This is a genomic window from Kitasatospora sp. NPDC051170, assembly GCF_044455705.1.
Lineage (GTDB): Bacteria > Actinomycetota > Actinomycetes > Streptomycetales > Streptomycetaceae > Kitasatospora.
On record NZ_JBITFA010000007.1, the window covers coordinates 15,065 to 240,810 of the forward strand.

At 73.1% G+C, this 225,746-nt stretch carries 199 protein-coding genes and 1 pseudogene (1 of these 200 cut by a window edge); 97 read left to right on the plus strand and 103 right to left on the minus strand.

What is annotated here, in order from left to right:
* Positions 1-154: 154 nt before the first annotated feature.
* The 4 genes from ACIBCA_RS16700 to ACIBCA_RS16715 form a co-directional block, all read right to left on the minus strand.
* On the minus strand, positions 155-1,936 hold the full coding sequence (locus ACIBCA_RS16700) for a CocE/NonD family hydrolase (protein WP_396283612.1): 1,782 nt from the start codon (positions 1,934-1,936) through the stop codon (positions 155-157).
* Between the two features lie 405 nt (positions 1,937-2,341).
* Entirely contained in the window at positions 2,342-3,148 is an 807-nt protein-coding gene (locus ACIBCA_RS16705) for a hypothetical protein (RefSeq protein ID WP_396283613.1), read from the minus strand.
* A gap of 178 nt (positions 3,149-3,326) precedes the next feature.
* On the minus strand, positions 3,327-6,362 hold the full coding sequence (locus ACIBCA_RS16710; RefSeq protein ID WP_396283614.1) for a hypothetical protein: 3,036 nt from the start codon (positions 6,360-6,362) through the stop codon (positions 3,327-3,329).
* Positions 6,363-6,611: 249 nt separating this feature from the next.
* Positions 6,612-7,025: a cold-shock protein gene (locus tag ACIBCA_RS16715; protein ID WP_396283615.1), complete on the minus strand. Its 414-nt coding sequence runs from the start codon at positions 7,023-7,025 to the stop codon at positions 6,612-6,614.
* Between the two features lie 183 nt (positions 7,026-7,208).
* On the opposite strand from ACIBCA_RS16715, the gene ACIBCA_RS16720 reads away from it, so the two are divergent.
* The 4 genes from ACIBCA_RS16720 to ACIBCA_RS16735 all read left to right on the plus strand — a co-directional run bounded on the left by ACIBCA_RS16720 (position 7,209) and on the right by ACIBCA_RS16735 (position 10,999).
* Complete coding sequence (locus tag ACIBCA_RS16720; protein ID WP_396283616.1) at positions 7,209-8,384, plus strand: alpha/beta hydrolase family protein; 1,176 nt, start codon at positions 7,209-7,211, stop codon at positions 8,382-8,384.
* 60 nt (positions 8,385-8,444) lie between these two features.
* Complete coding sequence (locus ACIBCA_RS16725; protein WP_396283617.1) at positions 8,445-8,987, plus strand: MOSC domain-containing protein; 543 nt, start codon at positions 8,445-8,447, stop codon at positions 8,985-8,987.
* Positions 8,988-9,281: 294 nt separating this feature from the next.
* Positions 9,282-10,106: an aldolase gene (locus tag ACIBCA_RS16730; RefSeq protein ID WP_396283618.1), complete on the plus strand. Its 825-nt coding sequence runs from the start codon at positions 9,282-9,284 to the stop codon at positions 10,104-10,106.
* Between the two features lie 2 nt (positions 10,107-10,108).
* On the plus strand, positions 10,109-10,999 hold the full coding sequence (locus tag ACIBCA_RS16735; RefSeq protein ID WP_396283619.1) for a dihydrodipicolinate synthase family protein: 891 nt from the start codon (positions 10,109-10,111) through the stop codon (positions 10,997-10,999).
* A gap of 14 nt (positions 11,000-11,013) precedes the next feature.
* On the opposite strand, the gene ACIBCA_RS16740 is transcribed toward ACIBCA_RS16735, so the two are convergent.
* Entirely contained in the window at positions 11,014-11,589 is a 576-nt protein-coding gene (locus ACIBCA_RS16740) for a helix-turn-helix domain-containing protein (protein ID WP_396283620.1), read from the minus strand.
* Positions 11,590-11,819: 230 nt separating this feature from the next.
* Between ACIBCA_RS16740 and ACIBCA_RS16745 the strand changes: the two genes are divergently transcribed.
* Entirely contained in the window at positions 11,820-12,524 is a 705-nt protein-coding gene (locus tag ACIBCA_RS16745) for a DUF4937 domain-containing protein (protein WP_396283621.1), read from the plus strand.
* 31 nt (positions 12,525-12,555) lie between these two features.
* Here ACIBCA_RS16745 and ACIBCA_RS16750 read toward each other — a convergent pair whose 3' ends face one another.
* Positions 12,556-12,690, minus strand: coding sequence for a hypothetical protein (locus tag ACIBCA_RS16750; RefSeq protein WP_396283622.1), 135 nt, complete (start codon positions 12,688-12,690; stop codon positions 12,556-12,558).
* Positions 12,660-13,247, minus strand: coding sequence for a TetR/AcrR family transcriptional regulator (locus ACIBCA_RS16755; RefSeq protein ID WP_396283623.1), 588 nt, complete (start codon positions 13,245-13,247; stop codon positions 12,660-12,662). The genes ACIBCA_RS16750 and ACIBCA_RS16755 overlap by 31 nt, the downstream gene beginning before the upstream one ends.
* A 58-nt stretch (positions 13,248-13,305) precedes the next feature.
* Here ACIBCA_RS16755 and ACIBCA_RS16760 point away from each other — a divergent pair, with 58 nt between their 5' ends.
* The 4 genes and pseudogenes from ACIBCA_RS16760 (at position 13,306) to ACIBCA_RS16775 (ending at position 15,702) form a co-directional block, all read left to right on the plus strand.
* Positions 13,306-13,923 carry an SRPBCC family protein gene (locus ACIBCA_RS16760; protein ID WP_396283624.1) on the plus strand — a complete coding sequence of 206 codons (618 nt, stop codon included), beginning with the start codon at positions 13,306-13,308 and terminating at the stop codon, positions 13,921-13,923.
* A gap of 228 nt (positions 13,924-14,151) precedes the next feature.
* Positions 14,152-14,526, plus strand: a complete 375-nt coding sequence (locus ACIBCA_RS16765; protein ID WP_396283625.1) for a YrhB domain-containing protein — start codon at positions 14,152-14,154, stop codon at positions 14,524-14,526.
* Positions 14,490-14,666 (plus strand): annotated as a pseudogene (locus ACIBCA_RS16770) (DUF664 domain-containing protein); the annotation flags it as partial. The gene ACIBCA_RS16765 and the pseudogene ACIBCA_RS16770, both read left to right, overlap by 37 nt.
* A gap of 112 nt (positions 14,667-14,778) precedes the next feature.
* Complete coding sequence (locus ACIBCA_RS16775; RefSeq protein ID WP_396283626.1) at positions 14,779-15,702, plus strand: CPBP family intramembrane glutamic endopeptidase; 924 nt, start codon at positions 14,779-14,781, stop codon at positions 15,700-15,702.
* Between the two features lie 7 nt (positions 15,703-15,709).
* Here ACIBCA_RS16775 and ACIBCA_RS16780 read toward each other — a convergent pair whose 3' ends face one another.
* Entirely contained in the window at positions 15,710-16,216 is a 507-nt protein-coding gene (locus ACIBCA_RS16780; protein WP_396283627.1) for a DUF6624 domain-containing protein, read from the minus strand.
* A gap of 183 nt (positions 16,217-16,399) precedes the next feature.
* Between ACIBCA_RS16780 and ACIBCA_RS16785 the strand changes: the two genes are divergently transcribed.
* A complete protein-coding gene (locus tag ACIBCA_RS16785; RefSeq protein ID WP_396283628.1) occupies positions 16,400-17,749 on the plus strand; it encodes an MFS transporter in 1,350 nt (449 codons plus the stop codon).
* A 9-nt stretch (positions 17,750-17,758) separates the two neighbouring features.
* Here ACIBCA_RS16785 and ACIBCA_RS16790 read toward each other — a convergent pair whose 3' ends face one another.
* Complete coding sequence (locus ACIBCA_RS16790) at positions 17,759-18,616, minus strand: aminoglycoside phosphotransferase family protein (protein WP_396283629.1); 858 nt, start codon at positions 18,614-18,616, stop codon at positions 17,759-17,761.
* Between the two features lie 334 nt (positions 18,617-18,950).
* Here ACIBCA_RS16790 and ACIBCA_RS16795 point away from each other — a divergent pair, with 334 nt between their 5' ends.
* Positions 18,951-19,292 carry a hypothetical protein gene (locus tag ACIBCA_RS16795; protein WP_396283630.1) on the plus strand — a complete coding sequence of 114 codons (342 nt, stop codon included), beginning with the start codon at positions 18,951-18,953 and terminating at the stop codon, positions 19,290-19,292.
* A 10-nt stretch (positions 19,293-19,302) separates the two neighbouring features.
* Here ACIBCA_RS16795 and ACIBCA_RS16800 read toward each other — a convergent pair whose 3' ends face one another.
* A complete protein-coding gene (locus ACIBCA_RS16800) occupies positions 19,303-20,409 on the minus strand; it encodes an FAD-dependent oxidoreductase (protein WP_396283631.1) in 1,107 nt (368 codons plus the stop codon).
* A 74-nt stretch (positions 20,410-20,483) separates the two neighbouring features.
* On the opposite strand from ACIBCA_RS16800, the gene ACIBCA_RS16805 reads away from it, so the two are divergent.
* A complete protein-coding gene (locus ACIBCA_RS16805; RefSeq protein WP_396283632.1) occupies positions 20,484-21,083 on the plus strand; it encodes a TetR/AcrR family transcriptional regulator in 600 nt (199 codons plus the stop codon).
* A gap of 56 nt (positions 21,084-21,139) precedes the next feature.
* On the opposite strand, the gene ACIBCA_RS16810 is transcribed toward ACIBCA_RS16805, so the two are convergent.
* Entirely contained in the window at positions 21,140-21,640 is a 501-nt protein-coding gene (locus ACIBCA_RS16810) for a hypothetical protein (RefSeq protein WP_396283633.1), read from the minus strand.
* 220 nt (positions 21,641-21,860) lie between these two features.
* Between ACIBCA_RS16810 and ACIBCA_RS16815 the strand changes: the two genes are divergently transcribed.
* The 5 genes from ACIBCA_RS16815 to ACIBCA_RS16835 all read left to right on the plus strand — a co-directional run bounded on the left by ACIBCA_RS16815 (position 21,861) and on the right by ACIBCA_RS16835 (position 26,334).
* The gene (locus tag ACIBCA_RS16815; protein WP_396283634.1) at positions 21,861-22,430 is read left to right on the plus strand and encodes a DUF3995 domain-containing protein; all 570 of its coding nucleotides are present in this window, start codon (positions 21,861-21,863) and stop codon (positions 22,428-22,430) included.
* Between the two features lie 116 nt (positions 22,431-22,546).
* Complete coding sequence (locus ACIBCA_RS16820) at positions 22,547-23,677, plus strand: hypothetical protein (protein WP_396283635.1); 1,131 nt, start codon at positions 22,547-22,549, stop codon at positions 23,675-23,677.
* Between the two features lie 123 nt (positions 23,678-23,800).
* Positions 23,801-25,072, plus strand: a complete 1,272-nt coding sequence (locus ACIBCA_RS16825) for a cytochrome P450 (RefSeq protein WP_396283636.1) — start codon at positions 23,801-23,803, stop codon at positions 25,070-25,072.
* An 11-nt stretch (positions 25,073-25,083) separates the two neighbouring features.
* A complete protein-coding gene (locus ACIBCA_RS16830) occupies positions 25,084-25,275 on the plus strand; it encodes a ferredoxin (protein ID WP_396283637.1) in 192 nt (63 codons plus the stop codon).
* A gap of 211 nt (positions 25,276-25,486) precedes the next feature.
* Positions 25,487-26,334, plus strand: a protein-coding gene (locus tag ACIBCA_RS16835) for an IS5 family transposase (RefSeq protein ID WP_396283857.1) whose coding sequence is annotated in 2 segments (ribosomal slippage) — positions 25,487-25,850 and positions 25,850-26,334 — 849 coding nt in all. Because the reading frame shifts where the segments join, the coding sequence is not laid out codon by codon here.
* 16 nt (positions 26,335-26,350) lie between these two features.
* On the opposite strand, the gene ACIBCA_RS16840 is transcribed toward ACIBCA_RS16835, so the two are convergent.
* The 5 genes from ACIBCA_RS16840 to ACIBCA_RS16860 all read right to left on the minus strand — a co-directional run bounded on the left by ACIBCA_RS16840 (position 26,351) and on the right by ACIBCA_RS16860 (position 30,239).
* Positions 26,351-26,698 (minus strand): hypothetical protein, encoded by a 348-nt coding sequence (locus tag ACIBCA_RS16840; protein ID WP_396283638.1) that lies wholly within the window; start codon positions 26,696-26,698, stop codon positions 26,351-26,353.
* Between the two features lie 149 nt (positions 26,699-26,847).
* Positions 26,848-27,747: a Gfo/Idh/MocA family protein gene (locus ACIBCA_RS16845; protein ID WP_396283639.1), complete on the minus strand. Its 900-nt coding sequence runs from the start codon at positions 27,745-27,747 to the stop codon at positions 26,848-26,850.
* A gap of 38 nt (positions 27,748-27,785) precedes the next feature.
* A complete protein-coding gene (locus ACIBCA_RS16850; RefSeq protein WP_396283640.1) occupies positions 27,786-28,475 on the minus strand; it encodes an O-methyltransferase in 690 nt (229 codons plus the stop codon).
* Between the two features lie 85 nt (positions 28,476-28,560).
* Positions 28,561-29,223: a DedA family protein gene (locus ACIBCA_RS16855; protein WP_396283641.1), complete on the minus strand. Its 663-nt coding sequence runs from the start codon at positions 29,221-29,223 to the stop codon at positions 28,561-28,563.
* A 206-nt stretch (positions 29,224-29,429) separates the two neighbouring features.
* Entirely contained in the window at positions 29,430-30,239 is an 810-nt protein-coding gene (locus tag ACIBCA_RS16860; RefSeq protein WP_396283858.1) for a class I SAM-dependent methyltransferase, read from the minus strand.
* A gap of 197 nt (positions 30,240-30,436) precedes the next feature.
* Here ACIBCA_RS16860 and ACIBCA_RS16865 point away from each other — a divergent pair, with 197 nt between their 5' ends.
* Positions 30,437-31,279 carry an alpha/beta fold hydrolase gene (locus ACIBCA_RS16865; protein ID WP_396283642.1) on the plus strand — a complete coding sequence of 281 codons (843 nt, stop codon included), beginning with the start codon at positions 30,437-30,439 and terminating at the stop codon, positions 31,277-31,279.
* Positions 31,280-31,452: 173 nt separating this feature from the next.
* On the opposite strand, the gene ACIBCA_RS16870 is transcribed toward ACIBCA_RS16865, so the two are convergent.
* The gene (locus ACIBCA_RS16870; protein ID WP_396283859.1) at positions 31,453-32,250 is read right to left on the minus strand and encodes a spermidine synthase; all 798 of its coding nucleotides are present in this window, start codon (positions 32,248-32,250) and stop codon (positions 31,453-31,455) included.
* Between the two features lie 56 nt (positions 32,251-32,306).
* The gene (locus ACIBCA_RS16875) at positions 32,307-33,290 is read right to left on the minus strand and encodes an alpha/beta hydrolase (RefSeq protein WP_396283643.1); all 984 of its coding nucleotides are present in this window, start codon (positions 33,288-33,290) and stop codon (positions 32,307-32,309) included.
* Between the two features lie 243 nt (positions 33,291-33,533).
* Between ACIBCA_RS16875 and ACIBCA_RS16880 the strand changes: the two genes are divergently transcribed.
* A complete protein-coding gene (locus ACIBCA_RS16880; RefSeq protein ID WP_396283644.1) occupies positions 33,534-34,940 on the plus strand; it encodes a selenium-binding protein SBP56-related protein in 1,407 nt (468 codons plus the stop codon).
* Between the two features lie 31 nt (positions 34,941-34,971).
* On the opposite strand, the gene ACIBCA_RS16885 is transcribed toward ACIBCA_RS16880, so the two are convergent.
* Positions 34,972-35,850: a helix-turn-helix domain-containing protein gene (locus ACIBCA_RS16885; protein WP_396283645.1), complete on the minus strand. Its 879-nt coding sequence runs from the start codon at positions 35,848-35,850 to the stop codon at positions 34,972-34,974.
* A 127-nt stretch (positions 35,851-35,977) separates the two neighbouring features.
* Between ACIBCA_RS16885 and ACIBCA_RS16890 the strand changes: the two genes are divergently transcribed.
* Positions 35,978-37,051 (plus strand): NAD(P)-dependent alcohol dehydrogenase, encoded by a 1,074-nt coding sequence (locus ACIBCA_RS16890; protein ID WP_396283646.1) that lies wholly within the window; start codon positions 35,978-35,980, stop codon positions 37,049-37,051.
* Between the two features lie 79 nt (positions 37,052-37,130).
* Here ACIBCA_RS16890 and ACIBCA_RS16895 read toward each other — a convergent pair whose 3' ends face one another.
* From ACIBCA_RS16895 to ACIBCA_RS16905, 3 genes are all read right to left on the minus strand, one after another.
* Positions 37,131-37,613 (minus strand): DUF6114 domain-containing protein, encoded by a 483-nt coding sequence (locus ACIBCA_RS16895; RefSeq protein WP_396283647.1) that lies wholly within the window; start codon positions 37,611-37,613, stop codon positions 37,131-37,133.
* Positions 37,614-37,615: 2 nt separating this feature from the next.
* Positions 37,616-38,278, minus strand: a complete 663-nt coding sequence (locus ACIBCA_RS16900) for a DUF6230 family protein (protein WP_396283648.1) — start codon at positions 38,276-38,278, stop codon at positions 37,616-37,618.
* Between the two features lie 85 nt (positions 38,279-38,363).
* The gene (locus tag ACIBCA_RS16905) at positions 38,364-39,125 is read right to left on the minus strand and encodes a TetR/AcrR family transcriptional regulator (RefSeq protein ID WP_396283649.1); all 762 of its coding nucleotides are present in this window, start codon (positions 39,123-39,125) and stop codon (positions 38,364-38,366) included.
* Between the two features lie 291 nt (positions 39,126-39,416).
* On the opposite strand from ACIBCA_RS16905, the gene ACIBCA_RS16910 reads away from it, so the two are divergent.
* The 4 genes from ACIBCA_RS16910 (at position 39,417) to ACIBCA_RS16925 (ending at position 43,586) form a co-directional block, all read left to right on the plus strand.
* Positions 39,417-40,088 carry a Tat pathway signal sequence domain protein gene (locus tag ACIBCA_RS16910; RefSeq protein ID WP_396283650.1) on the plus strand — a complete coding sequence of 224 codons (672 nt, stop codon included), beginning with the start codon at positions 39,417-39,419 and terminating at the stop codon, positions 40,086-40,088.
* Between the two features lie 153 nt (positions 40,089-40,241).
* Positions 40,242-41,120, plus strand: coding sequence for an AAA family ATPase (locus tag ACIBCA_RS16915; protein WP_396283651.1), 879 nt, complete (start codon positions 40,242-40,244; stop codon positions 41,118-41,120).
* Positions 41,117-42,556, plus strand: a complete 1,440-nt coding sequence (locus ACIBCA_RS16920) for a VWA domain-containing protein (RefSeq protein WP_396283652.1) — start codon at positions 41,117-41,119, stop codon at positions 42,554-42,556. The genes ACIBCA_RS16915 and ACIBCA_RS16920 overlap by 4 nt, the downstream gene beginning before the upstream one ends.
* A 127-nt stretch (positions 42,557-42,683) precedes the next feature.
* A complete protein-coding gene (locus ACIBCA_RS16925) occupies positions 42,684-43,586 on the plus strand; it encodes a hypothetical protein (RefSeq protein WP_396283653.1) in 903 nt (300 codons plus the stop codon).
* A gap of 12 nt (positions 43,587-43,598) precedes the next feature.
* Here the strand turns inward: ACIBCA_RS16925 and ACIBCA_RS16930 are convergent, their stop codons facing one another.
* The 4 genes from ACIBCA_RS16930 to ACIBCA_RS16945 all read right to left on the minus strand — a co-directional run bounded on the left by ACIBCA_RS16930 (position 43,599) and on the right by ACIBCA_RS16945 (position 50,092).
* A complete protein-coding gene (locus ACIBCA_RS16930; RefSeq protein WP_396283654.1) occupies positions 43,599-44,177 on the minus strand; it encodes a TetR/AcrR family transcriptional regulator in 579 nt (192 codons plus the stop codon).
* Positions 44,178-44,263: 86 nt separating this feature from the next.
* Positions 44,264-45,232, minus strand: coding sequence for an alpha/beta fold hydrolase (locus ACIBCA_RS16935; RefSeq protein ID WP_396283655.1), 969 nt, complete (start codon positions 45,230-45,232; stop codon positions 44,264-44,266).
* A 130-nt stretch (positions 45,233-45,362) separates the two neighbouring features.
* Positions 45,363-48,842: a S8 family serine peptidase gene (locus ACIBCA_RS16940; protein WP_396283656.1), complete on the minus strand. Its 3,480-nt coding sequence runs from the start codon at positions 48,840-48,842 to the stop codon at positions 45,363-45,365.
* Between the two features lie 377 nt (positions 48,843-49,219).
* Positions 49,220-50,092, minus strand: a complete 873-nt coding sequence (locus tag ACIBCA_RS16945) for a siderophore-interacting protein (protein WP_396283658.1) — start codon at positions 50,090-50,092, stop codon at positions 49,220-49,222.
* A gap of 83 nt (positions 50,093-50,175) precedes the next feature.
* Here ACIBCA_RS16945 and ACIBCA_RS16950 point away from each other — a divergent pair, with 83 nt between their 5' ends.
* Positions 50,176-50,919, plus strand: a complete 744-nt coding sequence (locus ACIBCA_RS16950) for a TetR/AcrR family transcriptional regulator (protein ID WP_396283659.1) — start codon at positions 50,176-50,178, stop codon at positions 50,917-50,919.
* A 66-nt stretch (positions 50,920-50,985) separates the two neighbouring features.
* On the plus strand, positions 50,986-51,552 hold the full coding sequence (locus ACIBCA_RS16955) for a Uma2 family endonuclease (protein ID WP_396283660.1): 567 nt from the start codon (positions 50,986-50,988) through the stop codon (positions 51,550-51,552).
* Between the two features lie 51 nt (positions 51,553-51,603).
* On the opposite strand, the gene ACIBCA_RS16960 is transcribed toward ACIBCA_RS16955, so the two are convergent.
* On the minus strand, positions 51,604-52,290 hold the full coding sequence (locus tag ACIBCA_RS16960) for an alpha/beta hydrolase (protein WP_396283661.1): 687 nt from the start codon (positions 52,288-52,290) through the stop codon (positions 51,604-51,606).
* A gap of 140 nt (positions 52,291-52,430) precedes the next feature.
* Here ACIBCA_RS16960 and ACIBCA_RS16965 point away from each other — a divergent pair, with 140 nt between their 5' ends.
* Positions 52,431-54,230 (plus strand): beta-galactosidase family protein, encoded by a 1,800-nt coding sequence (locus tag ACIBCA_RS16965; RefSeq protein ID WP_396283662.1) that lies wholly within the window; start codon positions 52,431-52,433, stop codon positions 54,228-54,230.
* Positions 54,231-54,240: 10 nt separating this feature from the next.
* Here the strand turns inward: ACIBCA_RS16965 and ACIBCA_RS16970 are convergent, their stop codons facing one another.
* Complete coding sequence (locus tag ACIBCA_RS16970; protein WP_051838564.1) at positions 54,241-54,438, minus strand: hypothetical protein; 198 nt, start codon at positions 54,436-54,438, stop codon at positions 54,241-54,243.
* A gap of 141 nt (positions 54,439-54,579) precedes the next feature.
* Between ACIBCA_RS16970 and ACIBCA_RS16975 the strand changes: the two genes are divergently transcribed.
* The 5 genes from ACIBCA_RS16975 (at position 54,580) to ACIBCA_RS16995 (ending at position 58,860) form a co-directional block, all read left to right on the plus strand.
* On the plus strand, positions 54,580-55,860 hold the full coding sequence (locus ACIBCA_RS16975; RefSeq protein WP_396283663.1) for a D-alanyl-D-alanine carboxypeptidase family protein: 1,281 nt from the start codon (positions 54,580-54,582) through the stop codon (positions 55,858-55,860).
* A 22-nt stretch (positions 55,861-55,882) separates the two neighbouring features.
* The gene (locus ACIBCA_RS16980) at positions 55,883-56,296 is read left to right on the plus strand and encodes a PPOX class F420-dependent oxidoreductase (protein ID WP_396283664.1); all 414 of its coding nucleotides are present in this window, start codon (positions 55,883-55,885) and stop codon (positions 56,294-56,296) included.
* 58 nt (positions 56,297-56,354) lie between these two features.
* On the plus strand, positions 56,355-57,293 hold the full coding sequence (locus tag ACIBCA_RS16985; RefSeq protein WP_396283665.1) for a hypothetical protein: 939 nt from the start codon (positions 56,355-56,357) through the stop codon (positions 57,291-57,293).
* Positions 57,290-58,192 carry a YncE family protein gene (locus ACIBCA_RS16990; protein ID WP_396283666.1) on the plus strand — a complete coding sequence of 301 codons (903 nt, stop codon included), beginning with the start codon at positions 57,290-57,292 and terminating at the stop codon, positions 58,190-58,192. The genes ACIBCA_RS16985 and ACIBCA_RS16990 overlap by 4 nt, the downstream gene beginning before the upstream one ends.
* Positions 58,193-58,452: 260 nt before the next feature.
* Entirely contained in the window at positions 58,453-58,860 is a 408-nt protein-coding gene (locus tag ACIBCA_RS16995; RefSeq protein WP_396283667.1) for an NTP pyrophosphohydrolase, read from the plus strand.
* 26 nt (positions 58,861-58,886) lie between these two features.
* Here ACIBCA_RS16995 and ACIBCA_RS17000 read toward each other — a convergent pair whose 3' ends face one another.
* Entirely contained in the window at positions 58,887-60,098 is a 1,212-nt protein-coding gene (locus tag ACIBCA_RS17000) for a beta-ketoacyl-[acyl-carrier-protein] synthase family protein (protein WP_396283668.1), read from the minus strand.
* A gap of 215 nt (positions 60,099-60,313) precedes the next feature.
* Here ACIBCA_RS17000 and ACIBCA_RS17005 point away from each other — a divergent pair, with 215 nt between their 5' ends.
* The 3 genes from ACIBCA_RS17005 to ACIBCA_RS17015 are packed head-to-tail and all read left to right on the plus strand — an operon-like array spanning position 60,314 to position 63,308.
* On the plus strand, positions 60,314-60,496 hold the full coding sequence (locus ACIBCA_RS17005) for a hypothetical protein (protein ID WP_396283867.1): 183 nt from the start codon (positions 60,314-60,316) through the stop codon (positions 60,494-60,496).
* On the plus strand, positions 60,493-62,823 hold the full coding sequence (locus ACIBCA_RS17010; RefSeq protein ID WP_396283669.1) for a heavy metal translocating P-type ATPase: 2,331 nt from the start codon (positions 60,493-60,495) through the stop codon (positions 62,821-62,823). The genes ACIBCA_RS17005 and ACIBCA_RS17010 overlap by 4 nt, the downstream gene beginning before the upstream one ends.
* Positions 62,820-63,308 (plus strand): copper chaperone PCu(A)C, encoded by a 489-nt coding sequence (locus ACIBCA_RS17015; RefSeq protein ID WP_396283670.1) that lies wholly within the window; start codon positions 62,820-62,822, stop codon positions 63,306-63,308. The genes ACIBCA_RS17010 and ACIBCA_RS17015 overlap by 4 nt, the downstream gene beginning before the upstream one ends.
* A gap of 62 nt (positions 63,309-63,370) precedes the next feature.
* On the opposite strand, the gene ACIBCA_RS17020 is transcribed toward ACIBCA_RS17015, so the two are convergent.
* Positions 63,371-64,153 carry an NAD(P)-dependent oxidoreductase gene (locus ACIBCA_RS17020; protein ID WP_396283671.1) on the minus strand — a complete coding sequence of 261 codons (783 nt, stop codon included), beginning with the start codon at positions 64,151-64,153 and terminating at the stop codon, positions 63,371-63,373.
* Positions 64,154-64,218: 65 nt separating this feature from the next.
* On the opposite strand from ACIBCA_RS17020, the gene ACIBCA_RS17025 reads away from it, so the two are divergent.
* Positions 64,219-65,139: a LysR family transcriptional regulator gene (locus ACIBCA_RS17025; protein WP_396283672.1), complete on the plus strand. Its 921-nt coding sequence runs from the start codon at positions 64,219-64,221 to the stop codon at positions 65,137-65,139.
* Positions 65,140-65,268: 129 nt separating this feature from the next.
* Here the strand turns inward: ACIBCA_RS17025 and ACIBCA_RS17030 are convergent, their stop codons facing one another.
* Complete coding sequence (locus ACIBCA_RS17030) at positions 65,269-66,129, minus strand: universal stress protein (protein ID WP_396283673.1); 861 nt, start codon at positions 66,127-66,129, stop codon at positions 65,269-65,271.
* A 239-nt stretch (positions 66,130-66,368) separates the two neighbouring features.
* On the minus strand, positions 66,369-67,334 hold the full coding sequence (locus ACIBCA_RS17035) for an ankyrin repeat domain-containing protein (protein ID WP_396283674.1): 966 nt from the start codon (positions 67,332-67,334) through the stop codon (positions 66,369-66,371).
* A 57-nt stretch (positions 67,335-67,391) separates the two neighbouring features.
* Between ACIBCA_RS17035 and ACIBCA_RS17040 the strand changes: the two genes are divergently transcribed.
* From ACIBCA_RS17040 to ACIBCA_RS17050, 3 genes are all read left to right on the plus strand, one after another.
* On the plus strand, positions 67,392-67,784 hold the full coding sequence (locus ACIBCA_RS17040) for a hypothetical protein (RefSeq protein ID WP_396283675.1): 393 nt from the start codon (positions 67,392-67,394) through the stop codon (positions 67,782-67,784).
* Between the two features lie 69 nt (positions 67,785-67,853).
* Complete coding sequence (locus ACIBCA_RS17045; RefSeq protein ID WP_396283676.1) at positions 67,854-68,489, plus strand: hypothetical protein; 636 nt, start codon at positions 67,854-67,856, stop codon at positions 68,487-68,489.
* A 505-nt stretch (positions 68,490-68,994) separates the two neighbouring features.
* A complete protein-coding gene (locus tag ACIBCA_RS17050) occupies positions 68,995-70,671 on the plus strand; it encodes a phytoene desaturase family protein (protein WP_396283677.1) in 1,677 nt (558 codons plus the stop codon).
* Between the two features lie 352 nt (positions 70,672-71,023).
* On the opposite strand, the gene ACIBCA_RS17055 is transcribed toward ACIBCA_RS17050, so the two are convergent.
* The 7 genes from ACIBCA_RS17055 to ACIBCA_RS17085 all read right to left on the minus strand — a co-directional run bounded on the left by ACIBCA_RS17055 (position 71,024) and on the right by ACIBCA_RS17085 (position 77,280).
* The gene (locus tag ACIBCA_RS17055) at positions 71,024-71,911 is read right to left on the minus strand and encodes a virginiamycin B lyase (RefSeq protein ID WP_396283678.1); all 888 of its coding nucleotides are present in this window, start codon (positions 71,909-71,911) and stop codon (positions 71,024-71,026) included.
* Between the two features lie 63 nt (positions 71,912-71,974).
* Positions 71,975-73,120, minus strand: coding sequence for an AI-2E family transporter (locus ACIBCA_RS17060; protein WP_396283679.1), 1,146 nt, complete (start codon positions 73,118-73,120; stop codon positions 71,975-71,977).
* A gap of 135 nt (positions 73,121-73,255) precedes the next feature.
* Positions 73,256-74,362, minus strand: a complete 1,107-nt coding sequence (locus ACIBCA_RS17065) for a winged helix DNA-binding domain-containing protein (RefSeq protein WP_396283680.1) — start codon at positions 74,360-74,362, stop codon at positions 73,256-73,258.
* The gene (locus ACIBCA_RS17070; protein WP_396283681.1) at positions 74,359-75,057 is read right to left on the minus strand and encodes a glycerophosphodiester phosphodiesterase; all 699 of its coding nucleotides are present in this window, start codon (positions 75,055-75,057) and stop codon (positions 74,359-74,361) included. Before ACIBCA_RS17070 ends, ACIBCA_RS17065 begins: the two co-directional genes overlap by 4 nt.
* The gene (locus tag ACIBCA_RS17075) at positions 75,054-75,494 is read right to left on the minus strand and encodes a hypothetical protein (protein WP_396283682.1); all 441 of its coding nucleotides are present in this window, start codon (positions 75,492-75,494) and stop codon (positions 75,054-75,056) included. The genes ACIBCA_RS17070 and ACIBCA_RS17075 overlap by 4 nt, the downstream gene beginning before the upstream one ends.
* Positions 75,495-75,527: 33 nt before the next feature.
* Positions 75,528-75,935: a molybdopterin-binding protein gene (locus tag ACIBCA_RS17080; RefSeq protein WP_396283683.1), complete on the minus strand. Its 408-nt coding sequence runs from the start codon at positions 75,933-75,935 to the stop codon at positions 75,528-75,530.
* A 157-nt stretch (positions 75,936-76,092) separates the two neighbouring features.
* The gene (locus tag ACIBCA_RS17085; protein WP_396283684.1) at positions 76,093-77,280 is read right to left on the minus strand and encodes an ROK family transcriptional regulator; all 1,188 of its coding nucleotides are present in this window, start codon (positions 77,278-77,280) and stop codon (positions 76,093-76,095) included.
* A gap of 85 nt (positions 77,281-77,365) precedes the next feature.
* Between ACIBCA_RS17085 and ACIBCA_RS17090 the strand changes: the two genes are divergently transcribed.
* The gene (locus tag ACIBCA_RS17090; protein WP_396283685.1) at positions 77,366-78,625 is read left to right on the plus strand and encodes an MFS transporter; all 1,260 of its coding nucleotides are present in this window, start codon (positions 77,366-77,368) and stop codon (positions 78,623-78,625) included.
* Between the two features lie 20 nt (positions 78,626-78,645).
* Here the strand turns inward: ACIBCA_RS17090 and ACIBCA_RS17095 are convergent, their stop codons facing one another.
* The 3 genes from ACIBCA_RS17095 to ACIBCA_RS17105 form a co-directional block, all read right to left on the minus strand.
* Entirely contained in the window at positions 78,646-79,362 is a 717-nt protein-coding gene (locus tag ACIBCA_RS17095; protein WP_396283686.1) for a hypothetical protein, read from the minus strand.
* A gap of 23 nt (positions 79,363-79,385) precedes the next feature.
* Positions 79,386-79,859 (minus strand): DUF3592 domain-containing protein, encoded by a 474-nt coding sequence (locus ACIBCA_RS17100; RefSeq protein WP_396283687.1) that lies wholly within the window; start codon positions 79,857-79,859, stop codon positions 79,386-79,388.
* 174 nt (positions 79,860-80,033) lie between these two features.
* The gene (locus tag ACIBCA_RS17105; RefSeq protein ID WP_396283688.1) at positions 80,034-81,086 is read right to left on the minus strand and encodes a YncE family protein; all 1,053 of its coding nucleotides are present in this window, start codon (positions 81,084-81,086) and stop codon (positions 80,034-80,036) included.
* A gap of 366 nt (positions 81,087-81,452) precedes the next feature.
* Between ACIBCA_RS17105 and ACIBCA_RS17110 the strand changes: the two genes are divergently transcribed.
* The 5 genes from ACIBCA_RS17110 (at position 81,453) to ACIBCA_RS17130 (ending at position 85,908) form a co-directional block, all read left to right on the plus strand.
* The gene (locus ACIBCA_RS17110; protein ID WP_396283689.1) at positions 81,453-82,202 is read left to right on the plus strand and encodes a TVP38/TMEM64 family protein; all 750 of its coding nucleotides are present in this window, start codon (positions 81,453-81,455) and stop codon (positions 82,200-82,202) included.
* Positions 82,203-82,250: 48 nt separating this feature from the next.
* Complete coding sequence (locus ACIBCA_RS17115) at positions 82,251-82,766, plus strand: DinB family protein (protein WP_396283690.1); 516 nt, start codon at positions 82,251-82,253, stop codon at positions 82,764-82,766.
* Positions 82,767-83,059: 293 nt separating this feature from the next.
* Positions 83,060-83,452 carry a cell division protein SepF gene (locus ACIBCA_RS17120; protein WP_396283691.1) on the plus strand — a complete coding sequence of 131 codons (393 nt, stop codon included), beginning with the start codon at positions 83,060-83,062 and terminating at the stop codon, positions 83,450-83,452.
* Positions 83,453-83,680: 228 nt separating this feature from the next.
* On the plus strand, positions 83,681-84,301 hold the full coding sequence (locus tag ACIBCA_RS17125) for a TetR/AcrR family transcriptional regulator (protein WP_396283692.1): 621 nt from the start codon (positions 83,681-83,683) through the stop codon (positions 84,299-84,301).
* The gene (locus ACIBCA_RS17130; RefSeq protein WP_396283693.1) at positions 84,298-85,908 is read left to right on the plus strand and encodes an MFS transporter; all 1,611 of its coding nucleotides are present in this window, start codon (positions 84,298-84,300) and stop codon (positions 85,906-85,908) included. The genes ACIBCA_RS17125 and ACIBCA_RS17130 overlap by 4 nt, the downstream gene beginning before the upstream one ends.
* Positions 85,909-86,032: 124 nt before the next feature.
* On the opposite strand, the gene ACIBCA_RS17135 is transcribed toward ACIBCA_RS17130, so the two are convergent.
* The 3 genes from ACIBCA_RS17135 to ACIBCA_RS17145 all read right to left on the minus strand — a co-directional run bounded on the left by ACIBCA_RS17135 (position 86,033) and on the right by ACIBCA_RS17145 (position 90,985).
* Entirely contained in the window at positions 86,033-88,498 is a 2,466-nt protein-coding gene (locus ACIBCA_RS17135; RefSeq protein WP_396283694.1) for a SpoIIE family protein phosphatase, read from the minus strand.
* 148 nt (positions 88,499-88,646) lie between these two features.
* Positions 88,647-89,267, minus strand: a complete 621-nt coding sequence (locus ACIBCA_RS17140) for a TetR/AcrR family transcriptional regulator (RefSeq protein WP_396283695.1) — start codon at positions 89,265-89,267, stop codon at positions 88,647-88,649.
* A gap of 80 nt (positions 89,268-89,347) precedes the next feature.
* Positions 89,348-90,985 (minus strand): 4-coumarate--CoA ligase family protein, encoded by a 1,638-nt coding sequence (locus ACIBCA_RS17145; protein WP_396283696.1) that lies wholly within the window; start codon positions 90,983-90,985, stop codon positions 89,348-89,350.
* 235 nt (positions 90,986-91,220) lie between these two features.
* Between ACIBCA_RS17145 and ACIBCA_RS17150 the strand changes: the two genes are divergently transcribed.
* Both ACIBCA_RS17150 and ACIBCA_RS17155 read left to right on the plus strand, forming a co-directional pair.
* Positions 91,221-91,913: a hypothetical protein gene (locus ACIBCA_RS17150; RefSeq protein WP_396283697.1), complete on the plus strand. Its 693-nt coding sequence runs from the start codon at positions 91,221-91,223 to the stop codon at positions 91,911-91,913.
* Positions 91,900-92,625, plus strand: a complete 726-nt coding sequence (locus ACIBCA_RS17155) for a class F sortase (protein WP_396283698.1) — start codon at positions 91,900-91,902, stop codon at positions 92,623-92,625. Before ACIBCA_RS17150 ends, ACIBCA_RS17155 begins: the two co-directional genes overlap by 14 nt.
* Before the next feature lie 47 nt (positions 92,626-92,672).
* Here the strand turns inward: ACIBCA_RS17155 and ACIBCA_RS17160 are convergent, their stop codons facing one another.
* Genes ACIBCA_RS17160 through ACIBCA_RS17175 form a run of 4 tightly spaced genes read right to left on the minus strand, consistent with a single transcriptional unit; the run spans position 92,673 to position 99,143 of the window.
* The gene (locus ACIBCA_RS17160) at positions 92,673-93,836 is read right to left on the minus strand and encodes an acyl-CoA dehydrogenase family protein (protein WP_396283860.1); all 1,164 of its coding nucleotides are present in this window, start codon (positions 93,834-93,836) and stop codon (positions 92,673-92,675) included.
* 8 nt (positions 93,837-93,844) lie between these two features.
* Positions 93,845-95,830 (minus strand): acetyl/propionyl/methylcrotonyl-CoA carboxylase subunit alpha, encoded by a 1,986-nt coding sequence (locus ACIBCA_RS17165; protein ID WP_396283699.1) that lies wholly within the window; start codon positions 95,828-95,830, stop codon positions 93,845-93,847.
* An 11-nt stretch (positions 95,831-95,841) separates the two neighbouring features.
* Complete coding sequence (locus ACIBCA_RS17170; RefSeq protein WP_396283700.1) at positions 95,842-97,440, minus strand: acyl-CoA carboxylase subunit beta; 1,599 nt, start codon at positions 97,438-97,440, stop codon at positions 95,842-95,844.
* A complete protein-coding gene (locus ACIBCA_RS17175) occupies positions 97,437-99,143 on the minus strand; it encodes an acyclic terpene utilization AtuA family protein (protein WP_396283701.1) in 1,707 nt (568 codons plus the stop codon). Before ACIBCA_RS17175 ends, ACIBCA_RS17170 begins: the two co-directional genes overlap by 4 nt.
* A 286-nt stretch (positions 99,144-99,429) precedes the next feature.
* On the opposite strand from ACIBCA_RS17175, the gene ACIBCA_RS17180 reads away from it, so the two are divergent.
* From ACIBCA_RS17180 to ACIBCA_RS17195, 4 genes are all read left to right on the plus strand, one after another.
* Entirely contained in the window at positions 99,430-101,058 is a 1,629-nt protein-coding gene (locus ACIBCA_RS17180; RefSeq protein ID WP_396283702.1) for a PQQ-binding-like beta-propeller repeat protein, read from the plus strand.
* Between the two features lie 146 nt (positions 101,059-101,204).
* On the plus strand, positions 101,205-101,699 hold the full coding sequence (locus ACIBCA_RS17185; protein ID WP_396283703.1) for an N-acetyltransferase: 495 nt from the start codon (positions 101,205-101,207) through the stop codon (positions 101,697-101,699).
* A 103-nt stretch (positions 101,700-101,802) separates the two neighbouring features.
* Positions 101,803-102,216 carry a VOC family protein gene (locus tag ACIBCA_RS17190; RefSeq protein ID WP_396283704.1) on the plus strand — a complete coding sequence of 138 codons (414 nt, stop codon included), beginning with the start codon at positions 101,803-101,805 and terminating at the stop codon, positions 102,214-102,216.
* 103 nt (positions 102,217-102,319) lie between these two features.
* On the plus strand, positions 102,320-104,716 hold the full coding sequence (locus ACIBCA_RS17195) for an ATP-binding cassette domain-containing protein (protein WP_396283705.1): 2,397 nt from the start codon (positions 102,320-102,322) through the stop codon (positions 104,714-104,716).
* A gap of 14 nt (positions 104,717-104,730) precedes the next feature.
* Here ACIBCA_RS17195 and ACIBCA_RS17200 read toward each other — a convergent pair whose 3' ends face one another.
* The 8 genes from ACIBCA_RS17200 to ACIBCA_RS17235 all read right to left on the minus strand — a co-directional run bounded on the left by ACIBCA_RS17200 (position 104,731) and on the right by ACIBCA_RS17235 (position 123,039).
* Entirely contained in the window at positions 104,731-105,243 is a 513-nt protein-coding gene (locus ACIBCA_RS17200) for a GNAT family N-acetyltransferase (protein WP_396283706.1), read from the minus strand.
* A gap of 76 nt (positions 105,244-105,319) precedes the next feature.
* On the minus strand, positions 105,320-107,200 hold the full coding sequence (locus ACIBCA_RS17205; RefSeq protein WP_396283707.1) for an endonuclease/exonuclease/phosphatase family protein: 1,881 nt from the start codon (positions 107,198-107,200) through the stop codon (positions 105,320-105,322).
* A 485-nt stretch (positions 107,201-107,685) separates the two neighbouring features.
* Entirely contained in the window at positions 107,686-108,237 is a 552-nt protein-coding gene (locus ACIBCA_RS17210; RefSeq protein ID WP_396283708.1) for an SMI1/KNR4 family protein, read from the minus strand.
* A gap of 14 nt (positions 108,238-108,251) precedes the next feature.
* Positions 108,252-118,892, minus strand: coding sequence for a LamG-like jellyroll fold domain-containing protein (locus ACIBCA_RS17215; RefSeq protein WP_396283709.1), 10,641 nt, complete (start codon positions 118,890-118,892; stop codon positions 108,252-108,254).
* A gap of 147 nt (positions 118,893-119,039) precedes the next feature.
* Positions 119,040-119,864, minus strand: coding sequence for a helix-turn-helix transcriptional regulator (locus tag ACIBCA_RS17220; RefSeq protein ID WP_396283710.1), 825 nt, complete (start codon positions 119,862-119,864; stop codon positions 119,040-119,042).
* A 505-nt stretch (positions 119,865-120,369) separates the two neighbouring features.
* Positions 120,370-121,302, minus strand: a complete 933-nt coding sequence (locus ACIBCA_RS17225; RefSeq protein WP_396283711.1) for a Gfo/Idh/MocA family protein — start codon at positions 121,300-121,302, stop codon at positions 120,370-120,372.
* A gap of 53 nt (positions 121,303-121,355) precedes the next feature.
* Positions 121,356-121,898, minus strand: a complete 543-nt coding sequence (locus ACIBCA_RS17230) for a TetR/AcrR family transcriptional regulator (protein WP_396283712.1) — start codon at positions 121,896-121,898, stop codon at positions 121,356-121,358.
* A gap of 229 nt (positions 121,899-122,127) precedes the next feature.
* The gene (locus ACIBCA_RS17235) at positions 122,128-123,039 is read right to left on the minus strand and encodes a LysR family transcriptional regulator (protein ID WP_396283713.1); all 912 of its coding nucleotides are present in this window, start codon (positions 123,037-123,039) and stop codon (positions 122,128-122,130) included.
* Positions 123,040-123,125: 86 nt separating this feature from the next.
* Here ACIBCA_RS17235 and ACIBCA_RS17240 point away from each other — a divergent pair, with 86 nt between their 5' ends.
* Positions 123,126-123,431 carry a zinc ribbon domain-containing protein gene (locus ACIBCA_RS17240; RefSeq protein WP_396283714.1) on the plus strand — a complete coding sequence of 102 codons (306 nt, stop codon included), beginning with the start codon at positions 123,126-123,128 and terminating at the stop codon, positions 123,429-123,431.
* A 354-nt stretch (positions 123,432-123,785) separates the two neighbouring features.
* On the opposite strand, the gene ACIBCA_RS17245 is transcribed toward ACIBCA_RS17240, so the two are convergent.
* Together ACIBCA_RS17245 and tdh are read right to left on the minus strand one after the other, a co-directional pair.
* Positions 123,786-124,997, minus strand: a complete 1,212-nt coding sequence (locus ACIBCA_RS17245) for a glycine C-acetyltransferase (RefSeq protein WP_396283715.1) — start codon at positions 124,995-124,997, stop codon at positions 123,786-123,788.
* Between the two features lie 30 nt (positions 124,998-125,027).
* Complete coding sequence (gene tdh, locus ACIBCA_RS17250) at positions 125,028-126,056, minus strand: L-threonine 3-dehydrogenase (protein ID WP_396283716.1); 1,029 nt, start codon at positions 126,054-126,056, stop codon at positions 125,028-125,030.
* Positions 126,057-126,474: 418 nt separating this feature from the next.
* Between tdh and ACIBCA_RS17255 the strand changes: the two genes are divergently transcribed.
* A complete protein-coding gene (locus ACIBCA_RS17255; protein WP_396283717.1) occupies positions 126,475-127,890 on the plus strand; it encodes a serine hydrolase domain-containing protein in 1,416 nt (471 codons plus the stop codon).
* A 55-nt stretch (positions 127,891-127,945) separates the two neighbouring features.
* On the opposite strand, the gene ACIBCA_RS17260 is transcribed toward ACIBCA_RS17255, so the two are convergent.
* Entirely contained in the window at positions 127,946-129,007 is a 1,062-nt protein-coding gene (locus ACIBCA_RS17260) for an ATP-dependent DNA ligase (protein WP_396283718.1), read from the minus strand.
* A gap of 66 nt (positions 129,008-129,073) precedes the next feature.
* Between ACIBCA_RS17260 and ligD the strand changes: the two genes are divergently transcribed.
* On the plus strand, positions 129,074-130,087 hold the full coding sequence (gene ligD / locus ACIBCA_RS17265; protein ID WP_396283719.1) for a non-homologous end-joining DNA ligase: 1,014 nt from the start codon (positions 129,074-129,076) through the stop codon (positions 130,085-130,087).
* A gap of 62 nt (positions 130,088-130,149) precedes the next feature.
* Complete coding sequence (locus tag ACIBCA_RS17270) at positions 130,150-130,800, plus strand: GNAT family N-acetyltransferase (RefSeq protein ID WP_396283720.1); 651 nt, start codon at positions 130,150-130,152, stop codon at positions 130,798-130,800.
* 73 nt (positions 130,801-130,873) lie between these two features.
* Here ACIBCA_RS17270 and ACIBCA_RS17275 read toward each other — a convergent pair whose 3' ends face one another.
* From ACIBCA_RS17275 to ACIBCA_RS17285, 3 genes are all read right to left on the minus strand, one after another.
* Positions 130,874-131,965 (minus strand): YncE family protein, encoded by a 1,092-nt coding sequence (locus tag ACIBCA_RS17275; RefSeq protein ID WP_396283721.1) that lies wholly within the window; start codon positions 131,963-131,965, stop codon positions 130,874-130,876.
* A gap of 195 nt (positions 131,966-132,160) precedes the next feature.
* On the minus strand, positions 132,161-132,751 hold the full coding sequence (gene thpR / locus ACIBCA_RS17280; RefSeq protein ID WP_396283861.1) for an RNA 2',3'-cyclic phosphodiesterase: 591 nt from the start codon (positions 132,749-132,751) through the stop codon (positions 132,161-132,163).
* Between the two features lie 69 nt (positions 132,752-132,820).
* Positions 132,821-134,014, minus strand: coding sequence for an 8-amino-7-oxononanoate synthase (locus tag ACIBCA_RS17285; RefSeq protein ID WP_396283722.1), 1,194 nt, complete (start codon positions 134,012-134,014; stop codon positions 132,821-132,823).
* A gap of 134 nt (positions 134,015-134,148) precedes the next feature.
* On the opposite strand from ACIBCA_RS17285, the gene ACIBCA_RS17290 reads away from it, so the two are divergent.
* The 3 genes from ACIBCA_RS17290 to ACIBCA_RS17300 all read left to right on the plus strand — a co-directional run bounded on the left by ACIBCA_RS17290 (position 134,149) and on the right by ACIBCA_RS17300 (position 138,124).
* On the plus strand, positions 134,149-134,877 hold the full coding sequence (locus tag ACIBCA_RS17290) for a hypothetical protein (RefSeq protein ID WP_396283723.1): 729 nt from the start codon (positions 134,149-134,151) through the stop codon (positions 134,875-134,877).
* On the plus strand, positions 134,870-135,544 hold the full coding sequence (locus ACIBCA_RS17295) for a hypothetical protein (RefSeq protein ID WP_396283724.1): 675 nt from the start codon (positions 134,870-134,872) through the stop codon (positions 135,542-135,544). The genes ACIBCA_RS17290 and ACIBCA_RS17295 overlap by 8 nt, the downstream gene beginning before the upstream one ends.
* An 87-nt stretch (positions 135,545-135,631) precedes the next feature.
* Positions 135,632-138,124: a DEAD/DEAH box helicase gene (locus ACIBCA_RS17300; RefSeq protein ID WP_396283862.1), complete on the plus strand. Its 2,493-nt coding sequence runs from the start codon at positions 135,632-135,634 to the stop codon at positions 138,122-138,124.
* A 90-nt stretch (positions 138,125-138,214) separates the two neighbouring features.
* Here the strand turns inward: ACIBCA_RS17300 and ACIBCA_RS17305 are convergent, their stop codons facing one another.
* The gene (locus ACIBCA_RS17305; RefSeq protein WP_396283725.1) at positions 138,215-139,048 is read right to left on the minus strand and encodes a hypothetical protein; all 834 of its coding nucleotides are present in this window, start codon (positions 139,046-139,048) and stop codon (positions 138,215-138,217) included.
* A gap of 236 nt (positions 139,049-139,284) precedes the next feature.
* Here ACIBCA_RS17305 and bioB point away from each other — a divergent pair, with 236 nt between their 5' ends.
* From bioB to ACIBCA_RS17325, 4 genes are read left to right on the plus strand one after another with little or no spacing between them, the layout of a single operon-like run.
* Complete coding sequence (gene bioB, locus ACIBCA_RS17310; RefSeq protein ID WP_396283726.1) at positions 139,285-140,469, plus strand: biotin synthase BioB; 1,185 nt, start codon at positions 139,285-139,287, stop codon at positions 140,467-140,469.
* Positions 140,470-140,500: 31 nt separating this feature from the next.
* Complete coding sequence (locus ACIBCA_RS17315) at positions 140,501-141,787, plus strand: adenosylmethionine--8-amino-7-oxononanoate transaminase (protein ID WP_396283727.1); 1,287 nt, start codon at positions 140,501-140,503, stop codon at positions 141,785-141,787.
* A complete protein-coding gene (gene bioD / locus ACIBCA_RS17320) occupies positions 141,784-142,518 on the plus strand; it encodes a dethiobiotin synthase (protein ID WP_396283728.1) in 735 nt (244 codons plus the stop codon). Before ACIBCA_RS17315 ends, bioD begins: the two co-directional genes overlap by 4 nt.
* A gap of 53 nt (positions 142,519-142,571) precedes the next feature.
* The gene (locus ACIBCA_RS17325) at positions 142,572-143,018 is read left to right on the plus strand and encodes a hypothetical protein (RefSeq protein ID WP_396283729.1); all 447 of its coding nucleotides are present in this window, start codon (positions 142,572-142,574) and stop codon (positions 143,016-143,018) included.
* Between the two features lie 62 nt (positions 143,019-143,080).
* Here the strand turns inward: ACIBCA_RS17325 and ACIBCA_RS17330 are convergent, their stop codons facing one another.
* The 3 genes from ACIBCA_RS17330 to ACIBCA_RS17340 form a co-directional block, all read right to left on the minus strand.
* Positions 143,081-143,380, minus strand: a complete 300-nt coding sequence (locus ACIBCA_RS17330) for a hypothetical protein (RefSeq protein WP_396283863.1) — start codon at positions 143,378-143,380, stop codon at positions 143,081-143,083.
* A gap of 400 nt (positions 143,381-143,780) precedes the next feature.
* On the minus strand, positions 143,781-144,071 hold the full coding sequence (locus tag ACIBCA_RS17335; protein WP_396283730.1) for a hypothetical protein: 291 nt from the start codon (positions 144,069-144,071) through the stop codon (positions 143,781-143,783).
* A gap of 70 nt (positions 144,072-144,141) precedes the next feature.
* Positions 144,142-145,434, minus strand: coding sequence for an MFS transporter (locus tag ACIBCA_RS17340; protein ID WP_396283731.1), 1,293 nt, complete (start codon positions 145,432-145,434; stop codon positions 144,142-144,144).
* 59 nt (positions 145,435-145,493) lie between these two features.
* Between ACIBCA_RS17340 and ACIBCA_RS17345 the strand changes: the two genes are divergently transcribed.
* The 3 genes from ACIBCA_RS17345 (at position 145,494) to ACIBCA_RS17355 (ending at position 147,694) form a co-directional block, all read left to right on the plus strand.
* Complete coding sequence (locus ACIBCA_RS17345; RefSeq protein ID WP_396283732.1) at positions 145,494-145,886, plus strand: MerR family DNA-binding protein; 393 nt, start codon at positions 145,494-145,496, stop codon at positions 145,884-145,886.
* Between the two features lie 80 nt (positions 145,887-145,966).
* On the plus strand, positions 145,967-146,932 hold the full coding sequence (locus tag ACIBCA_RS17350) for a GlxA family transcriptional regulator (protein WP_396283733.1): 966 nt from the start codon (positions 145,967-145,969) through the stop codon (positions 146,930-146,932).
* Positions 146,933-146,959: 27 nt separating this feature from the next.
* Positions 146,960-147,694 carry an SDR family NAD(P)-dependent oxidoreductase gene (locus ACIBCA_RS17355; RefSeq protein ID WP_396283734.1) on the plus strand — a complete coding sequence of 245 codons (735 nt, stop codon included), beginning with the start codon at positions 146,960-146,962 and terminating at the stop codon, positions 147,692-147,694.
* 212 nt (positions 147,695-147,906) lie between these two features.
* Here ACIBCA_RS17355 and ACIBCA_RS17360 read toward each other — a convergent pair whose 3' ends face one another.
* Together ACIBCA_RS17360 and ACIBCA_RS17365 are read right to left on the minus strand one after the other, a co-directional pair.
* Complete coding sequence (locus tag ACIBCA_RS17360; protein WP_396283735.1) at positions 147,907-148,134, minus strand: hypothetical protein; 228 nt, start codon at positions 148,132-148,134, stop codon at positions 147,907-147,909.
* Positions 148,135-148,142: 8 nt separating this feature from the next.
* Entirely contained in the window at positions 148,143-148,430 is a 288-nt protein-coding gene (locus ACIBCA_RS17365) for a hypothetical protein (protein WP_396283736.1), read from the minus strand.
* 155 nt (positions 148,431-148,585) lie between these two features.
* Here ACIBCA_RS17365 and ACIBCA_RS17370 point away from each other — a divergent pair, with 155 nt between their 5' ends.
* Positions 148,586-149,635 carry a Scr1 family TA system antitoxin-like transcriptional regulator gene (locus tag ACIBCA_RS17370; protein ID WP_396283737.1) on the plus strand — a complete coding sequence of 350 codons (1,050 nt, stop codon included), beginning with the start codon at positions 148,586-148,588 and terminating at the stop codon, positions 149,633-149,635.
* Positions 149,636-149,767: 132 nt separating this feature from the next.
* Here the strand turns inward: ACIBCA_RS17370 and ACIBCA_RS17375 are convergent, their stop codons facing one another.
* Both ACIBCA_RS17375 and ACIBCA_RS17380 read right to left on the minus strand, forming a co-directional pair.
* Positions 149,768-150,946, minus strand: coding sequence for an alpha/beta hydrolase family protein (locus ACIBCA_RS17375; RefSeq protein ID WP_396283738.1), 1,179 nt, complete (start codon positions 150,944-150,946; stop codon positions 149,768-149,770).
* Between the two features lie 196 nt (positions 150,947-151,142).
* On the minus strand, positions 151,143-151,676 hold the full coding sequence (locus tag ACIBCA_RS17380; protein WP_396283739.1) for a winged helix-turn-helix transcriptional regulator: 534 nt from the start codon (positions 151,674-151,676) through the stop codon (positions 151,143-151,145).
* 119 nt (positions 151,677-151,795) lie between these two features.
* Between ACIBCA_RS17380 and ACIBCA_RS17385 the strand changes: the two genes are divergently transcribed.
* Positions 151,796-152,155, plus strand: coding sequence for a nuclear transport factor 2 family protein (locus ACIBCA_RS17385; protein ID WP_396283740.1), 360 nt, complete (start codon positions 151,796-151,798; stop codon positions 152,153-152,155).
* 387 nt (positions 152,156-152,542) lie between these two features.
* Here the strand turns inward: ACIBCA_RS17385 and ACIBCA_RS17390 are convergent, their stop codons facing one another.
* The 3 genes from ACIBCA_RS17390 to ACIBCA_RS17400 form a co-directional block, all read right to left on the minus strand.
* The gene (locus ACIBCA_RS17390) at positions 152,543-153,931 is read right to left on the minus strand and encodes a serine/threonine-protein kinase (protein ID WP_396283741.1); all 1,389 of its coding nucleotides are present in this window, start codon (positions 153,929-153,931) and stop codon (positions 152,543-152,545) included.
* Between the two features lie 104 nt (positions 153,932-154,035).
* Positions 154,036-154,704, minus strand: coding sequence for a response regulator (locus tag ACIBCA_RS17395; RefSeq protein ID WP_396283742.1), 669 nt, complete (start codon positions 154,702-154,704; stop codon positions 154,036-154,038).
* Positions 154,701-155,924: a sensor histidine kinase gene (locus ACIBCA_RS17400; protein ID WP_396283743.1), complete on the minus strand. Its 1,224-nt coding sequence runs from the start codon at positions 155,922-155,924 to the stop codon at positions 154,701-154,703. The genes ACIBCA_RS17395 and ACIBCA_RS17400 overlap by 4 nt, the downstream gene beginning before the upstream one ends.
* A gap of 144 nt (positions 155,925-156,068) precedes the next feature.
* On the opposite strand from ACIBCA_RS17400, the gene ACIBCA_RS17405 reads away from it, so the two are divergent.
* Positions 156,069-156,794, plus strand: coding sequence for an ABC transporter ATP-binding protein (locus tag ACIBCA_RS17405; RefSeq protein ID WP_396283744.1), 726 nt, complete (start codon positions 156,069-156,071; stop codon positions 156,792-156,794).
* Positions 156,791-159,193, plus strand: coding sequence for an ABC transporter permease (locus ACIBCA_RS17410; protein ID WP_396283745.1), 2,403 nt, complete (start codon positions 156,791-156,793; stop codon positions 159,191-159,193). Before ACIBCA_RS17405 ends, ACIBCA_RS17410 begins: the two co-directional genes overlap by 4 nt.
* A 67-nt stretch (positions 159,194-159,260) precedes the next feature.
* Here ACIBCA_RS17410 and dmpI read toward each other — a convergent pair whose 3' ends face one another.
* On the minus strand, positions 159,261-159,443 hold the full coding sequence (gene dmpI, locus ACIBCA_RS17415) for a 4-oxalocrotonate tautomerase DmpI (RefSeq protein WP_031075768.1): 183 nt from the start codon (positions 159,441-159,443) through the stop codon (positions 159,261-159,263).
* Positions 159,444-159,543: 100 nt separating this feature from the next.
* A complete protein-coding gene (locus ACIBCA_RS17420) occupies positions 159,544-160,443 on the minus strand; it encodes a LysR substrate-binding domain-containing protein (protein ID WP_396283746.1) in 900 nt (299 codons plus the stop codon).
* 139 nt (positions 160,444-160,582) lie between these two features.
* Here ACIBCA_RS17420 and ACIBCA_RS17425 point away from each other — a divergent pair, with 139 nt between their 5' ends.
* A complete protein-coding gene (locus tag ACIBCA_RS17425) occupies positions 160,583-160,960 on the plus strand; it encodes a nuclear transport factor 2 family protein (RefSeq protein WP_396283747.1) in 378 nt (125 codons plus the stop codon).
* A 27-nt stretch (positions 160,961-160,987) separates the two neighbouring features.
* On the opposite strand, the gene ACIBCA_RS17430 is transcribed toward ACIBCA_RS17425, so the two are convergent.
* The 3 genes from ACIBCA_RS17430 to ACIBCA_RS17440 form a co-directional block, all read right to left on the minus strand.
* A complete protein-coding gene (locus tag ACIBCA_RS17430; protein ID WP_396283748.1) occupies positions 160,988-161,764 on the minus strand; it encodes a MerR family transcriptional regulator in 777 nt (258 codons plus the stop codon).
* A 28-nt stretch (positions 161,765-161,792) separates the two neighbouring features.
* Positions 161,793-162,905 carry a serine hydrolase domain-containing protein gene (locus ACIBCA_RS17435; RefSeq protein ID WP_396283749.1) on the minus strand — a complete coding sequence of 371 codons (1,113 nt, stop codon included), beginning with the start codon at positions 162,903-162,905 and terminating at the stop codon, positions 161,793-161,795.
* A gap of 162 nt (positions 162,906-163,067) precedes the next feature.
* Entirely contained in the window at positions 163,068-163,706 is a 639-nt protein-coding gene (locus tag ACIBCA_RS17440) for a dihydrofolate reductase family protein (protein WP_396283750.1), read from the minus strand.
* Between the two features lie 457 nt (positions 163,707-164,163).
* Here ACIBCA_RS17440 and ACIBCA_RS17445 point away from each other — a divergent pair, with 457 nt between their 5' ends.
* Positions 164,164-165,174 carry a helix-turn-helix domain-containing protein gene (locus ACIBCA_RS17445; protein WP_396283751.1) on the plus strand — a complete coding sequence of 337 codons (1,011 nt, stop codon included), beginning with the start codon at positions 164,164-164,166 and terminating at the stop codon, positions 165,172-165,174.
* Between the two features lie 72 nt (positions 165,175-165,246).
* On the plus strand, positions 165,247-165,696 hold the full coding sequence (locus ACIBCA_RS17450) for a nitroreductase family deazaflavin-dependent oxidoreductase (RefSeq protein WP_396283864.1): 450 nt from the start codon (positions 165,247-165,249) through the stop codon (positions 165,694-165,696).
* A gap of 97 nt (positions 165,697-165,793) precedes the next feature.
* On the opposite strand, the gene ACIBCA_RS17455 is transcribed toward ACIBCA_RS17450, so the two are convergent.
* Positions 165,794-166,117 (minus strand): transcriptional regulator, encoded by a 324-nt coding sequence (locus ACIBCA_RS17455; protein WP_396283752.1) that lies wholly within the window; start codon positions 166,115-166,117, stop codon positions 165,794-165,796.
* The gene (locus ACIBCA_RS17460; RefSeq protein WP_396283753.1) at positions 166,114-166,800 is read right to left on the minus strand and encodes a hypothetical protein; all 687 of its coding nucleotides are present in this window, start codon (positions 166,798-166,800) and stop codon (positions 166,114-166,116) included. Before ACIBCA_RS17460 ends, ACIBCA_RS17455 begins: the two co-directional genes overlap by 4 nt.
* Positions 166,801-167,119: 319 nt before the next feature.
* Between ACIBCA_RS17460 and ACIBCA_RS17465 the strand changes: the two genes are divergently transcribed.
* Complete coding sequence (locus ACIBCA_RS17465; RefSeq protein WP_396283754.1) at positions 167,120-167,728, plus strand: hypothetical protein; 609 nt, start codon at positions 167,120-167,122, stop codon at positions 167,726-167,728.
* 8 nt (positions 167,729-167,736) lie between these two features.
* Here ACIBCA_RS17465 and ACIBCA_RS17470 read toward each other — a convergent pair whose 3' ends face one another.
* The 3 genes from ACIBCA_RS17470 to ACIBCA_RS17480 form a co-directional block, all read right to left on the minus strand.
* A complete protein-coding gene (locus ACIBCA_RS17470) occupies positions 167,737-168,978 on the minus strand; it encodes an epoxide hydrolase family protein (protein WP_396283755.1) in 1,242 nt (413 codons plus the stop codon).
* Positions 168,979-169,080: 102 nt separating this feature from the next.
* Positions 169,081-169,998, minus strand: coding sequence for a ketopantoate reductase family protein (locus ACIBCA_RS17475; RefSeq protein WP_396283756.1), 918 nt, complete (start codon positions 169,996-169,998; stop codon positions 169,081-169,083).
* Between the two features lie 186 nt (positions 169,999-170,184).
* A complete protein-coding gene (locus ACIBCA_RS17480) occupies positions 170,185-172,044 on the minus strand; it encodes a hypothetical protein (RefSeq protein ID WP_396283757.1) in 1,860 nt (619 codons plus the stop codon).
* Between the two features lie 303 nt (positions 172,045-172,347).
* Here ACIBCA_RS17480 and ACIBCA_RS17485 point away from each other — a divergent pair, with 303 nt between their 5' ends.
* The 6 genes from ACIBCA_RS17485 to ACIBCA_RS17510 all read left to right on the plus strand — a co-directional run bounded on the left by ACIBCA_RS17485 (position 172,348) and on the right by ACIBCA_RS17510 (position 177,117).
* Positions 172,348-173,316: an AraC family transcriptional regulator gene (locus ACIBCA_RS17485; RefSeq protein WP_396283758.1), complete on the plus strand. Its 969-nt coding sequence runs from the start codon at positions 172,348-172,350 to the stop codon at positions 173,314-173,316.
* 82 nt (positions 173,317-173,398) lie between these two features.
* Positions 173,399-174,040, plus strand: a complete 642-nt coding sequence (locus ACIBCA_RS17490) for a DUF4328 domain-containing protein (RefSeq protein ID WP_396283759.1) — start codon at positions 173,399-173,401, stop codon at positions 174,038-174,040.
* A 356-nt stretch (positions 174,041-174,396) separates the two neighbouring features.
* Positions 174,397-175,071: a DUF1062 domain-containing protein gene (locus ACIBCA_RS17495; protein ID WP_396283760.1), complete on the plus strand. Its 675-nt coding sequence runs from the start codon at positions 174,397-174,399 to the stop codon at positions 175,069-175,071.
* A gap of 286 nt (positions 175,072-175,357) precedes the next feature.
* Positions 175,358-175,873 (plus strand): RICIN domain-containing protein, encoded by a 516-nt coding sequence (locus ACIBCA_RS17500; protein WP_396283761.1) that lies wholly within the window; start codon positions 175,358-175,360, stop codon positions 175,871-175,873.
* Complete coding sequence (locus ACIBCA_RS17505; protein ID WP_396283762.1) at positions 175,834-176,418, plus strand: GNAT family N-acetyltransferase; 585 nt, start codon at positions 175,834-175,836, stop codon at positions 176,416-176,418. The genes ACIBCA_RS17500 and ACIBCA_RS17505 overlap by 40 nt, the downstream gene beginning before the upstream one ends.
* Before the next feature lie 123 nt (positions 176,419-176,541).
* Positions 176,542-177,117 (plus strand): hypothetical protein, encoded by a 576-nt coding sequence (locus ACIBCA_RS17510; RefSeq protein ID WP_396283763.1) that lies wholly within the window; start codon positions 176,542-176,544, stop codon positions 177,115-177,117.
* Positions 177,118-177,134: 17 nt separating this feature from the next.
* Here ACIBCA_RS17510 and ACIBCA_RS17515 read toward each other — a convergent pair whose 3' ends face one another.
* Positions 177,135-177,767 (minus strand): helix-turn-helix domain-containing protein, encoded by a 633-nt coding sequence (locus ACIBCA_RS17515; protein WP_396283764.1) that lies wholly within the window; start codon positions 177,765-177,767, stop codon positions 177,135-177,137.
* A 124-nt stretch (positions 177,768-177,891) separates the two neighbouring features.
* Between ACIBCA_RS17515 and ACIBCA_RS17520 the strand changes: the two genes are divergently transcribed.
* Positions 177,892-179,334 (plus strand): aminopeptidase P family protein, encoded by a 1,443-nt coding sequence (locus tag ACIBCA_RS17520; protein WP_396283765.1) that lies wholly within the window; start codon positions 177,892-177,894, stop codon positions 179,332-179,334.
* Here ACIBCA_RS17520 and ACIBCA_RS17525 read toward each other — a convergent pair.
* The 3 genes from ACIBCA_RS17525 to paaK all read right to left on the minus strand — a co-directional run bounded on the left by ACIBCA_RS17525 (position 179,331) and on the right by paaK (position 182,035).
* Positions 179,331-179,768 (minus strand): GNAT family N-acetyltransferase, encoded by a 438-nt coding sequence (locus tag ACIBCA_RS17525; protein ID WP_396283766.1) that lies wholly within the window; start codon positions 179,766-179,768, stop codon positions 179,331-179,333. The two genes, ACIBCA_RS17520 and ACIBCA_RS17525, sit on opposite strands and share 4 nt — an antisense overlap.
* A 121-nt stretch (positions 179,769-179,889) precedes the next feature.
* A complete protein-coding gene (locus ACIBCA_RS17530; protein WP_396283767.1) occupies positions 179,890-180,552 on the minus strand; it encodes a class I SAM-dependent methyltransferase in 663 nt (220 codons plus the stop codon).
* Between the two features lie 172 nt (positions 180,553-180,724).
* A complete protein-coding gene (paaK, locus tag ACIBCA_RS17535; RefSeq protein ID WP_396283768.1) occupies positions 180,725-182,035 on the minus strand; it encodes a phenylacetate--CoA ligase PaaK in 1,311 nt (436 codons plus the stop codon).
* A 276-nt stretch (positions 182,036-182,311) separates the two neighbouring features.
* On the opposite strand from paaK, the gene ACIBCA_RS17540 reads away from it, so the two are divergent.
* Complete coding sequence (locus ACIBCA_RS17540) at positions 182,312-183,913, plus strand: hypothetical protein (protein WP_396283769.1); 1,602 nt, start codon at positions 182,312-182,314, stop codon at positions 183,911-183,913.
* A gap of 347 nt (positions 183,914-184,260) precedes the next feature.
* Positions 184,261-185,427 carry an ROK family protein gene (locus ACIBCA_RS17545; protein WP_396283770.1) on the plus strand — a complete coding sequence of 389 codons (1,167 nt, stop codon included), beginning with the start codon at positions 184,261-184,263 and terminating at the stop codon, positions 185,425-185,427.
* A 115-nt stretch (positions 185,428-185,542) separates the two neighbouring features.
* Here ACIBCA_RS17545 and ACIBCA_RS17550 read toward each other — a convergent pair whose 3' ends face one another.
* Positions 185,543-186,316, minus strand: a complete 774-nt coding sequence (locus tag ACIBCA_RS17550; RefSeq protein ID WP_396283771.1) for a GntR family transcriptional regulator — start codon at positions 186,314-186,316, stop codon at positions 185,543-185,545.
* Between the two features lie 297 nt (positions 186,317-186,613).
* On the opposite strand from ACIBCA_RS17550, the gene ACIBCA_RS17555 reads away from it, so the two are divergent.
* Positions 186,614-187,414, plus strand: a complete 801-nt coding sequence (locus ACIBCA_RS17555; RefSeq protein ID WP_396283772.1) for an exodeoxyribonuclease III — start codon at positions 186,614-186,616, stop codon at positions 187,412-187,414.
* 63 nt (positions 187,415-187,477) lie between these two features.
* Here ACIBCA_RS17555 and ACIBCA_RS17560 read toward each other — a convergent pair whose 3' ends face one another.
* The 7 genes from ACIBCA_RS17560 to ACIBCA_RS17590 form a co-directional block, all read right to left on the minus strand.
* Positions 187,478-189,796 carry an arylsulfatase gene (locus ACIBCA_RS17560; RefSeq protein WP_396283773.1) on the minus strand — a complete coding sequence of 773 codons (2,319 nt, stop codon included), beginning with the start codon at positions 189,794-189,796 and terminating at the stop codon, positions 187,478-187,480.
* A complete protein-coding gene (locus ACIBCA_RS17565; protein ID WP_396283774.1) occupies positions 189,793-191,370 on the minus strand; it encodes an ABC transporter ATP-binding protein in 1,578 nt (525 codons plus the stop codon). The genes ACIBCA_RS17560 and ACIBCA_RS17565 overlap by 4 nt, the downstream gene beginning before the upstream one ends.
* Positions 191,367-192,194 carry an ABC transporter permease gene (locus tag ACIBCA_RS17570; protein ID WP_396283775.1) on the minus strand — a complete coding sequence of 276 codons (828 nt, stop codon included), beginning with the start codon at positions 192,192-192,194 and terminating at the stop codon, positions 191,367-191,369. Before ACIBCA_RS17570 ends, ACIBCA_RS17565 begins: the two co-directional genes overlap by 4 nt.
* A gap of 4 nt (positions 192,195-192,198) precedes the next feature.
* Positions 192,199-193,143: an ABC transporter permease gene (locus ACIBCA_RS17575; protein WP_396283776.1), complete on the minus strand. Its 945-nt coding sequence runs from the start codon at positions 193,141-193,143 to the stop codon at positions 192,199-192,201.
* 4 nt (positions 193,144-193,147) lie between these two features.
* Entirely contained in the window at positions 193,148-194,704 is a 1,557-nt protein-coding gene (locus ACIBCA_RS17580) for an ABC transporter substrate-binding protein (RefSeq protein ID WP_396283777.1), read from the minus strand.
* Positions 194,705-194,840: 136 nt separating this feature from the next.
* Complete coding sequence (locus ACIBCA_RS17585; RefSeq protein WP_396283778.1) at positions 194,841-196,067, minus strand: ROK family protein; 1,227 nt, start codon at positions 196,065-196,067, stop codon at positions 194,841-194,843.
* 13 nt (positions 196,068-196,080) lie between these two features.
* Positions 196,081-197,040 carry a TauD/TfdA dioxygenase family protein gene (locus ACIBCA_RS17590; protein WP_396283779.1) on the minus strand — a complete coding sequence of 320 codons (960 nt, stop codon included), beginning with the start codon at positions 197,038-197,040 and terminating at the stop codon, positions 196,081-196,083.
* A 780-nt stretch (positions 197,041-197,820) separates the two neighbouring features.
* On the opposite strand from ACIBCA_RS17590, the gene ACIBCA_RS17595 reads away from it, so the two are divergent.
* Positions 197,821-199,839, plus strand: a complete 2,019-nt coding sequence (locus ACIBCA_RS17595) for an alpha-galactosidase (RefSeq protein ID WP_396283780.1) — start codon at positions 197,821-197,823, stop codon at positions 199,837-199,839.
* Between the two features lie 62 nt (positions 199,840-199,901).
* On the opposite strand, the gene ACIBCA_RS17600 is transcribed toward ACIBCA_RS17595, so the two are convergent.
* A complete protein-coding gene (locus ACIBCA_RS17600; RefSeq protein WP_396283781.1) occupies positions 199,902-202,004 on the minus strand; it encodes an NEW3 domain-containing protein in 2,103 nt (700 codons plus the stop codon).
* Between the two features lie 246 nt (positions 202,005-202,250).
* Between ACIBCA_RS17600 and ACIBCA_RS17605 the strand changes: the two genes are divergently transcribed.
* The 4 genes from ACIBCA_RS17605 (at position 202,251) to ACIBCA_RS17620 (ending at position 207,126) form a co-directional block, all read left to right on the plus strand.
* On the plus strand, positions 202,251-203,057 hold the full coding sequence (locus tag ACIBCA_RS17605; RefSeq protein WP_396283782.1) for a DeoR/GlpR family DNA-binding transcription regulator: 807 nt from the start codon (positions 202,251-202,253) through the stop codon (positions 203,055-203,057).
* Between the two features lie 285 nt (positions 203,058-203,342).
* A complete protein-coding gene (locus ACIBCA_RS17610; RefSeq protein ID WP_396283783.1) occupies positions 203,343-204,368 on the plus strand; it encodes a substrate-binding domain-containing protein in 1,026 nt (341 codons plus the stop codon).
* Positions 204,369-204,415: 47 nt separating this feature from the next.
* Positions 204,416-206,095, plus strand: a complete 1,680-nt coding sequence (locus tag ACIBCA_RS17615; protein WP_396283784.1) for a sugar ABC transporter ATP-binding protein — start codon at positions 204,416-204,418, stop codon at positions 206,093-206,095.
* Entirely contained in the window at positions 206,092-207,126 is a 1,035-nt protein-coding gene (locus ACIBCA_RS17620) for an ABC transporter permease (RefSeq protein ID WP_396283785.1), read from the plus strand. Before ACIBCA_RS17615 ends, ACIBCA_RS17620 begins: the two co-directional genes overlap by 4 nt.
* A 157-nt stretch (positions 207,127-207,283) precedes the next feature.
* Here the strand turns inward: ACIBCA_RS17620 and ACIBCA_RS17625 are convergent, their stop codons facing one another.
* Together ACIBCA_RS17625 and ACIBCA_RS17630 are read right to left on the minus strand one after the other, a co-directional pair.
* Positions 207,284-208,198 (minus strand): hypothetical protein, encoded by a 915-nt coding sequence (locus ACIBCA_RS17625; RefSeq protein WP_396283786.1) that lies wholly within the window; start codon positions 208,196-208,198, stop codon positions 207,284-207,286.
* Positions 208,199-208,387: 189 nt separating this feature from the next.
* Positions 208,388-208,906: a GNAT family N-acetyltransferase gene (locus ACIBCA_RS17630; RefSeq protein WP_396283787.1), complete on the minus strand. Its 519-nt coding sequence runs from the start codon at positions 208,904-208,906 to the stop codon at positions 208,388-208,390.
* A gap of 55 nt (positions 208,907-208,961) precedes the next feature.
* On the opposite strand from ACIBCA_RS17630, the gene ACIBCA_RS17635 reads away from it, so the two are divergent.
* Together ACIBCA_RS17635 and ACIBCA_RS17640 are read left to right on the plus strand one after the other, a co-directional pair.
* Positions 208,962-209,546 carry a TetR/AcrR family transcriptional regulator gene (locus tag ACIBCA_RS17635; RefSeq protein ID WP_396283788.1) on the plus strand — a complete coding sequence of 195 codons (585 nt, stop codon included), beginning with the start codon at positions 208,962-208,964 and terminating at the stop codon, positions 209,544-209,546.
* A complete protein-coding gene (locus ACIBCA_RS17640; protein ID WP_396283865.1) occupies positions 209,546-210,280 on the plus strand; it encodes a carbon-nitrogen hydrolase family protein in 735 nt (244 codons plus the stop codon). Before ACIBCA_RS17635 ends, ACIBCA_RS17640 begins: the two co-directional genes overlap by 1 nt.
* An 86-nt stretch (positions 210,281-210,366) precedes the next feature.
* On the opposite strand, the gene ACIBCA_RS17645 is transcribed toward ACIBCA_RS17640, so the two are convergent.
* The gene (locus ACIBCA_RS17645; protein ID WP_396283789.1) at positions 210,367-211,026 is read right to left on the minus strand and encodes a TetR/AcrR family transcriptional regulator; all 660 of its coding nucleotides are present in this window, start codon (positions 211,024-211,026) and stop codon (positions 210,367-210,369) included.
* A gap of 76 nt (positions 211,027-211,102) precedes the next feature.
* Here ACIBCA_RS17645 and ACIBCA_RS17650 point away from each other — a divergent pair, with 76 nt between their 5' ends.
* The 7 genes from ACIBCA_RS17650 (at position 211,103) to ACIBCA_RS17680 (ending at position 219,870) form a co-directional block, all read left to right on the plus strand.
* Positions 211,103-212,065, plus strand: a complete 963-nt coding sequence (locus ACIBCA_RS17650) for an alpha/beta hydrolase (protein ID WP_396283790.1) — start codon at positions 211,103-211,105, stop codon at positions 212,063-212,065.
* Positions 212,066-212,398: 333 nt separating this feature from the next.
* Positions 212,399-214,105 (plus strand): ABC transporter substrate-binding protein, encoded by a 1,707-nt coding sequence (locus ACIBCA_RS17655; protein WP_396283791.1) that lies wholly within the window; start codon positions 212,399-212,401, stop codon positions 214,103-214,105.
* On the plus strand, positions 214,102-215,076 hold the full coding sequence (locus ACIBCA_RS17660) for an ABC transporter permease (RefSeq protein WP_396283792.1): 975 nt from the start codon (positions 214,102-214,104) through the stop codon (positions 215,074-215,076). The genes ACIBCA_RS17655 and ACIBCA_RS17660 overlap by 4 nt, the downstream gene beginning before the upstream one ends.
* A gap of 10 nt (positions 215,077-215,086) precedes the next feature.
* A complete protein-coding gene (locus tag ACIBCA_RS17665) occupies positions 215,087-215,902 on the plus strand; it encodes an ABC transporter permease (protein ID WP_396283793.1) in 816 nt (271 codons plus the stop codon).
* The gene (locus ACIBCA_RS17670) at positions 215,902-217,587 is read left to right on the plus strand and encodes a dipeptide ABC transporter ATP-binding protein (protein WP_396283794.1); all 1,686 of its coding nucleotides are present in this window, start codon (positions 215,902-215,904) and stop codon (positions 217,585-217,587) included. The genes ACIBCA_RS17665 and ACIBCA_RS17670 overlap by 1 nt, the downstream gene beginning before the upstream one ends.
* Entirely contained in the window at positions 217,584-218,780 is a 1,197-nt protein-coding gene (locus ACIBCA_RS17675) for an NtaA/DmoA family FMN-dependent monooxygenase (protein ID WP_396283795.1), read from the plus strand. Before ACIBCA_RS17670 ends, ACIBCA_RS17675 begins: the two co-directional genes overlap by 4 nt.
* Before the next feature lie 67 nt (positions 218,781-218,847).
* Positions 218,848-219,870, plus strand: a complete 1,023-nt coding sequence (locus tag ACIBCA_RS17680; protein ID WP_396283796.1) for an LLM class flavin-dependent oxidoreductase — start codon at positions 218,848-218,850, stop codon at positions 219,868-219,870.
* 74 nt (positions 219,871-219,944) lie between these two features.
* On the opposite strand, the gene ACIBCA_RS17685 is transcribed toward ACIBCA_RS17680, so the two are convergent.
* From ACIBCA_RS17685 to ACIBCA_RS17695, 3 genes are all read right to left on the minus strand, one after another.
* A complete protein-coding gene (locus tag ACIBCA_RS17685; protein WP_396283797.1) occupies positions 219,945-220,988 on the minus strand; it encodes an LLM class flavin-dependent oxidoreductase in 1,044 nt (347 codons plus the stop codon).
* 81 nt (positions 220,989-221,069) lie between these two features.
* Positions 221,070-224,291, minus strand: coding sequence for a type I polyketide synthase (locus tag ACIBCA_RS17690; protein WP_396283798.1), 3,222 nt, complete (start codon positions 224,289-224,291; stop codon positions 221,070-221,072).
* Between the two features lies 1 nt (position 224,292).
* A protein-coding gene (locus tag ACIBCA_RS17695) for an SDR family NAD(P)-dependent oxidoreductase (RefSeq protein WP_396283799.1) crosses the window boundary here: on the minus strand, positions 224,293-225,746 show its final stretch. Its footprint extends 9,169 nt past the window's final position; only the last 1,454 of its 10,623 coding nucleotides appear in the window; its start codon lies beyond the right edge, outside the window; the stop codon is at positions 224,293-224,295.

A 225,746-nucleotide genomic window follows, 5' to 3' on the forward strand; every position in this document is an offset into this window, starting at 1 on the left:
GGGGGGGGGGGGGGGTGGGGGGGGGGGTTTTGACACCGGTCGTTATTTAAAACCCCCCCCGGCCCCCCCCTTAAAAACCCCCCGCCCCCCCCCGGGGGGGGGCCCCCCCGGGGGGGGGGGGGGGGCGCCCCCACGGCGCCGGCCGTGCCTTCACTCAGCCCAGCGGCAGCTCCAGGACGGACTCCTGCCCGATCGGGGAGGTGATGGTGGTGGTGCCGTCCACCGTGCCGGTGAAGGCGTAGAGCTGGTCGCAGCCGTTCACGGCCAGGGCGAGGCGGTGGCCGTCGGCCAGGTCGTAGGCGGCGGGCTGCAGCGTCCAGCCGACCGTCCGGACCTCACCGGCACCCAGACCGGTGACGGTCAGCGGCTCATGGGTGATGATCCGCGCCGAGCCGTCCGGGGCGACGTCGAAGAGGTAGGCGACGAGCGTGGCGGCGTCGCCCGCGCCGACGCCGACGGAGAGCCGGAGCCGAGCGGCGCCCCGGATGCGGCGCCCGCCCGACAGCGCCTCGGTGGACCAGACCAGCACCCTGTCGGACTCGAAGCCCTCCGGCTCGTAGCCCTTGGGGCTGCCGAACCACTCCTGCTGCCCGGTCGTCATGATCGCGTCCATCGCCGTGGCCCCGGTCGTCCGCCCGGCGAGGAACTCGCGGCTCCAGCCCGAGGACGGCTTGTCGGACAGGGCGCCGCTCCCGTCCGCGCCGTTCAGGTACCACGTCTCGGTGCCGGTGGTGGCCTCGGCCCAGGATCCGAGCGGTTCGCGCCGCGCCGGGACGGTGATCTGCCGGCCGCCGCCGAGGGCCGGGACGGTCTTGTAGGTGAACATCACCTGGCTGTTCACCACCGGCCACTCCGGCACCCCGTTGGGCTTGCCGAACAGGTGGTGGTCGAGCCAGGCGTACGCCTCCAGCATCGGCGTCAGCGCGCCGATGAAGGGCGCGCCGCTCGGGTACCCGGTGATGCCGAGGCCCTCCGGGGCGCCGTGGTCGCCGATCCACAGGTTCAGGTGCTTGGGCACGGTGAGCTTCTCGAAGGTGGCGATCGCCTCGCCGGGCGGGAAGAGGCTCTCGTGCCAGGTGCTGGCGTAGAAGGTGGGAATGCCACGGGAGTTGGTGACGTCGACGTAGGTCTCCGGGGAGCGCTCCTCACCCCAGTCCACCACCTTCTGCATCTCCTGCCCCTTCAGGAAGTTCTGGAGGATCTCCCAGGTGTCCTCGTCGAACCTCTCCTCCTCCTTGCCCACCTCGGCCCCGGTGAAGGCGATCAGCAGCTCCACGGCCTTCACGTGCCGGGTGTCGTTGTCGTAGAGGCTGGTGGCCAGGTTGCCCCAGGTGGCCAGGGCGGCGACGGCGGCGACCCGGTCCTGCGGGTCGTTCGCGGCGACCAGCTGGCTGATCCCCGAGCCGTAGGACAGACCCATCAGCCCGACCTTGCTCGGCGCGAACAGCCCCTCGGCGTGGTCGATCACGGCCGACCCGTCCCGCTGGTCCGTCTCCCCCGCGACGTCGATCAACCCGTTGGAGGAGTAGATCTCACCCACCGCGCCGAACCCGCGCGGGGTGTACGCCAGCACGTGGTAGCCGCGCGCCGCCAGCGTGAGGTACCCGACCATGAACGGCAGCCAGCCGTACGGGTTCCAGCCCGCGGGCACGATCACCACCGGGCGCGGCTCCGAGGTCTGCTGCCTGATCGCGAACCCGGAGAGAGCGACCCCCTCCGCCACGGGGATGCGTGGGAAGGTGACCCCGGCCTGCGCGAGCACCCGGGCCACCAACTCCCGCAGCTCGTCGGGGAGTCCGGCCGCCGGCGCCGCTCCGCCCTGGACGGCCGCGAGCAGCGCCCGGGCGACGGCGAGCACCGACGGGTTGACGTCGAGGGTGCCGTCGCGCCAGATGCCGTGCGCGGCGATGTCGGCGAGCGTCGCCTCGGTGATCACGGGGGTCGGATCTCCGCCTTGCATTGTCATACGAACTGCCCTTTCCTGGAACGCCCGAGCACCCCGAGGGGCGCCGTACGGGCGGATCATGGTCCCGGGCAGGGGAGTTGAAACGAAACACCGGCCGATCACACTCGAATGAGTGGTAAGCGAACGTTTCCGGCAGGTGACCACGGTTCAGCTGCTCTTCACCCCGGCCATGACACCTCGCCGACCGTTCGCCCTCCCACCGTGCCACCTTGCGCCAAGCGCGACTACCAGCCGGTAGCCCCACCCGACCCGAAGGACCGCCGTGAAGCGAACCGCCCCCCTGTCCGCCGCCATGGCCGTCGCCCTCGCCGCAGGCGTGGGGTTCACCGCCGGCACCGCCTCCCCGCCCTGAGAGGCGGGGAGCCGGTCCGGTCGTCAGACGGGGACGTTCTTCATCACGGCGGCGGTCAACGCCGTGAGCTTGCCCTGCAGTTTGTCGAAGTCCGTGCCCCGCCCGTCCGACCACTGGCCCTTGCCGAGCAGCATGCCGTGCCCGAGGGAGGAGAAGCCCTCGACGAACGGGCTCTTCTCGGGCAGCACTCGGAGGCCCGAGTCCTTGGCCGGCACCTGGACACCGGCCTGGTAGGACTCGGGGTGCACGGCCAGCACGTTGATGATGTGGATGCTGTCCATCTGGTCCTTCATGGTGAACAGCGCCAGGTTGTACTGGTTGCCCTCGGCGTCCCGGTACAGCGCGAAGTCGACGCCCACGCAGCCCTGCCCCTGCGTGATCAGCCCGGCCAGGGACGGCCCCACGCTCTCCGCGCTCGTACAGCTCGGCTGCGTCACCCCGGAGAGCAGCGTGTAGCCCTCCACCTGCGCCGGGAAGACGGACATCGGGATCGCGGAGTCCGGAACGCCCGAAAGGGCCTTCTCGGACGGCGAGTTGCTCGCCGCCGGTGCCGCCGCCGCAGGCTGCGCCGAGACGGACGGCGCGGGTGCGGGCGCGGCCGCCGGCGCCGGATCCGGGTCCGCCTTCGTCAGCGTGTACGCCGACACCCCCGCGACGACCAGCAGTGCGGCGGCCAGCGGCAGCACTATGTGACGCCGCGAACGCCGCTGCTCCGGCTGTTCCGTCTGCCCCGGCCGATCGGCCGAACTCGGCTTCGCCGCCCCGTTTTCCTTCTCGAACTCCCGGACGAAGTCGTCCCACGTTCCGCCATCGGATTCACCCTTGGTCACGGGCTCAGAACCTTAGCGGCCGCCTCCGACACCCTGGGAACCGGGGTCCGTTCGGAGCCGCACTTCCTGACTCCCGTACTGATGTGACCTCCTGACGACCCGTGACGCCGTGCGTGCGGGCGACGGCCTGCACGGCATGGTGCAGGCCGTCGCCCTTCTGTCGGCCCAGGTGTTCCGTTTACAGGCGGAACGGATTGCCGCCCTGGCCGGCGAGCAGGTACCAGGCCGTGGCGCCGGTGTGCAGGGAGGCGTAGTAGATGTCGCCCTCGCCGGTGGCGAGGCCGTCGCTGGAGGCGGCCACGATGCCCTGGCCGTCTCCGGTGGGTGCCCCGGCCTGGATCTTGGCGAGGGTGTCCTGGAGGACGGCGGCCTTCTGCGGGTCTCCTTCCGCGCCGCGGGCGTGGTAGGCGGCCAGGAGGTGGGCGGTGCCCTCCAGCCAGACCTTGGAGGTGTCCGCCTTGGCGAAGCTCACCCCGCGGTACGGGCCGTCGGAGGCGGCGAGGTTGGCTTCCGCCCAGTCCACCGAGCGGGAGAAGACCGGGTCCAGGGTGGCCAGGTAGCTCCAGGTCTGGACGTCCTCGGGGACGCTGTCCCGGTTCTGGGTGACACCGTCGGTCCCGGTCCCGGTCCACAGCCGCCCGTCGTCGGCCTGCATCCCCCGGACGAACGCGAACGCGTTGTCCGAGCGGGCCTTCCAGGTCGGGTCGCCGGTGATCTGCGCGAGCATCGCGAAGAACGCGCCCACGTCGATGTTGTGCTCGGTCGCCTTCCACTCCCGACGCACCATGGCGTCCCCGGTGCCGCCGGTGTCGACCCAGCCGCCGGTGTACCCGCCGAGGCCCCGGGTGTCGGCGGCGTTGGTCTGGATCCACTCGGCGACCTTCAGCGCGCCGTCACGGAAGCGCTGCTCGCCGGTCTGCTGGTAGAGGCGGGAGAACGCCATGCCGGCCCAGGCCATGTTGCCGGTGTAGACGGAGAACCCGCCGACGTACGGGGAGCCGTTCGCGGTGACGAAGGGGTTGGGCAGGTAGGACGCGCGAATGCGGCCGTCGGGCACCTTGTCGTGCGCCTGGGCGTAGAGCAGGCTGTCGCCGAGCCGGGTCGCCCTGGCGACGTCGCGGTTCTTGCCCTGGAGCAGCGCGGCGATCATGACGGAGTTGTCGTAGGTGAAGGACGACTGGTAGCCGTCGGGCCCGAACTCCGTGCCGGGGGCGAAGTGCCCGCCGGTGTAGCTCTGCGGCACGCCGAGCCCCGAGGGCGCGTACCGGTCGTGGGTCTTGGCGAGGAAGGACGCCGCCGCCGACATCGAGGCGTCCGGGGCGCCGGCCACCTCGTACGGAACCGTCAGGGTGCCGTCGGTGGGGGACGGGTCGCTGGCGCCCACGCCGTCGCCGCCGCTGACGGGAACGATCGAGAACCGCTGGCTGCGGTCCCCGTCCCTGCACGGCGAGATCGTGGCCACCCCGCTGACCAGCATCTTGTGCGGGGGGAACATCCAGCGGAAGCCCTCCGTCACCTGGAGGCAGTTCTGGCCCAGGTGGATCACGTAGAGGTTCAGGCTCGGATCGTACGCCGCGACGGGGGTGAAGGAGATCGGGTCCCTGATCGTCCCGTGGAGACTGTAGTACGTGTCCTTGTTGCGCAGGACGTATCCGCCCATGACATCCGGGAGTATCTGCCAAGCGGCGCCCGGGCGGTCGGTATCCGTTCCGATGAGTCTGTGGTCGGCCGGGTTCACGGCGACGGCGGCGCCGTTCTCGGCCACGATGGCGACGCGGTCGTAGTCCTCGGGATACACGGGCTGCGCGGCGTTGGTGTAGAGGTCGCCGGGCTTCACGTCGGTCTGCAGGTCGGGGAAGTAGGGACTGGCGACGGTGATCGTCGCCCCCATCGCCTCCAGCACCTGCCGCATGGGGACGAAGTAGATGGTCGTGAAACAGAAGGAGGACCCCACACAGTCCTTCGTGCTCGCCTCGTTCGCCGGGCCCGCCGAGACGATGCCCGCGGCGGTGACCGTGCTGTCGATGGTCCCGTGGTCCGCGCTCAGGCGGGCGCTGTTGGAGGCCATGACGATCGGTCCGCCACTGTCACCGCGCCGGCCCGCGTACGGGTTCAGGTCGGGGGTGGCGGAGTTCTGTGCGACCCTCGGGTCGTTGCTGGTCTTCTTCCTCCCGCCGAAAGCACCGCCGTAGCGCAGTTCCACCTCCTGGCCGTTGCCGTCGAGGGTCTTCGCCTTGTAGTCGAGCTTGTAGTCGACGATCTTGATGTTGCAGGTCGTGCCGGACTTGGCGGCGGTGTTGCAGACCCAGTTGCCGAGCTGGGGCTGTGCGGCGGCGTTGACCCAGACCTTCTGCTGGCCCGGCCCGCCCGGATAGACCGCAGGACCGGTCCACACCTTCGGCTCGAACACGGTCCCCGACATCGGGCTCAAGGCATTGACGTCGTAGGGAAGCCCGTTGGGGCTGGGGATCGGCCTTCCGACGCGCTTCCCGAAGGGGGTGCCGTCGGCTCCCTGCTCGGTCGACTTCCGCTCGTCGATGATGCCCGGAGGGAAGCAGTGGTCGGCGGTCAGCATCACGGGCTGGTTCTGGATCTTGCCCGCGAAACCCGTGGTGCACACGGCGTTCGGGGCCACCATCTGCGCGCCGCCCGCACTGGGGTCGGATCCGCGTGACGGTTCGGACAGCGCCAGCGCCGCCTTTCCGCCCGGGGTCACCGAGACCGGCACGCCCAGGGGCTCGGTCAGCTGCCGGAGCCGCTGGGCGTCCGCCTCCGTGCCGCTGACCGAGATCGCCAGGCCGCCGGTGCCCTGGTCGAGGGAGATGTCGGTGTACGGGATGCCGGCGGACTCGGCGATGGGCCGCACCCGCGCGGACGCCTCGTTCAGCTCCTGCTCGGTGTGACCGGCCGGCTCGACCTTCACCGCGACCGGACTCCTGGCGATGATCGTCCTGGCGGCGGGTGTCAGCGCTCCGCGCCAGTGCACCGTCAGGTGCTTGTCCTCGGGAGAGGCGACCACACTCGCGATGCCCCGGTCCCGGGTCTGGCCCGGAGACTTCTGAAGGGCGTAGGCGGTCTCGTTCATCCGGTCCTGGAGGTTCATCAGCTGGTCCCAGGACGTCGCCGACGCGAGGAGCGCCCGCTCGTGCGCGAGCGGCGCCACACCGGGCCCCGCCGCCACCACCGCCAGAGCCGCGACGGCCAGCAGCGGCACCAGGGGCCGCCGCCGACCTCGCCGGCTCCGCGGCAGGGCAAGACTGTGCAATCGCAAGATTCTCCTCCTGGGTCAGGACATCCTCGACCGCCCGGAGACGGGGACGTCCCGCCGGGGCGCGGCCGGACAGGCCGCCGGAGAACCGCAGGTGACGAACGACTTCAGCCACCGCGGTCGTTCGACGGGCCGTCCCAGATGAGAGAACGATGAGAAGACGATCCGGGGTTCACCAGGACAGGAGAGCCCCCGTCAGCCCTCGACCCAGCCGTTCCGCTTGCCGAACAGGAGGAACTGAGCACGCACGGCGAGGATCTGCTGCCCCGTCAGCTCCGGGACGGTGGTCAGCAGGAGCTCGGTCACCTCCCGGGTGTACTCGGCCGAGCTGAGCACGTCGCACATCGGCTCCGGCCCGTCCCCGACGGACGGGATGACGGCTGCGGGCTGGGCCGACCGGGCCTGCTGCTCCGTGAGCCGGACCCGGGACGCCTTCAGCCCGCGGTCGCCGTCCTCGATCTCGAACTCGACCATGAGTCCGGACTGGATGGACGCCTCGGGAATGAGCAGATCATTCACGTGCAGGAAGACGTCCTCCCCGCCGTGCTCCGGCGCGATGAACCCGTAACCGCGCATACCGTCGAACCGGACCACCCGACCAACAGCCATCCCCACCAACCCCCACACCCTCGCAGCGACGAACACCGCGCCCGTCGACCTGCGGAGGATCGTAACAACCCCGGCCGCACGACGTAGTCCCGGCGTATGACTCCGGTACCTCTCGGGGGCTACCGACGACACCGGACCGTGGGGTGATTCGACGCGAGAGCCGCGGAACCTACCGTCCACCCCATGAAACGCAACCGCCGCATCAGCGCTGTCGCAGCCCTCGCCCTCGCCGCCGTCGTCGCCGGAACCGGCACCGGGTTCGCCGCCACGACCACGCCGGTGACCGCACCGGCAGCGGCCACCGCGCCCACGCGGACCTTCCAGGGCGTGCTCCCCGCGCCGACCGGGCCGTACGCCGCAGGTGAGGAGATCATCCACCTCACCGACACGAACCGGATCGACCCGTGGGTGCCGTCGTCCGGTCCCCGCCAGCTGGCCGTCACGATGATCTACCCGGCCGTCGCCGGGACCGGGACTCCGGCCCCCTACATGACCCTCGCCGAGGCAGCCGGACACATCCAGAAGGCGAAGATACCGGCGAGTTCCGGCATCACCCCGCAGACCCTTGCCGGCATCACCACCCAAGCCTTCGACGGCGCGCGGCCGCAGAGGGGCAAGTATCCGCTGGTCGTCCTCTCACCCGGGTTCGGGGACCCGCGCATGGTGCTCACCTCGCTCGCGACCGAGCTGGCCAGTCACGGCTACGTCGTCGCCGTCGTCGGGCCCACCCACGAGGACGGCGGCGAGACACTGGCGGACGGCCGGACGCCGCCGTGCGCGATCTGCGATCACCCGGAAACGCTCGACTTCAACTCCGTCACCGCCAGCCGCGCGCTGGACATGTCCTTCGTGATCGACCGGTTGACGCACGGCAACACCGCGTGGCGCCTGGCACACCTCATCGACAAGCACGAGATCGGCATGGCCGGACACTCCATCGGCGGATCGGCGGCCGCCACCACGATGATCGCCGACCCGCGCGTACAGGCCGGAGTGAACCTGGACGGCACCTTCCACCCGGCCCCGCTGCCCGGCCAGATCGACCGGCCGTTCCTCATGATGGACGGGGCCGAAAACCTCCCGGCCGACAGTGCCGGCGACTGGGGGAAGGCATGGGACGCCCTCGGCGGCTACAAGAAGTGGATGGCGGTCACCGGCGCCAACCACGCCAGCTTCACCGACGTGGACCTGCTCGAGCAGCAGGCCGGCTTCCCGGTGCCACCCCTCTCCCCGGCGCGCGGAGTGGAGATCACCCGCGAGTACGTGACGGCGTTCTTCGACCGGACGCTGAAGGGGATCTGTAGCCCGCTCCTGGACGGCCCCACGCCGGACAACCCGGAGGTCCTCCTCCAGAACTAGTGCGGCACTGAACTAGGCTCGCCAAAGGTTCATCGCGGTCGAAAGAGGAGGGTCTGCGACATGAGCGGGACGGTCACGGCGGTCAGCAGCAATGGCGAGTACTCGTTCACCAAGCCCAACCGGGACAGCATCGTGCTGCTCGCGGGGCTCGGGGTGGAGGGGGACGTGCACGCCGGGGTGACGGTCAAGCACCGCTCGCGGGTCAAGAGGGACCCGACCGTGCTGAACCTGCGGCAGGTGCACCTGATCCATGAGGAGCTCCTCGCCGAGGTCGGCGGGGCGGGGTTCAAGGTGGCGCCGGGAGACCTCGGCGAGAACATCACCACGAGCGGCGTGGATCTGTTGGGACTGCCCGTCGGGACGCTGCTGCGGATAGGTGACGAGGCGGTGGTGGAGGTCACGGGCCTGCGCAATCCGTGTGCGCAGATCGACAACTTCCAGGACGGGCTGTTGAAGAAGCTCGTCTTCCGCGACGAGGAGGGGAAGATCGTCCGGAAGGCCGGAATCATGAGTGTCGTGCAGGTGGGTGGCGAGGTACGGCCCGGCGACACGATCACGGTGGAACTGCCGGCCGAGCCGCACCGGCCCCTGGACATGGTTTAGAGGAGGTCGGACTGCTGGGGCATCTGGGACCGCGCCCGCCACGACCACCTCCGCGCCCCCGCCTCCCCCGACCGCATCCGCCGCTTCGACACCCGCTCCGCCGCCGAGTCCCACCTCCGCACCCTCTCCTGACCCCACACCCGTGCCGCCCCGGGGTGGGCCCGGGGCGGCGCAGGCGCTCACCATCTCGACGCAGGACACGTCGTGTCCTAAAGTGAACGGCGTGTCATTGCGGCGGACCGGTCCGCCGCGCCGGCGCCCGTCACCACCGAAGAGTGAAGGAGACGCACAGCCATGACCGGCACGTTCGAAGCGGGCAAGTCCGAGCTGGTGGATCTCGCCCACCGTCGGATGCAGACCGCGATCCCCGACAGTGGCTGGACGGTGCGGCAGAAACTCGCCCTGACCTGCCGCATCCTGTTCGACGCCGGGCACGACTCCGGCCTGGCCGGGCAGATCACCGCCCGGGCCGAGCGCCCGGGGACGTACTACACGCAACAACTGGGCCTCGGATTCGACGAGATCACCGAATCCAACCTGCTCCTGGTGGACGAGGACCTCAACGTCCTGGAAGGCGACGGGATGGCCAACCCGGCCAACCGGTTCCACAGTTGGGTCTACCGCGCCCGCCCGGACGTCACCTGCATCATCCACACCCACCCGCTGCACATCTCCGCGCTGTCGATGCTGGAGACCCCGCTGATCGTCTCCCACATGGACATCTGCCCGCTGTACGACGACTGCGCGTTCCTGGAGAAGTGGCCCGGAATCCCCGTCGGCAACGAGGAGGGCGAGATCATCACGGCCGCGCTCGGCGACAAGCGGGCCCTGCTCCTGGCCCACCACGGCCAGTTGGTCGCCACCGGCACCATCGAGGAGGCGTGCACCCTCGCCCTCCTCTTCGAGCGCGCCGCCAAGCTCCAACTCCTCGCGAGCGCCGCCGGAAAGATCCAGGAGATCCCCCGACTGCTGGCCGCCGAGGCCCACGACTGGATCTCCACACCCAAGCGCGGCCAGGCGAACTTCGCCTACTACGCCCGCCGCGCCCTCCGGGCCGGCCACGGCGACGCCCTGAGCACCGCCACCGCCGCCACCACCCCCTCACAGAACGGGTCCTGACCATGGCCGCCACCGTCCTCGAGGGGATCATCGCCTACCCGGTGACCCCGTTCTCCCGCACCGACGGCAATCCCGACCTCGCCCAACTCGCTGCCCTCATCGACCGGTTGGTCACCTCCGGCTGCCACGCCATCGCCCCGCTCGGCTCCACCGGCGAGAGCGCCTACCTGGACGACCAGGAGTGGTACGACATCGCCGAGGCCTCCGTCTCCGCCGTGGCGGGCCGGGTGCCGACCGTCGTCGGCATCGCCGACCTCACCACCCGCAGCGCCGTGCGCCGCGCCCGGTTCGCCGAACGGGCCGGTGCCGACGTGGTGATGGTCCTGCCGCTGTCGTACTGGAAGCTCGACGAACGCGAGATCACCCGGCACTACACCGAGATCGCCGACGCGATCGGCATCCCGCTGATGATCTACAACAACCCGGGCACCGCCGGGGTCGACCTCACGCCCGAACTCATGCACCGGCTGGTCGACCAGGTCGAGAACATCACCATGGTCAAGGAGAGCAGCGGCGACATCCAGCGCATGCACCGCCTCGCCCAACTCTCCGACGGCGCACTGCCGTTCTACAACGGCTCCAACCCCCTGGCCCTGGAGGCGTTCGCGGCGGGCGCGGCCGGCTGGTGCACGGCGGCGCCCTGCGTCATCCCGGACCTCGCCCTGGAGCTGTACCGGGCCGTACGCGCCGGGGAGCTGGAGACGGCCCGCCGGGTCTTCTACCGGCAGCTGCCCGTCCTGCAGTTCCTGCTCGGCGGCGGCCTGCCGACCACCGTCAAGGCGGGCCTGGCACTCCAGGGCCTGGACGTCGGCGAGCCCCGACACCCGCTGCTGCCCCTGGACGTGGCGCGGACGGAACGGCTGGCCGCCCTGCTGGCCGAGGCGGCTCGGTAGACCCGTCTGCCCGGTCAGGGCAGCTCGGGAACCCGCTCCGAGGGGCCGGCCGGGTCGTCGTGGATCACCACGAGGATCTCGGCCGGCTCCACCCCGGTGCTCCGACACCGGTGCGGCAGCGCCGAGTTGAAGTAGACGCTGTCCCCCGGGCGCAGCTCGACCGTCCGCTCGGGGAACTCCAGCTCCGCCGTACCCGCGTGGACGAACAGGAACTCCTCGCCCGCATGGGACTTGAACACGGACCCCGTCGCATCGATCGGCGGGTACATCACGAACGGCACCATCTGCTTCCCGCTGAGGCCCGTCGCGATGCCCTCGTAGCGCGGGGCACCGGGGCCACCGCCCTCGGCGATCGGAGTGCGCTCACCCGCGCGGACGACGGTGACCAGCTCGGGCTCCACCTCGTCCGAGAACAGCCGACCGACGTCAACTTTGAGTGCGTGCGCCAACTTGAGCGCCGTCGAGATCGACGGCTCGCTGATCCCACGCTCCACCTTCGACAGATAGCTCTTGGTCACACCGACCTGCTCCGCGAGCGCCTCCAGGCTGAGCCGGTTCTGCTTCCGCAGCACCCTCAGTCTGCTGCTCATGCGCCACCCCTCACCTGCGGAACCGTCCGATCCATTATCCACCCGGCCCGTGATCGAGATCCTCGGGAACACGGGCCTGCTCACCCAGCCGCTCCTCGACCTCGACACCATCGAGGCCCGGGCTACGACCCAAGCCGTAGGCCCATGGTCTCGATCTCCCCCGCCCGAAGGCCGATTGCGGCTCGTCCGGACCCTCCGTCGATCATGGGATCCGTCGGGACTCGGTACGGATGGAAGGCAGGCGGCACATGTGGGGCAAGTGGATCGGCTGCAGCGTACCCACGGAGTCGCGGGAGCGGTTCTCCGCCGCCCAGCGCGCCTGGTCCTCGATCAGCGACCAGCCGGGCCTGATCGGACAGGTCGGCGGCTGGGACCCGGCCACCGGCCGTGCACAGCTGCTGGCCCTCTGGACCGACGAGGACGCCTACCGCCGCTTCATGCGCGAGGGGCACGACGCCGTCACCGCCGCCAACCGACAGAGCACCAGCTACACCGCGATCGACGTCGCCACCGGCGAGGTCGTCCTCGACATGCCCGGCGATGCCGGAACCGCCCTCCCCCTCGCCCTCGAGCGCGCCACCCTCCTCCGCGTCGCCGACTGCCGCCTCCTCCCCGGCCGCGACGACCACTTCCTCCACATCCAACGCCACCTGTGGGCACCCGGCATGGCCGCCGCCGGAGGCATGCTCACCGGCGTCGTCACCCGCCTCGAACCCCACCGCTACCTCGTCACCACCCTCTGGTCCACCCCCGCCGCCCACCAGCACTACACCACCCACCACCTCCCGACCCTCCTCTCCCGGGCCACCCTCCAGCAGGACGTCGACTCCATGACCGGCCACACACTCCCCCTCGAACCGACCTGGCGCGTCAACTCCGCACAGGATCGGCACGGCTCTGACCTGGCCCGACAGGGCTCGGACGGTCCTTCGTAGGCCACCCGCCTCCTCTCGAGAGGACGAAGCGTCAGTACAGCGGCTCGGCGAACCAGGGGTAGTCGTCGGGGTTGCGCATCTGCGTGAGGAGGACGGCAGGTTCGTCGGTGACCTCGGTGTCGAGGAAGGCGTCGTTCAGTGCCGGCCGAGGAGGGTGACCGCGCACTGCTCCGCGAGCTCCTCCGCGTGGGCCGGAAGTGGTGTTCCGCCCCGTAGGTGACGTCGCACCACAGCGAGCGGTAGATCGATGACGGCCAGGGCGACCCGGTCGATGTCGGCGGCCGTGGTGGCGCCGAGGCGGTCCGCGAGCGCCGCCACCGCTCTGCGTGCCCGCTGATTGCCACGCTGTGCGCGACGAACGTGATCCTCGGGCCACTCGGCCTTGCCGAAGGCATCGGCTCCGTGCAGGAGGACGGTGGCCTGCTCGGGAAAGGCGCGGCTCCACGAGACCACGTGCCGGGCCGCCGCCCCGCCCGCCAGGTGCGGCTCCGGACGGGAGTCGAGGGCCGCGAGGCAGCCCTCCTGGAACGTTTCCACGGTGCGCAGCCACAGCTCCGCCAGCAGGACCGTGCGTTGGGGGAAGCGGTGGTAGACCGAGCCGTTGGGTGCGCCGCTCTCCCTGGCGACCGCCGACATCGTCACCGCAGCCGGCCCGGCGGCGGCCGCCAGCCGCACGGCGGTGTCGAGCAGCAGGGATTCGTCGTATCTGGATGGTCTGGCCATGTAATGGAGAGTACTCTCCACTTCAATTGGAGAAGGCCATCCAAAACCAGGAGGACGCATGGCCGTGCTGAACATCCACGAGCGCAGGATCCCCGGGCCGCCGGACCAGGTCGGCGCCCTCATCGACGGCCTCTCCGGCGAGGACGACCAACTGTGGCCGGGGCGAGACTGGCCGAGGCTGCGACTGGACGCCGGACTCGCGGTCGGCTCCTCCGGCGGGCACGGCCCCATCGGCTACACGGTGAGCGGCTACGCGCCGGGCAACTGGATTCGGTTCGAGTTCACCGCTCCCAGAGGCTTCAACGGCTTCCACGAGTTCTCCGTCCACCCCGCGGACGACGGCGGCGCGGTACTGCGGCACACCCTCGCGATGACCACGCGCGGAGCCGCCAGGCTCACCTGGCCGCTCGCCTTCCGCCGGCTGCACGACGCGCTGCTCGAGGACAGCCTCGATCGCGCGGAGCGAGTCTGCGGCAGCGAGCCTCGAACACCCGCAAACTGGAGCCGGTACGTCAGGCTGCTGCGGCTCCTGCGCCGCACCTACCCCGACACCACGAGCTCGATCCAAGCGGCGCGCTGCTCCTCAAATCCTTCACCTGTTCCATCCTCAGGTCCGCGGGCAGCCGAAGCCTCGCCGCTGAACGCCAGGGAGGTCAGTCGCCCGCGAGCCAGGTGAATCGGTCGGAGGAGGGTCTGGGCCGCAGCCCAGGAAGCCACCAGTCACTACCGGGCCTTGGCCGCGGCAACCCGACACGCTTCGAGTCCCGTCTCCAGGTGTCATTGGACAAGGTGGCACGGCTCAAGAGCCGCACACCGATGTCGGCCGGCTCCCCGGCCGGGCACGCCGACGAACGGCCCCGGCCCGCCCGGAAGCCGGGTTGACCAGTGGTGAACGATGGGCAGCATGATCTCCAGAGAACGTGCCGTCGAGCTCGTCGAGAGCCTGCTCGCCAGGAAGCCGCCCACCGGGGCCGAGGGCCGCGAGTTGGCCGTGGTGTCCGTGAAGAAGCACGAGTTCGGCTGGGCCGTCTTCTGGAACTCGGCGGAGTTCGCGCGGACCCGCGACCGCCACCGCATGCTGGTCGGCAGCGGCCCGTACCTGGTGGACGGGCTGGACGGGAGCATCCACCACATTCCCACCACCACGTGGATGGGCGGGGGTTGGGAGGAGCTCTACCTCCGGCAGGTCCGGGGGGACGGGTCGCCGGGCCCGGTCGCCGCTGACGAGGGCCGGCCCCGGCGGCTCCCCGTCGAGACGCTGGCCGGGCCGGTCCGGTAGGAGCGCGAAAACGGATCCGGTGGCGGGAGGAGCCGTACTCGCTCCGCTACATCCTCACGCACATGATCGAGGAGTACGCGCGGCACAACGGGCACGCGGACCTGCTGCGCGAGCTCGTCGACGGAAGCACCGGCGAGTAGCGGCCGCCCGCTTAGCACCTCCGGTGGGCCGCCGGACACCTGGAAAACTGCACCTTTCCACCGGCAGTGCACGTGATTCCGGGGCGTCCTTCGCGTCCGTAGCGTCATCGGCATGATGACGACGACGACGACTCGAACACCGCCACCTCGTACGGCCCGCCGGCGCGGCCTGCCGCTCTTCCTGCTCCTCGCCTACGCCGGGATGTGGGCGGCCATGGCGCCGCTGCTCGCCGACGGCTACCGGCGGGCCGACGCCCGGGAGGAGGTCGGCGGCCTGGAGCAGGCGTGCATCGGCGCCGCGATGCTCACTCCGGCGCTGGCGGCGCTGTTCGTGGTCCGCTTCCTCGAGCGCCGACGCGGAGGGGTGCGGGACGCCCTCGCGTTGCGGTGGCCCCGGCCCTGGGGCCGGGCGCTGCGGGACTGTCTGCTGCCGGTCGGGGTGCTCGGCGGGCTGACGGCCGCGGTGTTGGCGCTCGGTGCGCTGGCGGGGAGTTATCCGTTCGCCGGGTTCGGGGCGCTGGACGCGGGGGCGGTCGGATCCTGGGCTGTGCAGGGTGTGGTCGGGATGGTGGTGTCGCTGCCGCTGTTCTTCGGGGAGGAACTCGGTTGGCAGGGCTTCCTGTTCCCCCGGCTGGTGGACCGAAAGAACACCTCCGCGCCGCTGGTCAGGGCGTACCTGCTCACCGGTACGGCCTTCGCGCTCTGGCACCTGCCGCCGCTGCTGATGGGCGGGCAGTATCCGGGGCGGCCCTGGTACGTGGCGGTGCCCGCGTTCGTGGTGAGCTGTGCGCTGGTCCTGCCGGTCTTCACGTGGCTGCGGCTGCGGTCGGGGTCGGTGGTCCCGGCGGTGCTGGCGCACACGTTCGCGAGCAGCATGAGCGTGTCGATGGTCAGGGAATTCGCGGCCCCCGAGGCCGAGTTGGATCCGCTCACCATGAGTCTCGCCGGCTGGCCGGGGTGGATCGTCCTCGGCGCGTTCGTGGCCTTCCTGGCGCGCACCGGCCGGCTGCGGCCGTCCCGGTACGACCGGGGGTAGCGGGCCCTCAGGGGGCGGCGAACCGGGCCACGTACTCGTCGAACGGCGGGATGCCGACCTCCGCCCGGCGCTCGTCCATCCGCTCGGGCTCCTCGCAGGGCCACGGGACGGGCGCGCCCTCGCGCACCCCGGCGATCTGCGTGCCGTAGATCTGCGGGCGGCCTTCGTTGACGAGCGTACGGTCGCGCAGGAAGGCGACGTCGCGCGGGCTGACGTGACCCCCGGCGGCCTCCTCCTCCATCAGCCTCAACGCCCGCCGCTGGATGTCGAGTTGGCGGTCCGCGTGCTGCGCGATCAGCCACGCGGCCCGGGCCGCCTCCTCGCCGACCAGGTCGGCGGTGGGCCAACCGCAGGCGTCCATCAGCTCGTTGAGCCGGTCCGCGTGGCGCGCCGTGAGCCGCCGCCACTCCAGTTGCTCCGCCGGGTCCTCGCTGTTCGCCAGCGGGGCCCCTCGGTGGTCGGCCTCGGCCATGCCGGTCAACTCCATTGCCAGCGCCGCGATCTCCGATGCCATCCCCTGCTCCGTTCCCCTCGGCTCATGCCGGTCCACAGGAAACCCTAGGTGTGCCGAGCACCACGGAATCTCCTGCTCAAGGACGGTGACAGGCCCATCCGGAGGCTGGGATACTGAAGCTGGCCCGAAGAGCGAAGGACCGGACGGACAACCGGTCGTAGGCGTCCTGTTAACCTGCTCGACATGATCAAGTGGGGGTCGGGGAAACGGGATTCGGGCAGGACGACGACGGACGGCCACCAGCGTGCGCTGATCGCGGCCATCTTCGTCAACCGGGTGGGCAACGGGCTCTTCAACACCGCCTCCATCCTCTACTTCACCCTCGTCGTGCACCTCCCCGCCGCCCAGGTCGGGGCCGGGCTGACGATCGCCGGACTCTGCGGGCTGGCGGCCGGGCTGCCGGCGGGGAACCTCGCGGACCGGTTCGGGGCGCGGCCGGTGTGGATGATCGGCCTCTGCGTCCAGGCCGTCACCATGGCGGCCTTCGTGACCATCGACAGCTGGCTCGCGTTCACCGTCGTCGCCACCCTGGACCGGCTGGCCGCCACGGCGAGCAACGCCGCGGGCGGGGCGCTGGTCGCCCGGGCCGCCGGGGACCGGCCGGCGGCGTTCCGGGCCAGGCTGCGGACGTTCGGCAACCTCGGCGTGGTCATGGGCACGCTGGGCGCGGCCTTCGCGGTGCAGATCAACACCCGGCCCGCGTACACCGTACTGATCCTCGCCAACGCCGCGAGCTTCGCCGTCGCCGCACTGATCACCCTCGCCGCCGTCCCGAACCACGCGCCGCTGCCCCGGCCCGAGGGGCACCGGCAGTGGACGGTGCTGGCGGACCGGCCGTACGTGTCCTTCGTGGCGCTCTACAGCGTGATGGGCTTGCACTACCAGAGCGTCTCCCTGCTCCTGCCGTTCTGGCTCACCTCCCACACCGACGCGCCGCGTTGGACGGTTGCGGCGGTCTACGCGGTCAACAGCGGGGTGTGCGTGCTGCTCCAGAGCCGGATCGGCTCGACGGTGGAGTCGCCCCGGCAGGGCGGGCGGGCGCTGCGGATCGCGGGGCTGCTGTTCCTGGTCAGCTGCCCGCTGATGGCGCTGACGGCCGACGTCCCCGTCTGGGTGGCGCCGGTGCTCGCCGTCCTCGCGGTGTGCGTGCACAGCGTCGGGGAGGTGTGGGAGTCCTCCGGCGGCTACGCGCTGGCGTACGGGCTGGCGCCCGACCACGCGCAGGGGCAGTACCAGGGCCTCCTCGGCATCGGCTTCGACGCGGGCCAGGCGCTGGCGCCGCTCGTCCTGACCGGGGGCGTCCTGGCGCTCGGGCACTCGGGGTGGCTGCTGCTCGGCCTGTTCTTCGCGGGCCTGGGCGTGGCGGGGCCGCCGGTCGCGGCCTGGGGCGAGCGCGTCCGCGCGGCGGAGCGGCCCCGGGAGGACCGGCCTCGGGAGGACCGGCCTCGGGAGGACCGGCCCCGGGCGGAGCGGCCCCGGGCGGAGCGGCCCCGGGAGGAGCGGCAGGCCGGGGCCGAGGACGCCGCGCGCTGATCGGCGGCCTCAGCCGGCGAGCGCCGAGGTGATCTGCCGGGTGGTCTGCGCGGCGACCCGGGGGTTCACGGCGGCGTGGTGGAGGTAGGCGTTCAGTCCGGTGGCCAGGGCCCAGCCGCGGCCCCGCGCCCAGGTGGCGTCGTCGACGCCCAGGGCCGTACGGAAGAGCGCCCGGGTGCGGTCGGACAGCAGGGTGAAGGCGACGGTGAGGTCGCAGGCCGGGTCGCCGACGCCGAGCTCGCCGAAGTCGATGACGGCGCTGAGGCGCCCGTCGACGGTCAGCAGGTTGCCGGTGTGGAGGTCGCCGTGGAACCAGACGGGCGGGCGCGACCATCCGGGGGCGGCCAGCGCCGCGTCCCACACCTCGGTCATGGCGGCCGCGTCGAAGGTACCGCCGAGCCGCGCGATGGCGGCCCGGGTCGCGGCGTCCCGTTCGATCAAGGACGCACCGGACAGCTCGGCGGAGAGCTCGGCGTCCCCGGCCGCGCCCCCTTGCAGCGCCGTCAGGAACTGCGCCAGCTGCCCGCCCACCACGGACGAATCGGCCAGGCCCTCGACCGTCGCCACCTCCCCACCGAGCCACCGCGAGACGGCCCACGGCCACGGGTACCCGAAGCCCGGCTCCCCCGCCCCCACCGGGACGGGCACGGCCAGCGGCAGCCGCGGCGCCAGCCGGGGAAGCCACAGCGCCTCCTTCCGCGCCTGCCCGACGGCGTCCCCGTGCCGGGGCAGCCGGACGGACAGGCCGTCGCCCAGCCGGTGGATCACGTGGTCCGACCCGGCCGGGTCGACGAGCGCGAGCGGCAGCCCCGCCCACTGCGGGAACTGCGCGTCGACCAGGCGCCGCACCAGCGCGGTGTCGATCACGGGCCGAAGATCCTCGGCGTTCCCACCTGTCACGGACGACCCCCGGCCGACTGGGCCCACCCCGTCCGGCAGGCGATCCCCGCCATCACAGCCCCTCGCACTCCCGGGTGTCGAGCGATTTCCCGGCCGCTCGCCCCGGCGACTCCCGCCGACCGGCAGGCCCCATGCCCCGGGTGTACGTTCGAGGTAACCACCCTTCAGCACGCCCGGCGACGCGTGCCGGGCATTCCCTGGGAGGTCTGCTGTGGCGGACACACTTCCCAATCCGGCCAGCGACGATACGACCCGGTTCGAAGCCGCGCCCGATCCCGACGGCACCCTGATCCCGATACCCGTGGAAGCACCACAGGGGAAGCCGATCCGGGACGATGCCCAGGTCACCGTCGGTGCACGCCGGGACAGCGGCTACTACGTGACCATCTACAACGGCCCGCCGGACAAGCCGAGTGGGGTCGACGACGCGCTCAACGACCTCTCCTCCGAAGCGATCATGAAGGAGATCGAAAAGGCCGTCGAGTTCGAGGCGGCACCCGCCGCCCTGCGCTTCGCCAGTTCCGTCGCCGGCGTGCTGGCCTCGGTGTTGACCACCTCGCCCCTGCTCAACGAGCAGGCGTTCAGGGGCACCATGGACGACGGCACCTCGGTGACGTACATGGTCCTCACCCCCAAGACCTAGGGCGTTCCCCTCAACTCCCGGACGGGAGAAGGCGGGCGGCCAGGTTACGGGTGGCGAGGCCCAGCCGGGTGGAGGGGACGAGGAGGGCGGCGGAGCGGCGGAACGCCCGCTGCTTGGGGGTGACGCGGGCCCGGTGGGCCTCCTCGTAGCGCGCCAAGGCCGCTGTGGGGTTGGCGAGTTGGTCGGCCAGCGCCTCGGCGAGGGTGTGCGCTCCGGTGATGGCGAGGCTGGAGCCTTCGCCGAGGAGGGAGAGGCAGGAGGCGGCGTCGCCGAGGAGGGTGATGCGGCCCCGCGTCCAGGTGGGGAGGTCCACGCGGCTGACGCTGTCGAAGTAGAGGTCGTCATCCGCCGACTCCCGTACGCGGTCGAGCAGTTCGGGGACGCGCCAGCCCAGGCCCCGGTGGGACTCGATGACGGCCCGGCGCTGGGCGACGACGTCCCGGTGGTCGAGCGCCCCCGGCCGGCGGAAGATGAACGCGGCCATCGCGTCCCCTCGGGCCGGGTGGACGGAGACCAGCCGCCCGGGCACGTTGTGGAGCTGCACCTCCTCCGTATTCTCGGCCGGTGCTCCGAGCGGAAGGGTGGCGACCACCAGGCCCGTCGGCCGGACGAACTCCCGCTCGGGGCCGAAGGCGAGGCGGCGTACCGTCGAGTGGAGCCCGTCCGCGCCGACGACCAGGTCGAAGCGGCGCGGTGCGGACCGCTCGAAGGTGGCGTCCACGCCCCCACCGTCGTCGTGCAGTGCGGTCACGGTGTCGTCGTGGACGAACTCGGTGTCGTGCCGGGCCAGTTCGTACAGCGCGGCGGCCAGGTCGGCGCGCGGGAGTTCCACCGAGCCGGGTTCGGTGGAGAGCGGCAGCCGTGCGACCTCCCGTCCGGACGGGCCGATCAGGCTCATCGTCCGTACGCCCGTGGCGAGTTCGCGCAGTCGGGGCAGGACACCCATCGCCTCCGCCACGGGGAGGGCCGGGCCACGGACGTCCACGGGGTTGCCGCTGGAGCGCGGCCCCCGGGACCGTTCGACCACGGTGACCCGGACGCCTCGCCGGGCCAGCCAGTACGCGAGCGTCGGACCGGCGACACCGGCTCCGACCACCAGAACGCTTCGTGAGGTCATACCCGGACAGTAAATGCACTCAGTGCAGTTTTGCAATGAGTGCGGATATGCAGGCAGTGCGGTAGGCTCCCGGCATGTCCCTCCGCGACCGCAAGCGGGCCCGCACCCGCCAGGCCCTGATCGACGCCGCCACCGACCTGTTCGGGCGGCAGGGCTACGACGCCACCACGGTCGCCGACATCGCCGCGGCGGCCGAGATCGGCACCCGCACCTTCTTCGGCTACTTCGCCACCAAGGAGGACCTGCTCTTCCCGGACGCCGACGCCCGCGTCCAGGCGGTGGCCGAGGCCATCGCCTCCCGCACACCCGAGGACGGCCCCACCGACGTCCTGCTGCGCGCGCTCGTCGCGGCCGCCGAGGGCACCGACCTGCTCAGCCCGCTCGCCGCACTCCGGCTCGAACTGGTCCGCACCGTCCCCGCCGTACGGGGGCGCGGGCTCCAACTCCAGCTGGAGGCCCAGCAGACGATCGCCGGGCAGCTCGCCGAAGCCTTCCCCGAGCAGCTCGACGCGCTCACCGCCGCGGCCCTCACCGGCGCCTTCGTCGGCGCGATCACCGGCGCGCTGCAGGTGCTGCTCGCGGAGCCCGCCAGGGACCCGGAGGCCCTGCGCGCCGCACTGCGCACCGCCACCGACGTCGCCCTCACCCCGTGGCGGCGAAACCCGGCCGCCTGATCACGGCGCCTGCATCACGGCATCTGCGTCACGACACCTGCATCACGACATCTACGTCACGGCACCTGCGTCATGATCCAGTCCGCCGAGGCGCCGTCACCACCCGGCCGGGCCGCGACGTGCCCGGACTGGGCCTCCGTCAGGTACAGGTCGTTGCCGTTGAGCCCGGACTCGGACCTGATCCGGGCGTGACTCCCGGGCGCGGCACCGAACGCCCACGCCGCCTCGCTGGTGCGGCACGGGCCGAAGCGGGCGTTCCAGAAGTCGCCGACGGTCACGCACCCCCGGAACGCCTCGTCCGGGTCGTACGCGGCGACGTTGGTGGCCGTGCCCTCCGCCCGCAGCTCCCACCGCTGCCCGGCGACCGGCCCGCACTCCTCCAGGCTCACCTGGCTGGTGCCGACGGCATGGTGCAGGCACGTCCCGGTGTGGACGTTGCGCAGGGTGTACGCCGCCTCGGACACCCCCGAGGCGTGAGCGGGGGCGACGAGCGCGAGGAGCAGGGCGGCGGCGAGGGGGAGGGCGGTCGCCGCCCCTCCGCGAGGACGAACGGGCATACAGCGGCTTCCGGTTGCGTGCAGGAGTGGAGCTCGTGCCAGGAGAACGCCGGACCCCCGCAGTAGTGGACGGTTCAACGGATCGGTTCGCCCGAAAGTGTTCGTACCCGCCCTGACTCCGCAGGCCACGCAGCCGGCGCCCGCCGCTCCCCCGCCCGGGGGAGCCGGTCCGCCGCCCGGAGGATTCCCGCCGCCGAGCCCCACGCGCATGCTGGTGGACGTGACGACGGCAGCACGGTGGACGAGCAGGTGGCCCGGGTACGCGGCGGCGGCGTGGGGGGTGCTGTTCGCGGTGCCGAGCTTCTACTGGGCGCTGGGCGGCACGGGCGGCGCCTCGACCACGGTCTCGCCCGCGCTGGTGAAGCTGGCGGAGGACGGGGTGACCTGGTTCCTGGTGGTGCTGTGGGTGACGGGCGTGCTCAAACTCGTGGGCACGGCGCTGGGGATCGCCCTGCTGGGCAGCCGGGGCCGGCGACCGGACCAACTGCTCCAACTGGCGGGCTGGGGCGCGGGGGTGCTGCTCGTCTGGCACGGCGGGCTGTTCGCGGTGGAGGGGCTGCTCGTGCAGACCGGAGTGCTGCACATCGCGCCGGAGCTGGTGCCGGTGAGCCGCTGGTACACCTTCCTGTGGGGGCCGTGGTTCGTGCTGGGCGGGGTCTGCTTCGGCCTGGCCGCGCGACGGCACCTGCGCCTGGTGGCGCAGCGGCGCGCCTGTGCGATCGCGGGGGCCGTGGGCGGGTTCGGGGCGCTGGGGCTGTCGGTGGCGATGCTGCTGGGGGGCATCGGCTGACGCACCCGCAGGTACGGTCCAGTCGGGTGTGATCGTGGTCATACCGGCCTCCGACGACCCGCCCCCGGACCGTGCCCCGCGCCGCACCACCCGTCCCCGACCGCCACAATGACCCCATGAGGATGATCCACACCCTGCTCGGCGTGCTGCTGCTCCTGCTGGTCGTCGGCAGCATCCTGCGCACCCTGGTCGTCCCGCGCGGGCTCTACTCGGCACTGGTCAACCGGCTCTGGCGGACGGTGCGCACGCTGCTGCGCCTCTCGGCCGCGCCCTTCGGCACCTACCGGGCACAGGACCGCGCGCTGACCTGGCTGGCCCCGATCGTCCTGGTCGGCATGCTCGGGGTGTGGCTCAGCGGGATGCTCGTCGCCTACACGCTGCTGCTGCACGGCACCTCGGACCTGCCCTGGAAGGTGGCCATACGGGAGGCCGGCTCCAGCCTCTTCACCCTCGGCTACGCCAGCGGCGAGCGGCTGCAGCTGTCCGCGATCGACTTCCTGGCCGCCGCCAGCGGACCGCTGGTGATCGCCCTGCAGATCTCCTACCTGCCGACCCTCTACGCCGCCTACCAGCGCCGCGAGACCGAGGTGACGCTGCTGCAGTCCCGGGCCGGCGAGCCCGCCTGGGGGCCCGAACTGCTCGCCCGCCAGTCCCTCGTCGACACCGAGACCGCCCTGCCCCAGCTCTACCGCGACTGGGAGCGCCTGGCCGCCGACATCGGCGAGAGCCACTCCAACTACCCCGTCCTGCTCTCGTTCCGCTCCCCGCAGCCCAACCGCAGCTGGGTGGTCGGCCTGATCGCCGTCATGGACGCCGCCGCCCTCCACCTCGCCCTGTGCCCGCGCTCGGCCCCGCCCGAGGCCCGGCTGGTCATCCGCGCGGGCTTCACCGCGATGCGCGACATCGCCCGCTCGCTGCGCATCGACTTCGACCCCGACCCGGACCCGGCCGCCCCGATCCGCCTCACCTACGCCGAGTACCTGGGCGCCGTCGCCATGGTCACCGCCGCCGGCTTCCCCCGGGAGCGGCCGGTCGAGGACGGCTGGCGGCACTTCAACGGCTGGCGCGTCAACTACGAGTCCGTGGCGTACGAGCTGGCGCGCCGCAGCGACGCCGTCCCCGCGCTGTGGACCGGCCCGCGCGACTTCCACGCCCCGGTCATCCCGCCGGCCCGGCCCACCGACCGACGCCCGAGCGTGGACGGCGGCGGGAGCGACCCGGGAAGTGCCGCCTCTCTCGCACGATGAGCTGACGGTACGTCAATCATGCTTCTCCAACGGTCGATCGCCTTGTATCCATCCGGCCGTTCCCTCACGAAGAATCTGCCATCATGGACCGACCGCCCCGTCCGGCGGAAGGTGAGGACCTTCGTGACAGCCTTCGTGACACCCTCCGGCACCCGTACCGTCCCGCCCGGCGCCCCCGCCTTCCCGATCGCCCGCGGCTGCCCGTACCGGATGCCCGAGGGCTACGAACTCCTGCGCGCCGCAGGCCCGTTGTCCCGCGTCACCCTGCACGACGGCAGCACCGCCTGGCTCGTCTCCGGCAGCGAGGAGGGCCGGGCGCTGCTGCTCGACGCCCGCCTGTCCGTCGACGTCCGCCGACCCGGCTTCCCCACCCTCTCCCCGCAGCTCGCCACCCAGTCCGAGAACGGCTTCACCCCGCCGCTCAGCGGCGTGGACGACCCCGAACACGCCCACCAGCGGCGGCTGGTGATCCCCGGCTACGGCATCCGCCGCATCGCCGCCATGCGCCCGGAGATCGAGCGCACCGCCGAACAGCTCCTCGACGCCATGCTCACCGCCCACGACCGGCGCGCCGACCTCGTCGCCGCCTACACCCTCCCCCTCGCCTGCGCCGCCGGCTTCGCCCTCCTCGGCGTCCCCCCGGAGGACGGCCGCCACATCGCCGAACGCACCCGCCGGGTGCTCTGCCCGGCCGACGAAGCCGAATCCGCCGACGCGCCGCAGAACTTCACCGAAGTCCTGGAGCGGCTGCGCCAGGTGCTCGACCGCGCCGACGACCCGAGCGACGACCCGAGCGAGGAGCAGGGCGAGGACCACCGGCCCGGACTGATCGCCGAACTCCTCACCGCGCAAACCGAGATGGACCGCGACCAGCTCACCCTGCTCTGCGCCATCCTGCTCACCGGCGGCGACGACACCACCTCCAGCACCGTCGCCGCCGCCGTCCTCGCGCTCCTCCAACACCCCGACCAACTCAACCTCCTGCGCGAGGACCCGGCCCTCCTCCCCGGCGCCGTCGACGAGTTGACGCGCTACACCTCCGTCGCCGACGTCCTCCCCCGGATCGCCGTCGCGGACCTCGAGATCGCCGGACACACCGTCCGCGCGGGCGAGGGCGTCCTGATCTCCACCATGCTGATGAACCGCGACCCGGCCGCCTGGCCCGAGCCGGACACCCTCGACCTCACCCGCCGCGCCGGGCGCCACGTCGCCTTCGGCTACGGCATCCACCAGTGCGTGGGCCAGAACCTCGCCCGCGCCGTCATCGAGACCGCCCTCGCCGCCCTCCTGCGCCGCGCCCCCGGCCTGCGCCTGGCCGTCCCCGCCGACCAGATCCGCGCCAACCCCCCGTACGTCCTCCAGGGCAGCGTCTCCACCCTGCCCGTCACCTGGTAGGGGCCACCCGCATGCCCGTCCACCTCTCCCCCGGCCTCTGCATCGGCGCGGCCCAGTGCACCCGCAACGCCCCCGAGGTCTTCACCCAGGACGAGGAAGGCCTCGTCCGCCTCCTCCCGGGCGCGGCCCCCGACCCCCACGACCCGGCGGTCCGGGAGGCGGCCCTGGCCTGCCCGGTGCAGGCGATCAGACTGCCGGGCTAGGGCGTGTCTGACAATTGGCGTCGGGTGAGCGGGCGTCGTTGGGGTGCGTGCATCGGCGGTGCCGAGGAGGGAGCCACTGCGGAGCATTGGCGACTGACGAGAAGCCGTCGAGGTGCCTGCCCCAACGACGCCCGCCCGGCGGGAATTGTCAGACACGCCCTAGGGACCGTCTTCAAAGCCGATCAGGTGATGGTGGATCATGTCGGTCATGGTGCGTCGTCATGAGTTGTCGGATGCCGAGTGGGCGGTGTTGTCGCGGTTCCTGCCGGCTTCGGGGGTGGCCGGTCGTCCGCGTTCGGACGACCGGCTGGTGCTGAACGGGATCGTGTGGAAGCTGCGGACCGGCACGTCCTGGCGGGACGTGCCGGAGCGCTATGGCTCCTGGCAGACCCTCTACACGCGTTTCCGCCGGTGGGCGCTGGACGGCACGTTCTCCCGGATGCTGCGCGCGATCCAGGCGGAGAAGGACGCGGCCGGGGACATCGACTGGCTGGTGTCGGTCGATTCCACCGTCGTGCGGGCCCACCAGCACGCCACCAGGGGCAAAAAGGGGCTCTCGACCGGGACGAAGCGGGTGATCACGCCCTTGGCCGATCCCGCGGTGGACTGAGCACCAAGCTCCACCTGGCCTGCGACGGGCGAGGCCGCCCGCTCGGCTTCGTCCTGACGGGCGGCAACGCCAACGACTGCACCCGCCTCGAGCACGTGCTGGAGGCGATCCGGGTTCCCAGGGTCGGGCCGGGGCGAGCGCGCACCCGGCCCGACCACGTCATCGCCGACAAGGGCTACAGCTCCCGCAAGATCCGCGCCTACCTGCGCCGACGCGGTATCCCACACACCATCCCCGAACGCGTCGACCAGGCCAACGGCCGACTCAGCCGGGGCTCGCGCGGCGGCCGGCCACCCGGCTTCGACCGCCGGATCTACCGCCTGCGCAACGTCGTCGAACGCTGCTTCGGCCGGCTCAAGCAATGGCGCGGCCTGGCTACCCGCTACGACAAGACCCGCGAGTCCTACCAGGCCGCCATCACCATCGCTTCAATCCTGCTCTGGATCTGACCTTTGAAGACGATCTCTAGGGCGACGGAGGCACCCGCGGGTCGAACAGTGCACCACCGCCCCTCGGGGCCTCCGGCGGGCCCGAGGGGCGGCTCGGCTTCGCCGGCTGCTCGTCGCGGCGCCGTCGGTACGGTGCCGCGACCCGCTCGGCCACGCCGGCGCTCGCGACCGCCGCGCCCACGATCATCACCAGAACCACCGGCACCTCGCGCTCCCCGCGTGCGACGGGGCACCCCGCAGGCTCGTAGGTGTAGGTGAAGGTCTGACCGTTGTCCGACTCCGCCGTGTGCTTCTCCTCGTAGAAGAACACCGACCCGCAGGCCCCGTCCTTCCCCTCGACCGTCGAGAGGCATCCCCAGAGCAAGCCCCCCAGGAAGAGGACCGCCCCCGCGGCCGTCAACCGCACCGAACCCACCATCGTTTCCCCCCGTACGTCCGAAGCACCCCCGTGCACCTCCTACGGGGATACCCCTGCGAGGGGCTGTGTCACCGCCTCCGGCGAGAATCGACGGCTCAGACGTCGACGGCCGCCCCCGCCGTGAGCGACTCCTCGGCGCCGGCCAGGATCTCGACCACCCGCAGCCCGAACTCCGCGTCGCAGGCGTGCGGTCGCCCGCTCGCCGCCGAGGAGGTGAGCGCGTCCAGGGCTCGGTGCAGGGCCGCGACGGGGCCCTCGCCGCGCTCCGGCAGGTGCGCCACACCGTGCTCGCCGCGGACCTCCATGCCGGTGCCGCCGCCCGCCACCGGCGCCGTCAGGCTCAGCGCCAGCATGCTGGAGGCGCCGCTCGCGTGACGCAGCACCAGGTGGACGGTGTCCAGCGGCCCGGCCACCGCCGTCACCCGCGTCGCGTCGCCGAGCACCGGCAGCAGCACGGACAGCGCGTGCGGGCCCACGTCCCACAGCGCGCCCTTCTCCCGCCGCCACGGCGAGTCCGCGTACGGGCTGGCGCTGCCGGGCGCGAACACCGAGCCGAGCCAGTCCGAGCGCCCGGTGAACCAGCCGCCCAGCGCCGCCTGCCGCTCGATCCAGGGGATCTGGTCGCCGCCGAAACGGACGGTGAAGAACACCACCGAGGCGACGCCGCCGCGCCTGACGGCCTCCGCGACGGCCCGGGCGTCCGGCACCGTCAGCGCCACCGGCTTGTCGAGCAGCAGGTGGCAGCCGGCCTCGGCGGCCCTCACGGCGAGGCCGGGCTGCACGGACGGCGGCAGGGCGATGGAGACGGCGTCCACCGCGGCGAGCAGCTCGTCGAGGTCCGCGTACGCGGGGACGCCGTGCGCCGCGCCCAGGGCCTCGGCGGCCTCCGGGCGGCGGCCCCAGACGCCGGCGAACTCCAGCCCCTCGTGCTCGGCCAGGACGGGCGCGTGCACCCGCTCCGCCCAGGGGCCGGTTCCCAGCAGTCCGATGCGCACGGCGTCTCCTTCTTCCCGATCCTTCGATCCTTCGATGTTCAGCCCTGGACGCGGGCCAGCGTGAACCCGTCGTAACCCTTGCTGCCGACCGTCTGCACCGAGGTCGCGCTGACCCGCGGCTCCGCCGCCAGCAGCGCGTGCAGCGCGCGGGTGCCGACCACCGAGGGGTCGGTGGAGTCGGCCTCGGCGACCCGGCCGCCGCGCACCACGTTGTCGACGATGATCAGCGAGCCCGGCCGGGTCAGCTCCAGCGCCCGGCGGAAGTACTCGGGGTTGCTCGGCTTGTCCGCGTCGATGAACACCAGGTCGAAGGGCTCCACGGCGTCCTCGACCAGCGCGGCCAGCGAGTCCGCGGCGGGCCCGACCCGCACCTCCGCCACTTTCCCCAGGCCGGCGCGCGCCAGGTTCCCGCGCGCCACCTCGGCGTGCTTCGGGTCCAGCTCCAGGGTGATCAGCGTGCCGTCCTCGGGCAGCGCCCGGCCCAGCCAGATCGCGCTGTACCCGCCGAGCGTGCCGACCTCCAGGATGCGGCGCGCGCCCTGCGTCAGCGCCAGCAGGTGCAGCAGCTTCCCCTGGTTCGGGGCCACCGCGATCCCGGGCAGTCCGGCCGCGTCGGCATCGGCGGTGGCCGCCTCCAACACGGGGTCGTGCCCGACGAGTTGCTCGGAGAAGTAGTCGTCCACCGCGTTCCAGACGTCCTGCGGCGACCGCTCGTTCGGGTGCGTCATCGGGCCCTCCAGCTGGGCAGGATCGGGGAGCTTACCCGCCGATGCTACCGGGGCCCGACGACCACTCTCCGTCACGAACCGAAGCTCACTCCGCCACGCCGGCCTTGGCGGCAGCGGCGGCGGCCGCCTCCTCCGCCTCGATCCTGGCGTGGGTCTTCGCGGCCCGGCGCTTCATGATCCACGCCGAGGTGATGCCGATGACGACCGCCGCCGCGAGCCCCGCCCAGGAGAAGCGCGCCAGCCACGGCTCGATGCTCTTGCCGACCTTGTAGACGAGCAGCGTCGTACCGCCGGCCCAGATCACGCCGCCCAGCACGTTGGCGATCAGGAACTTCCAGTACGGCATCTTCAGCGCGCCGGCCAGCGGACCGGCGAAGATGCGCAGCAGGGCGATGAACCGGCCGAAGAAGACCGCCCACATGCCCCACTTCTGGAACGAGCGCTCGGCCGTGGCCAGGTGCGACGGCCCGAAGTGCTTGGGGAACCGCCTGCCCAGCTTCTCGAACAGCGGCTTCCCGCCCTTGCGCCCGATCGAGTAGCCGATCGAGTCGCCGATGATCGCGCCCGCGATCGCGACGCCCGCGACGCCCCACGGGCTCACCACGCCCTTGACCGCCATCAGCGACGCCGTGACCAGCGCGATCTCGCCGGGCAGCGGGATGCCCAGCGACTCGATCAGGATGATCAGCCCGACCAGGGCGTACACCGCAGTCGGTGGAACGCTCTCGATCCAGGTGTCGATGTGCAAGGCCAGGTCCCTCCGTGGCAGGACGGGACCGTCGAGCGGCGCGCGGCGGCGCCGCCGCGGTCCCGACGGTTCTCTCCGATGACGGCACCCAGGCCGCCTCCCCCGATGGGCAGCCTAACGCGCCGGGCAGGCCCGTCCCCCTGGCCGATCACCCGTGGTTACGACGTGCGGTGCGTGGCCATGGTTCCAGGTCGGGCGGGCTTTCTTCAAGATTCGGCAAAACGCAGTGCGACCACGGACGGCCTCTGGTGGACCCTGCGCGCCAGCGGCAGCAGGGCGCGCACCGGCCAGCGCCCGCCCTCCGGGTACACCTCGCGCACCCCGGTCACCCCCGGGTGGGCGGTGGCGAGCTTGCCGGCCTCGTCCGCGTCCATGCCGAAGGGCATCGGCGGCGCCTCGTAGTACCTGTCCTTCAGCTTCCCCGCCGTCGCCCGCGCGCTGAACCAGCGCGGCACGGCGTCCAGCACCATCGCCCCGCCCGGGAACCGCTCCGCGCAGGCGGCGATCAGCTCCCGTACCTCGGCCGGCCTCAGGTACATCAGCAGCCCCTGCGCGCTGATCATCACACCGTTACGGGCGTCCACCTCGTCCATCCACCGAGGATCCGTCGCCGAACACGCGAACACCCGCCGCCGCTCGTCCGCCGGCAACAACCGCTCCCGCAACCGGGCCGCCTCCGGCAGATCCACCGACAACCAGCGCGCCCGCCCGTTGTCCACCCGCCACGCCTGCGTCTCCAGCCCGTCCCCGAGCCCCACCACCGTCCCCCGCGGGCACCGCCGCAGGAAGTCCGCCACCTCCCGGTCGAAACACCCCGCCCGCAGCCCCTGCAACTGGCTCACCCACCCGGAGCTCCCGAACCGCTCCTCGAACGGGAAGTCGATCCGCCCCGCCAACTCCACCGCCACCGGATCCCGCAGCACCCCGTCCCCCCGCCGCGCCTCCACCACCCGATGCCACAGCGTCCACAACGCCGTCTCCTCCACCCGCCCCAGCCCCTCGCCGCCGCCACCCATCACCCTCGCTCCTCCCACGCCACCACCCCGGACCCGCCGATTCTCACACCCGCACCGGACGTCGGGCGGGCCGACTTTCCGTGCGGGCGATGAGTTCCGGGAGCGGCGGGAGTCTGCACCGGTATGAGACGAGCTCCTGCCTTCCTCGCGAGGTCCCCCGGTGGCGCCCCGGTCCACGACGAAACTCAGGTGATCCGATGAGCACGATCAACGTCAACGGCGTCGCCCTGGGCGTCGAGGCGTTCGGCGAGAGCGACGCGCCGCTGGTTCTGCTGGTGGGCGGGGTAACGATGCTGTCCTGGCCCGACGCGCTGTGCGAGCACCTCGCCGGCGGCGGGCGGCGGGTGGTGCGGTACGACCTGCGGGACAGCGGGGAGTCGACGGCAGGGGATCCGGAGGCGCCCGGCTACACCCTGCGCGACCTCGCCGCCGACGCGGCGGCGCTCGTCGAGGCGCTCGGCGGCGGGCCCGCGCACCTGGCGGGGGTCGGTGTGGGCGGGATGGTCGCCCAGGTGGCCGCGCTCGACCGTCCGGACGCGTTCTCCGCCCTCACGCTGGTCGGCACCCGTCCGGTCGCCCCCGGCCCGCCGGACGACGACCTGCCCGGGCACGACCGGGCGACGATGGGCCGGGTGTTCGCCCGCCCGCTGCCCGACTGGGCGGACCGCGAGGCGGTGGCGGACTTCGCCGCCGAGGGCGCGGACATCCTCGGCGACGACCCCGTCACCGCCCGCGCCGTCGCCGCCCGCATCTGGGACCGCACGCCAAGCACCGCACCGGCCGTCCAGCTTGCCAACCAGCTGCGCATGGTGTTCTCCCGGCTCGACTGCACCCCCCGCTGGCGCGAGCGGCTCCCGGAGATCGAGCTCCCCACGCTCGTCGTCCACGGCCGCCACGACCGCTTCTTCCCGCTCGGCAACGGCGAGGCCCTCGCCCGCGAGATCCCCGCAGCCCGGCTGCTGGTCCTCGACGGGGCCGCCACCGCGATCCCGGAGGCGGCGGCCGGCGAGGTCGCCGAGGCGATGCTCGCCCTCGGGTAGCGGACTTCTCCCGGGCGGACACCGGGGCGCCGGGTACTACGCACGTAGTGGCACTACGTACGTAGTACCACTACGTGCGTAGTACCCGGGCGGGCGGGTCGGAACAGTCGGAACAGCACGGCCGGGGATGTCCAATCCCTCGGTGTCGAATCCCACCGGTATGACGACACGGCTCAGCCGACGGAGAAGGCGCCGTCGGGCGGGGGCGGGGAGGGGGTGGCGGTGGTGTCGGTGGTGGGTGGGGTGGGGCCGATGAGGGTGGTGAGGGCGGGGGGTTCGGTGAGGCGGGCGGGGAAGACGTCGGCGGCGAGGAGGCGGGCGAGGGGGGCGGTGAGGAGGGGGGCTGTGGAGCCGGCGAGGAGGATGTTGCCGTAGCGGCGACCGCGGAGGACGGGCGCCTCGGTGGCGAGGAAGACGTACGGGAAGACGGCCGCGAGGGTGGCGGCCTGGGCCTTGGCGAAGGCGAGGGGCGGGCCGTCGGCGAGGTTGGCGGCGTAGCAGCCGCCTTCGCGCAGGGCGGCGGCGGCCAGCCGCAGGAACTCGACCGAGGTGAGGTGGGCGGGGGTGCGGGAGCCGTGGAAGACGTCCGCGACGATCAGGTCCTGTGAGCGGGCCGGAACGGCGGCGAGGCAGGCCCGGGCGTCGCCGACGACGGCGGTGATGTCGGCGCCGGGCTGGTCCCGCCAGGGCAGGTGTTCGGCGACGAGGTCGAGCAGCGGCCCGTCGACCTCGACGACGCGCTGGCGCGAGCCGGGCCGGGTGGCGGCGAGGTAGCGGGGCAGGGTGAGGGCCCCGCCGCCGAGGTGGAGGACGTCCAGGGGGCGGCCGGCGGGGGCGAGGACGTCGGCGAGGTGGCCGAGGCGCCGGGTGTACTCGAACTCGAGGTGGGTCGGCTCGGCGAGGTCCACGTAGGACTGGGGTGTGCCGTCGAGGGTGAGCAGCCAGGCCTCCTCGCGGTCGACGTCGGGCATGAGCTTGGCGTACCCGAGGTCGGTCCGCCGTCCGACCGGGAGCGGTTCGACAGGGGTCACGCCTCCACCGGCCGAGCGGCGCCGGCCACGTCCACGTCCAGGTACGCCTCGAGCCACGTGTCGAGCTCGGCGAACACCGCGCTCCGGGCCGCCTCCCCGGAGAGCACCAGGTCGTGCATGCCGCCCTCGATGCGGACGATGGTGACGTGCCGCCCCAGCCGCGGCCCCTCGGCCGCGATGTCGTCGGCGCGCAGGACGGCGTCGGCGTGGTGCAGGGCGCTGGTCCACTTGGTGGTGGAGATGGAGCGGGTGGAGGCCATGAGCAGCACGGGCACGTCGATGCCGAGGCCGCGCTTCAGGCGCCGCTGGCCCTGGTGGATGGCGGAGAGCCAGCCCGCGTAGAGGGGGAAGCTCTCGGGGCGCTTGAGGGTGAGGTCGAACTCCCACTCGCCCTGGTGGTCCTTGTGGAGGCTGTGGGTGTAGAGCGGGTTGAGCGCGGAGGGCAGCACGCGCGTGGGGGCGAGACGGCCGAGGGCGGTGACGACGGGGCCTCCGGCCGTACGGACGGCGGCGCCGGCGGGCATGGACAGGAAGGGGCTGTTGAGGAACAGCCCGTCGACGAGCCCGCGCCCGGCGCGGCGGCCGGCCCACAGGGAGCCGATGAGGCCGCCGGTGGAGTGGCCGTTGAGGAGGAGCCAGTCGTGCCCGTCCTCCTCGCGGATGATGCGGACGGCCTCGTCGATCTCCTCGTCGTACTCGGCGAGGTCGCGCACGAAGTTGGGCGACTGGTGCGGGCGCATCGAGCGGCCGTACTTGCGCAGGTCGAGGGCGTAGAAGGAGAAGCCCAGCGCGGTGTAGTGGTCGGCCAGGTGGGTCTGGAAGAAGTAGTCGTTGTAGCCGTGGACGTACAGCACGGCCCGCTCGGCGCCGGGCACGAGCCGGCGGACGAGGGTGGCGCAGACCGGGCCCTCGTCGTCGGGGCGCAGGGTCAGTTCGGCCGCCTCGTAGGGGGCACCGAGGATGTCTTCCCGAAACTCCATCGTCTCCGCCGTACCCGTTCTTCTCTCGCGCCGCCCCGGAGCCTCCGGGGCAGGCCACCGCCCGTTCCGCCCCCGACCATACCGGCCGGTAGGGGGCGTCCGCTCAACGGCTCGTCCCGCCCGCGCGGCGCACCGGCTGCGCCGCCCTCACCCCCCGTGCGCCTGCTGTGCGCCGCCGGTGGTGTGGAACGCTGCCGGGAAGGTCCAACTTCGTTGATCTTCCTGGAGAGTTGAGGAGAGCCCATGCCCGAGGCCGGTCACACCGATCCGTCGCTCTACCGTTCGGCCGCGGAGGCGATCGCCGCGCCGCCGGAGAAGCTGGCGTACGTCGCCGGGTTCGACCGGACGGCCGAGCGGCCGGACGCGCTGCTGACGGTGGACACCGATCCGGCCTCGCCGACCTACGGGACGGTCCTGAACTTCGCCGAACTGCCGACCCTCGGCGACGAGTTGCACCACTTCGGCTGGAACGCCTGCTCCAGCGCGCTGGCCCACGCCTGCCACGAGAACCCGGAGCGCCGCTACCTGCTCCTGCCGGGGCTGCGCTCCTCCCGGCTGCACGTGATGGACACCCGGCCGGACCCGGTGCGCCCGCGCCTGGTGAAGACCGTGGAGCCGGAGGAGCTGGCCGCGAAGGCGGGCTACTCCCGGCCGCACACCCTGCACTGCGGCCCGGACGGGGTGTTCCTGTCCTGCCTGGGCGGGGCGCGCGGCGAGGACGGCCCCGGCGGGGTGGCGCTGCTGGACCACACCACCTTCGACGTGCTGCGCCCGTGGGAGACGGAGCGCGGCCCGCAGCACTTCGCGTACGACGTGTGGTGGCACCTGGGCACGGGCGTGGGCGTCACCAGCGAGTGGGGCACCCCGGGCATGGTCGAGAACGGGGTGGTGCCGGAGCTGCTGCTGGGCCGCAAGTACGGGCACGCCCTGCACTTCTGGGAGCTGGAGTCGGGCCGCCACCTCCAGCGGGTGGACCTCGGCGACCAGTACCAGATGGTGCTGGAGCTGCGCCCCTCGCACGACCCTCACGCGGAGTGGGGCTTCGTCGGGGTGGTCACCAACGTGGAGGACCTCTCGGCCTCGGTGTGGCTCTGGTACCGCGACGGCGAGGCGTTCACGGCCCGCAAGGTGATCGAGATCCCGGCCGAGCCGGCGAAGGCGGAGGACCTGCCGCCCGCGCTGCAGCCCTTCGGCGCGGTGCCGCCGCTGATCACGGACATCAACCTGTCGGTGGACGACCGCTGGCTGTACGTGTCGGCCTGGGGCACCGGCGAACTGCTCCAGTTCGACGTGTCGGACCCGTTCCACCCCCGCAGGACGGCCTCCGTACGCCTGGGCGGGATCGTCGACCGCACCCCGCACCCGGCCGAGCCGGACCGGCCGCTGAGCGGGGCGCCGCAGATGGTCGAGATCAGCCGGGACGGCCGCCGGCTCTACCTGACCAACTCCCTCTACGGCGCCTGGGACGACCAGTTCTACCCGGCGGGCATCGACCCGTGGCTGGTCAAGCTGGACGCGGACCCGGAGGCCGGCGGCCTGACCGTCGACGAGCGCTTCTTCCCGCACGGCGCGGACTTCCGGGGCCTGCGGGTGCACCAGACGCACCTGGCGGGCGGCGACGCCTCCTCGGACTCGTACTGCTACCGCTGATCGGGCTGCCGCTGATCGGGCCGCGGCGCCGCTACCGCTCCGCCGGTGTCGGGGAGTCCGGACAAACGGACTCGCTCGCCGCCCAACTGGCCAGCAGGCGCAGGGATTCGGCGGAGGTGCTGCCCGGCTCGGCGTGGTAGGAGACGAACTCCTGCTCGGCGTCGGCCGGCCGCATCGTCTCGTACCGCAGGCTCAGCGGGCCGACGACGGGGTGGTGCAGTTCCTTGGCGCCGTAGCCCTTGTCCTGGATGCCGTGGGCGGCCCACAGCCGGCGGAAGTCGGCGCTCTTCAGGGAGAGTTCACCGATCAAGGAGGCCAGCCGGGGGTCGTCCGGGTCCCGGCCCGCGTCCAGGCGCAGGCTGCCGACGACGTCGGTGGCCTTGCCCTCCCAGTCGCTGTACAGGCCCTGGGTGGCGGGGTCGAGGAAGACCAGCCAGGCCATGTTGCGCCGCTCGGGCGCCATCGCGGCGAAGTCGCCGAGCAGGGCGGCGGCGAGCCGGTTCCAGGCGATGACGTCCAGCCGCCGCCCGAGCACGTACGCGGGCACGCCGTCCATCGCGTCCAGCAGTTGCTGGAACGCCGGGCGCACCCGCTGCGGGCGGCCGGCGGCGCCGCGCGCCGGGCCGCGCTTCGCGGGCCGGGTGAGCCGCAGCAGGTGCGAGCGCTCGGCGGGGCTGAGCCGCAGCACCCGGGCGATGGCCTCCAGCACGGAGGCGGAGACGTTCTCCCCGTGGCCCTGTTCGAGCCGGGTGTAGTAGGCGGTGCTGACGCCCGCGAGCTGGGCCAGTTCCTCGCGGCGCAGGCCGGGCACCCGGCGCCGGGTGGTGGTGCCGGGCAGTCCCACGTCCTCCGGGCGCAGCCGGGCGCGTCGGGATCGGAGGAACTCGCTGAGTTCGGTGCGCTGGTCCATCCCAGAAGTATGCGCACGTCACGGCGCGGTGAGGACGGTGAGGGTACTACTGCCAGACGTAGGTTGGGTGGTCGTACGACGGCCTCGGGTCTGGCTGGGCGCGCGGCCCGGGCGCAGGCTGGCTGCCATGACGAACGAGATGAACGAGACGAACCTTCGCACCGTCGCCGCCTACGCCGCCGAGCGGCCGAACGCCCCGCTGGCGAAGACCACCGTCCGCCGCCGGGCCGTGGGTGAGCACGACATCGTGATCGACGTCCGCTTCACGGGCATCTGCCACACCGACCTGCACCAGGTCGCCGAGGACTGGGGCGCGGGGACGTTCCCGATGGTCCCGGGCCACGAGATCGCGGGCGTGGTCAGCGAGGTCGGCCCGGGCGTGACGCGCTGGAAGGTCGGCGACCGGGTCGGCGTGGGCTGCTTCGTCGACTCCTGCCGCACCTGCGACAACTGCCGTGCGGGCCTTGAGCAGTACTGCACCGGCGAGGGCGGCACCGTCTGGACGTACAACGGCACCGGCCGCGACGGCCTGACCACGTACGGCGGGTACTCCACCGAGCTGGTGGTGGACGAGGCGTACGCGCTGCGCATCCCCGACGCCCTGCCGCTGGACGCCGCCGCGCCGCTGCTGTGCGCCGGCGTCACCGTCTACTCGCCGCTGGCCCACTGGGGCGCTGGCCCGGGCCGCAAGGTCGCGGTGATCGGCCTGGGCGGCCTCGGCCACCTCGCCGTGAAGCTGGCGCACGCGCTGGGCGCGGAGGTCACCGTCCTCAGCCAGTCGCTGCGCAAGCGCGAGGACGGGCTGCGCCTGGGCGCCGACGACTACCGGGCCACCTCCGACCCGGCGACCTTCACCGAGCTGGCGGGCGGCTTCGACCTGATCCTCAACACCGTCTCCGCCGACCTCGACCTGACGGCCTACCTGGGCCTGCTGCGCGTGGACGGCACCCTGGTGCAGCTCGGCGCGCCGGAGAAGCCGGTGCGGGTGAACGCCGGGGCGCTGCTGTCGGGGCGCCGGTCGCTGTCCGGTTCGCAGATCGGCGGGCTGCCGCAGACGCAGGAGATGCTGGACTTCTGCGGCGAGCACGGCATCACGGCGGAGATCGAGCTGATCGGCGCCGAGGGGATCAACGCGGCGTTCCGGCGCCTGGCGGAGGGCGACGTGCGGTTCCGGTTCGTGATCGACGCCTCCACGATCTGAGGCCCCGTCCGACGAACCCTCCACGACCGTGCCCCGCGCCCCGGTGCTCTCCCACCACCGGGACGCGGGGCCCGGCCGCTCACACCCCGGCGGCCGCCTTCGCCTCCCGGCGCCGCGCCCGCCGGTCCTCGCGCCGCCGCCTCCCACGTCGCAGCGGCTGGTCCGGCACCCATCCGAAGGTCAGGCAGGCGCCGACCACCCCGAGTAGCATCCCGAGCAGGAAGCCGCCGAAGTTGGAGGTCACCCAGGTGCCCAGCGAGGCGAGCACGCCGATGACGGAGTAGAACAGCCGCTGGGCCGGGTTGAAGAGGATCAGCAGCCCGCACACCAGCATCAGGGCGGGCACCAGCAGCCCGGCGAGCCCCTCCATGCCGATGTGCAGCACGAGGGGCAGCGGCATCTTCATCACGAAGAGCACCTCGCCGCCGCCGATCGTCAGCAGCAGCCCGCCCCAGAACGGCCGCCGGCCCCGCCAGTCGCCCTTCCTCGCATGCGGGGCGACAGCCGGTGCGACGGGCTCAGGCGCGACGGGCGCGGCCGGCTCCGGCACGGACTCCGCCATGCTCAGCAGCCCTTGGAGTCGAAGCTCAGCCGCAGGTTGGGCAGCTTGAACTTGAGCGCCGTGCTGGCGTAGTTGTGCTGGCTGACGTGCGTCATGTCGACGTGGTCGGCCTGCTGCCCGAAGACGCCGGGGTTGCCCTTGCCGTACCGTCCGGCGTTCTTGTACGTGCTGGCGTCGCCGCCGATCTCGATGTTGTCGAAGACCGCGTCGCCGGAGAGCAGGTCGGAGTCGGTGGTGAGGTCGGTGGCGGTGACCGGATCCTTGCCGTCGCCGGCGTGGATGACCAGGTTGACGCCGCCGAGGTCGACGCTCTGGCACAGGTTGGTGATCTTGGCGGTCTTGATCGCGGAGACGGCGACCAGCACCTGACCGCCGGTGTTCCCCTGGTTGGGGCTGTCCGGGATCATCTCGTCCAGGCTGCCGTACTGTGCGAAGCCGTCGCCCTCGAGGCGGTCGGCGGTGATCGTGAACGGCATGCCGGAGATGGAGAACTGGTTAGCGAGCACGCCCTGGGCGGTGAGCGTCATCAGCAGTCCGCCGAGGGCGACGGCCGGGACGGCCATCAGGGCGGTGCGCCTGAACCGTACCCGGCCTCTTGTGGCGGCGGGTGTCGGCGGTGCCTCGGCCGCTTCGGCGGCGCCGGCGGCTTCCTCGGACATGGCCATGTGTGCTCCCTGAAGGGTGGATTCGGGATTGTGCAGGCACTGGCACGTTGTCCTGGCGCGGACAGCGTTCGGAGTAACCGGAAAGCTACTGCCGGGTATCGGCCGGGTCAATACGGGTGCACGAAGGATCTTCACCGGTCGTCGACCGGACCGGCCCGAGCCGAACGGCCGCCTGCTCCGGGCCGAGGAAGGGCGCCAGGCAGAACAGGCTCAACACCGGTAGCAGGTCGGGGAGTTGATCAGTACGCCCGGAGGAGATCCACCGGTACAGCGCGCTGTAGACGCCGCCCACCACGGCGTCCACCAGCTCCAGCACCGCTACTCCGCCCGGCGGTTGGGGCACCTCGGCGAAGAACGCCCGGAACCGGCTGAGGAGTTGCTCCCGCTCCTGGCGACCGGCCGGGCCGACGGCCTCGATCTCGATCACCGCCATCGCGGCGAACGCGGGCGTTCCCGCGAGGAGTTGGAGCATCGCCCCGAGCGCCTCCCGGATCCCGGCGCACCAGTCGGATTCGGCCGCGAAGGCCGCCGCCATCCGGCGGATCACCACGCCCGTGCCGAAGCGGTGCGCGGCGAGGAAGGCGTCCTCCTTGCCGCTGAACTGCTCGTAGAAGACGGGCCTGGTCACACCCGCCGCGCGGCAGATGTCGCTCACCGTCGCGTGCTGGTAGCCGCGGTCCGCGACGGTGCGCACCAGACCGTCCAGCAGCCGTTCGCGCTGGGTGGCGGCGACGACGCCGGCGGGCTGGCGGCGGGGGCCGGGCTTGATCGAACGGGCCGGATCGCGGCCGGTCCTGGCGCCCGGGAGCAGGATCACGTCGGCTCTGCGGAGGGATTCGTCGTCCATCACCAACTCCTGTGTCCTGTCTTGACTTTGACGTAACGCCGGGTTTACAACACTGGCAGGTTTCCAACCCGGCGGGCGAGCAGCCCGGCCGGAGGACCTCAGGGGTGCAGCACGTTCGGGCCCGTGGCGCCGGGCCCGCCGTGCCCGGCGTGCCCTCGGCTCGTGCCCGCACACGCCACCCCGTGCAGTTCCCGGTGTGCCATGCCACCGCACCTCCCCCGTCGCGCGCACCACCACACCCGCCGACGGGGATTCCCCCACCCGTCCCCCGGGACGGAGAGAGGCACCCTCATGCGCATCCGCCGCACTCTCGCCACCGCCACCCTCGCCGCCATCGCCCTCACCGGCGCGGCCGTCGCCCCCGCCCAGGCCGACGCCACCGCCGTCCTCACCACGGGCAGCCTCGGCGGCCCGAACGTCTCCGTCGGGGACGTCCTGACCGCCAACCTCGTCTCCGGCACCTACGCGACCTTCTACAGCAGCAGCACCGGGACCAGCGGCATCAAGTGCGCCGCCTCCTCCTTCTCCGCCACGGTGACGGCCAACCCGGCCGCCCCGGGCTCGGCCGTCGAGCAGCTCAACACCCAGACCTTCGGCTCCTGCACCTCCAACGTCTTCGGCGTCACGAGCGTGCGCAGCGTCACCGTCACCAACCTGCCCTTCACCAACACCGTCAGCGACGACCCGGGCTATCCGGTCGCGCTCACCCCCGGCGCGGCGGGCTCCATGGGCACCACCGTCGTCCTCGGCACCATCCTGGGCAGCGTCACCTGCAAGTACTCCAACACCACCGGCATCGCGGGCACCACCGACAACGGCGCCAACTCCATCGGCTTCTCGGCCCAGCCGTTCGCCCTGGTCTCCGGCCCGGGCCTGTGCTTCTCCACCGGCTACTTCAGCGCCACCTACGGCCCGGTCTCCGACAGCTCGGTCGCCGGAAGCCCGCTCCTGTACGTCAACTGACCCTCCCGGCACCGCCGGTAGAGCACCGAAGGCGTACGGCGGCCCCACGGTCGCCGTACGCCGCTCTGCTCCCACGGACCCCCACGACAGGAATGTGACCGGCCGGTAGGGTGGCGCCCCGACGGACACATCCCAGCGGAGCGGGGCACCACCATGAGCGACACCGGCGAGGGCACGGGCTTCTTCACCTCGGTGACGGACACCGCCGAACGGCTGGCCGCCACCGGGTACCTGGCCTCCACCGCCGTGGCCACCACGGTCTACCTCGCCGACCGCCTCGGCAAGCCCCTGCTCGTCGAGGGCCCCGCCGGCGTCGGCAAGACCGAACTCGCCAAGGCCCTCGCCGCGATCGGCCGCGCCCGGCTCGTCCGCCTCCAGTGCTACGAGGGCATCGACGAGGCCCGCGCCCTCTACGAGTGGAACCACGCCAAGCAGTTGCTGCGCATCACCGCCGGCCGCGACGAGGGCTGGGACGCCGCCCGCACCGACATCTTCGGCGAGGAGTTCCTCCTCCCCCGCCCGCTGCTCACCGCGATCCGCGGCCAGGAGCCCACCGTCCTGCTCATCGACGAGATGGACAAGGCCGACGTCGAGGTCGAGGCCCTGCTCCTGGAGGTCCTCAGCGACTTCCAGGTCACCGTGCCCGAGCTGGGCACCATCACCGCGACCCGGCGCCCCTTCGTCCTGCTCACCTCCAACGCCACCCGGGAGCTCTCCGAGGCGCTTCGCCGCCGCTGCCTCTTCCTCCACCTCGACTACCCGGACGCCGAGTTGGAGCGCCGTATCGTCCGCCTCAAGGTGCCCGGACTGGACGAGGCCCTCGCCGACTCCCTGGTACGGATCGTCGGCGCCCTGCGGGCGATGGAGCTGCGCAAGGCCCCGTCCGTCGCCGAGACCATCGACTGGGCCCGCACCCTGCTCGCCCTCGGCGCCGACACGCTGGACGACGCGGTGGTGCGCGACACCCTCGGCGTGATCCTCAAGCACCAGGAGGACGTGCGCAAGGCGTCCCAGAAGCTCACCCTCGCATGACGACGCCCGACACCCCCGGCCCCGCCGACCCGGCCGCCCGCCTGACCGGCCTCGTCCGGGCGCTGCGCGGCCACGGCCTGCGGATCGGCCCCTCCGAGACCGTGGACGCCGCCGCCGTCCTCGCCGTCCTCGGCCTCGACGACCGCGAGCGGGTACGCGCCGGGCTGGCCGCCGCGGTACTGCGCTCCGAGGGCCAGCGGGCCGTCTTCGACGCCACCTTCGACCTCTTCTTCCCCCTCGGCGTCGGCACCCCCGAGGCCGTGCGCGCCGACCCTCCGCCGCTGCCCGACGACCCGGAACCGCCCCGCTTCGGCCGCCCCGACCCGCTGCGCGACGACCTGCGCGAGCGCCTCGCCGCCGCCCTCGCCGCCGACGACCGCGCCGCCCAGGGCCGCCTCGCCGGGGAGGTGATCGAGGCCCTCGGCCGCTACGGCGACGGCTCCAGCCCCGGCACGGACGGCTGGTCCGCCCACCAGGCACTCGGCCGGCTCGCCCCCGAGACCCTGCTCGCCCGCGTCCTCGCCGCCCTGCGCCCGGGCGGCGCCGACCCCGCCGACCCGGCCGACCGGGTGCTCGCCGACGAGATCCGCCGCCGCATCCAGGGCTTCCGCGGTCTCGTGGCCGGGGAGGCCCGCCGCCGCGTCGCCGAACTGCGCGGCACCGAGCGGATCGCCGAACGGGCCGTCGCGCCCACCGTCGACCGCATCGACTTCCTCGCCGCCGGCCGCGACCAGCTCGCCGAACTGCGGCGCACCGTGCACCCGTTGGCCCGCAGGCTCGCCACCCGCCTGGCCGCCCGGCGCCGCCGCGCCGCCCGCGGGCGGATCGACCTGCGCCGCACCCTGCGCCGCTCGCTCACCACCGGCGGGGTGCCGCTGCGCCCGGCCTACCGGCTGCGCCGCCCGGCCCGGCCCGAACTGGTGCTGCTGTGCGACGTCTCCGGCTCGGTGGCCGGGTTCGCCGACTTCACCATGCTGCTGGTGCACGCGATGAGCGAACAGTTCAGCAGGGTCCGGGTGTTCGCCTTCGTCAACCGCACCGCCGAGGTCACCGACCTGCTGCGCGGCACCGGCGGGGACCCGGCCCGCCTGACCGCCCGCATCCTCACCGGCGCCGAGGTCATGGGCCACCACGGCAACAGCGACTACGGCTCCGCCCTCGGCGACTTCGCCGACCGCCACCTGGACGCCGTCGGCCCGCGCACCACCGTCCTGCTGCTCGGCGACGCCCGCAACAACCACCGCGACCCCAACCTGGCGGCCCTGCGGCTGATCGACGCCCGCGCCCGCCGCGTCCTGTGGCTCAACCCCGAGCAGCCCGCGCTGTGGCCCACCGGCGACTCGGCGGCGCTCGCCTACGCGGAGGTCGTCGAGATGCACTCCTGCCGCAACGCCCGCCGCCTCGCCGACCTGATCAGCCGCCTCCTCCCGGTGTGACACCCGATCCGCCGCTGCCCGTTCGGGCCGGGTTTCCTGCCCCTCCCCTGTCCCTCCGGACCTGGGCCGGGGTGCGGGCCGTGCGCGAGACTCCGTGCCATCCGTGTCGTACCACCGAAGGACGCGCATGCACGCCCAGGAGCCGGCCCGACAGAGCGACCACGAGACGCGCCGCTCCCCCCGCACGAGGGCGGCGGCCCTGCCCCCCGGGCTGGCCCTGCAACGGACGGTGGGCAACACCGCCGCCGTCGAGATGCTGGAGCGCGAGCGCCGCCGCCCGGCAGCCGGGGCGGGCCTCGCCGTGCAGCGCGTGATCGACCCGGCGGTGATCCAGGGCGAGCAGGAGGCCCAGGGCATCGCCGGCCCGGTGAAGATCGTCGAGGTGCCGGACGGCGTCACGGCCGGGACCCCGTTCCGCGCGTATCCGGCCGGGCACTGCCTCAACCTGACCGACGCGGACCTGAACCTGAGCGTCCAGGCCCTCAACGGCGGTCAGGCGGACGAGATGGCGGCCGACGCCGTGGCGCTGGCGGGTGGCGGCGGCTACCTGTCGGAGCACCGGATCATCCTGGTCAACAGCAGGCCCGAGGGCGGGTTCACCGCCCTGCAGACCATCCAGCACGAGATGGGCCATCTGCTCCAGCACGAACAGGGGTTCAGTGTGGACATGTCCGGCGGCCGCCGGGCCCTGGTCGAGTACCACAACATGCTCGTGAACGAGAACCCCCGGACCGGGGGCATGCGCACCGAGTACACCAGCGCCGACAACTCGATCGTCAGCGCGGTCAGGGACCGGGCCACGGCGGCCGGGGTCACCGGGCTGAACCAGCCCTGGAAGGCCCTGGTCGCGTACCTCGAAACCAACGACCAGGACGGCTCGCAGCGGCGCCTGCTCGAAGCGATCGAGCAGGAACTGGCCAAGGACGACTACAGCGAGATCGAGGGCAGGGGGCTCAACAAGGCCCAGCGGCGCACGAAGATCCGGGACCGCATAGGCCGGATGTACTTCAACAACCTCTTCCCCCAGTAAGGGCTTTCCGGCTCAAGCCCGCAGCCCGTCGCACAGCACCCGCACCAGCCGGCCGTCCCGCGTGTCCGCCGGGCGGCGGCGCTCGGCGGCGACCGCCCCGGCGATCAGCGCGTACAGGTCGGCGCCGTCCACGTCGGTGCGGACCGCTCCGGAAGCCTGCGCCCGGGTGAGCAACTCGACGAGCACCTCCCGCAGTCGGGCCGCCACGGCCGAGGTGCCGGGCTGCAGCGGGACGCCCGCGCCGATCAGTGCGTCGGCGAGGTCCATCTTGACCATCGCCCCGGCGACCAGTTCCTCCAGGAAGGTGAACAGCGCCGCGCCCGGGTCGTCCTCGGCCAGCGCGGCCCGGCCGCGCGCCGTCTGGCTCTCCAGGGTGTCCGAGACGACGGCCTCGAACAGCGCCTCCTTGGTGGGGAAGTGCCGGTAGACCGTGCCCGCGCCGACGCCGGCCCGGCGGGCGATCTCGTCCAGCGGCACGGCCAGCCCCTCGGCGGTGAACGCCTCGCGGGCGGCCGCCAGCACCTTGGCCCGGTTGCGGCGGGCATCGGCCCTCAGCGGGCGGGCGTCCTCGGAGGTCGGGGTCGCAGGCATGGCTCTCCTCGCAGGCGAACTGACGGATCGACAAGCGGGGCGCCCGTTCCGTACAGTCGAAACGGGGCCGCCGCACGTCGACCCGCCTACCCGTCCAGGTGCTTGAGGAAGCCGAGCAGCTCCGCCGTCACCTCGGCCGGGCGCTCCTGCTGCGTCCAGTGCCCGGTGTCCGGCAGCCGGACGTGCCGGTACAGGTTCGGCGTCATCTCGTGCAGCAGGTAGGCCAGCACCGGCGCCGGGACCATCGCGTTGACCAGGTCCTGCTCGCCCACCACGTACAGGGACGGCACCTCGATCCGCACGCCCTTGAACGCCTGCATCAGTTCGTTGTTGAGGTCGATGTTGCGGTACCAGTTGAGCCCGCCGGTGAACGCCCGCTCGCCGTGCAGGGCGTAGTCGGCGGCCATCGCGTCGAGGTCGGCCTCGGTGAGCCAGTCGGGCAGCCGCTCCGGCTCGGGGACGGTGTCCAGCAGCGCCTTCCCCTCGGGCACCACCCACGGCCGGGGCTTCCCGTCCGGCCGGGTGCCGCACAGGACGCGCCGCAGGCTGGACCGGACGTCGGCGGCGAGTTCGGCGTCGGCCTTGCCGGGCTCCTGGAAGTAGATCTGGTAGAAGCCCTCGCCGAAGTTCTCCCGCGCCGAGGCCAGCGGGGACGGCCCGGCGGGCAGCGGCGGCACGCTCAGGCCCACGACGCCGCGCACCAGGTCGGGCCGCAGCGCGGCGGCGGACCAGGCGACGGGCGCGCCCCAGTCGTGGCCGACGACCACGGCCTGCTCGGCGCCGAGCGCCTTGATCAGCCCGGCCACGTCGCCCAGCAGGTGCAGCACGGTGTAGGCGTCGATGCGCTCGGGCTGCTCGCTGCGGGCGTATCCGCGCTGGTCGGGCGCGACCACCCGGTAGCCGGCCTCGGCGAGCGGCGCGAACTGGTGACGCCAGGAGTACCAGCTCTCGGGGAAGCCGTGCAGCAGCAGGACCAGCGGCCCCTCGCCCTGCTCCGCGATGTGCAGCCGCACGCCGTTGACCTCGACCTCGCTGTGCTTGATCTCCTCGTACACAACCGCTCCCCGTTTGGGCCGACATGTCCTACATCCCGGTCCCTGCCCACCTTTCCCCGTACCAAACGCGGCCGAGGCCGCCCCGGAACTCCGGGACGGCCTCGGCCGGTTGAGCACTACTGACAACCCGTCAGCTCACGGTGTAGCTGTACGGGATCGCCGCGAGCACCGCACCCGTGGTGCTGAGGGAGTTGTTGGCGGTCGCGACCGAGCTCGGGCCGGACACCAGGTACAGCACACCCTTGACCGTGCTGCCCTTCGGGCCGGTCGGGGTCACGGTCACCTGGAGCGAGCCGCTGGCGCCCGGCTGGACGACCACCGGGGTGGCGGCCGGGGCCGAGGCGTTCACCGCGGCGGCGAACGGGTCACCGGTGCTGGAGGTCAGCGCCGGGTCGAACGCCAGGGTGTGCGCGGTGGCCGTGATGGTGGCCGAACCCGCCGGGGCGGGGCCGGCGAACGGGCCGATCTGCTGCACGAAGGTGCCCCAGTTGCCGGGGACGACCTGCTGCGCGGCGCTGCCCTTCGAGGTCACCACCGAGATGGTGGAGCCGTTCTGGGCCTTCTTGAGGTCACCGAACAGGTCCGGCGAGCCGGTGGTGGCGCTCAGCTCCAGCTGGGCCGGGGTCGTGGAGGCCGCGACGCCCTTGAGCTGGTCGGTGCCCGGGGGCACCAGGAAGGACGGCACCGAGGAGGTGAGGCTCAGCGGCAGGGCGACGGTCGCGGAGGCGCCCTGCGGCACCAGCGGCACGTCCACCCGGCTGTCGAGACGGCCCTCGGCCGCGATCCGCTGCGGGGCCACGGTGTTGTTGGTGTAGTTGACCGTCACGTTGACCGGCTTGCCGGCCTCCAGCTTGGTCTTGCCGTCGGTCGGCAGGCCGGGCGCGGTGGCCTGGTCGCGGTTGAGCGCGACCGTGCCGGTGAAGTCCTGCGCGAGCTCCTGGCCGCTGACCGGGCCGAGCACGTTCAGGACGAAGCGCCAGTGGCCCTCGGCCGGGTTGACCGTGGTGGCCGAGACACCGGCCGCGCTGCCCGTCAGGTTGCCCTGGGCGTCGAGGACGGCGTTGCCCTCGATGTCGACCGGGGTGCCGTTGGGGCTGATCAGCGCGCCCTGCATGAGCAGCTTCGGGTCCTTGACCGTCACACCGACCCGCAGGTCCTTCTGGCCCTTCGGGACGTCGAAGCCGTACGCGAAGGACTGCGTCGGGGAGGCGCTGCGGGCGTTGCCACCGGTGATGGAGCCGGTGAAGGTGCCCTGGCCGTCCTTGAGCGGGACGAGGCTGCGCAGCACGACCGGCACGCTGGTGGTGTTGCCGTTCGAGCTGGAGACCACGATGGCCTCGCTGGAGTCGCCGCTGGTCACCGGGGTGGTGAGCTGCACCTTGAGGTGCTTGGTCTCACCGGGCTGCAGCTGGGCGGTGGTCGGGCTCACGCCGCCGGCCGGGACGGCCCGCTGGGTGGCGGTGCCGAACTGGACCGGGCCGTTGTAGCCCTTCGCGCCGGCCGGGGTGTAGAAGACGGCGGTCCACTCGCCGGCGACCGGGCGCGGGACGTCCACCAGGCCGAAGTTGGCCGGGGTGGCGCCGCCCTGCGGGCGGGTGTTCGTCTCGAAGCGGCCGGACGGGTCGAGCAGCGTCAGGCGCACGACCGGGCCGTTGGTGACCGGGTTCGGGGCGCCCTGCCAGGCGATGGAGGCCGCGAGGCGGTCGGCGCCCGCCGGGACGGTGAACTTGACCTGCTTCTGGACCCAGTCCGCGCCGTTGGTCGCGTACTTGAAGGTGTCCTTGGAGGAGGTGTCCAGCGTCACGGTCTGCGTGTTGTTCGACTGCGGCGCGAAGGCACGGGTCGAGGCGCTGACGGTCTGCGGGGTGTCGCTGGTGTTGCTGACGGCCACGTCGGCGGTGTGGGTCGAGCCCGGGGTGCCGGCGATGTCCTGCTGGCCGGTGTTGACGACCACGGTGTTGGCGCCCTCGGTGCCGTCACCGTCGTCGTAGCCGCGGGCGGCCTCGACGGCGGCGCGGACGTTCAGCAGACCGGCGCCCTGCTCCTCCGCCGGGATGCCGAGGTCCTGCGCGGTGCCGGTGAGCAGGCGCTTGACCAGGGCCGGGGTCGGGGAGTCGCCGCCGTGGGTGTCGCGGTACGCCTGGATGACCAGGGCCGCGGCGCCGGTGACGAACGGGGCCGACTGGCTGGTGCCGCCGAAGGACTGGATCGGCGAACCCTTGCCGCTGAACCCGGTGCAGTCCGTGTACTTGGTGGTGTCGGGCGAGCACAGGGCCCAGTCCGACTCGCCCGGGGCGACCAGGTCGACGGTGCGGCCGGCCTGGGTGAAGCCGCCGGAGGACAGCGCGGAGATGCGGTTGTTGCTCCAGGTCTTGTTGGAGAACTGGGAGGCCGCGTAACCGGTCTGCTGGTAGTTCTGGTTGTCGGTGGAGGCACCGACCGCGATGACGAACGGGTCCGTGGCCGGGGTCCCGATCGTGCCGCTGATGCCGGCGTCGCCCGTGGAGACGGCGACGGTGACACCGGCCTTGACGGCCTGCTCGTTGAAGAGCGCGATGGTGTCGTGCGCGCCGCTGTCCGGGGTGACGTTGCCGCCGAAGGACTCGTTGAGCACGTCGACGTGCGAGACCCGCACCGCGTAGTCGATGGCCTGCAGGATCGACGAGTTGGACATCATCTCGCCGCCGGCCTTCAGCGCGACCAGGTCGGCGTCGGGCGCCAGGCCGCGGATGCGGATGGTGCAGCCGGCCTTCAGCGCGTGCGAGGGGTTGACGAAGTCCGCGACGTCGTAGACCTGGCGGCCCTGGGCGATGACCGCCGAGGCGTCGCCGAAGGCCTCCGCGCCACCGGTGGGCGTGTTGACGCCCTCGCCCGCGAAGTCCTGGTAGTCGACGACGGCGTGCGAGCCGTCGGCCCGGATGAAGTCCGGGTTGTTCGGGTCGAGGCCGTCCGCGATGTAGGCGACCTTGACGCCCTTGCCCGTGGCCAGGTTCTCCACGCCGGGCTTGCCGTTGCCGGTGTAGGCGTGGGTGGAGTAGAGGCCCTCGGGCTCCAGCAGCGGCTTGGACGGGTCGGAGGGGCAGACCGTGTTGGTCGGGTTCTCCTCCGAGGTCTGGCCGTTACTGCCCGAAACGGCCTCGGACTTCCCGCCGGCCTTGTCGGCCTTGGTGGCGTCCTTGTCCTTCTTCGCCGCACCCGCGGCCGCCGGGGCGACCTGCACCTGGGCGTCCGTCACCACGGAGGCGACGGAGGGATCGGCCTGGAGCGAGGCGCGCAGCGCCGGGCTCACGGTGGCCGAGAAGGCGTTGCCGACCACGAAGCTCTTGACGTTCGTGCCGCCGCCGGCCTTGACCTTGTCCAGCAGCGGGGCCTGCGCGTGCGCGGTCTTCTGCTGGCGGGCGCCGACATGGCCGGAGTCGGCCGGGGCGTCCGCTATCTGGTCCTTCAGGATCACGATCACCGGAGCCGCCGGCCCGTCCGCGGACGCCGCCGGGGCGTCCTGCGGGGCGGGGACGGGGGCCGCGTTCGCACTGGTCCCGAAGGTGAGGACCATGGACGCGGTGGTGACCGAGACGGCAGCTGCGAGCTGGGCTTTCCGCCAGCCGATCAATGGACATCCTTTCGTCTGATGAGACGTCAGGTCAGCACGGCCCACCGTACGCGAGTCCAGGTCGGCCGCGTGGTTGGTCCGGACCGCGCGTCCCGACAGCGGTCGAATTCCAGCGCATGCGGCACGACCACGACAAGGGGGGAAATCCCCATCAGAAAGTAAAAATGACCATCAGGAAGTAAAATTCATGGGAGAAATCGGGCCAGGTCCGCGCTTGTTTCCCTGACCACACCTGGTCACACGCCCGGTCACAAGCGATCGAAGAAGTACGGGAAGAGTCGGTGGCGAACTCTGGACACTGGCGAACCATCGCCACCTTCGAAGGGCGCCGGACGGCCGCTCGGCACTCTTCCCGTTCCGCACCGCGCGAAAACACCTCAGCGCCCGGCGAGCCTCTCCTGAAGCTCCCGCGCGTCCGCCAGGTCCTCCGCGGTCGGCGCGTCGTCCTGGGTCAGCCGGTGGCGCCAGTACCCGGTGAAGTCGACCGCCGCCTTCGGCACCCCGCGCTCCGCCACCAGGTACCGCCGCAACGCCCGCACGGCGCCCGCCTCCCCCGCCAGCCAGGCGTACGGCGTGCCCGGCGGCAGCTCGGCGGCGGCCACCGCGGCCGCCAGGACCGAGCCCTCCGGCGCACCGTCGCGGTACAGCCAGCGCACGTCCAACCCGGCGGGCCCGTCCAGCGGCTGCCGCTCCCGCACGTCCGCGACCTCGACGAAGGCCAGCGCCCGCACTCCCTCGGGCAGCGCCCCGACCAGCGTCGCGATCGCGGGCAGCGCGCTCTCGTCCCCGGCGAGCAGCACCCAGTCCGCCGCGGCGGCGCGCTCGGCGAAGGGCACGGGCGGGGCGTACAGCGCGGAGGGGCCGACCATCCCGAGCCGGTCCCCCGGCACGGCGCGCAGCGCCCAGGCGGCGGCCGTCCCGGTGTCGCCGTGGAGCACGAAGTCGACCTCGACCAGCCGGGTGCCCGGGCGGCGCCGGCGCAGGGTGAAGCTGCGCATCAGCGGGCGGCGGGGCTCGGGGATCGCCAGGTACGCCTGGTACCAGCCCATCGGATCCCCGGTGGGCGCGGGCAGTTCGGGCACGCTCTGGCCGGGGCGCGGGAAGCAGAGCTTGAGCTGCTGGTCGGGCCGAGTGCCCACGGAGTCCGCCAGCGCCTCGGCCTCGAAGGTGATCCGGGCCGTGCGCGGGGTGATCCGCCGGATCTCGACGACCTCGACGAAGGTGACCGGGAGCGTGGTGGGCGGTGTCATCGCGAAACCCCTTCGGTTGGTAACCTTACGGCATAAAGAGTTGCCGTCGAGGACGATACTTTACGCCATAAGGAGATGCCGGGATGACCGTCTACGCCGGGCAGGGCGACGCCCGCCGCTCACTCGCCCTCCTCTGGGGCGCCGCACCGCCGGCCACCCCGCGCACCGGCCCCCGACCGGCGCTGAGCGTGGACGCCATCGTCAGCGCCGCCATCGAGGTCGCCGACGCCAAAGGCATGGCCGCCCTCTCCATGCGCGCCGTCGGCGAACGCCTCGGGCGCACCGCCATGGCGCTCTACACGTACGTCCCCGGCAAGGACGAACTCCTCGACCTGATGCACGACCGCGCGCTCGCCGAACTCCCCACCCGTGAAGGCGAGTCGGACGACTGGTGCCAAGCCGTCACCACCTGGGCCGAGGACCTCCACGACTGCTACCTGCGCCACCCCTGGATGCTCCAGGTCTCCCAGGCCCGCCCCGTCCTCGGCCCCGCCGAACTCGCCGCCATGGAAACCCTCCTGCGCGCCCTCGCCCCCGCCGCCCTGCCACCCACCCGCCTGCGCGGAGCCGTCGCCGCCCTCTGGCAGTTCGTCCGCGGCCTCGCCGCCGTCACCGCCGACGCCCGCGGCGCCGCCGAAGCCACCGGCATCTCCGACGAAGCCTGGTGGACCACCCGCTCCACCGGCCTCGCCGACCTCGCCCCCGACCTCCCGCGGCGCTACCCCCTCTTCACCGCGATGCAGTCCGCCCCCACCCCGCCCCGACCCCTCCAGGAGGGCCTCGCCGTCCTCCTCGACGGCATCGCCGCCTCGGCTGCCTCCACCTAGTAACGTCAGTGGGGCCACACCATCCGTGAACGTTCGAGGACTGGGTTCCGAACAGGAGAACAGCACGTGAGTACGGCGCACGCGAGCCCGGGCGACTACAGCCAGGTGCCGAACCCGGAGCAAGCCCTGAAGTATGCGATTCGGCATATCGCGGGTGATCGTGTCGAGATCGTCGAGGGAGTCATCACCCCCGTGTCACCGTCCTGGGCCCACGAGACAGCCGTCGACCTGATCCGCGAGCAGATCGGCCCCCGCATGCGCGAACTCGGTCTCCGTGCCGGGTCCGGGAACCTCGACCTGCCCGGAACGGAGAACTACTACGTGCCGGATCTCGCCGTCGTGCCCGCCGAACTGGCGAAGGCCGAAGGAGCGCTCCTGCCCGACCAGACCGTGCTCGTCGTCGAGGTCACGTCGCCGTCGAACGGCGACACCGACCGGACCACCAAACGGCGCCGCTACTCCCAGTTCGGCGCCCCCGTCTACCTCCTGGTCGACCGGCAGGAACGCACCTGCACCCTGTTCTCCCAGCCCGGGCAGCTCGGCTACACGCTGGTCGAGGGCCCCCACCCTTTCGGAACCCCTGTGCGCCTGCCCGCGCCGCTCGATCTCGAACTCGAAACAGCCGATTTCTGACGTCGGAATGGGTCAAGGCGGCGGGTCGGCCACCGTCGGCATCACAGCGCCCTACCCGCGAGCGGGCAGCGGGGTGTGGAGCTGGCCCGTGGCGAGGCCTGCGGGCTCGTCGGCGAGAGTGGAGAGCACGAAGGCGGTGGTGAGGGCGCGGATGTCGTCGGCGCGCCGGGTGAGGAAGTGGCCGCCGTTCGGGACCTCGTAGCGGGCGAGGCCGGGGACGAACTCCGCGGCGCGCCGGGCGTAGGCGAGGGAGTCGGCGGCGCTGGCCGTGGAGTGGTCCCGGTCGCCGTGGATGATGAGGACGCGGCGGCCGGCGAGGTGGTCCACGGGGTCGCCGTCCGGCAGCCAGGGGGCGATGCCGACCACTCCGGTCACGACGGGATCGCCGGCGCTCCGGAACGCGGCCCGGCCGCCGAGCGAGTTGCCGACGAGCACGACGGGGACGTCACCGTAGCGGCGGGCGAGCTCGGCCAGGGCCCAGCGGGTGTCCACGGCGGTGTCGGCGGCCTCGCCGTTCCAGCCGCGGTAGCGGTAGTGCAGCAGGTGCACGGCGATGCCGTGGGCACGGCCGCGCTCGGTCAGTTCGGTCACCAGGTCGCGCAGGCCCAGCCGGGCGAGCTTCGACGGGCCTCGCCGGCTGCGCACCGAGCCCCCGGGCAGCAGCAGCGCCACACCTCTGACCTCGTCACCGCCCTGCCAGGCCGTCAACTCCGCCACACGCTCGCGTGATCCGAACATCTCGCCCTCCCCCGTTGAGTCCGCGCCGATCTTACAATCGGCGCAACCGCTCCCCGCGGTGTGGGAGCCCGCCGACCCGGCGCCCCCGCCCGTACGCTGTCGACCTCGCCGCCCTCCCGCGAAGACAGGTGACGCCTCCCGTGACCCGACTCGACCTCGACGCCGACGGCTTCCTGCGCGACGGCGAGCCGCACCGCATCGTCTCCGGCGCGATCCACTACTTCCGCGTCCACCCCGACCAGTGGGAGGACCGGCTGCGCCGCGTCCGCGCCCTCGGGGTCAACACCGTCGACACCTACGTCCCCTGGAACTTCCACGAACTCCCGGGCGGCGAGGTCGACTTCACCGGCTGGCGGGACCTCCCCCGGTTCCTGCGCCTGGCCGGAGACCTCGGCCTGGACGTGATCCTGCGCCCCGGCCCGTACATCTGCGCCGAGTGGGAGTTCGGGGGCCTGCCCGCCCGGCTGCTCGCCGTGGACGGCCTGCGGCTGCGCTGCGCCGACCCGGCCTACCTCGCCGAGGTGGACGCCTGGTTCGACGCCCTGATCCCCGAGGTGCTGCCCCTGCTCGGAAGCCGGGGCGGGCCGGTCCTCGCCGTCCAGGTCGAGAACGAGTACGGCAGCTACGGCGACGACGCCGCCTACCTGCGCCACCTGCGCGACGGCCTGGTCTCCCGCGGCGTCGACTGCCTGCTGTTCACCACCGACGGCGCCCAGGACACCATGCAGCAGGGCGGCTCACTGCCCGGCCACCTCGCCACCGCGACGTTCGGCTCCCGCGCCCCCGAACGCCTCGCCGTCCTGCGCCGGCACCGGCCCCAAGGGCCGCTCGCCGTCATGGAGTTCTGGATCGGCTGGTTCGACCGATGGGGCAGTCCCCACCACGTCCGCGACGCGAAGGAGTCCGCCGCCTCCCTCGACGAACTGCTCGCCACCGGCGCCTCCGTCAACCTCTACATGGCGCACGGCGGCACCAGCTTCGGCCTCTGGGCGGGCGCCAACCACTTCGGCACCCACCCGTACGACGCCGGGTACGAGCCGACCGTCACCAGCTACGACTACGACGCCCCGATCGGCGAGGCCGGCGAGCTGACCGAGAAGTTCCACGCCTTCCGGGAGGTCATCGGCCGCTACCTCCCGCTGCCGGAGGACGAACTCCCGTCTCCGGCACCGCGTTTGGCCCCGCACCGGATCGTCTCGTCCGGCAGCGCCCCGCTGCTCGGCCCCGCCTCCCTGGACGTGCTCTCCACCCCCGTCCACCGCCCCTGCCCCGAGCCGATGGAACGCCTCGGCCAGGACCGCGGGTTCATCCACTACCGCACCCACGTACCCGGCCCGCGCGAGGAACTCCCGCTGCGCATCGACGGGTTGGCCGACCGCGCGTACGTCTTCGCCGACGGGCGCCCGCTCGGCACGCTCGACCGCAACTCCCCCGGCGAGACCCTGCCCCTGGCCACCGGCGACGGCGGGGTGGTGCTGGACATCCTGGTCGAGGCGCTCGGCCGGGTGAACTACGGCCCCCAGACGGACGATCGCAAGGGCATCACCCGCGGCGTCTCCCACGGCCACCAGCGGCTCTTCGACTGGCGGATCCGCCCACTGCCGCTGACGGACCTGTCCGCGCTGCGGTACTCACCGAAGGCCGAACTCCGCGACGGCGAACCGGCGTTCCACCGCTTCACCACCGAACTCCCCTCCCCCGCCGACGGTTTCGTCGCCCTCCCCGGCTGGGGCCGCGGCCTCCTCTGGCTCAACGGCTTCCTCCTCGGCCGCTACAGCGCCGAGGGCCCCCAGCGCACCCTCTACGCCCCCGCCCCGCTCTGGCGCGAGGGCCCCAACGAACTCCTCGTCCTCGAACTCCGGCAGCACGGCGAAGCCCTCGACCTGCGCGACCGGCCCGACCTCGGCCCCACCACCCAGGCCCCGAGCAGCGAGTACTAACGCCACTCGTTCAGCCGCGCTTCGCCGCCGGGATCGCCAGCAGCACCCCGAGGACCAGCAGCGTCGCGTACCCGACCGTCTCGTGCCCGTCCGGCACCAGGTGGCGGACGAAGCCGAACAGCCGGAAGCCGCCGAGCCGGTCGGCCAGCAGTCCGGTGCCGCCGCCGAGGATCAGTACGAGGCCGAGGTATCCGAGCAGGTCCTTCATATCCGTGAGCCTAGAAGGACCCTCCGCCCAGGTAATCCGACTTTCGGTGCGGCCCGGGATCACCAAAGTCGCGCCCCGCGCCGAGGTCCGGACGGAGCAGCAGGTACGGCGGCCCGGGGGCGGCGCGGTTACGTTCGCCGTGTGCCCAAACACGCGAATCGCTCGAAGTGCGCACACGGACGGCAGTCCGTCACCCGGGTGGCGGGCGCCACCGCCGCCCTGGCGCTCGCCGCCGCGGGCTCCGCGCCGGCCCTCGCCCAGGACGCGGCCTCCGCCGTCGGCGGCGAGCGCCTGGGCCGCCAGGCCGTCCAGGTCGCGCCGCTGGCCGGGGCGCCCGCCCTGCCCGCCGGTCTGACCGGCCGCTCCTGGCTGATCGCCGACGCCGGCACCGGCGAGGTGCTGGCCGCCCGGGACGCCCACCTGCCGCTGCCGCCGGCCAGCACGCTCAAGATGCTCTTCGCCGACACCGTCATGCCCAAGTTCGACCGCGCCTCGGAGCACAAGGTCGCCCCCGCCGAGCTGGCGAACCTGGGGGCCGGGAGCAGCCTGGTCGGCGTCAAGGAGAACCTGCCCTACCGCGTCGAGGACCTCTGGCGGGGCGTCTTCCTCAGCTCCGGGAACGACGCCGTGCACGTCCTGGCGCACATGAACGGGGGCCTCCAGCGCACCGTCGCCGAGATGCAGGCCCGCGCCCAGGCCCTGCACGCCACCGACACCAAGGTGATCTCCCCCGACGGCTACGACATGGACGGCCAGGTCTCCTCCGCCTACGACCTCACCCTCTTCGCCCGCGCGGGCCTGCGCAACGCCGACTTCCGCTCGTACTGCTCCACCCGCACCGCCCGCTTCCCCGGGGGCCTCGACAAGCTGACCGGCCAGCGCACCAGCTTCGACATCGCCAACACCGACCGCCTGCTCGGCAAGTACCCGGGCCTGATCGGCGTCAAGAACGGCTACACCACCAACGCGGGCGCCACCTTCACCGGCGCCGCCGAACGCGGCGGGCGCACCCTGCTGGTCACCGTCATGCACCCGGAGGCGCAGGGCAAGGTCTACGACGAGGCCGCCAGCCTGCTGGACTGGGGCTTCGCCGCCGCCGGGAAGGTCCAGCCGGTGGGCCGCCTGGTCGAGGAGGACGCGCCGCCGTCCGCCGAGCCCGCGGCCACCGACCCCGTCCGCTGGGCGCAGGCCCCCTTCACCCACTCCACCGACGACCCCGGCCTCGCCCCCGCCGCCTGGACGGCCGCCCTCCTCGGCACCGCCCTCGCCCTGTGGGCCGCCCGCACCCTCGCCCGCCGCCGCACCGCCACCGCGCCGGCCTCCCCCACCGGCGGCTCCACCGCCGTCGGCGGCCGCACCCACCGCCGCCTCTCCCGCCGCGCCCGCGCCCTGCTCCACGCCCCGCGCTCCCGGCGGCTCTAGAGCACGCCCTAGACTTCCCGTCATGACCACGCCCGACCCCGCCCACGCCGACCGGCTCGCCCGGATCGTCCGCCTCTCCTCCGGCAGTTACCTGCTCGTCACCACGTACAAGAAGGACGGCACCGCGGTGCCGACCCCCGTGTGGGTGGTCCGCGACGGCGAGGCGCTGGGCATCTGGACCGTCGCCGACTCCTGGAAGGTCAAGCGCATCCGCAACCGCGCGGACGTGCTGGTCGGGCCCTGCGACGTCAAGGGCCGGCCCACCGGCGAGCAGTACCCCGGCACCGCCGAGATCCTCGCCCCCGAACGCGCCGGCGCCTACCGCACCCTGCTGCGCCAGAAGTACGGCCTGGTCGGCGTCCTGACGCTCCTCGGCAGCCGGCTGCGCCGCGGCGAGCGCGGCACGGTCGGCATCCGGATCACCCTCGCCGACTGAAGCCGCCCGGACGGGCCCGGCGGACGGATTGTCAGTGGCTCCCGGTAGCCTCCGCCCCATGCCTGCCTTCACCCGCCTGGTCGACGGTCTCGTCTGCGCCTACCGCCCCGCCGCCGGGGCGGCGGGCGTGCTGGCGCCCGCCGCCGTGTTCCGTCCCGTCGGCCGGGACGAGGTCTCCGGCCACACCGTCGCGGCCGACCTGCGGCACGCCTGGTACACGACGCTCGACGCCCTGGTCTGCGTGACGGCGGAGGGCGCTCAGCTGTGGCGCGCGCCCTTCGAGCCCGCGTCCAGCAAGACGCACGGCCACCACCCCGGCTGCGAGGTGTCGGCGGACGGCCGGGTGGTGTGGGTCTACCGGCCCGACGCCATGGCCGGGCGCGGCATCGACGACCGGTGCGTGGCCTTCGACGCCGCGACCGGCGAGAGCCTCGGGGAGGAGGAGCTGGAGACGGTCGGGCACGGCGCGGTCCAGCTGGCCCATCCGGCCGGCGGCGAGGTGCTCGTCGACGTGGGCGAGGGCCAGGACGGCACGGTCGTCTACCGCGCCTCGCTGGCCGAGGGCCGTCCCGTCCTGGCCCGCTACCCCTGGGACGACCGCTGCCTGATCGGCCTGTCACCGGACGGCCGCCACTTCCTGACGATCGACCACGCGCAGTGCGACCTCACCGTCCACGCCTACCCCGGCGGCGAGGAGGTCTTCACCCTCACCGTCGACGCCTTCGGGCACGACCCGGAGACGATCTTCGTCGAGTGGGCCGGCGGGTACCTGGACCAGGACACCCTGCTGATCAACCTCGTCGGCGAGCCCGGGGACGAGCCGGTGGAGGAGGACGAGGAGTGGTTCCGCACCTATCGGGTCGACGCCCGCACCGGGCAGGTCCACGGTGAGATCACCTCGCACGGCGAAGGCTCGTACGACCTGTACCCCCTCGGTGACGGCTCCTGGCTCACCGCCTCCGACTCCGGCCACCCGACCCGCCACCTGGCGCCGTGAAAGCCTTCACCTGGAACAGCGGCGGCCTCATCCGCGCCTACCGCCCCGCCGACGACGAGTTCGGCGAGCTGACGCCCGCCGCCGTGTTCCGTCCCGCCCCCGGGGACAAGGTCTTCCAGCACGCCGTCGCCCCCGACCTGGCCCGCGCCTACTACACGACGATGAACGCGCTCGTCGCCGTGGCCGAGGACGGCACCCAGGTGTGGCGCTCGGCGTTCGATCCGGAGTCGGCGTGCGTTCACAGCCCCACGCCCGGCTGCGCGCTCTCGCCGGACGGCCGGGTGCTGTGGCTCTACCGGCCCGACGCCAGGGCGGGGCGCGGCACGGGCGACCGGTATCTCGCCGTCGACGCGGCGACCGGCGCGACCCTCGGGGAGGCGGAGCTGGGGACGGCCGGCCACGGCGCGCTGCAGCTGGCGCACCCGACGAGCGGCGAGGTGCTCTTCGACGTCGGCCAGGGCGAGAGGGGAACCGTCCTCTTCCGCGCCTCGCTGGCCGAGGGCCGCCTCGACCTCGCCCGCTACCCCTGGTCCGACCGCGGGCTCCTCGCCATGTCACCCGACGGCCGCCGCTTCGTGACGCTCGCCCAGGACCGGACGGTCCTCACCGTCCACGCCTACCCCGGCGGCGAGGAGGTCTTCACCCTCACCGTCGAGGCGTTCGGACACGACCCCCGCGCGATCTTCTTCGACTGGCACGGCGCCCGCTACCTGGACCAGGACCACCTCCTGGTCGACCTCGAGGGCGACGACGACGGATGGGAGTGGTCCGACTCCTACCGCATCGACGCCCGCACCGGCCACATCCACGGCGAGTACCCCTGCGTGAGCCCCCTCGGCGACGGCACCGCGATCAAGGGCTCCCGCTCCGGCAACCCGATCCGCGTCACCCTGCCCTGAACAGCATCTCCAGCGCCGCCCCGGCGACGGCCGTCAGCTCCTCCCGGGAGCGCCCGGCCGCCGCCTGGACGGCGATGCCGTCGGAGAGGGTGTGGACGAGACACCTCCGGCTTCCCCGACTTCCGCGCCGCGCCGCGCAACCACCGCCTCCTCGCCACCATCGAGCGCTCCGCTGCCGGCGGGGGTCTTCCGCAACCGGTGACACAGGACGTGGACGCCCACCCCCTCTTCTGACCTGGCCACGTGGCAGGCTGGCCCCCATGGAACGCGAGGAGACCGGTGCCGCCGAGCGGCCGCTGCTGGTGGTGGACGGGGCGAACGTCGTCGGGTCCGTGCCCGACGGATGGTGGCGCGACCGGCGCGGCGCGGCCGAGCGGCTGCGCGACGCCCTGGTCGCCGTCGCCGAACACGGCCTCCCGGAACTGCCGGGCCCCCTCGACGTCCTGCTGGTGGTGGAGGGCGCGGCCCGGGGCGTCGCCGCCCTGCCGGCGGTCCAGGTCGCCGAGGCCGCCGGCAGCGGCGACGACCGCATCGTCGAGGCCGTCCGCGACGCCCTCGCCGAACTCCCCCACCGCACCTGCCTGGTGGCCACCGCCGACCGCGAACTCCGGGCCCGCGTCACCGCCCTGGGCGCCACCGTCACCGGCCCCCGCAGCGTCCGCCCGTAGCGCCGCGGGGGCCGTCCGGTCCGGCGCTACGCCTCGGTGAAGACCAGGGAGGCGTTGTGGCCGCCGAAGCCGAAGGAGTTGGTGAGGGCGGCGGGGAACAGCCCCTTCCTGGGCTCGCCGGCGGCGACGTCGAGGGGGATCTCGGGGTCGAGGCGGTCGAGGTTGGCGGTCGGGGGGACGATGCCGTCGCGGATGGCGAGGATGGTGGCGAGGGCGCCCATCGCGCCGGCGGCGCCGAAGAGGTGGCCGGTCATGGACTTGGTGGCGGTGACGACCGGGTGGAGGCCCACGGCCGCGGCGATGGATTCGGCTTCGGTCAGGTCGCCGGAGGGGGTGGAGGTGGCGTGGGCGTGGACGTGGTGGATGTCCTGCGGGGTGAGGCCCGCGGCGGACAGGGCCAGGCGGATCGCGCGGGTCTGGCCGTCGGGGTGGGCGGCGGTGATGTGGTGGGCGTCGGAGGTGATGCCCGCGCCGGCGAGGACGGCGTGGGCGCGGGCTCCGCGGGCGGCGGCGAAGTCGGCGCGTTCGAGGACGACGAGGACGCAGCCCTCGCCGATGACGAAGCCGTCCCGGTCGACGTCGAAGGGCCGGGAGGCACGCTCGGGTTCGTCGTTGCGGGTGGAGTGGGCCTTGGCCTGGGCGAATCCGGCGAGCGGCAACGGGTGGACGCAGGCTTCGGCGCCGCCCGCGACGACCACGTCGGCGCGGCCGAGGCGGATCAGGTCGAGGCCCATGGCGATGGCCTCCGCGCCGGAGGCGCAGGCGCTGACGGGGGTGTGGGCGCCGCCGCGCGCGCCGAGTTCGATGCTGACCCAGGCCGCCGGGCCGTTGGCCATCATCATGGGGACGGTGCGCGGGGAGACCTTGCGCACGCCGGAGGTCCGCAGCACGTCGTGCTGCCCGAGGATGGTGAGCGCCCCGCCCGTGCCCGTGCCGACGACGACGGCGAGCCGCTCGGGCTCGACCTCGGGCCGCCCGGCGTGGGCCCACGCCTCCCGGGCGGCGACGATCGCGACCTGTTCGCAGCGGTCCAGGCGGCGGGCCTGGACGCGGTCGAGCACCTCGCCGGGTTCGACGTGCAGGCGCCCGGCGATCCGGACGGGCAGGTCGGCCGCCCACTCCTCCTCGATCGCGCGGATGCCGGAGCGGCCCGCCAGCAGAGCCTCCCAGGTGGTCGGCACGTCGCCGCCGAGCGGCGTCGTGGCGCCCAGTCCGGTCACCACCACGTTCGTCGTCATCACACATCCCCTTTGTGGAGGAGTCACACCCCCCACCGCGAGCGGCGAGGGGGAGCTCGGTATACGAGCCACACTGTCAGGGGAGTTACGGTCGATCAGGTGCCCTCTTCGATGGATCTGCTCCCGAGGTTTTGTCACTTTCCCACATGCCTCCGAGGAACTTCCGGCCGTACGGGAACCACCGGGCATCCCCGTCCGACTGCTGGAACGTGAACGTGAAGTCGATGAGTGTGCTGGTGGGGTTCGCCCTGCTCCTGGTGGCGGTGTTCGGCGTCTCCTACGCCGTGGGACGGCAGGCGGGGCCGGTGGCCCCGGGCCTGCGCCCGGCCGGGGGTGGTGGCAGCGGCGGCGGGGCGTCGCCGGGCATGGGCGGGCACGGCATGGGCGGGATGCGATGACCCCCGCAGCCCCCAGCCCCAGCCCCACTCCCAGCTCCACTCCCAACCCCACCCCCAGCGCCACCCCCGGCCCAGCCCTGGTGAGCACCGACCTGACCGTCCGCGGGATGACCTGCGCCGCCTGCGTGGGCCGGGTGGAGAAGCGCCTGGCGCGGATCGAGGGCGTGAGCGCCGGGGTGAACCTGGCGACGGGCCGGGCCCGGGTGCTGCACCCGGCCGGAGTCCAGGTCGCCGATCTGGTCGCCGCCGTGGAACGCGCGGGCTACACCGCCGAGTTGGCCGCCCCCGGCGCCCCGCCGGCGCCTCGGGAGGAGGAGCCGGACGAGAGCCGTCTGCCGCTCACCACCCTCCTCGCCCTCCCCGTCCTCGCCCTGTCGATGGTCCCCGCCCTGCAGTTCCCCGCCTGGCAGTGGGTGTGCTTCGCCCTGGCCGTCCCGGTGGTCACCTGGGGCTCGGCGGGCTTCCACCGCCGGGCGCTCCGTGGGCTGCGGCACGCCACCGCGACGATGGACACCCTGGTCAGCCTCGGCGTCCTCGCCTCCTTCGGCTGGTCCGCGTACGCGCTGTTCCTCGGCGGCGCCGGGGCCGTGGGCATGCGGATGCCGTTCTCCCTGACGGCCACCGGCGGCGCCGCCCACGTCTACCTGGAGGCGGCGGTCGGCGTCCCCCTGTTCGTGCTGGCCGGGCGCCGCCTGGAGGCCCGGGTGCGGCGCAGCGGCGGGTCCGCCCTGCGGGCGCTGGCGGAGCTGGGCGCCAAGGAGGTCTGCCTGCGCGGGGAGGACGGCGCCGAGCGGCTGGTGCCGGTCGAACTCCTGCTGCCGGGGCAGGAGTTCGTGGTGCGCCCGGGTGAGCGGGTGGCCACCGACGGGGTCGTGGTCGAGGGCGGTTCGGCGCTGGACCTGAGCCTGCTGACGGGCGAGAGCGTCCCGGTGGAGGTCGGCCCGGGGGACACGGTGGCGGGGGCGACGGTGAACGTCGGCGGCGCGCTGGTGGTGCGGGCGACGGCGGTCGGCGCGGACACCCAACTGGCCCGGATCACCGCCCTGGTGGCCGAGGCGCAGGCCGGGAAGGCCAAGGCGCAGCGCCTGGCGGACGCCGTGGCCGGGGTGTTCGTGCCCTGCGTGCTGACGGTCGCGGCCTGTGTGCTGGGCTTCTGGCTGGGGGCGGGCGCGGCCCCGCAGACGGCGGTGACGGCGGCGGTGGCGGTGCTGGTGGTGGCCTGCCCGTGCGCGCTGGGCCTGGCCACGCCGACGGCCCTGCTGGCGGCGACGGGGCGGGGCGCGGAACTGGGGGTGCTGGTGCGCGGCCCGGAGGTGCTGGAGAGCCTGCGCCGGGTGGACACGGTCGTGCTGGACAAGACCGGCACCCTGACCACGGGCCGGATGGCCCTCACCGAGGTCACCACGGCCCACGACGCCGCCGCCGAGGAGGTGCTGCGGCTGGCGGGCGCGGTCGAGCACCGTTCCGAGCACCCGATCGGACGGGCCGTCGCGGCGGCGGCCCTCGAACGCTGCGGCGCCCTGCCGCCCGTGGTGGGCTTCGCGGCCACCGCCGGACTGGGCGTGAGCGGCACGGTCGAGGGCCGCACCGTCCGCCTGGTCCGCCCGGACGCGGCCACCGCCGCTCTCCCGCCCGAGCTGGAGCGGGCCGTGGCGGCGGCCGGGGAGGCGGGCCGCACGGCCGTCCTGGTGGAGGTGGACGGGCGCGCCGAGGCAGTCCTGGCCGTCGGCGACACCGTACGGGCGGGCAGTTGGCGGGCGCTGCACCGGCTGCGCGGGCTCGGCCTGGAGCCGGTGCTGGCGACGGGGGACGGCCCGGGGGCGGCGCGGGCGGTGGCCCGGGAGCTGGGCATCGAGGTGGTGCACGCGGCCGCCTCGCCGAAGCGCAAGGCGCAGCTGGTGGCCGAACTGCGGGCCGCGGGGCGGCGGGTGGCCGTGGTCGGCGACGGCGTCAACGACGCGATCGCGCTGGCCTCGGCCGACCTCGGGGTGGCACTGGCCTCGGGCAGCGACGCGGCGATCGGCGCGGCGGGGCTGACGCTGGTGCCGCGTCAGGCGACCTTCGACCCGTCGCGGCCCCCGGCACGCGGCGACATCGAGACGGTGGTGGACGCGGTGCTCCTGGCCCGGCGCACCCTGGCGACGATCCGGGCGAACCTGCTGTGGGCGTTCGGCTACAACCTGGTGCTGATCCCGCTCGCGGCGGTCGGGCTGCTGAACCCGATGCTGGCGGCGGTGGCGATGTCGCTGAGTTCGCTGCTGGTGGTGGGCAACAGCCTGCGCCTGCGCACCTGGCAGCCCGGTCGCGGACGGGGGCCGAGGCGATGAGGATCCCCGACCGCGTCAGCGCGATGGCCCCACCCCTCGGGGCCGCCGCGCTCGCCCTCGCCCTGCTGACCGGCTGGACGGCCGTCGGCGGCGCGGGCCGCGCCCGTCCGGTGGAGGCCACCGGCCCCGGCTGGGTGCTGCTGCCCACCGCCGGCGCGGCCCCCGCCACGGCGGCCTTCTTCACGCTCCGTAACCCGGGGGACATACCCGACGAACTCACCTCCGTAGGCTGGCAGTTCGGCGGGCGCCTCACCCTCAAGCGCCATCTGCACCAGGGTGCGGCCGGCCGCTGGGAGCCGGTGCCCGACCTGCCGGTGCCGCCCGGCGGGGAGCTGGCACTCACCCCGGAGGACGCGGACGTGCTGATCGCCGACCCGCCGCCGCTGACGGCGGGCCAGTGGGTGGAGTTCACCCTCCACTTCCGCCGCAGCCCCTCCCTGCGGGTCTCCGCCCAGGTCCTGCCGCCCGGTTCACGCCCACGGTGACGCACCGGGGCCCGGCGTCCACTCCCCTGTGGTGGACGCCGGGCCCCTGCTCAACCCCCGTGCTACCGCAGCCCCGTCACCACGGACGCCAGGTCCAGGTCCGCGATCGCCGGGTCCGCGAGCAGGACCTGGCGCGCGGCCCTCAGCACCGGACCACCGCCCGCCAGGCCGAGGTCCTTGGCGGCCAGCCGCACCGGGAAGTCCGACTCCTTGTTGCGCGCCCGGGCGACCGGCCCGGCGAGCGGGCCGTTCCCGAGCACCTCCAGGGCCAGCTCCTGCGGGACTCCCAACTCCTGCGCCACATCCAGCACTTCGGCGACCACCGTGACCGAGGCCACGATCCCGCTGATCACCACCACCTTCAGCGCCGCCCCCGCGCCCGGGCCGCCGCAGCGCCGCACCGTGCCGAGGTGTTCCAGCACGGGCTGCGCCCGCTCCAGGTCGGCGTCCTCGCCACCGACGCAGATGGTCAGCTCCCCGCGCGCCGCCAGGCCGACGCTGCCGAGCACCGGTGCGTCCACCATGCCGACGCCGTAAGGCAGTTGGGCGCGCAGCTCGGCCGCCGCCTCCGGGCCGATGGAGGACATGTCCACCCACAGCACGCCCGGCGCCAGGGCGGGGACGAACGCCCCGGCGACCTCGGCCACGGCGGCCGGGTCGGAGAGCATCGTGACCACGAGGTCGGCGCCCTCCACGGCCTCGGCCGGGGTTCCCGCCTCGACGAGGCCCTCCCCCTTGCCCGCGGAGCGGTTCCAGACGGTCAGTTCGTACCCGGCGGCGGCGAGGCGGCGGGCCATCGGCAGGCCCATGCGGCCCAGCCCCAGAAACGCGATCTTCATTCCCATGACCACCACGCTAGGCAGGGCCGAGCCAGGCGACAAGCGAATGTCCGGCATGGTAACCATGCGGGATGGACATGGCTTGGCTGGACGTCTTCCGCACCGTCGCCCACACGGGCTCCTTCACCGCCGCCGGGGAACGGCTGGGGTACACCCAGTCCGCGATCTCCCGCCAGATCGCCACCCTGGAAGCCGAGTTGGGAACCCCGCTCTTCGACCGGCTGGCCCGCGGAGTGCGGCTGACCGACCACGGACGCACCCTCCTCCCCCACGCCGAGGCCATGCTGGAACGCCTGAACACCACCCGGCGCGACCTCGCCGCCCTCACCGACCTCAGCGCCGGACGCCTACGGGTGGGCGCCTTCGACAGCGCCAACGTGGCCCTCGTCCCCAGCGCCCTCGCAGCCTTCCGCTCCGCCCACCCGCAGGTGGCGATCAGCCTCACCGAGGGGCTCTCCACACCCCTGCTGGAACTCCTCGGCGAGGGCGCCATCGACCTCGCACTGCTCGCCACCTTCCCCGACGCCACCGAAGAGCCCTACGACAACGGGCAGTTCGACCTCCGACTGCTCACCGAGGACCCGGTGATGGTCGCCCTGCCGCGCGGGCACCGCCTGGCGAGGCGGCGGCGCCTGAGGCTGGCCGAACTCGCCGACGAGTCCTGGATCGCGGCCCGCCGCGACCCCGGGACCACCCTCCTCGCGGCCTGCATGCGCGCCGGGTTCCAGCCGAGGATCGAGTACGCCGTCGCCAACTGGACCGCCAAACTCGGCCTGGTCGCCGCCGGTCTGGGCCCCACCCTGATCCCCTCCCTGGCCGTCCCCGCCGCCCGCCCGGACATCGTCCTCCTCCCCCTGCACCCGGACGACACCCCGGTGCGGCACGTGTTCACGGCGGTGCGGCGCGGGCAGCGGATGCCCCCGGCGGTAGCGGCGTTCACGCAGTTCCTGCGCGCCGGGGTGGCCCCCCACCCTCAGGCCCCGTCCGCCTAGGCACTCACCGGCTCCAGCCGCAGCCGCCGGACCCGGCCCGGCGGCGGCTCCTGCGTCGGGCCGAACCAGACCCGCACGTAGGGCGGCGGCGGAGCCCCCACGACCCCGCCGCCGAACCCCGACTCCGGGTCACCCCTGCGGCACGACCGCCACCGGAGCCTGCGCGTGGTGCAGCGCCGCGTGCGCGACCCGTCCCAGCCGCGGCCCGAACTCGACCGGGCGCCGCCGCCGGCCGACGACCACCAGCGCCGCACCCGCCGACGCCTCCACCAGCCCCCGCGCCGCGCCGAGCCGCACGTCCTCCACCACCTCCACCTCGGGGTGCTCCTCCCGCTGCGCCGCCACGGCGAGCGACAGCAGCTTCGCCTCCAGCGCCTCCAGCTGCGCGACCTCCGCGGCCGGCACCGCGCCGCCCGCGTAGCCGAACACCGGCGGCAGGTCCCAGCCGTGCACGGCCCGCAGCCGGGCCCCGCGCAGCGCCGCCTCCCGGAAGGCGAAGGCGAGCACCTCCTCCTCCGGGCTGTGCGCGTCCACCCCGACGACGACCTCGCCGCCCGTGCCACCCCCGCTCGCCTCCCGCACCACGACCACCGGCACGGCGCTGCGCCCGGCCACCGCCATGCTCACCGAGCCCAGCAGCAGCCCGCTGAACCCGCCCAGCCCGCGCGAGCCGAGCACCAGCAGCTCAGCCTCGCCCGCCGGCACGGCCGCGACCAGCCCGTCCACCGGGGAGTCCAGGACGGCGTCGGTGCGCACCTCCAGCCCGGAGTGCCGCTCGCGGACCTCCGCCGCGGCCGCCTCCAGCGTCTGCAACGCGGCCGCCGGCAGGTCGTCCGGCTCGGCGAAGGAGGACACACCGTCCGTCAGCCACGGCCAGGCGTACAGCAGCCGCAGCACGGCCCCGCGCCGCAGCGCCTCCTCGGCCGCCCAGTGCGCGGCCGCGGCGCTCTCCGGCGATCCGTCCACTCCGGCCGCAACGATGCGCGTCATGACTTCCTCCACTGTCTCGGTCACCGACCCGGGCTCCCCGGCGGCCGTACGGCCTGACGGCCCGTCCACTCGTCCGCCCCCACCCTCGCGCCCACGCGCGGCCGGGCACCAGTGCCGCAGGGCCCGGGAAGGACGGGACGAAAGACCCGCCGCCACCGCCTACGCCCGCCGTGCAAGCAGGCCGTGTACGCCCGCACCGTACGCCCCGCCCCGCCCTACCGGCCCGCGACACCCGGGCACTACCGGGAACCCGTCGATCCCGCCTCCGGCAGGCGAACCCAGACGTCGGCGGGCCCGGTGACGGCCCGGGCGTCCTCGGGCTCCAGGCCCGCGAAGGCGCAGGCGTAGGCGACGGCGTCCCGGCGGTAGAGGTAGGCGGCGAGCACCTCCTCGGGCCCGTCGCCGGGCCGCGGGCCCCCACCGGGGTGGAGGTCCCAGCCCTCAACCTCGCCGTCGCGCTGGATCATGCCCTGGTTGCCGCTCTTGGGGTTGGCGAAGAGGGCGTAGCCGAAGGTCCCTACAGTGAGGGCGGCCATGGCCTCGGTGGTGTACGGCGCGTAGCCCCAGGGCTGGGTGACCACGCACCCGCCCGGCACGGTCGTGACCCCGGCGAGGCGCAGCCCCTCACTCATCGGGTACGCCCACGGCTGCTCCACGAACGCGTCCATGAACTCCTCGTCCTCGACCGGCGCCGCCCCCAGGCGCCGGATCGCCTCGGCCGCGTCGATGCCCGCGACGCAGGCCAGGCCCGTTCCGTCCACGGAGGGCTTCCCGAGCGCGGCGGTGAGCCGCCGGGCCCGCTCGACGGCCGCCCGTTCGGCCCCCGACAGACCGGGTTCCCCCTCGGGCAGCGGGAACAGGTCCGGGACGGGCCCGGCGAGGGCGAGCCGCCCCGGGGACCACCCCGCGAGCTCCGCCTTCCAGGGATCGGCACCGGCCGCCACCAGGGCCCGGGCGTTGTCGGGCCGGTCCGCCTCCACCGCCTCCCAGAGCGCCGTCGTCCCGCGCCAGCCGGTCGCCGCCACGTCCGAGACATGGCGGGCCAGTTCCGCCACGCCTTCCGGAGAGCCGTACACGGCCGCTTCTCGCAGGGGATGTCCGTGCCCGCCCATCGAGTCCGGATCGGCGCCCGCCGCCAGCCGCGCCCGGATCTCGCCCGCGTCCTGCCAGCCGTCCCAGTGCAGCCCGTCCCAGTTCGCTGTCATGTCCGGACGGTGCCACAAGGCTCTGACAACCGCCCCCACCCGAAGTACCGTGGCCGGGTGGACGAGTTGGAGCTCCCGGCCGAGGGCATGACGATCAGCGTCTGGCACCGGCAGGACGTGGTGGTCGTCGATCCCGAGCGCTTCATGGCAGCGGCCCGGGCGGCCTTCCGGCAGCTCCACCCCGACGTCCCCGAGCAGGCGGTGGCCGAGCACGTCGCCGACGTCCACGACGCCGCGTTCGCCCTGCTGGACCTGCACGGGCGCCTCACCCCCGACCCGCCCGGCACCACCGCGGGCCTGCCCGGGCGGCGGTTCGCGGACCGGCCGGACGGACTCTCCCCGGCGGGCGACCACGTCGAGATCGTGCTCGACGTGCCCCGGCCGCTCCAGGACTACGGCTGCTTCGGCCCCGAGAACGCCTTCGCCCGGCCGGCCGACTCCCCCTCCTGAGCCCCCTGCTGAGCCACCTCCTAAGCCCCCTGCTGAGTCACTGGCCCCTGGACACGACAGAATCGGGCCATGGGAACGGATGTTCACGGATTCGTGGAGTGCCACACCTGGGGCCCCGGCCTCGGCATCGGGGAGACCGCCTGGCAGGCGGCCGTCGACCTGGCACTGCTCGGCGTGGGCCGGGACTACCCGGGCTTCGCCTGCCTCTTCGGTGTCGGGGACATCGGCGACCACTGGCATCCGATCGCCGCCGACCGGGGCCTGCCCGCCGACGCCTCGGCGGGCGCCCGGGCCGGGTACGCGGCCTGGGACGGGTCGGCGTTCGGCGCCAGCTGGCTGGGCTGGCAGGAGGTCCTCGCCGTCGACTGGGACGAGCCGGCGATCCCCCGGGCGACCCACATCGCCCGGTACCGCCGGCAGCCGGACGGCACGCTGACGCTCGCCCACCGCGGGGACTGGAGCCGGGGTTTCGCCAGGGCCAGCGGCATCGACACCCGCACCGTCGACCCCGGCGCCGTCGGCGAGCTGTGGGCCGAGGGCACCGAATGGGACGCCGGCACCACCCTCTTCCGCGCCGAACGCGCCCGGCGGCGCGAAGCCGTCCCCGCCGACGGCCCCTGGCAGCCGGTGTGGGAGGTCATGCGCACCCTCGCGGGGGTGCACGGGGAGCGGAACGTCCGGCTGGTCGTCTGGTTCGACGAGTAGCCCGCCCGCCATCACCGCGTCCAGCAGCGCCTGCCCGGCGGTCGCGGCCTCGCCGACGACCGTCAGGTCCGGTTCGCCGTCCAACAGATCGTGCACCCTGCGGCGCACCACCTCGTGGTCGTCCCGCGATCCGGTGGTTCCCACCCGAACCCCCTCCTCCGGATCGACCGGAAGTCGCCGGGGCCGGGGGCGGTGCGTATCGGGTCAACTGCCTGGCCCTGCACAGGTGCTGACGGACGATCGCGACCGCTACTAAATCCGGCCAACGTGGTTACGCCGAGTTTCCCTCACCACCGACATAACCGCACGCCTGTCCTATAAGGTGCCGCGAGGAGATGCCGGACCGGACGGCTCCGTGCCACTTCGGGCGGCTGCCCGACGTCGCCGACCCCGTCGGCTTCCTGCGTCTCCGAGCACGCCTCGTACAACACTGGCCAGGTCTTCCAGGTCGACGGGAGGTCTGGCCCTGTAACCGGGTCGACAGTGCGAAGGGGGAACGGCCGCAATGACGGACCAGGACGACTGGGACGCGGTGGTCATCGGATCGGGGATCGGCGGGCTGGTGTGTGCCGGCTACCTCGCGGCCGCGGGCCGCCGGGTGCTGGTGGTCGAGCAGCACGACGTGGCCGGCGGAAACACGCACGTCTTCCGGCGGCGCCGGTCCTACGAGTTCGACGTCGGCGTCCACTACCTCGGCGACTGCGGGTCCGACGGCATGCTGCCGGCGATCCTCGGCGGCCTCGGGCTCGGCGACCGGATCCGGTTCCGGGAGATGGACCAGGACGGCTTCGACCGGATCTCGGTGCCAGGCCTCACCCTGGACGTGCCGGCGGGCTGGGACCCGTACCGCCGCAGGCTCACCGACGCGCTGCCCCAGGACGCCGCGGGCATCGAGGAGTTCACCGGAATCTGCCAGGCACTGGCCGCGGAGTTACGCGCCGCCCAGCTGTCGACCGAGGACCTGACCCCGGCCCAGCTGGCCCGCCGAACGCCCGTCACCGTCCGCTGGGGCCGGCGCACGCTCGAGCGGCTCTTCGAGCACTGCGGCCTGAGCACCCGGGCCCGCACGGTGCTCGCCGCCCAGTCGCCCAACTACGGGCTCGCGCCGGACGTCTCCACCGTCGCCATCCACGCCGCCGTGATGGACCACTACCTGCGCGGCGCCTACTACCCGGTGGGCGGCGGACAGCAGTTGGCCGCCGGCCTGGTCGAGGTGCTGGAGGCGCACGGTGGTGAACTGCGCACCCGCTGCGCAGCCCAGCGGGTCCTGGTCGAGGACGGCAGGGTGACCGGAGTCCTGCTGGCCGACGGGCAGCAGGTGCGCGCCCCGCTGGTGGTCTCCAACGCCGACTACCGGCGCACCGTGCTGGAGCTCGTCGGCGCCGAGCACTTCCCCCAGCGGATCGCGGACAGGACCCGTGAGGCGACCATGGCCCACCCGTTCGCCATCCTCTACCTGGCGCTCGACCGCCCGCTGCACGACCGGCCCAACGCCAACCTCTGGTGGTACCGCGACGCCGACATCGAGAGCTGGTACCAGCGCCTGAGACGCGGCGAACTCGACACCGTGGACGCGATGTTCGTCTCCTTCGCCTCCCTGAAGGAACCCGAGTCCGGCGCCGTGTGCCCGCCCGGGCACAGCAACTTCCAGGTGATGACCCTCTGCCCGGCCGACCTCGAATGGTGGGGTGTGGAACAGGGCCCCGCCGACGGCGGCCGGTACCGGCGCGGCAACGCCTACCTGGCCCGCAAGCAGCAGCTCACCGAGGCCATGCTGCAGGCCGCCGAGGAGGCGCTCGGACCGTTCCGCAGGAACCTGACGCACGTGGAGCTGGCCACGCCCCTCAGTCAGGAACGCTACACCCGCTCCAGCGGCGGAACGCCCTACGGGCTGGCCGGATGGGGCAAAGCCGGCCACCGGCCGGACACCCGCACCACCATCGAGGGCCTGCACGTCGTCGGAGCCAGCACCCGCCACGGCAGCGGCATCGGCGGGGTCGCCGTCGGCGGCATCAGCTGCGCCGCCGAGATCCTGGAACAGCCGCTGCTCCCGCTGGTACACGCGGGGAAGGTCCAGATCGACCCGGCCCGGCTGCCCGAGCGCCCCGACGGCTGGGACGCGCTGGCCGTCTCCCGCGGCGCCGCCCGCCGCACCGCCCGGGGCCTCGCCAAGCTCCGCTGACACCCCTCCGGATCCGCCCCGACGTCCCCGCGCACCTCACCCGTCGCACGCGAACCTCCCACAGGTGGCCGGATCCCGCCGTACCCGCACCACTCGACGCCGCCCCAGCGCGAGAACCCCCGTCCCCACCTCCGGCTGAGCACCACCCGCAGCCCCCGTCCGGCCATGCCGCCGGACGGGGGCGCTCCCCCACACCGACCCGACGGCCCGAGGGGCTCAGTGCCGGGTGGTGGAGGTCGAAGGCCGGCCATTCGGAGCGGATCCTCGGCAGCTCGGGGGCCACACCCCCGGGGCCCCTCGGCCCGAGTCCGCCCTCCCCACCCGGGCCTTCCCGCCCGGGTCCTGACGGGCGCTAGACCAAGCCGAGCTTCAGGATCTGCCCGCGTTCCAGCGCCGCGTACACCGTGCCGTCCGGCCCGACGGCGATGCCGTGCGGCTCGGCGCCCTCGCCCGGGACCGGGTACCCGTCCAGGCGCCCGTCGGCGTCCAGCACCCCGATCCGGCCGGCGCCCCACTCGGTGAACCAGAGCCGCCCGTGCGCGTCGGCGGCGATCGCGTGCGGCCTGGCCGTACGGTCGGCCAGCGGGTGCTCGCTCACCTTCCCGTCGACGGTGATCCGCCCGACCAGCCCGCCGCCGATGCCGACGTACCAGAGCGCGCCGTCCGCCCCGGCGGTGATGCCGACGGGCGCGGTGCCGCCGGTGGGCAGCCGGTGGAGGGCCACCTCGCCGTCGGTGCCGATGCGCGCCACCGCGTCGGCCTGGTTGAGGGTGCACCACAGCGCGCCGTCGGGACCGGCCGTGATCATCGACGGGAAGGCTCCGTCCAGCGGCAGCGCGTACTCCGTGACCTCGCCCCGCACGGTGATGCGCCCGATCCGGCCCGCGTTCAGCTCGGTGAACCAGAGCGCGCCGTCGGGCCCGGCGGCGATCCCGTACGGCCCCGCGCCCTCGGTGGGGAGCTCGAAGGCGCTCGCCTCGCCGTCGACGGTGATCCGCCCGATCCGGTGGTCGCGCATCCGGCTGAACCAGAGCGCGCCGTCCGGGCCGGCCGTGATCACCGCCGGGCCGCACCCGGGCGCGCCGAGCGCGTGGCGCGTCACCGTGCCGTCCGCCGACAGCCGCCCGATCTCCCCGCCGTGCACCAGGGTGAACCAGACGCCGCCGTCCGGCCCGGCGGTGATCCCGTACGGCCCCGCGCCCTGCGGCGCGGCGTCGATCAGTTCCAGCACCCGTCGCATCCCAGCCCCTCTCGCCGATCCCGTCCCGCGACCCTCACACGAGGGCCCGGCCCCCGCAACGACTTAACGCTCCGTACGTCCCGTACGTCCCGCGCTCTCCGTACGCTCCGTACGCTCCGTACGCTCCGTACGTCCCGCGCGCCCCGGTTCGCCGCGCAGCACGGAGATCACCCCGACCGCCGCCGCGCAGACCGGCACGGCCAGCAGCGCCCCGATGATCCCGGCGATGCCCGAGCCCGCGACGACCGCGACCATGATGGTCGCCGGGTGCAGTTCCACCGTCCGGCTCTGGATCACCGGCTGGAGGATGTTCCCCTCGATCATCTGCACCGCGAGCACCACCCCCAGCGCCCACAGCGCCGTCCCGAGGCCCCCGTCCGCGAGCGCGACCAGCACGGCGACGGTGCCGGACAGGAACGCCCCGACGAAGGGGATGTACGCGCCGATGAACACCAGGGCGCCCAGGCCCGGCGCCCCGGGCACGCCGAGGGCGACCAGACCGACGGTGATGAAGCCCGCGTCGATCAGGGCGATCAGCGTGGTGCCGCGCATGAAGCCGGCCATCGCCTCGAAGGCCCGCTCGGCGCAGGCCGTCACGGTGGCGGCGGCGCGCTCGGGCAGGTAGGAGCGGATCGCCTCGGGGGTGCGGTGGCCGTCGCGCAGGAAGAAGAACACCAGGGCGAGCGCCAGCACCCCGCCGGTGACCAGCTGGGTGAGCAGCCCGAGCCCGGAGAGCACGCCGCTGGTGAGGGTGGAGAGCAGGGAGTTGGTCTCGCCCTTGGCGTTGCCCAGCGCGTGCTGGATCTTGGCGCCGGCGGGCCCGAGCCAGTCCGCGAGCCTGTGCCCGGCCTCCTGGAGCGACTCGGCGATCTGCGGGGCGCTGTGCACCAGGGAGTTGACGAGCAGGGCGATCACCCCGCCGACGGCCACCACCAGGACGGCGCAGGTCAGCCCGGCGGCCAGGCCCCGCCCGACGCCCCGGCCCACCAGCCAGGGCACCACCGGGTACAGCAGCGAGGCGCCGAGCAGGGCCAGGACGAACGGCACGGTGGCCGCCCGCAGTTCGACGAGCGCGAACACCGCCAGCGAGGCGACGGCGATCAGCAGCACCACCGCCGCCGACCAGGCCGCCGCCTGCCGCAGCGGGGCCGGCAGCATCAGGTACGGGCGGCGGCGGTCCTCCGGGGGCCTGCCGGGCTCCACGGTCACGGGCCACCTCCGCCGGGGGCGTCGTCGCGTCGGTCCGAACCGACCCAGCTCAGCAGACCAGGCCGTGCGTCGCCCGCCGAAACCCCCCGAACGGGTGTCAGGAACCGTCAGGGGCCTTCCCTCAGCGGCCTTCCGTCACGGGCCCTCGAACCGCACCGATCCGCCCCCGCCCGCGCCCCCGTCCCCGCCCGCGAAGGCCAGCACCCGCTGCGCCTCCGCCTCGGCGGCGTCCCGGTCGGCGGCCCGCAACCGGACGAAGGGCTCGACCACGACCTCCTGCTCCCCCGTCAGCCGCCAGGTCCCGGCGACCGACCCGTCCACCAACAGGGTGCCGGAGACGAGCCCGTTGACGCTCATCACCCGCGTCCGGTACTCCTCGGGCAGCACCCGGCTGCGGTCGGCGTGCGAGAGCACCAGGTTGTCGAAGGGCGCGACCAGCCGTACGGGCGCCGGCGCGTCCTCCCCCGGACGGGGAGCGTCCGGCAGGTCGTACAGCAGCCGGCCCTGCTCGTCCCGGAAGGTCAGCAGCCCGGGGGCCAGCCGGGTGAGGACGGCGCCGAGGCCCGTGAGGCCGCACCACTTCTGGACGTCCTTGGCGGTGGCCGGGCCGAAGGCGGCCAGGTAGCGCAGGACCATCGCGTCCAGCGAGGGCTCCGGGTCGAGCGGGCGGCCCAGCCAGGCTTCGGCGGTGGTGTGCGCGGCCGCGCCGCCGCGCCCCCAGACGCCGCGCGGCGGCACCTGGACGAGCGCCAGCCGGCAGCGGGCGGCCTGGGCGAGCGCCGCCGGGTCCCGGTCGGGGCGGGTGGCGGCGAGCAGGGCGCCGAGGTCCTTGAAGGTGCGCGGCCGCTCCTCGACCAGGGCCCGGGCCTCGGCCGTGACCTCGTCGAGGTCGACGCCGACCAGCCGTTTGCCGTGGTTGCCGGCGAACCCCTGGTCCAGGACGGGCTGGAGCAGCGGGCGCAGGCTCAGGCAGTCCTCGGCGGTGACGAGGTGGATGGTGGCGCGCTGGAGGGCGATCCGCACCACCTCCCGCCGCTCGATCAGCTCGCTCAGCCGCTCGGCCCGGAAACCCTCGATGCGGGAGAGCAGCCCGAGGTAGGGCGGCTGGGGCGCGGCCTGGGCCTGGAGTCCGCCGAGGTGGTGGATCATCGCGGCGGGCGGCAGGTCGCTGCGCTCCAGCAGGTGCTGACGGGCCAGCAGGGCGCGGCCGAGCGCCCGGGTGGAGAGCGTGGGTTCGCTCACCGGCGGCCGTCCAGGACGGAGCGCAGCACGGAGATCCGGTTGCTGGTGATGGAGGCGGCCCCGGTCTCGCGCAGCCGGCGCATGGTGCGGCGCAGGTCGGCCGTCCAGGTGGAGACGGCGAGGCCCAGGTCGGCGGCCTCCCCGACCAGGCGCGGGGTGACCAGCCCGAAGGGCGGGTTGAGGAAGCGCGGGCGTAGGTCGTCGAGCAGGGGGCGCCCGGGCAGCCGGGGCTGCTTCCAGGTGAGCGCGATCTCGGCCTCGGGGCTGAGCGCGCGCACGGCGAGCATGGCGGTGGCGGGGCCGCAGAAGGCGACGTGCCGCTCGGCGCCGAGGTCGGTGACGGCGGACCAGGTGGCGGCGGCCGGACCTGGCTCGTCCAGGTCGATGAGGAGCCTGGGGCCGTCGGCGGCGGTGATGGTCTTGAGGGCCTCGGCGAGGGTGGGGACTGCGAGTTCGCCCCGGCTCAGGTCCTCGAGCTGCTCGGTGGTGACGCGCCCGATGTCCCGGGGGTCGCCCCAGAGCCGTTCGAGGGTGCGGTCGTGCAGCAGCACGGGCACCTTGTCGCGGGTGAGCTGGACGTCGATCTCGACGGCGTCGGCGCCCGCGGCGATCGCGGAGGCGATCGAGGGCAGGGTGTTCTCGCGGTACCGGTACGGGTCGCCCCGGTGGGCGACCGCCAGGGGCTTGGGGTTCATCGGATCCTCCCGGCCAGCCAGGGGGTGAGGTCGTGGGCGCCGATGCCCTCGCGGTAGCTGTCCTCGCCGGGGACGGTGACGACCAGCGTGGTGGAGGGCGGGAACGTCCGGGACTTGACGTGCACGAGGTCCTTCCAGACGGCGTCGACGAAGGCGGGCACCTTGTCGCGGTCGACGTCGAAGGCGATGCCCTCGACGGTCACGACGGCCTCGTCGTGGGTGAACAGCCGCACGCTCAGCGCGGGCCGGCCGCCGAACTCCAGCAGGGCCTCGTGCGGGATCGCGTCGAGCCCGTCGCCCGCCGCGTCGGTGCCGACCAGTCCGGCGAAGGTCCGGTCGCGGCCGATGTCGTGCTGGGCGCGGACCTCGCGGCCGTGGCGGGCGGCGAGCTCCTCCAGCGCGAGCACGGCGCTCTGGGTGGTGGGCAGGTGCGGCATCCGGGCCTCTCGTTCGAAGGTGTTGCGCGACCGCTAGCGCGGTTCGACCATCACATTGGTGGACTTGATGACGGCCGTGGCGGGCGCGCCGGGCACCAGGTTCAGCTCCTCGGCCGACTCCCGGCTGATCAGGGAGACCACCCGGAACGGCCCGGCCTGGATCTCCACCTGGGCGGCCACGTCGCCGAGCTTCACCTCGGTGACGATGCCGGGGAAGCGGTTGCGGGCGGAGGAGGGGCGGCCCTCGGCGCTCTCCTGGCGGGACAACTCCCGGGCGAAGGCGGCGAGTTCGGCCCCGGGGATGATCCGGTGGCCGTGCTCGTCGCGCTCGGCGGCGAGCCGTCCGGCGTCCACCCAGCGGCGCATGGTGTCGGCGCTGACGCCGAGCAGCGCGGCGGCCTCGCCGATCCGGTAGGGGTTGACCGCGCCGGCCTGGCCCATGTGCGACTCCTGACGGTGGTTCTCGGGAGGGTGGTTCTCGGGACGGTGGTCCTCGGGACGGTGGTCCTCGGGAGAGTGGTCCTCGGGATGGCAGTTCTCGGGATGGAGGTGCGCGCCCCCGCCGCCATCCTGCCGTAAGCGGATGACGGTCAGCGGATCAGGGTTCGCCGAAGAGGTCCCGCCGTACGGCGTCCCCGGCGGTGAGCACGGCCCCGGCGAGGACGGCGCCGCCGCCGGCCGTCCCGGCGCGGACCTCGGTGCGCAGCGGGGAGAGCCCGGCCAGGCGCGCCTCGACGCGTCCGGCGAGTTCGGGGCCGCCGGCGCGGCCGATCTCGCCGCCGAGCACCACGCAGCCGGGGTCCAGGACCACGCACACGGAGGCGGCGCCGATGGCGATCCGCCCGGCCAGCTCGTCGAGGAAGGCCCCGCCGGGCCCGTCGAGGCTCGCCAGTGCGGCCCGGACGGCGCCTTCGGCGGCGGGCGCGTCGTCGGCGGGGTCGGCGGGCAGGCCGTGGACGCGGGCGAGGGCGCAGAGGGCGGCGCTGCCGACGAGGCCGTGGAAGCCGCCTTCGCAGCTGTCGGCGCTGGGCAGGGCGGTGGTGCCGGGGACGGGCAGGAAGCAGATCTCGCCGGTGCCGCCGGAGAAGCCCCGGCGCAGCCGCCCGTCGATGACGACGGCGGCGCCGACGCTGTGGCCGAGCCACATCAGGACGAAGGTGTCGCGGTCGCGGGCGGCGCCGAGGCGGTACTCGGCGCGTCCGGCGAGGTTGACCTCGTTCTCCAGGATGACCTCGGTGTGGGGCAGTTCCCGCAGGGCGGCGAAGAGTTCGCCGTGCCAGGCGGGCAGGTCGCCGGTGCTGACCAGCCGCCCGGTGGCCGGGTCGACGAGCCCGGGGGCGCCGACGGCGACGGTGTGCAGCCGCTCGACCCCGGCGCCGCGCGCCGCCTCCCACAGGGCCTCGACGATCCGCGCGGCGGTGTCGGGTTCGCCGCCGCCGTCCACGGGCACCTCGGCGGTGGCGAGGGCCCGCCCGGCGAGGTCGGCGACGACGAGGCTGACGCCGCCGGAGCGGACGTCGAAGGCGGCGATGTGGGCGCGGGAGGCGACGAGGGCGTACACCCGGGCGTTGGGACCGCGCCGCCGTTCGCCGCGTTCGCCGGCGAGGGCGACCAGGCCCGTGCGCTGGAGGCGGTCGAGCAGGTCGGCGACGGTGGGCCGGGACAGGCCGGTGAGGTCGCGCAGCTCGGTGGCGGTGAGGGGGCCCTGTTCGAGCAGGAGGTTGAGGGCCAGCCGGTCGTTGATCGCCCGGGCGGTGCTCGGCGTGGCCGTGCGCGCGGTGGTCATGGCCGTTCATCCTTCCAGAGGGTTTCTATCAGGGTTCCTTCCTGATAATTTATCGAACCGTCGCCCGAACGGGAGGGAACGCCGGATGACACACCCCACCGCCCCCGCGCCTCAACCACGCGAACCACTCGCACCGCTCGACGCCCCGCGCCGCGCCCGCACGAGCATCGCGCTCGTCTTCGCCGTGCACGGCGCCGTCGGCGGCACCTTCGTCACCCGCATCCCCTGGCTCCAGCACCGCCTGGACCTCTCCCCCGGCCAGCTCGGCCTGGCCCTGGTGATGCCCGCCATCGGCTCCTCCCTCGCGATGCCGCTCGCCGGCCGCATCGCGCACCGCCACGGCGGCCGGGCGGCGGTGCGGGGCCTGCTCGCCCTGTGCTGCCTGACCCTCGTCCTGCCCGCCCTCGCCCCCTCGCTGCCGGCGCTGTGCGCCGTCCTGCTGGTGTACGGCGCCACGGCGGGCATGGCCGACGTCGCGATGAACGCCCAGGGCGTGGAGATCGAGGAGCGCCTCGGCCGCTCGATCATGTCCGGGCTGCACGGCATGTGGAGCGCGGGCGGGCTGGTCGCCTCCGGCTTCGGCATCCTCGCCGCCCACCTCGACCTGGACGCGCGGATCCAGTTGCCCGTGACGGCACTGGCGCTGCTGCTCCTCGCCCAGCCCGTCTGCGCGGGCCTGCCCGACATCCGCGCCGGGGAGGAGGCCGAGGCGCCGCCGCGCTTCGCCCTGCCGCCGCGCAGCTCGCTGATCATCGGCCTGATCGGCTTCTGCGCGGTGTTCGCCGAGGGCGCCTCGATGGACTGGAGCGGCGTCTACCTGCGCGACGTCACCGGCTCCTCCGCCACCGTCGCCGCCGCCTCGTACACGGCCTTCGCCCTCACCATGGCCGCCGCCCGCCTCGCCGGGGACGCGGCCATCCGCCGCCTCGGCGCCGTCCGTTCCACCCGCCTCGGCGGCGCCGTGGCCACCGCCGGGGGCCTGCTGGTCGTCGCCGCCGACCGGCCCGCCCTGGCGATCCCCGGTTTCGCGCTGATCGGCGTCGGCGTCGCGGTGATCGTCCCGCTGGCCTTCGCGGCGGCCGGGCGGATCGGCACCAACGCCAGCCAGGCCATCGCGGGCGTCGCCACCGTCACCTACACCTCCGGCCTGATCGCCCCCGCCGTCATCGGCGCCCTCGCCCAGGCCACCTCGCTGACCGTCTCCTTCGGGCTGGTCACCCTCCTGGTCCTCGCCATGGCCGTGGGCGCCGGCGCGCTGCGGGTGGCGGAAAGGAATTCCGCCCCGGGCCCCGTGGCCACGGCGTCACCGGACAGGCGTTCCAGAAGAGACGTCGACGCGCTGTGACGCGCCGGTGCGGGGCGCGGTCAGCTCCAGTCGAAGGTCAGAAGGGCCAGTCGTTCGACGGGCTCGAAGAAGAGCAGAATCCAGTCGGCGCCCGTGCGGCGGTAGTGGTAGCCGGGCACGGCCGCCACGAAGCGGAACTCGTGCCCGGCCGGGCTGACCGGCCGGGCCTCGCCCCCGGCGTACTCCAGCGGGAAGAACCCGGTCTCGGACCAGTTGCCGCCCTCGTCGGCGCCGCCGAGCTGTTCGAGCAGGGCCACCGCCTCGTCGGACCCGTGGAGCGGCGCACCATCGGCGTCGAGCATGAGCAGCCTGCCCTCGCGGCGGAACGAGTCCCGGTGCAGGCGATAGCTGTGCTCCTCCCCGCGGCAGTGCTCCTCCAGCTGGGCACGGAAGCCCTCGCGCGGGTCGGGCAGTTCGTCGGGAGTGGTCGCCCGGGCGAAGTAGCGGACGTCGCCGAGCAGCCGGTAGCGGTCGCCTTCCAGCGCGAACCCGATCCAGTTGGTGGTCTGCAACGGCGAGTGGAAGGCCCCGGTGTGGTCGCCGAGGTAGCCCTCCGCCGGCTCCAGCGGGCTGAGCAGGTGGATCCACCCGTGCCAGGCCGGGTCGACCCGGGCGAGCTCGATCGAGATCAACGGGTGCAGGTGCTCGGCCAGTTCGACCTGGTCGGCGACGAACACGTCCGAGGGCTCGGGGTAGACCCGCAGGCCCGGCCCGGCTGTCATCACATCTTCCAGCATCCCCGGATCCTTCCACGGCCGGGTCACGCTCCCGCCCGCCTCAGCTGAGCGCGTACCCGCAGGTACCAGACGAGAGTCGCCGTCCCGACGAGCAGCATGACCACCGAGGCCACCAGGGCGAACCAGTCCACCGCGTTCCGGCCGAGGGTGTTCCAGAAGCCGATGCTCGACGGCAGGGCGACGAGCCCGGTGTCCTGCGGGTCGTACACGACGGTGACGGACTGGCCGTTCCTGACGTCGCTCGTCACATAGGCCAGTTCCGCTTCGACGGACCGCCCGTCGGACGCCGCGAAGCGCACCCGGCAACGGGAGTTGGCGGAGGGGGAACCGTCGTCGTCGCTGCCCACCGACACGCACTCCGTGACGGCTCCCCGCACCTGCACACCGCGACCGTTGAGGACCGAGGCGACATGGCTGTCGTGCGGTATGAGGTAGGCCACCGCCAGGACGAACAGCAGCAGCCCGCACCCGAGCATGGCCATGGACGCGCGTCCCAAGCCTCGGTGGTAGCTGCGCACGAATGCCGGTACCGCGTCCATGCCTCTACACGCCCCCTCTGAGCTGTCGTTCCGGCTCGCTGCCGGCGCCGGGGATCGGCTCGGTGAGGGCGCACCCTCCCCGGTGATCGTCTCAGACGTCACCGAGCGGGCCTCGGGGTCCGGCCCGGCCGGTCAGAACCCGATGATCCGCAGGGTGGCGCCCGCGGTGACGTAGAAGGTGCGGCCGTCCGGGCCGACCGCCAGCTCGCTCGCACCGCTCAGCCCCGCGACGCCCTCGCCGGGGACGGCGGTGTTCGTGTCGGCGTCGATCGAGAGGACCTTGGAGCCCTGAGCGACCGTGTAGAGCCGGGAGCCGTCGTCGCTCGGCAGCAGGGACCAGAGCGAGCGGCCCGGCTCGACGGTGAAGGTCGAGTCGACGGTGGACGTGGCGAGGTCGACGACCGCTCCCGCGCCCGCGGAGTCCACCTGGTAGAGCCGCGAACCGTCCGGGGACGCGGCCAGGGCGGCCTGCCAGCCGCCCGCACCGGCGAGGGTCTTCTCCAGGAGTGGGGTGTCCGTGCTCGTGTCCAGGAGCGACAGCCCCTCGTCGGTGGCGATGTACGCGTCGCGACCGCCCGGCCGTACGGCGACGCCCCCCGCGTACTTGCCCGGCACCGTCACGGCGGCGGTGTACGCCAGGTCGTCCGCGGAGAACTGCAGGATGCGGGCGCCCTCCAGGATCGGGCGGTTGGGCGGCTTGGGGCCCGCCTGGGCGACGAAGACCCGCGACCCGTCGTCGCTGACGGCCAGCGCGCTCAGGCGCCCGGTGGTCGTCCGTTCCGGGTTGGGCCGGGGCTGGTCGGGGGCCTCCACCTTGGCGATCACGGTGTCGGTGGCCGTGTCGACGACGGCCAGCATGGACAGTTGCAGGTGCCGGCCGAGCCCGTAGAGCACGTAGACCCGCGAGCCGTCCGGGCTGACGGCCACCTGCCCGACCTGGACCTCGAACCCGGAGTTCAGCACCACCTCCGCGGTGACGGCTCCGCTCTGCGTGTCGACCACGTCCAGCCGGGCACCGCCCGTCTGGCTGCCGACCGAGACGTACGCCTTGCGCCCGTCCGGGCCGACCGCCACCGAGCGCGCCCCCAGCTTCAGCTGGACGGTCTGCGGGACGCCCCGCACCGGCCCTTCGTCCCCGTCCGTCGTCCGCGCACCGGCCGTACCCGCACCGGTCAGCAGCAGCACCCCCGCCGTGACCAGCGCACCTAACCAACGAGCCTTTGCAGCAAGCGAGTTCACGCGTTCCCTCCCCTTGGACCACCACGCTGCCCGCGGTGGAGGGCACACCCTACGGGCCGGGTCCGACCCCGCCAAGGCCCGCTCCCCACACGGCCTCCGCGCCCCGGCCATCGGACGGGCACAGGAGGCGGGTCAGGGCGTGTCGTTCGGCTCACGTCGGGTGAGCGGGCGGCGTTGGGGTGCGTGCATCGGCGGTGCCGAGGAGGGAGCCACTGCGGAGCATTGGTGACTGACGAGAAGCCGGCGAGGTGCGTGCCCCAACGCCGCCCGCTCACCCGACGTGAGCCGAACGACACGCCCTAAGCTCGACGGATGCCCGTGACCGAAGCCCCTCTCACCGCCGACGACACCGCGCCCGCCGCAGTCACCGCGCCCGCCGCCGAGGCGCCGCGGAGCCGCGCGGCCGCGTGGTGGCGGCTCGGGGTGCTGGTGGTGCTGCTGGGCGCCGCCGCCGGGTCGCTGCTGCTCTGGAGCCCGGCCGAGGTGCTCGACGGCGGGCTGGCCGACCGGCTCCCCGTCTACTGGTTCGCGCCGCTGTTCGCCCTCGTCTACGCCGTCGGCACCCTCGCCTTCGTGCCCCGGCCCGCGCTGAACGCCGCCGCCGGACTGCTGCTGGGCATCCAGGAGGGCGTGGCCCTGGCCGTCGCCGGGACGACGGTCGGCGCGGCGATGGCCTTCGGCCTGGGCCGCTGGCTGGGGCGGGAGGCGCTGCGCCCGTACCTGCGGGGCAAGGTGCTCGGGGCGCTCGACCGGCGCTTCACCGAGCAGGGGTTCCGCAGCGTGCTGGTGCTGCGGCTGCTGCCGGGCATGCCCTTCCAGGCGGGCAACTACGGCGCCGCCTTCTCCGGGGTGCGCTTCCTCCCGTTCGTCCTCGCGACCCTGATCGGCGTGGTGCCGACCACCGCCGTGTACGTGGCGGCGGCGGCCAGCGCGAACCGCCCGGGCTCGACGGCGTTCCTGGTCTCGGCCGGCGGCGTGGCCGTGCTGGCGCTGGGCACCCTGGTGGGGCTGTGGCGCGCGGCCGTGGCCCGCCGCCGGAGCCGGCGCGCCGCCGCGGTCTGACCGAAAACCGCTCGCCGGGCGGGGCCGCACCCGCCAGGATTGCCAACCATGACCGAACTCGAGAAGCGGATCGATCCGCCGATGGCGGCCGACGAGGCCGACACGCTCTACGCCTGGCTCGACTACCACCGCGCCACGCTCGCCCTCAAGTGCGAGGGCCTCACCGACGACCAGCTGCGGCTGCGCTCCGTCCCGCCGTCCAACCTGTCGCTGCTGGGCCTGGTGCGGCACATGGCCGAGGTGGAGCGGTACTGGTTCCAGGAGATCCTCCTGGGTGAGGAGTTCGCCTCGGGTCACTTCTGGACCGCGGAGAACGAGGACGGCGACTTCGACGACGTCGCCACCGCGGACGTGGCCGCCGACTTCGCCGTCTGGCGCGCCGAGGTCGAGGCGTCCCGCCGCGCGGCGGCCGCGCTGTCGCTGGACACCATCGGCATGCGGCCGCGCCGGGGCGAGGAGGTGACGCTCCGCTGGATCGTGGTCCACATGATCGAGGAGTACGCCCGGCACAACGGACACGCGGATCTTCTGCGGGAACTCGTGGACGGCTCGACCGGCGAGTGAGCCCGTGATCCAACGTGGGTGAAATCGTTTCCGCATTGTTGACAGAAGGTCAATTAGACGGTGACCGTGACCGATATGGTCTACGCGCGCAACCGTACGGTGCACCTGCGCGTCGCTGATGGTGCCCGGGCCCGCCCGGGAATCCGGCACGGCGCGACTCGTACGGAGGCCGCGAGCGGGCACAGGACCGGTGAACAGTGCGATACTCGGACAGTTCCGACGAGTGGATGACGTGTCAAAAAGGACACGCAACCCCGGGGGACCAGGACGGGACGAGACAGGGAGGCCGCGGCATGGGAGCACTTCGCGACGAGCACCACAACGGGTGGCTGATGCCCTCGGGGAACTACCCGGCCGCGGTGTACGAGGACGAGTGGGACGATCAGGACACGATCCCGGCGGTGCCGGCGCCCGCGAAGATCGTCTCCCTCCGGCCGACCGGCTTCGAGGCCGCGCGGACGGTGGGCGAGCACATCCGGGCGAGCATCCCGGTGGTCATGGACCTCACCGAGATGAACGAGGCCGAGGCCAAGCGCATGGTCGACTTCGCGTCCGGGCTGATCTTCGGCACCCGCGGCGGCATCGAGCGGATCGCCCGCCGGGTGTTCCTGCTCACCCCGGCAGACGTCGAGGTCACGGTGATCGACCGGCCGCTGGACGACACGGGCTTCTACAACCAGAGCTGAGCGCGGCCGCGACAGCGAGCCGCGACCGAGCGGCGCCCCACCGGGGACGGCACACCCGCCGTCCCCGGTTTTTGCTGCCTCCCTTCTCCCTCCGGGGCCGCCGGGACTACGCCAGTAGTGGCACTACTTCCGTAGTGCCACTACTGGCGTAGTGCACGTTCGGGGGCCAACTGAGATCCACGGGGTAATTTTGAGACATCCATGTCTCATCTGCTCTACACTCGACCCATGGCCACCGACCGCGACACCGTCCTCGAAGCCGCCGTCGGCGTCCTCTCCCGCCGCCCGGGCGCCCACCTCGACGAGATCGCCCGCGCCGCCGGCATCAGCCGTGCCACCCTGCACCGGCTCTTCCCGGGCCGCGAGGCGCTGATCCGCGAGGTCGGCCTGCTCGGGCTGCACCGCTTCGCCGCCGCCCTGGACGCCGCCGCCGTCGACGACGGCGACGCCGAGGCCGCCCTGCGCCGCCTCGTCGACGCCTCCGTGCCCGACGCCGCGCTCTGCGCCTTCCTCGCGGGCGAGAATCAGCTCTACGAGAACGACGACATCAACGAGCTCTGGGAAGTCCAGATCGCCCGGCTGCACGCGCTCTTCCTGCGCGGCCAGCAGCAGGGCGTCTTCCGGATCGAGCTCAGCGCCGCCTGGCTGAGCGAGGCGTTCTTCGACCTCGTCGCCGGCATCGGCTGGGCCATCCAGGACGGACGCCTCGCCCCCCGCGACGCCGCGTTCTCCCTGGCCGAACTCTTCCTCGGCGGCGCCCTGCGCCACCCCGGGGCCCCGAGAGCCGACAGAGCCACCGACCCCACCCCCAGCACACCGGACCGGAAACCGGAAACCGATACCCCATGAGCAGCACCGCCCCTGCCCGCACCAGCACCAGCGACCACAACACCCGCGACCTCCACGGCACCCGCTGGACGGGCCTCGCCGTCCTCGTCCTGGCCGTCACCGTGGTGGCCCTGGACGCGACCGTCCTCTCCCTCGCCATCCCGTCCATCAGCGAGACGCTGCGCCCCAGCGGCACCCAGCTGCTCTGGATCGGCGACTCCTACTCCTTCGTCCTGGCGGGCCTGCTGGTCAGCATGGGCGCGCTCAGCGACCGGATCGGCCGCAAGAAGCTGCTGCTGATCGGCTCCGCCGCCTTCGGCGCCGCCTCGCTGCTGGCCGCCTACGCGCCCGGCGCCGGCTGGCTGATCCTGGCCCGCGCGCTGCTCGGCGTGGCCGGGGCGACGATCATGCCCTCCACCCTCTCGCTGATCCGCGCCCTGTTCCCGGACGACCGCGAGCGGGCCACCGCGATCGGCATCTGGGGCGCGGCGGCCACGGCCGGCGCAGCCCTCGGGCCGGTGGTCGGCGGGGTGCTGCTGGAGCACTTCTGGTGGGGCTCGGTGTTCCTGATGAACATCCCGGTGCTGCTCCTGCTGCTCGTCCTCGGCGCCCGGCTGCTGCCGGAGTCGAAGGACCCGAAGCCGGGCCGCTGGGACGTGCTGAGCGTGGCGCTGTCCATGGCCGGGGTGATCGGCGTGGTGTACGCGATCAAGGAGGCCGCCGCCCACGGCGTGGCCCGCTGGGATGTGCCCGTCACCTTCCTGCTCGGCGCCGCCGCGCTGACGGTCTTCGTCCGCCGCCAGCTGCGGCTGGAGAGCCCGCTGCTGGATGTGCGGCTCTTCGCGAACCGGCGCTTCACCGCGGCGGTCACGGCCTCGCTGATCTCGCTGGTCGGGGTCTCGGGCGTGATCTTCGTCAGCTCCCAGTACCTCCAGCTGGTGCGCGGCTACGGCCCGCTCCAGGCGGGTCTGGCCGAGCTGCCCGCCTTCGCCGGCTCGGTGGCCGGCGGTCTGCTGACGGCCCGGCTGGCCCGCCGCTTCGGCGCCCGGGTGCTGCTGACGACCTGTCTGCTGGCCATGGGCCTCGGCATGGGCGTGCTGGGCTTACTCCAGCAGGACACCACCTACCTGGCGCTGGCCGCCTCGTTCCTGGTGGTCGGCACGGCCGAGGGCGTGGCCTACACCCTCAGCGCAGACCTGGTGCTCACCGCCGCGCCCGCCGACAAGGCGGGGGCCGCCTCGGCGGTCTCGGAGACGGCGTACGAGCTGGGCACGGCGCTCGGCATCGCGCTGGTCGGCTCGGTGGTCGGCTCGATCTACGTGAACGGCCTGACCGTCCCCGCCACCGCGGGCCCGGAGGCCACCGCCCGTGCGGGCGAGTCCCTGGGCGCGGCCGTGGAGACGGCCGGCACCCTGCCGGTGGACGTCGCCGCCCCGCTGCTGGCCAGCGCCAAGGACGCGTTCGTCCAGGGCATGAACTCCGCCGGCCTGCTGGCCGCCCTGCTGCTGGCGGCCGCGTCGCTGATGGCCTGGCGCCTGCTGCGCGGGCTCCCCGGCGAGGAGGCCCCCGCGCAGGAGGGCCCCGTCGAGGTGGACCCGCAGCAGCAGCCGAGGACGGTGGGCGCGTAGCAGCGACAGAGGTCCCCGTACGCCCAGGCGTACGGGGACCTTTCCGTTCGCCCCGTCAGTTCGCCCCGGTCAGCTCACCCCGTCAGCTCGCCCCCGTCAGCTCACCCCCGTCAGCTCACCCCGGTCAGCTCACCCCGAACGGCAGTTCCAGCTCCGCCCAGACCACCTTGCCGTCCCGCGTCAGCCGGCTCCCCCACCGGTGCGCCAGCTCGCTGACCAGGAACATCCCCCGCCCGCCCTCGTCCTGCTCCGCGAAGGGCCGCAGCTGCGGCGTCTGCCCGCCCGCGTCGGAGACCTCGAGGGTGAGCACCCGGTCGCGGAAGAGCCGCAGCCGCCGCGGGGCGTCGGCGTGCAGCAGCGCGTTGGTGACGAGTTCGCTGACGAGCAGTTCGGCGTAGTCGGAGAGCGCGCTCAGGCCCCAGTTCTCCAGGGTGGCGCGGGTGAAGCGCCGGGCCTGCCCGGGCACCCGGCCGCCGCCGGTGAGGGGGAGGGTGGCGATGCGGTCGGCGGGCAGCGGGAGCACCCGGGCCATGATCATCGCGATGTCGTCCTCGGTGCCGTCGGTGACGAGCGCGGAGACGACGGCGTCGCAGTTCTCCTCCAGGGTGCGGCCGGGCCCGGCGAGGGTGCGGGCCAGCTGGTCGATCCCGTCGTCGAGGTCCTGGCCGCGCCGCTCGACCAGGCCGTCGGTGTAGAGGGTGACGAGCCCGCCCTCGGGGAGGGTGAACTCGATGGACTCGAAGGCGACCCCGCCGACGCCCAGCGGCACCCCGGGCGGCACCTCGACCCGGCGGGGGATGCCGTCGGGGCCGACCCACACGGGCGGCAGGTGGCCGGCGGAGGCGACCTGGACGGTGCGCTCCAGCGGGTCGTAGACGGCGCAGATGCAGGTGGCGAACTGGCCCTCGCCGATGCCGGAGGCCGTTTCGTCCAGTCGGGTGAGGACCTGCTCGGGCGGCATGTCGAGGGTGGCGAGGGTGCGGGCGACGGTGCGCAGCTGGCCCATGGTGGCGGCGGCGCGGATGCCGTGGCCCATGACGTCGCCGACGACGAGGGCGACGCGCCCGCAGGACAGCGGCACCACGTCGAACCAGTCGCCGCCGACCTCGCTGACCACGCTGCTGGGCAGGTAGCGGTAGGCGATCTCCAGGCCGAGGGTGCGGTTGATCTCCTGGGGCAGGAGGCTGCGCTGGAGGGTGAGCGCCGTCTCGCGCTCGCGCCGGTAGAGGCGGGCGTTGTCGAGGGCGAGCGCGGTGCGGGCGACGAGTTCCTCGGCGAGGGCGACGTCGGCGTCGGTGAACGGCTCGGGGTTGCGCATGCGGATGAACTCGGAGCCGCCGAGGACCATGCCGCGGGCGGTGATCGGCACCATCATGTACGAGTGGATGCCGGCCGCGATCCCGGGGGCGACGCGGTCCTCGCTGGAGACCAGTCCGCGGAGCACCTCCTCGTCCACGTGGGCGCGCAGCAGCGGCTTCCCGCTGCGCAGGCACTGGGTGTAGCTGCGGTCGGGGGCGTACTCGCTGGTCTCGCCGACGACGTCGACGGCGTGGGCGAGCCCGGACTCGTAGGACTCGCCGACGGCGACGGCCCGCAGGGTGATGGTGCGGTCGGTGGGGATGGCGCTGGGTTCGGAGCCGCGCAGCACGGGTTCGAGGAGGTCGACGGTGGCGAAGTCGGCGAAGCGGGGCACGACGGCCTCGATGAGCTCCTCGGCGGTGCGCTGGAGGTCGAGGGTGGTGCCGATGCGGGCGGTGGCCTCGGCGATGGTGGCGAGGCGTTCCTGCGCGCGGGCGGCGCGGGCCTCGGCCTGGAAGCGTTCGGTGACGTCGATGATCGAGGAGCAGACGCCGAAGACCCGGCCGGTGGAATCCTCGAGCCGGAAGTAGGAGGCGGACCAGGCGCGGTCGCGGCGGGGGTCCCCGGGGACGCGGCCGTGGGAGCGGGCGTCGACCACGGGTTTGCCGGTCTTGAGGACCTGTCTCATGGTCTGTTCGATCTCGGCGGTGTTGATGCCGGGCAGGACGGCGGATATCCGGCGGCCGAGGTGGGCGGCGACGGGCACGCCGTTCATCCGGGCGAGGGACTCGTTGATCCGGACGAAGCGCAGGTCGGTGTCGTAGACGGCCATGCCGATGGGCGAGCGGGCGAAGACGCCGTCGAGGACGGCGAGGTCGGCCTCGACGGCGTGCAGGGCGCGGGTGTCGGAGGCGGTGGCGAGCAGCAGCAGGGTGCCGGCGGGGCCGGCGATGCGGTGGGTGCGGAACTCCAGGTCGACCTTGTGGCCGTCGCGGTGGCGTACGGGGAAGACGCCGGACCAGCCGGTGCCGGTCATGATCCGGGCGAAGAGGGCGAGCACGGCGGGCCGGTCGGTGCCGTCGGTGAGCAGCTGGGCGGCGTAGGTGCCGACGGCCTCGTCGGCGGTGTAGCCGAGCAGGGCCTCGGCGTCCTCGCTCCAGTGCAGGATCAGTCCGTCGCCCTGGAGCAGGACCGTCGCGAAGGGGACGAGCCGGTGGCCCTCGGGGCGTGCGAAGGTGCCGCCGGGTGCGGGGCCGGCGGCGTCGGTGGCGTCCCAGTCGTGTCCGTGCATGATCAGGCAGCACCCCGGTTCGGCTCGTGCCCGGCCGGGTGGGCCTCGCGGTCCGTGCCGGCCGGGGTTCTTCTCCAGACTGCACGGACATCGGCCGCCCGGCGACCCCTTGGTCTGGGGGCGTCCGGCCGCTCGGGATGTACGGGCGTCATGGGCGTACCGGGCGCAGCGTACTCTCCAGAACGCCCGCCCACTGCCGGATCACCCCGGAACGCCGATGGCTGTCGTCGGTGAGCAGATTGGCGAGGCCGAGTCCGCGGGCGAGGTCGAGGGTGGCCTGGACGGATTCGCGCACGCCGGGGCGGGTCTCGTCGGCGTCGAGGAACTCGACGGCGGCGCGGTGGGCCTCGCGTCCGACGCGGCCTTCGAGGGAGACGATGCGCTCGCGCAGGGCCTCCTCGGTGGCGGCGGCGGTCCACAGGTGGAGGGCGGCGCGGAAGGCGGGGCCGGTGTAGAGGCGCACGATCATGTCGACGACGGCGCGGGTGCGGTCGGGGCCGGCGGCCGGCAGTTCGTCCGCGTGGGCGCGGACGGCTGCCAGCCGCTCGGCGGTGACGTGTTCGACGGCCGCGGTGAAGAGGTCCTCGCGGGTCGGGAAGTGGTGCTGGGCGGCGCCCCGGGAGACGCCGGCCCGTTCGGCGACGACGGTGACGGTGGAGCCCTGCCAGCCGAGTTCGGCCAGGCACTCGACGGCCGCCGCGAGCAGCCGGGCGCGGGTGGCGCGGCTGCGGTCCTGCTGGGGTGTGCGGGCGGGGTGCTGGCTGGTCATGGCGGGCGGTGGTTCCTGTCCGGACGGTGGCGCGGTCGGTCGATCCTCACAGACGGGCCGCGGTCTTCGCCCGCCGGGGGTCAGAGGGCCGCTCCCGCTGCCGCCCCCGTTGCGGCTCCCGCCGCCGCTCCCGCGCGTTCGGCCTCGCGGGCGCGCAGTTCGCGGCGCAGGATCTTGCCGGCCGCGGACTTGGGGACGGCGTCGACGAACTCCACGGCGCGGACCTTCTTGTACGGGGCGACGTGTCCGGCGACGTAGCCAGTGACCTCCTCGGCGGTGAGCGCGCTGCCGGGGGCGCGGACGACGAACGCCTTGGGGCTCTCGCCGCCGTCGGCGTCGGTGACGCCGATGACGGCGGCGTCGGCGATCTGCGGGTGGCCGAGGAGGACGGCCTCGAGTTCGGCGGGGGCGACCTGGTAGCCCTTGTACTTGATGAGCTCCTTGACCCGGTCGACGATGTGCAGGTACCCGCGGCCGTCGACGAAGCCGATGTCGCCGGTGTGGAGCCAGCCCTCGGCGTCGACCATCGCGGCGGTGTCGGAGGGGCGGCCGAAGTAGCCCTTCATCACCTGGGGGCCGCGGATGAGCAGCTCGCCGGGCAGGCCGGGGCCGAGGTCGTCGTCGGTGCCGTCGAGGGCGGCGACGCGCAGTTCGGTGGAGGGGACCATCCGGCCGACGGAGCCGGGCGAGGGGTCGCTCTCCTGGGGGGAGACGACGTGGGTGACCGGGGACAGCTCGGTCATGCCGTAGCCCTGGAGCAGGTGCGGCAGGCCCAGGCGGCCGGCGCAGGCTGCGGCGAGTTCCGGGTCGAGGGGGGCGGCGGCGCAGAGCAGGTACTCGACGGAGGAGAGGTCGTAGCGGTCGACGATCGGGTGCTTGGCGAGGGCGAGGGCGATGGGCGGCGCCACGAAGAGGGCCTGGACGCGTTGTTCCTCGATGGTGCGGCAGAACTGTTCGAGGTCGAAGCGGGGCAGCACGACGACGGTGGCGCCGCAGCGCAGCGGCTGGTTGAGCAGCGCGGTCAGCCCGTAGATGTGGAAGAAGGGCAGGACGGCGAGGATGCGCTCGCCCTCGGCGGGGCGGTAGAGGGCGTCGCACTGGGCGAGGTTGGTGGCGATGGAGCGGTGGGTGAGCATGACGCCCTTGGGCAGCCCGGTGGTGCCGCTGGAGTACGGGAGCACGGCGACGTCCCGGGCGGGGTCGACGGCGAGCTCGGGGGCGGGGCCGGGGGCGGCGAGCAGGTCGGCGAGGGAGAGGTGGCCCTCGGCGCCGTCGAGGACGATCGTGCCGGCGAGCGGGCGGCCCCGCTCGGCGAGCAGCTCGGCGGCGCGGGCGGCGGTGGGCAGCAGGGGGGTGACGGTGACCAGCCAGCGGGCGCCGGCGTCGCCGAGCTGGCCGGCCAGCTCGGCGGGGGTGGCCAGGGAGGGCACGGGCGTGACGGTGGCTCCGGCGCGGGTGGCGCCGTAGAAGGCCATCGGGTAGGCGGTGCTGTTGGGGCTGAACAGAGCCAGGACGTCCCCCTGGCGCACCCCGGCGGCGGCCAGCCCGACGGCGACGCGTTCGACGGCCTCGACGAGCCGTGCGTAGCCGACGCCCTCCCCGGTGACGCCGTCGACCAGGGCCGGACGGTCGCCGTGGCGGGCCGCGTCGCGCAGGACCGCGTCATGGATCGGCAGGTCGATCGGCGGGACGTCCGGGAACTCGCTGCGGAACACCAAGGTAAGCCTCCAGGAAGGAAGTTGACGCATCAACGACGGCCGGCGAAGGGTGGTTCGCGGCGCCGGCCCGGGCGCGCTCTGGAGCATACGGACCGTCAGGCCCCCGCTGGGCCATTGTGGGGAACCGGGGAGGGCGCGCGCGTGGCACAGTTGCCCCGGGGGGCGCCCGCGCCGACGGTGGTGCACCACGGCCGCCCGCCCCCGGGAGCGGTCCCGAAGCTTGGAGCCAACCCCCGTGAGAGCCCTCCTCCCCGCCCGTTTCCTCACCGCCGCCGCCGTCGCGGCCGCCCTGACCCTCGGCGCCGCGCCGACCGCGTTCGCCGCGCCCGGCGACAACGGCGACGTCAAGGTTCACGACAGCAGCACGCCCGTCTCCAGCCAGAACGACGACCCCAAGGTCTGCAAGTTCTACCTGGACGCCTTCAACTTCGACACCGTCCAGCTGGTCAACTGGACGATCGAGCAGCAGCCGCCGACCGGTACGGCCCAGGTGCTCGCCGGGAGCATCGTCCTCACCAACGGCACCGGGTCGACGCAGACGTACAGCCTGCCGGACGGGCACTACAAGCTCGAATGGACGTTCGTCGGTGAGACCGGCACGGCGAAGCAGAAGGTCTTCGAGGTCTCCTGCGCCACCTCCTCGCCCTCCCCGTCCCCGTCGTCGTCCCCCTCCAGCTCGCCCTCCTCCTCGCCCAGCGGATCCCCGAGCGCATCCCCCAGCACCTCGCCCAAGCCGTCCACCTCCCCCGGGGCCTCGCCGAGCGCCTCCCCGAGCGCCGGGCCGCACGGCCCCGTCGGCACCGGCGGCGGCGGCACCTCCGGGCCCGACGCGGCCGAGGTGCTCGGCGGTGCCGTGCTGCTCGCCGGCTCCGGCGTGCTCACCGCCCGGGTGATCCGCCGCCGCAACGGGCGCAATGCCGAGTCCTGACCGACCCGCGCGCGCACCGCGCACCGGCCCCGGCCGCCCCCCGTGGGCGGCCGGGGCCCTCGCGCTGGTGCTCGCGGCGGGCGGCGGCTGGCTCGTCCTGCACGGCTCCGCCGACCGCGCCGGGCCGCCGCTTCCCCCGCCCGCGCCGCCGTCCGCCACGCCCTCGCCCGTACGGACCACCACCGCCTCCACCTCCCCTGCGCCCTCACCCTCGCCCACTCCCGTGCTCCCGCCCGCCTTCCCGCCCCTGGGAGCCTCGGCCCCGACCCGCATCCGCATCCCGGCGATCAAGGTCGACGCCCCGGTCACCGGCCTCGGGCTCACCGCCGCCCACCAGGTGGCCACCCCGCCCATGGACCAGCGCAACCTCACCGGCTGGTACCGGGACGGCGCCTCACCCGGCGCCGCGGGCACCGCGATCGTCGTCGGCCACGCGGACAACCGCAGCGGCCCGGCGGTGTTCTACCGGCTCGGGCTGCTGCGCCCCGGCGACACCGTCGAGGTGACGCGCAAGGACAAGCGGACGGCGGTGTTCACCATCGACTCCGTCAAGGTCTTCCCGAAGAAGGACTTCCCGGACGCGCTGGTCTACGGCGCCACCGCCGACCGCGCCGAACTGCGAATGATCACCTGCGGCGGCCGCTTCGACCGGGGCACCGGGTACGAGGCCAACACGGTGGTCTTCGCCCATCTGAGCTCCGTGCGCGGGTAGTTGGACCCCCTCCCCGCCTGCTTCGGGCGGGGAGGGGAGGGGTCAGTCTAGTAAGACTTGGGCAGGCCCAGGGTGTGCTGGGCCACGTAGTTGAGGATCATCTCCCGGCTGACCGGCGCCACCCGACCCACCCGGGTGGCGGCGAGCAGGGCCCCCAGGCCGTACTCCTGGGTGAGGCCGTTGCCGCCGAGGGTCTGGACGGCCTGGTCGACGGTACGGGCGGCGGCCTCCCCGGCCGCGTACTTGGCCATGTTGGCGGCCTCCCCGGCGGCGACGTCCTCGCCCGCGTCGTACAGCAGCCCGGCCTTCTGGGTCATCAGGCGCGCGAGCTCGATCTCCACCGCGCACTGGGCGAGCGGGTGCGCCAGGCCCTGGTGGGCGCCGATGGGCGTGGACCAGACCGTGCGGGTCTTCGCGTACTCCACGGCCTTGCCGAGGGCCTGGCGGGCGAGCCCCAGGGAGAACGCGGCGGTGAGGATGCGCTCGGGGTTGAGGCCCGCGAAGAGCTGGAGCAGACCCGCGTTCTCGTCGCCGACCAGGGCGTCGGCGGGCAGCCGCACCTCGTCCAGGAAGACCTGGAACTGCTTCTCGGGGGCGATGAGTTCCATCGGTATCGCCCGGTACTCGAAGCCGGGCGTGTCGCGCGGGACGACGAACAGGCAGGGCTTGAGCTTGCCGGTGCGCTCGTCCTCAGTGCGGGCGACGAACAGGACGGCGTCGCAGTGGTCGATGCCGGAGACGAACACCTTGCGCCCGGTCAGCAGCCAGTCCTCGCCGTCGCGGCGGGCGACGGTGGAGATGCGGTGGGAGTTGGAGCCGGCGTCCGGTTCGGTGATGCCGAAGGCCATCCTGCGGGTGCCGTCGCCGAGCCCGGGCAGCCAGCGCCGCTTCTGCTCCTCGGTGCCGTAGCGGGCGATGACCGTGCCGCAGATCGCCGGGGAGACGATCAGCAGCAGCAACGGGCAGCCGGCGGTGCCGAGTTCCTCCAGGACGATGGCCAGGTCGGTGATGCCGCCGCCCCCGCCGCCGTACTCGGCGGGCAGGTTGACGCCCAGGTAGCCGGCCTTGCCGGCCTCGGCCCACAGCTCCTCGGCTGGCTCGCCCGCGCGGGCCTTGGCGAGGTAGTAGGCGGAGCCGTAGCGGCGGCCCAGGTCGCCGACGGCCTGGCGCAGGGCGCGGCGTTCGGGGGTCTCGAGGAGCTGGCTGCCGATGGTGGTGGTCACGCGGGTCCATCCTCAGTCTCGGAGTCGGTCGTGGGATCGGTCGTGGGATCGGTCGTGGAGTCGGTCTCGGTCTTGACGACGGCGAGCAGGGCGCCGACCTCGACCTGGCGGCCCGGCTCGGCGCGCAGTTCGACCAGGACGCCGTCCGCGGGGGCGGTGATGCGGTGCTCCATCTTCATCGCCTCCAGGACGAGCAGGGGCTGCCCGGCGGTGACGCGCTCCCCCACGGCGGCCGTGGTGCGCACGACGGTGCCGGGCATGGGGGCGAGCAGGGCGCCGGGGTCGGTGCGCACGGTCGGTTCCGGGAAGCGGGGAAGGGCGGTGAGGGTGACGGCGCCGGTGGCGGTGTCGACGTACACCTGGTCGCCGTGGCGGGCGAGGTGGTAGCCGCGGCGCAGTCCGTTCTCGGCGAGGACGACGAACTCGGGGGTGGCGCTGACGAGTTCGACGCCCGGGTGGCTCTCGGCGTGCAGTCCGTCGCGGGTGTGGCGGTAGCGCACCTCCAACTCGGCGCCGTCCACCGTACGGTAGCGCCTGAGCTGGGGCTGGGAGGGCAGGTTGCGCCAGCCCGAGGGGAGCGGGGTGCGCCGGGCGGCGGCGGCCGCCAACGCGGCGGCCAGGGCGGCGCGTTCGGTGCCCGCCGCGCCTCGGGCCGCGAGGTCCTCGGCGTGTTCGGCGAGGAAGCCGGTGTGCAACCGCCCGTCCAGGAAGGCCGGGTGGCGCAGGGCGCGCACCAGCGTCTCCCGGTTGGTGGCGGGTCCGTGGACGCGGGCGCGGGCGAGGGCGAGGGCGAGACGGCGGGCGGCGGCGGCTCGGGTGGGGGCCCAGGCGATGACCTTGGCGAGCATCGGGTCGTAGTGGGCGGTGATCTCGTCGCCGGCCCCGATGCCGGAGTCCAGCCTCAGCTCCCCCGGCGCGAACTCCTCGTACGAGCGGTCGAGTTCGAGGCGGTGCAGGGTGCCGGTGGCGGGCCGCCAGCCGTGGGCCGGGTCCTCGGCGTAGAGGCGGGCCTCGATCGCGTGGCCGGTGGTCGGCGGCGCGGCGGGCCCGGGCAGCGGTTCGCCTTCGGCGACGGCGAGTTGGAGGGCGACGAGGTCGAGTCCGGTGACGGCCTCGGTGACGGGGTGCTCGACCTGGAGGCGGGTGTTCATCTCCAGGAACCAGAACCGGCCGTCCTCGGTGAGGAGGAACTCGGCGGTGCCGGCGCCCCGGTAGCCGATGGCCCTGGCCGCGTCGACGGCCGCCGCGTGGAGGGCGGCGCGGACCTCGGGCGCGAGGCCGGGCGCGGGGGCCTCCTCGACGACCTTCTGGTGGCGGCGTTGCAGCGAGCAGTCGCGGTCGCCGACGGCCCAGACCGTGCCGTGGGAGTCCGCCATCAGCTGCACCTCGACGTGCCGCCCGGCGGGCAGGTAGCGCTCGACGAACACCTCGGCGTCGCCGAAGGCGCTCAGGGCCTCGGCCCGGGCGGCCTCCAACTCCGCCTCCAGGTCGGCGAGTCGGCGCACCACCCGCATGCCCCGGCCGCCGCCGCCCGCCGCGGCCTTGACCAGCAGCGGCAGGTCGGCCTCGGTGGGTTCGGTGAGGGCGGCGAGGACGGGCACGTCGGCCTCGGCCATCAGCCGTTTCGCCGCGGTCTTGGAGCCCATGGCGGCGATGGCGGCGGGCGGCGGGCCGACCCAGGTGAGACCCGCGTCGAGGACGGCCTGCGCGAACTCCGCGTTCTCGGAGAGGAATCCGTAGCCGGGGTGCACGGCGTCGGCCCCGGCGGCGAGGGCTGCGGCCACGATCAGGTCGCCGCGCAGGTAGGTGTCGGCGGGCGCGGCACCGGGCAGCCGGACGGCCGCGTCGGCCTCGCGCACGTGCGGGGCGTCGGCGTCCGGGTCGGAGTGGACGGCGGTGGTGGCGATGCCCAGGCGCCGGCAGGTGCGGAAGACGCGCCGGGCGATCTCGCCCCGGTTGGCGACCAGCAGATTGGTGATCATGTGGGGTTCCCTCACATCCGGAAGACGCCGTAGCCGCGCGCGCCCTCGACCGGCGCGTTGTGGATCGCGGACAGGCACAGGCCCAGTACCGTCCGGGTGTCGCGCGGGTCGATCACGCCGTCGTCGTAGAGCCGCCCGGACAGGAAGACCGGCAGCGACTCGGCCTCGATCTGCTGCTCGACCATCGCCCGGATCGCGGCGTCCGCCTCCTCGTCGTACGGGCGGCCCTTCGCCGCGGCCGACTGGCGGGCGACGATCGACAGCACCCCGGCGAGCTGCTGGGCGCCCATCACCGCGGACTTGGCGCTCGGCCAGGCGAACAGGAACCGCGGCTCGTACGCCCGGCCGCACATGCCGTAGTGCCCGGCGCCGTAGGAGGCGCCCATGAGCACGGACAGGTGCGGGACGGTGGAATTGGAGACGGCGTTGATCATCATCGCGCCGTGCTTGATGATGCCGCCCTGCTCGTAGTCCCTGCCGACCATGTAGCCGGTGGTGTTGTGCAGGAACAGCAGCGGGGTGTTGCGCTGGTTCGCCAACTGGATGAACTGGGCGGCCTTCTGGGACTCCTGGCTGAACAGCACGCCCTGCGCGTTGGCGAGGACGCCAACCGGGTACCCGTGCAGCCGGGCCCAGCCGGTGGCCAGGCTGGTGCCGTACAGCGGCTTGAACTCGTCGAAGTCCGAGCCGTCGACGATCCGGGCGATCACCTCGCGCGGGTCGAAGGGCACCTTCAGGTCGCCCGGGACGACGCCGAGCAGCTCCTCCTCGGCGTACTTGGGCGGCTCCGCCAGCGGGTCGGGGCCCGGGCCGGGCTTGCGGTGGTCCAGGCGGGCGACGATCCGGCGGGCCAGGCGCAGCGCGTCCGCCTCGTCCACGGCGAAGTGGTCGGCCAGTCCGGAGGTGCGGGCGTGCATCTCCGCGCCGCCGAGGGACTCGTCGTCGGCCTCCTCCCCGGTGGCCATCTTGACCAGCGGCGGGCCGCCGAGGAACACCTTGGCCCGCTCCTTGACCAGGACGGTGTGGTCGGACATGCCGGGCACGTACGCGCCGCCGGCGGTGGAGTTGCCGAACACCACGGCCACGGTGGGGATTCCGGCGGCGGAGAGCCGGGTGAGGTCCCGGAAGAGGGCGCCCCCGGGGATGAAGATCTCCTTCTGGCTGGGCAGGTCGGCGCCGCCGGACTCGACCAGGTTGACCAGCGGGAGCCGGTTGGCGAGCGCGATCTCGTGGGCGCGCAGGGCCTTGCGCAGCGTCCACGGGTTGCTGGCGCCGCCGCGCACCGTCGGGTCGTTGGCGGTGATGACGCACTCCACGCCCTCGATCACGCCGATCCCCGTGACCAGCGCCGCCCCCACGGGGTGGTCGCTGCCCCAGGCGGCCAGCGGGGACAGCTCCAGGAACGGCGAGTCCTCGTCGACGAGCAGCTCGATCCGCTCGCGCGCCAGCAGCTTCCCGCGCCCCCGGTGCCGCTCCACATAGCTCGGCCCGCCCCCGGCCAGGGCTTTGGCGTGCTCGGCGTCCAGCTCGGCCAGCTTGGCGAGCATCGCCGCGCGGTGCTCCGCGTACTCGGGCCCCGCCGGATCGAGGCGGGTGGGCAGGACGGTCACAGCAGGACCTCCGGGATGTCGAGGTGGCGGGCGCGCAGCCACTCGCCGAGCGCCTTGGCCTGCGGGTCGAAGCGGTGCTGGGCGGCGACGCCCTCGCCGAGCAGGCCCGTGATGACGAAGTTGACGGCCCTCAGGTTCGGCAGCAGGTGGCGGGTGACGGGCAACCGGGCCGCCTCGGGGAGGAGTTCGCGCAGGCGGTCGGTGGTGAGGGTGTGGGCGAGCCAGCGGTAGGCGTCCTCGCTGCGGGCCCAGAGGCCGAGGTTGGCGTCGCCGCCCTTGTCGCCGCTGCGGGCGCCGGCGACCAGGCCGAGGGGGGCGCGGCGGGTGGGGCCTTCGGGGAGCTTCTCGGGCAACTCCCCCTCGATGTCGGCCGGTTGGCCGGTGACCGGCGCCGGCGGGACGGCCAGGCGGCGCCCGTCCGGGAGGACGGCGGTGTGCTCGACGAGCTTCGCGTCGACGTACGCGGCGGTGAACACCCCGTACGGGGCGCCCGGTCCCGGCGGGGCGGTGAGGTGGAAGCCGGGGTAACCGGCGAGGGCCGACTCGACGGCCGCCTTGCCGAGTTCGCGCCCGACCTTGGCCGGGTCGCGGTCGCGGGCGGTGAGCCTGAGGTACGCCGAGGCTGCTTCCTCGGTGTCGGCGTCGGGACGGTCGGTGCGGGCGAGGGTCCAGCGCAGTTCGGCGGGGCGGGCCTCGGGGGGCAGGGCTTCGGTGAACTGCCGCTGGACGAGGGCGGCTTTGGCCTCGATGTCGAGGCCCGTGAGGACGAACGCCACCTCGTTGCGGTGGCCGCCGAGGCGGTTGAGGCCGACCTTGAGGGTGGCCGGCGGGGCCTCGCCGCGTACGCCGTCGATGCGGACCCGATCGGGGCCCTCCTCGGTGAGGCGGACGGTGTCCAAGCGGGCCGTGACGTCGGGGCCGAGGTAGTGCGCTCCGCCGGTCTCGTACAGGAGTTGGGCGGTGACGGTACCGGTGGTGACGGCGCCGCCGGTGCCCGGGTGCTTGGTGATGACGCTGGAGCCGTCGGCGTGGAGTTCGGCGATCGGGAAGCCGGGGTGCGTCACCTCGTGCTCGCGGAAGAAGGCGTAGTTGCCGCCGGTGGCCTGGGCGCCGCACTCCAGGACGTGTCCGGCGACCACGGCCCCGGCGAGGGCGTCGAGGTCGGCGGGCGTCCACCCGAAGTGGGCGATCCCCGGGCCGACGACCAGCGCGGCGTCGGTGACCCGCCCGGTGACGACCACCTCCGCCCCCTCGGCGAGGCAGGCCGCGATCCCGAAGGCCCCCAGGTAGGCGTTGGCCGCCAACAGCCCTTCGGGCAGCCCGAGTTCGGCCCGCCGTGCGAGCAGGTCGTCGCCCTCGACATGGGCGACCGCCGCCTCGACGCCCAGCCGCCCGGCCAACTGCCGCAGCTCATCGGCGAGTCGGGCCGGGTTCAGGCCGCCCGCGTTGACCACGATCCGCACGCCCCGCTCCGCCGCCAGGCCCAGGCACTCCTCCATCTGCCGCAGGAACGTCCGCGCGTACCCGAGCGAGGGGTCCTTCAGCCGGTCGCGCGCCAGGATCAGCATGGTCAGCTCGGCCAGGTAGTCCCCGGTGAGCACGTCCAGCGGCCCGCCCGTGAGCATCTCCCGCACCGCCGCGAACCGGTCCCCGTAGAACCCCGACGCGTTGCCGATCCGCAGAACCGCCCGCTCGCGCGCCAATGCGCCTCCCCTGCCGGTGGGTTGGCGGCGCCCCCTACGAGCGCCGCCGCGCAGCAGCGTGGCACCGACCGCAGAAAAAAGCAATCATGCCTGCTTGTTTCCGGCCTCCCCCTGCGCGCTTCCTCTGCGCGCATCTTCCGCGCCCCTTGGTCTCCTCGGGTGGCGTCGGCGACGCCGTCGGCCAGATGGCCCTCGCCGCATCGTCACCGTACGAACAGGCGGTCACACAATGGCGTCACGACGCCGGGCGCCCCCGGTACTCCCCCGACAACCGAAGGCCGATCGCATGAGCAGACCTCCCCGTTCACTCCTGTGCCGCGCACCGCACCCGTCACGGGCGGCCGGCGGCGGGCGCCGCCGACCGGCGGCCCTGCTGGCGGGCCTGGCGCTGCTGACCCCGAGCGCCGCGGCCTCGCTGCTCGCCCCGGTGCCGGCGCGGGCCGACAACCCGACCGTCTCGGTGAACAACCTGCGGACCGGCTGGGACGCGGCCGAGCCGAACCTCGGGCCCGCCCAGGTCTCGGGCGCGGACTTCGGCCGGCTCTGGTCCACCGCCATCGACGGCGCGGTGCACGCCCAGCCGCTGGTCGCCGGATCGACCGTGGTCGTCGCCACCGAGACCAACCACGTGTACGGCGTCAACGCCGCCGACGGCCGCATCCTCTGGCAGCGCGCCCTCGGCGCCCCCGTGCCCTCCTCCACCGACTGCCTCTCCCCCGGCACCGGCATCACCTCGACGCCGGTGCTCGACGCGGCGAGCGGCACCGTCTACCTGGTGTCCAGGTCCAACGAGGGCGGCGCCCACTTCTCCGCGCACGCCCTCGACCTCACCACGGGCGCCGAACGCTCCGGCTGGCCCGTCGCCGTCCAGGGCGCACCGGTGAACAGCCCCGGCGTCCCGCTCAACCCGAACACCTCCGTCCAGCGCGCCGGACTGCTGCTCCTCGGCGGCGCCGTGTACTTCGGCTTCGCCTCGGACTGCGGCAAGAACCCGTACGTCGGCCACGTCGGCGGCGTCGACACCGGCACGCGCAAGGTCACCCTCTGGTCCACCGAGGCCGGCTCCGACTCGCAGAACGGCGGCGTCTGGATGAGCGGCGGCGGGCTGATGTCCGACGGTGCCGGCCGGATCTTCATCGCCACCGGCAACGGCGCCAACGCCGGCTCACCGCCCGCCGGCCCCGGCAACCAGCCGCCCGGCCACCTCGCCGACTCGGTCGTACGCCTCGGCGTCAACGCCGACGGCAGCCTCGCCCCGAAGGACTTCTTCAGCCCCACCAACAACCGGGACCTCGACCACAACGACCTCGACCTCGGCTCCGGAGGCCCCGCCGCGCTCCCCGACGGCTTCGGCACCTCCGCCCACCCGCACCTGCTCGTCCAGGTCGGCAAGGACGGCCGCATCTTCCTCCTCGACCGCGACAACCTCGGCGGCACCGGGCAGGGCCCGGGCGGGACGGACGCCGTGGTCGGCACGACCGGCCCCTACAAGGGCATCTGGGGACACCCGGGCGTCTGGGGCGGGGACGGCGGCTACGTCTACCTGGTCGAGAACAACGGCTCCCTGCGCGCCCTCAAGTACTCCGTCGACGGCTCCGGCACCCCGAAGCTGACCAGCGCCGGCACCAGCCCCGAGGGCTTCGGCTACGCCTCCGGCTCCCCCGTCGTCACCTCCAACGGCACGGCCTCCGGCTCGGCGCTCGTCTGGACCGTCTACTCCGGCACCGGACCGGGCGGCCAGAACGGCGAACTGCGCGTCTACGACCCGCTGCCGGTCAACGGGGCGCTCAAGCTGCGCCGCAGCTTCGCCCTCGGCACGGTGAGCCGGTTCTCGGTGCCCGCGACGGACAGCGGACGGGTCTTCGTCGGCACCAAGGACGGCCACCTCGTCGCCATCGGCCGCACCGGCACCTGAGGCCGGGACGCCCGGTCATCGGCGGCCCGGTGGCCGTGCCCCGTCCCCCACCGCCGGGGGCCTCGACCGGTCCTGAGCCCCCTCGCAACGAATCGGCCGGAAGAAACCGGTACGCCCACGGCCCGTCCTTGGCTAGCCTCGGCGCCATGACCTGGCTTCCCGCTGACTTCGTCCACCCCCTCCACGTCCCGCTGCCCGACGGCGCCCACCACCTGCGGCCCATCCGCGAGGCCGACGCCCCGCTCGACTACCCCACCGTGATGGGCTCGCGCGAGCACCTGTGGAGCATCTTCGGCCCGGCCTGGGGCTGGCCCGCGGAGACGATCACGTACGAGGCGAACCGGATCGACCTGGCGCGGCACGAGAAGGAGATCGCCGCCCACGAGTCCTTCAACTACGTGATGCTCGACAGCGCCGAGACGGCGATCCGCGGCTGCGTGTACATCGACCCGCCGGAGCGCGTCGGCGCGGACGCCGAGATCTCCTGGTGGGTCGTCGCCGACCGCGTCGGCAGCGAACTGGAGCAGGCGCTGGACACCCTCGTCCCCGAGTGGATCGCCGCGGACTGGCCGTTCCGGCAGCCGCGCTACCTGGGCCGCGACATCAGCTGGCAGGACTGGCAGGCCCTGCCCGCCGTCTGACCCGGCCCACGCCGGTCCACGGCCGAGTCCTTGCCACCCACCACCCCCAAGCAGTCAGTTTTCGAGAAGCGCGACGGGCGGGTGCGCGCCTAGCGTGGCAGTCATGAACGAGATCACCATTCACTGGACCTTCCTCCCCCACACCGACCCCGAGGCCTCCCTCGGCTTCTACCGCGACCTGCTCGGCTTCGAGGTGCGCCAGGACGTCGGCGGCGGCCCGATGCGCTGGATCACCGTCGGCCCGGCCGGGCAGCCGGACGTGTCGGTGGTGCTGGAGCCCCCGGCGGCCGACCCGGGCGTCACGGAGGACGAGAAGAAGCTGATCGCCGACATGATGGCCAAGGGCACGTACGCCCGGCTCGTGCTCGCCACCCCCGACCTGGACGGCGTCTTCGACCGGCTCAAGACCGGCGGCGCCGAGATCGTCCAGGAGCCCACCCAGCAGCCGTACGGTGTGCGAGACTGCGCTTTCCGTGACCCGGCGGGGAACATGATCCGCTTCAACGAGGTCCGCTGAGCGCACCCCCTGCCGGATGTCCCGGGCCCGCCCCTCCTCGCGCACCGGCCGAGGAGCGGCGGGCCCCCGCCCGTAGAGAACGAGACGGAGAGAGAGCGCCGCCATGGCCCGGAAGACGGACGCGCCGCACACCGCCGACAGCCACGACCTCATCAGGGTGCACGGCGCCCGCGAGAACAACCTCAAGGACGTCGACGTCGACATCCCCAAGCGCCGCCTGACGGTCTTCACCGGCGTGTCCGGCTCCGGAAAGAGCTCACTGGTCTTCGACACCATCGCCGCCGAGTCCCAGCGGCTCATCAACGAGACCTACAGCGCCTTCGTCCAGGGCTTCATGCCCACCCTCGCCCGTCCCGAGGTGGACGTGCTGGAGGGCCTGACCACCGCGATCATCGTCGACCAGCAGCGGATGGGCGCCGACCCGCGCTCCACCGTCGGCACCGCCACCGACGCCAACGCGATGCTGCGCATCCTGTTCAGCCGCCTGGGCACCCCGCACATCGGCTCCCCCAAGGCCTTCTCCTTCAACGTGCCCTCGATCAGCGGCGCCGGCGCCGTCACCGTCGAGCGCGCCGGCAAGACCGTCAAGGAGCGCCGCAGCTTCAGCATCACCGGCGGCATGTGCCCACGCTGCGAGGGCCGCGGCAGCGTCTCCGACATCGACCTCACCCAGTTGTACGACGACACCAAGTCGATCTCCGAGGGCGCGTTCACCATCCCCGGCTGGAAGACCGACAGCTGGTGGACGGTCGGCGTCTACGCCAACTCCGGCTTCCTGGACCCGGACAAGCCGATTCGCAAGTTCACCAAGAAGGAGATGCAGGACTTCCTGTACCGGGAGCCGACCAAGGTCAAGGTCAACGGCGTCAACCTCACCTACGAGGGCCTGATCCCCAAGCTCCAGAAGTCCATGCTCTCCAAGGACAAGGACGCCCTCCAGCCGCACATCCGCGCCTTCGTCGAGCGCGCCGTCACCTTCTCCGCCTGCCCCGACTGCGGCGGCACCCGGCTCAGCGAGGGGGCCCGCTCCTCCAAGATCGCCGGCCTCAACATCGCCGACGCCTGCGCGATGCAGATCAGCGATCTCGCCGGCTGGGTCCGGGAGTTGGACGAACCGTCGGTCGCGCCGCTGCTCGCCGGCCTGCGCCACACCCTGGACTCCTTCGTCGAGATCGGCCTCGGCTACCTCTCCCTCGACCGCCCCTCCGGCACCCTCTCCGGCGGCGAGGCCCAGCGCGTCAAGATGATCCGCCACCTCGGCTCGGCGCTCACCGACACCACGTACGTCTTCGACGAGCCGACCACCGGCCTGCACCCGCACGACATCAGCCGGATGAACGACCTGCTGCTGCGCCTGCGCGACAAGGGCAACACCGTGCTGGTCGTGGAGCACAAGCCGCAGACCATCGCGATCGCCGACCACGTCGTCGACCTCGGCCCGGGCGCGGGCACGGCGGGCGGGGCCGTCTGCTTCGAGGGCAGCGTGGACGGGCTGCGCACCAGCGGCACCGTCACCGGGCGGCACCTCGCGGACCGGACGGCGCTGCGCGCGAGCGTGCGCAAGCCGACCGGGAAGCTGGAGATCCGCGGCGCAAACTCCCACAACCTGCGGGACGTGGACGTGGACGTGCCGCTGGGCGTGCTGACGGTGGTCACCGGGGTGGCGGGCTCGGGCAAGAGCTCGCTGATCCACGGCTCGATCCCTGCTTCGGAGGGCGTGGTCTCCGTCGACCAGGGCGCGATCAAGGGCTCCCGGCGCAGCAACCCCGCCACGTACACGGGCCTGCTGGAGCCCATCCGCAAGGCCTTCGCCAAGGCCAACGGCGTCAAGCCCGCCCTGTTCAGTGCCAACTCCGAGGGCGCCTGCCCGACCTGCAACGGCGCGGGCGTGGTCTACACGGACCTGGCGATGATGGCCGGGGTCGCGACCACCTGCGAGGATTGCGAGGGGCGCCGCTACCAGGCGTCGGTGCTGGAGTACCACCTCGGCGGGCGGGACATCAGCGAGGTGCTGGCCATGCCGGTCGCGGAGGCGGAAGCCTTCTTCGGCCCCGGCTCCGGCTCCGGCTCCGGCTCCGGGGAAGCCCAACTCCCGGCCGCACACCGCATCCTGGAGCGCCTGGCGGACGTCGGCCTCGGCTACCTCACCCTCGGGCAGCCGCTCACCACCCTCTCCGGCGGCGAGCGCCAGCGGCTCAAGCTGGCCACGCACATGGCGGACAAGGGCGGGGTGTACGTCCTGGACGAGCCGACCACCGGTCTGCACCTGGCCGACGTGGAGCAACTCCTGGGCCTGCTCGACCGGTTGGTCGACTCGGGCAAGTCGGTGATCGTGGTCGAGCACCACCTGGCGGTGATGGCGCACGCCGACTGGATCATCGACCTGGGCCCGGGCGCGGGCCACGACGGCGGCCGGATCGTCTTCGAGGGCACCCCGGCCGAACTGGTCGCCGCCCGCTCGACGTTGACCGGGGAGCACCTGGCCGACTACGTGGGCTGACCGCGCCCAGCGTTTCAGCCCAGCTCGAGGATCATCCGCAGCGTGTTCGTGGCCGGGTCCAGCACGAACGGCTGTGCGTCGCCGGTGAATTCGAAGCCGCGCCGCCGGTAGAAGGCGGCGGCGCGGTCGTTGGCCTCGTGCACCCGCAGCACCACGCGGTCCTTGCCCTCGGCGCGCGCCCAGTCCAGGACGGCGTCGAGCAGGGCGTCCGTCGCGCCGCGCTCACGGCCCCGGTGCCCGGGCGCCGTCCAGACGCCGATCAGCACGGCGGTCGCGGGCTCCTCGGGGTGCGGCAGGGTCAGCATCGTCCCGACCCACTCACCACTGTCACCGTCCGCCACCACCAGGCCGACCCGGCCGGGCCCGTTCACGGCGGCGGCGCGGTCACGCCACTCGCTCTCGGGGTGGCCGAGCGCCGTCTCGTGGGTCTCGACGAAGGCCATCGGCGTGTCGAGGAGCTGGGCCAGCCGTACGGCCTTGAGCCGCTCCCAGTCCCCCGCGCCGATCTTCTCGATCCTGTACCCCATGTGCTGCGCCCCCGAAAAAACCTGCCCGGACCGCCGGTGGTCACCGGCGGTCCGGGCAGCATAGCCGCAGCTCAGGTCACGGCTTGAGGCGGACCACCTGCGGGTCGTGGTCACTCGCCTGCTGGGCGAACTCGGCGTTGATGTGCACCACGTCGTACTTGGCGTAGCCCAGCTCGGGGCTGACCAGGATGTGGTCGAGCACCTGCGAGTTGCCCTGGTAGACGTACGAGTACTGCTCGGTCTCGGGCAGCTCGTTCACCAGGTCGCGCAGCACGCCGTCCTTGGTGAGGGCGGACAGGGCGGGCGAGAACTGGTAGTCGTTGTAGTCACCGACGGCGACGACCTTCGCCTCCTTGTCGGCGGCCAGCAGCTTGGCGACGAACGCCTGCTCCACCGTGGCCTGCTTGATCCGCTGCACCTCGGAGCTGCGGACCGGGGCCTGGAAGCGGCTGTCGATGCCCTGGTCGCCGCCCTTGCTGTTGAAGTGGTTGGCGATCACGAAGAGCTTCTTGCCGCGGAAGGAGAACTGCCCGACCAGCGGCTTGCGGCTGTTGGTCCACGCCTCGTCGGCCGGCTCGATCCGGCCGGGCGAGGCGGTGAGCGCGGCGGAGGCGCCCGTGCCGGTGACGCCCACGGCGGTGGTGGCGGTGCCGCCGGGGATGTCGGTGAAGGAGACGCGCTGGGGGTTGAACAGGAACACCTGGCGGATGTTGCCGCCGGGCTCGCCGCCGTCCTTGCCGTCCTGCGGGTCGACGGAGCGCCAGTCGTACGCCGGGCCGCCCGCGGCCTTGACGGCCTCGACGAACTTCGCGACCGTCCTGCTCGCGCCGACCGTGCCGTCGTTCTTGCTGCCGTTGTCGTCCTGGATCTCCTCCAGGGCGACGATGTCGGGCGAGCGCAGGTTGGTGACCACACCCTGGGCGAGCTCGGCGAACTTGGCGTCCGGGTTGGTGGCGGCCAGGTTCTGCACGTTGTACGTGGCGACGGTGAGCTCGCGCTCGCCGGCCTGGGCGGTGACCTCGCGCTGCAGGTGGTTGTCCTGCAGGGCGCCGACCGTGCCGGCGACGAGGGTGTAGCCGCCGAAGTTGTTGTAGTCCAGCGGGCCGGTGGTGGTGCCGGTCAGCACGTCGCCGACGTTGGCCACGGGGAAGGGCTGCTGGGAGACGGGCGCCTGCTGCTGCACCATCAGACGGCCGACGTTGGGCTCACGGTAGGACTCGTACAGCACGCCGCCGCGCTTGCTGCGCTGGTCCTGGCGGTCGGCGGCGACCCACAGCTCGTTGTACTTGTCGGTCGCCTGTATGACCCGGGCGTCCTTGACCTGGACGAGCATGCCCTCCAGGGACTCGTAGAAGTCCAGGGCGTACTTCTCCGGGTTCAGCGCCACGGAGTCGATGCTGCCGTCCGCGGCGGCGGCCGGGGTGTAGGTGCCCGGGATGTTGCGGGTGTCCACGACGACCGGGGCGGGCAGCGCGTTGCCGCCCGACAGCACGGTGACGGCCGGGCCGGTGATCTCGGTGATCGACTGCGAGCCGCCCGAGAAGCTCGGGTAGTACTCCGTCACCTTGCCGCTCACCAGCACCGAGTCACCCACCTTCACGGTCGGGGCGGCGCCGGTGAAGACGAACACGCCCTCACTGGTCGCCGGGTCCGCGTCCGGGTTCGGGTCCTGCAACCAGAACCCCTTCGAACTCCCGTACGCCCGAACCCCGGTGACGATCCCGGGCACCCCCACCACGGCCTTCCCCGCCTGCGGCGAGACCCTCGTGGTGCCCTGAACGTCATGAATCCGCAGCGGCCCGGCCTCGGTCGGCGCGGGCGTCGCGGCACCGGCCGCATTGGCCGTACCGGCCGCCGACAGCGGCACGAGCACCAGCGAGGCGGCCAGCGTGGCCGGAAGGACGGCGGCGCGCAGCAGCGCGGCTCTGCCGGAACGGGAAACGGGAGCGTTGGTCACCGGCGCAGGTCTCCTGGTCGTCGACGGGCCGCACACCACCCCAGAAGTGCGCGCTACCCGCGTAGAAAGCGACGGAAGACACCCACCCTCCCCCGCCGACCCCACAACTTACGCGCGTAGAAATCCCCCCGACAAGACCCCGTCGATGAACTCCCACCTCCCACCCCACACCCTCCCGTTCGCCCAACTCCCAGCATTCCCCCAGGATTTCCCACCCCTCCCAGCCCCCTCCCAGAATTCCCCCGACCCCGCCTCCAGCCCTTGGGCGGCAACCACTAGCACTTGGTCCGCACCCTCGGGGCACCTCCAAGGCCGAGGCCCTGATGGCGACATCCTCGACCTGGGCCTTGGCCTTCTACCTGGCCGCCACTCGACCCAGGCAAGCTGGATCTTGGATGTCAGGCGCCCGGGAGCGTCCGAGTCCTTCGTCAGGGTGCGGTGCCGCCGACTCGGCCACAGCCCAGTCACCGAACCGGGCCGGCTACCTACAGGGACCGCCACGTTGGAGAGCCCGTAGACCGATCGAAAAATTCATCGGCATCGGGAAATTCGCCCGTGAGGACAGCCGCAAGGAATTCCGTCATTCCGCCATCAAAGCGAATCATCTCGCTAATATCAAAGCGCCACACCACGACCGTCCAGAGATCGGGGTCGCCGGCGGAAGTATCCCAGCAGAAGTAATCAGAGATCGTATTGTTCCCCCACCCCAGAAGACACCCCCGCGCAGGGAAAGTCTCATATGGGCGACCAATTTCGGGACTCCATTCATACCACCCCTCAAGCATCTCTCCAAGATCCTTGTTGAAGTAGTAAATACCATCAAAGCAATTTCCACCCGGGACCACCGGAACGAGCACCGGCGCCGCCACGACAAGGTCGTCGCCAAATTGGACGTGACCATATCGCTCCACGAATTCACGATAGTCCGACGGCATCCGGACGCCAAGCCTCTCAACAGAGTCGCCCCAGCAGACCTCGACACGCTCGCGGCCCGCATCACCCATGATCCCCGCGAGTCGGGCATTAATTCCTACCATTTCCCCTCCTCTTCCTAACGGCCAAGTGGAACCATCGGCCCATTATTGGGGCCCTGCTTCTCATTATTCACGGTCTTCACCCTCAGCGGTATCAATGTGCCATCAGGAGCCTCTCCGACGGCGACCATGAAGAATCCCATCGGAATCGTGCTTGACTTACTTTCGTAAATCGGATCCACCAGGTAGTTGACGACCATATTTTGTCGCAGCGCCGCCCCCACGACGTTCACTTCGAAGTCTCGCATACCATAGCGGGTGGTATTGACTCCGACCTGGAAACATGGGGCTAGGTTCTCTGGATCTCCCCGACCGCCGAACTCTCGTGCGATGAAGTGGCAACGTGCCAGGAGGTTCACATCCGGCTGACCGGCATCGACCCGCCAGCCGGCATTACGTGCGATCTGCTTGGCTTCCAGCCATCCAGTGATGTCAGCCCTCGTCGCTTCCGTGCCGCGATCCTTGTCCGGCAATCCGACCAGGCATGCGACGGCGAGAGTAGGCCGCTTCACACCAGGACTTCCTACTACATCCTCCATGTCCCCATACTTGATCCACCCGCGTGCATTCTTGTCCCTTTGGTCGTCGCTGTCAGCCCCGACTGGCTTGCGATTCAGACAACTGTTCGACCTGTTCTTGTCATCTGACGAACTGCCTGTACCAGCCCCTGGCGCGGAGTGGGTGTCCGGTTCCTGGGACGGGGCGGCGTTCTGGTTGGTGGCCAGCTGCTTCTGGAGCTCGGCGGCGCCATAGGCGGCGGCGACGAGCCTGAGCATGTCACCGAGGGTTGGTGCTGCCCAGTCGAGCCGGGGGACGGGGCGTTCCACTGCGGCCTTGGAGGGGTCCCAGAGCTTCTCGTTGGGCTTCTGGCCGTTCTCCTCTTCCTTCTTCTTCTGGGGCTCGGGCAAGCGCGGCGGGCGTGGGGTCTTGCACCGGGGGCCCTGGCACTTGGGAGGGGTGGGGTCCTCCCTGCCCGGGTCGGTGTCGGGGCGGGCGCCGATGCGGGCGCGGAGGTCCAGCTTGTCCAGTTCGAGGTCGTGGATGCTGGGGACCGTCGCGTAGTGGGCGGTCGTCGCCGCTGCCGAGCTGCTCTGGGCCGCGCTGTGCTGCTTGAGCAGTTCCTGGCCGATACCCGCTACGGCGAGTCCGAAGACGACCTTTCCGAAGGCTGATGCGGCGCTGCCGGTGCTCGGCAGTCCGGGGCGCACTGCGACTCCACCGCCGCCGGCACCGCCGCCACCGGCCCCGTCCTTCGTCGACATGTGCCCCGTGGGGTCGGTGCCGTTGAGGGGGTCGCCGTTGGCGTAGGTGTAGCGGTTGGTCTGGGCGGAGGAGGAGGGGTTGAGGAGGGAGGAGTCGCGGCTGGTGAAGCCGCCGGTGCCGGGGCGGTACCAGCGGGCGGCCATGTTGACGTCGCCGGTGGTGGGGTCGGTCCAGCCGCTCTGGTAGCCGAGGGTGGTGGCGGTGCCGGTGGTGGCGGTGGGCTTGCCGAAGGGGTCGTAGGTAGTGGTGCCGGTGACGGTGGCGCCGGTGTTGTCGAGGGTGGTGGTGACGTCGGTGTGCTGGTCGGTGCGCAGGCGCAGGCTGGTGGTGGAGTTGGCGGCGCCGAGGAGGTTGCCGGCGGTGTCGCGGGCGTAGGTCCAGGTGCCGTCGCTGGTCAGGTTGTTGGAACCGCCGTCGTAGGTGAAGTGGGCTGCGTTGCGGGTGGTGACGCGGTCGAGGGCGTCGTAGGTGTAGTTCGTGGTGCCTTCGGTGATCAGGCGGCCGAAGGCGTCGTAGCCGAGAGTGTCGTCCGTGGTTCCGGTGGTGACGCCGGCCAGGGTGCCGCGCGCGGTGTAGCGGTAGGTGCTGGTGCCGTCGGAGAGCAGCCGGTTGCGTTCGTCGTACGTGGCGGTGGCGGTGCCGTTTCCGGTGCGATTGCCGGCGGCGTCCCAGGTGTAGGCGGTGGTGGTGCCGTCGCCGTTCCAGGAGGTGAGGCGGCCGGCCTGGTCGTAGCCGTAGCGGTTGTCCTTGACCGGGTCGGCGGCCCCGCCGCTGACGGTCTTGCGGGTCAGGCGGTTGTCGAGGTCGTATTCGTACGCGGTGCCCGCGAGTGGGGTTCCGGCGCCGCCGACGGTCAGGAGCTGGTCGCCGGCCAGGCGGCCGAGGGGGTCGTAGCTGAGGCGTCGTTCGGAGACGGCCTTGTCCTTGCTGGTGTCCGTCGGGTCGGCCTGGATGTACCACTGCTTGTTCACGCGGCCGTCGCCGTCGTAGCCGTACCAGTTCTTGGTCTTCAGCTTGGGGTTGTCGGCCCAGTCGAGCTGGCCGTCCGGCTTGTAGCCGAAGACGGTCAGGTCGGTGTCCATGTCCCAGCGCTTGGCGACGCGCCCGTCGGCGTCGTAGTCCCAGGTCTGGCTGGCCGGCGCCTGCGAGGTGCCCGTCCTGATGGGCAGGCCGCGGTCGTTGTACACGTAGTTCTGGGCGTTCGGGGCGGCGCCGGTCTGGGTGAGGTGGCCGGCCTTGTCGTAGGCGAGCACTCGGACTGCGGTCGCCTTCTCGGCCCCGCTTCCGGTCTCGCGCACCAGGCGTCCGGCCGGGTCGAAGGAACGGGTCCGGGTGACGCCGCCCGGCTCGGTGACGGCGTCCGCCTGGCCGCCCGAGTCGTAGCCGGTGGTCCAGGTGCGGTCGACGGCGTTGGGATGGGCCGTGGTGGCGGGTTCGATCGTGGACTCGGGCAGGCCCCAGGTGTTGAAGGTGTAGACGGTGACGTTGCCCTTGCCGTCGGTCAGGCGGGTGCGGTGGCCGACGGCGTCGTAACCGAAGGTGGTGGTGATCGCCTGGCCCGCGGCCACCGGTTCGGTGAGCTTGACCGGGCGGCCGAGGACGTCGTAGGCGGTGCTGGTGACGGCGCCGGTGGCCGGGCTGGTGCTGGTGAGGGGCCTGCCCTCCAGGTCGTACGTGGCGGTGGTGGTGCGCAGGACGGCGCCGGCCGGGTCGAGGTCGTCCGTGGCGACGGGATTGCCCAGGGCGTCGTAGCGGGTGCGCACGGATTCGCCGAGGGGGGCGACGGCGCGCACGGCGCGGCCGGCGCCGTCGTACTCGGCCTTGCTGACGCGGCCGACGGGGTCGGTGCTGGTCACGATCTGGCCGGCGGGATTGTAGGTGGCGCTGCTGGTGCTGCCGGCCGGGGTGGTGAGGGCGGTGCGGTTGCCGGCGTCGTCCCAGGCGAACTTGGTGGTCAGGTTCTGGAGCGTGGGCTGGCGTTCGACGACGGTCGCGGTCAGGGTGCGGCCGAGCTGGTCGTAGGTGGCCTCGCTGCGGGCGCCGAGCGGGTCGGTGTCGGACAGTTGGAGGCCGGTGGGGGTGAAGGTCGCGGACCAGGTGGGCGCGGTGTCCCACACCGGGCTCTGGAGGCCGGGGCCGCCGGTGGTGTTGGGGTCGACGCGCTGGACCTGGTGGCCGAGGCGGTCGTAGCCGAAGGTGGTCCTGCGGTCGAGGCCGTCGGTCGTGGCGGTGACCCGCGAGAGCTTGTCGTACTCCACCTTGGTGGTCGAGGCGGTCGCGACGGTGGAGCCGGGACGGTAGTAGGTGGGCGAGTTGACCTGGGTGACCCGGCCGAGCGGGTCGACCGAGCTCGTGACCTGGTTGCCCAGCGGGTCCTTCCCCCGGACGGCCTCCCCGAAGGCGTTGTAGCCGGTGACGGAAGTCGGGCGGGTGGTGGTCGCCGCCGCTCCTGCGCTCTCGGTGGAGACCGGTGGTGCCACGGTGCCGGTCCGGCGCCCGAGCGTGTCGTACAGGTAGTTGGTGGTGTACGCCGCCGGGTCGGCGCCGGGGGCGTTGCCGTTCGGCGGGGTGGTACCGGTGACGAGGCCGCGCTGGTCGTAGCTGAAGGTGCTGACGGCGGTGGCACCGCCGGCGCTGGAGGCCAGCTGGCTGCGGGTCAGGCGCCCCGCGGTGTCGTACGTGTTGGTCTGGACGCTGTTCTCGGTGTCGCTGATCTTGAGGGTGCTGGTGGTGACGCGGTCGTCGGCGTCGTAGGCGAGGGTGGTGGTGCGCGCGAGGCCGCCCGGGTCGAGGACGGTCTGGGTGATGCGCCCGGACGGGTCGATCGTGCGCACGGCGGTGGTGCGGCCGCCGCCGGTGGTCTGCTTGACCAGGTGGCCGGCGCCGTCGTACTCGTCGGCTTCCAGGACGATCGAACGGCTGCTGCCGTCGGCCTGGGTGACGTCCTGGGCGGTGACGGTGGCGGGCAGGCCGTCGTCGAAGTAGGTGTAGCCGAGGACGGCGCCCATGGCGTCGGTGCGGGAGGCCAGCCGGCCCGCCGGGTCGTAGGCGCGCGACTCGACGGTCAGGTTGCGCACGCCCTTGTCGTCGCCGTTCCAGCCTTCGACGACGGTGGTCGCGGGCTGGCTGCGCGGGGTGTACGTGTAGCGGGTGACCTGGCCGAGCGGGTCGGTGACGGAGGTGCGGCGGCTGAGGGCGTCGTAGCCGTACCGGGTGACGCCGCCCATCGCGTCGGTGTCGCTGTCCAGCCGGCCGGCGCCGTCGTAGCTGCTGCTGACGGTACGGGTGCCGTCGGCGCCGGCGATGTCCGAGGTCGTGCTGCCCGTCGCGCGGCCGTCGGCGTCGAAGGTGACGGTGGCCTTGGTCTGGTGGGTGTCGCCGCTGACGGCGTCGGTGACCTTGGGCCCGGTCTGCGCGGTCTGGCGGCCGAGGTCGTCGTACTCGTACGTGGTGGTGACGCCGGCGGGCTGGGCGTCGGAGGTCTCGGTGGTCGAGGTCCTGCGGCCCGCGGCGTTGTAGGTGTGGGTGAGGGTGAGCCCGCTGGGCAGGGTGGTGCGGGCCAGGTCTCCGGTGGCGTAGTAGGTGTAGCCGGTGACGGCGCCGGCGGCGGTGGTCTCGCCGGCGAGCAGGCCGGCGGGGGTGGTGCCGCCGCCGTAGGCGGGTTCGGTGCCGGCGGTGTAGGCGGCGTGGGTGGTGCGGCCGTCGGGGCGGGTGGTGGATTCGGGCAGGCCGAGGGTGTTGTAGCCGACGGTGGTGCGGTAGGTGGTGTCCCCGGGTCCGGTGGAGCGCGCGTCGCGGGTCTCGGTGGGTTTGTCGTTGCGCGGGTCGCGCGGGTTGTCCTTGTTGAGGAAGTAGCCGGTGTAGGAGGTCCAGCAGGAGTTGACGTCGCGGCAGGTCGTCAGCGAGACGGTGTTGCCGCGGGCGTCCTGGCCGCTGACGGTGGAGTGGCCGTTGGGGTCGGTGACGGTGTGGACGAATCCGCCCGTGTCGTAGGTGTAGTTGGTGGTGTTGCCGCCCTCGTCGGTGCGGGAGATGAGGCGGTTGCCGCGGGTCGCGTCGAGGATGTCGGTGGAGGTGTTGCCCACCGGGTCGGTCAGGGTGACACGGGAGGCGAGCTCAGTGGCCGAGGAGGCCGAGCGGGCCTGGTAGTGGGCTCCGACGCGGTCGGCGCTCAACGGGTGCTGGTAGAAGGCGACTTCGTCGATCTGGCCGGTCAGCCACGACCACCCGCCGTTGCCGCCGGGCAGGGTGCCGGTCCAGCCGCCGCCGAGGTAGGTGCGGTTCATGGTGAGATGGCTGGGGGCGCCGGCGGCGCTGCCGGCCAGGGCGCCGTCGAGGTACAGCGACTGGGTGCCCTTCTCCGCGCTGATCACGGCGTGGTGCCAGGAGCCGTCGGTGACGGAGCCGGCGGAGGCGATCGGGGCGCCGTTGATCCCGAAGAACATGCCGCGCAGCTTGCCGTCGGCGCCGACGTACAGCACCGGGACGGTGGTGTACGGGGCGGTGCCCATGGGCTGGCTCTGGATGTTGAGCAGGACACCGGGGGCGCCGGTGCGGAACCACAGTTCGGCCGCGAGTTCGGTGGTGGTCTGAAGGATCGGGGTGGGCAACTCGACGTAGGAGGTGTCGGTGCCGTTGAACTCGGCGGCGTGGCCGTCGCCGGGGCCGAACACGCCGGTGGTGCCCGGCTTGACGGCGCCCGCGTAGATGCCGTTGCCCTTGATCGCGGCGACCTCGCTGGCGGCGGTGGTGCCACCGGTCTCGTCCAGGCGCCAGAAGCCGCCGGGCGAGTCGGCGACCACGGAGCCGCGGTAGCCGACCCCCTGGCCACCGACCTGGGCGCTGCGGGCACGGTAGTGGGCGACGACGTCGCCGTCGGTCAGCGGGTGCTGATAGACGGTGACTTCGTCGATGCTGCCGCTGAAGTGGCTGATGTCGCCGGGGGCGGCGGGCCAGAAGCGGGCGAAGCCGGCGCCGATGTAGGTGTGGGTGTTCTGCTGGTGGTCGACGGCTCCGTTCTGGACGCCGACGATCTGGCCGTCCAGGTAGAGGGTCTGGGCCGTGCCCTTGGCGGAGACCACGGCGTGGTGCCAGGCTCCGTCGTTGACGGGCTTCGCCGAGGCGGCGTTGTCCATCGGGCTGCTGAAGAAGCGGCCGCGCAGCTTGCCGTCGGCGCCGACGTACAGCACCGGGGTCCAGCTGCCTCCGACGCCACCCTGGTCGTCGATCGCGCGGCTCTGGTCGCCGATCAGCACGCCCGGAGTGGTGGTGTTGAACCAGAGTTCGACGGCGAGGTCGGTCTTGGCGTGCAGGACGTCCTGCGGGATCTCGATCTGGGCCTTGGCGGAGCCGTCGAAGCGGGCGGCGGTGTCGTCGGTGGGGGCGAAGACGCCCGGGGCCTTCTTGGTGACACCGTCGCCGTAGGTGCCGGTCAGGCCGTTGCCGGTCTCGCTGGCGGCGGTGGCGCCGTCGCGCTCGCCCAGGCGCCAGTATCCGGCCGGGTCGGACGCCTTGACCGCGTTGCTGTAGAGGAACGAGCCCCCGCTGTAGGCGGGGTCGGAGATCTTCCAGTCTCCGCCGGCGGCGTCCGTCACCTTGGTCACGCGCTCGGTGGTGGCGTCGTAGGTGACCTGGGCGCTGGTGCGGCCCGACGGGAGGGTGGTCCTGGTGAGCTGGGTGCTGCCGGTGCGCAGGGCGTAGTGCTCGGCGACCGTCTGCTCGGTGAGCGGGTAGTCGTAGATCGCCGCCTCGTCGATCTGGCCCTTGAACCAGGACCAGTCGCCGTTGCCGCCCGGCAGGGTGCCGGTCCAGCCACCGCCGAGGTAGGTGCGGTCCATGTTGAGGTGGTTGATCTCTCCGGCGGCGGTGCCGACCAGCGCGCCGTCGAGGAACATCGCGGTGTTGTCGCGGGCGCCGGCGAGCACGACATGGTGCCAGGCGTTGTCGGTGACGGTCCCCGGGGTGGTGATCGGGCCACCGGTCACACCGAAGTAGAGACCACGCAGCTTGCCGTCCGAGCCCACGTACAGGGCGGGGACGACGCTGTAAGGGGCTTCGCCCATGGCGCGGTTCTGGTAGGTGAGGATGACGCCGGGCGCGGTGGTGCGGAACCACAGTTCGACGCTGCGGTTGGTGGAGGAGCTGATGGCGCGGTTGGGCAGCTCGACGTACGACGTGGAGCGGCCGTTGAAGGTGACGGCCTGGTCGGCGCTCCCGGTGAGCGCCCCGTCGGCGCCGAAGGTGACGTCCTTGGCGGAGGCCGGCGAGCGGTCGCTGACCTGGGCGTCGTTGGTGAGGGTACTGCCGTCGGCCTGGCCCAGGCGCCAGTAGCCGGAGGGACCGGCGTCGCGTACGGCGGTGCGGTAGCGCGAACCGGAGCCGTAGTCGTAGACGGTGCAGCCGGTGGCGGCGGCCGGGTCGGCGCCGGGCGGGCAGACCTTGGCGAGCCGGTCGCCGCTGTACTGGTAGGTCCAGGTGGTTCCGGCGGCGGTCACCGAGGTGACGTGGGCACCGGTCCAGGTGAGGGCCAGGGCGCGGCCGGAGACGGCGTCCTTGACCTGGGTGAGGCGGCCGCCGGCGTAGACGAGGTCCTGGTTGTGGCCGGCGATGTCGGTGATGCGGGTGAGGCGGCCGTCGGCCCCGAAGGTGTGGACCTTGCCCGCGCGGTCGGTGAGCGTCCAGCCGCCGCCGTCCACCTTGCGCAGGTCGGCGGCCATGCCGCCGCCGGGCACGTAGACGTTCTTGTTGGGGTCCCAGCCGAAGCGGGCGCGCGTGCCGTTGGAGGCGGTGAGCAGCACGTTGCCCGGCAGGGTGAGCCAGCTGCTGGACTCGACCTGGACACGCATGTCGAACGGGGTGGACCAGCCGGCGCCGAAGGCGCCGTCGGTGCGCGGGTCGAGGGAGTTGTAGCTGCGGGTGACGGCGAGTTCGGGTCCGACGACGGGCAGGGCGGCGTCGGTGGCGGCGGTGGTGTAGTTGCCGGCGGCGGTGTTGACGCTGCGTCCGGCGTCGGCGGCGGTGCTGTACTGGCTGGGCTGCGGCACGACGGTGCGGATGTACGACGGCGCGGTCCACGGGCTTTCACCGGCTCCGTCACCGGCCTTGGCGTACCAGGCGTACTGCTCGTTCCAGGTCAGCCAGCCGGCCGGGACGACGAAGCGGCCCTGGCGCTTGAGGTACTCGGTCTCCTTGCAGTCCACCTGGGCGTCGCCGCCGACGACCCGGCAGACCTTGAACTTGTAGTCCAGTTCCGGGTACGGCGCCCGGTCGGGGTCGACGCCTTCGGCGGTGAGGGTGGGCTGGAGCTGGTAGACGACCGCGCCCGAGGGCGGGGCGAGGCGGGTGAGGTACGGGGGGACGTTGACGGAGGAGATCCGGATGTTGACGGTCGGCACCCCGGCGTCGGCCCAGAAGTTGCTGACCATGAACTGGTCCATGGTGAACGCGACGGTGTAGTCGGCCTGCGGAAGGGTGCGGATGTGCGCGTCGACCACGGCGCTGCCGCCCGGCGGGACGTCGTTGGGCATGGCCGTCCAGGCGATGTTGCTGCCGTAATCGGTGATGTTGTTGCCCGACCCGTCGAACAGCAGGTACGACATCTTGTAGTTGTTGGTGGGGGTCCAGGTGTCCATGCCGCGGTTCCACACCCGCAGGCGGACGATGCCCTCCTGGGTGGCGGTCACCGGCTGCTGCAGGCCCAGCAGTTCGTAGTCGGCGCCGTAGCGCGACCAGGTGACGTCCAGCGCGGGCTGGCCGCCGTTGTTGTTGACGCTGCCGAACTGCTTCCAGGAATAGTTGTCCCCGGTGTCGGCCTTGATGGCCAGGCCGTAGTTCGGGGTCCAGTGGTGGGTCCAGGAGTTGACCAGGTTGCGGCCGTCGGCGCCGAGGTCGATCGACTCCCATGCCTCCGGGCAGGCCCAGGCGCTGGTGGAGGAGGGCCGCCAGCCGTGGGCGAAGGACGGTGCGGCCAGGGGCGGGCCGGTGGAGGGGCCGGGCAGGCTGCGCGTGGAGCTCGCCGCCCAGTCGGAGGTGATCTGGTGGATGGTCACGGTGCGCGGGGTGCAGCTGTAGGACCATCCGTTGTACAGGGCCAGCCGGGCGCCGAGGATGTTGGCGTTGCTGAGGGAGTCCTCGATGCCGCGGAAGCGGATGAACGAGGCGGCCTGGTGCCGTCCGCCGTCGTTGGTGCCGACCTTGAGGACGGTGTCGCCGGAGAAGTCCTGGTTGTACGGGGAGTAGGCGTAGGTGCTCTCGTTGGCCAGGACGCGGGAGACCGTCGGGTCGACCTTGACCGGGTAGACGCGCTCGGAGGCGTGCAGCCACGCCTCGTCGAGCTTGACCTTGAGGGCCTGGCCGCCGCCCGGCAGCTGGACGAGTTCGTAGGCGACGCCGCCGGAGATCACGCCTTCCTCGGTGTTGGGCGCGAAGTTGGAGTCCTGCATCCAGCCGGCGGGCATGCGGCCGAGCAGGGTTCCGGCGGGGTTGGTGAAGTGGACCGAGCCGTCGGCGTCGAGGGAGGCGCTCGCGCCCTGCAGGCGCAGCGGGAAGACCCACTCGGTGGGCGCGGTGGCGTCCTTGAGGACCAGGGTCTCCTTGAAGGAGGAACCTCCGGCGAGGATCGTCAGGTCGGCGCGCGGGCGGGCGTCAGGGTAGGTGATGGCACTGCCCTGCGCGGCACCCTGGGCGGCGGTTGCGCCCTGGAGGCTGTAGCCGATGGAGACGCCGTCGGCGAGCTGGAGCTGGACCAGGGGGTCCGCGTCGGCGGTGAGGCCGAGCTTGAGCTGCTGCTCGGTGGACGTCGTGGTCCAGGAGTTCTGGACGGGCGCGGCACGGCCCCCGCTGGCGGTGCCGCCGGGTATCAAAGTCGTGTCGATCGCGGACCAGGAGCCGTCGGAGCGGCGGAAGTTGACCGGCTCCGGGTAGCTGCGAGTGGTGAAGGTCCCGTCGGTGTTCTGGTACGTGCGCTGCTGCGCGGCGCGCTTCTCCGGAAGTTCCTTGCTGGTGACCGGGTCGAAGCTCTTCGCCGGGTCCACCTTGCTGACGGGCAGCGCGGCGGGCTTGCCCGCGGGCTTGGCCTCGGTGGCGGGCAGTTGCACGGGCTGGGGCTTGAGGTCCTGGGCCGGAACCGTGGTGCCGGTCCTGTCCTCGGGGAGTTCGCCGGGGGCGGGCGCCGCGCCCTGGCGCCCGGAGCCGTCCTTCGCCTTGGTGGCGCCGGCGGGCGCGTCGTGGCCGCGCCCCTCGGCGCTGCCCTGGTGCTGCTTCGGGCGCGGTCCGGGGTCGGCGGGTGCGCCGTCGGCGGTGCGTCGCACCACGGATTCGGCGAAGGCCGACCCTTCGACCGTTCCGAGGGCGACCAGGGTCATGGCCAGCAGGGCCGCCAGGGGACGACGTAGCACTTCGGGAACCTCACAGATCGGTCAAGGCGCGGCAAACCACGGGAAGTTCGGATGCCACGTGCAGGAACGACCGTAGGGCGAGAGTTCCCCTATCGATATTCTTTTCGAGAAGAGGAGACGCGTTCAGGAAGTCAGGAGACGCCGTGCCTATTCGGCCGTGACCCGCACCGCCTCCTCCCCGAGCCCGAGTTGCGCCCGACGACGGTGTTCGCGCGGCGTGAGGCCGTACGCCGCCCTGAAGACACGTCCGAACTCGGAGGCACTGGGCATGCCGCAGCGGGCGCCGATGGCACGGATCGGCAGGGCGATCAGGGCCGGGTCGGCGAGTTCGCGCTCGGCCCTCACCAGCCGCTGACGGCGGATGAAGGCGGCCACGGTCTCCCCCTCGAAGTGCCGGGCGAAGAGGCGGTGCAGGTGGCTGACGGAGATGTGATGGGCGGCTGCGACCACGGACGGGGACAGCCCGGGATCGTGAAGAGCGCCCCGGATGAACGCCCTGATGCTCTCCGTCCGCACGCTCGGCCGGTGCTCCTGCTGCAGCTCGCCCTCGGCATCGAGCTCGCCGGAGATCCAGACGGACACCAGCTCGACCACGACCGCGCCGAGACGGGATGCCTCTCCGCGCTGCAGGACGGCAGCCTGACGGTCCAGGTTGATGACGAACTCCGCCAGCAGCGCCCCCGCCCCTTCCCGACCGGGCAACCGTCGGCCCAGCAGGCCGCGCAGCCCATGCGGGGGCACCGACAGCAGAGACGCGGGGAGGTCGATGCCCACGCCGCCTCCCGGAGGAGAGCCCACGCCCGAGGTCGGACGGCCGGACGTCCCCTCCTCGTACGGGTGCTGGCTCTCGATGAGGCAGAGGTCCCAAGCGTCGAACGTCTCGACGTGACCACGGGCGTTCCTGAGCACCTGTCCTCCGGAGGAGGGCAGCAGGGTCAGGCGGTACCACCCCTCGTCCGCCCTCCGGATCATCCCCTCGGTCCGTCCGTGCCGCACCGACGGAAACGATGTTCTCAGCAGGACCACCGGCCCCAGCCCGAGGCGCTGCACCTGCGCCCCGGCCTCGTCCGCATGCACATTCGTCAGATCGCGGCCCCGGGTCCACGCGACCGCCTCGCGCCGCCGCTGGACACGGTCGTCCGCAGACGATCCGCCACTGTGAACCGCAGTCTTCACGTCCGCGAACATCCCCGCCCTCGACATATTTCATCCACCGGCTCGACACAGTCTTCTCGCCGACATCATCGGGGACTCCCGCGCCACAGCCAAGTGGCTTCGGGAGGACGTCGAGGGCGTCGAGGATCTTTCTCGGAGCGAGTCGGGCCTGGTCAGGCGGCGAGGCAGACCGTTGCAGCGGCGAGGGCGGCGCCGACCGCGAAGCCGGTGGCGAGGAACCGTCGAGGGAGGAACGTCAAGGTTCAGGCGTGCCGGCGGAGCCGCGTGCGTACCGGTTGAAGTCGAAGTGGCGCACTGTTGGTCAGAGTGCCTCGAGGCGGTGGACGATCTCTTCGCAGAGTTCGTGGGTGCGCAGGGCGTCGTGGGCGTCGAGGGTCTTGCCGGTGCGGGCGGCGTCGAGGAAGGAGTGGACGCACTGTTCGATGCCGCGCTGGCGGGCGACGGGGACCCAGTCGCCGCGGCGGCGGACGGTGGGCTGGCCGCGGTGGTCGATGACCTCGGCGAGGTTGTGGACCTCGCGCTTGGAGTCGGCGCCGGAGACCTGGAGGACCTCCTCGGTGGAGCCGGAGAGGCGGTTCATGATGCCGAGGGCGGTGAAGCCGTCGCCGCCGAGGGTGAGGACCAGGTGTTCCACGAGGCCCTCGCGGACCCGGGCGCGGACGTCGATGTGGTCGATCTCGCCGGGGGCGAGGAAGCGGAGGGTGTCGACGACGTGGATGAAGTCGTCGAAGACGAGGGTGCGGGCGGCCTCGGGGAGGCCTTCGCGGTTCTTCTGCAGGACGATCAGGTCGCGCGGGCGCTCCAGGGCCTGGGCGTAGCCGGGGGCGTGGCGGCGGTTGAAGCCGACCATGAGGGAGCGGCCGGTGCGGTCGGCGAGGTCGACCAGTTTCCGGGAGCCCTCGAGGGTGTAGGCGAGGGGCTTGTCGACGTACACGTCGACGCCGGCGCCGAGGAGTTGCTCGACGATCGGGACGTGCTGGTCGGTGGAGGCGTGGACGAAGGCGGCGCGGATGCCGCCGTCGATCAGCTCGGCCAGGTCGGTGAACCGCCGCTCGGGGCCGACGCGGTGGGTGTCCGCGATGCGGGCGAGCTTGGCCGCGTCGCGGGTCATCAGGTGCAGGTCGATGCCCGGCACGGCGCCGAGGACGGGCAGGTACGCCTTCTGCGCGATGTCCCCGAGGCCGATGACGCCGATCGGGAGCGGGGCGTCGTGGGCGGTGGCGGTGGGGCGCATGAGGTCTCCGTACGTCGCGCGGGCCGGGCCCCGCCCACCCTATGCGGAATGACTCAGGCTGCCAGGAGGGACTCCGCGATGCTGCGGGCGCGCCAGGCGGCCTCGGGGGTGCCCTCGCGCAGGGCGGTGACGATGGCGCCGTCCATGAGGAGCGCGAACTGCCGTGCCCTGACGTCGGGTTCGGGGACCTCGGCGTCGCGCATGAGCTGTTCGACGAGGTCGACGACGCGGACCTTGTGCAGGGCGGCCATCTGGCGGGCCGGGCTGGCGCGGTCGGCGATCTCGGTCATGGTGGTGATGGCGACGCAGCCGCGGTAGTCGGGGGCGGCGAAGCGTTCGGCGAGGGCGTCGAAGACGTTGAGCGGGTGGCCGCCGTGCGCGGCGACGCGTTCGGTGAGCCAGGCCCGCCAGCGGGCGTCGCGGGCTTCGAGGACGGCCGTGACCAGGGCCTCCTTGGAGGCGAAGTGCCGGTAGAAGGAGGCCCGGCCCACCCCGGACTCGGAGAGGATGCGCTCGACGCCCACCGCGTGAATCCCGTAGGCGTAGAAGAGGGATTCGGCCGTGGCCAGCAGGCGCGCCCGTGCGTTGACTGCCATGGGGACGATCCTATCCGCCCTTGACGCCAAACGGCACCGATCGGTACCGTCCTCTCAGTCGGAACCGATCGGTACCGTTTCGCGAAGACAGGAACGCCGAGACGGACGATCACCCCATGATCCAGCGGCTGCACGGCCGCCCTTGTCGGGACGCCCCGCCGAGCACCACGGCGGCGCCGCCCGGTTCGGGACGCCGAGCAGCCGCAGGCTTTTCTAGACCCCGGCTTTTCTAGACCCCGGCCGCCGCCGCGTCCGCGAGGGCGTCGAGCACCGGCCGGATCAGCGGGTGCCCGTCGGCCCCCGCCCGGACGGCGGCGAAGACGCGCCGGGTGGCAAGGTCGCTGTCCAGCGGGCGCACGGCCACCCGGGCGAGGTCGACGCCGCGCAGCGCCGAGCCCGGGACGAGCGCCACGCCCGCGCCCGCCGAGGCGAGGGCGACGACGGCGCGGAAGTCGTCGGAGGAGTGCAGCAGTCGGGGCTGGAACCCGGCGTGCTCGCAGGCGAGCAGGACCACGTCGTGGCAGGGGTTGCCGGGGTAGGGGCCGATCCAGGGCTCGTCCGCGAGGGCGGCGACGGCCAGCGGGCCGGTCTCGGCGGCGAGGCGGTGGTCCAGCGGCAGGACGGCCTCGAAGGGCTCGGCGTACAGCGGCACCCTGGTGAGCCGGGAGTCGTCGGCGCGCGGCGCGCCCCGGTACTCGACGGCCACCGCGAGGTCGGCGCGCCCGTCCAGGACCATCGGCAGGCTGGCGTCCCCCTCGGCGTCCTGCACCTTGAGCCGCACCCCCGGCGCCCGCTCGGCGAGCAGGCCGATGGCGGGGGCGAGGACGTGCGAGATGCCGGTGGCGAAGGAGGCGACGGTGACCTCCCCCGCCGCTCCCCCGCTGTACGCGGCGAGGTCGGCCTCGGCGCGCTCCAGCTGGGCGAGCACCGCGTCGGCGTGGCCGAGCAGGATCTCGCCGGCGGCGGTCAGCCGCACGCCGCGGCCCTCGCGGGCAAGCAGGTGGTGCCCGGTCTCCTGTTCGAGGGCGGCCAGCTGCTGGGAGACGGCGGAGGGGGTCAGGTAGAGCGCGGCCGCCGCGGCGGTCACCGTGCGGTGGTCCGCCACGGCCCGCAGGGTCCGCAGCCGTCGTGCGTCGATCACCTTTGATCTCCCGGGGTGCCCAGGCATTCGCGGCGGAGTGGGCTTCGGAGGTCTGGGCAGGGGCCGTTGTCAGTGGCTCCCGTTAGGTGCACCGCGCGTTCCCGTCCTCCCAGCTCTGCTCGCAGTGCGGGCACCGCGACGGCCCCAAGCCCCTCACGGTCCGCGCGTGGGCCTGCGGGGCGTGCGGTGTGCTCCATGACCGTGACCTCAACGCTGCTCGCACCATCCTGGCCGCCGGGCAGGCGGACAGGCTAAACGCCCCCGGAGGGCCGGTCAGACCCGGCGTGGCAATCCCACGCCGGGCACGGCCCGATGAACGGGGAACCCACCTCGGCGACCTGCGATCCACGGGAGTCCGTGCCGCAGGCGCGGGAGGAATCCCCATCCCTTAGGACGGGGAGGATGTCAAAGGTCAATTCTGCCAGCACGGCACGGGCGGCGGAGCTCTCCCGGCACAGCGCCCGGGTTCATCCACGCCGGTGACGTATGTCCGGACTGGATCCTTCGACTCCGTCGCCGCCGACGACCTCGTCGACGTGTTCGCCGAGCGTCCGACCCGCCGGAAACCGCGAACGGGGGTGGGACGACGGGCGGGCCGTCGTCCCACCCCCGAAGCGGGAGGGTGGGGCAGTTGGTCTTGGGGGGCCGTGCGGCGCGGGTATCGATGCGCCGCGCCGCACGGCGGTCATGAGCCCGTGGGAGCGGTCCGGTTCCGAGCGGACCGCGCCCACGGGCGGCTCAGGGGGTTACGCCTCGACGGCGTCGAGAGCGTCGCGGGCGTCGCGGGCGTCGATGAAGGCCGCGACGGCGCGCTCGACGTCCTCGGTGGAGTGGGCCGCCGACAGCTGAACCCGGATGCGGGCCTGGCCGTGCGGCACCACCGGGTAGGAGAACCCGATCACGTACACGCCGCGCTCCAGCAGCAGCTCGGCGAGCTTCCCGGCCTTGGCCGCGTCGCCGATCATCACCGGGGCGATCGGGTGGTCGCCGGGCAGGATCTCGAACCCGGCCTCGGTCATCTTCGTGCGGAACAGCGCCGTGTTGGCCGCCAGCTTCTCGCGCAGCTCGTTGGAGTTCTCGACCAGGTCGAGCACCTTGAGCGAGGCCGCCGCGATGACCGGGGCGAGGGAGTTGGAGAACAGGTACGGGCGGGAGCGCTGGCGCAGCAGGGCGACGATCTCGCGGCGGGCCGCGACGTAGCCGCCGGAGGCGCCGCCGAGCGCCTTGCCGAGGGTGCCGGTGATGATGTCGACCCGGTCCATGACGCCGTGCAGCTCGGGGGTGCCCCGGCCGCCCGCGCCGACGAAGCCGACGGCGTGGGAGTCGTCGACCATGACCATCGCGTCGTAGCGGTCGGCGAGGTCGCAGATCTCGCGCAGCGGGGCGACGTAGCCGTCCATGGAGAACACGCCGTCGGTGACGATCAGGCGGCGGCGGGCGTCCTGGGTGTCCTGGAGCTGCTTCTCCAGGTCGGCCATGTCGCGGTTGGCGTAGCGGTGGCGGCGGGCCTTGCTGAGGCGGATGCCGTCGATGATGCTCGCGTGGTTGAGGGCGTCGGAGATGACGGCGTCCTCGGCGCCGAGCAGGGTCTCGAAGACGCCGCCGTTGGCGTCGAAGCACGAGGAGTAGAGGATGGTGTCCTCCTGGCCGAGGAAGGCCGAGAGGCGCTCCTCCAGCTCCTTGTGCACGTCCTGGGTGCCGCAGATGAAGCGGACGGAGGCCATGCCGTAGCCCCAGCGGTCGAGGGCGTCCTTGGCGGCGTCCAGCACCTCCTGGTTGTCGGCGAGGCCCAGGTAGTTGTTGGCGCAGAAGTTGAGCACCTCGCCGGGCTTCCCGCCGCCGGTGACGGTGACGGCGGCGCTCTGCGGGCTGCCGATCACCCGCTCGGGCTTGAACAGGCCGGCCTCGCGGATCTCGTCGAGGGTGGCGGCGACGTCGGCGCGGACGTTGTCGAACACGGATGACTCCTAGGTGATCGGCGGGGTGGCTCAGGCGGTCCAGTCGAGGATGATCTTGCCGCAGTTACCGCCGGCGGCGTCGGCGAAGGCGTCCTCGAAGTCGTCCGCGGCGTAGCGGCCGGTGATCACCGGGCTGAGGTCCAGGCCGCCCTCCAGGAGGACGGACATCGCGTACCAGGTCTCGAACATCTCGCGGCCGTAGATGCCCTTGATGGTGATCATCGAGGTGACGATGCGCGCCCAGTCGACCGGGAAGTCGTCGGCGGGCAGGCCCAGCATGGCGATCTTCCCGCCGTGGGTCATGTTGGCGATCATCGACTGCATCGCCTCGGGGCGGCCGGACATCTCCAGGCCGACGTCGAAGCCCTCGCGCAGGCCCAGCTTCTGCTGGCCCTCCTCGATGGTGTGCTCGGAGACGTCCAGCGCCAGCGTGACGCCGACCCGGCGGGCCAGGTCGAGGCGGTACGGGGAGACGTCGGTGATCATCACGTTGCGGGCGCCGGCGTGCTTGGCGACGGCGGCGGCCATGATGCCGATCGGGCCGGCACCGGTGACCAGCACATCCTCGCCGACCAGCGGGAAGGACAGCGCGGTGTGCACGGCGTTGCCGAAGGGGTCGAAGATCGCGGCCACGTCCAGGTCGACGGGCACCCGGTGGACCCAGACGTTGGAGGCGGGCAGGGCCACGTACTCGGCGAAGGCGCCGTCGCGGTTGACGCCCAGGCCGATGGTGTTGCGGCACAGGTGGCGGCGGCCGGCCAGGCAGTTGCGGCACTTGCCGCAGACCAGGTGGCCCTCGCCGGAGACCAGGTCGCCCACCGCGACGTCCGCCACGGCGGCGCCGATCTCGGCGACCTCGCCGACGAACTCGTGGCCGATGGTCATCGGCGTCCTGATCGTCTGCTGCGCCCAGCCGTCCCACTTGCGGATGTGCAGGTCGGTGCCGCAGATGCCCGTCCGCAGCACCTTGATCAGCACCTCGTTGGGGCCGATCTCGGGCTTGGGGACGTCGATCATCCAGAGACCGGGCTCGGCCTTCTGCTTGACGAGTGCCTTCACGGGCCACGGCTCCTGACGTGCGGATCTGGTACGGCTTCGGGAGGAAATCTGCCTGGTGGGAGGGGGTGCGGTCCATCGAGGAATTCTTAAGGACGGTCACAGCAGAGCTGAACGATCGTGCCCGAGCCCGCCCAGAAGGCGTCCGCGGCGTGCCGGTGCTCACCCGTCCGGCGGAGCGCGCCGGTTCCGTTGCGACACCAACCACCGGCCACTCGCCGATACTTGACACGGGCTCTTCCCCCGGCCGCCACCCGGATCGGGCCGGTCGGCTGACGGCCGCCCCGTTCGGATCATCCGACGGTCGACCCGCGCGCGGCCGGGCGGAGGCGGTGCTTACGGTGGCGACGCTCCCCCGAGGCCCCGTGGAGCCGTCCTTCGCGCTCCGGGGCCCTGAGCCGCAGAGAGGCGCTCCCCACCCATGACCACCCAGACCCGCCGGCCCCACCCGGCCGTCCACCGCTCCGTACGCGCGGCCTCCGCGGCCCTCGCGCTGACGGGCCTGCTCGCCACCGCGGCCTGCTCCGGCTCGTCCAAGCCCACCGAACCCGCCGCGGGCGCCGTCGTCACCGCCGCGCCGGCCGCGCTCAGCCCGTCCGCCCCGGCCCCCTCCGCCTCGGCCCCCTCCTCCGGGGCCGTCATGCCGTTCACGCCCGACGTGACGGCCAGGCTGGACACCGCGATCAAACAGACGATGAGCCAGGTCGGCGTCCCCGGCGTGATCGTCGGCCTCACCACGCCGGACGGCAGCTACCAGCGCTCCTTCGGCGTGGCCGACAAGACCTCGGGCACACCCATGTCGCCCGACCTGTACATGCGCATCGGCAGCGTCACCAAGACCATGACGGCCACCGCCGTCCTGCAACTGGTCGACCAGGGCAAGGTGGGCCTGGACGACCCGATCTCCAAGTACGTCCAGGGCGTGCCCGGCGGCGACAAGATCAGCGTCCGCGACCTCGGCGACATGCGCAGCGGCCTGTACAGCTACACCTTCGACACGGACTTCCAGAAGGCGTTCTTCAGCGACCCCAGCCGGCCCTTCACCCCGGACCAGCTGCTCGCCTACGCGTTCAAGCACCCGGCGAACTTCCCGCCCGGCACCCAGTACGAGTACTCCAACACCAACTTCGTCCTGCTGGGCGTGCTCGTCGAGAAGCTCACCGGCAAGACGCTCAGCGACGTCCTCGGGCAGCAGGTCTTCGCGCCCGCCGGGATGGCCAAGACCAGCCTGCCCGCCGACGCGGCCTTCCCGACCCCGCACGCCCACGGCTACACCAACCAGACGCTCAACGGAGACGTCCAGGACTCGACCGACTGGAACCCCTCCTGGGGCTGGGCGGCCGGCGCGGCCATCTCCACCCTCTCCGACCTGCACACCTGGGCGAAGGTGCTGGCCACCGGGGACCCGCTGATCAAGCCCGCCACCCAGGCGGAGCGGCTGAAGTACCGGGGCGTCGGCACGCCGGACCTCGGCTACGGCTTCGGGATCTTCACCACGCACGGCTGGGTCGGCCACAACGGCTCGCTGCCCGGGTACCAGAGCGTGGTGATGTACCTGCCGGAGGCGAAGGCCAGCATGGTCGTGATGCTCAACACCGACATCTCGCACGAGGGTTCGGAGCCGTCGACGTTCCTGGCGCGGGCGATCACGCAGGTCTTCTCGCCGAACAACGTCTACACGCTGCCCACCCCGCCCTCGGGGGCCGCCTCGCCGTCGGCCTCTTCCTCGGCTTCGGCCTCCGCGGCCTCACCGTCGGCCTCTCCGTCGCTGGGCACGCTGACGCCCGCGCCGTCGGGTTCGGCCAAGCTCTCCGACGAGGAGGAGTCCGACTCCTGAGAAGGTGACGACAGGAGCCCGGACCGGCGTACCGGTTCGGGCTCCTGTCGTCACCTCAGATACCGAGCACCCGCCGCAGGTCGTAGGAGACCGGCTCCTCCAGCTGCGCGTAGGTGCAGCTCTCGGGCGTGCGGTCCGGCCGCCAGCGACGGAACTGCGCGGTGTGCCGGAACCGGGTGCCCTCCATGTGGTCGTACGCGACCTCGACCACCCGCTCCGGGCGCAGCGCGATCCAGGAGAGGTCCTTGCCGCCCGTCCAGCGGCTGACGGCGCCGGGCAGCCGGCCCTCGGCGTGCGCGGACTCCTCCGCCCAGGCGCCCCAGGGGTGCGCCGCGAGGTCGTCCATCCTCAACGGGGCCAGTTCCTCGGCGAGTTCGGCGCGGCGGGCCATGGAGAAGGCGGCGCAGACGCCGACGTGCTGGAGCCGCTGCTCCTCGTCGAAGATGCCCAGCAGCAGGGAGCCGACCACCGGGCCGCTCTTGTGCTCGCGGTAACCGGCGACCACGCAGTCGGCGGTGCGCTCGTGCTTGATCTTGTACATGGTCCGCTCGCCCGGCCGGTACGGCTGGTCCAGCGGCTTGGCGACGATGCCGTCCAGCCCGGCGCCCTCGTACTCGGCGAACCAGGTCTGGGCGACGTCCCGGTCGGTGGAGGCGGGGGCGGTGAACACCGGGTCGCGGGCGTCGCCCAGCGCCTCCTCCAGGGCGGTCCGGCGCAGGGACAGCGGCTCGTCCAGGCAGGACGCGTCGCCGAGGGCCAGCAGGTCGAAGGCGACGAAGGAGGCGGGGGTCTGCTCGGCGAGCAGCCTCACCCGGCTGGCGGCCGGGTGGATGCGCTCCAGCAGTTCCTCGAAGCGCAGCCGCCCGTCCCGGGCGATCACCACCTCGCCGTCCAGCACGCAGCGTTCGGGCAGCTCGCGACGCAGCGCCTCGACCAGTTCGGGGAAGTACCTGGTCAGGGGCTTGCCGGTGCGGCTGCCGAGCTCGATCTCGTCGCCGTCGCGGAAGACGATGGTGCGGAAGCCGTCCCACTTGGCCTCGTACTGCATCCCCGGCGGGATCTTGGCCACCGACTTGGCGAGCATCGGCGCCACCGGTGGCATCACGGGCAGGTCCATGCCCCCGATCCTCGCCCGCATCGCCCCGGGGCGCGCGGTGGGCGCGGCGCGCTTAGCGTGAGACGCATGGGCGCTGCCGTGGAACTGGAAGTCGCCGGGCGGAGCGTCCGGCTGTCGAACCCGGACAAGGTGTACTACCCCGAGCGCGGCTTCACCAAGATGGACGTCGCCCAGTACTACCTGGCGGTCGCGGACGGCGTGCTGCGCGGGCTGCGGGAGCGGCCCACCACGCTGCAGCGCTTCCCGGACGGGGTCGAGGGCGAGTTCTTCTACCAGAAGCGCGCCCCCAAGGGCCTGCCGGAATGGCTGCCCACCGCCCGTATCGCCTTCCCCAGCGGGCGCTTCGCCGACGAGATCTGCCCCACCGAACCGGCCGCCGTCCTGTGGGCCGCCAACCTGGGCTGCCTCACCTTCCACCCCTGGCCGGTGCGCCGCGCCGACACCGACCACGTGGACGAGCTGCGCATCGACCTCGACCCGCAGCCCGGTACGGACTTCCACGACGCGGCCCGCGTGGCCCACGAACTACGGGCGCTGCTCGGCGAGTTCGGGCTTCGCGGCTGGCCGAAGTCCTCCGGCGGGCGGGGCGTGCACGTGTACGTGCCGCTGGTGCCCGAGTGGACGTTCATCGACGGGCGGCACGCGGTGATCGCCCTCGGGCGGGCGCTGGAGCAGCGGATGCCGGGCGCGGTCACCACCGCGTGGTGGAAGGAGGAGCGCGGGGAGCGGATCTTCGTCGACTACAACCAGATGGCCCGCGACCGCACCATCGCCTCCGCCTACTCCCTGCGCGCCCGCCCCCGCGCCACCGCCTCCACCCCGCTGCGCTGGGAGGAGCTGGACGACGCCTCGCCCGAGGACTTCGACCTGCGGACGGTGCCGGCGCGGTTCGCCGAACTCGGCGACCTCAACGCGGAGATGGACGACCACGCCTTCCGGCTGGAGGGGCTGCTGGAGCTGTACGAGAAGCAGGTCCGCGACGAGGGCTTCGGCGAACTCCCGTACCCGCCCGACCACCCCAAGGCGGCGGGCGAGCCCACCCGGGTCCAGCCGAGCCGGGCGCGGCGTTCGACCGATTAGGCTGCGTTCGTCATCGATCGACCTCGATCGATTCTTTCGAGAACATCAAGGGGCGGGCAGAGATGGGCATACGGGGGCTGGCGGAGATCCTGGCGGACGCGGCGGGCGGGGTCTTCCCGCCGCCGGACGGGTCGGTGACGGTGGTGGCGCAGCCCTCGCCGCGTGACGTCGGGGTGCTGGCGTTCGCGGCGCACGCGGTGGTGTTCCTCGACGAGGACCCGGCCTGGGTGGAGGAGACGCTGGCCGCCGTCCCCGGCGACGCGCTGGCCGCGCCGCTGTGTCCGCCGTTCCTGACCGCGCTGGCCGAGCGCACGGGCCTCGTCGTCGGCGCCGTCGACCTGCTCACCTGCGCCGAGCGGCTGCCGGGCGAGCCGGCGCTGCCGCTCACCGAGGTCCTCGACCGGGAGCACCCCCGGGTGCTGCGGGCCCTCGCCTACCGCGAGGACGTACGGGTGTTCACGGCGGACGGCGGCCTCGTCGTCCTCGGCCGGGGTCTCGCCGGCCGCTGGGAGGCCGCCATCGAGGTCGACCCCTACACCCGCGGCCGGGGCCTCGGCCGCGCGCTGGCCACCGCCGCCCGGCACCTGGTGCCGGAGGGCGCCGTCGTGTGGGCGCAGCAGGCCCCGGGCAACGCGCCCAGCGTCCGTGCCTTCCAGGCGGCGGGCTACCGGCCGGTGGGGGCTGAGGTGCTCCTCTCTTCCGAGGGCGCCTGAGCCCGCCGACCGGACGACTACATCCGTAGTGGCACTACTGCAGTAGTGCCACTACGGATGTAGTTCCGCTCCGTCAGTGAGCGACGATCTGCAGGTTGGCGGTCGTGCCGACCGTGCCACCCACGTAGAAGGTGTTGCCGTCGGGGCCCAGGGCCAGGCCCGTCAGGCTCTCCTCGTCCAGGTCACGGGCGCCGTCGGCCGCCACCTGCGCGCCGGTGGCGGTGTCCAGGGCGAGCACCGAGGTGCTGCTCGTGCCGTAGTTGGTGTCGGCGACGTAGAGCCGGGTGCCGTCGGCGCTGACCTGCGGGTTCGCCAGCGAGTCGCCGCTGCCGGCGGCGTGGAAGGTGCGGGTCACGGTGTCGGTGGCCGGGTCGATGACGGTGCTGTTGCCGCTGCCGAGGTCGGCGAGGCCGAACAGGCGCTTGCCGTCCGGGGTGAACGCCAGGCTGTAGTCCAGGTTCGAGGCGGAGCCCTGGACGGTGCCGGCAACGACGGGCGCGGTGGCCGCCTGGGCCACGTGGACCACGCCCTGGCTGCTGCCCACGTACACGTCGCCGGTGCCCGGCCGTGCCGCCGGGGCGCCCACGTAGGGGGCCGGGATCTGCACGGAGGTGGTGAACGCCTGCTGCGCGGTGGCGAAGGCGACGATCCGGCTCTGCCCGTTCTGCCGGTAGGCCGTCGGGCCGCTCTGCGACACGTACAGGGTGGCCCCGTCCGGGCTGAACGCCAGACCGGAGGTCGAGCCCGCGGCCCAGCCCGCCGGACGCGGCTGGTCGGGCAGGGTGAGGGTGGCGCGCAGGGTCAGGGTGGCGGTGTCCACCACGCTGAGCCGCTGCCCGTCCAGGACGTACAGCCGCGAGCCGTCGGCGCTGAGCGCCGGGTGGGTGCCCCACTGCAGGGTGCCCAGCACCAGGCGGCCGGTGACGGCACCGGTCTGGGTGTCCACCGCCTTCACGGTGGAGATGTTGCCGGCCTCGGTCACCGCGACGTACGCCTTGGCGCCGTCGGGGCTGACCACCGGAGCCGCGTTGCGCGCCCCGACGGCGATCGTCGCCTCGGCGCCGGACAGCGGCGCGCCGGCCGAGGCGGTGCCGGTGAAGGCGAGCAGCGCCGCAGCGGCCGCGGCGACCACGGCGGCGGTACGGCGGTGGGTCGTACGGGACATCGGTTTCCCCCTCATCGAGCGCGCGGCGGCGCGGCGCGTCGTCCCCGAACGACAAATCGGGAATCAACTCCCCCACGCGCACCACGCGTTACAGTGCCGGGGGCAGGCTAGCCGATGCAGGCGAAAAACTGATCAACATAAGAGCGATCAATCGGTGACCACCGCCCGACACCCCACCCCCATCCCTCGGGGGCGTTACGACCCTTCGGGTGGGCCCAGGGGCCAGGAGTCGAGGTCGCGGTAGTGGATCGGGCCCGGGCCTCGGCCGGTGTTGCTGCCGCAGAGGTGGAGGCGTTCGGCGCGCCAGGGGCGGCCGTGGAAGCCGTCGAGGGCGGCGGCGGCCTCGGGGACGCTGGCGGGGTCGTCGCGGCGGGCGCGGGCCAGGGTGAGGTGGGGGCGCAGCGGGCGGGTGAGGAAGTCGACGCCGCAGGAGCGGACCAGGGCGCGGACCTCGGTGGCGAGGCGGTGGAGTCCTTCGAGGTCGCCGTCGATGTCCGCCCACAGGAGCCGGTCGTCGAAGTGGCCGCCGCCGCGCAGGCCCAGGTGCAGGGCGGGCTGCTCGGGGGCGAACGCCGCCAGGGCCGTACGGAGTGCCGGTACGGCGGTGGTGGGGAGCTCGCCGAGGAAGGCGAGGGTGATGTGCCAATCCTCGATGCGGTTCCAGCGCAGCCTCGGGTAGCCGTCGTAGGCCGGCTGGAGGGCCCGGGCCAGCTCGTCCTTGGCCTCGTCGGGCGGGGCCAGGGCCACGAAGATCCGACGGGTCGAGGGTTCGGGCTGCTCGTTCACCCGGTCGTCCACCAAGTCGTTCACCAGGCCGTTCGCCGGATCGTTCACCAGGTCGTTCACCAGGGATTTCTAGCACCCGCTCCGGGCGCCCTCCGGCGCGAGCTCGGCGATGGTGCGGACGGCGTCGGCGATCTGGGTGTCCGTGAGGTCCCCCCGGGCGGTCAGGCGCAGGCGGGAGATGCCGTCCGGGACGGACGGGGGGCGGAAGCAGCCGACGGCCAGGCCCGCGCGGCGGCAGTCGGCGGCCCAGGTGACGGCGGCCTCGGGGCCGGGGGCGCGGACGGAGACCACGGCCGCGTCCGGCTCGCAGGCGTGCAGGCCCGCGGCGGTGAGGCGGGCGGCGAGGGTACGGGCGACCTCGCGGGTGCGGTCGGCGCGGTGGGGCTCGGCGCGCAGCAGGCGCAGGGCGGCGAGGGCGGCGCCGGCGGCGGCGGGGGCGAGCCCGGTGTCGAAGATGAAGGTGCGCGCGGTCTCGGTGAGGTGGCGGATCACCCGGCGCGGGCCGAGGACGGCCCCGCCCTGGGAGCCGAGCGACTTGGAGAGGGTGACGGTGGCGACGGTGTCCGGCTCCCCGGCCAGCCCGGCCGCCGCGAGGGCGCCGGTGCCGCCGGGGCCGAGGACGCCCAGCCCGTGGGCGTCGTCGACGAGCAGCGCGGCGCCGTGCGCGCGGGCGGCGGCGGAGAGGGCGCGCAGCGGGGCCGCGTCGCCGTCCACGGAGAAGACGGAGTCGCTGACGACCAGGGCCCGCCGCTGCGCCCGTCCGGCGAGGACCTCGCGGACGGCGTCCGGGGCGCTGTGCGGGGCGCGGTGGACGTCGGCGCGGGAGAGGCGGCAGCCGTCGATGAGGGAGGCGTGGTTGTAGGCGTCGGAGACGATCAGCGTGTCCGGGTCGGTGAGCGCGGTCAGCGCCGCCAGGTTGGCGGTGTACCCGGAGGAGAAGACGAGCGCGGCCTCCACCCCGCAGAACCCGGCGAGTTCCTCCTCGAGTTCGGTGTGCAGCGCCGTCGTCCCGGTGACCAGCCGCGAGCCGGTCGAGCCGCCGCCCCACCGCAGCGCGGCCTCGGCGGCGGCCTGGGTGACGGCCGGGTGCCTGGTCAGCCCCAGGTAGTCGTTCCCGGCGAGGTCGAGCAGCCCGTCCTCGGCCTCGCGGCTGCGCAGGGTGCGGGTCAGCCCGGCCTCGGCCCGCAGTTCGGCGGTCTCGTCGAGCCAGTCGAAGACCTGGGCGGGGGCGGTGGGGGTCTCGTACGCCAGGGGGTGCACCATGTCCGGCACTCTGGCACGGGCCGCGAGAGCGGGGCAATGTGCGGCTCCGCACAACCGGGCGGGCCCTTCCTGTCACCGGGCCGCAGCGCTTTCGCTAGGGTGCATGCGGACGATCATCGGGGGGACGGGTACACATGACGGAACGTACGACGGACAAGGCGGAGCCGATCCCGAGGCTGCCCTCGTGGTGGCGGCGGCCGCGGGCCTGGGTGTCGGCCGGCCTCGCGCTGGCCCTGGCCGGGGGTTTCGCGCTCTGGTCCTGGGCGCCCTGGCGCACGCTGGAGCTCCCGCAGAGCGCCTGCTGGTCCGCCCTGTCCCAGGAGGACCTGAAGCCGCTCGCCGCGAAGCACGGCAAGGCGACGGCGGTCGGGGCGCCCCGCATCCAGACGCCGACCACGCCGACGGAGGCGTCGGTCCGCGACACCCTCTGCGTCGTGCAGTGGGAGCCGGCCGGGGGCGGCGATCGCCGCGACCTCCTCTCGGTGGAGGTCGCTCCCGCCTGGAACGGCGTCCCGAAGAGCAGCTTCAGCGATCCCCTCGTCCCGCTGGACTTCGGCCCCGGGGCGGAGGGCCTGCTGTCGGAGAGGGTCGGCCGCGCGATCGAGCTGTACATCCGCTGCGACTTCGCCGTCCCGCCCACTCCTCGCCCCGCCCCCGACCCCAAACCCGCGCTCTACGTCGAGGTCAGCGTCCACGGCGACACGATCGAGGGCGCCTCCAGGGCCCGGGCGCGCCAGGCGTACGCCGACGTCGCCCTGAAGGTCGGCCGGGTCGCCGCCGCCGAGTACGAGTGCACCAACCAGGTGCAGCTGCCCGCGGCCGCCCCCACCGTCCCGCCCGCGAAGGAGACGGCGAATGGCTGAGCGCCCGCGCCGCCGCCGCGCCCTGGCGATCGCCCTCGGTGCGGCCGTACTCGCCGGTGCCGGCGGCGGCCTCTGGTACTGGAACCTGCCGCCCACCGGCATCGAGACGCCGCAGAGCGCCTGTTGGGGCGTCCTGACGCAGGAGGACCTCAGGGCCGTGACCGACGAGGGCTACCGCTCGACCGGGTCACAGAACGGTTCGCCGACCGACCGGGCGAACACGGGGGCCTTCTGCAACGTGTCCGAGCAGGACCTGGACGGCGACACCAGGGGCCGGGCGCGCGGACTGCTCGGCATCAACGCGCTGCGGGAGGACGAGTACGGCCAGAAGATGAAGACCGAGGCGGAGTCCGGCGGCTGGGCCCCGATCCGCCCGGTCTCCCTGGACTTCGGCCCGGCCGCCCAGGGCTGGTACTTCACCAACGGCACGGTGCAGCTGATGCTGCGCTGCGACGAGCCTCCGCCCGCCGTCGCCTCCTCGCTCCCGCCCCGGCCGTACATCAAGATCACGGTCTACGGCAGCCAGTGGACCGACCGCACCCCGCTCACCCGCCTGCACCAGATCCGCGCCGACGCCGCCTTCCGCGTCGCCCAGGTGCTGGTGCGCGACCAGGGGTGCACCAACGACCCCCAGCTCGCGGCACGGGCCCCCGCCGTCCCCTCCTGACCCGCCCGCGCCGCCCCGGCACAGCCCCGGGCTTTGCCGGGGGCGGCGGCGAGCAGGCAAGATAGCCCGGTGACCCTCCTTGACCTGATGCCGAAGCCCGCCACGCCCGACGCGCTGTACGAGACGTTCGCCGCCTGGGTGGAGGAGCGGGGGATCTCGCTGTACCCGGCGCAGGAGGAGGCGCTGATCGAGCTGGTGTCCGGGAACAACGTGATCCTGGCGACGCCGACCGGCTCGGGCAAGTCCCTGGTGGCGGCGGGCGCGCACTTCGCGGCGCTCGCGGAGGGGCAGCGCACGTTCTACACGGCGCCGATCAAGGCCCTGGTCTCGGAGAAGTTCTTCGACCTGGTGAAGATGTTCGGCACCGAGCAGGTCGGCATGATGACGGGCGACGCCAGCGTCAACCCGACCGCGCCGATCATCTGCTGCACGGCCGAGGTGCTCGCCCAGATCGCGCTGCGCGACGGCGCCCGGGCGGACATCGGCCAGGTCGTCATGGACGAGTTCCACTTCTACGCGGAGCCGGACCGCGGCTGGGCCTGGCAGATCCCGCTGCTGGAGCTGCCGCAGGCGCAGTTCCTGCTGATGTCGGCCACGCTGGGCGACGTCCGCCGCTTCGAGGAGGACCTGACCCGCCGTACGGGCCGTCCGACCACGGTGGTGCGCAACGCGACCCGCCCGGTGCCGCTGTTCTACGAGTACCGCCGCACCCCCATGCACGACACGCTGGAGGAGCTGCTGCAGTCCGGCCAGGCGCCGGTCTACGTCGTGCACTTCACGCAGAAGGAGGCGGTGGAGCGCGCCCAGTCGCTGATGAGCATCAACATGTGCTCGAAGGCGGAGAAGGACGCGATCGCCGCCCTGATCGGCGGCTTCCGCTTCACCACCAAGTTCGGTCGCAACCTGTCGCGTTTCGTGCGCCACGGCATCGGCGTGCACCACGCGGGCATGCTGCCCAAGTACCGCCGCCTCGTCGAACGCCTCGCCCAGGCGGGCCTGTTGAAGGTGATCTGCGGGACGGACACCCTCGGCGTGGGCGTCAACGTGCCGATCCGCACGGTGCTGTTCACCGCCCTGTCCAAGTACGACGGGCAGCGCGTGCGCATCCTGCGCGCCCGCGAGTTCCACCAGATCGCCGGACGCGCCGGCCGGGCCGGCTTCGACACCGTCGGCCAGGTCGTCGCGCAGGCGCCGGAGCACGTGATCGAGAACGACAAGGCGATCGCCAAGGCCGGGGACGACCCGAAGAAGAAGCGCAAGGTGGTGCGCAAGAAGGCCCCGGAGGGCTTCGTCGGCTGGACGGAGGAGACCTTCGACAAGCTGATCGGCGCCGACCCGGAGCCGCTGGTCTCCCGCTTCAAGGTCAGCCACGCGATGCTGCTGTCGGTGATCGGCCGCCCGGGCAACGCCTTCGAGGCGATGCGCAAGCTGCTGACCGACAACCACGAGGACAGGGCCGCCCAACGCCGCCACATCCGCACCGCGATCGCCATCTACCGCTCCCTGCTGGAGGGCGGCGTCGTCGAGCGCCTGCCCGAGCCGGACTCCGAGGGCCGCATCGTGCGCCTGACCCTCGACCTCCAGGAGAACTTCGCGCTCAACCAGCCGCTGTCCACCTTCGCGCTGGCCTCCTTCGAACTGCTCGACCCGACCTCCCCCACGTACGCGCTGGACGTCATCTCCGTCGTCGAGGCGACCCTGGACGACCCGCGCCAGATCCTCGCCGCCCAGCAGAACAAGGCGCGCGGCGAGGCCGTCGCCGAGATGAAGCGCGACGGCATCGAGTACGAGGAGCGCATGGAGCGCCTCCAGGACGTCACGTACGACAAGCCGCTGGAGGAGCTGCTCACCCACGCGTACGAGGTGTACCGCCGGGCGCACCCGTGGATCGGCGACCACGAGCTCCGCCCGAAGTCCGTCGTGCGGGACCTGTACGAGCGGGCGATGACCTTCTCGGACTACGTCGGCTTCTACGAGCTGGCGCGCACCGAGGGCATCGTCCTGCGCTACCTGGCGGGCGCGTTCAAGGCGCTGGAGCAGACCGTCCCCGAGGACGTGAAGACCGACGAGCTCAAGGACGTCATCGCCTGGCTCGGCGAGCTGGTGCGCCAGGTCGACTCCAGCCTGCTGGACGAGTGGGAGCAGCTGGCCAACCCGACCGAGGCCGCCACGGCCGAGGTCACCCTGGAGGACAAGGCGGCGCCGGTCACGGCGAACGCGCGGGCCTTCCGGGTGCTGGTGCGCAACGAGATGTTCCGCCGCGTGGAGCTGTGCGCGCTGGAGCACTGGGACGAACTCGGCACGCTGGACGGCGAGTACGGCTGGGACGCGGACCGCTGGGCGGACGCGATGGACGGCTACTGGGACGAGTACGACGACCTGGGCACCGGCCCGAACGCGCGCGGCCCGAAGATGCTGATCATCGAGGAGGAGGACTCCGCCTGGAAGGTCCGCCAGATCTTCGACGACCCGGAGGGCGACCACGACTGGGGCATCAGCGCCGAGGTCGACCTGTACGGCTCGGACGAGGAGGGCCGGGCCGTGGTGCGGGTCACGGCGGTGGACCGGCTCGGGGGCTGACACCGACCGGCGAGGGGGACGACCCCGACCGCTGCGGGGGCCGACCCCAACGACTGAGGGGCCCAACGGTGTTGGGCCCCTTCGCCGTTGCTACATCCAGACGAACTGCGCCCCGGCCGCGTAGGACAGCGCCCGGTTCGCCTCCTCCAGGGACTGCTCCGCGCTCGGCCCGGAGGCGGCCGGCGTCGGCGCGCCGGAGACGCCCGGCGTGGGCATGGCGAGGGCACCGCCGAGGCGCGAGCTGGTGACCGTCACGTAGTGGCCGACCGCCTCCACCCGCGAAGCCTCGCTGCCGCCGCCCTTCGCGGCGGACCCGCTCGGCGCCGGTGCGGGCAGGGCGTCCTGGAGGATGAAGGTCAGCGCGCCGGGCTTGCCGCGCAGCGTCTCGGCGGCCTTGGCGGCCGCGCCCTGGTCGCCGAAGCGCAGCAGGGTGACGGTGCTCAGCACCGGCCGGTCCTGCCCGCTGAAGCTGACGCTCAGGTACGCCTGGCAGCCGCTGTCCTTGAACAGCTCCTGCGTACGGTCCTGGAGCGCCTCGGCGCAGTTCTCGCCCTGCCGGGCGCCGCCGCGCTTGGCCTTGTAGCCGGCCACCTCGACGATCCGCTGGGCGGGGAAGAAGTTGTCGACGTTCAGGCCCTCGGGGTCGGTGCTGGGCGGCGCCGCGCCGACGACGGGCGGCGTCTTGGTCGCGTCCTTCTGGGACGGCCCCAGGCCGGGTATGTAGTCACCGGGCATCGGGCGGGTGATGATCCAGCCGCCGGCGGCGACCACGCCGAGCACCACGACCCAGCCGAGGGCCTTGCGAGGCGTCAGCCGCCCGCCGATCCCGGCCAGCCCCGCGAGTCCGGCCCCCCGGCCGGTCCGCCGCTCAACCGTTTCTCCGCCGTCTCCCTGAGTCGGGGTGCGCTCCCCCTGCGTGGTCATGGCGCAGATTCTAAGCAACGGCCGTGTGGCGAGGACCACGGGGTCGGTCGTTGTGGATCACCTGCGGGAGCGCTAACGTCCCCCCTCGGCTAAGCCGGGTGTCCGTCCCCCGTCAAGCCCGTGACCAGCGACGACGCCGTGAGGTTCGACACTGTGGCAAGTGGCACATCCTTCCACGGATCTTCTGGCGGGTTTCCTCTGGCGAAGCTCGATCGCCACGGGGCAGGATCAGGCGCATGGATCTGCTCTCTACCCTCACCGACAAGGGCCTGCGCGGCGAAGTCCCGACCCGCGAGGAGGCGCTGGCCGTCCTCGCCACCACGGACGACGAACTGCTGGACGTCGTCGCCGCGGCGGGCAAGGTCCGCCGCCGCTGGTTCGGCCGCCGGGTGAAGCTCAACTACCTGGTGAACCTCAAGAGCGGGCTCTGTCCCGAGGACTGCTCGTACTGCTCGCAGCGGCTGGGCTCGAAGGCCGAGATCCTCAAGTACACCTGGCTCAAGCCCGACCAGGCCGCCGAGGCGGCGAAGGCCGGAGTCGCGGGCGGCGCCAAGCGCGTCTGCCTGGTCGCCAGCGGGCGCGGCCCGACGGACCGCGACATCGACCGCGTCACCGACACCATGGCCGCCATCCGCGAGGCCGACCCCGCGGTCGAGCTGTGCGTCTGCCTGGGCCTGCTCTCCGACAACCAGGCCGAGCGCCTGAAGGCGGCCGGCGCCGACGCGTACAACCACAACCTCAACACCTCCGAAGCCACCTACGGCGACATCACCACCACCCACACCTACGCGGACCGGGTGGACACCGTGCAGAAGGCCCACGGCGCGGGCCTGTCCGCCTGCTCCGGCCTCATCGCCGGCATGGGCGAGAGCGACGAGGACCTCGTCGACGTGGTCTTCGCCCTGCGCGAGCTCGGCTCGGACTCCGTCCCCGTCAACTTCCTCATCCCCTTCGAGGGCACGCCCCTCGCCCAGGAGTGGCACCTCAGCCCGCAGCGCTGCCTGCGCATCCTGGCGATGGTCCGCTTCGTCAACCCGGACACCGAGGTGCGCATCGCGGGCGGCCGTGAGCTGCACCTGCGTACGATGCAGCCGCTCGGGCTGCACATCGCCAACTCGATCTTCCTGGGCGACTACCTGACCAGCGAGGGCCAGGCCGGGCACGCGGACCTGGACATGATCCGCGACGCCGGGTTCGAGGTCGAGGGCGCGGGCGAGGCCACCCTGCCGCGCCACCGCTCGGACGTGGCCGCCGCCTCCACCTCCGGGTGCGGCAGCGCGGCCTCCGCCTGTGGCAGCGGCGGCGGGTGCGGTCCCTGCGGCGGGCACGCGTCCCCGGACGACGCCTCCTCCGAGTCCCACAGCGACCAGGTGAAGGTCCGCCGCCGCGGCGCCGGCACCGAACTCGCGCCCAACGCCTGACCCCTTCGCCCCTTCGGAGAACCGCCCCCTCATGCTTGCCCCCGACGCCCTCCTCGCCCTCGACCGCGCCCACGTCTGGCACCCGTACGGGCCGATGCCCGGCACCGTCACGCCGTACGTGGTCGAGTCCGCCTCGGGCGTCCGGCTGCGCCTGGCCGAGCCCGTCGCGGGCGGGCGGCGTGAGCTCGTCGACGGCATGTCCTCCTGGTGGGCGGCCATCCACGGCTACCGGCACCCGGTGCTGGACGAGGCCGTGCGCGAGCAGCTGGGCCGGATGAGCCACGTCATGTTCGGCGGGCTCACCCACGAGCCCGCCGTCCGGCTGGCGGCGCGGCTCGTGGAGATCACGCCCGAACCGCTGCGGCACGTCTTCCTCGCCGACTCGGGGTCGGTGGCCGTCGAGGTGGCGATGAAGATGGCCCTGCAGTACTGGCAGTCGGTCGGTCGGCCCGGAAAGCAGCGGCTGCTCACCTGGCGCGGCGGGTACCACGGGGACACCTTCCACCCCATGTCGGTGTGCGACCCGGAGGGCGGGATGCACCACCTGTGGGGCGGGGTGCTGCCCGGGCAGCTGTTCGCGCCGGAGCCCCCGGTGACCTTCGATGCCGAATACGCCTCGCAGTTCGAGGAGTTGATGGCCCGTCACGCGGACGAGCTGGCCGCCGTCATCGTCGAGCCGGTGGTGCAGGGCGCGGGCGGGATGCGCTTCCACTCGCCCGAGTACCTGCGGATGCTGCGCGAACTCTGCGACCGCTACGGGGTGTTGCTGATCTTCGACGAGATCGCCACCGGCTTCGGCCGCAGCGGCGCCCTCTTCGCCGCCGACCACGCGGGCGTCTCGCCGGACGTGATGTGCCTGGGCAAGGCGCTCACCGGCGGGTACCTGACCCTGGCCGCCACGCTGTGCACGGCGGAGGTCGCGGACGGGATCAGCCGGGGCGAGGTTCCGGTGCTCGCCCACGGGCCGACGTTCATGGGCAACCCGCTGGCCTGCGCGGTGGCGCTGGCCTCCGTGGACCTGCTGCTCGGGCAGGACTGGGCGGTCGAGGTCAAGCGCATCGAGGCGGGGCTCGCGGCCGGCCTGGCCGGGGCCGTCGAGGTGCCGGGCGTGCGGGACGTACGGACCCAAGGGGCCATCGGCGTCGTGCAGTTGGACCATCCGGTGAACGTCGCGGCCGCGACGGAGGCGGCCGCGCGGGAGGGCGTGTGGCTGCGGCCCTTCCGGGACCTGATCTACACGATGCCGCCGTACGTGTGCGAGGACGAGGACGTGGCGCGCATCGCCGCCGCCGTGACCGCTGCGGCGGTGGCGGGATGAGCGCGCGCATCCTCTTCGTGACGGGCACCAACACGGACGTCGGCAAGACCGTCGCCACCGCCGCCGTCGCCTCGGCGGCACTGGGGGCCGGGCAGCGGGTCGCCGTCCTCAAGCCCGGCCAGACGGGCGTCGCACCCGGCGAGCCCGGCGACGCGGCGGAGGTGCGGCGGCTCGCGGGCGACGTCACCTTCCTCGAACTCGCCCGCTACCCCGAGCCGTTGGCGCCCGACACGGCTGCTCGGCGCTCCGGGCTGCCGTTCCTCTCCCCCGCCTCCGTCGCCTCCGCCGTGGCCGACCTCTCCGACACCCACGACCTCGTCCTGGTCGAGGGCGCGGGCGGCCTGCTCGTCCGCTACGACGACGAGGGCCGGACCCTGGCCGACCACGCCCGGGCCACCGCCTCGCTGGGCCTGCCCGTCGAGATCCTCCTCGTGGCCTCGGCAGGGCTCGGCACGCTCAACATCGTCTCCCTCACGGCCGAGGCCCTCGCCGCCCGGGGGCTCCCGCTCACCGGTGTCCTGGTCGGCTCCTGGCCCGCCGAACCGGGGCTCGCCGAGTGCTGCAACCTCGCCGACCTGCCCCGCTCCGCCGGGGCGCCGCTGCTGGGGGCGCTGCCCGAACGGGCCGGTCTCGCTTCGGACTTTGCTTCTCTCGCGGTGTCCTCCCTCGCCCCTGAGCTGGGCGGACACTGGAACGCCGAGCAGTTTGCGAAGCTCCACTCGAAGGTGTGAAGCCCGTCCGGAACCGGCCTCATGCGGATGCCGCGCTGCGTACGGTTCCTCGCATGACAGACGGGCTGACCGTGGACGAGTCCCTACGGGCCTTGGCCGCCCTCGAGGCGGCGTGGAAGAACGACGACGAGGCGCTCACCGCGCTCGCCCTGGGCGGAGCCGACGAGCGCCAACTCCCGGCGCTGGTCGCCGCCTACGGCGAACACGCGATGGACACGCTGATGGCACTCGCCTTCGGCCTGCGGGCGACGATGAGCGAACAGGAGATGGTGGACCTCTCCGACGCCGTCAGCTCCAACATCGGCGCCCGCATGAGCGCCCTGCTCACCCGGAGCCTCAAGGCGTGGGGCGAGGCGACGGCGGCCGACGACCTGCCGGCGACGAAGGCCATCGCCCACGCCGTCATCGACGCGATGCGAGCCGTCACGGAGGACCCGGCCAAGACCGAAGTCCTGCCCCTGCTGGCCACGTTCCGCACGTACGCCCTCAACGGCGCCTGAGGCGCCCCCGGTTCCGCGCGGGCTTCGCCCGTCCTCGAAGCCCGCGCACTCATGCGGCCATGTCAGTCGAGGATCGGGCCGGCTGCCGACCAGCGCTGGCCTCGGGGCCTCTGGTAGCCCGACTCCAGTCGCGTGCCGTCCTTGTCGACGACCACGTAGTCGGTGAGGACCTTGTACGGGTCGCCGTTCTCGTAGAGCCACACGCTGATGCAGCCGTCCTTGACGTAGGTCTCGAACCAGACGTCGGCGTCCTTCGCCTCGGAGCGGAGGACGAGGGTCTCGTCCGGCTTCAGCCAGTAGTCCTCGCAGATCGGTTCGATGAAGAGGCAGAGGTCCCTGGTGCCGTGATTCGTCACCGGCATGGTGCTGCGGCCCACTGATTCTCCAAAGACTCGACGCCCCGACACCCTCAGCCTAACCGCGCACCGAACACCCGTGCGGTTCACTGACCGCTTCACCGACGAGCCGTCCATGCGCAGGAAGTCGGCCCGTCCGACTTCCTGCGCGGGCTTGCGCGCTCAGGGACAGGGGATAGGACACCAGCACCCTGGAGAACACATCCGACGTCGAGGCCCGCGAGCGCCGAGGCCGCTTGTGGGTCGACGCCTCTTCCGCGCCGCGCTATTCGGAGGGCCTGTGGTTCTTTGCGGCAGCGGATTTGCGGTCACCTTCGCATTCTGACGAGGTACTCGAGGCATGCGCCACTGGATTGCCGAGCCCGCCCCGGGCCGGTTCCGGACGGCCCGGGGCGTCGACGAACCGTCAGGGCACGGAGACGCTGGCCCCGAAGTCGAAGGAGCCCATCTCGCCCGGCCCGACCGTGCCGTTGACCGGGCCGGTGCAGTCGTCGTTGCCGAAGACCGTGACGGTCTGGTCGGTCTGGTTGTCGACGACCGTCGGCCATCCCGGGGAGTTGTAGCAGCCGGACGGGTCCTGGATGGCCTGGCCGTTGAGGATGATCGCGCCGGCGGCCGCGCCGGCGCTGGTGGCGGTGGCCAGGCAGAGGGCGGCGGCGGTCAGGGCGATGCCGGCGGCGCGGAGGACTCGCTTCAAGGGGTTCTCCCGGTGCTGGAGGGGTGGGTGGCGAGGTCGCCGCGTCAGTGCTTCCCTGCCCGCCGACCGGCTATCCCTTCCGCAGGCGAACCACTACCACGCGCCCCGACCCCCCGGAGTGGGAAGTCGGCCCGGCCGACTTCCCACGCATGGCGAGGAAGGCGGCGGCCAGGACCGCCGTGAGGATCATGGCGAGGCCGCAGCCACTCAGCAGCGCCGGCGCGTCCACCCGGTGCAGGAGCAGCCCGCCGAGCACGGCGCCCAGGGGCGAGGCCGTGACGAGCACCGCGCTGCGGAGGGCGAGCACCTCGGTGAGCGAGCCGCTCGGCGCCCTCTTCTGCAGCAGCGCGAGGGACAGCGCGGAGTACGGCCCGTAGATAAGCCCCGCCGCCGCGAAGCCGATCAGGGACGGTACGGCGGTGTCGGAGAGTGCGAAGGGCAGCAGGCTGACGCCGTGGCCCGCGACGATGGCGATCATGGTCGGCCACAGCGGCAACCGCCCGGCCGCTCCGGCGCCGAGAGCCCCGACGACGCTTCCCACGCCGAACGCGACCCAGTACGCGCCGAGCAGCCCGGCGCCGTCGTTCAGGGAGTGCACGACGAACAGCGGCAGCGCGACCTCGACCGGACCGTAGGCCAGGTTGAACAGCCAGGTCAGCACCAGCAGTCCGAGCAGCTCCGGGTGGCGCCGCAGCACCCCCAGGCCCTGTCGCGCGCCGGTCGAGCCGGTCGGCCCGGTCTCCGCTACCGGCACCGCGACCCGGCTCGCCTGCACCGCCAGCACCGCGAAGGTGACCGCGTCCAGGCCGATGATCCACGCGGGCGGCACCGCGCCCGCCAGCAGGCCCGCCAACGCGGGCCCGAGCACGATCGCACTCGACAGGCTGGTGCTCAGCGCGCTGTTCGCGGCCAGCCGCAGCCCGTCGTCCAGCAGCGGCGCGAACAGGGCGTACTTGCCGGCCTTGCCCCAGGCGTGAAGCAGCGAGGAGGCGCCCAGCAGCACCACGTAGCCGGTCGGGCCGAGCACGCCGGCCACGTCCGCGACCGGGATCGCCCCCAGTAGCAGCGCCCGCAGGGCGGCGTCCGCGACCAGCAGCCGTCGCGCCGGCAGCCGCCTCAGCCAGCGGCCCAGCAGCAGCGCGCCGAGCACCCCCGGCAGCGCGTACGCGGCGACGCTGATCCCGACCAACGCGCCCTGTCCGCCGGGCGGGGCCAGCGAGAGCGCCAGCCAGGCGACGGCGACGGTGCTCATGCCGTCCCCCAGGTCCGACAGGGCGAAGACGGGCATCAGTCGGCGGAACGGGCGGACGGCGAACAGCGGGCGGTAGGCGGCGGGCAGCAGGCGCCCCGGAGATGAGATCATGCAGGTCACACTCGTGCTTCAAGCTCGCATGAAGTCAACCCAGCCAGGGGGGCGTTGGCGTGCGGTATCTGGGGATCGGCGAACTGGCCCGAAGGGTGCAGGTGCAGGCCTCCGCGCTGCGCTACTGGGAGGAGCGCGGGCTGCTGCCGGGCTCCCATCGCGAGGCGGGCCGACGGGTCTGGCCCGTCACCGCCGTCCGGCGGGTCGCGCTGATCCGGATGGCGCAGCGGGCCGGCTTCACCCTCGCCGAGATCGCGGGCCTGCTGAACGGCGACACCTCCCCCGGAGCCACCCGCCAGTGGCGCGAACTCGCCGCCCGCAAACTCCCCGAGCTCGACGAGCACATCACCCGGACGCAGGCGCTGCGCCGGGCGGTCGCGGACTGCATGGAGTGCGCCTGCATGAACTTCGACCGATGCGTGCTCCTGGCGGCGTCCGAGGACGCGCCCTGACCGAAGGACCTTCGGGTGTGGCGCGATGTGTGGGGTGCCCGTCGTTGACGCCATCCGCGCAGGTCAGGCAGCCTGCTGGCATGCGTCGGGTGGTGTTCGTGGTGTTCGAGGGGTTCCAGGCGGTCGACCTGGTGGGCCCGCATGCGGTGTTCCACTACGCCCAGGAGGCGGTCGGCGGGTACGACTGCCGGGTGGTGGCGCCCCGGGCGGGGCTGGTCCGGTCGTCCAGCGGGCTGCCGATGGCCGCCGAGTACGGGATCGACGGGATCGACGGCCTCGAACCTGAGGGCGTGGACACCCTCGTCGTGATCGGTGGCCCGGGGGTCGTCGAGGCGCGGGGGGACGGGGAGTTGGTCGCGTGGATCGGTGCCGCTGCGGCCGGGGCACGGCGGGTCGCGTCGGTGTGCAGCGGGGCGCTGCTGCTGGCCGCGACCGGGGTCCTCGCCGGGCGGCGGGTCACGACACACTGGAGGAAGGAGCGGCAACTCGCCGCTGATCACCCGGAGTTGACCGTCGACTGCGACCCGATCTTCATCCGGGACGGCCATGTGTGGACCTCGGCCGGGGTCAGCGCCGGGATGGACCTCGCCCTCGCCCTGGTCGAGGACGACCACGGCCCCGAACTCGCCCTCGCCGCCGCCCGCGAGATGGTGCTGTACCTGCGACGGCCGGGCAACCAGTCGCAGTTCAGCGTCCCGCTGTGGTCGGCGCAGCCGAGCAGCGACCCGATCCGCAGGGCCGTCCGCGCCATCCAGGACGATCCGGGGGCCCGGCACACCGTCACCGCCCTCGCGGCCTGCGCCGGGCTCAGCCCGCGCCACCTGCAACGCCGGTTCACGGCGGAGATCGGAAGCGGGCCGGCGGCGTACGTGGAGCGCGTACGGGTCGAGGCGGCCCGGCGGGCCCTCACCGAGGGCGACGAGCCGGTGGCGGCGCTCGCCCGGCGCCTCGGCTTCGGGACGGCGGAGACGCTGCGGCGCACGTTCCACCGCCGGATCGGGATCGCGCCGACCGAGTACCGCGAGCGCTTTGGCTCTGTTCGCTGAATCCGTACGAACTTGGGAGAGCATCACATGGAAGAACGCTTCGTCACGGTCGTCACCGGCGGAAGCCGAGGCATCGGCGCGGCCATCTGCGCCCGCCTCGCGAAGGAGGGGCATGACGTCGCTATCGGCTACCGGTCGGACAGTTCGGCGGCGGAGACGGTCGCCGAGGTGGTGCGGGGCGCTGGTCGCCGGTGCATCGTCGTGCGCGCCGACACGGCGGACGAGGCGGACGTCGACCACCTCTTCGACCGTGCTGCCGCCGAACTCGGGCCCGTCACGGCGCTGGTGAACAACGCCGGCACCGGCGGCCCGGTCGGGCCGCTCGCCGACGCGGACCCGGAGGGGCTGCGGCGGGCGCTGGAGGTCAACGTCCTGGGGTACCTGCTCTGCGCGCGGCGCGCCATCCTGGACATGTCGGGGACGGGCGGGGGCGCGATCGTCAACATCTCGTCGGCTGCGGCGACGCTTGGGAGCCCGGGGCAGTACGTTCACTACGCTGCGGCGAAGGCTGCTGTCGACGCGATGACGGTGGGGCTGTCGAAGGAGGTCGCCGGGCAGGGCATTCGGGTCAACTGCGTGGCGCCCGGCACGATTTGGACGGAGTTCCACCAGGATCCGGAGCGCCCCCGCAAGGTGGCGTCGGCGATTCCGATGGGTCGCGCCGGGCAGCCGGAGGAGATTGCTGCGGCGGTCTCTTGGCTGCTTTCGGGCGACGCGTCATATGCGACTGGGGCGGTGCTGCGGGTTTCCGGGGGGCTGTAGTTCGGCGCGGGCTTCGAGGTTCCTCGAAGCCCGCGCGGCTTACGGGTGCGTCCTCATCCAGCAGGCGGCGAGCGCGAATCCGCCCGTTGAGGAGCCGAGGAAGATGAGGACGAACACCAACGCGCTTGCCGAGGTTGAGACGTTCTCGGGTAATGCGAGGAAGACGACGCTTGCGAGAACGAAGCTGCCGACGGTGATGACGCCGGCGGCGACTACGGTCGCATACCTCGCCGGAGGACGACGACCAGCCGTTCGATGACGTCCGGCCGGGCGGCTCCGAGGTCGATCAGGATGACTCCGGTGGCTTTGGCCGACCGCCAGTCGATGCCGAGCGAGGGGAGTTTCACTTGAGCGGCGTGCAGGACGGCCTGGAGGTCGTCGAGGATGTCGGCGGCGGCCCGACGGTCGTCGGTTGTGGTCTTGTCGATCATGCTGTTCATGGGGCATCTCACTGTTCGGTGGTGGAGATCCAGCGCGGTTCGGTGTCCCACTCGACACCGCCGGTGAGGGGGCGGAGGAAGATGTGCCCCTGCTGCCACCCCATGAAGGCGCCCCACTGTCCGGAGCGGACGTCGAAGACCCGCTCGCCGATGATGAACGGCCGGTAGGGGTCGGACGGCGGCGCCACCCGCCTCGCGGGCGGCGCCGCCGGGGCGATGGCGTCCGCGCACAGGCGCGATTCCGGGATGGAGTCGCCGCACTGCGCGCAGCGGCACGGCGGGAAATTCCGCCGCAAAATCAAACTCTCAGTAGATTGACCGTTTGTCATATCTACACCTCCGAGATTCTGGTCACCGAGCAGCTCCCTTTTCGCTAACTCCTCACTAAGGGTGGCCAATCGTGACTAGCATCGGAAGGGCTTCACTTTGACATCCGGTCTTGTGGAATGACGTGATCACCGTGCCGCAGCAGGAGATTGACCTCGCCTCATCACCCCACGCCGCCATCGGCGCCCAACTCCGCCGATTCCGCAAGGCCAAGGGCTACACGCAGATCCAGCTCGGCGAGTTGATCCACTACAGCGACTCGCTGATCTCCCTGATCGAGAACGGCCAACGCCCCGCCCCGCTGACTCTCCTCCGCCGTGCCGACAAGGTGCTCGACACCTGCGGAGCGCTTGAACTCCTGTACTGGAGCACGAAGGGCAGCACCCTCATCGGCGGATTCCTCGCCTATATCGAGCACGAGACCAAGGCCACCGCCCTCAAGATCTTCGAGCTGAACGTCATCCCTGGACTTCTCCAGACCCGGGCCTACGCTTCCGCCCTCATCACCGCCGCAGCCCGCCGAGGAGAGATCCCCGAGGACAAGATCGACGAACGCCTTAATGTCCGCATGGCACGTCAGGCGATGCTGTTTCGAGAGCCCGCTCCATCTGTCCACATCATCATGGAGGAGAGCTGCCTGCGCCCCATCGGAGGCCCCTTCGTCATGGCCGAACAGCTCAGGTGGCTCGAGAGCATGGCCACCCTTCCGCACGTCACACTTCAGATCGCACCGGCCAGCCTCGGCGAAGACCTCCCTGCGACTTGGCCGTTCACGCTCCTGACCACCCCGAACGAGACGTGGATGGCCTACCTCGAAACCATCCAGCGTGGCTACGTTGAGCGCGATGATCAGAACGAAGTCCGCTCCCTCGCAAGGCGTTACGATTGGCTCCAGGTCCAAGCCCTCTCGTGCGCGGACTCTCTGGCATTCATCCGCGCCCGGCTGAAGGAGTTCTGCGCCATGTTCCCCATCGAGGCGATCAAGCCCAACTCCTGGATGAAGTCGTCCTACAGCAACGGCGGCGGCCAGTGCATCGAGGTCGCCCCCGGCCTCCCGGGCATCCTCCCGGTCCGCGACAGCAAGGACCCCGACGGCCCCCAACTCGCCTTCGGCGAAGCCGCCTGGAAGTCCTTCATCGCCAGTGTGAAGTCCGGTGACTTCGGCGCCGTCTAGCCACCTGACCTACAACGGCAGGTACTCCGCGACAGCCGGCAAAGAGGCGACGGCCTGCACCACGCGGTGCAGGCCGTCGCCCACATGCACAATCCGAACCAGCAGATCAGGCCATACGCCGACCTGCCGACATCAGTTCTGGAAGACGACTTCAGGGTTGTCCGCCGTGGGGCCGTCCAGCAGCGGGCTACAGATCCCCTTCAGCGTCTGGTCGAAGAACGCCGTCACGTACTCACGTGTGATCTCCATCCCGCGTTCCGGGGAGAGGGCCGGCTGCGCCGGGAAGCCGGCCTGCTTCTCGAGTACCTCCAGGTCGGCGAAGCTGAAGTGGTCGGCGCCGGTGACCGTCAGCCACTTCTTGTAGCCGCCGAGGGCGGCCCAGCTCTGCTCCCACGTGGTGTCGTGGCCGCCGGGCGTGTGGTCGCCTCGGCCCAGCATGAGGAACGGCCGGTCGATCTGACCGGGCGTCGGGACCGGGTGGAAGGCGCCGTCCATATCCACCCCGGCCCGTACGCGCGGGTCGGCGACCATCGTGGCGGCGGCCGCCCCTCCGCCGAGGGAGTGTCCGGCCATGCCGATCTCGTGCTTGTCGATGAGGTGTCCCAGGCGCCACGCGGTGTTGCCGTGCGTCAACTGGTCGATCACGAAGGACACGTCCTGCGCACGGCTGGCGGTCTCGAAGTTGAAGTCGATCTGCTCCGGGTGATCGCAGATCGCGCACGGCGGCGTCCGGCCGTCCGCCAGCGTCTCGCCGGTGTCCTCGTAGGTGTGGCCGACGAGCGCGACGACGTAGCCATGGCTGGCCAGCTCGGTCGCGAGCGAGGTGAGCGTCATGCGCGGGTTCTCGGCCGCGGCCGAGAGGACCACCAGCGGGTACTTGCCGTGCTGCGGCCGCGCACCGTCGAAGGCTTGGGTGGTGACGCCGGACAGGGTCTGCGGGGTGATGCCGGAGCTCGCCGGTATCTTCGCGTGATCGAGGACTCCGGCTGCCTCGGCGAGGGTCATGTAGGGGGCGGGCGTTCCGGTCCCGGCGACGGCCGGGTAGATCATCGTGACGGCCAGCTGGCGCGGGCCGGACGACGGCACCCACGGGTCGATCCGGTTCGTGTCGGTGAGGTGGATGATCTCCTCACCTGCGGCGTACGGCCCGGTCGGCGCCGGAAGCACGCCCTGGAAGGACCGCGCGGGCGCGGTGGCCGCTGCCGGCGCGGCCACCGGCGTGGTCGTGGCGGCGAACCCGGTGCCGGTTCCGGCGATGACGGCGGCGAGCGCCAGGGCTGCGACGGCGCTGATTCGGCGGTTGCGATTCATGAGGGTGACGCTAGGTTCTGCGACCCCTGCATCGAATCACCCCACGGTCCGGTGTCGCTCGTAGCCCCCGCGAGCTACCGGAGTCATACGCCGGGACTACGTCGTGCGGCTCCCTCTGCCGCCAGCGACAACGGCCGCCCGCCGTAGGCACCCTGACGAACCGCCCGCCCCGACGGGTCCGGGGCGGGCGGAGCGCTTACGGAGCACCCGCCCCAGGGTCGGCGCTTCGCGATCGCCGCTGCCGATCGAGTTCGGCATAGCGCTCGCGCATCGCCGCGCTGGCCGCCGGGCCGGCGCTGAACACGTACGCGTCGTGGTCGTCGAGGCGCTTCCCGGTGCGGGCGTCGACCACGACCGGTTCCGCTTCCTGGCCGGTCTCGGCGTCGACGAGGATCATGGACCGGTCCTGCGGGGCCAGGTGCCGGTTTCCCCAGGCGGCCAGGGCGACGATCACGGGCCGCAGGGAGTGCCCGCGCTCGGTGAGGACGTACTCGTGGCGAACCGGGTTCGTCCGGTAGGGCCGCCGCTCCAGCAGGCCGTCGGCGACCAGGGTCTTCAACCGTGCCGTGAGCATGCTGGTGGAGATGCCCAGGCTCTGCTGGAACTGGTCGAAGCGCGTGTAGCCGTCGAAGGCGTCGTGGAGGATCAGCAGCGTCCACCACTCGCCGACGTGCTGGACCGTGGTCGACAGTGGGCACTCGCGATCCTCCAGCCGGATCCGGCTCGGCATGGCACCCTCCCTGGTTACTGCTAAAGTGAAAGTTACTGGCTTCTATTTTAGCAGTTTCCAGGGGCGTGCCCTCCCTGCGGCCCGGCCCCGCCGGCATCCATCGCATCTGTGAGGCACCCATGACCGAACGCACCGACCCCGTCGAGGTCGCCGACCTGCCGGAGGTCGTCACCCGCTACCTACGGGCCCACGACGCGAAGGACGTCGCCACCGCCGTGGCGACGTTCGCGCCCGAGGCCACCGTCACCGACGACGGCCGTACCTACCACGGCGCGGCCGCCATCCGCGGCTGGCTGGAGCAGAGCAGCACCCAGTTCACCTACACCGCCACGCTCATCGGAGCCGAGCGCCACGGTCCCGACCGGTACACCGCAGTCCAGCACCTCGAAGGCGACTTCCCCGGCGGGCAGGTCGACCTGCGCTACCGCTTCGTCCTCGACGAGCAGAGCCGGATCAGCGAGCTCGTCATCGCCCCCTGACGACCCCGGCCCGCCACGGAGTCCGTCGGGCCGCCACCCGAGGATCGCGAGGAAGAATGAAGACCTGGTTCATCACCGGCGGCACTCCGGCGCGAAGTCCCCGTCCGGGACCGAGTGGTCCAGGCGCCGCGTCAGGTTGCCGACCAGAATGTCGTTGAGCATGGGATGGTCCTTCCTCTCGCGCAAAGCCGGTCGCCACACCGCTGCGGCGGCGCCGGGAATCCGCTGCCAGGGGAGCCTGGTGCTCCACGGCCCTGGCGGCGTCAACGACGGTACGGAGTAGTGAATCGGCTACTCAACGTGCTTGCGGCTTCTTGCGGAAGCTCATCCCAGGGCGTCGAGCGCAGTGGTGATCAGCTGCCGGGCCGCCGGCACCTCCCGCTACGGCTACGGCGAGGGCTGCGGACCCGCCGCCGGCCGGACGTCCGTCGTCAGGTCGGCGTCGTCGCGGGGGTGGACGGTGCAGTAGGCGAAGTGGCCGGCGCCCGAGAGCCAGTCGGTCTTGGTCGGGCCGAGGACGGCGCGGGAGAGGCTCAGCGAGGGGTGGGCGGAGGTGACGGCCGTGACGGCGGTGAAGCAGTCGCTGCTCAGGAGGTTCAGGGCGGTGGGCCACTTCGCGGCGAAGGCCGGGTCGGTGAGGGTGAGCACCTTGACGACCTGGCCCTGGTGGGGGCGCGTGCAGTCGAGCCGCGTCCAGCCGAGGCCGGCGTCCACGTTGGTGTCCAGGTACGCGTCCGGGGCGCCGGTCGGCCTGGTGTAGGTGAGGCAGTCGCCGGGCTGGAGCTGGGCCGGGAGTGCAGTGGCGGTCGGGTGGTTGGGCTCCCAGCCGGGGGTCACGGAGCTGTCGGAGGTGGCGTAGGGCAGGTCGATGACCTTCACGGCGGCCAGGGCGAAGGCCAGGGAGGCCACGCCGCCGATGACGCCCCGGCGCGCCAGCTGCTTCCGGTCCTGGGCCTTCCTCGGATCGCGGGCCACGGGGATCTGCCGCACCGTCTTCGGGGCCCTGCGGCCGCCGTGGCGCTCGGCCAGGTGTCGTAGCCGCTCCGCCACGGGCCCGGCGGCGGCCGGGCGCTGCGCCGGGTCGGGCCGGAGCAGCTCGGTGATCAGCTGCGCCAGGTCCTTGGGGACGTCGGGGCGGAGCTCCCGCAGGGGCGGGCCTTCGGTGGTCGGCGGCAGCCGGGTCAGCAGGGCGTGCAGGGTGCCGCCCAGCGCGTACAGGTCGGCCCGGGCGTCGACGCTGCGGCCCGTGTACTGCTCCGGCGCCATGTAGGCGCGGGTGCCGACGGCCGTGGTGCGGTCGGTGGGCCCGGAGTCGTCGACGGCCTGCGGGCGTTCGTGGACGAGGCCGAAGTCCAGCAGCTTGACCGCGCCGTCCTCGGTCAGGAAGAGGTTGCTCGGCTTGACGTCCCGGTGCACCAGCCCGGCGGCGTGGGCCACGGCCAGAGCCTGCGCCACCTGCGCGCCGACCTCGGCGGCCCAGCCCACGGCGACGGGGCCGTCGTCCCGGCGGGCCTCCAGCGAACGTCCGGCCAGCAACTCCATGACCAGGTACGGCATGTCGTCGACCTCGCCGAAGTCGTGCACCACGACGATCCCCGGGTGCTGGAGCCCGGCGACGGCCCGCGCCTCGCGCAGGAAGCGCTCCCGGGACTCGGCGTCGGTCTCGTGCAGCAGCTTCACCGCCACGCGTCGGCCGAGCAGCCGGTCCTCGGCGGCCCAGACCTCGCCCATCCCGCCGGCACCCATCGGACGGTCCATCACGTACCGCTCTGCCACGACCGTGCCGCTCCGCACCGGGTCCGCCTTCCGCTCTTGTGATCATCCCTTGTGATCATCGGAGAGCCGCCCAGCATAGAGCCCCGGCGCCGACGGCCGTCGCCTTACGGCCGTCTGCGCGGCACGAGTCCGGCCTCGGAGGCGGTGATCGCCAGGTGGACGCGGTCCCGGGCCTCGAGTTTGGCGAACAGGCGTGCCACGTGCGTCTTCGCCGTCGAGGCGCTGATCACCAACCGTTCGGCGATCTCGGCGTTCGACAAGCCCTGTCCGACCAGGGCCAGCACCTCGCGCTCCCGGTCGGTGATCCCCGCGAGGAGACTCGGGTCCGGTTCGGGGGCCGCCGGGGCGGACGTTCCGGCGAAGTCGGCGATCAGCCGGCGGGTCACGCTCGGTGCGAGCAGCGCGTCGCCGGCCGCCACCACGCGGATGGCGTCCAGGATCGCGTCCAGGGCCATGCTCTTGAGCAGGAATCCGCTGGCTCCGGCGCGCAGGGCTCCGTAGACGTACTCGTCGTCGTCGAAGGTCGTCAGCACCAGCACCTTGGGCGGGTCGGGCTCGGCGCTCGTCTGCCGGGCGGCCTCGATGCCGTCCATGCCGGGCATGCGGATGTCCATCACCACGACGTCCGGCCGCAGTTCACGCACCAGGCGCACCGCCTCGACGCCGTCGCCGGCCTGGCCGACCACCTCCAGGTCGTCGGTGTCGCCGATCAGGATGGCGAGCCCGACCAGCATCAGCGGCTGGTCGTCGACCAGCAGGACCCGCACGCTCATACCGGGAGCCTCGCCGCCACCCGGAAGCCGCCCTCCGGACGCCGGCCGGCGCTGAACCGGCCGGACAGCAGCGTGACCCGCTCGCGCATGCCGAGCAGGCCGAAGCCGCTCCCGCCGGCCCCGGCCGCCGCCGAGGGCCTCGGACGGCCGGGCCCGCCGGGCCCTTCGTCCCCGTCGTCCACCACCTCGATCGTCACCCCCGTCGGCTCGTAACCGACCGCGACCCGGCACGTCCGCGCACCGGAATGCCGCACCACGTTCGTCACCGACTCCTGGACGATCCGGAACGCCGAGAGCTCGATCTCCGGTGGCAGCGGACGCCGCTCGCCCCGCCAGGTCACCTGGACCCGCACCCCGGCGTCGGCCGTGCGTTCGACGAGCCGCGGGACGTCCGCCAGGCTGCCGGCCGGCGCCAGCGGGGCGGCCCCCGGCATGGCGTCGTCGGGCTCGGCGCGGCGCAGCGCCCCCAGCATGCGCTGCAGCCCGAGCAGCGTCTCCCGGCTGGTGGACTCGATGCCGGTCAGCGCCTGCCGCGTCTGCTCGGGTCTGGTCTCCACGACCCGCGCCGCCGCTCCCGAGAGCACCGTGATGATCCCGATGCTGTGCGCGACGCTGTCGTGCAGTTCGCGGGCGATCCTCAGCCGCTCGGCCATGACGGCGCGGGCGGCGGTCTGCTCGTCCAGGGCTTCGAGGTACTCGCGGCGCTTGCGGTACACCCCGCCGAAGAGCCATGCGACCGCGAACACGAACGCGAGCTGCCCGGACCACCGGGCCGCTTCGCCGACGGGTTCCCCGTGGGGGACGAGGGTGCGCTCGGCGAACCCGGTCGCCACGGCCGCGACGGAGCCGACGGCGGCAGCCGTCGGCCGCCGGGCAGCGAGGTACCCGGCCAGGACCAGGAGCAGGAGGGTCACGATCCAGGGCCGCGCACCGAAGAGGTTGCCGAGGGCTACGTCTTCGCCCAGGACCGCCGCGAAGACCGTCGCGGGCAGACGGCGCACCAGAAGGATCGGAAGTGCGAGCACGACGCAGAGAACGATCACCTGGTCGGGCCCGACCTCGTGGAGCCCCAACGGGCCCTTGTAGCGCTGAATCTGACTGGGCGGCATCGCCAGAAGGAGCATCAGCGCGTAGAAGCAGGCGGCGGCCAGCACCACGGCCTGTGCCGTCAGCCAGGCCACGGGTGCCGAGGTCGAAAAACGCCGGAGCAGCTCTTCCATGCGGAGATCTTAGGGATCGGCGTCGGCGCTGCGCGTCGGCCCGGGGATGTACGCGGGGTACGCCACCGGGCCGACGGCCTGGGAGAGAGGTGACATCCGCCGGCCGACGCGACGGACCACGGTCCGTTCCTAGGTTGATGGCCCATGACGAACGAACCGATGATCGATCTCCAGGACGCGACGAAGAAATACGACGACGGCCCGCCCGCGCTGGCCGGGGTGAGCCTGTCCGTGGCGGCCGGTGAGTGCGTGGCGATCCTCGGCCACTCCGGCAGTGGCAAGTCGACGCTGCTGAACCTGGTCGCGGGGCTGGACAAGCCCTCCAGCGGCACCGTGACCGTCAACGGGACCCGGGTCGACCAGCTCGGCGAGGCCGGTTCGGCGAAGTACCGGCGGGCTTCCGTCGGCATGGTCTTCCAGTTCTTCAACCTGCTCGACGACCTGACGGTGCTGGACAACGTGATGGTTCCGGCGCAGTTGGCCGGGATGGGCAGGATCGAGGTGAAGCGGCGGGCCGCCGAGCTGCTCACCTCGCTGGGCATCGACCGGCACGCCAAGGCGTACCCGCAGCGGCTGTCCGGCGGCCAGCGGCAGCGGGTGGCGGTGGCCAGGGCCCTGATGAACCGGCCGGCGCTGCTGCTGGCCGACGAGCCCACCGGCGCGCTGGACTCGCGCTCGGCCGAGGACGTGCGCCGGCTGCTGCTGGACCTGAACGCCGACGGCCAGACCATCCTGCTGGTGACCCACGACACCCACCTGGCCGCGACCACCGCGCGACGCACGATCGAGCTGGTGGACGGTGCCGTGGCCCGGGACGTGCTCAACCCGGTCGGCGTCGGCTCCGACAGCTCGGCGGGAGCGGTCCGATGAGCGCCCTGGGCAAGGTCGTACGATCCGGCGTCGGGCGGCGTCGTGTGCAGTCCCTCGTGATGGCCCTGACGACCTTCGCGGCCGTCACCTCCTCGGTGCTCTCGCTCGGTCTGCTGACCGCTGTGCAGGCCCCGTTCGACCACGCCTTCAAGGCCCGCAAGGGCGCGCACCTGTCGGTCCAGTTCGACGGCTCGAAGGCCACTGCCGCGCAGGCCGCCGCCACCGCGCACACCGCCGGCGTCACCGAGGCGTCCGGGCCGTACCCGGTCACCACCGCCCTGAACACGAGCTTCGGCGCGGACTGTACCTGGGAGATCACCCCGGGCATGCCGCTGGCCGGTCGCACCGACCAGCCGGTCGTCGCCGCCACCCGGCCCGACCTGGCCGGCGCCTCCGGCCTGGACCATCTGGCCCTGGTCGACGGCAGGTGGCCGACCACCGCGAACGAGATCGTCCTGGCCTCATGGGACCACCACTGCGCGGACGGTTCCGTGGTGTTCGACTCGCTGCCGGGCAAGCCCTCGTTCAAGGTCGTCGGCCTGGCGAACTCGCTGACGAACACCGCGACCGGCTTCCTCACCGGCGACGGCTTCGCGCGTCTGACCGCCGCCGGCGCGAGGACCGACCAGCAGATGCTCTACCGGTTCGCCGCATCCGGGGCCGAGGCCGACCTCGCCACGGACAAGCAGGCGGTCGCGGCCGCCGCACCGGCCGGTTCGGTCGAGGGCGGACAGTCCTACCTGGCCGTGGAGAAGCAGATCACCGGCACCACGAAGTCCTACGTGCCGTTCCTGGTCGTCTTCGGCATCCTCGGCCTGTTCCTGTCGGTGCTGATCATCGCGATCGTGGTCAGCGGCGCGGTGGTCTCGGGAATCCGGCGCATCGGGATCCTGAAGTCGCTCGGCTTCACCCCCTGGCAGGTGGCCCGCGCCTACGCCGCTCAGGCCCTGATCCCGGCGACGATCGGCGTGGTGGGCGGCACGCTGGCCGGCAACCTGCTGGCCGTCCCGGTCCTGGGCAGGGCCGGCAAGGAACTCGGGGCCGCCGACACCGGCCTGCCGGTGTGGGTCAGCCTCGTCGTGCCGCTCGGCACCCTGGTCATCGTCGGTGTCGCCGCGCTCATCCCGGCGCTTCGGGCCGGCCGGATGCCGGCGGTGCAGACCCTGGTCGTCGGCCGCGCCCCCAAGGCCGAGCGCGGCCGGGCCGCGCAGCGCCTGGCGAGCAGGCTGCCGCTGCCCCGGCCGATGTCGTTCGGACTGGCCCAACCGTTCGCCAAACCGGCCCGGGCCGCGCTGGTCGGCGCCGCGGTGCTGTTCGGCACGGTCAGCGTCACGTTCGCCATCGGGCTGGAGAGCGGGTTCAGCAAGTACCAGGACGTGGGTAGCTCCGGTTTCAAGGCCGCGTCGATGCTCGTGGTGCCCGCCGGCACGCCCACCGGCTACCACGAACCCGGTGGCGGCCCTGGTGTCCCCCACCTGGACTCCACCGGGGTGGCCGCCGCGCTCGCCTCGGTCCCGGGCACGAAGGCCGCGTTCGGCTGGGGCAACAGCGGCGCGACCGTGATCGGCGCACCGACGGGCGACCACACGACGGTGGACACCACCACCGGCGACCTGTCCTGGACCAACCTGGCGCTGCTCGAAGGACGCTGGTACCGGAGCCCCGGCGAAGCCGTGATCAACGACCACCTGTCCTCGGCGCTCGGGATGCACGTCGGCGACACCGTCACCGTGACGCAGAACGACAAGCGACTGCCGCTGCGGATCGTCGGCATCGACTTCGACGGCGGCAGCGAGGGGTTCGTGATGACCGACAACGCCACGTTCACCGCCGCCGGGATGACGCCGTACATCACCCAGTTCAACGTCGAGCTGGCCGACGACGTCAGCGGCTCGGACTGGTCCGCCTCGGCCGCCCCCGTGCTGGCCCCGCTGCACGCCGAAGCCACCCCGAACATCACGTTCGCGAGCCTCACGGTGCTCACCATGGCCGCCCTAGTGGCCACCCTCACCCTGATGATGATCGCGGTCGCCGCGCTCGGCGTGCTGAACACCGTGGTGCAGGACACCCGGGAACGGATCCACGACCTGGGGATCTTCAAGGCCCTCGGGATGACGCCCCGGCAGACCGTCGCGATGGTGCTGACCTCGGTGAGCCTCACCGGCCTGGTCGCCGGGCTGATCGGGGTCCCGATCGGGATAGCGGTGGAGAAGGCGACGCTGACCCGGATGGCGAGCGCGATCGGCAGGAACCTGCCGCCGAGCGTGACCCACGTCTACACCCCCTGGGTGGTGCTCCCGCTGCTCGCCGGCGGGATCGCGATCGCCCTGCTCGGGGCACTGCTGCCGGCCGGCTGGGCGGCGCGCTCCCGGACCGCCACCGCGCTGCGGACCGAGTAGCACCGGCGGCTCGCATACCCCGGGGTGGGAAGTCGGCCGGGCCGACTTCCCGCTCCGGGGTTCGGGGCTACTTGTCGGCGGTGAGGGTGCCGGCCGCGCCCCAGTTCTCGGGCTGGTGCTCCTGGACGAAGACGATCACGCTCTCGGCGGGGACCTCCAAGGCCTCCACGAACGCGTCGGTGACCTTCTTGACCAGCTCGCGCTTCTGCTCGACCGTGCGCGGGCCCTGCTGGATGGTGACGACGGGCATCTTCGGCTCCTCACCGGGTAGTTGAGCCGGTTCCTCCGGCTGGAACCAGTTCACCCCGTGGAGGGGTCCCGCACCCAGACCCGAATCTCTCTGGCAGCGATCACGAATCCTGATCGTCGCAGGTCGGAGCCTCGCCTCGGCGGCAGGCGTCCAGGAGGAGGCGAGGGAGGGGCGCGGAGCGGCGCACGGCGAGGGAGGTCGGCAGGGACAGCGGGGTGCGGCAGGGCCGGAACGCGATCCGGGTGGTGCTGGTCATCCGGGCGGTGGCGGCGTACAGCACCGTCCAGGTCGGGGTGCCGGTGCCGATCGCGGCCAGGGTGTCCTGGAGGCTGCCCTGAAGGGGGCACCGCGTCGGCTCGAAACCGGCCCGCGCGCAGGCGTCCAGGACCAGGTCCACCAGGGCGGGGTGGTTCTGGCGCTCGGTCATCCGCAGCGGCAGTCCGGCGAGGTCCGCGAGGTCGATCTCGGGCCGGTCGGCGAGCGGGTGCCGGGAGGGCAGGGCCACCACCAACTCGTCCTGCCAGACGGGCAGGAAGCGCAGCTCGGGGCTCTGCTCGGCGACGGCGCTGCGGACGAAGGCGGCGTCGAGCCGTCCGTCCGCCAGCCGGGCGAGCCGCTCCCGGACGGGGGCGGACTGCATCTCGACCCGGACCTCCGGGGCCCCGCGCTGGTAGGCGTCCAGGATCGCGTCGAGCCGCTCACCGAGCCCGGTGATGGTGCCGAGCCGCAGAACGGCGGGGGCGGCCAGATCCGCGGCGAGCGCGCGGGCGGTGGCCTCGGCGGCCAGGACGTCCAGGGCGGCGGGCAGGAAGCGCTCCCCGGCCGGGGTCAGCCGGACGTGGCGGGGCGAGCGGTCGAACAGCTCGACCTTCAACTGCCGCTCCAACGACCGGACCTGCTGGCTCACGGCCGGCTGCCCCAGCATCAGCCGCTCGGCGGCCCGCCCGAAGTGCAGCTCCTCCGCGACGGCGACGAAGCAGCGCAACTGCCGCAGCTCCATGGACCCGTACCCCCGTTCCTGGTCAACCGCGCCGTGCCTCGCCGCGTCTCGTCTGGTCTCGTCTGGTCTGGTCTGGTCTGGTCTCGTCTGGTCTCGTGGCAATCCTAGGGAGCATGGCCGTTGCTGGTATGACTGAGGGATGCAGGAAGAGACCGCACGCTCCGCGATCGACACGTTCATTGCCGCGTTCAACGCCTCGGACGACGAGTACGTGACCGCGCTGCTCTCCCGGGCCCTGACCTCGGACGTGGTCTTCTGGGGGCCGCTGGGCCGCAGCGAGGGAATCGAGGCGGTCGAGCGGTTCGTCCTGGACATCCGGCGCCACCCGGCGGGGACGGGCACGATGGTGCGCTGCTCGGCGGTGGACATGCCCGGCGAATGGGCCCGGTACCAGTGGGTGTTCACCACGCCCGACGGAGGCCCCCGCCTGGCGGGAACGGACGTCGTCCACCTGCGGCGCAGCCTCATCGACCAGATCATCGTCTTCGCGGGCGAGATCGAGCCGGTCGTCTCCTGAGCCGTCCTTGCACCAGCTGCCACCCTGTCAGTGGCGGGGGATGGGGACGCCGGCGGCGCGGAGTCCGGCTTCGGTGAGGGCGGTCAGGCGGGCCGCGACGGGGGCCTGGTCGCCGCGGTGGGTGTTGATGAGGCGGTACTGGGCGGAGGCCCTGGCCCAGGCCCGCTGGCTGGCGGGGGTGCCGAGGAGGGCGGGGTTGGCCAGGTAGTGGTCGGCCATGGCGGTGGCGAGTTCTTCGATCCGGGGGTCGTCCGGGGCCCAGGTCTCGGCTTCCTGGCCGCGTTTGGCGAGGTCGACGAACCCTGGGTCCTCCAGGCGGTGTTCGAGCTGGGCGAGGAAGCCGTCGAAGCCCTCCGGGACGAGGACGCGGGCGAGGACCAGGGCTTCGCGCTGGGCGGCGACGTAGTCCGGGGTGAAGCCGAGGGCGGGCATGCGGTCGAGGAGGGCGCAGGCGCGGTCGGGGAGGAGGGCGCGGTCGCCTTCGGCGAGGCGGTGGAGCTGGTCGAGGCGGGCGGTCAGGTCGGCGATCCGGTCGGTGAGCTGCCGGGCGACGTCGGCGAGGGTGTCGGTGAAGCGCTCGGTGTCGGCGTCGAGCAGGGGCCCGGTCTCGGCGAGCGGGACCCCGGCGGCGGCGAGGGTGCGGACCTGGACGATCCGCAGCAACTCCCGTGAGCCGTACCGGCGGTAGCCGGAGCCGTCGCGCCGGGGCTCGTCGACCAGCCCGAGGCGGTGGTAGTGCCGCACCGTCTTGACGGTGACGCCGGCGAAGGCCGCCGCCTGCCCGATCGTGACCCCGTTCGTCATGACCGACAGCGTAAGGGTCCGGGACCGTTCAGCCGGTCGGCTGCCGTCCGGCGCCGAACACCTCGCCGACGAGGCGCTGTTGGGCGGCCTGGAAGGCCGGTGCCAGCGACATGTCGGCGTCGTCCACGTACGTCAGCCCGGCGGTCATGGTCGTACGGCCGTCGGGCGTGCCGTACATCAGCGCCGCCGAGCCGATGGTGGCGCCGTTGTGGTGATGGACGGTGCCGCCCTCCGGGCCGAGGTCCTGGGTGAACAGGCCGAGGCCGTAGCCGATCGTGGCCTCCGGGGCGCGCATCTCGGCGAGCAGGTCGGCGGGCAGGAGCCTGCCGCCCATGAGTGCGGAGAAGTAGGTGTGCAGGTCCGCGGTGGTGGAGATCATGTCGCCACCGGCGGCGACCCAGGAGGGGTTGTGGCGGGTGACGTCGACCGTCTGCTCCCGCCCGGCGTCCTCGTAGCGGTAGTAGCCGTGGTTGTGGGGCGCGGGGACCTCCGGCGAGGCACCCGGCGCCACGGTGCCGGTCATCCCCAGCGGCGCCAGGACCAGCCGCTGGAGTTCCTCGGCGAACGGCCGGCCGGTGACGCTCTCGATCACCAGCCGGGCCAGCACGTAGTTGGTGTTGGAGTAGCTCCAGCCCTCCCCGGGCGCGAACCGCGCGGGCTTGGACAGCGACAGCCGCACCAGCTCCTCGGGCGAGTAGGTGTGGAAGCGCTTCTCCACCCACTCCTTGCCGCGCCAGGGGATGCCGGGCACGATCGTCCCGTCCTCGTACAGCTCGCCGGTGTGGCTGAAGATCCCGCTGGTGTGCTGCAGCAGCATCCGCACGGTGATCCGCCGGTCGAGGCCGAACCCGGGCAGGTGGTCGTCGGCCGGGGCGTCCAGGCCGATCCGGCCCTCGGCCGCCAGCGCGAGCACCGTGGTCGCGACGAAGCTCTTGGTGCTGCTGCCGATCCGGAAGTGCCCGTCGGTCAACGCCTCGCCGCTGCCGCCGAGTTCGCGCACCCCGGCGCCACCGACCCACTCGCCCTGCGGGTCGTTCACCCGCAGCTGCACCGCGAGGACGCCGGACTCGACGATCTCCTCGATCGCCTGCCGCAGCTGCGGGCGGTCCTGCTGCTGCCGGGCGGGAAGGGTGACGGACATGGTTGCTCCCTCGGAGGCGCCGGGCCCGCGTCGGTGTCGGGCCGTTGCGACGAGCCTCCACCCTGACCCAGGGTCAACCTCAAGAGTGATCCGGCTCACATGCGCAGCCGTGGTGCCCCCGCCCGGAGACGGGGGCACCACGAGCGCATCACCGGCGGCGGATCACTGCTCCGGCCCGCCGTTGCGCAGCAGCTCGTCCATGTCGCCGGTGCCGGGCGTGCCCTCCGTCAGCCCGTACCGGAGGTGGACGGTGCCCTTCGGAGTGGCGGCGGGCGCATCGAGGAGGGCGAGGTTGGTGGGCACGGCGCCGCCGTCGGCGAAGACCTTCTTGCCGGTGCCGAGGAGGATCGGGTGGACCCAGAGGTCCAGCTGGTCGAAGAGCTTCTCCCGCAGGAGGGTCTGGAACAGGTCGAGGCTGCCGACGACCTTCACGTGCTCGTGCCGGTCGCGGATCGCCCGCACCGCGGCGGGCAGGTCCGGGCCCAGGTGCACGGAGCCCTCCCAGGTCAGGTCGGGCTCGCTGCGGGAGGCCACGTACTTCGGGATGCCGTTGAAGAGCGCGGCGAAGGGGCTGTGCTCGGCCTTCGGCCAGTAACCGGCGAAGATCTCGTACGTCCGCCGGCCGAGCAGCAGCGCGTCGACGCCCTGGTAGGCGGCGTCGACCTGCGCCCCGGCGGTCTCGTCCAGCAGCGGGACCTGCCAGCCGCCGAAGGGGAAGCCCTCCGGGTCCTCGTCGGGGCCGCCGGGGGCCTGCGCGACGAAGTCGAGGGTGGTGAACAGGGCGACGTGGATGCGGCCCATGGTGTGCTCCCGAGGAGAGTCGGTGTGTGGCCTGTCGGGAAGGTGGACCGGCCGGGAGCGCCGAACTCATCGCTGCGCCGCGACCCGATTTCCCGCCTCGATGATCCCCCGCCGGCCGCCGGGGAGCGGCTCGAAGCGCCGCGTGCCCGGCGCGGAAGGCCGCACCGGGCACGCGGGGGGACGGCGGTGGGGCGCCGATGACGGGCGGGGCCCGGTTGGTGCTTCTCCGGCGCGAGCGGCGTGACCGGGCCCCGTCAGTGGTTCACGCTAGGCTCCGGGGGCGGGCGGGGGATCAGCGGGGAGTCTCGTGTTCTGCGCACTCCGTCTCCTGTCCCGTGGGCGCGGAGTGCGGTGCGCGGCTCGCCTCGGGTCCTGACAGGTCCCGGCCAATGGCAGACATGGGAATGCAGGCGCGTTTCGGCCGGTCCGGCGGGGTCGGCGGGAGGAGGGGGCGGAGATGTCCGTGGGGACGGAGGAGATCGCGCGGGTCGGCGGTACGGCGGCGCGGGACCGGTTCGAGCACTGGCGGGAAGTGGTGAGGCTGGGCTGGGACAGCGAGGTGACCAGTGCCCACGCCGAGGACTTCACAGCGGAGGTCCGGAGGTCCGAACTGGGGCTGGCGACCGTCCTGGGGACGTCGTTCCCGTCGGCGCGGTTCCGGCGCACCGAGCGCATGATCCGGTGCTCGGACAACGAGCAGTACCACCTGGGGCTGCTCACCCGCGGCAGCCAGGCGATCGCACACGGGCGGGACCGGACGGAGACCTGCGGGCCGGGCGACCTCATCCTGCTGGACACCCGGCTGCCCTTCGACGACCGGTACTTCGGCGCCCCCGGCCCGGACGGGAAGGGGACGGCCGTCACCGGCGTCTGCATCGACGTACCCGTATCACTGCTCGCGGTTCCGCCGCGCCACCTGCGCCACCTGCTCGGCCGCAGGCTGTCCGGGAGTGAGGGGACGGGCGCACTGCTGGCCGAGTTCATCCTCGGACTGGACCGCCAGGCCCCCGCGCTGCTGCCCGCCGCGGCGGCCAGGCTCGGCGAGGTCGCGGTCGACCTGGTGTCGGCCTGGCTCGCGAGCGAGCTCGACGCCGAGCACACCGTGTCGCCCGACGCCCGGGCCCGTGCCACGGTCGAGACCGTCAGATCGTTCATCCGGCGCAACCTCCACGACCCCGAACTGACGCCCTCGACGATCGCCGCCGCCCACCACATCTCCGTCAGCCACCTGCACCGCCTGTTCGCCGAGCACCTCCCCGGCCGGACCGTTGCCGCCCTGATCCGCAGTCAGCGGTTGGCCAAGGCCCACCGCGAGCTCGCCGACCCGGCGCTGCGCACACTGCCCGTCCACGCCATCGCCACCCGCTGCGGCATGCCGCGCGCCTCCGACTTCGGCCGCGCCTTCAAGGCCGCGTACGGGCTCACCCCGCGCGAACACCGCCACCGAGCGCTGGGCGAGTCGCGGTGATGCTCGCCCCGGGCGCGGGGCTCGTGCTGAACTGTCCCGACACGACGCGTACACGGAAGCAGGGTGAACACGATGCCGCTTGAGGGCGAGTACCAGCCGAGTCCGGCGCAGTGGGTGCGCGAGCAGGTCGAGTTGTACGAGAGCTCGGGCGGCACGAAGGGCACCACGCTGAGGGACACCGGGCTGCCGGTCGTGATCGTCACGATGCGCGGCGCGAAGAGCGGGAAGATCCACAAGGCGCCGGTGATGCGCGTGGAGCACGACGGCCGTTACGCGGCGGTGGCCTCCAAGGGCGGCCACCCGCAGCACCCGGTCTGGTACTTCAACCTCAAGGCCGACCCGCGGGTGGACCTCCAGGACGGGCCCGAGCTCCGGAGCATGGTGGCCCGTGAGATCAGCGGGGACGAGCGGGCGCGGTGGTGGGAGCGGGCGGTCGCCGCGTACCCGCCGTACGCGGAGTACCAGGAGAAGACGGACCGGCTGATCCCGGTGTTCGTGCTCGAACCCGCGGACCTGGGCTGAACGGGTGCCGCAGGACCGTCGTTTGACGGTCCTGCGGCACTCCCTACTGCTGTGGGCCGCCCTTCTCGGGCTGCCCGGCCTGCTAGGTCTGCCCGGGCTACCCGGTCTGCTCGATCTGCTCGATGAGCCGCTTGAGCTGGGTGACCTCGTCGCGCAGGGCGCGGTCCCCGGCGGGGGTGAGGGAGAGCCAGGTGCGGGCGCGCCTGCCCTCGTAGCCCTTCTCGACGGCGACCAGCCCGGCCTTCTCCAGGACGGTCAGGTGCTGGCTGAGGTTGCCGGCGGTGAGGCCGAGGGCGGTGCGCAGGAAGCCGAACTCGACGCGGCGTGCCTGGTGGGCGACGGTGAGGATGCCGAGGCGGACGCGCTGGTGGACGACGTCGTCGAGGCTGTTGACGGGGTGCTGATCGGGCTCGGTGCTCATCGGGCGTCGCGCCGCCGGTGGGGCCGCTCGACGAGGGCGAAGCCGAGGGCGCCGAGCAGGAGCAGCAGGCCGGGCACGGCCAGGTCGGGCAGGGCCGACCAGGGCGAGGTGACGGACATCCCCGCCCAGCCGGTGCCGAACGGCACCAGCACCACGGTCAGGTACGTCACCGCGAGGAGCAGCAGGCCCCGGCTGCGTTCCACCCGGGCCAGCACCAGCAGCGGCACCCCGACGGAGGTGGCGCTGCCGGAGAGGCGCTGGAGGAACCGCGTCGTCCCGGAGGCGGGGTCGAGGTGCAGGCCCCAGAAGTCCAGCGAGGCCCCGGGGCCGGGCATCCCGTCGCGCAGGCTCCACATCGCGGTGGCGGTGCCCAGGCCGACCAGGACGATCCCGGTGAGGACGTACGGCCGCACGGGCGTCCCGACCCCGCGGCTGCGGGCGCGGCGGCTGTAGAAGAGCGCCGTCGCGACGTAGGCGAGCGCCAGCCCGAGGGGCCAGTAGAGCGGCGCCCCCTGCCTGACCAGGCTGCAGTCGGCGGTCACCCCGGGCGGGGCCCCGTGGCAGGGGACGGTCTGGATCTCGAAGGTGAGCCGGCCGACCAGGATGCCGCCCAGCGTGAGCACGCCCAGCAGCAGGAGGGGGAACCAGGCACCGCGCTGTGCGGCGCGCACGCGACGGGTCAAGTCGTCGAGTCCGGCGAGGAGTTCGTGAGGGGTGCCCGGCGTTGGCACCGACGCATCTGTCATGCCATCAGCTTTGCATTACAAACCAGTTGTGGCAAGAGACCTCCTGAGGTCGAAAATGCGCGCACGGCTCCCGGGTGCCGCGTGATGAGCCGCCTTGGCCCGAACCCCCTCCCCCAACCCGCGAGTCCGGGAAGGACCACGGGCAGGGCGACGGGCAGGGCGACACGCCGGTGGTGCTCCAGCTCAGCGCCGGTCACGGCCCGAGGCCACAATGCCCCTTGATCCCGGGGCGGTTGGGTGTGGGAAAGTCGTGGGCATGCCCATCATCTCCCCCGGCCGCGCCCGCCACCGCACGCTGGTGGCCGTCGCCCTGCTCGCCGCCGCGACGGCGCTCACCGCCTGCGGTGAGCGCCGCACCGACACGACCGCCAACGCCGCCAGGCCCCCCGTCGCCCCCGCCGATACCGCCGGCCCCGCCGAGACCACCCCGTACGTCGACCCCGGCATCGCGGACGGCGCCCCGCACAACCGCGACAACCTCGCCTACCGCCGCGCCCGCGAGATCTCCCCGGCCTCCACGGCGGACGCCAAGCGCGAGGCGGACCGGATCGAGCCCGTGCTCAAGCGGCTCTGGGAGCAGGGCTCCTGGACGCCCGAGGCCGTACGGGCGGCGATGCTCGGCCTCGGCTACCAGCTGGAGCAGACCGGTCCGACCGGCGAGATCCTCGGCGGCACCCTCGACGTCCGCCCCATGGACTCCCGCTTCGAGACCGACCACTACGTCACCCCGCCCGGCGCCCGGATCGGCCTGCGGGTGCACCCCGACACCTGCGTGTCGGCGTCCGTCGAGCCCGCCAGCTACTCGGTCTCGGTCAACGGCACCTATCCGGAGACCGGCTGCTTCCAGCCCCCGTACGGTCACTGAGAGGCTGGCTACCGCCGTCCCCGGAACGTGCGCCGCAGATCGTCCACCCAGGCGCCGGGGTTCTCCCAGGGGATGAAGTGGCCGCCCTTCTCATGGGCGTTGACGTTGACGTGGTTGAACCAGGCCGCCTGCGGGCCGGCCTTGAACGCCTCGACGCGCTCGGCGGCGCTGTGGACGCCGGGCGGGTTCTCGTAGGTGACCAGGGTGACGCCCACCGGGGCCTCCACGGCCGGGGTGCGGTCGTGGGAGCGGGTCCAGGGGTGGCGGTTGGCGTTGGCGTAGTAACGCATCGACGTGCCGATGGAGTTGTTCACCCAGTAGATCGTGGCGTGGGTGAGCAGATCATCCTTGCCGAACACGGACTCGACGTCTCCCCCGTCGTCGCTCCACGCACTCCAGCGCTCCAGCATCCAGGCGAGCAGCCCGGCGGGCGAGTCGCTGAGCCCGTGGGCCAGGGTCGCGCCGTCGAGCATGTGGACGGCGAGGTGCGCGGCGAAGGAGCGGTCCAACTCCTGGACGCGCTCCCGCACTTCGGCGGGCTGGTCGTCGGTGAGGGGCCGGTTGCGGGCGAAGTCCCAGGCGCGGGGGCCGTTGAAGAAGTCGAGCGGCAGGCCGGAGCCGATGTGGATGCCGTACAGCCGGTCGGCGTACTTGTGGCCGAGCTGGCTGGTGATCAGCCCGCCGATGTCACAGCCGCCGGCGGCGTACTTCTCGTAGCCCAGGGTCTCGGTCATCAGGGTGTGCCAGAGTTCCGACACCTTCCAGAAGTTGACGTCCGGGAAGCCGCTCAGCGGCCCGGGGAAGCCGAAGCCGGGCAGCGAGGGCACGATGACGTCGAACGCGTCGGCCGGGTCGCCCCCGAAGGCCGCCGGGTCGGCGAGCGGGTCGACGACCTTCGACCAGTGCCAGAACGTCCACGGCCAGCCGTGGGAGAGGATCAGCGGAATCGGACGCGGCCCGCGCCCCGCCCGGCGCATGAAGTGCACGGGCACGCCGGAGACGCCGACCCGGTAGTGCTCGTAGGCGTTGATCGCGGCCTCGGCCCTGCGCCAGTCGAAGCCGTCCCGCCAGTACGCGACCAACTCCCCCACGTAGCCCGCCGGAACCCCGTACGACCAGTCCTCGTTCCCCTCCTCCACCGGCGCCCGCGTCCGCCCGAGCCGCTCCCGCAGATCCCCGAGCACCTCCTCCGGCACGTGGATGGGGCTCGGCTCCAGGGGGAACAGGGGGAAGGCGTGCGGGGCGGCCATGGCGTGACTTCCTTCCGGCGAACGGTCGGTGCGGATCACCTCCACCCTGCCATGCGCGCCACCGGGCAGCCGCGGGCGGCTCCCGGGCCGGGGGCCGCCCGCTCAGCTCCGGGCGTTGTGAACCCGCACCCGGACGGCCACCGCGCGCAGGAGCGGCACCGGTACGTTCAGTGCCTCGGCGCGTGCCACCAGGTCGCCGAAGATCTGTTCCGCCTCGACGGGGAGGCCCGCGCTCAGGTCCCGGAACAGCGAGGAGGTGTCGTCGGAGCCCTTCTCGGTGACCATCGCGCGCGTCCGTGCCAGGTCCGCCTCGGGGACGGGGTACCCGGCGGCGGCCGCGACCGAGGCGGCCTCCGCGATCACGGCCTCGGCGAGTTCCGTGCCGCCCGGCGCGGCCGCGACCTCGCCGACGGTGCCGCCGCCCAGCACGTTGACGGCGCCGAGGCTGGTGATGAAGGCCCACTTCGACCACATCGCCGCGTCGATCGACCCGGCGAGCGCCGTCGTGAACCCGGCGCCGGACAGCGCCTCGTGGACCTCCGCGACCCGCGCGTCCGTACGGCCGCCGCGCACGCCGTAGACGAGGCTGCCCATGTCCGCGAGCATCGCGACGTCGCCCTGCTCGTCGAGCTTGGCCATCACCAGCGCGACCCCGCCGAGCACCGCCTCCTCGCCGAACCGCCCGACCAGGACGTCGATCTGCCGCAGCCCGTTGAGCACGGGCACGATCCGCGTCCCCGGCCCGACCGCCGGCGCGATGTCCTCGACCGCCCCCGCCAGGCCCGCCTCCTTGACCGTCAGCAGCACCAGGTCGTAGGGGCCGTCGATCCCGCCCGCCGTCACCAGCCGCGGCTCGATCACCGTCTCCTCGCCCAGCCCGACGATCCGCAGCCCCCGCTCCCGCAGCACCCGGGCCCGCCCCTCGCGCACCAGGAACGTGACGTCCCGCCCGGCCCGCGCCAGCCGCCCACCGAAGAACCCGCCCGTGGCGCCGGCTCCGACGATCAGAATCCGCATCATGCCCCTTCCGTGGCTGCACCTTCCCGGTGACCAACCGCGCCGGGGCCGAGATCATTCCAGCTGGAAATTCCCCTGGAACCCGCGACCCCGGCGAGGCCCCCGGGTGTCGCGGGGCTCGCCGGGGCCGCGGGGCTCGCCGGGGCTGCAGGACTCGCCGGGGCTGCAGGACTCGCCGGGGCTGCGGGATCAGCCCGTCGGCGGGCGGCCGCACACGATGTCGCGGTCCCTCCAGGCGTTGCCGCACCAGAGCTTCTTGTCGTCCGGCCCGGTGCCGTACTGGGTCAGCCCCCGGTTGGGCGGACTGCAGGCCGCCTTGCCCTTGAGCGGCGAGTACTGCGGGCACTCCCCGTTGTCCAGTGCCAGCAGGTGCGCGCGCAGCGCGTCCAGGCCCATGTCCTCGACTCCGGGGTTCGTGGACGGCATGAACCGGTTGGCGGACCAGGAGCCGCCCATGGCCCCGAACAGGGCGATCGCGCACACCAGTCCGGCCGCCAGCTGGGCCGTCGCCCGCGGTGCGATGATCCGCGCGGTCCGCTCCGGGGCCACCTCGCCCAGGACGCCCCGCAGCCAGCCGAATCCGCGTTCGTAGGCGAGCATCGCGCCGAGGACGGCCAGGACGATCAGGCAGTAGAAGATGATCCAGGTCGTGCGCGGGTACAGCTGGACGGCCTGGTTCTCCTCCATGTGGGAGGCGAACCAGAAGCGCAGCAGCCAGGCGCCCGCGAGGACGAAGCCGGCGGTCCGTACCGCGATGTGGCGCAGGCCGAGGCCCACCGCGACGCCCGCGCCCAGGAGCAGCAGCACCCCGAAGCCCGTCTGGCCGGCCAGTTCCCCGGACTCCGGCCAGTTGTGGTAGTCCTGCAGGCCGGAGCGGTCGGAGGCCCAGCCCATGACGTAGGCCGGGTCGATGTAGGTGTTGATGTAGGCGTAGCGGTCCGTGGTCGTGGCGCCGAGGCGCACCAGCTGGTAGAGCAGCGGCGAGCCGATCACCCCGGCGGTGACGAGCACCGTCCCGGCGAAGAGCGCGGCACGCTTGAGGACGGCCCCGCCCCGGCGCCACGGGAAGAGCAGCAGGGCCAGGACGAAGGCGCCGGGCGCCGCCCAGATGAACCAGCCCGAGTACCAGAGGAACACCACGCCGAACGCGGCGCCGAAGCCGAGCCCGCGCCGCACCGCCGAGCGGGCCGGGAGTTCGCCGGAGCGGCGGAGTTCCCGGAAGCAGGCGGCCAGCAGGGGCAGCAGCACCAGCATGGCGCCGTGGCTGTAGGGGCGGATCGGGTCGAGGAAGACGATCGACGTCGGCACGGCGACGGCCATCGCCCAGAACGGGCGCAGCAGGAGCCGCCAGGCGGCGTACGTCATGGGCCCGACCAGGGCGCTGAGCAGGAGTTGCAGGTCCTTGAGCGCGTGGCCCACGCCGACGCTGCCGTGGTGGAAGAGCTTGGCCCAGACGGCGAGCAGGGCGGGGAACAGCGGCGGGTAGACGCCCGGCAGGCCCTTGCCGCGCATCATGTCGATGGCCATGCCGAGAAGGTTGCCCGGGTCGCCCTCCTGTCCGCCCAGGCCCCACGGGGTGCCGTTCAGGGCCACGGCGATGCCGCCGGCCACGACGCCGGTGCCCAGGCCCGCGACGGCGGCGCAGACCAGCCGCTGGGCGGTGCGGTAGTGGCGCAGCTGGCCCCGGTAGGCGAGCAGGAGCAGCACGGCGAGGAGGGGGATGCCGAGGACCGCGGCGTACTGCTGGACCTTGGCGAGGCCGCTCACCTGGCCGATCCGGATGATCGGGTTGACGCTGATCTGCGTGCACAGGAGCATGAATCCGACGCCGACCCCGGCGCTGACCGCGATCTCGGCCAGCGGCGGGACGTAGCGATTCCGCGCCCAGCGGGCGAACCGGCCACGGGGCCCGCCGGACGCCGGGCCTCCCGACGAGGGGTCGGTGGTCGCCGGGTCGCCGGAGGACGGGTCGGCGGACGACGGCACGGGCCGCGCGTCGGGCGACGCCTCGACAAGGCCGCCGGCTGCGTACGGGGCCGTATCTGTCATGTCAATTCGCTTTCGTGGAACGGCGCGGGTCGTTACAGGATGACGGCAGGAAGGCCGCGGTGAACGGCCCGGGAATGCCGTCGGCCGGGGGTGCGACGGATACGCGCTCATCTATCTCCCCCGAACGAGCGTTGTTCTGACGATGTGTTGACGGAGGAGCGAGTCCGCCGGCCCATCTGATAAGACGTCCAGCCCCGGCCGAGGTTGCAGGTGGATCGGCTTCGACCCTATCCGGCCGGGTACCGTGCTCCCGCACCCGCTGCGCCCGGCAGCGGACCGGGAGGCGGGCAGGGGCGAGGCGCCATGGCGACGGTGCTCTTCAGCGGCGGCGACGTACGGGACCTGCACGACGCGGTGGCCGCGGAGTTCGCGCCGCACAAACTGCGGGTGCACCGCGGCGACGGCGCCGGCGGGCGGCTCGTACGGCACTGGCGCGGCGAGGTGTCGGTGTACGAGCTCGGCTGGGGCGCGGACGTGGACGTGGTGCCGGGCGAGCTGCCCGACCTGTACAGCCTCCAGGTGCCGCTGACGGGCACGGGCCTGGTCACGGTCGACGGCCACCCGCTCTCCACCCGGCTGAGCATCGCCGGGCCGGGCCAGCACCTCGCCATGTCCTACGGCCGGGGCTGCGTGAACCACGTGCTGCTGATCTCCCGCCAGGTGGTGGACGAGGCGGTGACGGCGCGCCGGGGCGAGCCCAGCGACGCGGCCGTGCGCTTCGACCCGTCGCTGGACCAGGACGGCGACGCGATGGCCGCCTGGCTGGAGCTCGCCCGCGCGTACGTGCGCGCGACGGGCAGCGGGCTGTTCACCCGTTCACCGCTGGCCGGGCGGCACCACGAGCGGCTGCTCGTCCACGGCCTGCTCGACCTCCAGCCGCACGACCTGGTGCGCGCCTCCGCCCTGGGCGCCGCCCCGGCCGCGGCGCCCGCCGCCGTACGCCGGGCCGTCGCCTTCTGCGCCGAGCACGCCCACGAGCCGATCATGGTCGCGGACATCGCCCGCGCGGCCCGGGTCGGCGTGCCGAGCCTGCGCCAGGGGTTCCGCACCCACCTGGACACCACGCCCATGGCCTACCTGCGCCGGCTGCGCCTGGACCGGGTCCACCACGACCTGCTCGCGGCCGCCCGCGGCGGCACCGAGGAGACCGTCACCCAGATCGCGCTGCGCTGGGGCTTCACCCACCTGGGCCGCTTCTCCCAGGAGTACCGCCGCGCCTACGGCCGCCTGCCCTCCCAGGTGCGCAGCGGCGCCTCGGGGGCATCAGGGTAACTCGGGGGCATCGGGGGCATCGGGGTAAAGTGCTGCCGATCTTGCGCGTGGCCGGCACCGCAGGCGTTGCGTGGGGGATCCCTTGAGTACCGATTTCCGTCCTGGGGCACCGCGCCCGCATGTCCTGCCCTACAGCGGCCGGGCGGCCGATCCCCGGCCCCTGGCGATCGCCGCGCAGATCCTCGTCGGCCTGCAGAGCGCCCTGCAGATCGTGCTGGGCTTCGCGGGCGGCACCCGGTCGGACACCTTCCGGACGCTCACGCCGCTCTCGGTCCCGCTGTTCATCGCGACCGTGGCCGTGTTCCTCTCCTGGTTCCGGCTCTGCCGCCGCAACGCCGAGGTCTTCGCCCCCGGCACGCAGCGCCACTCCCAGGGCTTCGCCGTCGGCGCCTGGTTCATCCCGCTGATCATGTGGTGGATGCCGCGTCGGATCGCCCTGGACATCTGGCGCGCCGGCGGCCCGGCCGCGGGCACCGAGCGCGGTTCCGGCGGCACCTGGCTGGTCGAGGCGTGGTGGGTCGCGTGGCTCGCCAAGACCATCGGCCCCAGCGCCGCCCTGTACTTCCTCGGCAACGGCTTCGACCCGTACTCCCCCTTCGGCCAGATCACCTCGGCCGTCGCCGGCGTGCTGGCGATCCTGTTCATCCACCGGCTCACCGCCCGCCAGCACGCCAGGGCCACCGAGCCTCTGGCCGCCGCCCCCTTCCCCTCCCCCTTCGCCTGAGCACTGCCCTTCAGCGCAGGAAGTCGGCCGGGCCGACTTCCTGCGCCGCCGCGTCCGCTCAGCCCTCCAGCCCGGCTTCGGCTTCGGCATGTTCAACACCGTGCAGCGGATCGGCGCCGCGTGCCGGGAGCACGGGGAAACTCGGTTGCCGCGGATCGCCGTCTCGATCATGATCGCCCACATGGACATTTGATGACTGCCACGTAGTACGTACCTGTCGCGCGATCGACCTCGGAGCCTGACGACCCGGCTCCGGGGCGATGGGTCGCGCCCCTCGTGAGCATCCGTCGGAGAGCGGGAGCCGCCGCGTGAGTTCGGCATGCCCTCCTGCTGAGTCCTGAAAGCACCCAACACACATGAATACCGACCGCAAGGCCCTGTGGGCCGTGCGTCAGTCCGCCCTGCCCACCGCCATCCGGTCCTGCCCGGACTGTCCCGGCAAGCGGCACCGCGCCTCGGGGAACATCCGCGTCAATGCGAGCGGCAAGCTGCTCGACGTCTGGCTGCTGCTGAGCTGCGCGTCGTGCGACCGGACCTCGAAGGTGCCCGTCCACGAACGCGTCCACGTCTCGACGCTGGAGCCGGCCCGACTGGTGGCGTACGAGATCAACAGCCCAGCGGTGGTGGGGGAGTTGATGACGAGCGCGTCGCTCGCGGCGAAGAACCGCTACCGCCTCGACTGGACCGGGACGTGGGAGCTGGAGACCCTGATGCCGCTGTACGCGCTCGACGACCCGAACCCGCTCTCGGTGCAGGTGCGCTTCGAGCTGCCCGCGCCGGTCCGGGTGGAGCGGCTGCTCCAGCTCGGCCTCGGCCTGAGCCGGGCCGAGGTGCGCCGCCTGGTCGCGAACGGGCGGATCCGCCTGCCGTTCGCTCCGGACGTCAAGGCGCACCAGGACTTCCAACTCGCCATCCACGGACCCGGTTCCGTCGATGCGGCCGAGCACGCGAAGTCCCTCGATGCGCCCATCGCCGAACGCACCGACCTGGCCGGATCGGGCTGTCGCCTGCTGTCCCTGGCAGTGACTTAGGCCCTCTCTTTCGGATCTTGTCGGATGAGCGGGCGTCGTTGGGGTGCGTGCATCGGCGGTGCCGAGGAGGGAGCCAATGCGGAGCATTGGCGACTGACGAGAAGCCGTCGAGGTGCGTGCCCCGGCGGCGACCGCCCGGCAAGATCCGAAAGAGAGGGCCTAGCCACAGCCCGTAGACGGATCGTCAACGCCGGCGTCGATCGTACGTCCACGCCCGTCCCGCAGAGTCCTCCTCAGCGCCGCGCAGGACACCGGCGGCACACACCTGAGAGAGGACGGGACGATCATGAGGAACCTCGTACGCAAGCGCCACGTGCTGGGCGCGCTGGCGGCGGCCGCGATCGCGATCACCGCGATGCCGGGCACGGCGAGCGCCAACACCACCGGCATGATCAGCGTGGGCGGCACGAACAAGTGCCTGGACGTGCAGTCGAGCAACTCCGCCAACGGCACCCCGGTGCAGATCTGGGACTGCAACGCCTCGGGCGCCCAGAACTGGTCGGGCACCGACCAGGCGGACGGGATGGGCATGACCCTCTCCGCGCTCAACAAGTGTCTGGACGTCAGCGGCGGCGGCACCGCGGACGGCACCCGGGTCCAGCTGTGGGACTGCAACGGCAGCGGGGCCCAGCGCTGGGTGCGCTACGAGGGCAACGTCCTCATCAACCCGCAGTCCGGCAAGTGCCTGGACGTCCCCGGCGGCAACTTCTCGAACGGCAACCAGCTGCAGCTCTTCACCTGCAACTACACCGCCTCCCAGCAGTGGTACTTCTCGCCGCCGCGCATCCCGCACGCCGGCTGACACCCACCGAGCAGACGCGGCGGCGGCCCGGCACTCCCCCGTCCCGACCGCCACCGCGTCACCCGGGGCCCGACTTCGCCCACCCCGCAGGCCGGGGCGCGAAGCCGGGCTCCACCCATGTCCGCGCCCGTGACCGCGGCCGTGTCCGCGCCCATGTCCGGTGCCCGCGCGAGGTCTCGACGGCCTCCTGGCTCGGCGCGCGTCACCAGGGGCGGGGCATCGGCACGGAGATGCGCGCCGCGGTGCTGCGCCTGGCCTTCGACGGGCTGGGCGCCCGCGAGGCCCGGTCGGGAGCGCTCGGGGACAACGACTCCTCCTTCGCGGTCTCCCGCAAGCTCGGCTACCTGCCCGACGGCGTCGAGCGCCACACCGTCCGCGGCCGTCCGGTGACCAACCGCCGCCTGCGCCTGCCCCGCGACCGGTGGGAGGCACACCGCAGCCTCCCCGTCGCGGTCGACGGACTGCCGCCCTGCCTCCCGATGTTCGGCGCGCAGGTCGTCGGGGGCGACGGCGGAGAGGATCTCCGCGCGACCACCCGCGCCTGAGCCGCCTCCCCCGGTGGGGTGAGGCGGGCCGTTCCGGGGGCGGATGTCGGGGGGTGCCGGTACGCGGGAGGGTCGGGGTGTCAACCAACGCTTCAACCGGCGCTTCGCCCAGGGGAGTTCACGATGGCCTCGCACACCCTTCTCGTCCGTCTGCACGGCCGCCCGGCCGCGGGGGTGCCGCGCTGGGCGGTACGGGCCGCCTACGTCACCGCGCTCCTGGTGCTGCCCGCCGGGCTCTGGCGGATCCTGGCCGTGGACCTGCGGGTGCCGCTGATGGACGTGGGGCCGACCGATGCGGCGCCGGAGTGGTTCGGGTTCGAGTGGTGGTACGTCATCGGGCTCAGCGTCGTCAGCGAGTCGCTGGCCTTCCTGGCCATCGGCCTGGTCAGCGAGTGGGGCGAGGTGTGGCCGCGGTGGATCCCGTGGGCGGGCGGGCGCCGGGTGCCGGTCATGGCGGCCGTGATTCCGGCGGGGCTGGGCGCGGCGATGAACACCCTGCTGTGGTCGTACGGGATGACGATGATCAGCCTGGGCTACCGGGTCGACGGCTCGGCCGACCCCGGCCCCGCCGTGAGCCCGACCGGCTGGAAGGCGGTGGTGTTCTTCGGCGCGTACTGGCCGCTGGCCGCCTGGGGGCCGCTGCTGGCTGTCCTGACGGTGCACTACTACCGGCGCCGCACTCAGACGGTCGTTCGCTGAAGCGAACGATCTGACGCTCAGCCGAACCCCTCGCCGCCCGCCCCGCACCCGTCCCCCTCCGCCAGGTGCAGCCGCTGCCCGGCTCGGTGCTGGAGCAGCAGCACCGAGCGGACCGGCTCCCCGCCCAGCGCGGTGTACGCGTGCGGGAGCGCCGCGTCGAAGCCGACGTAGTCGCCGGGGCCGAGTTCGAACTCCCGCCCGTCCACCCGCACGCCGAGCAGACCGGCCTGGACGACGGTGTGCTCGGTGCCGCTGTGGCCGCCCGAGTCCTGCGGGGTGCCGGTGCGCACCAGCTGGTCGTAGACCTCGAACACCGCGTCCCCGCACTCGATCCGGCGCAGCGGCCGCAGGTCGACGCCCTGCCCGCTGAGCACCTGGGCCTGCGCCGCGCGCACCACGGTGACCTCGGCCGCCGGCCGGGCCTCGACGAGGTCGGAGATCGGCACGCCGAGCACCCGGGACAGGCAGAGCACCGTCTCCAGGGTGGGGTTGCCGGCGCCGGACTCCAGCTGGGAGAGCGTCGCCTTGCCGATGCCGGCGCGGCGGGACAGTTCGGAGAGGGAGAGGCCGTGCTGCGCCCGTACGCGTTTGAGGTTGGCGGCGAGGACGCCCTTGACCGAGCTCTCGGAGTCGTTGCTCTCGGAGTTCACGCTCGACCTCTTCTCTCCGGACACCGTTCGCTATACCGTACGGTGCGTCTGCACGCGGTCGCGGCAGGCAGGTCAGCGTAGCGAAACGCTTCGCGACACCACCGCCCTCGTCAGGAGCCACAGGATGACCGATCCCACCGCCACCCCGCCCATCAAGTACCGCAAGAACGGCCTCACCCGCGGCGTGACCGAGGAGCTGGCCGAGAGCATGAAGCACGGCTGGGCCGACACCGAGCGCCACGAGCTGGAGCCGATCCCCCAGGCCGCGCACACCGCCCGCCGCCGCGCCGAGCTGTCGGCCGCGTACCCGGGCGAGCTGCTGGTGGTGCCGGCGGGCAACCCGAAGGTGCGGGCCAACGACAGCGACTACGCGTTCCGCCCGTCCTCCGACTACGTCTACCTGACCGGCGACCTCTCCCAGGACGCCGTGCTCGTCCTGGAGCCCACGGACGGCGGCGGCCACCTCGCCGTCGCCTACCTGCGGGGCCGCTCCTCCGTGGACAACGGCGAGTTCTGGCTCGACAACCACGGCGAACTGTGGGACGGCCGGCGCAACAGCCTGACGGAGAACGAGCGCCTCCTGGGCCTGCCCTGCCGCGACGTGCGCACCCTCACCGCCGACCTGGCCGCCTCCACGGCCCCCGTCCGCGTGCTGCGCCGCCACGACGCGGGGGTGGAGAGCGCCCTGGAGGGCCGCACCAGCGCCGAGCGGGACGCGGAGTTCGAGGTCCACCTGTCCGGACTGCGCCTGGTCAAGGACGAGTTCGAGATCGCCGAGCTGCGCTTCGCCTGCGAGGCCACCGCCCGCGGCTTCGAGGACGTCGTACGCGTCCTGGGCACCGACAGCCCGACCCCCGAGCGCCTGATCGAGGGCACCTTCTTCGTCCGCGCCCGCCTGGAGGGCAACGACATCGGCTACGGCACCATCGCCGCCGCCGGCCCGCACGCCACCACCCTGCACTGGGTGCGCAACGACGGCCAGGCCCGCCCCGGGGACCTGCTGCTGCTCGACGCGGGCGTGGAGACCAACCGCCTCTACACCGCCGACGTCACCCGCACCATCCCGGTCAGCGGCCGCTTCGGCGAGCTGCAGCGCAAGGTCTACGACGCGGTGTTCGACGCCCAGGAGGCGGGCATCGCGGCCGTGCGGCCCGGCGCCGACTTCCGCGACTTCCACCACGCCGCCCAGCGCCGCCTCGCCGAACACCTCACCTCCTGGGGCCTGTTCGGCGACCTGAGCGCCGACAAGGTGTACGAGCTCGGCCTCCACCGCCGTTTCACCCTCGCCGGCACCGGCCACATGCTCGGCCTGGACGTCCACGACTGCGCGCACTCCCGCACGGAGGAGCACGTCGACGGGCCGCTCAAGGCGGGCATGGTCCTCACCGTCGAGCCGGGGATCTACTTCCAGGAGAACGACCTGACCGTCCCCGAGGAGTACCGGGGCATCGGCGTGCGCATCGAGGACGACATCCTCGTCACCGAGAACGGCAACGAGAACCTCTCCGCGGGCCTGCCCCGGCGCTCGGACGAGGTCGAGGCCTGGCTGGCCGACCTCCGGGCCTAAGCAGTCAACGGCTTGACCCAGCGGCTCCACCGGGCCTCCGGCCGGTAGCCGGCGGCCTTCCAGGTGCGGTGGCCCAGCTCGTTGTCGTCCAGCACCATCGCGTCGATCCGGCGGCCGCCGAGGGCGATGAAACGTTCCTCGGCGGCCGCGAGCAGCGCGGCGCCGACGCCCCGGCGGCGGCGGTCGGGGTCGACGGCGAGGCGGTAGAGGTGGCAGCGCCAGCCGTCCCAGCCGGCGATGACCGTCCCGATCGGGCGGCCCGGGTCGTCCGCCGGGGCAGCGACGATCAGACACTGCGGGTCGCGGGCGAGGAGCGCGGCCACGCCCGCCGCGTCGTCGGTGATGCTGGTGCCCTTGGCGGCGCGCGCCCAGAGGGCGAGCAGCGCGGGGATCTCGTCGGGGGTGGCGGGGCGCAGAACGAGCTCGGAGGTCATGGCGGCCTGTCTAGCAGGGTGCCCGCCCGGCCCGCCTCCGAATTCCGGGCGTTCCGGCGAGCGCTCAGCCCGGTCGAGGCGATCAGCCGAGGTGATCAGCCGAGGTGATCAGGTGAGGTGATCAGCCCAGCCGCCACACCGTGGTGGTCTTCACCTCGGTGTCCTCCAGGTCCGCGACCACCGGCACCTGGTACGCCGCGACGGCGGTGAACCGCTCGCGCGGCAGGTAGGCCCGCCCCGGGTCGCCGACGATGACGGTGGCGCCGCGCGCGACGGCCCGCTCCAGGAAAGGCAGGAAGCGGGCGGCCATGGCCCGTTCGTAGAAGACGTCCCCGGCGAGCACCACCTCGGCGGGAGCGCCGTCGCCGTCGACGAGGTCGACGAGCGACGCCTCCACCCGCACCCCGTTGGCCCGGGCGTTGAGCCCGATCGAGGCGACGGCGTAGGCGTCGATCTCGGCGGCGCTCACCTCCCGCGCCCCGCGCAGCGCGGCGGCGATCCCGACCAGGCCGGAGCCGGCGGCGATGTCCAACACCGCCCGCCCGTCGACGAGTTCGGGGTGGTCCAGCACGTACCGGGCGACGGCGACCCCGCCCGCCCAGGCGAACGCCCAGAACGGCGGCGCCAGTCCGGCCTCCCCGCGCTGCCGTTCGGTGGTCTCCCACAGGGCGATGGCGTCCTCGGCCATGTGCAGGCTGATCTCGGGGACGAACGGGACGGGTTTCAGCTCGGTCGCGCTCCGGATGAAGTCGAGGTCGGAGAGGGTTCGCAGCTCACTCGGCATGCCCGCAGCATAGGGCCCGTACGGCCGGCTCCCGCACACGCTGCGTGGCGGAGCGATCAACGGTCGAGGGTGGACGTCACCGCCGTCGGGCGTCTACATTGCTGTAGTCGCCGGAGGCGCACGAATCCCCCCGGACAGCCGTCCGCCTCCGGCGCCCCGCGCATGAACGGGCTCAACTCCGCTCGTCCACCACGCGTTTGATCTTCCCGACCGAACGCTCCAGCGTGTACGGCTCCACCACCTCCACCTCGACGGTGACGCCCACCCCGTCCTTGACCGCCCGGACGACCTCCGCCCCCGCCGCCTCCCGCACCGGCCCCGGCGCCTCCGGACGGGCCTCGACCCGCACCGTCAGGTGGTCCATCCGCCCGCGCCGGCTCAGCCGCAGCTGGAAGTGCGGCGCGACGCCGTCGGTGCGCAGCAGGATCTCCTCGATCTGGGTCGGGAAGAGGTTCACCCCGCGCAGGATGATCATGTCGTCGCTGCGCCCGGTCACCTTCTCCATCCGCCGGAACGCCGGGCGGGCGGTGCCGGGCAGCAGCCGGCTGAGGTCGCGGGTGCGGTAGCGGATGACGGGCAGGGCCTCCTTGGTGAGGGTGGTGAAGACCAGTTCGCCGCCCTCGCCCTCGGGCAGCACCTCGTCGGTGAAGGGGTCGACGACCTCGGGATAGAAGTGGTCCTCCCAGATGTGCAGGCCGTCCTTGGTCTCCACGCACTCCTGGGCGATGCCGGGGCCGACTACCTCGGAGAGGCCGTAGATGTCGACGGCGTGCAGGTCGAGCCGCTCCTCGATCTCGCGGCGCATCTCCTCCGTCCACGGCTCGGCGCCGAAGATGCCGACGCGCAGCGAGGTGCTGCGCGGGTCGACGCCCTGGCGCTCGAACTCGTCGAGCAGGGTGAGCAGGTAGGAGGGGGTGATCATGATGATCTCGGGCCGGAAGTCCTGGATCAGCTGCACCTGGCGGGCCGTCATGCCGCCGCTGGCGGGGATGACGGTGCAGCCGGCCCGCTCGGCGCCGTAGTGGGCGCCGAGGCCGCCGGTGAACAGGCCGTAGCCGTACGCGATGTGCGCCTTGTCGCCGGGCCGGCCTCCGGCGGCGCGGATCGAGCGGGCGACGACGTCGGCCCACATGGACAGGTCGGCGTCGGTGTAGCCGACGACGGTGGGGCGGCCGGTGGTGCCGCTGGAGGCGTGGATGCGGCGGACGTCGGCCATCGGGACGGCGAACATGCCGAAGGGGTAGCCCTCGCGCAGGTCGGCCTTGGTGGTGAAGGGGAAGCGGGCGAGGTCCTCGAGGGTGCGGCAGTCCTCGGGGTGGACGCCGGCGGCGTCGAACTTGCGGCGGTAGAGCCCGACGTTGTCGTACGCGTGGCGCAGGGTGGCCCGCAGCCGGGTGAGCTGGTGGGCGCGCAGCTCGTCCGGACCCAGGCGCTCGCCGGCGTCGAGCAGGGCGGGAGGCAGGGGCTCGCCGAGGCGTCGCATCGTCGCTCCTTCTCGTCGGCTGACCGAGAGCATCGCCGACCGATCGTTCGGTCAGAGTGGGCCGGAGCCAGGTAACCCAGCCCCCGGCCTGCCTGTCAAGACCTCCGGCCATCGTTCCGGAATGCGCAGTTCCGGCAACTTTGCGTCAAGTCCTCCCCTTGACCCGGTTGGCCGATATGAAAATCATTACGGAAATTTGACTCACGCGACCCCTCTCCCGCCCCGACCGCATGGTTCAGTGGTGCGGCTTCTCCCCCGCACCCCGGAGTTAACACCGTGTCCTCGACTTCTGCCCTGGTCAGCGCCCTGCGCGACCTCGGCGACCGGCCCGCCGTCGTCGCCGACGGCCGCGCGATCAGCGGCATCGGCCTGCTGCTCGGCGTCTCCCCGCCCGGCGGCCTGCCCAGGGCCCTCGCCGAACGGGTCGCCGCGCACGCCGCCCTCGCGCCCGCCGCCGCCCGCACCGCCGAGGCCCGGCTGCGCCACTGGGCCGGCGTCCTCGGCCCGCCGCCCATCCGGCACACCGTGCTGCACCCCACCACCGAGCTGACCGTCGAGCTCGGCCTCGCCACCCTCCTCGCCGGCGGCACCGTCCACTGCGGCGACCCCGACCAGCAGCCCGACGAGCAGCTCGCCGCCCTCGCCGCCACCGGCACCACCCACCTCAGCCTGCCCTCCCCGCTGCTGTGGCGGCTCAGCGGCCGCCCCGGCCTCTCCGGCCACGACCTGCGCGCGCTGCGGCTGATCCTGCACGTCGGCCCCGAACCCCGCCAGGACGACGTGTACGCCGCCGTCGACGCGCTCGGCGCCGTCCTCGCCCACGTCCGCGCCCCGCAGAGCGAGGACGAGAACGCCGACCACCGGCTGCGCGCCGACGCGGAGGCCGCCGAGGCCGCCGCCTGGAAGTACACCATCGGCCTCACCGCCGACCAGACCCGCGCCTTCGGCGACCACCTCGACCGGGCCGTCCTCGCCTCCCTGCTCCTGACCCTCCAGCAAGCCGGCGTCCTCACCGACCCCGCCTGCGGCCACCACGAGGCCGAGATCCTCGCCACCGCCCTCGTCACCCCCGCCGAACGCCCGCGGGTGCGCGGCTGGCTGGACGCCCTCGCCCGCCACGGCCTGATCACCCGCCAGGGCCCGCTCTACCACGGCGCCCCGGTCCTCACCGCCGCCGACGCCCGCGAAGCCTGGCGCCCCGCCACCGAGGCCTGGGCCGACGGCCTCGGCCCCGCCGCCGCCCTCGAACGCGTACGGCGCGGCGCCACCCGGCTGCCCCGCCTCGTCACCGGCGAGGAACCGCCCCGCCCGTACGCCGCCCCGCTGCGCTGGGCCGCCGCCCGCGGCTACCTCGGCGCGGTGCTCGGCGCCCTGGTGCGCAGCAGCGCCGAGGCCCACTCAGGCGCACACTCAGGCGCCCACTCGGGGGCCCCCTCAGGCGCACACTCAGGGGCCCACTCAGGCGCCCACGACGGGCCGCAGCCGCTGCGCGTCCTCGAACTCGACCGCGAGGGCGTCGAGACCACCGTCGCCCGCGCCCTGGCCTCCCGCCCCCGCCGCCACACCGAGCACCACCTCACCCCGGACGGCGGCCGCTACGACCTGGTCGTGGCCACCGCCACCGCCGGGCCCGAGGAGGAGGCGCCCGCGCTCGTGGACCTGCTCGCCCCCGGCGGACGGCTGCTGCTGCTCGCGCCCGTCGCCGAACAGCTCGACCTGCTCATCACCGGCGACCCGCGCGTGGCGGGCGTCGGCGATGAGCGGGCCTGGCGTACGGCGCTCGCGCGGGCGGGCTGCCCGCAGGTCCTCGGCCTGCCCGGGGACGGGCACCCGATGGCGCCGCTGGGGATGGGACTGTTCGTCGCCCGGGCGGGGTGAGGGCCGGGGGCCGTCGGTCATCGGCTGTCAGCGCAGGTCAGCGCCCTCGCCGAGGCCCCCGTACCCGAACCCCGTGGCCGCCCGGTGAAGCCCGGATCACACACTGCCACCCGATCCGTACCATTTCGATACCGAAGCCCGGATGAGCTGCGGGAATCCTCGCCGCGCGGGCCCGCCCCCGGGTAGGCTCCGGACAGTCCTCCGGCCCCCGCGCAGGCGGCCCCGCGCCGCCGTGCCGCGATCCGGTGGTGCACCCCCGCGGGCCGTCACGACTGGTGTCACGACTGGTCTCCGCGCACTCGACATCGCGCGCCAGGGCAGTCGCGCGAACGGCGAAGGGCAACGCCTTGGCGGATCGGCTCACCGGAGGAGACTCCTCACTTCTGCGGCGCATCAACGCGGCGGTCACGCTGCGGGCGCTGCGGACGGGCCAGGCGGTGACCCTCACCCAACTCGTCGGCGAGACCGGACTCTCCCGGCCCACCGTCGAAGGCGTCATCGAGGGCCTGGTCGAGACCGGCCTGGTCGCCGAGGTGGAGCAGCCGCGCGAGGACAGCCCGCCGGGCACCACCGGGCGCCGGGGACGCCCCGCCCGCTGGTTCCGCTTCCGCGCCGAGGCCGGGCACATCCTCGGCATCGAGATCGGCGTGCACGACATCCGCGTCATCCTCGCCGACCTCACGGGCGAGGTGGTGGGCAGTCACTTCAAGCCCGTCGACGAGACCCTGGAGGCCGAGGACCGCCTCGCCGCCGTCCGCACCGCCGTCGCCGAGGTGCTGCGGAAGGGCGCCATCTCCCGCGACAACCTGTGGGCCGTCGGCGTCGGCACCCCCGGAATCGTCGACCGCGAGGGCACCATCCGGCTCGGCACCGCCATGCCCGGCTGGACGGGCCTCGACCTCGGCACCCGGCTGCGGCGCTCCTTCCGCTGCCCCGTCCTCATCGAGAACGACGCCAACCTCGCCGCGATCGCCGAGCACTGGCAGGGCGCGGCCGTCGGCGCCGACGACGTCGTCTTCGTCATGGCCGGCCTCAGCCCCGGCGCCGGCTCCCTCATCAACGGCCGCCTGCACCGCGGCTACGGCGGCGCGGCGGGCGAGATCGGCGCCCTGCACCTGCTCGGCCAGGAGGTCACCCCCGAGCGGCTGCTCTCCACCACCGGCAAGCCCCTCAACCCGCTCGACGAGGCCGCGGTGGCCCGGGTGCTGCGCCTGGCCCGGGAGGGCGACGAGGTCTCCCAGGTCGCCATGAACCGCTTCCTCACCCGGCTCGTGCAGAGCGTCGCCGCGCTCGTCCTCGCCATCGACCCGCAGCTGGTCGTCATCGGCGGCTGGGCCGCCGGCCTCGACGGCGTCCTGGAGCCGCTGCGCGAACGCCTCGCCCAGTTCACCCTGCGCGCCCCCGAGGTGGCGCTCGCCGCGCTCGGCTCGGAGGTCGTCGCCATGGGCGCCCTGCGCGTCGCCCTCGACCACGTCGAGGACCAGCTCTTCGCGGTGGACCCGCCGCGGTTCTAGGTACTGAGAACGGTTCTCCAGGTACTGAGAACGGTTCTCCAGGTGCTGAGAACGGTCGAGGCCCGCACACCGACCGGGTGTGCGGGCCTCGACCTGAGGGTTTTCGGGAAATGGATCAGGAGGCGGTGCGGACGCCTTCCGCCGCACCGACCGGAGTGACCTCGACGAGGCCCGTCTCACCGAAGGTCAGCTTGCAGGTGTCCGCACGGTAGGTGGAGACGGCCAGCGCGACCAGGCGCCCGGCGGCGGCGTACTGGGTGGTCATGACCAGCACCGGCGAGCCCGGGGGACGCTCCAGCAGCGCCGCCTCCTCGGCCTCGGCCACGCCCAGCTCCACCGCGCGCGACTCGCCGTCGACCTCCAGGCGCTCCAGCTGGCGCAGCACCGAACGGGCCCGGTCGCTCTCGGCCCGGAAGCCCGGCAGGTGCGGCAGCGCGGCGGCCGGCACGTGCAGCGACTCGGTGGCCATCGCCCGGCCCTCGACCAGCCGGACCCGGCGCACGGTGTGGACGGTCGCGCCCTCGGCGACGCCCAGGCCCTTCGCCAGCTGCGCGGAGGCCGGGGAGGTGGTGCAGTCGACCGTACGCCAGGAGTGGCTGCGGACGGCGCCCGGCCAGCCCTCCTCCTGCCGGTTGACCGGCACGCCCACGCGCGGGGCGGCGATCAGCGTGCCGATCCCGCGGCGGCGCACCAGGCGGCCCTCCAGCTCCAGCTGGTCGAGGGCCTGGCGCAGCGTCGCCCGGGCCACGCCGAAGCGGGCGGACAGCTCGCGCTCGTTGGGCAGGACCTGGCCGATGGAGAACTCCGTGTCGATGGCCTTGAGAAGCACCGTGCGCAGGTGCCAGTACTTGGGCTCCGGCACCGCTGAGAGCTGTCCTGTCGTCCCCACCGTGTCCTCCACCTGTTTCCGGCCTGCCCTGCGACGAGGGCGGATCTCCGGCCCGCTGTCCGCTGTTGCGGCAGGTGGGAGAGCGGGCTTTTATCCGTCCTTCTTTATTAAAGGTCCTTGCAGTAAGCGACCCTAGGGGCTCTGTCCGGAGATGGTCAAGACCAATGACGACGCTCCGTGCCTCCGCGGTGCATCTTCATGCCACGTTCATGCCGGCGCCCCCCGTTCCGCTCCCGCTCCACCGCGACGCGACCGGGTCACGAGTCCCGCCGCAGGCCCAGCCGGTAGGCTGCCCGAGTGACCGTGGTGACGACAGTGAACGTGAACGGAATCCGTGCGGCGGCCAAGAAGGGCTTCGTCGAATGGCTCGCCGGCACCGAGGCGGACGTGATCTGCCTCCAGGAGGTGCGCTCCGAGCCCGAGCAGCTCCCCGTCGAGCTGCGCGACCTCGACGGCTGGCACGCCGTCTGGGCCCCCGCCGCCGCCAAGGGCCGCGCCGGGGTGGCCATCCTCTCCCGCCAGGAGCCCGAGCGCACCGTCATCGGCTTCGGCTCCGAGGAGTTCGACGACTCCGGCCGCTACATCGAGATCGACCTGCCCGGCCTGACCGTCGCCAGCCTCTACCTCCCCTCCGGCGAGGTCGGCACCGAACGCCAGGACGAGAAGGAACGCTTCATGGCGGAGTTCCTCACCCACCTCACCGCCCTGCGCACCCGCGCCGCCGCCGACGGCCGCGAGGTCGTCGTCTGCGGTGACTGGAACATCTGCCATCGCCCCGAAGACCTCAAGAACTGGAAGTCCAACCAGAAGGCCGCCGGCTTCCTCCCCGAGGAACGCGCCTGGCTCACCCGCGTCTACGACGAAGCCGGCTACGTCGACGTCGTCCGCGCCCTCCACCCCGACGCCACCGGCCCCTACTCCTGGTGGTCCTACCGCGGCCGCGCCTTCGACAACGACTCCGGCTGGCGCATCGACCTCCAGGTCGCCACCCCCGCCCTCGCCGCCAAGGCCACCGACGCCCGCGTCGAGCGCGCCGAGACCCACGCGGAGCGGTGGTCGGACCACGCGCCGGTCACGGTGGCGTACGCCCACGAGTAAGCCGACCGCGGCCGGCAGGCGGGGGCCTGCCGGCCGGCGGTGTCGGGCTCTCTCCCGGACCGGTCATTCGAACGCGGCGGCGGCCTCCCTCAGGGCCTGCGCCACGGTCTCCGGGTCGTAGGGGGCGGGCTCGCCGGGCAGGTAGGTCACCGAGCGGAGGTCCCCGCTGTAGCGGAAGCTGCGGTGGCGTTCGTAGAGGGGCCAGGAGACCGGCGACTTGCGGTCGACGCCGACGCTGATGCCCTGGAAGGGGGCCATGCCGATCAGCTGGTGGACCGGGCCCAGGCGTCCGGTCTCGCTGCCGTCGACGAGCAGCCGGAACTCCCACCTCAGGTCCGCCACGGCCGTCGCCTCGACGGTGACCGTCCGTGCCCCGACGGCCAGTTCGCCCCCGTCCGCCTCGTACAGCTCGCCGTACTCGTTGTAGGCGAAGCGCAGGCGTCCGTCCTCGACGTAGAGGCTGTAGCCACCGCCCTGGTCGCCGTGGGAGACGAGGACGCCCCGGTCGTGCGCGCGGTGGTCGGCGAGGTCGACGGCGATGTCGAAGGAGCGGAACGAGATCAGCCGGGAGGATCGGTAGCGTTCCAGTTCGGGGGTGCCGGCGAGCAGGGTGAGCGGGCGGCGCAGCCGTTCGTCCTCCGGGTGGCGCAGGGCGAGCGCGCCGGAACCGTCGGCGAGCGGGAAGACGCCGTTGCGCCAGGCGGCGTTCTCCCATGCCTCGGCCAGTTCCCTGACCACCTCGGGGTGGTCGGCGGAGACGTCGTCGATCTCGGTGGGGTCGGTCCGCAGGTCGTACAACGCCCATTCGGCGTCGTCGTACGGGGTGCCGGGGCGGTGCAGGGTGACCAGTTTCCAGCCGTCGCGGTAGTAGCTGCGGTTGCCCGTCATCTCGCAGTACTGCTCGGTGTGGGTGCTGTCGGCGTCCGCCGCCCGGAGCACGGGGGCGAAGCTGAGGCCGTCGGGTTCCTGGACGGGCCGTCCGCGGCGTTCGTCCGGGCGCCGGAGGCCGGCCAGGTCGAGCAGGGTGGGGAGGATGTCGGTGACGTACTGGTACTGCGTGCGGACACCGGTGTCGCCCTCGGCGCGCGGCAGGCCCGCGGGCCAGGAGAGGACGAAGGGGACGCGCACCCCGCCCGCGTAGGTCTGGCCCTTGTAGAGCCGGAACGGGGTGTTGGAGGCCATGCCCCAGCCGCGCGGGTAGTGGACCAGGCTCTGCGGGCCGCCGATCAGGTCGATCTCCCGTTGGACGTCCGGGTTCCAGTCGTCGGGGAGGTTCGGATGGTGGACGAAGCGGCTGAAGTAGCTGCGGGTGCCTTCGGCGCCGCCTTCGCCGGTGCCGCCGTTGTCGGAGGTGAACACGATGACGGTGTCGTCGAGTTCGCCGAGGGCGGCGAGGGTGTCGGTGAGCCGGCCGAGGTTCTGGTCGACGTTGTCGACCATCGCCGCGTAGACCTCCATGTAGCGGGCGTACAGCTTCTTCTGCACGTCCGTGAGTTCGTCCCACGGGCCGACGTCGTATCCCGCCTCCCGGTTGCGTTCGGGCAGCCGGGTGCCCTCGGGGAAGTGGCCGGCGGCGAGTTGGCGGGCGAACCTGGCGGCCCGCAGCTCGTCCCAGCCGCCGTCGTACCGGCCCCGGTGGCGCGCGAGGTCGTCGGGTTTGGCCTGGAGCGGCCCGTGGACGGCGTTGTGGGCGAGGTAGAGGAAGAAAGGCTTGTCGGCGTCGTGGGCGCGCAGTGACTTGACCATGGAGATGGCCTGGTCGGTGATGTCGTCGGTGTAGTAGTAGTCGTCGGGGAACTCGTCGATGTCCAGCGGGCTGTTGTCGCGGACGAGTTGGTGCGGGTGGAAGAGGCTGGTGAGCCCCTCCAGCACGCCGTAGTACTGGTCGAAGCCCTTCTGCAGCGGCCAGTTGGAGCGGTCGTCGGCGGCGTTGGAGGCGGAGTCGCGGGTGAGGTGCCACTTGCCGACCGCGTAGGTGGCGTAGCCGGCGTCGTGGAGCAGTTCGGCGAGGGTGGGGATGTCGCCGGCCACCTCCATGCCGTAGCCGGGGAAGCCGGGGTCGGCGTTGGCGACGAAGGAGTAGCCGACCCGGTGCGGGTTGAGGCCGGTGAGCAGGGCGGCACGGGCCGGGGAGCAGAGCGGCATGGTGTGGTAGTTGGCCAGCCGGACGCCGTTCGCGGCGAGGGAGTCGAGGGTGGGGGTGGGGATCTCGGAGCCGAACGGTCCGATGTCGCTGTAGCCCATGTCGTCGATCAGGACGACGACGATGTTGGGTGCGCCTCGGCGGGCACGGTTGCGCGCGGGCCAGGCGGGGGCGGACTCGCGGAAGGTGCGGCCGACGGTGCCGGGGAAGCCCTGGTAGGGGTCGCGGCGGGTGGTCATACGGTGCTCCGGGGGGTGAGGTGCGGGACGGCGGCCAGGAGGGCGGCCGTGTACGGGTGTCGGGGCTCGTTGACTACCCGGTCCGCCGGTCCGGTCTCGACGATCCGGCCCCGGTGCATGACCGCGATCCGGTGGCTGACCTGCCGGACCACGGCGAGGTCGTGGGCGATGAAGAGGATCGCCAGCCCGAGTTCGCGCTGGAGTCCGGTGAGCAGGTCGAGCACCTGGGCCTGGACGGAGACGTCGAGGGCGGAGACGGGTTCGTCGCAGATCAGGACGCTGGGCCGGGGTGCCAGTGCGCGGGCGATGCCGATGCGCTGGCGCTGGCCGCCGGAGAAGGCGCGCGGGTACCGGTCGGCGCTCGCCGGGTCCAGGCCGACCTGGCGGAGCAGTTCGGCGATCCGGGCGGTGCGCTGCGCGCGGTCGCCGAGGCCGTGGGCGATCAGCGGTTCGGCGAGGATCCGGGCGACGGTCATCCGGGGGTTGAGGGAGGAGTACGGGTCCTGGAACACCATCTGGATCTCACGCCGGGCCGGGCGGGAGCGGTCCAGGTCCTCGCCCCGGTAGCGGATGTCGCCCGCCGTGGGCGCGTGTGCCCGGACCAGGGCGCGGGCCAGGGTGGACTTCCCGGAGCCGGACTCGCCGACCAGGCCGAGGGTCTCGCCCGGGCGCAGCACGAGGTCGACGCCGTCCAGTGCGGTGACGGGCCGGCGGCGCGGGCCGTAGGTCTTGCGCAGGCCGCTGACGGTGAGCAGCGGGTCGTCGGCGGGGGTGGCGTGGGCGGCGGCCGCCGAGGGCTCGTCCAGGCGGGGGACGGCGGCCAGCAGCCTTTCGGTGTAGGGGTGCCGGGGGTTGGCGAGGACGTCGTCGGTGCGGCCGTGCTCGACCACCTTGCCCTGGTGCATGACGAGGATCCGCCGGCAGGTCCGGGCGATCACGCCGAGGTCGTGGCTGATCAGGACGAGGGCGGTGCCGCGTTCGCGGTTGATGTGTTCCAGCAGGTCGAGGATCTGCTGCTGGACGGTCGGGTCGAGCGCGGTGGTGGGTTCGTCGGCGACCAGGACGTCCGGGTCGCCGGCCAGGGCGAGGGCGATCATGATGCGCTGGCGCTGGCCGCCGGAGAACTGGTGCGGGTGGTCGCGCAGGCGTTTCGCGGCGTCGGGGATGCCGACCAGGTCGAGCAGTTCGACCGCTCGTGCGGCGCGCCGCGCGCGGGCGTCGGGGCGGTGGGCACGCAGGGCCTCGTCGAGCTGGCGGCCGACGGTGAGGACCGGGTTGAGCGAGGACATCGGGTCCTGGAAGATCATCGCGATCCGCCGGCCGCGCACCTCGCGCAGCGCGGGCTCCGCCAGGGCGGCGAGGTCCCGGCCGTCGAGCCGTACCGCGCCACCCGAGATCCGGCCGTCGGCGGGCAGCATGCGCAGCAGCGCGAGTGCGGTGGTCGACTTGCCGGATCCGGACTCCCCGACGATGCCCAGGCTGTCCCCGGGAGCGAGTTCGAACGCGGCCCCGGCGACGGCCTCGACCCCGGAGAACTCGACGTGCAGGTCATGGACTTCGAGGACGGCGTTCATCGGCGGATCCCCTCGTTCAGGGCCTCGGCGATCAGGGTGAGGCCGAGGACCAGGGCGGTGACGGCGACCAGCGGGGCGGCCGCGAAGGCGGGGTGGGTGGCGAGGTAGGCCATCGACTGGCTGAGGATTCCGCCGAGCGAGGGCTCCGGCGGGCGGACGCCGACGCCGAGGAAGCTCATCGCTCCCTCGATGAAGACGGCCAGCGAGAGCGCGACGGCGCTCTGCACGATCAGCGGGTCGACGGCGTTGGGGAGGACGTGCCGCACCAGCACGCGCAGCCGGGAGGCTCCGCCGACCCGGGCGGCGAGGGCGTACTCGCGCTCGCGCTGCACCAGGATGCCGGCGCGCAGCTGCCGCCCGAAACCGGGGATCTCGGCCAGGGCGATCACGATGGTCACCGGCCAGCGGCCGGGGCCGAGCACCGCCGTGACGGCGAGTGCGAGGATCAGTCCGGGGAAGGCCAGCAGCAGGTCGAACAGGCGTTGCACGGCGAGGTCGGCCCAGCGGGAGAGCCCGGACAGCAGGGCCAGCGCGCAGCCCAGCAGGGCGCCGACCGGCACTGCGGTGAGGCTGATCAGCAGGTCGGTGCGGGTCCCGTACAGCACCCGGCTGAAGAGGTCGCGTCCGAGGTCGTCGGTGCCGAAGGGGTGGTCGGCGCTCGGGCCCGCCAGCGCGAGCGTGCTCTGGGCGGTGGGGTCGGCCGCGGTCAGCAGGGGGGCGAGCAGTCCGGCCAGGACGACGGCGCCCACCAGCACCAGTCCGGTGGCGCCGCGCGGGCTGCGCAGGCCGGTCGGTCGCGGGCGGCGTACGGCAAGGGTGGTCATCGGGTCACTCCCACCTGATCCGGGGGTCCAACCAGGCGTACGCCAGGTCGGTGAGCAGTTGGACGGCGACGTACCCGGCGACGAGCAGCAGGAGCAGGTCCTGCACGACCGGGTAGTCGCGGCGCAGGACTCCCTGCTCGGCGAGCTGGCCGAGGCCGGGCCAGGCGAAGATCGCCTCCACCAGGACCGCTCCGCCGAGGAGTTGGCCGATCTGCAGGCCGAGGACGGTGACGGCGGCGGGAAGCGCGTTGGGCAGGGCGTGCAGCCAGACGATCCGGCGGCGGGGGACGCCGAGCGCGGTGGCGGTGCGGACGTAGTCCTCGGCGAGTGCGCGTTCCAGGCCGTCCTTGAGGTAGCGGGCCAGGACGGCGGCGCTGGGCAGGGCGAGGCAGAGGGCGGGCAGCAGCAGGTACTGGACACCGATGTCGGGCTGTTCGAGGATCGATTCGTGGCCGCCGGGCGGCAGCAGGCGCAGGGTGACCGCGAAGACGAGGACGAGCAGCACGCCGGTGACGAACGGCGGGACCGCGAGCACCGCCGTGGTCAGCGCGCGGACGGCGGCGGCGACCGGGCCGCGCCGGACGGTCGCGCCGAGAACGCCGAGCGGCAGGGCGAGGGCGATCACCAGCAGCAGGGCGCCGAGGGTGAGTTCGAGCGTGTTGCCGAGACCGTCGGCGATCAGGTCGGCGACCTGCCCGCCGATGGCGTAGCTCGCCCCGAGGTCGCCGGTGACCAGGTCGCCGAGCCAGTGCAGGTACTGGCCGAGCGGCGGCCGGTCGAGGCCGAGGTGGGCTCGTACGGCGGCGACGGTCTCGGGCCCGGCGTCCGGTCCGGCGAGGCTGGTCGCGGGGTCGCCGGGGATCAGCCGCAGGATCAGGAAGATGAGGAAGGAGGCGGCCAGCAGCACCAGCAGCCCGGAGGGCAGGCGTCTGAACAGGAAGGTGCGCATCGGATCAGGCCGTCAGGTAGGCGTCGTCGAGGTCGAGGTAGTTGAACTTGTTGAGGGTCGCGCCGCGGACCTTGGCGGTGGCGACCTCGATCTCGCCGGCGATGGCTATGTCGATGACGAACTCCTCGTCCAGGAGGGTGTCGGTGATCTGCCGGTAGAGCGCCTTCGCTTCGGCGCCGTCGGCGTCCGCGCGGTTCCACGCCCGCTGCACGACGTCGGTGTAGGCGGGTGACGAGAACAGCGAGCTGTTCCTGGCCTCGTTGAAGGGGTAGGCGCTCACCGCCAGGGTGGCCGGGTGGAGTTGGGCGAAGCCGTGGCTGAGCGTCCACAGTGCGGGCATGGTCTGCGAGATCAGCTGCTTCTGCATGGTCGGGGAGTCGGTGGGCTGCAGGACGGTCTCGATGCCGACCTGCTTGAGGTCGTACTGCAGGATCTGGGCGGTCGCGACGCCCTCCGGGGTGGCCGAGTGGGCGAACGGCAGCGTGATGGTGTCCAGGCCGGCCGCCTTCAGCAGCTCCCTGGCCTTGGCGGGGTCGTGGCGGTAGTGGGTGGCCCCGGCGTCGCTGTAGGCGGGTGAGGACTTCGGCCAGGGCGCGGAGGAGGCGAGGCCGTAGCCGCCGAGCGCCTGCTGGACCAGCCGCTCGCGGTCGACGGCCCAGGCGATGGCCTGCCTGACGCGCTTGTCACCGACGTGCTCGGCGGTGACGTTGACGCCGATGTAGTAGGCGCCGGCGCCGGTGTCGTAGGGGGTGATCCGGAACTGCGGGTCGCCCTTGAGGGTGGCGATGTCCTTGCCCTGGACGCTGTACGAGAGCTGGCTCTGCCCGGTCTTCAGCGAGGACAGCAGGGAGTCGGCCTGCGGGATGACGCGGATCTCGACGGCGTCCAGGTAGGGGCGGCCGGGGTTCCAGTAGGTGTCGTTCCGGGTGAAGCCGATCGAGGCACCGGGCTTGCGCTCGCCGAACCGGAACGGGCCGGTGCCGATCAGCTGCTTGCCGGCGACGGCGTCCTCGACGGTGGCCGGGTCCGTGATGATCATGAACTCGAAGAGGTCGAACAGGTTGCTCACCGGGTGCGCCAGCACCAGCGTCAGCTCGTGGTCACCGTTCTTGCGGAAGTCGGTGACGGTCGCCGCCGTGGACCGCAACTGGGCGGAGCGGACCGGGTTCTGCAGGTTCTTGACGGCGAAGATGACGTCGTCGGCGGTGAACGGCCGTCCGTTGTGGAACCGCACGTCCTCGCGGAGTTCGAACGTGATGCTCTTCCCGTCGTCCGCGAGCTTCCAGGAGAGGGCCAGCTCGGGCTGCGGCTGCAGCTGGTCGTCGTATCTGGTGAGGGTGTTGAAGACCAGCCGCTGCACCAGCGTGTTGGCACTCTGGGCGAAGAGCAGGCTCGGGGTGAAGTCGATGCTGGTCGCCACGGTGAGCGTGCCACCGCGCCGAGGGCTCGCCGACGCGGCGGGCGAGCTGCTCTCCGCGGCCGAGCGGCAGGCCGCCAGCGAGAGCAGGCCGGCCGCGGCGACGGAGCCGCGGAGCAGGGAGCGACGGGAGAGCGCGTTCATGGTGGAAGGTCCTTAAGCTGTGGGTTAGTTGTTCTCGCGGCGGAAGAAATGCCGGGCACACGGGAGCCGGGACGAGCTGCCGGGACGAGCGGCCGGGACGAGTTGCCGGGTCGGCCGGCGGGGACGGCCGGCGGGGTCAGCCGGCGGCGGGGGCGGGGCGGCGGCGACAGGACAGCGGGGAACGGAACAGTTCACCGAGGACCGCCGCCCCGGCCGCCACCGCGAGGGCGTCCCGGCCGCCCTGCGGGGTGACCACCAGCTCCGGGTCCCGGCCCAGGTACGAGCGGCGCGCCACCTCGGCCCGGACCGCCTCCAGGTACCGGCCGTCCAGCATGGCGAAGGTCTCGGTGAGCACCACCAGGTCCGGGTTGACCACGTCCACCAGCACCGCCACCGCCTGCCCGATCAGCCGGGCCCGGCGCAGGACCAGCCGGTCGGCCCGGGCGTCGCCCGCCCGCACGGCCGCGATCATCCCGGTGCGCTCCGGGACCGGGATGACGCCCGCGGTGACCGCGTCCCGGTACAGCGTGGTGTCCGAGGCGGCCGCCGCCAGGCAGCCGCGCCGCCCGCAGGGGCAGTCGGCCGTGCTGCCGGGCACCCGCAGGTGCGCGACCTCACCGGTGGCCGACCGCGGCCCCAGGTGGACCAGGCCGCCGACGGCGAGCGCCACGTCCACCACATGGCCGACGAACAGCTGCACCAGGCTGCGCCGGGCCGCCGGACGTCCGAAGAGGATCTCCGCCTGGGCCAGCGCCCGCGCGTGGTTGTCCACCCGCACCGGCAGCCCGCTCGCCCGCTCCAGGAGCCGCCCGAGCGGCACCTCGTACCAGTCGAGCGGCTCGTGGCGGACCGTCACACCGCGCTCCGGGTCGACCGCCCCGCCGGTGATCGCGCCCAGCCCGACCACCTCGCGTCCGGCGGCCGCCTCGGCGAGGAAGCCCGGGACCTGCCCGAGCAGCCGGTCGAGCACCGCCCGGCCCGTCAGGCCCAGGTTGTCGAGCACCTCCTGTGCGAGCACGTTCCCGCGCAGGTCGAGCAGGGAGAGCGTGGAGTACGGCACGCCCACGTGCACCCCGGCGACCGCCAACCGCTCGGTGTCGACGTCCACCGGAAGTTGAGGGCGGCCCACGCTCCCCGTACCGGCCAACTCCGGCCGCTCACAGAGCAGTCCGTACGCAAGGAGGTCGACCACCTGCCGGGAGACCGCCGCCGGGCTCAGCCCGGACAGGGCCGCGACCCGGCTGCGGGCCACCGGCCCGTGATCCAGCACGGTCCGCAGCACCGTCGCCGAGTTCACGTCGCGCCGGTCGTCGCCCGCCCGCGCAGCCCACCGGGTGGGCGACGCCGGCCCGGTGGCGCTCACCCGCGCGGTGATCTCAGGCTCCCGGGCGGGCGGCTTCGAGCTGCTCGGCCGGGACGATCCCCGCGACCTGCGGCGGCTCGGCGGGCTCGAGCAGGCGGCTCGGGACGCCGTCCACACCCACGGGCAGGTCACCGTCCAGGGTGATCCGGCGCACCAGGCGCGGCTGGTCGCCGTAGTCGTTGACGGCGTAGTGCTGGGTGGCCCGGTTGTCCCAGAGCGCCACGTCGCCGACCTGCCAGTCCCAGCGGACGGTGTTCTCCAGGCGCTCGACGTACCGCTGGAACAGCGCGATCAGCGCCTTGCTGTCGGCGCCCGACACGCCCTGGATCCGCTGTGCGAACGCCCCGAGCAGCAGGCTGCGCTCACCGGTCACCGGGTGGACCCGGACCAGCGGGTGCTCGGTCTTGAAGGCGGTGGAGACGAACACCTTGCGGAACAGCTCCGCGATCTCCCGGTTGTCCGCCAGCTCGGGCTTCAGCGCCAGCGTGGCGGCGTAGTCGTAGTCGTTGGTGTGAACGGCGCGCAGGCTCTCGGCCAGCGTCCTCAGCGGTGCCGGCAGGTCGTCGTACGCGGCCGCGGTGTTGGCCCACACCGTGGAGCCGCCGGCCTGCGGCAGTTCGAGCGCGCGCAGGATGGAGGCCTTCGGGTAGGACGGCACGAAGGTCACGTCGGTGTGCCAGTTGTTGGCGCGCACGCCCTTGGTGGCATCGAGCTCGAAGATGTACCGGCCGTCGGCACTCGGCACGGTCGGGTGGCCCACGGGCTGGCCGAGCAGCCGGGCGAACGCCTCGTGCCCGGCGTCGTCCAGGTGCTGCTGGCCCCGGAAGAACAGCACCTTGTGCCGGTACAGGGCGGCTTCGATCGCGGCGACGGTCTCGGCCGGCAGGTCGCCGCCGAGGTGGACGTCGTGGACGATCGCGCCGATCCGGCCGGCGGCCGGCGTGAGACGCAGTTCGGTGATGGCAGTGGTCATGGCTGTCCCTCGGAGGTCGTCAGGGGAAGGGCGGGCGGCGCGGGCGGAGGCCACGGCGCGGCGGAACTTCGGGAACGCGGGAATGCGGGAATGCGGGAGCGCGGGAGTGCGGGAGCTCAGGCGTGCGGGAGCTCGGAGAAGCGCGTCAGGCTCGGACGGCGCGACGACAGACGGCGCAGCGACAGGAGGGGCACGCGATACGGCACATGGCGGTCATCGCCCCTCCTTCTTCTCTCGGCTGCGAGCAGGTCGTGGCCCCATGCTGGCCAGCTGCAGGGCACCCTGTCAAACATCACTTCGCCTGGTGGGAGCGGGTGTTGCGGCTCTGTGGCACCGTGTTGCGGCGGATGGCGGCGGATGGCGGCCGGTGACGCCAGACGGGCGATCCTGGTGAGGGCGAACGGCTCGAACGAACAAGTCCGTACTGCTCCGGGTGAGTTTTTCTGTTGCATCTTGTCGGGTTCTGATCAATGCAATATCATATGGCACCACCGCCGGACTGGGCGGCCGACTCCGTGATCTCAGTGCCTCGTCGACGGCGACGCTCCACCTGCCGCCGTCGCGTTCCCCCACCGCACCCTCCAACGGCGTCGTCGTGCCGGCACGACTCGGTACGGAACCTCAGAGCCGGCCCCGTCCCACCCCCACACGCGCCGGGTCCCGGCCCGGCGCGCTCACCCACCCGGGGAGCCCCCACATGAGCAGAACCTCCCATCGCGTCGCCGGCCTGCTGGCCGCCGTGACGCTGGCCGCCTCCGGCCTCGGTGCCACGGTGCCACGGTGCTCACCGGCGCCGCACCGGCGGCCGCCCTCGGCAACGGCAACGCCCTGACCCCGCCCATGGGCTGGAACTCGTGGAACAGCATCGGCGCGTACGTCACCGAGAGCCAGGTCAAGCAGACGATCGACTTCATGTCCGCCAACGGCCTGGTCCAGGCGGGCTACAACACCGTCACCGTCGACGACGGCTGGTCGATGCGTCACCGCGACGGCCAGAACACGGACTTCGCCAAGACGGCCGACAACGCCATGCAGCTCTACGACGGCAACGGCAACCCCGTCAGCGGCACGGACGGGCGCGGCAACGACCCCACCAGCGGCCACCTGCTCCCCGAGCCCGACCAGTTCCCCGCCCAGACCGTCGACGGAAGGACCGTCAACGGCATCCAGTACCTGGCCTGGTACGCGCACAGCAAGGGCATGAAGTTCGGCCTCTACGCCACCGACACCTACACCACCTGCCAGGGTCACCCCGGCAGCCTCGGCCACGAGACCACCGATGCCGCCGACTTCGTCGCCTGGGGCGTCGACTTCGTCAAGTACGACGACTGCCCCTACGGCCCCACCATCACCGGCCCGGACGGCTACGCCTACTACCCGCAGGGTGAGGGCAGGGAGCTCACCCAGTCCATCTACGCCCGCACCCGGGCCTTCCAGTTCGCCCTCGACGCGGCGACCGCCGCCGCCGGCAGGCCCAAGGTCACGCTCAGCCTGTCCGCGCAGCCCGCGCACACCGGCATCCCCTACCTGCTGAGCGCCGACGACCCGGCCCGCACCGATCCGCTGATCACGGCCGCCGGCACCCCGCCGCACCAGGCGCCCGGCTACTCGCCCACCGGCATCTGGTGCGGGCAGGTCGCCAACATGTGCCGGATCGGCGGCGACCGGGACAGCGAGCTGGACGGCGTGCTCTACAACGGCCAGCTGCGGACCGCCCTCACGTACCCGGGCAACGTCCACCCGGGCAGCTGGAACGACCTGGACATGATGTTCGCCGGCTGGCAGGACCCGTACGGCGTCTGGGGCGTCACCGACACCGAAAAGGGCCACAAGCCCTTCACGGACGACGAGTCGCGCACCGAGCTGTCCGTCCTGTCGATGATGGCCGCCCCGCTCATCTCCGGCGCCGACCTCCGCACCGCCGCCGACTCGCAGCACACCGCGAACGGCTACGCCTGGTCCACCGGCATCAACTCCTCCGCGCTGTCGCTCCTCAAGAACCCCGACATGATCGCCATCGACCAGGACAGCCTCGCCAGGCCCGCCACCCTGGTCGGCAACCCGCCCGCCTCCCCGACCGCCCCCGTGGTCCTCAAGCGTCAACTCGCCAACGGCGACCTGGCCGTCGCCCTGATCAACCAGGACCCGAACAACTGGGCCATGATCAGCACCGGCTTCGCCGACCTCGGCCTGACCGGTTCCGGCTACTCCTACCGGGAACTGTGGACCGGCGCCACCGGCACCACGACCGGCTCGCTCGGCGGCAACTGGATTCCCGCGCACGGCGTCGCGCTCTACCGCCTCGCCGGCGCGGGCACCGGCACCGGTGGTGGTACCGGGGGCACCCGGCCGAGCGTCGTCGGCGACGGCAGGTACCACGCGATCAGCGCCGGAGGCACGGCGGGCCAGGCCCTGGAGGTCCAGGGCGGCTGCTACGCCACGGTCGGCGGAAACTCCGCCGTCAACGCGTACCGGAGTGGCGACGCCGCCCAGCAGTGGCTGTTCACGCCCAACGCGGACGGCACCGTGACGATCACCGACAACTGCTACACCGTCGCCCAGGCGCACACCGTGCTCGTCGGCGGCAACGGCGTCGGCAGCGCCTACCTGCTCAACCCCTCGCCCAACAACCCCTGGCAGAAGTGGAAGGTGACGCAGAACAGCAGTGGCGCGCTCACCGTCACCAACGTCGGCAACGGCCTGACGCTGGACGTCGCCGGCACCGCGGCCGGTTCCGCGGGGATGACCAACCCGGCCAACCCGGCCTCGGCCGGGCAGAGTTGGAGCGTACTGTCCTGACGGCGAAGGGCCCCGGCCGGTCATGGCCGGCCGGGGCCCCGGGGGTCGCTCCCCTCGGGCGCTCAGCTCTGGGTGAAGCCCGTGAAGTCGGCCTCACCGCTGGTGCCCGCGCTGTGCGAGCTGGTGAACAGCCCGACGTCCTGGCGTGCGGCCACACCCGGGAGGGTGGCCCGGCCGACCTGCGTCCAGGTGGTGCCGTCGGTGGAGCAGTAGCCGGTGTACGTCGAGCCGTCGCGGACGAGCCTCAGCCAGCTGGGGTACGTCGCCGATCCCGAACCCTGGTTCGCCGCCGAGCTGTTGGAGTCCAGCTTGCCGTCCCCGTCGCTGTCCCACTGCAGCACGTAGCCCTTGCCGGGGGCCTCGGCCAGGACGAGGTACCCGGCCGAGGTGCCCGGCCGGGTGATGTCGTTGCGGACCATGATCCCGGCCTTGGCCCATTCGCTGGTCGGAGCCTGCGCGGTGAGCTTCACGACGGTGGTGGACCCGTCGTGTTCGGCGCCCGGCCGGTAGACGGTGCTGTACTCGTCGACGTCGTAGTAGAGGTCGGCGCCGGCGCCGTCGATGGCGAACGTCCCGCCCTGCGCGCCGAAGACGGCGGCGGTGTCGGTGAACGTCCGGTACGGCGCCTGTACGGGCGCGGCCAGGACGACCGGGGCGGGGGCGGTGACGCTCTGCGGGCCGCCGGGCCCGTGCGCGGTGGCGGTCCCGGTGAGCGTGGCGCGGGTGATCGGCGCCGGCAGGTCCGCCGGGGCGGTCACCCGGAAGTCGGCCTGCGCCCGGCCCCCGGCCGGCACGTGCCCGACCCGGGTCCGGGTCAGCGGCACGACCGTCCAGCCGGCCGGGGCGTCGAGCCCGAGCCGGACGTCGTTCGCGGGCTGCGCGCCGTTGTTGGCGAAGGCGGTGGTGACGGTGGCCGAGCCGCCCGGAGCGAGGTCGGGCACCTTGGTCTCGAGGACGATGTCCGGGTGCTGCCCGCCCGGGTGGTCGGTCGGGGTGACCTTGTACATCACGGCGCCGTGGCCGGGCACGGTGGCGCTGATCGTCCCGGCGGTCTCGGCGTCGGTGTGCTCCCACAGGTCCCGCAGGAGGTACCCCTTGGCGGTCGGCAGGCCGACGGCGGCGGCGGTGGTGGAGATCGCGGCGGGCTGCGGGTTCTCGTTGAACAGCGTGACGGCGACGCTGCCGTCGGCGAGCGGCTTGGCCAGGACGTCCAGGCCCCCGGTCATGCTCACCGGTCGGCCCTGCTTGCCGAGCCGGTCCTGGTCGACGGCGATGACCTCGGTGTTCCCGTAGACCGCGAGGGTTTCGGCGCTCGCCTTGCGCAGGTCGGTGCCGGCGATCAGCGGGGCCGCCATCTCCGCCCAGAGCGAGAAGTGGGCGCGGTCCTCGGTGGCCGTCATGCCGTTGCCGACCTCCAGCATGTCCGGGTCGTTCCACCCGCCCGGACCGGCGGCGTCGGCCAGCTTGGCGTTCGCGTGGAAGATGTCCAGCATCCGGCCGAACGACGCGTCGATGTCCCCGGTGGTGCGCCAGAGTTGGCCGACCGTGCCGCCCCAGGTCCAGACGTCGTCCAGGCCCCAGTTGCAGAGGCTGTAGACGATCGGGCGGCCGGTCCTGGCCAGCGCGTCGCCCATCGCGCGGTAGCGCTGCTGGGAGGGCAGGTGCTGGTTGTAGCAGTTGTCGTACTTGAGGTAGTCGACGCCCCAGGACGCGAAGGAGTCCGCGTCCTGCTGCTCGTGGCCGAGGCTGCCGGGGAAGCCCGCGCAGGTCAGGGTGCCCGCGCTCTCGTAGATGCCGAGCTTGAGGCCCTTGGCGTGCACGTAGGCGGCCACGCCGGTGATGCCGTGCGGGAACTTGACCGGGTCGGGGACGAGCCGGCCCTCGGCGTCGCGGGTCTTGCCCATCCAGCAGTCGTCGATGTTGACGTACTGGTAGCCCGCGGCCTGGAGGCCGGACGAGAGCAGCTTGTCCGCGGTCTGCTGGACCAGCTGCTCGTCGACGTCGCAGCCGAAGGCGTTCCAGTCGTTCCAGCCCATCGGCGGGGTGAGGACCGGCGCCACGGCGGCCTGGCCGGCGGCTGCGGCGGGGGTGCTGGTGAGGGGGACGGCGGCGAGGGGCGCCACGGTCAGCGAGGCCGCGACTAACGCGGCCCACGTCTTGCGCATCGTGTCTCCTGGGTCCGGAGGGTGACGGACGGCGGTACAGGAACTGGGCACCCTGCGCAGGGCGGTGAGAAGCGAACCAAATCAAACAGAGATAGTCAATACTCAACACATATCGACGGAGCTCAACAGGATCGCCCGCCCGACCCCTGGGCAGAACCCGCCGCCGTGTCCGGTTTGCGACATACTTCGACATCCGGCCCGCCCGGGCCGGCGCGCGACGAGGACAGCGGTCGAAGGGAATGCGCAGTGACGGACAACGCACAACTCCTGGCAGGGCAACGGCGGGTGCTGATCCTGGAGCGGCTCAAGCAGCAGGGCGGTGTGCGGGTCAACGAGCTCACCCGCGAACTGGGCGTCTCGGACATGACCGTCCGCCGGGACCTCGACGCCCTGGCGAGGCAGGGCCTGGTGGACAAGGTGCACGGAGGCGCCGTCCTGACGAGCGCTCCCAGCAGTCAGGAGCCGGGCTTCGAGGCCAAGTCCGCCTGGCAGCCCTCGGCGAAGGACGCGATCGCCGCGGCCGCCGCCCACCTCGCCCGCCCCGGGATGGTGGTGGGCCTCGCCGCGGGCACCACCACGCACGCCGTCGCCCAGCGGCTCGCGGCGGTCGACGGGCTGACCGTGGTCACCAACTCCCTGCGGATCGCCGAGGTGTTCGAGCAGCCGCGCCCCGGCGGGACGGGCGCGACGACGGTGCTGCGCACCGGCGGCGTCCGCACGCCGTCGGACGCCCTGGTGGGACCACTGGCCGATCAGGGCATCCGGTCGCTCCACGTGAACGTGCTGTTCCTCGGCTGCCACGGCATCTCCGTCGAGACCGGGCTGACCTCGCCCAATCTCGCCGAGGCGGAGACCAACCGGGCCTTCATCGGCTCCGCGCACCGGGTCGTCGTGGTCGCCGACCACACCAAGTGGGACACGGTCGGACTCGCCACCTTCGCCACCCTCGACCAGGTCGACGTGCTGGTCACCGACGGCGAACTGTCGGCGGAGCGACGGGCCGCGGCGGCCGAACTCGCAGGTGAGGTGATCGTCGCCGACCCGGCCGGTTGACCTGCGGTTCCGGGTCGGTGGTTCTGGGTGGATAGTCGGTGGTTCTGGGTGGATAACGGGAGAGTCTCGAATGGCCGAAGGCCCCTCCGTGACTCTTGACGGACCGTGCGCGGGGGTGTTTCTTGTGACCCGCACGTTTGATTTGGTTCGATTCTGGTCGATTGTGTTTCGGATCTTCTCGATCTCCGGACTCTCCCCCATCCACCCAGGAGCCGCCCCATGTCTTCGCCGTCCTCGCCGCGCTCTTCCCGTTGCTCCCGCCCCTCCCGCTCCCCCCGTCTGGCCGTGTCCGCCGCCCTGCTGGGCCTGGTGTCGGTGGCCGGCCTGACGGCCTGCTCGACCGGTCAGGAGTCCTCGTCCTCCGCGTCCGGCGGCGTCAAGCCCGTCGACGGCAAGGTGTCGCTCACGTACCTGCAGAAGCAGGGCGACCAGGAGTACTTCGTCGGCGAGGCGGCGGGCGCGAAGGCGAAGGCCGCGGAGCTCGGGGTGGACCTGAAGGTGGTGAACCTGGGCAGCGACGCCAACAAGACCGTCAGCGAGGTGCAGTCGGCGATCGCCGGCAAGAGCAACGGGCTGATCGTGGTCGTGCCGGACCCGGCGGTGGGCCCGCAGGTCGTGCAGACCGCGAAGGACGGCAAGGTCGCCCTGCTCACCTCCGACGACCAGATCTGCGCCACCGGCCCCGCCCCCGCCTCCTGCGCCAGGACGGACCTGGTCGCCCGCGTCGGCTTCAGCGGCGAGCAGATGGGCGGCGAGGTCGGCAAGCGCGCCGCCGCCGAGTTCAAGAAGGCCGGCTGGAACCCGGCCGACACCCGCATCATCTCGGCCTGGAAGCAGGACGTCACCGTCTGCGGCGACCGGGTGAAGGCCGCAAAGGCCGCCTTCGCCGCCGCGGCCGGCGACGGGGTCAAGAACATCGACGTCGCCACCGACAACACCCCCACCGGTGCCCAGGACAAGACCGCCGCCACGCTCACCGCCAACCCCGGCGTCAAGCACTGGATCGTCTGGGGCTGCAACGACGAGAACGTCCAGGGCGCCGTCACCGCCCTGCAGAACGCGAACGTCTCCCCCGACGACATCGACGGCGTCGGCCTCGGCGCCTACCTCGCCTGCAAGGACTGGACCAGTGGCAAGCCCACCGGGATGAAGGCCGCCCTGTTCATCAACGGCAAGGACGTCGGCGCCCTGGCCGTCCAGACCATGTACGACAAGCTCAAGAACGGAAAGGACTTCCCCGCCGAAGCCTTCGCCACCACCACCATGGTCGACGCCGCGACCTGGAAGTCCTCCGGCATGACCTGCAGCTGAACCGCGCTGCACCGCCACTGTCCGGACCGATCTCCTGCGAGGCCCCCATGACCACACCCGACCCCGCGTACGGCGCGCCGCCACCGGCCGAGGAGCCCGGCACCGGGCCGTCCGCCCCCGCCCCCTGCGAGCCCGCCACCGGGCCGTCCGGCCTGGCCGCCGACGGCGTCGGCAAGAGCTTCGGCGGCGTCCGGGCGCTGCACGACGTCACCCTCACCTTCCCGCCCGGTCAGGTCACCGCCCTGATGGGCGAGAACGGCGCCGGCAAGTCGACCCTGCTGCGTGTCCTGAGCGGCGACCACCGCCCCGGCGAGGGCAGGGTGCTGCTGGACGGCAGGCCGCTCGACCTCTCCTCCCCGACCGACGCGCGCCGTGCGGGCATCCGGATCATCCCGCAGGAGCCGGAGATCATCCCGCACGTGTCGGTCGCCGAGAACGTCTACGCCGGCAGCCTGCCCCGCCGCGCCGGCCGCCGCTTCGACCGTGCCGAACTGCGCCGCCGCATCACCGCCGACCTCGCCGAGCTCGGCTTCGAGCAGGTGCTGGACCCGGACCTGCTCGGTTCCGAACTCACCGCCGCACAGCGTCAGCTGGTCGAGATCATGCGGGCGCTCACCGGAGCGGTGCCGCCGCGGGCCATCGCCTTCGACGAGCCCACCTCCTCGCTCTCCGAACACGAGGTGGAGGCGCTGTTCGCGCTGATCGGACGGCTGCGCGACCAGGGCATCGCGGTCATCTACGTCTCGCACCGGATGAAGGAGATCTTCCGGCTCGCCGACCGGATCGCGGTCCTGCGCGACGGCACCCTGACCGGTGTCGTGCCGGCCGCCGAGACCGACGAGCGCGAACTCGTCCGGCTGATGGTCGGCCGCGACCTGGCCGGCCTGTTCGTCCGCCAGGACGTCGCCACCGACCGCGTCGTCCTCGACGTACGTGCTCTGACCACCGACCACGTGCACGACGTCGACCTCCGGGTCCGGGCCGGCGAGGTGGTCGCGCTCGCCGGGCTGATCGGCGCCGGCCGCTCCGAACTGGCCCTCGCCCTCACCGGGGACGCCCCGATCCGCTCCGGCGAGATCCTGCTCGGCGGCCGGACCGTACGGCTGCGCTCACCGCGCGACGCGATCCGGGCCGGCCTCGGACTCGCCCCCGAGGAGCGCAAGGCCCAGGCGCTGTTCCTCCACCGCACCATCCGCGACAACACCTCGCTCGTCAGCCTCGACCGACTGCGCCGCCGACGCTTCGTCAAACGGGCCGCCGAACGGGAACTCGCCCAGGAGTACGCGGACCGGCTGCGGGTCCGCGCCCCCTCGATCGAGACCGAGGTCCGCACGCTCTCCGGAGGCAACCAGCAGAAGGTGGTGCTCGCCCGCTGGCTGGCCCGCCGCCCCGAGCTCCTCATCCTGGACGAGCCCACCCGCGGCGTCGACATCGGCGCCAAGGCCGAGATCTACCAGATCATCGCCGACCTCGCCCGCGACGGTGTCGCCGTCCTGGTGATCTCCTCCGAACTGCCCGAGGTGCTCGGCCTGGCCGACCGGATCGCCGTCATGCAGAACGGCCGGATCACGGGTGAACTCGGCCGCGCCGAGGCGTCCGAGGAGGCGATCCTCGCCCTGGCCATGACGGACGACCTGGCCCCCGACACCGCCACCGACACCGCCACCGACACCGCCGGCCGCCACCGCACCACCGACCCCGACGCCACCACCGGAGTTGCCCGATGACCGCCCCCTCCGCCACCGCAGGCCCGCAGACCACCGCCCGGCCGGAGCGGCCGAGCGGTCCGCGCGCGCTGCTCGTCGCCGTGGGTGGCCAGAACCTCATCCTGCTGCTGGCCCTCGCCGCCGTGCTCGCCCTGTTCGGCTCGCTCAATCTCAACTACCTGAGCTGGGGCAACATCCAGGTCATCGCCGAGGCGGTGACCATCGCCGGCCTGCTCGCCGTGGTGCAGACCGTCGTGATCATCTGCGGCGGCCTGGACATCTCCGTGGGTTCCCAGGCCGGCCTCGCCTCCGTGGTCAGCGCGATGGTGTTCACCTCCACCGGCTCCAACCCCTTCCTCGGCCTGGGCGCGGCCGTCCTGGTCGGCGCCTGCGTCGGCCTGCTCAACGGAGCCGTCATCATCTACGGCCGGGTCAACCCGACCATCGCCACCCTGGCCGGACTCGCCGCGTACAAGGGCGTCGCCCAGCTGATCTCCGGCGGAAGCGCCCAGGGCTACGTCCTCGGCGACCCGCTGTTCATCTTCCTCAGCCGGGGCAGGATCGCCGGCCTGCCGACCATGGTGTGGATCCTGCTCCTGATCGCCGCCGCCGTGCACGTCCTGCTCACCTACACCGACATCGGCCGCAACATCTACGCCCTCGGCGGCAACGACACCGCCGCCCGGCTCGCCGGCATCAACCTCAACAAGTACCTGCTCTCGGTGTACGCGCTCACCGGCACGGTCGCCGCCGTCGCCGGCATCCTGCTCACCGCCCGCACCGGCTCCGGCCAGCCCACCTCCGGCAGCGAGGGCCTGGAGCTGCAGGCCATCACCGCGGCCGCGCTCGGCGGCTGCGCCCTCAAGGGCGGCAAGGGCGGCATCGCGGGCACGCTGCTGGCCGTCGCCCTGCTCGGCGCGCTGCAGAACGGCCTCACCGTCGAGGGCATCAACACCTTCTGGCAGAACGTCGCCCAGGGTCTCCTGCTGGTCGCCGCCGTGGTGATCCAGCAGCGGCGCGGCCGCGAACGGGCGGTCGGCCTTCCCGCCTGACCGGCCGCGGGGGAGGCCGTCTCCGCGACACCTCGGAGGCGGCCTCCCTCCACGTCAACGCCTCACCGGCGCCGCCACCGGCCCGGTGCCGGCGCGCGCCCGGAAGGGCGGGACCGACCACGGGGCCCGGGGTCGGCCGGTTCAGCGACGACCGGCTTCACGGAGCTGTCCGGTCCGCTCCCTTGTCCAGGCCGACCCGCTCCGGTGCCGGGCCGGGCTCCAGCTGGTCCGGCTCCGCGTTCGTGCCCGGCTCCGGGCCCGCGTCGCGGCGGAGGCGGTCGAGGAGGCGGGCGACGGTGTCGGTGCGGTCGCGCAGGGACTCGACGTGGGCCGCGTGGGCGGGCTTGGCCGGTGGGTCGGCGGGGCGGACGGGGATGCCGTGGTGCTCGGCGGTGGCGATGAGGCTGTCGCCGACCTGGCCGACGACGACCAGGGTCGCGGCGGCGAACGTGCCCGCGTCCAGGGTGCGTTGGCGGCCGAGCAGGCCGCGGTGGACGATCTGGGCGGGGACGGTCAGGGTGTCGAGGCGCTGGTCGACGGAGCCGCGTTCCAGGGCGGCGAGGACCACGGTGGCCAGGGCTTCGGCCGCCTTGGTGACGGCCCACTTGCGGCCGGGCACGGGCGGGAGGAACTCGCGGATGCGGTCCACCTCCTGCTCCAGTGCGGTGGTGGTGAGCACCTCGAAGGCGTTGCGGGTGCGGATCTCGACGACCTTGGCCCACTCGATCTCCTCGCCGTCGAAGCCGACCTTCGCCGGCCCCAGGTGCACGGCCCCGAGGCCGTCCAGCATCCCGAGGAGCCGGTGCACCACGGCGGGCGTGCGCGGGTGGCGGGCGATCAGCGTTCCCGTCGACAGCTTCCACGGCTCCAGGGCCGGCACCGGCGGCGGCGCCACGGAGGTCAGCGCCGTACGCGCCCACTGCCCGTCCGCGACGGCCCGGCCGCCCCGGGCCACCGCCTGGCGCCCGGCCTGGCCCCACTGCGCGGCCGTCCCGACCAGGCGGCCGAGCCGCTCCGAACGCTCCGACCGCTCAGGGCGCTCCGAACGCTCCGACTGGTCACCCGGACCCATGCGATCCACTCCCCCGTTTCAAGACGAAACGGCCATGGTAGACGGGGCGGAGGCGGGTGACGGCCCGCCCCCGCCCCGTAGACCTCGATCTCCATGCCGCCCGGGTTGAGCTTGCGGGCGGCGTGCAGCAGCGCGGTGTTGTGCGAGTTCGAGCGGCGCGGCAGCTCCTCGCATCCGAACGGAAGGGGCTCAGAACCGCAGGTCCATCCGCTGCTCGACGGTGTCCAGCCCGAACTTGCGGGCCGGACGGGAGACGGTGAGCTCGAAACCCGCCCGGGCGTACAGGTGGTGGGCGGCGTCGAGGCCCGCGATCGTCCAGAGCAGCACGCCGTCGTACGCCCGTGCGCGGGCCTCCTCCAGGGCCACCTCCAGCATCCGCCGCCCCAGCCCCCGCCCCCGGGCCGCCGGATCCAGCAGCACCCACCGCAGCTGGCCCCACCCCGGCCGCTCCTCCGCCCGGACCAGGCCGGTGGCGCCCACCACGCGGCCGTCGAGCTCGGCGACCCACAGCCGCCCGGGCGCGGCGCCGCCCTCGGCGGCCCGGGCCAGGACCAACTGGGCCATACCGGCGGCGACGTACGCCTCCATGGTGGCGTCCATGCCGTACTCCCGGGTGTAGAGGACACCGTGCAGTGCGGCCACCGCCCCCAGGTCGCCGGGCCGGTCGGCCTCTCGGACGGTCGCGACTCCGGGTGCGGTGGTGGCCATGGCAGCGATCCCCTCGTTCCACTGAAACACTCGTTTCAGTGGAACGATAGACCACGTGCCCACCCCAGCCAACGCACCGTCCCGCCCGTCCGCCCGCCGCGAGGACCTCCTCGCCGCCACCGTCCGCTACGTCGCCGAGCACAACGTCTCCGACCTCTCCCTGCGACCCCTCGCGGCCGCCATCGGCACCAGCCCGCGCGTCCTCCTCTACCTCTTCGGTTCCAAGGAGGACCTGGTCCGCGAGGTGCTCGCCGCCGCCCGCGCCGAACAGCTCGCGCTCCTGGAACGCTCCGAGGCCGAGGGCGGCACCCCCCGCGAAACCCTCGAACTCCTCTGGCACTGGGTGACCGCCCCCGACCACCGCGGCGCCCTCCGCCTCTTCTTCGAGGGCTACGTCCGCGCCTTCGCCCACGCCGAACCCTGGCGGGACTTCGGCGCCACCTCCCTGCACGAGTGGCTCCCGCCCCTCACCCGCGCCCTCACCGGCACCGACGCCGACGCCGACCCCACCCTCGTCCTCGCCGTCCTCCGGGGCCTCCTGCTGGACCTCCTCGCCACCGGCGAGGAAGCCCGCGTCCAGGCCGCCTGGCGGCACTTCCTGGACACCGCCCTGGCCGGGCACGGCGGACGGACGGCATGATGGCGGGCGTGATCATCGCAGCTGCGCAGTTCGCCCCGGTGGCCGGGGACGTGAAGACCAACGTCCGGACGGCGTCCGGACTGATACGCCAGGCCGGAGCCGAGGGGGCGCGGGTCGTCGTCTTCCCCGAGCTGGCCCTCACCGGCTACGAGCCGACCCTCGTCGGCGCGTCCCCGGCGCTCTGGCTGAGCGAGACGGACGCCCGGCTGGAGCCCGTACGGGAGGCGTGCCGGGAGACGGGGGCGGTGGCCGTCGTCAACGGGCCGGTGCTCGGAGCCGGAGCCCGGCCGGGCATCACCTCACTGGTGATCGGGGCAGACGGTGAACTGCTGGCCCGCTACGACAAGACGCACCTGTACGGCGTCGAGGCCGCGGCCTTCGAACCCGGCACCACCGACGGCCGGTTCACCCTCGACGGCGTCCGCTTCGCGCTCGCCACCTGCTACGACAACCGCTTCCCCGACATCGCCGAACGGGCCGCGGCGGACGGCTGCACCGTCTACCTGGCGAGCTCTGCGCTGGACGCCGACAACGACTCCTTCGACGAGGTGTACCCGGTGCGGGCCCGGGAGTTCGGCCTGTACGTGGTCCTGGCCGACCTCGTCGGCACCAGCGAGGCGGGCCCGTGCATCGGCCGCAGCGGCGCCTGGAACCCGGCCGGCGAGCGGATCGCCGACGCGGGCCCCGACCGGGAGGGCTTCGCCCTCGTCGAGGTGCCGGCCTCCAGGAACTGACGGCTCAGCAGAACCGGTCGGCTCGGTAGAGCCCTCCTGACGGGCCGACGGCGGATCTGAGGCCCCGGCGGGTCAGGTACGGCGGGTCAGGTACGGCGGGTGCGGCGGCGGGTGGTGCCGAAGGCGCGGAGGAAGGTGTCCACGCCGGTGCGGACGGCGGTGTCGAGATCGGAGGGGGCGACGGGGCGGGTGCCGAGGGCGGAGAGGCCGGGCAGGTTGCCGGAGACGAGGGCGATGAACTGGGCCGCGGCGACGGACGGGTCGTCCAGGTCCAGGTGGCCACGGTTGGCGAGGCTGGAGAGGCGGCCGGCGAGGACGTCGAGCACCGGCTGGGAGCCGCGCGAGACGACCTGGTCGTAGAGGTCGGGCAGCCGGGACGCCTCCGCGTAGAGCAGCCGCTGGAGCGCCCAGCCCTCGTCGCTCAGCTGGCACTCGACGACGCGGTGGGCGACGCGCTCGAGTTCGCCGGCCAGGTCCTCGCCGTCGTCGGGGAGGCTGACGAGGGCGGCGACGATGCGGTTGGCGGTGCGCTCGGCGCCGTCGCGCATCACCACCCGGAAGAGGTTCTCCTTGTCCCCGAAGTGGTTGTAGAGCGTCGGCTTGGCCACGGCGGCGGCGGCCGCGATGGCGTCGATGCCCGCCTGCGCGTAGCCCTCACGCGTGAACACCTTCACGGCGGCGTCCAGGATGGCGGCGCGCTTGTCGATGCGGCCACGGCCCGTCATCGGGAGTTCACGTTCGTTCACAACCTCACAGTAGCGCACAGCCGACTGATAGAACTGACCTGAACTACCGAGTTCAGTTTGAGGAGGCTGCGCGCCCATGGACGACATCTCCCCCCGGCTCGACCGGGAGCTCCTGGCGGGCTACGTCACGCCCGTACCGGGCATGGCCCCGCTGCGCCCCGACGGGGCCGATCCGGCCGTCGAGCGCCGGGACCTGGTGGCCCGCGACCCGCAGGACCCGGCCGCCCCGCCGGTGCGGGTACGGGCCTACCTGCCCGCCACGCCCTGCGGCCGGCCGACCCGCCCGGCCGTGGTGTTCGTGCACGGCGGCGGCTTCACGGCGGGCGAGCAGCTCGAATGGTTCGACCCGCTGTGCGAGCTGTACGCCGAGGGCGCGGGCGCCGTCGTGGTCTCGGTGGGCTACCGGCTGGCGCCGCAGCACCCGTACCCCGCCGCCCAGCAGGACTGCCGCACGGTGCTGCGCTGGCTGCGCCGCAGCGGCCCCGAGCTGGGCGCGGACGGCGCCAACCCCGTGCTGGTGGGCAGCAGTTCGGGCGCCGCGGTGGCCGCGGGGCTGACCCTCGCGCTGCGCGACGCGGGCGAGGAGCTGCCCCGGCTCCTGCTGCTGCACGCCCCGGTGCTGGACGACCGGCACGCGACGCCCTCCAGCCTGCTGATCCGCGACCGCCGCACCTGGAACCGCCCGGCCTCGCTGGCCGGCTGGGGCGCCTACCTGCACCCGCTGCGGCCCGGCCACCCGGACGTGCCGCCGTACGCGGCGCCGGCCCGGGCGGAGCACCTGGGGGGCCTGCCCCCGGTCTACCTGGGCGTCGGGGACCTGGAGCTGGGCCGGGACGAGGTGATCGACTTCGGCCTGCGGCTGTCCCAGGCCGGGGTGCCGCTGGAGCTGCACGTGTTCCCCGGCGCGTACCACGGCTTCGACATCAAGGACCCTCGCGCCGGGGTCAGCCGGCACTCGCTGGCCACCCAGGTGGACGCGCTGCGCCGGGCCCTGCATCCGCTCAGCCGGGAAATGGTTGAACAGCCCAGTTCAGTCTGATTAACTACCCAGGTCACTAAGCATCGTTTCTCGCCAGTCCCCGGCGGGAAACGGACGTTCAACGGCGCTCCGGTCCCGGAGCCGGTCTGCCCTAGGAGTACGGAGTGTCCGCCACGCGTGGCCTGCCGGGTCTGCACCCGCTGCTCGCCGCCACGCGCCGGGCCATCGACCTCTCCCGTACCGACAGCGCTCTCTGTACCCGGCCGCGTTGCGCCAGCGCGCGGCCGGGCGGTCTCTGACCCTCCCGGCGCGGCGGCCCTCGCGGCGACCCCCGACCCGTCCCGGGCGGCCCTGCCGCCGTCCTCGCCCCGCGCCCCGGAGAGAAGCCCCGCCATGCGACCGCAGCCCACGACCCTCACCAGCGGCCACGCCACCCGCCACCGAACTCCCGCCCGCAGCACGGGGTTCCGCTCCAGACTCGCCCTCGTCGCCGCCCTCACCGTGCTCCCGCTGACCGCCGCCTGCGCCGGTTCCGCGACCACGCCGAAGAGCGCCGACGCCGCGGCCGGCGGCAAGCCGGTGGACGGTGGCACCCTCACCCTCGCCGTCCCCTACGGCCCGACCTGCCTCGACCCGCACCAGGGCCAGGCCGACGCCCTGTTCAGCCGGGCCGCGCTGGACTCGCTGGTCTGGCAGGACGACGGCGGCGCCATCCAGCCCTGGCTGGCGAAGTCCTGGAAGATCTCCGAGGACCAGAAGACCTACACCTTCACCCTGCGCACCGGCATCACCTTCAGCGACGGCACGCCCTTCGACGCGGCCGCCGTCAAGGCCAACCTCGACCACGTGGTCGCCCCCACCACCAAGTCCGCCGGCGCCGCCCAGCTGATCGAGAACTACCGCTCCGCCCGGGTGGTCGACCCGCAGACCGTGGAGGTCACCCTCGCCGCACCCGCCTCCTCCTTCCTGACGGGCCTGGCCTCCCCCAGCCTGGGCATCGAGTCGCCCGCGACCCTCACCGCCGACCCGAAGGCGCTCTGCTCGAAGATCGTCGGCACCGGCCCCTTCACCAGCGCCGAGGGCTTCACCCCGCAGCAGGGCATCACCTACCAGCGCCGCGCCGACTACGCCTGGGCCCCCGAGGGCTCCGCCAACCGGGGCGCCGCCCACCTGGAGAAGCTCGCCGTCCGGATCGTCCCGGACAACTCCTCCCGCCTGGGCGCCCTGACCAGCGGCCAGGCCGACGCCGCCGCCGCCATCGCCCCGGTCAACGTGGCCAAGCTCAAGGCCGACGCCAAGTTCACCGTGCAGAGCGCCGTCTCCCCCGGCGTCCCGTGGAGCCTCAACCCGAACACCGAGAAGGGCCCGCTCACCGACGTCCGGCTGCGCAAGGCGCTGCGCAACGGCATCGACTGGCACCTGATCGTCCAGAAGCTCTACTTCGGGGTCTACCCGGCCGCCACCGGACCGCTGTCCCCCTCCACCCCGCAGTACGCCGCGGCCGTCGCCGACCAGTACAAGTACGACGCCGCGGCCGCCGGGAAGCTGCTGGACGACGCCGGCTGGACGGCCCGCGACGGCGAGGGGTACCGCACCAAGGGCGGCAAGCGGCTGAGCCTGGACTTCCTCTACATCGGCGAGTACTTCAGCCAGTACACCGCCCTGGCCACCCAGGTCCAGGCCGCCGCCAAGGACCTCGGCGTCGAGATCCGCAACCAGAACCTGGACACCGGCACCTACGTCAAGCGCGTCCTCTCCGGCGACTACGACCTGCTCAACAGCAGCGCCAACAACGCCTCCCCGGACGCGCTGCGGCTGGTCTTCGGCAGCGCGCACATCCCCACCGCCAAGATCGACAACAACGCCGCCCGCTACCACGACGACCAGGTGGACTCCCAGCTCGCCGAGGCGCTGGCCACCACCGACGTGCAGAAGCAGAAGAACCTGTACGCCTCCGTCCAGCAGAAGGTCACCGACGACGCGGCGATCCTGCCGGTGTTCAGCAACGCCTCCGTGCTGGGCACCTCGGTCAAGGTGCACGGCGTCCTCTTCGAGCAGCAGAGCTTCCCGAACTTCGCCGACGCCTGGCTCGCCCAGTGACGAGCCCCGGGATCCGCTCCGCCCTCAACTCCGCCCTGAGATCGGCCCTGGGATCAGCCCTGCGCCGGCTCGGCGGCGCCGTCCTCGTCCTCTGGGGCGCCGTGACGGTCGCCTTCCTCGCCCTGCACCTCACCTCGGGCGACCCGGTCGACCTGCTCACGGGCCTGCGCGGCACCAGCGACCAGCTGCGCGCCGAGATCACCCGCGAGTACGGCCTGGACCAGCCGCTGCCACTGCAGTACCTGACCTTCCTCGGCCACGTGCTGCGCGGCGACCTCGGCGACTCCTACGTCCTGCACCTGCCGGTGAGCACCGCCATCGGCCAGCAGCTCGGCCCGACGCTCCAACTCCTCGCCGCCACCGTGCTGGTGACCGTCGCCCTGGCCGTCCCGGCGGCCCTGCTCACGGCAGGCCGCTCCCGCTGGGTGCGCACCCCGGTCTCCGTGCTGGAGGGCCTCGGCGTCGCCGTGCCCGCGTTCTGGCTCGGCACCCTGCTGCTGGCGCTGTTCTCCTTCCGGCTGCGCTGGTTCCCGGCGCTCGGCGCGCCGGGGCTGGACGGGCTCGTCCTGCCCGCCCTGGCCCTGGCCGCCGCTCCCGCCGCGGTGATCACCCGGGTGCTGCGCCGGGGCCTGGAGCGGACCCTGGACGAACCCTTCGTCACCACGGCCCGCACCCGGGGCGTCGGCGAGGCGGCCGTCCGGCTGCGGCACGCGCTGCGGCACGGCCTGCTGCCCGTCGCCACCCTGGTCGGCTGGCTGACCGGCTCGCTGATCGGCGGGGCGGTGGTGATCGAGTCGGTCTTCTCCCGGCAGGGGCTCGGCACGCTGGCCGTCACCGCCGTCCGCAACAAGGACCTTCCGCTGGTCATCGGCATCGTGCTGGTGGCGGGGCTGGTCTACACCGTCGTCAACACCGCCGTCGACCTGTCCTACCGGCTGGTCGACCCGCGGCTGCGCACCGCAGAGAGCTGAGGAGGAGCCCGTGGTCATCCCCCGCATCCGGCCCGGAGCCGCCCTGGGGCTCGCGGTCTGCGTGCTCCTCCTGCTGGCCGCGCTCGCCCCGGGCCTGCTCAGCGGGACGGGGCCGGACGCGGCCAGCCCCGCCGACAGCCTGCTGCCGCCCGGGGCCGCGCACTGGATGGGCACCGACGAGAACGGACGCGACGTCTACTCCCGGGTGGTGCACGGCGCCCGGCCCTCGCTGCTGATCGGCCTGTCCGCCTCCGCCCTGGCGCTGGCCGCCGGCACCGTCGTCGGTGTCCTGGCCGCCCAGGGCGGGCGGACCGTCGACCGCGTCGCCGGCCGGGTGCTGGACGTCCTGATGTCCATCCCCGGCGTGCTGCTGGTCCTGCTGGTGGTCGCGGTGCTGGGCACCGGCACCGGGAACCTGGTGGCCGGGCTCGCCCTGGTCACCCTGCCCGGGTACGCCCGGCTGGTGCGCGCCGAGGTGCTGCGGGTGCGCGGCACCGGGTACGTGGAGGCGGCCACCGTACTCGGCTGGTCCCGCCTCCAGGTGGTGCTGCGGCACGTCGTGCCGAACGCCGTCGGGCCGCTGCTGGCACTGGCCACCGTCGGCGTGGGCGGCATGATCGTCACCGGCTCCGCGCTCAGCTTCCTCGGGCTCGGCCCGCAGCCGCCCACCGCCGAGTGGGGCGCCATGCTCGCCGGCAGCGGCGACTACGTGGAGGTCGCCTGGTGGACGGCCGTCTTCCCGGGCGCGGCGATCACCCTCACGGTGCTGGCCGTCTCCGCCGTGGGCCAGTGGCTCCAGGACCGGGCCGAGGGGCGGGTGGCCTGATGAGCACCGAGACCCGTTCCGAGCCCGCCGCCCCGCGCACCGAGCCCGCACCGCCGGTGGTCGAGGTGCGGGGCCTCACCGTCGCCTTCCCCGGCCCGCGCGGGCCGGTCACCGCCGTGCGCGGACTGTCGCTGACCGTCCGCGCCGGGGAGAGCGTCGCCCTGGTCGGTGAGTCCGGCTCGGGCAAGAGCGTCACCGCGCGCAGCCTGGTCGGGCTGGCGGGGCCGGGGGCGCGGACCACCGCCGAGGAGTTCCGGATCGACGGCCGTGAGGCGGGGGCGCTGACGGAGCGCCGGTGGCGGCCGCTGCGCGGGCGCCGGATCGGCTTCGTCCTCCAGGACGCGCTGGTCTCCCTCGACCCGCTGCGCCGGGTCGGCGAGGAGATCGCCGAGGCGCTGCGCGCCCACCGCACCGTGCCGCGCGCCGAGGTGCCCGCGCGGGTGCTGCGGCTGCTCGCCGAGGCGGGGGTGCCGGAGCCGGAGCTGCGCGCCCGCCAGTACCCGCACCAGCTGTCCGGGGGCCTGCGCCAACGGGCCCTGATCGCCTCCGCGCTCGCCGCCGACCCCGCGCTGCTGATCGCCGACGAGCCCACCACCGCCCTGGACGTCACCGTGCAGGCGCAGATCCTGGAGCTGCTCGCCGAGCGGCGCAGGGCCGGGCGGGCGCTGCTGCTGATCAGCCACGACCTGGCGGTGGTGGCGCGGGTGGCCGACCGGGTGCTGGTCATGAAGGACGGCGAGGTGGTCGAACAGGGGCCCACCGCCGAGGTGCTGACCGAGCCGAAGCACCCGTACACCCGGCTGCTGCTCGCCGCCGTACCCCGGCCGCAGGCGCGCGGCACCCGGCTCTCCGGGCCGAAGGCGGGGGCCGCCCTGCCCCCGCCGCGCACCGGCGAGCGGGTGGTGCTGCGGGCGGAGGGGCTCCACAAGTCCTTCGCCGTGCCCGGCCAGGCCCCGGTGGCCGCCGTCCGGGACGTCTCGCTGACCCTGCGGGAGGGCCGCACCCTCGGCATCGTGGGCGAGTCCGGCTCCGGCAAGAGCACCGCCGGGCGGCTGCTGCTGGGCCTGGCCGAGCCGGACGCCGGGAGCGTCGAGGTGGACGGCCGGTCCTGGCGGGGCCTGCGCGGGGCCGAGCGGCGCGCCCTGCACCGGCGCATCCAGGTCGTCCACCAGGACCCGCTGAGCAGCTTCGACCCGCGCTACCCCGTCGCCCGGATCATCGCCGAGCCGCTGGCCGCCACCGGGGCGCCCCGGCAGGCGCGGGCCGGGCGGGTCGCCGAGCTGATGGAGCAGGTCGGGCTGGGCCCGGAGCTGCTGCACCGCCGTCCGCGCGAACTCTCCGGCGGGCAGCGCCAGCGGGTGGCGATCGCCCGGGCGCTGGCGCCGCGCCCGCGGATCGTCGTGCTCGACGAGCCGGTGGCGGCGCTGGACGTCTCCGTCCAGGCCCAGGTCCTCGACCTGCTGGCCGAGCTGCGGGCCGAACTCGGCGTCGCCTACGTCTTCGTCTCGCACGACCTCGGCGTGGTGCGCCACCTCGCCGACGAGGTGCTGGTGATGAAGGACGGCGCCGTCGTCGAGTCCGGGGACGTCACCGAGGTCCTGACCGCGCCGCGCCACCCCTACACCCGCCAACTGCTGGACGCCGTCCCCCGGCTGGACGGCCCGAACCCCGGGAAGGCATCGTGACCACCGAAGCGAGCACCACCGAACCCACCGCCGAACGGCGCACCGAACGCGAGCTCCACCTCAACCTCCACATGGTCGGCGGCGCCATGGGAGTGCACCCCGCCGCCTGGCGCGAGCCCGGCTCCGACCCGTACGGCTTCGCCCGGGTCGAGACCTGGGTGGCCGCCGCGCAGCTCGCCGAACGCGGGCTGATGGACGCGGTGTTCCTCTCCGACACCCCGGGGATCTTCACCGACATCGACTCCAGCCCGCACGGCGCGTACTTCCACGAGCCGACCCTGATCCTCACCGCGATCGCCGCCGCCACCTCCCGGATCGGCCTGATCGCCACCGCCTCCACCACCTCCAACGAGCCGTACAACATCGCCCGCCGCTTCAAGTCCCTGGACGTGCTCAGTGGCGGCCGGGCCGGCTGGAACGCCGTCACCACCTACATCCCGCAGGTGGCCGCCAACTTCGGCGGCAGCGGGCTGGCCCCGCGCACCGACCGGTACGCGCGCGCCGAGGAGTTCGTCGACATCGTCAAGGCGCTGTGGCGCAGCTGGGAGCCGGAGGCGCTGGTCGCGGACGTGCACACCGGGCGGTTCACCGACTCCGGGCGGCTGCGGCCGATATCCCACCAAGGGGAGCACTTCAGCGTCCGCGGGCCGCTGCCGCTGCCGCCCTCCGCCCAGGGCCACCCGCTGGTGGTGCAGGCGGGCGCCTCGGAGCAGGGGCGCGAACTGGCCGGGCGCACGGCCGACGTGGTGTTCTCCGGGGCCAAGACGCCGGACGTCGCCCACGCCTACGCCGCCGACGTGCGGGCCAGGGCCGAGCGGCACGGCCGCGACCCCCGGTCGGTCAAGATCCTGCCCGGGCTGATGACCACCGTCACCGACAGCCGCCGCGAGGCCGTGGCCCGGCTGCGGCGCCTGGACGAGCTGGCGGGGCACGCCCCCTGGCGCGGGGCGCACATCGAGGCGATCGGCACGCCCGAGCACGTCGCCGACGTGGCCGAGGAGTGGTTCGTCTCCGGCGCCGCGGACGGCTTCACCCTGATGCCCGACGTCTTCGCCGACGGGCTGCCCGCCTTCGTCGAGCTGGTGGTGCCGATCCTGCAGAAGCGCGGCGTCTACCGCTCCTCGTACCAGGGCTCCACGCTGCGCGAGCACTACGGCCTGCCGCACCCCTACCCGGCCCCGGCGGCCGTGTGAGCACCACCGCCCCGGCCCGATCCACCCGCTCCCTTCCCATCGGGGGCCGACACCTGAGGAAACAGGCATGACCGCGTTCTCCGTCCTCGACCAGGGCCCCCGACGGGCCGGCACCGGCACCTCCGAACTGCTCGACGAGGCCGTTCAACTCGCGCGGCACGTCGAGGAGTTGGGCTTCGCCCGCTACTGGGTGGCCGAGCACCACGCCGAGGCGGCGGTGGGCATCTCGGCGCCCGAGATCGTCATCGCCCACCTGGCCGCCCGCACCACCCGGCTGCGGATCGGCGCCGGCGGGATGCTGCTGCCCAACCACTCTCCGCTGCACGTCGCCGAACAGTTCCGCACGCTGGAGGCCCTGCACCCCGGCCGGATCGACCTCGGCATCGGCCGCTCCAGCGGCACCGGGCACGGGCCGACCGCCGCGCTGCTCCAGCGCTCCTCGCTCGCCCCCGAGGTGTTCAACGGCCAGCTGGCGCAGTTGCTCGCCTTCGGCGGGCACGCCGCCCTGCCGCCGGGTCACGAGCTCGCCGGGGTCAGGGCCGTACCGACGGACGCGGCGCTGCCCGGGGTGTTCCTGCTCGGCGGCAGCCCCGCCTCGGCGGGCGTCGCGGCCCGGCTGGGGCTGGGCTACGCGTACCTGGCGGCGTACCAGGACCCGGCCAACGCCTTCGCGGCGCTGCGCCGCTACCGGGAGCGGTTCCAGCCGGCCCGTGAGGGCGCACGGCCGTGGGCGGTCCTGACGCTGACCGTGATCGTGGGCCGGGACGACCGGCACGCCGAGGAGCTGGCCACCCCGTGGCGGCTCGCGCTGGCCCAGCACGCGGCGGGCAACTCCGCGCCGCTGCTGTCCGTCGAGGAGGCCCTGGCCCACCGGCCGACCCCGGCCGAGCAGGCCGTGCAGCGCACCGCGCCGCTGAACGACCTGCGCGCGGAGGTGGTGGGCGGGCCGGACACCGTGGCGGCGAAGCTGAAGTCCTTCGTCGAGGAGTCGGGCGCCGACGAGGTGATGGTCGTCGCGAACACCTACGACCCGGCGGACCGGCGGGAGTCCTACACCCGGCTGGCCGAACTGGCGGGGCTGGGCGCGTAGCGGCGCGTGGACCCGTACGCGGCGAAGGGTGGGGCGGCCGAGGGGGGCGCCCCACCCTTTCCCGTGCGGCGGGCTCAGCGCCGGACGGGCAGCTCCCGCAGGGCCGGGAGCACCTCGGCGGCGAAGGTGCGCAGCGCGGCGAAGGCCGTGTCGGCGGGCAGCAGCCCGTACTCGAAGGCGGCGTTGACCCGGGTGACCCCGGCGGCGGCGAGTTCGGCCAGCTGCCCGACGATCTGCTCGGGCGAGCCGGCCAGGAGGCGCTCGTAGGCGAGTTCCTCGTCGGCCGGATCGACGGCGGCGGGGACGGGCGGCAGGCCCCCGGCGGGGTGGGCGCCCTCGGCCAGGGCGCGGGAGGTCTGGATCTGCCGGGCGACCTCGCGGGCGGCGGCCCGGCGCCCGGCCGGGTCGGTGCCGACGTGGACGAACCGGTTGACGGCGTACTCCAGGCCCTCGGCCGTGACCCCCTCCTCGGCGGCCAGGGTGTTCACCGTCTGCCACTGGGCGGCGAGTTCGGCCGGGGTCGACAGGGCGAGGCCGAGCAGGTGGAAGCCCCGGCGGACGGCGAAGCGGGTGGACTCCGGCGAGATCGCGGCGGCCCAGACCGGCGGGTGCGGGGCCTGGTGGGAGGGGGGCAGGACGGTCACCGGGGCGTCGATCCGGTGGAACTCGCCCTTGTGGGTGACGGCGCTCTCGGTGAGCAGCCGCAGGACCAGGTCGGCGGACTCCTCGAAGGCGGCCCGGCTGGTGCCGAGGTCGCGGCCGAAGCCCAGGAACTCGTGCGGCTGGTAGCCGCGGCCGATGCCGAGGTCCAGCCGCCCGCCGGAGAGCTGGTCCAGGGTGTTGACGTCGGCGACGAGGCGGACCGGGTCCCACAGGGGCAGCACCAGGATGCCGGTGCCGAGCCGCAGGTCGGGGGCGATCGCGGCGGCCTGGCCGAGCAGCAGCAGCGGCGAGGAGCTGAGGCTGTAGCCGGAGAAGTGGTGCTCGGTGATCCAGATGCCGGAGAAGCCCTTGTCGTTGGCCCATTCGACCTGCCGGGTGAAGTCCAGGTACTTGCGGCGGGCGGACTGGCGGTCCACCGACGGGGAGATGCTCAGGTAGGTGATTCCGACGCGCATGACCGGGGTTCGCTCCTTCGGGCTTGACTCACGAGACGGGCTTGACTCACGAGGCGGACTGGGCTCACGGGCGGGGCTGGCTCACGAGGCGGGCAGGACGGATTCGGCCAGCAACTCGCCGAGGTGGGCGGCGAGTTCGGCCGGGGCGGGGTGGTCGAAGGCGACCATCGGCGAGAGGGTGAGGCCCGTCGCGGCGCCGAGCCGGTTGCGCAGGTCCAGGACGCTGAAGGAGGAGAAACCGAGGTCCTGGAAGCGCTCCCCGGCGCTGATCTGCGCCGGGTCGCTGTGGCCGAGGGCGGCGGCGGCCTGCTCCTGGACCAGGGCCAGCAGCAGGGCGGTGCGCTCGGGGGCGGGTGCGTCCGTCCAGCGCCGCAGCAGCTCGGCCGGGTCCGGGTCCGGGTCCTCGGCGCCTCGGGCGGAGTCGGCCGCGGGGAGCTCCGGCGCCGGGGCGGCGCCGGAGGGGCCGGGGGTGGCCAGCCAGTAGGCCGTCGCGGCGAAGGGGTGGCCGGGCACGGTGTCGGGGTCGGCGGCGGGCGCCGCACCGGCGGGCCGGGCGACGGCGAGCCCGTGCACCTCGGCCCCGGCCAGCGCCGCCGCGAGCGCCCTCGGCTGGGGCCGCTCGCGCAGCTGCGCGGCCAGGTGGACGGCCTCCGGGTGGATCGCGGCGGTCAGCGCGCTGAGCGTGCTGTGCGGGCCGAGCTCCAGGTAGGCGGTGACGCCGTACCGGTCGCGCAGGGTGTGCACGCCCTGCGCGAAGCGGACGGTGGCGCGGATCTGCTCGGTCCAGTACGCGGGGCCGGCGATCCGCTGCGGGTCGGCGGCCTCGCCGGTGAGGTTGCTGATCACCGGCAGGCTCGGGGCGCGGTACGTGATCCGCCGCGCCTCGGCGTGGAAGCGCTCCAGCACCGGGTCCAGATGGGCGGAGTGGAAGGCGTGCGAGACGCGCAGCCTGCGGGTGCGCAGCCCGATCGCGGTGAGCTCGCGGTCGAGTTCGGCGACGGCGGCGGCGTCGCCGGAGACCACGGTGGAGGCGGGTCCGTTGACGGCGGCCAGGCCCAGCGCGGGCCCGTACGGTGCGAGCAGGTCGGTGAGCCGCTCATCGGGAGCCTGGACGGAGAGCATCGCGCCCGCGCCGGCGGGCAGTTCGTCCATCAGCCGGGCCCGGGCGGCGACCAGCGCGGCCGCCGACTCCAGGTCGAACACCCCGGCCAGATGGGCGGCGGAGACCTCACCGACCGAGTGGCCGAGTACGGCGACGGGCGGGGGCAGCCGGGTACCGAGCAGCCGGGCCAGGGCGCTCTGGTGGGCGAACAGGGCGGGCTGGGTGTAGCGGGTGCGGTCCAGCAGGGCGGCGTCGGCGGTGCCGGGTTCGGCGAACATCACCTCCCGCAGCGGGCGGTCGAGGTGGGGGTCGAGGGCGTCGCACACCTCGTCCAGGGCTTTGGCGAACTCCTGGTTCTCGGCGTGGAGTTCGCGGCCCATGCCGGGGTGCTGGGCTCCCTGGCCGGAGAAGGTCCAGGCGGCCCTGGCGGCGGCCTCCGCGGCGCCGCGCACCAGGGCGGGGTGGGCGCGGTCGGCCGCCAGGGCGCGCAGGGCGGCGGCGATCTCCCGCGGGCGGTCGGTCAGCACGGCGGCCCGGTGGGGGAAGCGGGCGCGGCCCTGGCCGAGCCAGTGGGCGGTCTCCTGCGCGCGGCCGGCGGCCCCGGCCTCGGCGTGCGCGGCGAGCGCCAGCGCGTGCTCGCGCAGCGCCTCCGGGGTGCGGGCGGTGAGCAGCCAGGGCCGGTCGGCGGGTGGCGCAGCCGGTGCCTCCGGCGTCTCCGGGAACTGTTCCGGAGCCTCCTTCGGGGCCTCCTCCAGCACGAGGTGGGCGTTGGTGCCGCTGATCCCGAAGGAGGAGACGGCGGCCCGGCGCGGGCGCTCCCCGCGCGGCCAGGGCGCGGCCTCGGTGAGCAGCTCCACCGCGCCCGAGGACCAGTCCACGTGCGGGGTGGGCGCGTCCAGGTGCAGGCTGGCGGGCAGGGTGTCGTGCCGCAGGGAGAGGATCAGCTTGATCACTCCGGCCACCCCGGCGGCGGCCTGGGTGTGGCCGAGGTTGGACTTCAACGAGCCCAGCCGCAGCGGGCGTTCGCGCTCGCCGCGGCCGTAGACGGCGAGCAGGGCGCGGGCCTCGATCGGGTCGCCGAGGGTGGTGCCGGTGCCGTGCGCCTCGACGGCGTCGACCTGGTCGGGGGTGAGCCGGGCGTCGTCCAGGGCCTCCCGGATCACCGCCTCCTGGGCCGGGCCGCTGGGGGCGGTGAGCCCGTTGCTGGGGCCGTCCTGGTTGACGGCCGAGCCGCGCAGCACGGCGAGCACCCGGTGGCCGTTGGCGCGGGCGTCGGAGAGGCGCTCCAGCAGCAGCAGTCCGACGCCCTCGGCGAGGCCCGTACCGTCGGCGCCGGCCGCGAACGCCTTGCAGCGCCCGTCCGGGGCCAGTCCGCGCTGGCGGCTGAACTCCAGGAACACCCTCGGGTGGGCGAGCACGCAGGCGCCGCCGGCGAGGGCCAGGTCGCTCTCGCGCGAGCGCAGGGAGCGGGCGGCCAGGTGCATCGCGACCAGCGAGGAGGAGCAGGCGGTGTCGACGGTCAGGGCCGGGCCGAGCAGGCCGAAGTGGTAGGCGAGCCGGCCGGAGGCGATCGATCCGGCGTTGCCGGTCATGAAGTGGCCGTCGAGCTCGCCGGCCACCTCGTGGGGGCGCGGGGCGTAGTCCTGGCCGATCATGCCGACGTACACGCCGGTACGGGTGCCGCGCAGGGCGGCCGGGTCGAGGGCGGCGGACTCGAAGGTGCGCCAGGCGGCCTCCAGCAGCAGCCGCTGCTGCGGGTCCATGGCGAGGGCCTCGCGCGGGCCCAGGCCGAAGAAGGCGGCGTCGAACTCGCCCGCGCCGTCCAGGAATCCGCCCTGGCGGGCGTAGGAGGTGCCGGGGGTGGACGGGTCCTCGTCGAACAGGGCCCCGAGGTCCCAGCCGCGGTCGGCGGGGAAGTCGCCGACGGCGTCGCGGCCCTCGGCGAGCAGCCTCCACAGGTCCTCGGGGGCGCGCACGCCGCCGGGCAGGCGGCAGGCCATGCCGACGATCGCGATGGGCTCGTGCGCCCTCTCCTCCAGGGTCTCGATGCGGCGCCTGGCCTGGCGCAGGTCGGCGGTGGCGCGGTGCAGGTAGGCGCGCAGCCGCTCCTCGGTGGTGGCGGTGGTGGTGGTGGCGGCGGTGGTGGTGGTGGCGGTGGCGGTGCCGCCGGTGGCGGCGGTCGGGTCGGTCGTCCCGGGCATCTCAGACCTCCGTTCCGGGGTGGTTGAGTTCGTCGTCGAGTGCGGCGAACAGGTCCTCGTCGCCGGCCGCCGTGAGGTCCCCGGTGCCGATGGTCCCGACGGTCCTGGCGGTCCCGACGGTCCCGGCGGTGCCGACGGGTTCGGCCGGGCCGTCGTCCAGGCGCCAGAGCAGTTCGCGCAGCCGCCGTCCGACCGTGCCCCGCAGGCCCTCGGCGGCGCCGAGCGCGGGCAGCAGGGCCTCCAGCCGGTCGAGTTCGCGCAGCAGCGGGTCCGGCGCGGCCTCGTCCCCGGGGGCCAGTTCCCGGTGCAGATGGGCGGCCAGCGCCGACGGGGTCGGGTGGTCGAAGACGGTGGTCGGGGGCAGCCGCAGGCCCGTGGCCGCGCCGAGGCGGTTGCGCAGCTCGACGGCGGTGAGCGAGTCGAAGCCGATCTCCTTGAACGCCTGGTCGGCGGCCACGGTGTCGGCCGTGCCGTGCCCGAGGGCGGCGGCGGCCTGGGCCCGGACCAGCTGGAGCAGGGCTTCGGCCCGTCCGGCCGGGTCGAGGGCGGCCAGGCGCTCCGCCAGCGGGACCGGGCCTCCGGCCGTGGGGGCTCCGGCGGCGCTGCGCCGGGAGCCCACCGAGGTCCGCAGCAGGGCGCGCAGCAGCGGGGGTACCGTCCCGGCGTCCTGACCGGCCCTCAGGTCGAAACGGGTGGTGACCAGGGCTGCCCGGCCGCTCGCGCGGGCGGTGTCCAGCAGGGCCAGGCCCTCCCGGTCGGTCAGCGGCACCAGGCCCCCGCGGGCCAGCCGGGCCCGGTCCCCGTCGGTGAGCCCGCCGGTGAGGCCGCTGGCCCGCTGCCACAGGCCCCAGGCGAGGGAGGTCGCGGGCAGGCCCTCGGCGGCGCGGCGCTGGGCGAGGGCGTCCAGGTAGGCGTTGGCCGCGGCGTAGTTGGCCTGCCCGCCGCCGCCGAGCACGCCGGAGACGGAGGAGAAGAGCACCAGGTCGGCGAGGTCCGCGTGCCGGGTCAGCTCGTCCAGGTGGCGGGCGGCCAGGGCCTTGGGGGCGAGCACGGCCTCCAGGGCCGTACGGTCCAGGGCCTCCAGGACGCCGTCGGCCAGGGCCCCCGCGGCGTGCACCACCAGCGTCAGCGGGTGCTCGGCGGGGACGGCGTCGAGCAGGGCCGCCAGCGCCGCCCGGTCGGCGACGTCCACCGCGGCGAGCGTCACCTCGGCGCCCAGGGCGGCGAGTTCGGCGGCCAGCTCGGCGGCGCCCTCGGCCTCGGGGCCGCGCCGGCCCGCCAGCAGCAGGTGACGGGCGCCGTGCTCGGCCACCAGGTGCCGGGCGGTCAGTGCGCCCAGGGTGCCGGTGCCCCCGGTGACCAGCACGGTGCCCGCCGGGTCGATCGGCGCGGGCACGGTCACCACGACCTTGCCGGTGTGCCGGGCCTGGCCGAGGTGGCGCAGGGCCTCCCCCG

Excerpts from the sequence above, each read along its gene's own strand:
- ACIBCA_RS17330 (WP_396283863.1), bottom strand. The coding sequence starts at position 143,380 with ATGCCGGTGACGAATCACGGCACCAGGGACCTCTGCCTCTTCATCGAA.
- ACIBCA_RS17255 (WP_396283717.1), top strand. The coding sequence starts at position 126,475 with ATGACCACCCAGACCCGCCGGCCCCACCCGGCCGTCCACCGCTCCGTA.
- ACIBCA_RS17580 (WP_396283777.1), bottom strand. The coding sequence starts at position 194,704 with ATGAACGCGCTCTCCCGTCGCTCCCTGCTCCGCGGCTCCGTCGCCGCG.
- ACIBCA_RS17520 (WP_396283765.1), top strand. The coding sequence starts at position 177,892 with ATGACCGATCCCACCGCCACCCCGCCCATCAAGTACCGCAAGAACGGC.
- ACIBCA_RS17590 (WP_396283779.1), bottom strand. The coding sequence starts at position 197,040 with ATGACCACTGCCATCACCGAACTGCGTCTCACGCCGGCCGCCGGCCGG.
- ACIBCA_RS17360 (WP_396283735.1), bottom strand. The coding sequence starts at position 148,134 with ATGAACAGCATGATCGACAAGACCACAACCGACGACCGTCGGGCCGCC.
- ACIBCA_RS17680 (WP_396283796.1), top strand. The coding sequence starts at position 218,848 with ATGACCGCGTTCTCCGTCCTCGACCAGGGCCCCCGACGGGCCGGCACC.
- ACIBCA_RS17350 (WP_396283733.1), top strand. The coding sequence starts at position 145,967 with ATGCGTCGGGTGGTGTTCGTGGTGTTCGAGGGGTTCCAGGCGGTCGAC.
- ACIBCA_RS16915 (WP_396283651.1), top strand. The coding sequence starts at position 40,242 with ATGAGCGACACCGGCGAGGGCACGGGCTTCTTCACCTCGGTGACGGAC.
- ACIBCA_RS17565 (WP_396283774.1), bottom strand. The coding sequence starts at position 191,370 with ATGAACGCCGTCCTCGAAGTCCATGACCTGCACGTCGAGTTCTCCGGG.
- ACIBCA_RS17090 (WP_396283685.1), top strand. The coding sequence starts at position 77,366 with ATGACACACCCCACCGCCCCCGCGCCTCAACCACGCGAACCACTCGCA.
- ACIBCA_RS17500 (WP_396283761.1), top strand. The coding sequence starts at position 175,358 with ATGAGGAACCTCGTACGCAAGCGCCACGTGCTGGGCGCGCTGGCGGCG.
- ACIBCA_RS17575 (WP_396283776.1), bottom strand. The coding sequence starts at position 193,143 with ATGCGCACCTTCCTGTTCAGACGCCTGCCCTCCGGGCTGCTGGTGCTG.
- ACIBCA_RS17140 (WP_396283695.1), bottom strand. The coding sequence starts at position 89,267 with ATGACCAGCCAGCACCCCGCCCGCACACCCCAGCAGGACCGCAGCCGC.
- ACIBCA_RS17470 (WP_396283755.1), bottom strand. The coding sequence starts at position 168,978 with ATGGCCGCCCCGCACGCCTTCCCCCTGTTCCCCCTGGAGCCGAGCCCC.
- ACIBCA_RS17410 (WP_396283745.1), top strand. The coding sequence starts at position 156,791 with ATGAGCGCCCTGGGCAAGGTCGTACGATCCGGCGTCGGGCGGCGTCGT.
- ACIBCA_RS17375 (WP_396283738.1), bottom strand. The coding sequence starts at position 150,946 with ATGAATCGCAACCGCCGAATCAGCGCCGTCGCAGCCCTGGCGCTCGCC.
- ACIBCA_RS17270 (WP_396283720.1), top strand. The coding sequence starts at position 130,150 with ATGGGCATACGGGGGCTGGCGGAGATCCTGGCGGACGCGGCGGGCGGG.
- ACIBCA_RS16730 (WP_396283618.1), top strand. The coding sequence starts at position 9,282 with ATGACCGGCACGTTCGAAGCGGGCAAGTCCGAGCTGGTGGATCTCGCC.
- ACIBCA_RS17075 (WP_396283682.1), bottom strand. The coding sequence starts at position 75,494 with ATGCCGCACCTGCCCACCACCCAGAGCGCCGTGCTCGCGCTGGAGGAG.
- ACIBCA_RS17340 (WP_396283731.1), bottom strand. The coding sequence starts at position 145,434 with ATGATCTCATCTCCGGGGCGCCTGCTGCCCGCCGCCTACCGCCCGCTG.
- ACIBCA_RS17630 (WP_396283787.1), bottom strand. The coding sequence starts at position 208,906 with ATGGCCACCACCGCACCCGGAGTCGCGACCGTCCGAGAGGCCGACCGG.
- ACIBCA_RS17210 (WP_396283708.1), bottom strand. The coding sequence starts at position 108,237 with ATGGTAGGAATTAATGCCCGACTCGCGGGGATCATGGGTGATGCGGGC.
- ACIBCA_RS16715 (WP_396283615.1), bottom strand. The coding sequence starts at position 7,025 with ATGGCTGTTGGTCGGGTGGTCCGGTTCGACGGTATGCGCGGTTACGGG.
- ACIBCA_RS17685 (WP_396283797.1), bottom strand. The coding sequence starts at position 220,988 with ATGCGCGTCGGAATCACCTACCTGAGCATCTCCCCGTCGGTGGACCGC.
- ACIBCA_RS17570 (WP_396283775.1), bottom strand. The coding sequence starts at position 192,194 with ATGACCACCCTTGCCGTACGCCGCCCGCGACCGACCGGCCTGCGCAGC.
- ACIBCA_RS17380 (WP_396283739.1), bottom strand. The coding sequence starts at position 151,676 with ATGCCGAGCCGGATCCGGCTGGAGGATCGCGAGTGCCCACTGTCGACC.
- ACIBCA_RS16885 (WP_396283645.1), bottom strand. The coding sequence starts at position 35,850 with ATGGACCAGCGCACCGAACTCAGCGAGTTCCTCCGATCCCGACGCGCC.
- ACIBCA_RS17030 (WP_396283673.1), bottom strand. The coding sequence starts at position 66,129 with ATGACGCGCATCGTTGCGGCCGGAGTGGACGGATCGCCGGAGAGCGCC.
- ACIBCA_RS17135 (WP_396283694.1), bottom strand. The coding sequence starts at position 88,498 with ATGCACGGACACGACTGGGACGCCACCGACGCCGCCGGCCCCGCACCC.
- ACIBCA_RS17055 (WP_396283678.1), bottom strand. The coding sequence starts at position 71,911 with ATGCGACGGGTGCTGGAACTGATCGACGCCGCGCCGCAGGGCGCGGGG.
- ACIBCA_RS17220 (WP_396283710.1), bottom strand. The coding sequence starts at position 119,864 with ATGATCCGGAGGGCGGACGAGGGGTGGTACCGCCTGACCCTGCTGCCC.
- ACIBCA_RS17260 (WP_396283718.1), bottom strand. The coding sequence starts at position 129,007 with ATGGACCTGCCCGTGATGCCACCGGTGGCGCCGATGCTCGCCAAGTCG.
- ACIBCA_RS16810 (WP_396283633.1), bottom strand. The coding sequence starts at position 21,640 with ATGCCCGTTCGTCCTCGCGGAGGGGCGGCGACCGCCCTCCCCCTCGCC.
- ACIBCA_RS17305 (WP_396283725.1), bottom strand. The coding sequence starts at position 139,048 with ATGACCACGCAGGGGGAGCGCACCCCGACTCAGGGAGACGGCGGAGAA.
- ACIBCA_RS16995 (WP_396283667.1), top strand. The coding sequence starts at position 58,453 with ATGGAACGCGAGGAGACCGGTGCCGCCGAGCGGCCGCTGCTGGTGGTG.
- ACIBCA_RS17300 (WP_396283862.1), top strand. The coding sequence starts at position 135,632 with ATGCCGAAGCCCGCCACGCCCGACGCGCTGTACGAGACGTTCGCCGCC.
- ACIBCA_RS17225 (WP_396283711.1), bottom strand. The coding sequence starts at position 121,302 with ATGCGCCCCACCGCCACCGCCCACGACGCCCCGCTCCCGATCGGCGTC.
- ACIBCA_RS16910 (WP_396283650.1), top strand. The coding sequence starts at position 39,417 with ATGCGCATCCGCCGCACTCTCGCCACCGCCACCCTCGCCGCCATCGCC.
- ACIBCA_RS16925 (WP_396283653.1), top strand. The coding sequence starts at position 42,684 with ATGCACGCCCAGGAGCCGGCCCGACAGAGCGACCACGAGACGCGCCGC.
- ACIBCA_RS16755 (WP_396283623.1), bottom strand. The coding sequence starts at position 13,247 with ATGGCCAGACCATCCAGATACGACGAATCCCTGCTGCTCGACACCGCC.
- ACIBCA_RS17085 (WP_396283684.1), bottom strand. The coding sequence starts at position 77,280 with ATGACCACCGCGCGCACGGCCACGCCGAGCACCGCCCGGGCGATCAAC.
- ACIBCA_RS17425 (WP_396283747.1), top strand. The coding sequence starts at position 160,583 with ATGCAGGAAGAGACCGCACGCTCCGCGATCGACACGTTCATTGCCGCG.
- ACIBCA_RS16780 (WP_396283627.1), bottom strand. The coding sequence starts at position 16,216 with ATGGCATCGGAGATCGCGGCGCTGGCAATGGAGTTGACCGGCATGGCC.
- ACIBCA_RS17185 (WP_396283703.1), top strand. The coding sequence starts at position 101,205 with ATGACCTGGCTTCCCGCTGACTTCGTCCACCCCCTCCACGTCCCGCTG.
- ACIBCA_RS16880 (WP_396283644.1), top strand. The coding sequence starts at position 33,534 with ATGCCCGAGGCCGGTCACACCGATCCGTCGCTCTACCGTTCGGCCGCG.
- ACIBCA_RS17650 (WP_396283790.1), top strand. The coding sequence starts at position 211,103 with ATGGACGACATCTCCCCCCGGCTCGACCGGGAGCTCCTGGCGGGCTAC.
- ACIBCA_RS17420 (WP_396283746.1), bottom strand. The coding sequence starts at position 160,443 with ATGGAGCTGCGGCAGTTGCGCTGCTTCGTCGCCGTCGCGGAGGAGCTG.
- ACIBCA_RS16725 (WP_396283617.1), top strand. The coding sequence starts at position 8,445 with ATGAGCGGGACGGTCACGGCGGTCAGCAGCAATGGCGAGTACTCGTTC.
- ACIBCA_RS17010 (WP_396283669.1), top strand. The coding sequence starts at position 60,493 with ATGACCCCCGCAGCCCCCAGCCCCAGCCCCACTCCCAGCTCCACTCCC.
- ACIBCA_RS17640 (WP_396283865.1), top strand. The coding sequence starts at position 209,546 with ATGGCGGGCGTGATCATCGCAGCTGCGCAGTTCGCCCCGGTGGCCGGG.
- ACIBCA_RS16745 (WP_396283621.1), top strand. The coding sequence starts at position 11,820 with ATGGAAGGCAGGCGGCACATGTGGGGCAAGTGGATCGGCTGCAGCGTA.
- ACIBCA_RS17045 (WP_396283676.1), top strand. The coding sequence starts at position 67,854 with ATGGGAACGGATGTTCACGGATTCGTGGAGTGCCACACCTGGGGCCCC.
- ACIBCA_RS17355 (WP_396283734.1), top strand. The coding sequence starts at position 146,960 with ATGGAAGAACGCTTCGTCACGGTCGTCACCGGCGGAAGCCGAGGCATC.
- ACIBCA_RS17530 (WP_396283767.1), bottom strand. The coding sequence starts at position 180,552 with ATGCCGAGTGAGCTGCGAACCCTCTCCGACCTCGACTTCATCCGGAGC.
- ACIBCA_RS16740 (WP_396283620.1), bottom strand. The coding sequence starts at position 11,589 with ATGAGCAGCAGACTGAGGGTGCTGCGGAAGCAGAACCGGCTCAGCCTG.
- ACIBCA_RS16820 (WP_396283635.1), top strand. The coding sequence starts at position 22,547 with ATGAGGATGATCCACACCCTGCTCGGCGTGCTGCTGCTCCTGCTGGTC.
- ACIBCA_RS17405 (WP_396283744.1), top strand. The coding sequence starts at position 156,069 with ATGACGAACGAACCGATGATCGATCTCCAGGACGCGACGAAGAAATAC.
- ACIBCA_RS16850 (WP_396283640.1), bottom strand. The coding sequence starts at position 28,475 with ATGACGCACCCGAACGAGCGGTCGCCGCAGGACGTCTGGAACGCGGTG.
- ACIBCA_RS17455 (WP_396283752.1), bottom strand. The coding sequence starts at position 166,117 with ATGAGCACCGAGCCCGATCAGCACCCCGTCAACAGCCTCGACGACGTC.
- ACIBCA_RS17435 (WP_396283749.1), bottom strand. The coding sequence starts at position 162,905 with ATGTCCGTCACCCTTCCCGCCCGGCAGCAGCAGGACCGCCCGCAGCTG.
- ACIBCA_RS17655 (WP_396283791.1), top strand. The coding sequence starts at position 212,399 with ATGCGACCGCAGCCCACGACCCTCACCAGCGGCCACGCCACCCGCCAC.
- ACIBCA_RS17465 (WP_396283754.1), top strand. The coding sequence starts at position 167,120 with ATGCCCATCATCTCCCCCGGCCGCGCCCGCCACCGCACGCTGGTGGCC.
- ACIBCA_RS17400 (WP_396283743.1), bottom strand. The coding sequence starts at position 155,924 with ATGGAAGAGCTGCTCCGGCGTTTTTCGACCTCGGCACCCGTGGCCTGG.
- ACIBCA_RS16720 (WP_396283616.1), top strand. The coding sequence starts at position 7,209 with ATGAAACGCAACCGCCGCATCAGCGCTGTCGCAGCCCTCGCCCTCGCC.
- ACIBCA_RS16870 (WP_396283859.1), bottom strand. The coding sequence starts at position 32,250 with ATGCCCGACGTCGACCGCGAGGAGGCCTGGCTGCTCACCCTCGACGGC.
- ACIBCA_RS17385 (WP_396283740.1), top strand. The coding sequence starts at position 151,796 with ATGACCGAACGCACCGACCCCGTCGAGGTCGCCGACCTGCCGGAGGTC.
- ACIBCA_RS17015 (WP_396283670.1), top strand. The coding sequence starts at position 62,820 with ATGAGGATCCCCGACCGCGTCAGCGCGATGGCCCCACCCCTCGGGGCC.
- ACIBCA_RS16980 (WP_396283664.1), top strand. The coding sequence starts at position 55,883 with ATGACCACGCCCGACCCCGCCCACGCCGACCGGCTCGCCCGGATCGTC.
- ACIBCA_RS17450 (WP_396283864.1), top strand. The coding sequence starts at position 165,247 with ATGCCGCTTGAGGGCGAGTACCAGCCGAGTCCGGCGCAGTGGGTGCGC.
- ACIBCA_RS17430 (WP_396283748.1), bottom strand. The coding sequence starts at position 161,764 with ATGACGAACGGGGTCACGATCGGGCAGGCGGCGGCCTTCGCCGGCGTC.
- ACIBCA_RS17560 (WP_396283773.1), bottom strand. The coding sequence starts at position 189,796 with ATGACCACCCGCCGCGACCCCTACCAGGGCTTCCCCGGCACCGTCGGC.
- ACIBCA_RS17200 (WP_396283706.1), bottom strand. The coding sequence starts at position 105,243 with ATGGGGTACAGGATCGAGAAGATCGGCGCGGGGGACTGGGAGCGGCTC.
- ACIBCA_RS17110 (WP_396283689.1), top strand. The coding sequence starts at position 81,453 with ATGCCCGTGACCGAAGCCCCTCTCACCGCCGACGACACCGCGCCCGCC.
- ACIBCA_RS17600 (WP_396283781.1), bottom strand. The coding sequence starts at position 202,004 with ATGCGCAAGACGTGGGCCGCGTTAGTCGCGGCCTCGCTGACCGTGGCG.
- ACIBCA_RS17180 (WP_396283702.1), top strand. The coding sequence starts at position 99,430 with ATGAGCAGACCTCCCCGTTCACTCCTGTGCCGCGCACCGCACCCGTCA.
- ACIBCA_RS16900 (WP_396283648.1), bottom strand. The coding sequence starts at position 38,278 with ATGGCCATGTCCGAGGAAGCCGCCGGCGCCGCCGAAGCGGCCGAGGCA.
- ACIBCA_RS17155 (WP_396283698.1), top strand. The coding sequence starts at position 91,900 with ATGCCGAGTCCTGACCGACCCGCGCGCGCACCGCGCACCGGCCCCGGC.
- ACIBCA_RS17050 (WP_396283677.1), top strand. The coding sequence starts at position 68,995 with ATGACGGACCAGGACGACTGGGACGCGGTGGTCATCGGATCGGGGATC.
- ACIBCA_RS17035 (WP_396283674.1), bottom strand. The coding sequence starts at position 67,334 with ATGACAGCGAACTGGGACGGGCTGCACTGGGACGGCTGGCAGGACGCG.
- ACIBCA_RS16865 (WP_396283642.1), top strand. The coding sequence starts at position 30,437 with ATGAGCACGATCAACGTCAACGGCGTCGCCCTGGGCGTCGAGGCGTTC.
- ACIBCA_RS17625 (WP_396283786.1), bottom strand. The coding sequence starts at position 208,198 with ATGGGTCCGGGTGACCAGTCGGAGCGTTCGGAGCGCCCTGAGCGGTCG.
- ACIBCA_RS16805 (WP_396283632.1), top strand. The coding sequence starts at position 20,484 with ATGTCCCTCCGCGACCGCAAGCGGGCCCGCACCCGCCAGGCCCTGATC.
- ACIBCA_RS17445 (WP_396283751.1), top strand. The coding sequence starts at position 164,164 with ATGTCCGTGGGGACGGAGGAGATCGCGCGGGTCGGCGGTACGGCGGCG.
- ACIBCA_RS17165 (WP_396283699.1), bottom strand. The coding sequence starts at position 95,830 with ATGATCACCAATCTGCTGGTCGCCAACCGGGGCGAGATCGCCCGGCGC.
- ACIBCA_RS16960 (WP_396283661.1), bottom strand. The coding sequence starts at position 52,290 with ATGTTCGGATCACGCGAGCGTGTGGCGGAGTTGACGGCCTGGCAGGGC.
- ACIBCA_RS16985 (WP_396283665.1), top strand. The coding sequence starts at position 56,355 with ATGCCTGCCTTCACCCGCCTGGTCGACGGTCTCGTCTGCGCCTACCGC.
- ACIBCA_RS16890 (WP_396283646.1), top strand. The coding sequence starts at position 35,978 with ATGACGAACGAGATGAACGAGACGAACCTTCGCACCGTCGCCGCCTAC.
- ACIBCA_RS16905 (WP_396283649.1), bottom strand. The coding sequence starts at position 39,125 with ATGGACGACGAATCCCTCCGCAGAGCCGACGTGATCCTGCTCCCGGGC.
- ACIBCA_RS16765 (WP_396283625.1), top strand. The coding sequence starts at position 14,152 with ATGATCTCCAGAGAACGTGCCGTCGAGCTCGTCGAGAGCCTGCTCGCC.
- ACIBCA_RS17095 (WP_396283686.1), bottom strand. The coding sequence starts at position 79,362 with ATGCTGGAAGATGTGATGACAGCCGGGCCGGGCCTGCGGGTCTACCCC.
- ACIBCA_RS16860 (WP_396283858.1), bottom strand. The coding sequence starts at position 30,239 with ATGGGTGGCGGCGGCGAGGGGCTGGGGCGGGTGGAGGAGACGGCGTTG.
- ACIBCA_RS16785 (WP_396283628.1), top strand. The coding sequence starts at position 16,400 with ATGATCAAGTGGGGGTCGGGGAAACGGGATTCGGGCAGGACGACGACG.
- ACIBCA_RS17190 (WP_396283704.1), top strand. The coding sequence starts at position 101,803 with ATGAACGAGATCACCATTCACTGGACCTTCCTCCCCCACACCGACCCC.
- ACIBCA_RS16875 (WP_396283643.1), bottom strand. The coding sequence starts at position 33,290 with ATGGAGTTTCGGGAAGACATCCTCGGTGCCCCCTACGAGGCGGCCGAA.
- ACIBCA_RS17125 (WP_396283692.1), top strand. The coding sequence starts at position 83,681 with ATGGCCACCGACCGCGACACCGTCCTCGAAGCCGCCGTCGGCGTCCTC.
- ACIBCA_RS16930 (WP_396283654.1), bottom strand. The coding sequence starts at position 44,177 with ATGCCTGCGACCCCGACCTCCGAGGACGCCCGCCCGCTGAGGGCCGAT.
- ACIBCA_RS17275 (WP_396283721.1), bottom strand. The coding sequence starts at position 131,965 with ATGTCCCGTACGACCCACCGCCGTACCGCCGCCGTGGTCGCCGCGGCC.
- ACIBCA_RS17690 (WP_396283798.1), bottom strand. The coding sequence starts at position 224,291 with ATGCCCGGGACGACCGACCCGACCGCCGCCACCGGCGGCACCGCCACC.
- ACIBCA_RS17510 (WP_396283763.1), top strand. The coding sequence starts at position 176,542 with ATGGCCTCGCACACCCTTCTCGTCCGTCTGCACGGCCGCCCGGCCGCG.
- ligD (WP_396283719.1), top strand. The coding sequence starts at position 129,074 with ATGGGCGCTGCCGTGGAACTGGAAGTCGCCGGGCGGAGCGTCCGGCTG.
- ACIBCA_RS17000 (WP_396283668.1), bottom strand. The coding sequence starts at position 60,098 with ATGACGACGAACGTGGTGGTGACCGGACTGGGCGCCACGACGCCGCTC.
- ACIBCA_RS17485 (WP_396283758.1), top strand. The coding sequence starts at position 172,348 with ATGGCGACGGTGCTCTTCAGCGGCGGCGACGTACGGGACCTGCACGAC.
- bioD (WP_396283728.1), top strand. The coding sequence starts at position 141,784 with ATGAGCGCGCGCATCCTCTTCGTGACGGGCACCAACACGGACGTCGGC.
- ACIBCA_RS17440 (WP_396283750.1), bottom strand. The coding sequence starts at position 163,706 with ATGGGCCGCATCCACGTCGCCCTGTTCACCACCCTCGACTTCGTCGCG.
- ACIBCA_RS17025 (WP_396283672.1), top strand. The coding sequence starts at position 64,219 with ATGGACATGGCTTGGCTGGACGTCTTCCGCACCGTCGCCCACACGGGC.
- ACIBCA_RS17325 (WP_396283729.1), top strand. The coding sequence starts at position 142,572 with ATGACAGACGGGCTGACCGTGGACGAGTCCCTACGGGCCTTGGCCGCC.
- ACIBCA_RS17290 (WP_396283723.1), top strand. The coding sequence starts at position 134,149 with ATGACGGAACGTACGACGGACAAGGCGGAGCCGATCCCGAGGCTGCCC.
- ACIBCA_RS17620 (WP_396283785.1), top strand. The coding sequence starts at position 206,092 with ATGACCGCCCCCTCCGCCACCGCAGGCCCGCAGACCACCGCCCGGCCG.
- dmpI (WP_031075768.1), bottom strand. The coding sequence starts at position 159,443 with ATGCCCGTCGTCACCATCCAGCAGGGCCCGCGCACGGTCGAGCAGAAG.
- ACIBCA_RS16895 (WP_396283647.1), bottom strand. The coding sequence starts at position 37,613 with ATGGCGGAGTCCGTGCCGGAGCCGGCCGCGCCCGTCGCGCCTGAGCCC.
- ACIBCA_RS16830 (WP_396283637.1), top strand. The coding sequence starts at position 25,084 with ATGCCCGTCCACCTCTCCCCCGGCCTCTGCATCGGCGCGGCCCAGTGC.
- ACIBCA_RS17615 (WP_396283784.1), top strand. The coding sequence starts at position 204,416 with ATGACCACACCCGACCCCGCGTACGGCGCGCCGCCACCGGCCGAGGAG.
- ACIBCA_RS17475 (WP_396283756.1), bottom strand. The coding sequence starts at position 169,998 with ATGATGCGGATTCTGATCGTCGGAGCCGGCGCCACGGGCGGGTTCTTC.
- ACIBCA_RS16760 (WP_396283624.1), top strand. The coding sequence starts at position 13,306 with ATGGCCGTGCTGAACATCCACGAGCGCAGGATCCCCGGGCCGCCGGAC.
- ACIBCA_RS16945 (WP_396283658.1), bottom strand. The coding sequence starts at position 50,092 with ATGACACCGCCCACCACGCTCCCGGTCACCTTCGTCGAGGTCGTCGAG.
- ACIBCA_RS17495 (WP_396283760.1), top strand. The coding sequence starts at position 174,397 with ATGAATACCGACCGCAAGGCCCTGTGGGCCGTGCGTCAGTCCGCCCTG.
- ACIBCA_RS17080 (WP_396283683.1), bottom strand. The coding sequence starts at position 75,935 with ATGGGCCAGGCCGGCGCGGTCAACCCCTACCGGATCGGCGAGGCCGCC.
- ACIBCA_RS17315 (WP_396283727.1), top strand. The coding sequence starts at position 140,501 with ATGCTTGCCCCCGACGCCCTCCTCGCCCTCGACCGCGCCCACGTCTGG.
- ACIBCA_RS16800 (WP_396283631.1), bottom strand. The coding sequence starts at position 20,409 with ATGACCTCACGAAGCGTTCTGGTGGTCGGAGCCGGTGTCGCCGGTCCG.
- ACIBCA_RS16920 (WP_396283652.1), top strand. The coding sequence starts at position 41,117 with ATGACGACGCCCGACACCCCCGGCCCCGCCGACCCGGCCGCCCGCCTG.
- ACIBCA_RS17120 (WP_396283691.1), top strand. The coding sequence starts at position 83,060 with ATGGGAGCACTTCGCGACGAGCACCACAACGGGTGGCTGATGCCCTCG.
- ACIBCA_RS17230 (WP_396283712.1), bottom strand. The coding sequence starts at position 121,898 with ATGGCAGTCAACGCACGGGCGCGCCTGCTGGCCACGGCCGAATCCCTC.
- ACIBCA_RS16775 (WP_396283626.1), top strand. The coding sequence starts at position 14,779 with ATGATGACGACGACGACGACTCGAACACCGCCACCTCGTACGGCCCGC.
- ACIBCA_RS17020 (WP_396283671.1), bottom strand. The coding sequence starts at position 64,153 with ATGGGAATGAAGATCGCGTTTCTGGGGCTGGGCCGCATGGGCCTGCCG.
- ACIBCA_RS16970 (WP_051838564.1), bottom strand. The coding sequence starts at position 54,438 with ATGAAGGACCTGCTCGGATACCTCGGCCTCGTACTGATCCTCGGCGGC.
- ACIBCA_RS16735 (WP_396283619.1), top strand. The coding sequence starts at position 10,109 with ATGGCCGCCACCGTCCTCGAGGGGATCATCGCCTACCCGGTGACCCCG.
- ACIBCA_RS16950 (WP_396283659.1), top strand. The coding sequence starts at position 50,176 with ATGACCGTCTACGCCGGGCAGGGCGACGCCCGCCGCTCACTCGCCCTC.
- ACIBCA_RS17195 (WP_396283705.1), top strand. The coding sequence starts at position 102,320 with ATGGCCCGGAAGACGGACGCGCCGCACACCGCCGACAGCCACGACCTC.
- ACIBCA_RS17285 (WP_396283722.1), bottom strand. The coding sequence starts at position 134,014 with ATGGTGCACCCCCTGGCGTACGAGACCCCCACCGCCCCCGCCCAGGTC.
- paaK (WP_396283768.1), bottom strand. The coding sequence starts at position 182,035 with ATGCGACGCCTCGGCGAGCCCCTGCCTCCCGCCCTGCTCGACGCCGGC.
- ACIBCA_RS17130 (WP_396283693.1), top strand. The coding sequence starts at position 84,298 with ATGAGCAGCACCGCCCCTGCCCGCACCAGCACCAGCGACCACAACACC.
- ACIBCA_RS17525 (WP_396283766.1), bottom strand. The coding sequence starts at position 179,768 with ATGACCTCCGAGCTCGTTCTGCGCCCCGCCACCCCCGACGAGATCCCC.
- ACIBCA_RS17295 (WP_396283724.1), top strand. The coding sequence starts at position 134,870 with ATGGCTGAGCGCCCGCGCCGCCGCCGCGCCCTGGCGATCGCCCTCGGT.
- ACIBCA_RS17115 (WP_396283690.1), top strand. The coding sequence starts at position 82,251 with ATGACCGAACTCGAGAAGCGGATCGATCCGCCGATGGCGGCCGACGAG.
- bioB (WP_396283726.1), top strand. The coding sequence starts at position 139,285 with ATGGATCTGCTCTCTACCCTCACCGACAAGGGCCTGCGCGGCGAAGTC.
- ACIBCA_RS17480 (WP_396283757.1), bottom strand. The coding sequence starts at position 172,044 with ATGACAGATACGGCCCCGTACGCAGCCGGCGGCCTTGTCGAGGCGTCG.
- ACIBCA_RS17070 (WP_396283681.1), bottom strand. The coding sequence starts at position 75,057 with ATGAACCCCAAGCCCCTGGCGGTCGCCCACCGGGGCGACCCGTACCGG.
- ACIBCA_RS17395 (WP_396283742.1), bottom strand. The coding sequence starts at position 154,704 with ATGAGCGTGCGGGTCCTGCTGGTCGACGACCAGCCGCTGATGCTGGTC.
- ACIBCA_RS17670 (WP_396283794.1), top strand. The coding sequence starts at position 215,902 with ATGAGCACCGAGACCCGTTCCGAGCCCGCCGCCCCGCGCACCGAGCCC.